The organism is Variovorax sp. RA8, from assembly GCF_901827175.1.
Taxonomy (GTDB): Bacteria; Pseudomonadota; Gammaproteobacteria; order Burkholderiales; family Burkholderiaceae_C; genus Variovorax.
In genome coordinates, this window is record NZ_LR594662.1 from 335,084 (window position 1) to 556,420 (window position 221,337).

The following is a 221,337-nucleotide window of genomic DNA, read 5'->3' on the forward strand; positions in this document are numbered from 1 at the left end:
AGCGGGCACGCGGTCGTGGCGTACCACCTGCCCCTGAAGATCCTGCGCGAAGAAAACATCGGGCTCGCCTTGGTGCTCGACGAGCAGTTGATACCGCTGCTCGACAAATGGAAGTCTGTCATTCGGCAAGTGCTCAGTCATGTGCGCTCCGACGGCGGAGCTTTGCCCTCAAGCGGAACATTTGCTGAATGAAAGGACCTTTCCTATGAAACCCGGCGGCCTCCAAACCAGTCTCCAGCTTCACATCGACAGCCCTCGCGCCAACTCGAAGAGCCTGGCCGGAGAAGTGACGCCCCGACGCGTCAAGCTTGTCAAACAGTCGGCTGCCTTTTTCGACAGGCCGGCCGCGCGCCTCCCGGCCCGCAGGAACGCCGATGAAGCCGGCTTTCTCGATCACGTTGACGAACTCAAGGCGTCCGACCTGTTCCAGCCGGTGCCCGAGGACGACGCCGCGCAGCCGCGGGAGGCCAGGCAGGCTGTTTCCTTCGGAATCGACCCGGAGACGTTGAAGGAGCAAAGAGCAAACGGCGAGGCAACGTTTTCTCGGCACTACGACTTGGCAAAGCAGCGCGCGGAGAAAAAAGCCAGCAGCAAGCGCTACGAGAAAAGAGAGAAGATCTTCGTCGGTCCTGGCGGCAAGTCTGGAGTGGAGCTCGAACTGGTCAGAACCAAGAAGACCAGAGTTCAGCGCTTCGCGGACTGGCAGACTGAAACAGGAGCATTGGTACAGACGACGCTCAATCGCACAGGCGAGCGTGTGCGCCAATTGGCCGACGCACCTCGCACCACCGGTAGCAACTACTTGAGCGCCAAGGGCACGGAAGGACTGCTGACCGGCAACAAGACGCTGCTGCTAGATAACGCCGGGGCCGCGTATACCGGATTCGCGTACGCCAACCGCATTGTTGGCGTCACTAGCGGGGGGCTGGACCAGCCAGCCGTTGCGGCCGGTGCGGGCGTGGTAGGCAACACGCTGGGCCTCGTCGCGCCGGTGGTGGCGGCGGCAGGTGCAGTCGCCGCAACGGCCGTTGTCTCGTCGCTCATGAGCGAGCGGGACAAGGCAAAGGCGAGCCTGCTGCACTGTGTTCATGATGCCGCCCGCTACTACCAACACCTCGAAAGAGCCACCCCCGAGGAGGCGGACCTCTTCCTGGACTTCGACGAAGCCGGCCAAAAGCTGTTCGCTCCGACCCGGCGGGAACGCGCAGACATGGCTGCGGCCCAGGTGGGCGCCGCCAATCAGGCGGGTGTTCAACCCGTGGCTGCCTCCGCATTGGCAGCCACGGCGGTCACCGGCCTGGCCGCGCCCACGGTTGCGATGGCGGGCCCTGGCGCCGTCGTCTTGGCGCCGATGGCCGCTGCTGGTGCAGCCGTCGAAGTTCACAAAGGGCGGCTGGAACGCAGGAGCCTGGCGGACCGGAGGCAGCAGGCCGAGCAGCGCAAGGTGGCCATGGGGAACGTCCTGGAGACCCATGCGGGGCATCCCGACTACGCACTCCTGTCCGGCATCGTGCAGGGCCTGGGCGGATGGCAGGGCCAGTTGATTCAGCAGGCGGAACGGGGGGACGTCTTCGCCGGAACTCACATCAGCACTGCGGGTGGGACCTTTGGCGGGATGACGGCACTGGGAGCAGCTGGAGCTCTGGTCCTGGGCGGTGTTCTCGCCGCACCGTTGCTCGGTCCGGTGGCGGGAGTGGCTACCCTGCCTGGGCTCATATGGGCAGGCGCATCAGCCCAGCGCAGCTATGAGCAACACCGGATCGAGCACAAGTCCAAATGGCGGCAGCGGGCCGCGCGTGCCCTGGCATTCGAAATGCCCCGCGAGGAACTGGAGCAGAAGCTGGCGGGGACGCACCCGAAGGGTTCTGGTCTGCACGTGAAGTTCCAGGAAGGCGAGTACCTGCCTGGAGAGGAGCACTTCGCCGGCCGCCGTGAGATGGAGTTCCACGCCCCCAACAACGAGTACCTCGCACTTCACGCGCTGGCGCTTCGGGTGCAGGACTTGATCCTGAAGGAGGGCAGCTACGACTCCAAGTCCCCCTTCATTCAGCTCCTGCACGCCGTGGGCATCGACGCGGTCAGGCTGCTTGCCATCTGCAAGGCGGCCTCGGCCAAGCCGGCGAATGTGCAACTGGACTACATCAAGTCGAGAATCGCACCCCGGCTGGACATGAAGCTGCGAATGGAAGGCGAGCTTCAGCAGGAGGCCCTGCCCCATGTGTCCCACTTTCTCGGACATTTTGATACGGCGTGGGAGACGGCGGCGCCGCCCATCTACATGGGGGATGACTCGACGCCCCTGCGCTCGTACTCGGCCGACCTGTATCCCGCAATTCACGAGGAACTGGCCAGGATCTATCCCGACCCTCAGGCAGGCTTGCAGGCTTTCGACACTGCCGTCGGGGCTTTCTTGGCAAAGGCGCAGGCGCGGAACCTTCCCGAGACCCCGTACTTGAAAATGCTGCAAGGCTTCGCGGACTATTCAAAACAGCGCCATGCGGCTCGTGAAAAGTTCGACGGCCTCGTCAAGCGGGAGACCGAGCAAAAGAAGCGCGCCATGGAGAGAGAGATGGACGTTCTTGTCAAAGAGTTGGAAGGCTTCGCTCATAGGGACCAGGGCGCCGTGATCCCGTTGATACGGGGATGAGAGCCCAGCGCCTCGGGGGCGCATAGCCGCCGAGCGGCAGGGCCGATGGCAAAGCGCTGTTGCATGTGCGGCACGCGCCTTGCTTTGCATGTCCCTGCCGGCGCCTGCGCAGGGTGCCCGACGAGCCCTAATGCACCTGAACTGAGCGCGCGACGTCATGAAGATGTGCCTGTTTGGGGTTTGCCTGTATATACAGGTGCATCGCGGGCCGGCAACATCCCTGCTTGCCGCGTATGTCACGCCGGGCGAGCCAGGCTTTTACGAACGCAACAGGAGTACCTCAGATGACCAACCCCCTCGCCAAAACCGCCTCGCTGCTCGCAGCCGCCCTCTGCGCCGCAGGCATGGCAGGCGCCCACGCCCAGGAAAGCAAGATCGCCCTCGGAATGTCCGGCTGGACCGGCTTCGCGCCGCTCTCGCTGGCCGACAAGGCCGGCATTTTCAAGAAGAACGGCCTCGACGTGGAGATCAAGATGATCCCGCAGAAGGACCGCCACCTGGCCCTGGCCTCCGGCGCCATCCAGTGCGCGGCCACCACCGTCGAGACGCACGTGGCCTGGAACGCCAACGGCGTGCCCATCGTGCAGATCTTCCAGATGGACAAGTCCTACGGTGCAGACGGCATCGTGGTGCGCAACGACGTCAAGTCCTTCGCCGACCTCAAGGGCAAGACCATCGGCGTGAGCGCGCCCGGCACCGCCCCCTTCTTCGGCCTGGCCTGGATGCTGAGCAAGAACGGCATGACGCTCAAGGACGTGAAGACCGTCTCGCTCGAGCCGCAGCCTGCCGCCCAGGCCTTCGTCGCCGGCCAGAACGACGCCGCCATGACCTACGAGCCCTACCTCTCCACCGTGCGTGCCAACCCGCAGGCCGGCAAGATCCTCGCCACCACGCTGGACTACCCGATGGTGATGGACACCGTGGGCTGCGCGCCCACCTGGCTGAAGGCCAACGCCAAGGCCGCGCAGGCCCTGACCAATTCCTACTTCGAGGCGCTCGAGATGATCAAGAGCGATCCGGCCAAGGCCAACGAGCTGATGGGCTCGGCGGTCAAGCAGAGCGGCGAGCAGTTCGCCAAATCTTCGGCCTACCTGCGCTGGCAGGACAGGGCGGCCAACCAGAAGTTCTTCGCGGGCGAGCTCACCCAGTTCATGAAGGACTCGGTCCCGATCCTGCTGGAGGCCGGCGTGATCCGCAAGGCGCCCGAGGACCTCTCGGCGACCTTCGACGCGAGCTTCATCAAGTAAGAGCGCCGCGCACGAACCTGCCCGGGCCACTGCCATGCAAGCGACCACCGCCGTCTCCGCCGCTGCGCCTGCAGCACCCGCCGCCATCCCGGCCACGGCAGCGCCCCGACAGCGCCGCGGCATGGCGCCGCTCGAGCCTGTCAGCCCCCGTGCGCGTTGGATGCTGGGCCTGGGCTTCTTCGTCCTGTTCTTCGCGGTCTGGGCCGCCTTCACGCTCGGCGGCTTCGTGCCGCCGACCTTCCTCGCGAGCCCGGTGACGATGGTGAAGGAGGGCTACGGCCTCTTTACCGAATTCAACTTCATCCACGACATCGGCATGACGGTGTGGCGCGTGGTCGGCGGCTTCGTGCTCGCGGCGATCGTCGCGGTGCCGCTGGGCATCGCGATGGGCGCCTACAAGCCCATCGAGGCCTTCTTCGAACCCTTCGTCTCCTTCTGCCGCTACCTGCCGGCCTCGGCCTTCATCCCGCTGCTCATCCTGTGGGCCGGCATCGGCGAGGCGCAGAAGCTGCTGGTGATCTTCATCGGCTCGGTGTTCCAGATCACGCTGATGGTGGCCGTCACCGTGGGCAGCGCGCGGCGTGACCTGGTGGAGGCGGCCTACACGCTGGGCGCCAACAGCCGCGGCATCGTGGCGCGCGTGCTGATCCCGGGCGCCGCGCCGGGCATCGCCGAGACCCTGCGGCTGGTGCTGGGCTGGGCCTGGACCTACGTGATCGTGGCCGAGCTGATCGGCTCCTCATCGGGCATCGGCCACATGATCACCGACAGCCAGGCGCTGCTCAACACCGGCCAGATCATCTTCGGGATCATCGTCATCGGCGTGATCGGATTGGTCTCGGACTTCGTCTTCAAGTTCATCAACCGCCGTCTGTTCGCCTGGAGCACCCTGTGATGCAAAGCCAGCTTTCGATCCGCGGCGTGTCCCGCACCTTCACCGGCAACCGCGGCCAGCGTACGCAGGCCCTGCTGCCCATCGACTTCGAGGTGCGCGAGAACGACTTCGTCACCGTCCTCGGCCCGTCCGGCTGCGGCAAGTCCACGCTGCTGCGCATCGTGGCCGGGCTGGACCACCCGAGCGAGGGCCGCGTGCTCCTGGACGGCCAGCCCATCGAAGGGCCGGGCGCCGACCGCGGCATGGTGTTCCAGAGCTACACGCTCTTCCCTTGGCTCACCATCGCGCAGAACATCCGCTTCGGCCTGCGCGAGCGTGGCATGGGCGAGGCCGAGCAGAAGGAGCGCAGCGACTACTTCATTGCGAAGGTCGGCCTGCGCGGCTTCGAGAGCCACTACCCCAAGCAGCTCTCGGGCGGCATGCAGCAGCGCACCGCGATCGCGCGCGCGCTCGCCAACGACCCCAAGATCCTGCTGCTGGACGAGCCCTTCGGCGCCCTCGACAACCAGACCCGCGTGCTGATGCAGGAGCTGCTTCTGGGCATCTGGGAGTCGGCGCAGAAGACCGTGCTCTTCGTCACCCACGACATCGACGAAGCCATCTTCATGGCCAACCGCGTCGCGGTGTTCAGCGCGAGGCCGGGCCGCATCAAGAGCGAGATCGCGGTCGACTTCCCGCATCCGCGCCACTACACCATCAAGACCTCGCCCGAGTTCATGGAGATCAAGGCGCGCCTGACCGAGGAGATCCGCGCCGAGTCCATGGCCGCGGCCGAACACTGAAGAACGAAGACATGACCACCAGTGCCAAGCAACGCAGCAGCACGACCGCGCAAAGATCGGCGGCGCCGGCGCAGCCTGCGCTGGCGCTCTATGAGCAGGTCAAGTCCTTCATCACCCACAAGATCCAGGACGGCTCCTGGCCCGCCGGCCATCGCCTGCCTTCGGAAAGCGAACTGGTGGCGAAGTTCGGCGTGGCGCGCATGACGGTCAACCGCGCGCTGCGCGAGCTGATGGAGCAGGGCCGCATCGTGCGCGTGGCGGGCGTGGGCAGCTTCGTGGCCGAGGACAAGCCGCAGTCCACGCTGCTGCAGATCGCCAACATCGCGAGCGAGATCCGCGCGCGCGGCCACGACTACCGCTGCAAGTTCCTCGTGGCCGAGCGCATCGCGGCCTCGCCCGACGTGGCCGTGTGGCTGGACCTGCGGCCCGGCGAGTCGGTGTTCCACACCGTGTGCCTGCACCTGGAGAACAACCTCCCCGTGCAGTTGGAAGACCGCCACGTCAACCCGCGCATGGTGCCCGCCTTCCTCGAGCAGGACTTCTCTGCCACCTCGCCCAGCGAGTACCTGGTGCGCAACGTGCCCTTCGACCAGATCGAGCACGTGGTCGACGCCGTGCTGCCCACGCCCGAGCAGGCCGAGCGGCTCGACATGCCGTCCAGCGACCCCTGCCTGCTGCTGACGCGGCGCACCTGGTCGCGCAGCACCCCCGTAACCATGGTGCGCTGCCTGCATCCAGCCTCGCGCTACCGGCTGGGCAGCCGCTTCCGCGCGGACGGCAACCCGAGCTTCGGCTGAACGAAGGCCGCCGAACCCGGATTTCGCTTCGCACGCACCTACTTGTATAGACAGGACTCATCGATGGACAACGCTTCCCTCTCCACCGCACCGCTGCTGCTCACGCCCGGCGAGGTGGAGCTTGCCGCGCTGCGGCGCGTTCATGCCGGCGGCGTGCAACTCGCCCTCGACCCCGCGGCGCGCGCGGGCCTGCTGGCTGCGCAAGCAACCGTGCGCCAGATCGTCGATGCCGGCGAGGTGGTCTACGGCATCAACACCGGCTTCGGCAAGCTCGCGCAGACCATCATCCCGCACGAGCGCCTGGCCGAGCTGCAGCGTAACCTGGTGCTCTCGCACAGCGCCGGCACCGGCGCGCCGCTGCCCGACGGCGTGGTGCGCCTGGTGCTCGCCACCAAGGCCGTGAGCCTGGCGCGTGGCCACTCGGGCATCGCGCCCGAGATCGTGGATGCGCTGATCGCGCTGCACAACGCCGGCCTGCTGCCTCTGATCCCGTCGAAGGGCTCGGTCGGTGCCTCGGGCGACCTCGCGCCGCTGGCCCACCTGGCCTGCGTGCTGATCGGCGAGGGTCAGGTCACGACGCCCGAGGGCGCGGTGATCGGCGGCGCGGAGGCGCTCTCGCGCATCAGCCTCGAGCCCTTCGTGCTCGGCCCCAAGGAAGGCCTGGCCTTGCTCAACGGCACGCAGGTGTCGACCGCGCTGGCGCTGGCCGGCCTCTTCGGCGCCGAGGACGTGTTCGCGGCCGGGCTCATGGCCGGCGCGCTGTCGCTCGAGGCGATCCAGGGTTCGATCAAGCCCTTCGACGCGCGCATCCATGCGGCGCGCGGCCAGCCGGGTCAGATCGCGGTCGCGGCCGCGGTGCGCACGCTGCTCGAGGGCAGCGAGATCATCCCCTCGCATGCCGACTGCGGCCGCGTGCAGGACCCGTATTCCGTCCGCTGTGTGCCGCAGGTCATGGGCGCCTGCCTCGACAACCTTGTGCACGCGGCGCGCGTGCTGCGCATCGAAGCCAATGCGGCCTCCGACAACCCGCTGGTCTTCGACAACGGCGACGTCATCTCCGGCGGCAACTTCCACGCCGAGCCCGTGGCCTTTGCGGCCGACATCATCGCGCTGGCCGTGGCCGAGATCGGCGCCATCAGCGAGCGCCGCATGGCCCTGCTGCTGGACAGCGGCCTGTCGGGCCTGCCGGCCTTCCTGGTGCGCGATGGCGGCGTCAACTCCGGCTTCATGATCGCGCAGGTCACGGCCGCATCGCTCGCCTCCGAGAACAAGTCGCTTGCCCATCCGGCGAGCGTGGACAGCCTGCCCACTTCTGCGAACCAGGAAGACCACGTGTCGATGGCCACCTTCGCCGCGCGGCGACTCGCCGAGATGGTGCAGAACACCGCGGTGATCGTGGGCATCGAGGCCATGGCCGCCGCGCAAGGTATCGAGCTGAAGCGTGGCAGCATGGCCCCCACGCTCGGCACTGGCGTGTCCTCGCTGCCCCCCGAGGGGGCGCAGCCCGCCTTGGGTCGGCCCGGCGGCGGTCTGAAGAGTTCGCCCCTGCTCGAAGCCGAGTTCACCGCCATCCGCCAGCGCGTCGCCTTCATCGACCAGGACCACTTCATCGCCACCGACATCGAGGCCATGCGCCAGTGGGCGCGCCGCAGCGATTGGCCCGCCACCCTGCTGGACATCCTCCCCAGCCGCCCCTGAATCCCGCCAACGAAAGGACATGCCGCCATGAACGCTCCAGACAAGTTCGTCGCCCAGACCGCCACCGACCCCCGCCACGACCCGACCCGCGTGATCCGCGCCCCGCGCGGCAGCCAGCTCAGCTGCAAGAGCTGGCTCACCGAGGCCCCGTTCCGCATGCTGCAGAACAACCTCGACCCCGAGGTGGCCGAGCGCCCGCAGGACCTGGTGGTCTACGGCGGCATCGGCCGCGCCGCGCGCAACTGGGAATGCTTCGACCAGATCCTGGCCTCGCTGAAGACGCTCGAAGACGACGAGACCCTGCTGATCCAGTCCGGCAAGCCCGTCGGTGTCTTCAAGACCCATGCCGATGCCCCGCGCGTGCTGCTCGCCAACTCTAACCTCGTGCCCAAATGGGCGACCTGGGAGCATTTCAACGAGCTCGACCGCAAGGGCCTCTTCATGTACGGCCAGATGACCGCCGGCAGCTGGATCTATATCGGCAGCCAGGGCATCGTGCAGGGCACCTTCGAGACCTTCGTCGAGGCCGGCCGCCAGCACTACAACAACGATCTCGCAGGCAAGTGGTTCCTGACCGCGGGCCTCGGCGGCATGGGCGGCGCGCAGCCGCTGGCCGCCACGCTCGCCGGCGCCGTCTCGCTCAACATCGAGTGCAAGCAGTCGAGCATCGACTTCCGCCTGCGCACCCGCTACGTCGACAAGCAGGCCAAGGACATCGACGACGCCATCGCGCTCATCCGGCAGCACACGGCGGCGAAGGAGGCCGTGTCGATCGCGCTGCTCGGCAATGCGGCCGAGATTCTCCCCGAGCTCGTGAAGCGCGCCAAGGCCGGCGGCCTGAAGCCCGACCTCGTCACCGACCAGACATCGGCGCACGACCTGATCAACGGCTACCTGCCCGCCGGCTGGAGCGTCGAGCAATGGATCGACGCGCAGAAAGACCCGTCGCAGCACGCGCGCCTGAAGGCCGAGGCCGCGAAGTCCTGCGCCGTGCACGTGCAGGCCATGCTCGACTTCCAGGCCATGGGCATCCCCACCGTCGACTACGGCAACAACATCCGCCAGGTCGCGTTCGACGAGGGCGTGAAGAACGCCTTCGACTTCCCCGGCTTCGTGCCTGCCTACATCCGCCCGCTCTTCTGCGAAGGCAAGGGCCCCTTCCGCTGGGTCGCGCTTTCCGGCGATCCCGAGGACATCTACAAGACCGACGCCAAGATCAAGGAACTGTTCCCCGACAACAAGCACACGCACCGCTGGCTGGACATGGCGCGCGAGCGCATCTCCTTCCAGGGCCTGCCCGCGCGCATCTGCTGGCTGGGCCTGGGCGAGCGCCACAAGGCCGGCCTGGCCTTCAACGAGATGGTGAAGTCGGGCGAGCTCAAGGGCCCGATCGTCATCGGCCGCGACCACCTCGACACCGGCTCGGTCGCCAGCCCCAACCGCGAGACCGAGGCCATGAAGGACGGCACCGATGCCGTGTCCGACTGGCCGCTGCTCAACGCGCTGCTCAACACCGCGGGCGGCGCGACCTGGGTCAGCCTGCACCATGGCGGCGGCGTCGGCATGGGCTACTCGCAGCATTCGGGCGTGGTGATCGTGTGCGACGGCACCGACGCCGCAGCCAAGCGCATCGCGCGCGTGCTGTGGAACGACCCGGCCACCGGCGTCATGCGCCATGCCGACGCGGGCTACGAACAGGCCGTCGCAACGGCAAAGAAGCATTCCCTCCAACTCCCCATGATCAAGTGAGCCCAACCCCATGTCCGAGATCTACCTGCACTATCTGAACCACCTCGACGTCCAGGCACTGGCGATGACCGATGCCGAGATCGTCGCCGCCGTCGAGGCCGGCCTGCTCGCGCAAGGCCGCGGCGAGACCACCATCGAGCCACGCATGCACCTCGTGCCCGAGAAGGACTACCCGGGCCACTTCAACGTGCTGCGCGGCTACGTGCGGCCGCTCGGCGTCGCGGGCGTGAAGGTGGTGGGCGACTTCTACCGCAACTACGAACAAGGCCTGCCCTCGGAACTGGCGCTGCTCAACCTCTTCGATCCGAAGAACGGCGTGCCGGTGGCCATCATCGACGCCTCCGACATCACCGACATGCGCACCGGCGCGGTGACCGCCATCGGCGCCAAGCACCTCGCGCGCAAGGACTCGAAGATCCTCGGCCACATCGGCGCGCGCGGCACCTCGTACTGGAACGTGCGCCTGCTGCATTCGATCTTCCACTTCGACGAGATCCGCGTGCACTCGCGCCGGCCCGAGAGCCGCGAGAAGTTCGCCGCCCGGCTGGAACGCGACCTCGGCACGAAGATCACCGTCACCGAGGACTGGGAGTCCTGCGTGCGCGGCGCCGACATCGTGGTCGAGGCCTCGCGCCTGGAGAAGCCCACGCCGATGCTCAAGACCGAGTGGATCAAGAAGGGCGCCTGCGTCATTCCCTACGGCACCATGAGCGCGGTCGAGCTCTCGCTCACCGACATCATGGACAAGATGGTCATGGACGACTGGGGCCAGGCCAAGGCCGGTCCGCTCGGCGCGCTGCGCGCGCACGTCGACAGCGGAAAGCTCTCCGAGCAGACGCTGCACGCCGAGCTGGGCCAGATCGTCGCGGGGCTCAAGCCCGGGCGCGAGAGCGAGGACGAGACCAACCTCTTCTGGCACCGCGGCCTCTCGCTGTCGGACATCGCGCTCGGCTCGGCCATGCTCGAGAAGGCCAAGCGCATGGGGCTCGGCCAGCAGCTTCGCTTCCGCTGACGCCATGGCTCGCGTCGCCAACGCGCGCATGTACTCGGCCACCGCCTCGGCGCGGGCCGACTGGAAGACCCTGTTCGCATGGGTACTCGCACGCGCGGAGCTCGGGTGGACGGTGATCGACTACGACGCGCCCGCGCCGCTCTCCGCGCTGTGGGCGCGCGAGGACCTGGGCCTGGCGATGATGTGCGGGCTGCCCTTCTCGCAGCGCACGCCGCGGCCGACGCTGGTCGCCGCGCCGGTGCCTTCGCCGGAGCGCTACGAAGGCCGGCCGGTCTACTTCACCGACATCGTGGTGCGCGCCGATGCGCCGTACCAGCGCCTCGAGGACACCTTCGGCGACGTGGTGGGCTACACGCTGGCCGACTCGATGTCGGGTGGCGTCGCCCTCGCGCACCACCTCGCGCCCTATCGCGAGGCGCGGCGAGGGCGTCTCTACCGCAAGGCGGTCGGCAGCCTGATCCACGCGCGCGGCGTGATCGATGCGTTGGCCGCCGGCACCATCGACGTCGGCCCGCTCGACAGCTACTACCACGACCTGCTGCGGCACAGCGAGCCTGCCTTCGCGCAGCAGGTGCGCACCATCGCCAGTACCGCAGCGCGGCCCATCCCGCCGCTGGTGGCCACCGCCGCACTGGAGCCGGACGAACTCGCGCGCCTGCGCGCTGCGCTGCAGGCCAGCACGAAGGCGCCCGAGCTGCGCGCCGTGGCGGAACGCTTGTTGCTTGCGGGCTTTGCCGTGCCCGATCCCGCGGACTACGACGTCCTCGCGCGGATCGCCCATTCCAACCTTCCCACTTTCGAGGAACTCTGATGATCCAGCGTCGTCTTGCCCTTTTATTGCCTCTTCTGTTCGCGTCCGTCGTCCACGCGCAGGCGTGGCCTGCCAAACCGGTCCGCATCATCGTGCCCTTCGCCCCCGGCGGCCCGGCCGACGTGCTGGCGCGTGTGATCGGACAGGAGCTTTCCGACACGCTCGGCCAGCCCTTCGTCGTCGAGAACAAGGTGGGTGCGGCCGGCAACATCGGCGTCGAGCAGATCGCCAAGGCCGCGCCGGACGGCTACACGCTGGGCATCGTCCCGGTGGGCAATGTCGCGGTGAACCCCAGCCTCTTTCCGGCCCTGCCCTACAAGGCCAGCGAGCTCGCGCCGGTCGCGATGCTGGCGACCGTGGAGAACGTGCTCGTGGTCAATGCCGAGGTGCCAGCTCAATCGCTCAAGGAGCTGCTCGCGCTGGCGAAGCAGAAGCCCGGGACCCTGAGCTTCGCCTCGCCCGGCGCCGGCAGCCAGGCCCACCTGGCCGGCGAGCTGATGGCGCTGGAGGCGGGCGTGAAGCTGATCCACGTGCCCTACAAAGGCGTCGGCCCGGCCATCAACGACCTGGTCGGCGGCCAGGTGACCATGATGTTCGGCTCCATATCGGCCGTGCTGCCGCACGTCAAGTCCGGCAAGCTGCGCGCGCTCGGCGTTGCCAGCCTCAAGCGCTCGGCCGCCATGCCCGAGCTGCCGACCATCGCGGAGCAGGGCCTGCCGAAGTTCGAGGCCGTGTCGTGGTACGCGCTGATGGCGCCCGCCGGAACGCCTGCCGTTGTCGTCGATCGCCTCAATGCCGAGAGCACCCGCTCGCTGGCCAAGCCTGCGATCAAGGAGAAGTTCGCCGCCCAGGGCCTGGAGCCCGGCAGCGGCAAGCCGCAGGACCTCGCGGCCACGATCCGCACGGAAACCGCGCGCTGGTCCGAAGTGATCAGGAAGCAGAACATCAAGCCCGACTGACCTGATGGCCCTCACGCACTTCTCGCGCCGCAGCTTGGCCGTCACGCCGTGGAAGAACGGCGGCGGCACCACGCAGGAGATCGCCTGCTGGCCACCGGGCGCGGGGCTTTCCGACTTCGGCTGGCGCGTGAGCATCGCGACCATCGCGGCGCCGGGCCCCTTCTCGGTCTTCGCGGGCATCGATCGCAGCATCATGCTGCTGGAGGGCGAGGGCGTTCGCCTGCAGTCGTGCGATGGCCGCGTCGACCACCGCCTCGACCTGCCGCACCGGCCCTTTGCCTTTGCCGGCGATGTGGAGATCGACTGCACGCTGCAGGGCGGCGCGTCGAGCGACTTCAACGTGATGACGCGGCGCGGGCAATGGCGCGCTGAGCTGCAGGTGCTCGACGGCGCCGCCAGGATTGCGCCCGCCTCGCATGGCGTGCTGCTGGCCTTGCGTGGAGACTGGCGCCTGGATGGCGAGGATCAGCCCTGCCGCGAAGGCGAGGGCCTGCACTGGGCCGAAGCGCCGCACGCGTGGCAGGTCGTGCCAGCGAGCCCGGACGCACGTCTGGCCGTGGTGCGCATCCTGCCCGCCGATCCGCAGCCTTGAGAGACGAACGATGAAAGCCCTGAACCAACTTCCTTCCGCCGATGGTCTGTGGACCGGTCTGCGGCTCGCGCCCGGCGCGGCGCCCGATGTGGCGCTGGCTGAAGGCGCGCAAGCGGCAATCGCCGTGGCGCAGGGCCGCATCGCCTGGATCGGCGACAGCCGCGCCGTGCCCGAGCGCTTTGCCGATGCGCCACGCCACGACGGCGCAGGCGCGCTCGTCACGCCCGGCCTGATCGACTGCCACACGCACTTGGTCTACGGCGGCCAGCGCGCCAACGAGTTCGCAATGCGCCTCGCGGGTGCCAGCTACGAGGACGTCGCGAAAGCCGGCGGCGGCATCGTCTCCTCGGTCCGCGCGACGCGCGAGGCCAACGAGGATGAGCTCTTCGCCCAGGCCGCGCCGCGCCTGGAACAGTTGCTGGCCGACGGCGTGTGCGCCATCGAGATCAAGTCCGGCTACGGCCTTTCGCTCGAACACGAGCGCAAGCAGCTGCGCGTGGCGCGGCGGCTCGGCGAAGCGTATGGCGTGACCGTGCGCACGACCTTCCTGGGCGCCCATGCGCTGCCGCCCGAATACGCGGGCCGCAGCGGCGACTACATCGACGCCGTGTGCAGCGAGATGATGCCCGCGCTCGCCGCCGAAGGGCTGGTCGATGCGGTCGATGTCTTCTGCGAGCGGATCGCCTTCTCGCTGGAAGAAACCGAGCGCGTGTTCCAGGCCGCCCGCGCGCTGGGCCTGCCCGTCAAGCTGCACGCCGAGCAGCTTTCCGACATGGGCGGCGCGGCACTGGCGGCGCGCTACGGCGCGCTCTCGTGCGACCACATCGAGCACCTCTCCCCCGAGGGCATCGCCGCCATGCGAGCGGCCGGCACCGTCGCCGTGCTGCTGCCGGGCGCGTACTACACACTGCGCGACACGCACCTGCCGCCCATCGAAGCGCTGCGCGCGGCCGGCGTGCCGATGGCCGTGTCGACCGATCACAACCCCGGCACCTCTCCGGCATTGAGCCTGCTGCTGATGATGAACATGGCCTGCACGCTGTTCCGCCTGACGGTGCCCGAGGCGGTGGCGGGCGTGACGGTGCACGCGGCGCGCGCACTGGGCTTGTCGGACACGCATGGCGTGCTCGGAGCGGGCCGGTCCGCCGACTTCGTGCTGTGGGACGCCACCGACGCCTCCGAGCTCGCCTACTGGTTCGGACGCCGCGCCGTGAAGCGCGTGGTCCGCCAGGGGCGCATTGCGCAGGAGGGCGGGCGATGAGCGAGCCCGGCGCCCTGCATGCCTGCGATGCGCTGCTGCCTTCGGGCTGGGCGCGCAACGTGCTGCTGCGCTGGGACGCGGCAGGCCGGCTCACGCTGGTGGAGCCCGATGCGGAAGCGCAGGCTGATGCGCCCCTTTCCATCGGCCCCGTCATCCCCGGCATGCCCAACCTGCATTCGCATGCCTTCCAGCGCGCCTTCGCCGGGCTCACCGAATTCCGCGGCAGCGGGGAAGACAGCTTCTGGAGCTGGCGCACGCTGATGTACCGATTCGCGGCCCAGCTCTCGCCGGCGCAGGTGGAGGCCATCGCCACCTGGCTCTATGTCGAGATGCTCGAGGCCGGCTACACCTCGGTCTGCGAGTTCCACTATCTGCACCACGACCGCGATGGCCGTTCCTATGCCGACGACGCAGAACTCGCCCTGGCCCTGCTGCGCGCGGCCGAGCGAGCCGGCATCGGCCTGACCTTGCTACCCGTGCTCTACCAGGCAAGCGGCTTCGGCGGCCAGCCGCCCAACCCGGGGCAGCGGCGCTTCATCCGCTCGACCGATTCGATGCTGCGGCTGCTCGAGCGGCTGCGGCCCCTGTGCGAGTCTCAGGGAGCGCGCCTCGGCCTTGCGCCGCATTCGCTGCGGGCGGTTGCGCCCGATGCCTTGCGCGACGCGCTCTCGGGGCTGGACGCGATCGATGCCACCGCACCCATCCACATCCACATCGCCGAGCAGACCGCCGAGGTCGATGCCTGCCTGGCCTGGAGCGGCCAGCGCCCCGTCGCCTGGCTGCTCGACCATGCGTCGGTCGACGCGCGCTGGTGCCTGGTCCATGCCACGCACATGGACGCCAGCGAATATCGCCGTGCCGCCGCGAGCGGCGCGGTCGCGGGGCTGTGCCCGACCACCGAGGCCAATCTCGGCGACGGCCTCTTCGACTTCGGCGCCTGGCGCGCGCATGGCGGGCGCTGGGGCGTGGGCTCCGACAGCCATGCGTGCGTCAACGCGGCCGAGGAACTGCTGATGCTCGAATACGGCCAGCGGCTCGCGACCCGGCAGCGCAACATCGGCGCCGATGCGGCCCAGCCCTGCGTCGCGATGGCCATGACGCTTGCGGCCGTGCAGGGCGGCGCACAGGCTGCCGGCCGCGCTGTCGCGGGCCTGGCCGTCGGCCAGCAGGCCGACTTCGTCATGCTCGACGCCAACCATCCCGCGCTCGCCGGCCTCTGCGCGACCGACATGTTGTCCTCGCACGTCTTCGCCAGTCATCGCACCAACGCGATCGCCTCGGCCTGGGTGGCCGGCCAACGGCGCGTCGCCGGCGGATTGCATCCTCTTCACAACGATGCGGCGGCGGCCTTCGTCACCGCGCGCAGCCAACTGCTCACTGCTTCATCATGAACTTCTTCGAAACCACCGAGCCTCCCTTCCGCTTCCGCCAGGGCACGCGGCCGCTGCTCATCTCCATGCCGCATGTCGGCACCCACGTCCCGCCTGCACTGGCCGCACGGCTGACCGAGGAAGCGAGGCAGGTGCCCGATACCGACTGGCACCTGGAGCGCCTCTACGACTTCGCCGACGAACTGGGCGCTTCGGTGCTCGTGGCGACGCATTCACGCTACGTGATCGACCTGAACCGGCCGCCGGACAACCAGAACCTGTACCCGGGCCAGGACACCACCGGCCTGTGCCCCATCGATACCTTCGACAAGACCCCGCTCTACGCCGCCGGCGATGTGCCGGACGAGTCCGAGATTGCGGCGCGCGTCGATGCGATCTGGAAGCCGTACCACCATAAGCTGGCGGCGGAGCTCGCGCGCATGAAGGCGGTGCACGGCACCGTCGCGCTGTGGGACGCGCACTCGATCCGCTCGGTGCTGCCGCGCTTCTTCGAAGGGCGGTTGACCGATCTCAATCTGGGGACTGGGGGAGGGACGAGCTGCGATCCGGCGCTGGCTGCTGAGCTGATCCGGATCGCCTCCTCGGCAAGCGGCTATACCGCGGCGTTGAATGGCCGATTCAAGGGCGGCCACATCACGCGCACTTACGGAAATCCCGCGGGCGGCGTGCATGCAGTGCAGCTGGAAATGACGCAGGCCAGCTACATGGAGGAGCAGTTGCCCTTTGCGTACCTGCCTGAGACCGCCATCCGCGTGCAGCCGGTGGTGCGGCGGATGGTGGAGGCGGTGGTGGAGTTTATTGGAAGCCGGTAAGAATCTTCCCACGGGCTCTGTTGTCTTGATTGACTGGAACCAACCCGTCTGTGGACGTGCGCAGCTCGATGGTCGCGGCAATGGGAAATTTTTGGCTCAACCCTGAAGGTCGAACACCCCTTGGACCCAGCCGTGGGTTTCTCGCTCAAAATTTTGAGCTTAGTCACGATCTTGGCCCAGCTAACCAGAGAGACCCGAGGATGGCAGGAATGCGTAATCCCGGCTCGCGCGGATTGGTTTCATTTGGGGAACCCTGCCAAGACTGCGAGAAGGGGTGATGAAGCCCCTCGCCCACGCGCGCTCCCAGGCGGTTCCCCCCCCCCCATCCTCGCCACCCGCATCGCCGTCGTCGACGGCGTCACGGGATCGAGCGGGCGGCGTGCATGCGGTGCGGTGGGAAATGACGCAGCCAGCTACATGGAGGAGCAGCTGCTTTTTCGTACCGGCCGGAGACAGCCATCCCGTATACGGCCGGTGGTTCGGCCGATGGTAGTGGTTACTCTGGTGTCCGTTGAAAGTCGGTCAGGGAGACTGCGTGCCCGATTGAGCGAGGAGGCCAATCTGCACACTCGGCCTTCTCAGTGAGGGCATGATTTCACCGCGTGAGCTATTTCACAAAAGACTGGCCAGTTCTTTCTCAAGTTTCGTGCGAATCGACTTGAGGTCACCTTCTAGGAGGCTGATCCCTCCAAAATACGTGTTGCTATAGAGGTTCGCGAGTGAACCTCTTATTTCTTGCTTTAAGGCAGAGGGCAGATGGAGTTCCAATTGATCAAAAAGAGCTTTCAAATACTCATATCTTTGCTCATTTGGAGTGTCGATCAGCTTATCTGCATAAACCCTGGTTTCCGGTTTGTTTGGGTCGACAGGAACGCGGCCACCGGCAGCCCAGTAGAGCGCGTTCATGGCTCGCACTGAGCCTACTTCGGGACTTGGTTCACACTTTATCAGGTATGTGATTGTCTCAGCCAAATCACTGCTTGTCTTCGGATTGACCTTGGAGAGCCCTTTTCCGCGCATTAAAAACTTCTGTTGTTCTCGTTTTTGCACACCTTCTTGCGATCCTTTGGCTCCGCTGTCTATTTCATCTGGAAATTCTTCGGAGCGCTCTACGAATTCATCTGCGTCGTCACGGATGTCTTTTTGCGGTTGCGCCTGATCGGAGTCCGAGGGAATTGAAATTTGAGGGTCAATTATGCCTGACTGTTCGATCTCGATTCTTGGCGGCAAAGTCCCGACGGTTGGTTCTACGTCTAAGAGTTCTTGGTCTCCCATGTTCGAGTCCCGCTGCTGCGCGTCTGGCTGGTTCAAGAGCACAGCGGCTTCTGGCATTGGAACGACGCGGCGGCGCTGCGTGAGCGGCCGGGAAAGGCTAGAAGCCCTCCCGAACCCCGCTCTTTCCAGGTTGAGGACGCGGTCGGTGCGCAGCAATGGCACCTTTGGAAATTCACGACCGCGCTCCTGGAAGTCAGCGTCGTCGGATGGTGCTTTCCATGCGTCCGTTGGCTCAGGAGAATTTTTCCTTTCTCTAGGAGAAAGGATCATGCCCAGGTTCGATCTGGTTGTGCTCGCTGGCTTAACTCTTTTGAACTCTGATGGCTTCTCGCGGGTAATTGGAAGAGGTGGAGGTTTTTTATTGAGAATGCGGGATTTCAGCTCGTCAACTGTAAAATGGGGTGACTTGGCCGGCTGGATATAGTCGTCCTCCGAGGACTTGGTCTTTGAGGACTCTCCGCTGCTCTTCCCGTCTTCATCAATGATGTCAGGTGCAATGTTTTTCAACCGGACCCTGGACCGTTCATTCGGTTCGAACTTGTCTCGCGGACTCACGGGCATTTTCCCGAAAGAGGAGGGGAGGGCAATCTTGGTTAGCCCTCCTATTATCTTTTCAGGGCGCGCGGGCATCACAGTGATATTTTGAGGTTTTCTTTCCGTGGTTGTCTTGGAGCCGCGCGGGGTGGTTGATTTATATTTTTTTGGCAATACCTGCCCCTTTTTTTCAGGAACGATAGTTCGTAAGTTTCTTTCTTCGGGCTGCTGAGTTTCTTCTTTTTTCCCTTTTTCCCTGGCTTCGTAAATCAGATTGATGAAGGTGGAGGTGGGTAAAGTGCCGTGTGGAGTCATGAAATTTTCCTTGGAGTGATGAATATGAATCGCAAACGCCAGCGACTCTGATGTGATGCAATTACGCGTCACGCATTATTAGAATTGAGCCGCTGAAATGCGTCGCTAGAAAGGCACTGCTGGAACATGCCGATGCAATGCGCAAGCCATTGCACGATTTGGATTGCATACGATCTGTGCGTTCTCTGATATTAATTGTTTTTAATGTCTCTGTTGTCAGACCCAGGGCCTGTGCCGCCCGGATCTTCTTGAGCGGCTGTTTTTGAAGGAGGGGCCTTCACTCGTGGGAGCCGATGTTCCGTGGGCAATGGCTTCACAAGGCTGACGCTCCGCAATTTTTCTAGCCGAGCGGACGTCTTTTCCGGGCTGCGGGGTCCCGATAGATCTTGGCCTGAGATCTCGAGGTCTTCCAAGGAAATTGAGAGGTTGCTCGATTTCGCCGGCTTCTTGTTCGGGGTATTGGGTTCCGAATTGTTTTTTGTGGTTCTTTCGGATGTTTTTGTCTCGGAATCCAGGATGTCTGCGAGTTCGGCTGCGAGATCGTCAAATTGTTGGGAATAGTTGACCGGGGAATTTTCACTAACCGGGGTCAAGGTCCTGGGACTCAGTGAAAAAGTTGGTGAAAATCTTGGACTTTCCTGCACTGTTAGCCTGGGTGATTTGATCGATGGCATGAGGAGAACCGGCCTCTTGCCCGATGCCGTAACACGGCGCTGGAATTTGGTGGGGGACGCTGGCAAATCTCGGGTTGTTGGTTGAGGCGGGTGCTGCGGCGTGTGTGGTTGGCTTTCCGGGTTTCCTGTCGCTTCAAGCTCCACTTTGTCTGAAGATTCCTGTTGGTGGAGCTGAGGCCGCGCTGAAGGTGGTGATGGTTCTTTCGGGATAATCGATGCCAGGCTCTCTGCTTTCTGAGATATTTGCAGATTTTTATTTTTGTTTGGGGAGCTGTTGGCCGAGCTGATCGGGATTGGGGGAAGTGCTCGTCCGGGGTTTTTATATGTTTTTCCAGCGCTCATGGAGTTGAATTTTTGATGATTGAATAAAGAAGTTGAAAAATGGCAACGACAGTCAGGCCAGCACGCTGGTCAGCAGGACGCCGTGGCCCTCCGACGCACGCAGGCCGATGACGTCCCGCGCAGTCGTGGTTTCCTCCAGGTGAAACCGAAGCATCTCCGCCACGAACTCCCCGTCAAGCGCTTCGTCATCCCGAAGCTCCCCGCAAAAGATGGCGCGCGAGGAGCCAGCGTCGAAGGCGTAGGCGCCACGGAGCGTTCCATGCGTGCGCAGGTTGAGCTGCAACAGTTGCTCGCAGACCTCGGCGCGCTCGTGGGAGACGGTGTCGCCCAGGTCGATGTAGAAGAACAGCGCGTCGCCGTCTTCCGCATCCTCGAAGTCCAACAGGACTTCGATCTCGTCGATCGAGAGCGAGTAGCGTCCGTCCTGCGGCGACGCTTCGACATGCAATGCGCGGGCGGCGGCTTCGCAGATGCCGTTGAATTGGAGCTGGTTCATGGTGGTGTTCCTGATCGCGGCCTTGTCCACCGTGGACGCGGCAGCACGCCCAGATGCGTAACCCTCGCCTGCGGATTAGTTCCATCGGGCCGCAAGGCCACGGCTTCGAACGAGGGCATCGAGCCCTTCCTACAATCGCCCCCTATGAAGCCCCTCGCCTACACGCGCGCCCAGCAGCTCCCCGCCATCCTCGCCACCCGCATCGCCATCCTCGACGGCGCCATGGGAACGATGATCCAGCGCTTCAAGCTCACCGAAGCCCAGTACCGCGGCGAGCGCTTCAAGGACTTTGCGCGCGACGTGAAGGGCAACAACGAGCTGCTCTCGCTGACGCGGCCCGAGGTGATCCGCGACATCCACGAGGCCTACCTGGCCGCCGGCGCCGACCTGATCGAGACCAACACCTTCGGCGCGACCCGCATCGCGCAGGAGGACTACAAGATGGCCGACCTGGCGCGCGAGATGAACCTCGAATCGGCACGTATCGCCCGCGCCGCCTGCGACAAGTTCAGCACCCCCGACAAGCCGCGCTTCGTGGCCGGCGCGCTCGGCCCGACGCCCAAGACTGCCAGCATCAGCCCCGACGTGAACGACCCCGGCGCGCGCAACGTGAGCTTCGAGGAGCTGCGCTCCTCCTACTACGAGCAGGTGGAGGCACTGGTCGAGGGCGGCGCCGACGTGCTGCTGGTCGAGACCATCTTCGACACGCTCAACGCGAAGGCCGCGCTGTTCGCCGTCGACGAGTACTTCGAGGCGAGCGGCGAGCGCCTGCCGCTGATCATCAGCGGCACGGTGACCGATGCCTCCGGGCGCATCCTCAGCGGCCAGACCGTCACCGCCTTCTGGCACAGCGTGCGCCACGCGCGTCCGCTGGCGATCGGGCTGAACTGCGCGCTGGGCGCGGCGCTGATGCGGCCCTACATCCAGGAGCTGGCGCGGGTGGCGGACGACACCTTCATCAGCTGCTACCCCAACGCCGGCCTGCCCAATCCGATGAGCGAGACCGGCTTCGACGAGACGCCGGATGTCACCTCGCGCCTGCTGCACGAGTTCGCCTCCGAGGGGCTGGTCAACATCGTGGGCGGCTGCTGCGGCACCACGCCGGAGCACATCGCCGCGATCGGGCAGGCGGTGTCGCCGCTGGCGGGCCGGGCGCTGCATCGCGCCGCCTTCTATCCCGAAGCCGCCTGAGCCTGGCCCAGCCGCCGGCTTCCCTGTAAAGGCCGGATGAAGAAGCTCTCCAAGGGTTATGGCGGTGCACCGCCGCACGAGCGGGCCCGTTGGACGGTCAGGCCGTCGCCGAATGGCAATGCCGGGCACGCGGTCTGCCCTGAAGTTCATCAAGGAGGCACCATGAACAGCAAGCTCGCGCAACGCTGGATCGGCATCGGAATCCTCGCACTCGCGCTTCCGATCGCCGCGGCGGCCCAGGAGGCCGTCGCGCGCAACACCGTCAATCTTCGGGCGGGCCCTTCGGGCGACTACCCGGTCGTGGCCCGGCTGGGCCCCGGCCAGCCCTTCGAAGTGCTGGGCTGCATCAGCGGCTACAGCTGGTGCGACGTGGTACTGCCCGACGGCCTTCGGGGCTGGGTGTATTCAGGCGCCATCGACTACGTCTACGAGGACCGGCGCTTTCCCCTGGCCACCTACGGCGCGACCATCGGCGTGCCGATCATTGGCTTCACGATCGGCAATTACTGGGCTGACCACTATCGCGACCGGCCCTGGTACCGCGAGCCGCGCTGGTGGCACGGGCGGCCGCCGCCGCCGGTGGCCGGTTGGCGTCCAGTGCCGCCGCCGCGGCCGAACTGGCAGCCCCGGCCCTGGAATGACCGCGACTCGGGCTACCGGCCGCGCCCGGGACCAGGCTATCAGCCCCATCCCGACCCGGGTTTCCGGCCGCAGCCAGGCTGGCAGCCGCCGCCCGGGCAGCGCCCGCCGCCGGAGCACGGTTTCCGGCCGCCGCGGCCCGATCGTGACGTTCGTCCGCCGCAGCCCGGCCAGGACGTCCGTCCTCCGCGTGGCGATCCCGGCGTGCGGCCGCCCCAGCACGCCCAGCCGCCGGGCATTCAGCCGGGCGCTCGTCCGCCGCAGATGCACCCGGGCCAAGCCGCCGGTCGCCCGCAGGCGCCCGGTCCTGCACCGGGTCCGGCGCCGGCCATGCCTGGCGCGGATCTGCGGCAACGGCAGCTGGACCGGATCAACCGGCCGCCGTCGAACGATCGTCCTTAGTCCTTCAGTCCTTCTTGCGCGCGATCAGCGCCACGAAGCGCTGCGCGCCCAGCCCCAGCGGACGCTCGCGGGACCAGACCACGTCCACCCACAGGTCCAGCCCGTTCGAGAGGTTCTCGAAAGGGATCTCCACCAGCGCGCCGGCCGCCACGTGCGGCCGGGCGAAGTTGCGCGGCAGCCAGCCCCAGCCCAGGCCGGCGGTGATCAGGCTCAGCGCCGCCAGGGCGTTGTCGGTGCGCCAGACATGGCGCGCGAACTCGAAGCGCGGGTCACGGGTGGCTAGGTCGCGGCCCGCCACGACGATCTGCCGGGTGGTCCTCAGGTGGTCCTCGCGCAGCCGGCCGCCGGCGCCCGCCAGCACCGGGTGGCCGGGCGCGATCACGGCCACCATCATCTCGTTGGCCACCTCCTGGAAGGCCTCGCGGCCGTCCAGGCTCGGGCGCTCGAAGACCAGTGCCAGCTGGGCGCGGCCACTGTGCAGCAGCGCCAGCGCATCGTCCTGCGGCGCGGCCAGCACTTCGACCTCCAGCTGCGGATATTGCTGCGCGAGCGTGGCCAGCGCGCCGCTCCACGGCGCGGCGAGCAGCTCGGGCGCGATGGCGAGGGTGAGGCGGTTCTCCAGGCCCTGCGTGAGGGCCAGCGCCTGCACCTGAAGCTGCTGCAGCTGCGCCGCCAGCAAACGGGCCTGCGGCTCCAACGAGCGCGCGGCGGGCGTCGGCTGGGGCTCGCGCCCTTTGCGATCGAACAAGGCGAGGTTCAGCTCCGCCTCGAGGTTGGCGATCGCCATGCTGACCGCCGAGGGCACGCGGTGCAGCGCGCGCGCAGCGGCCGAGAACGAGCCGTGGTCGAGCACGGCGAGGAAAACCTCCACGTTGTCGCTGGTGAAACTCATCGGACTATCAGAAAATCTGAAAGAAGATGACTTTTTATATCAGCAATTGACACATAAAGTCGAGCCCGATCCAGCAGCACCACCAAAAGGAACGATTTCATGCAAGGGCTCAAGCGCCGCGTCGTCTACATCACGCTCTACGAGGGCATTGCCATCATTGTGGCCAGTGCGGGACTTGCACTGATGACGGGGCAGAGCGCCGGCCATTCGGGCGTCGCGGCGGTGCTGGCCTCGGCTATTGCGATCCTCTGGAACCTCACCTTCAACGCCCTGTTCGAGCGCTGGGAGTCGCGCCAGGTGACGCGTGGCCGCAGCCTGCGCCGCCGCATCGCCCACGCGATCGGCTTCGAAGGCGGGCTGGTGGCCTTCCTGGTGCCGGTCTTCGCCTGGTGGCTGGACGTGAGCCTGTGGCAGGCGCTGGTGATGGACCTGGGCCTGGTGGTGTTCTTCCTGGTCTACACCTTCGCCTTCAACTGGGCCTTCGACGGGATCTTCGGCCTGCCCGCCTCGGCGTCCGGGGCCGCGCAGCCGGCGTAAAATCGCCGGCTCCCAAGGAGCGTTGCAGCGCGGCCTCCCTTGACCAGGGCGCCGCGTCAGGCTTGGGCTTCCATTCGCTGGAGTGCAACGACGCTCGCCTGAACCCGTTCACAGGTGAGCCCATGTCTTCAGATTCCTCCTCTTCCGTCCAAGTCCCCCCGATGAAGCTGTCCGGCCTGGAGCCGGTGCAGATCGGCGCGGGCACGCTGTTTGTCAACATCGGCGAGCGCACCAACGTCACCGGCTCCAAGGCCTTCGCCCGCATGATCCTGAACGGCCAGTTCGAGGAGGCGCTGGCGGTGGCCCGCCAGCAGGTCGAGAACGGCGCCCAGGTGATCGACATCAACATGGACGAGGCCATGCTCGACAGCAAGGCGGCGATGGTGCGCTTCCTGAACCTGATCGCCAGCGAGCCCGACATCGCGCGCGTGCCGATCATGATCGACAGCTCCAAGTGGGAGGTGATCGAGGCGGGCCTGCGCTGCATCCAGGGCAAGGGCATCGTCAACTCGATCAGCATGAAGGAGGGCGTGGAGGGCTTCAAGCACCAGGCCACGCTGCTGCGCCGCTATGGCGCGGCCGCGGTGGTGATGGCCTTCGACGAGAAGGGCCAGGCCGACACCTACCAGCGCAAGATCGAGATCTGCGAGCGGGCGTACCGCATCCTGGTGGATGAAGTGGGCTTCCCGCCCGAGGACATCATCTTCGACCCCAACATCTTCGCGATTGCCACCGGCATCGAGGAGCACAACAACTACGCGGTCGACTTCATCGAGGCCACGCGCTGGATCAAGAAGAACCTGCCGGGCGCCAAGGTGTCGGGCGGCGTGTCGAACGTGAGCTTCAGCTTCCGCGGCAACGACCCGGTGCGCGAGGCCATCCACACGGTGTTCCTCTACCACGCGATCCAGGCGGGCATGGACATGGGCATCGTCAACGCCGGCATGGTCGGCGTGTACGACGACCTCGAGCCGTCCTTGCGCGAGCGCGTGGAAGACGTGGTGCTCAACCGCCGCCCCGACGCGGGCGAGCGCCTGGTCGAAGTGGCCGAGAGCGCCAAGAGCGGCGCCAAGGACGACAGCAAGAAGCTCGAGTGGCGGGGCACGCCGGAGCAGCCGGTGTCGGTCAACCAGCGCTTGTCGCATGCGCTGGTGCACGGCATCACGGACTTCATCGTCGAGGACACCGAGGAGGCCTACCGCGCCATCCTGGCCAAGGGCGGCCGCCCGCTGCACGTGATCGAGGGCCCCCTGATGGACGGCATGAACGTGGTCGGCGACCTGTTCGGCGCCGGCAAGATGTTCCTGCCTCAGGTGGTGAAGTCGGCGCGCGTGATGAAGCAGGCGGTGGCCCACCTGATTCCCTACATCGAGGAAGAGAAGCGCCAGGACGAGGCCGCCGGCCGCGACGTGCGCACCAAGGGCAAGATCGTCATCGCTACCGTGAAGGGCGACGTGCACGACATCGGCAAGAACATCGTCACCGTCGTGCTCCAGTGCAACAACTTCGAGGTGGTGAACATGGGTGTGATGGTCCCCTGCCACGAGATCCTGGCGCGCGCCAAGGTCGAGGGCGCGGACATCGTGGGCCTGTCGGGCCTGATCACGCCCAGCCTGGAGGAAATGCAGTACGTCGCCGGCGAGATGCAGAAGGACGAGCATTTCCGCATCCGCAAGATCCCGTTGCTGATCGGCGGCGCCACCACCAGCCGCGTGCACACGGCGGTGAAGATCGCGCCGCACTACGAGGGGCCGGTGGTCTACGTGCCCGACGCCTCGCGCAGCGTGAGCGTGGCGCAGTCGCTGCTCTCGGAGCAGGCTACAGCCTACATCGACGAGCTCAACGCCGACTACGACAAGGTGCGGCACCTGCATGCCAACAAGAAGCAGGTGCCGCTGTGGCCGCTGGCCAAGGCGCGCGCCAACAAGACGCCGATCGACTGGAAGGGCTACGTGCCGCCGGTGCCGAAGTTCACCGGCCGGCGCATGTTCCGCAACTTCGACCTGAGCGAGCTCGCGAAGTACATCGACTGGGGGCCTTTCTTCCAGACCTGGGACCTGGCCGGGCCCTTCCCTGCGATCCTCAAGGACGAGGTGGTGGGCAGCGAAGCGGTGCGCGTCTTCGGCGACGGGCAGCGCATGCTCAAGCGCCTGATAGAGGGCCGCTGGCTCACCGCCAACGGCGTGATCGGTTTCTGGCCCGCCAACGCGGTGAACGACGACGACATCGCGCTCTACACCGACGAGACGCGCACCCAGGCCGCGCTCACCTGGTACGGCCTGCGCCAGCAAACCGAGAAGCAGGCGATCGAGGGGGTGATGCGCCCCAGCCGCTGCCTGGCCGACTTCGTGGCGCCGCGCGAGAGCGGCGTGGCCGACTATGTGGGCATGTTTGCCGTCACGGCGGGCATCGGCGTCGAGAAGAAGGAGAAGTTCTTCCTCGACGACCTCGACGACTACTCGGCCATCATGCTCAAGGCCCTGGCCGACCGGCTGGCCGAGGCCTTCGCCGAGGCGCTGCACCACCGCGTGCGCACCGACCTCTGGGGCTACGCGCCCGACGAGGCCCTGAGCAACGAGGCGATGATTGCCGAAAAGTACCGCGGCATCCGCCCGGCGCCCGGTTATCCGGCCTGCCCCGACCACAGCGTGAAGCGGCCGATGTTCGAGCTGCTGCAGTGCCAGGACATCGGCATGACGCTGACCGAAAGCCTGGCCATGATGCCCGCCGCCAGCGTCAGCGGCTTCTACCTGAGCCATCCCGAGGCCACCTACTTCAACGTCGGCAAGATCGGGCGCGACCAGTTGCAGGACCAGGCCGCGCGGCGCCGTGAGAGCGAAGCAGACCTGGAGCGGCTGCTGGCGCCCAATCTCTGATGCTTGTCGAGAAACTGATGTTCGCAGCCGCCCACTACGCGGCGCTGGCGATCTTCGTCGCCGCCTGCTGGGGCTTCGGCCGGGCGCTGTTCGTGCGCCTGGGTGCGCCGGTGCACCGCGACTTCTGGCTCGAGATGGCCATGGCCACGGCGCTCGGCGTCGGCATCTTCATCTGCGTGTTCCAGGCGCTCGGCATCGCGGGGCTGCTCAATGTCCCCGGCGTGCTGCTGCCGGTCGCGATCGGTTTCGCCGCGGCCTGCGTGCAGTTCCCCGCGTGGCTGCGGCAGGCGCGCGCCCTGGAGCCCGGGCCGTCCCTCACGTGGGTCGAGAAGGCGGGCCTGGCCGCGCTGGCGCTGGTCGCGCTGCCAACGCTGGTGGCACCGCTGGCGCCGCCGGCGGCCTTCGACGAGCTGATGTACCACCTGCCCTATGCGCGCCAGGTGGCGCAGAGCGGCACGCTGGGCATCCACGAGTGGCTGCGCTACCCCTGGTTCCCGTACAACTACAACCTGCTTTACGCCGGCGCGCTGCTGGTCGGCGACGACGCGCTGCCGCACTTCATGAACGGACTGGCGGGCTGGCTGTCGGTGTGGATGGTCTACCGCCTGGGCGTTCAGCACCTCAACCGGGTGCTGGCCTGCGCGGCCGCCGGCATCTGGCTCGGCATCGGCGACTACTCGAACGCGCTGATCGACATGGGCGTCGCGCTGTTCGTGCTGTCCGCGTGGATCGCCCTCTGGTGGTGGAACGAGTCGCACGCGGCGCAGCCGGCGCAGGGTGCGCGCTGGCTGGCCCTGGCGGCCTTCTTCCTGGGCTTGGCGGCCGGCTCGAAGTACCAAGCCCTGACCTTCCTGCCGCTGGCCGCGTGGTTCGTGGTCCGGCGCGAGCGGCGGCCCGACGTCTGGGCGGTGGGGCTCGTGTGCTTCCTGCTGCCCTGCGTCTACTGGTACGCGCGCAATGCCGTCATGACCGGCGACCCCTTCAACCCGATCGGCGCCAAGCTGTTCGGCTTCAGCAACTGGAACCTGGCCGACTACAAGAACCAGGTCGACGACGTGCACGCCCATGCGGCGCTGCCGAACTTCCTGATCTGGCCGGTGGTGCTCGCGCCCTTCAGCCTGGCGTGGCGGCGTTCGCCGGCGGTGCACGCGGCGATCGTGTTCTGCGCCTACTCGCTGCTCGTGTGGGCGCTGACGTCGCGCTACCCACGCTACATGACTGCCTCCTTCCCGCTGCTCGCGCTGGTCGCGGTGCTGGGGTGGCAGGTGCTGCTGGGATGGGTCGCGGCGGGGCTGCGCAGGCTGCTGCCGGCGACCGGCCGTGCCGGCTGGCCGGTGCGTGCGGGTGGCATCGCGGCCGGCCTGTTTCTCGCCGTGCTGGCGGCCGTGTCGTTGCGGCACACCGCGCGCGAGCTGGCCAAGGTGTCGCCCACGCCCGCGGCCAGGGAGGCCTTCCTGCGGGCCAACGTGCCGGGCTATGCCGTGATGAACCACGTGCGCGAGCAGGTCTCCGGCCGCGTTTACCAGATCGCACTGAGTGAGGCCATCTACTACGGGCCCAACCCGGTCTGGGGCGATACGCTCGGCCCGTGGCGCTATGCGGATTTCCCGCTGCTGCCGGCGGCCGAGGCTGCGCGCAGGTTCGCCGGGCTGGGCTTCGAAGCCATCGTGATGCCCGACGCGGTAGCGCGCACCTTGGCCGGCCACGAGGATTTCAACCGCTACTTCGCCCTGATGTACGAGCAAGACGGCGCCAAGGCGTACCGTATCCTGCCCCCCGCACCATGACCGAAGCTCCTGCCTCCAACACCCCGTGGCCCGCGCTGCGCATCGCCGCGGTGATCCCCTGCTACAACGAGGCGCTCGCCATCGCGCAGGTGGTGGACGAGTTCCGGGCCGTGCTGCCCGAGATCGAGATCCATGTGTTCGACAACGCCTCCACCGACGGCACCGCGGCCGTCGCGCGGGCGGCCGGTGCCCAGGTGACGCATGTGGCCCTGCGCGGCAAAGGCAATGTCGCCCGCCGCATGTTCGCGGACGTGGAGGCCGACATCTACGTCATGGTGGACGGCGATGCCACCTACGACCTGGGCGGGCTGCGCCACCTGGTCGACACGCTGGTGGAAGGCAACCTCGACATGGTGGTCGGCTCGCGCGTCGACGACGGCGAGGACACCCACACCTACCGCACCGGCCACCGCTTCGGCAACCGGCTCCTCACCGGCGCGGTGGCGGCACTTTTCGGCGGCCGGCTGACCGACATGCTCTCCGGCCTGCGGGTGTTCTCCAGGCGCTATGCCAAGTCCTTCCCCGCGGTGTCGGAAGGCTTCGAGATCGAGACCGAGCTCACCGTCCACGCGCTGGAGCTGCGCATGCCCTTCGCCGAGCTGCCAGTGCGCTACCGCTCGCGGCCCGAGGGCTCGCACAGCAAGCTGTCCACCTACCGCGACGGCTGGCGCATCCTCAAGACCATCTGCAAGCTGTTCGTGAGCGAGAGGCCGCTGCTGTTCTTCTCCGGCATCGCGACCGTGCTTGCGCTGGGCTCGATCGCGGCGGCCGTGCCCCTGGCCTTGACCTACCTCGCCACCGGCCTGGTCCCGCGCCTGCCCACCGCGGTGCTGCTGACCGGCACCATGCTGACCGCGATGCTGGCCTTCGTCTGCGGCATCGTGCTGCATGCCGTGACCATGGGCCGCCGGGAGGCCAAGCGCCTGCGCTACCTCGCCATTCCGGGAGTGCTGCAACGCGCACCCGTCGAGCGGCACTGACGATGAAGGCGGGACGTGAGTTCCTGTTGTTCGCGCTCGCCGGCGTGATCGGTCTCGGCGTCGACGTGGGCGTGCTGTACCTGGCGGCGCCGCTGCTGGGCTGGTACGCGGCGCGCGTGCTGTCCTTTCTCGCGGCCGCGACCGCCACCTGGGCGTTGAACCGGCGCTACGCCTTCGGCGCACGCCATTCGGATGCGTCCCTGGCGCGCGAATACCTCGGCTACCTGCTGACCATGCTCGGCGGCGCGGTGGTGAACTACGGTGTGTACGTGGTCGTGCTGCATGCATTCAGCGGGGTCTGGGTGCCGGCGCTCGGCGTGGCGCTGGGCAGCTGCGCGGGGCTGGCGCTGAACTTCTTCGCCGCGCGCCAGCTGATCTTCAAGTCGCGGCGCGGGCACTGAAAGCGGCGGCGCGCCTCGCAGCGGCATGTAACAGCCGTTGCTGCAAAAGTTAGAGAAAAGTACTATCCACTCGGTCCATTCAAGGGCGAAGGGTCGAATTGCCGATCATTCAAGGGAGAGAAGGTGCCGACTCTGCTTGTCATGCAAGGTGCTCGCGCCGTGCGAAGCATCCGGATTCCCGAAGGGGAGGTCCGGATCGGGCGGTGGGACGGCAACGAGGTCGTTCTCCCCAGCCGGATGGTCAGCCGGATCCACGCGCTCCTGAGCTGCCGCGGCGGTTCCGCGGCAATCAAGGATGCGCGCAGCACCAATGGGACCTTCGTCAACGGGGAGCGCATCGACGCCATGCCCGTCCTGGACGGCGACCGGCTGCTACTGGCCGACGTCGAGCTCCTGTTCTGCCGCATGGACGATCCGGCCGCGGAACTCGCGCAGGCCAGGCCGGCGCCAGGCCCAGATGCGCAGGCCACGATCCCCGGGTTGTTGGTCGCCACCGCATCGCCGAGGGCCCATGAGCTTACGTCGCCGGCGCCGCGGCCCCGGCGCGCCGAGTCCGTCGGAGACGGCGTCGCCTTCACCCTCCCGATGCGCGGACGCGACGTGTCGGCGCTGATCACCTACGACGCCCTGGCCTCGCACTTTGGCGCTTACGCCTTCGGGGAAGACGGCGGCAGCCGCGCGGTCGATGCCTACGAGGCCAACCATCTCGCCATCCATGTGGCGGCGACCTACCGGTACCAGCAGCTTCCGCAGGAGCCGGTCGTCCTGCGGGCGAGGGATTTCTAGTGCGCGCCTGACACGACCACCGGAATCTCCGTGGCCGGCGGCGTATTGCGGCTGCGCCCGCAGCGCACGATGCCGTCGATCACCACCATGCCGACACCGGGAATGTCGCCCAGCTGCACGCTTTCGAGCAGCGTCTTGCCGGCCGTGTGCTGGGCCCGGTCCATGAAGACGAAGTCGGCCGCGCGCCCGGGCTCGATCAGCCCGCAGTTCAGCTTGCGGATGCGCGCCGTGTTGCCGGTCGCGAAGCAGAACACCAGCTCCGCCGGGATGTTTGCCAGCGCGGACAGCATCGCGACCATGCGCAGGATGCCCAGCGGCTGCACGCCCGAGCCGGCCGGCCCGTCGGTGCCCAGGATGATGCGGTGCGGGCACTTCAGGTCAAGCGCGGCCTTGGCCGCGGCGATGGCCACGCGCTCGTTGCCGTTGTGGACGATCTCGATGGCGCGCGAGGACTTCTCGCACAGCTCGCACACGTGGGCCTCGGGCAGCGAGGTGTGGCCGCCGTTGATGTGGCCGATGACATCGGCGTCGGCCTCCAGCACCACGTCCTTGTCGATCAGGCCCGAGCCCGGGATCGAGGGCCCGCCGGTATGGATGGTGCTCTGGATGCCGTACTTGCGCGCCCAGGCCACCATCTCCTTGGCCTCGTAGCCGGCCTTCACCGAGCCCAGGCCCACTTCGCCGAGCAGCCCGACGCCGGCCTCGGCCATCTCCTTGAAATCGCTCTCGACCATGCCTTTCTCGAGCACCGGCGCGCCCGCCAGCACCTTGACGCCGCCGGGGCGGAAGTTGTCGAAGGCGCGCTGCGCGGTGATGGCCAGGGCCTTCACGCCGACGATGTCCTTCGGGCGGCCGGGCAGGTGCACCTCGCCGGCGGAGATCATGGTGGTGACGCCGCCGTTCATCGTGGAATCGATCCAGCCCAGCTGACTCTGGCGCGGCGTCCAGTCGCCGAAGACGGGGTGCACGTGGCTGTCGATCAGGCCGGGCGCGACGCAGGTCTTCTTCGCGTCGATGACGATCTGCGCGCCTTCGGTATCGCAGTCCTTCTCCTTGCCGACAGCGACGATCAGGCCGTCGTTCACGACGATGGTGTCCGCCTCCAGGATGGGGCGGTCGAGGTCGCCCGAGAGCAGAAGACCTATGTTCCGGATGACGACCTTGCCCGACTTTGCGCCAGTTGCGACTTCTGCCATTTCTTGTCCTCGTGGGGTGGTGGTGTTTCTTCCTCGGGAGCGCCCGCATCGACCGTGCGCAGCACCGTCTCGATCACGAAGTCTTCCCAGTGCGCGACCGCCTCCGGCGTCTCCAGCGGCTCGCCGAGGAAGGCGGTCAGCGTGTGGCGGTTGGAGGTGTAGAAGTAGCCGGTGGAGGCGATCAGCAGGTAGAGGTCGCGGGCCGACACGCCATCGCGGAACAGGCCCTGCGCCACGCCGCTTTCGAGCAGTTCCTGGATGATCGCGATCGCCCGCGACGAATACTCGCGCGCGCGCAGCGACTTCGCGATATGCCTGCCCTTGTGCAGGTTCTCGGTGTTCAGCAGGGTCACGAACTCGGGGTTCTTGCGGTAGTAGCCGAGCACGAATCGGATCACCGCCGCCAGTGCCTCCACCGGCCGGCTTGCATCCAGGTGAAGCGCGGCCTCGGCATCGTCCATGCGGCGGTAGATGCTCTCCAGCACCGCGATGAACAGCCCTTCCTTGCTGCCGAAGTAGTAGTAGATCATCCGGTCGTACGAGTTGGCGGCCTTCGAGATCTTCTCGACACTGCCGCCGTCGTAGCCGTACTTGGCGAACACCTTGGTCGCCGCGCGCAGGATGCTGTCGCGCGTGGCCTGCGCGGCGGCCTCGCGCACGCCGGTGCGGCGCGTAGCCGGCTTGGGTGCGCGGGCCGCTGCCATCTACTTTTCAGCGAAGGCGCGTTCGATGACGAAGTCGCCCGGGGTCGACGTGTTGCCTTCCTTGAAGCCGCGGCCTTCGAGGATGTGCTTCAGGTCGACCAGCAGGCCGGGGCTGCCGCATAGCATCACGCGGTCCTCGGCGGCATTCAGCGGCGGCAGGCCGAGGTCGTCCGTCAGCTTGTTGGTCGCGATCAGGTCGGTGATGCGGCCCATGTTGCGGAATTCCTCGCGCGTGACCGTCGGGTAGTACAGCAGCTGCTTCTCGACCATCTCGCCCAGGAACTCGTGCTTGGGCAGGTGGTCGGTCACCAGGTCGTGATAGGCCAGCTCGTCGATCTGGCGAACGCCGTGCACCAGGACGACCTGTTCGTACTTCTCGTACGTCTCCGGGTCGCGGATGATGCTCATGAACGGTGCGAGGCCCGTGCCCGTGCCGAAGAGATAAAGCCGCTTGCCCGGCAGGGTGTAGTCGATCAGCAGCGTGCCGGTGGGCTTGCGGCCCACGATGATGGTGTCGCCCACCTGGATGTGCTGCAGTCTGGAGGTGAGCGGACCTTCCTCGACCTTGATACTGAGGAACTCCAGATGCTCCTCGTAGTTCGGGCTCACGATGCTGTAGGCGCGCAGCAGGGGCTTGTTGTTGACCTTCAGGCCGATCATGGTGAAGTGGCCGTTCGAGAAGCGCAGCGCCGGATCGCGGGTGGTGGTGAAGGTGAACAGTCGGTCGGTCCAGTGATGGACGCTCAACACACGTTCTTCGCTGAATGCACTCATAGGAATCAGGAATGTTTGTGGACGAAAAAACGCGCACGGATCGGGTGCGCGGTGACGCGGAGCCGAACACCGTCAGTCTGCCGCAACCCTCCGATTGTCGGCGACACCTGAGAAAACACCATTGCAAGCATCGGGTCTGTTTGCTACATTGACTTCATGTAGTGATCACAACATGAATTTGTAGTGAATGCTACACAAAGAGAAGTTCCAGCACAAGAGAGCCCTCCGGCACTTTTGTTGCACCCCCGCCGCCACGATTTCCACGAGAAGCCCGCGATGACCGAACACACCAAGACAGACGGATTGCCCGGCATGGACCTGCCGCTGCCGCCGGAGGCCACGGGCCGCTCGCCCCTGCGCAACGAGCGCATGAGTGCGGCCAAGGTCGAATGCAACGCCTGCCCCGTGCTGTGCCAGATCTCCGAGGGCCGCACCGGCGCCTGCGACCGCTATGCCAACCGCGATGGCGTGCTGGTACGCGTCGACCCGGTGCTGCTGCTGCGCCGCCAGCTGGCCAGCGAATCGCCGGCGCTGGTGCCGTTCGCGCGCCCCGCTGCCGAGCCGGCGGCACCCGGCGCCGAGCCCGACTGGAGCGGCGATCTCCTCCACGCCGACCAGGTCTTCGTGACAGGCGTGGGCTCCTCCACCACCTACCCCGACTACAAGCCCGCGCCCTTCATCGTGGCCTCCAAGGCCCAGGGCGTGGACATGGTGACGGTGGTGACCGAGGGCATCTTCAGCTACTGCAGCTTCAAGGTGAAGATCGACACCGACCGCTTCCTCGGCGCCGAGCAGGCCAATGTGCGCTACCGCGGCGAGGTGGTGGGCCATGTCACCACCGCCGAGTACGGCTCGCAGATGCTCTCGCTCGGCGGTGTGCACCACCTCACCGGCGGCAGCAAGAAGGAAGGCCGGATGACGGCCGAGGTGATGCAGCTCCTGGGCAACAAGAAGGCGGTCGAATGCGTGATCGACGGCGGGGCCAGCATGTTGATCCAGGCCGGCCGCGCGCCGATCGTCAACGGCGTCGAGGAACAGCGCATGCGCGTGGGCTGCGGCTCGGCCGCGATCGGCATCTTCGCGCGCCAGCTCTTCGGCCAGGCCGACGAGGTGGTGGTGGTCGACGACCACATCACCGGCGTGCTCACCGAGCACCAGGCCGGGCGCTGCCTCGACATGGTGCCCTCGGGCATCCAGATGCGCGGACGCAAGTCCACGCCCGGGCGCTATTTCCAGGTGGCCAATCCGGGCAACGGCTGGGGCGGCACCGACATCGACGACCCGCTCTCGATCATCGAGGGCTGGGAGGAGGGCGTGGCCAAGCCGGGCCTGCGCCTGCTGATGACATCCACCACCGGCGAGCATGCGCAGTGGTACGTGCTGGACGACGAGCTCAAGCCAGTCGAGCAGCAGATGCCCGCCGAGGTGCGCCGCGTCGTCGAGCGCATCGGCGAGAACTGCGAGCCCTCGCTGTGCAGCGTGCTCTTCCTCGGTGGCGCCGGCGGGTCCCTGCGCGCCGGCGTGACCGAGAACCCGGTGCTGCTCACCCGTGCCATCAAGCGCGCGCTGGTCAACGTGACCTGCGGCGGCGCGCCGGCCTATGTGTGGCCGGGCGGCGGCATCACGGTGATGGCCGATGTGCTGCGCATGCCCGACAACAGCTTCGGCACCGTGCCCACGCCGGCCATCGTGGCGCCCATCGAGTTCAGCATGCGGCGCGAGGACTACGCGGCGCTCGGCGGCCACATGGAGCATGTGTTCTCGCTCGAGCAGGCGCTGGCGCGCGGCGCGTGGCAGAACGACGGCGCACCGCTGGCGCGCCAATGGCGTCGCATGGACGATGCCAACCCGTGGCCGCTCGGCCATCCGCCGATGCTGGGTTGAGGCGCCATGTTGACCCCCTGGCTGCTCCCGTGCCTTGCCTTGGCCCTCGCCCTGGCGCTGACGGCATGCGCGAACACGGCGCCGCCGCAGCAGGGCGGTGGTGCCTCGTCCTCACGCGGAGTGCAGCTCAACAACCGGGGCCATGCGCTGGCGGGCCAGGGGCAGCATGCCGAGGCCGTGGTCTTGTACCGCGAGGCCCTGCCCATGCTGCCCGCCGATGGGGCGAGCGCCGCCAACCGCGCCGCCACGCTCAACAATCTCGGGGCATCGCTGGCGACGCTCGGCGCGCTGGCGGAGGCACACCAGGCATTTTCCGAGGCGCTGCAGATCCGCGAGCGCCTGTTCGGCCCGCTGGCAGCGCCGACGCTGCTGTCGCGCCACAACCTCGGCGTGGTGCTGGGCCGGCTCGGCCAGGCACAGCCTGCCTGCGAGCAGGCACGCCAGGCCTGGCGCGGCCGCGTGCAGACGCTGGGCGCCGGACATCCCGATACGCTGGCGAGCCGCGCGAGCGTGCAATCGCTGGCCGGCTGCGCACTCGCATGAATGGCGCACAACGTCAGCCGATCGGCGGCGGCCGATGGCACCTGAACCACGGCCCGATCGACATCGTGGCCGAGGCGCATGGCAACGAGGTCGAGGTCGCCGTCGCGCACGAGCTCGCATGGCGGCGCTTCGGCACAGTGCTCGACGAACTGGTGGCCGAACTGCGCCTGCTGCGCCAGCCCGTGGGCGAGGCATGCGCGCTGCAGGGCCCGATCGCACGCCGCATGTGGGAGGCTTGCGCGCCATTCCGCGCCGGCTTCATCACGCCGATGGCCGCGGTGGCGGGTGCCGTCGCCCAGGAGCTCGTGGCCTGCTATCAGCGCGAAGGCATCGAGCGCGCCTGGATCAACAACGGCGGCGACATCGCGTTGCACCTCGTGCCCGGCCAGTCTGCGCGCGTCGGGCTCTTCGCTGACCTGGCGCGCTTCGACATTCGCGAATGCGGGCTGCTCACCACCGACGGCCAGTTCGAGCTGCGCGCCGAGACGCCCGTGCGCGGCGTCGCCACCAGCGGCTGGCGCGGGCGCAGCTTCTCGCGGGGCATCGCCGACAGCGTGACCGTGCTCGCGGCGACGGCGGCGCAGGCCGATGCGGCCGCCACGGTGATCGCCAATGCGGTCGATGTGGAAGACGCGGGGATCCATCGCCGCCCCGCCAGCGAATGCAAGGACGACAGCGACCTCGGCGACATTCCGGTCACGGTGGATGTCGAGGCACTCGCGCCCGCGCAGGTGCAGCGCGCACTGGAGGCGGGCGCGGCCCGTGCCGCCGAACTGCAGCGTGCGGGGCTGATCGGCTCCGCCATGCTCGTTTGCCAGGGGCAGTGGCGGCTGGTGGAGCCCTTAAGCTCGCAGGCATCCGGCATGTTCGCGCTCGGGAATTCACCGCAGGCCGCTGCAGTTGGTTCAGTATTTGCTTAACGAAAAGCAGGATTTGTTTTCATGATCGATATACGCCGTGTCTTCACTCAGGTCGAGTACATCCACCACGAATTCGGCCCGCGCGCCGCGACGCCGCTGGTGCGCGGCGCCATCGGCGCGGTACTGACCAATCCCTTCGCCGGCCGTTACGAGCCCGACATCCTGCCGATGATGGCCCTGCTCGATCCGGTGGGCGTGGACATGGCGCACCGCCTGCACGGCGCGATGGACGTCCCGCTCGATCGCATCGCGACCTACGGCAAGGGCGCCATCGTCGGCGCCGCCGGAGAGCTCGAGCATGGCGCGCTGTGGCATGTGCCGGGCGGCTACGCGATGCGCGAGCTGCTGGGCTGGAAGGGCGACCGCGCGGCCTACGCCGCCGGCACCGTGGACGAGAAGAAGACCGGCCAGCCGGGCAACGCGCTGTCGATCGTGCCTTCGACCAAGAAGGTGGGGCCGCCCGGCGCGACCCTGGACGTGCCGCTCACGAACATCAATGCCAGCTACGTGCGTGGCCAGTTCGATGCGATCGAGGTCCGCGTGCCGGGTGCGCCCGCTGCCGACGAGATCGTCTTCATCCTCGCGATGAGCACGGGCTACCGCGTGCACGAGCGTGTCGGCGGCCTTCGCGCCGAGAACATCGCCAAGTGGGATGGACTGCGCTGAGGCGCACCGCCCTTCACCCAGAGACAAAAGGAAAGAACCATGAGCGCCAACATCCGCAAGCTCGTCGTGCAGATCGACGAAACCCGCAAGGAAATGGGAAAGACGATCGAGCCGCCCACGCGTCGCGCCGTCGCCATCGCGGTGATCGAGAACCCGTACGCGGGCCGCTACAGCGAATCGCTCGACGAGCTGATCGCGATCGGGGAGGAGCTCGGCGCGCTGCTGGGCCAGAAGGCCGTCAAGGCGCTGGGCATCGAGCCCGGCCAGGCGCAGAGCTACGGCAAGGCTGCGATCGTCGGCGAGAGCGGCGAGCCGGAGCATGCGGCGGCGATCCTGCACCCCAAGCTCGGCGCGCCTTTGCGCGTGGCGGTGGAGAAGGGCGCGGCGCTGGTGCCTTCGGCGAAAAAGCGCGGCACCCTCGGCACCGCCATCGACGTGCCGCTGGGCCACAAGGACGCGGCCTTTGTTCGCAGCCATTTCGACGCGGTCGAGGCACGCGTGTCCGATGCACCGCGCGCCAACGAGATCGTGGTCGCGGTCGCCGTGACCGACAGCGGCCGTCCGCTGCCGCGCATCGGCGGGCTGCAGGTCTCCGAGATCAAGGGTGAGGATGGGCTCCGCTGAGCCTCACTGCCACCTGTCACATCCCATCAACCATTCCAACGAGGAGTTCTCCATGACCATGCGTTTCGCGTTCAGCGCGGTGTCGATTGCCGCTCTCACCCTCGCACTGATTCCCGCCGCGCAAGCGCAGGGCGTGATCAAGATCGGCGAGATCAACAGCTACAAGGCCCAGCCTGCCTTCCTCGAGCCCTACAAGAAGGGCATGGAGCTGGCGGTCGACGAGATCAACGCCGCGGGCGGAGTCAACGGCAAGAAGATCGAGCTCATCACGCGCGACGACAACGCCAATCCCGGCGACGCGGTGCGCGTGGCCGAGGAGCTGGTCTCGCGCGAGAAGGTCGACATGCTCGCGGGCACCTTCCTGTCGAACACCGGCCTGGCGGTCACCGATTTCGCCAAGCAGAAGAAGTTCTTCTTCCTGGCCGGCGAGCCGCTCACCGACAAGATCACCTGGCAGGGCGGCAACCAGTACACCTTCCGCCTGCGCCCCGGCACCTACATGCAGGCCGCGATGCTGGTGCCCGAGGCCGCCAAGCTCAAGAAGAAGCGCTGGGCGGTGGTCTACCCCAATTACGAGTACGGCCAGTCGGCCGTGGCGGCCTTCAAGAACCTGATGAAGGCGGCGCAACCCGACGTGGAGTTCGTGGCCGAGCAGGCCACGCCGCTCGGCAAGGTCGACGCTGGTAGCGTGGTGCAGGCGTTGGCCGACGCCAAGCCCGACGCGATCTTCAACGTGCTCTTCGGCGCCGACCTCTCGAAGTTCGTGCGCGAGGGCAACACGCGCGGCCTGTTCAAGGACCGCGAGGTGGTCAGCGTGCTGACCGGCGAGCCCGAGTACATGGACCCGCTGAAGGACGAGGCGCCCAACGGCTGGATCGTGACCGGCTATCCGTGGTACGGCATCACCACGCCCGAGCACAAGAAGTTCGAGCAGGCCTACCAGGCCAAGTTCAAGGACTACCCGCGCCTGGGCTCGGTGGTGGGCTACAGCATGATCAAGTCGGCCGCCGCGGGCATTGCCAAGGCCAAAAGCACCGACACCGACAAGCTGGTCGCGGCCTTCAAGGGCCTGCAGGTCGACACGCCCTTCGGCAAGATCAGCTACCGCCCGGAAGACCACCAGTCGACCATGGGCGCGTTCGTGGGCCGCACCAAGAACGAGGGCGGCAAGGGCGTGATGGTCAACTACGTGTACCTCGATGGCGCCGACCCCAAGTACCAGCCGCCGGTCGAAGAGCTGAAGAAGTCCCGCGCCAACGACTGAGCCGGAGCGACGAGTCATGAGTTTTTCAGGTTTCATCGTCCAGCTGCTCAACGGGCTGGCGAGCGCATCCTCGCTGTTCCTGGTGGCGGCGGGGTTGTCGCTGATCTTCGGCGTCACGCGGATCGTGAATTTCGCGCATGGCTCGTTCTTCATGGTGGGCATCTACATCGCCTACACGCTGGTCGAGCGGCTGGGTACCGGCTTCGGCTTCTGGCCCTCGCTGGTGTTGGCGGCCCTGGCCGTGGGCGTGCTCGGCGCGTTGATCGAAGTGGTGCTGCTGCGCCGCATCTACAAGGCACCCGAGCTCTTCCAGCTGCTGGCGACCTTCGCGCTGGTGCTGGTGATCAAGGATGCGGTGCTGTGGCTCTGGGGCCCGGACGAGCTGCTGGGTCCGCGTGCGCCCGGACTCTCCGGCTCGGTGACGCTCCTCGGGCGCCAGTTCCCGTCCTATGACCTGTTCCTGATCGTGGTCGGCCCGGTGGTGCTGGGCCTGGTGTGGATGCTGCTCACGCGCACCCGCTTCGGCACCCTGGTGCGTGCCGCCACGCAGGACCGCGAGATGGTCAGCGCGCTGGGCGTCAACCAGGCCTGGCTCTTCACTGCCGTGTTCGCGCTCGGCGCGATGCTCGCGGGCCTGGGCGGCGCGCTGCAGCTGCCGCGCGAGCCCGCCACGCTGGAGATGGACCTCAACACCATCGGCGCCGCCTTCGTGGTGGTGGTGGTGGGCGGCATGGGGTCGATCCCGGGCGCCTACGCCGCCGCGCTGCTGATCGCCGAGATCAAGGCGATCTGCATCTGGCTGGGCGTGGTCGATGTCTTCGGCCTCAGCGTCTCCTTCTCCAAGCTCACGCTGGTGGTGGACTTCCTCGTGATGGCCGCGGTGCTGGTGTGGCGCCCTTGGGGGCTGTTCGGCCGGCCGCAGGCGCCCAGCCGCTACGTGGGCATGCAGGAGGAGCCGTTGCGCCGCCCGAGCAAGACCTACCTGGTGGCCGCCGCCATCTTCGGCCTGGTGCTGGCAGCCTTGCCGGTCTTCACGGCCGACTCGCCGTACACGATGGTGTTGATGATCGACCTGATGATCGCCGCGCTCTTCGCCACCAGCCTGCACTTCATCATGGGCCCGGCCGGCATGCACTCCTTCGGGCACGCGGCCTACTTCGGGCTCGGCGCGTACGGCGCCGCGCTGCTGGTGCGGGCGAGCGGCATGCCGATGGAGCTGGCGCTCGTCGTCGCGCCACTGGCGGCTGCGGCCGGCGCCTTCGTCTACGGCTGGTTCGCGGTGCGGCTGTCGGGCGTGTACCTGGCGATGCTGACCCTGGCCTTCGCGCAGATCACCTGGGCCATCACCTACCAGTGGGACAGCTTCACCGGCGGGAGCAACGGGCTCACGGGTGTGTGGCCGGCGGAGTGGCTTTCGGACAAGCGCGTGTACTACTGGCTCACGCTCGCGCTCGTGGCCCTCGGCGTGCTGTGGCTGCGCCGCGTCCTGTTCTCGCCCTTCGGCTATGCGCTGCGCGCGGGTCGCGACTCGACGCTGCGCGCGGACGCGATCGGCATCGACGTCAAGCGCATGCAGTGGGCGGCCTTCGTGATCGCGGGCACGGCGGCGGGGCTGGCCGGGGCGCTCTATGCGTTCTCCAAGGGCAGCATCTCGCCGGAGTCGCTGAGCGTGGGCAAGTCGGTGGATGGGCTGGTAATGGTGCTGCTGGGCGGCATCCAGACGCTCGCGGGGCCGGTCGTGGGGGCCGTCACCTTCACCTGGCTGCATGACACGGTGGCGCGCAATACCGACTACTGGCGGGCGATGCTGGGGGGGATCATCCTGCTGCTGGTTCTGCTGTTCCCGCAGGGGATCGCTGGGTTTGCGAAGCAGCTCTTCGATCGGAAGCGGCATGCGAAGGATTCCGGGGAGCTGAAGGAGGCGAAGGCATGATTGCCTCGGGCTTCGATTTGGGTTGGGGTAAGGGCGTCCGTTCGTTTGATTTCATGCGTTGCGCTTGTTCCGAGGCCGGAGCCGGGAGTTCGCCCCGGCGGGCGAGTCACTTTCTTTGTCTCGCCAAAGAAAGTAACCAAAGAAAGGCGACCCCACTGCGCGCGTCCCTCCGCTTCGCTGCGGGCAACCTGCGGTGCTCGCTTCAGGCGGGGTCCGCGCAAACTCGCTTCGCTCAAACACGCGCGGCCCTTGATTCGCCTGAAGCTGCGCTCCTCGGCACGCGCAGAGGGGATATGGGACGGGCCATTGCTTCGCTCGGCCACCGGCGGCCTCGCTACGCGAAGCCTGGAACAGGACATGCGGATGCGCTCGAACGTGAGCACGAGCACGAGCACGAGCACGAGCACGAGCGCATGCATCTGCATGTGCGTGTGCGCGAGAGACAACGTGAGCAAGGGCCCGGAGCTCACGCCAACCTGCACCCCACACAAGGACGCGCCATGGCGCGTTGGACTCCAAGTCCCCTCTGCGCGTGCCGAGGAGCGGAGCTTTTCGCGGAAAAAGGGCCGCGCGTGTTTGAGCCGAAGGCGAGTTTGCGCGGCCCCCGCGAAAAGCGAGCACCGCAGGTTGCCCGTAGCGAAGCGGAGGGTCACGCGCAGTGGGGTCGCCTTTCTTTGGTTACTTTCTTTGGCGAGACAAAGAAAGTGACTCGCCCGCCGGGGCGAAATCCCGGCTCCTGCCTCAACCCAACAGCAACGCCGAAACAAGCAAACGAGCGCCCCCACCTCACCCCTCCCCCACAGGGGAAGGGAGAAGGACCAAGACCCCAATGAGCCTCCTCAAAGTCCAAGACCTAGGCAAGTCCTTCGGCGGCGTCAAGGCCGTCGACGGCATCAGCTTCGACCTCGCCCCCGGCGAACTGCTGGCGCTCATCGGCCCCAACGGCGCCGGCAAGTCGACCACCTTCAACATGGTCAACGGCCAGCTCAAGGCCGACCGCGGTTCGATCCTGCTCAATGGCGAAGAGCTGGTCGGCCGCAAGCCGCGCGAGATCTGGCGCATGGGCGTGGGCCGCACCTTCCAGATCGCCGAGACATTCGCCTCGCTCACCGTGGTGGAGAACGTGCAGATGGCCCTGCTCTCGCACGATCACAAGCTGTTCTCCACCTGGCGCCGCGCCGCCGACCACAAGCGCGAGGAGGCGCTGGTGCTGCTCGACCAGGTCGGCATGAAGGCGCAGGCCGACCGGCCCTGCAGCGTGCTCGCCTATGGCGACGTCAAGCGCGTCGAGCTCGCGATCGCGATGGCCAACTCGCCCAAGCTGCTGCTGATGGACGAACCCACCGCCGGCATGGCGCCCAAGGAGCGCAACTCGTTGATGGCCCTGACCAAGCAGCTGGTGATCGACCGCGGCATGGCCGTGCTCTTCACCGAGCACAGCATGGACGTGGTCTTCGCGTACGCCGACCGCATGATCGTGCTGGCGCGCGGCCGCCTCATCGCGCAGGGCAAGCCGCTCGAGATCCGCGACCATCCGAAGGTGCAGGAGGTGTACTTCGGCAGCGGCAAGACCTTCGAGAAGATTGCCGAGAAGGCAGCGGCGGTGAACGCCGCGGTAGGAGAAGCCGCATGAGCTCCCACGAACAACTGCTCGAAGCCAAGGCCCTGTGCGCCTGGTACGGCGCGGCGCAGATCCTCTATGACGTCGATCTCGAAGTGCGGCGCGGCGAAGTGGTGGCGCTGATGGGCCGCAATGGCGCCGGCAAGTCCACCACGCTCAAGGCGCTGATCGGCATGCTGGGCAAGCGCCGCGGCGCGGTGCGCTTCCTGGGCCATGACATCTCGAAGAGCGAGCCGCACCACGCGGCCAAGCTGGGCCTGGGCTTCGTGCCCGAAGACCGGCGCGTGTTCACCGACCTCACGGTGATGGAGAACCTCGAAGTCGGCAAGCAGGCTCCGCGCCGCTGGTCCGACGGCAGCGATGCGCCGCTGTGGACGCCCGAGCGCCTGTTCAAGCTCTTTCCCAACCTTGGCGAGATGCCGAACCGCCCGGGCGGGCGCATGAGCGGCGGCGAACAGCAGATGCTGACCGTGGCGCGCACGCTGATGGGCAACCCCTACCTGGTGCTGCTCGACGAGCCCTCCGAAGGCGTGGCGCCGGTGATCGTCGAGCAGATGGCCAACATGATCCTCGAGCTCAAGGCGCAGGGCGTGAGCATCCTGCTGTCGGAGCAGAACATGCACTTCGCCGAGCTGGTCTCCGACCGCGCCTACGTGCTGGAGAAGGGGCAGATCCGCTACCAGGCCCCGATGGCCGATCTCGCGACCAACGAGGAAGTGCGTCGGGCGTACCTGTCCGTCTGATTTTTTGTCGAGGAGCGAACACCATGCATGACACGTACCGCAGAGCCTTTCTCCAGTCCGCCGCCGCCCTGAGCCTCACCGGCCTTTCGATGCCGCTGTTCGCGGCTGCGAAGATCAAGCCCTCCGACAGGTCGGCGCTGATCGTGGTCGACGTGCAGAACTGCTTCGTCGACGGCGGCACGCTGCCCGTGAAGGGTGGCGCGGACGTGGTGCCCGTGATCAACAAGCTCTCCACCGCCTTCGAGAACATCGTGCTCACGCAGGACTGGCACACCCAGGGCCACGCCTCCTTCGCGAGCGCGCATGCGGGGCAGAAGCCCTTCAGCAGCATCAAGCTCGGCTATGGCAACCAGGTGCTGTGGCCCGACCACTGCGTGCAGGGCACGGAAGACGCAGCCCTGCACAAGGACCTGAAGCTGCCGAGCGCGCAGCTGATCATCCGCAAGGGCTACCACAAGGGCGTCGACAGCTACTCGGCCTTCGAGGAGGCCGACCGCAAGACGCCCACGGGACTGGCCGGCTATCTCAAGCAGCGCGGCATCAAGACCGTGTTCGTCACCGGACTGGCGACCGACTTCTGCGTGGCCTGGACTGCGCTCGATGCGCGCAAGGCCGGTTTCGAAGCCTACGTGATCGAGGACGCGACCCGGGCCATCGACCTGAACGGCTCGCTCGCCAAGGCCTGGAAGGAGATGCAGGCCAAGGGGGTCAAGCGCATCCAGTCCGGCGACATCGAGATCAGTGCCTGAAGGACCTGCGCGCTTGATGCCGGAACTCGCCTTCAAGGTCAACGGACGCGAGATCGAGCTTTCCGTATCCGCGCAGGCCTCGCTGCTGCATGTGCTGCGCAACGATCTCTCGCTCAACGGTCCCAAGTACGGCTGCGGCCTCGGCCAGTGCGGGGCCTGCACGGTGTGGGTCGACGGCGTGGCGGCGCGGGCCTGCGTGATTCCGGCCCATGGCGTGGCCGGCCGCGCGATCACCACGCTCGAAGGACTCGGCTCGCGCGACAACTGGCATCCCGTGCAGCAGGCCTTCGAGCAGGCCCAGGCCGCGCAGTGCGGCTACTGCCTCAACGGAATGGTGATGCAGGCCGCCGCGCTGCTGGCGCGCGAGCCGCACCCCAGCGATGCGCGCATCCGGGCGGAGCTGTCGGGCAACCTGTGCCGTTGCGGCACGCACGTGGAGATCCTGGCCGCGGTGCAAGTTGCGGCGCTGCGGATGGCCAAGGACGAGACGACGTGAGCCGCACGGCCGTTCCGAAGGCGAATAGCACCGCAGCCGAAGACGAAGGTACTCCAGTGACCCGGCGCGCCGAGCAGCCGCGCACCCGCAGCGACTTCCTCCGCGCACAGGACGTGCTGGTAGTGGTGCGCGAGACGCCGCCCGCGCCACCCGCCGCCAACGGCCAGCCCCCCGTGGTCTTCGGCAACCCGGCCGAAGGCCCCGAGATCCTGCTGGCGCTGTGGAGCGACGGCAGCGCGACCGCGCTCAACGGCCACGTGGACCTGGGCACCGGCATCCGCACCGCGCTGGCGCAGGTGGTGGCCGAGGAGCTCGACCTGCCGCTGGCGCAGGTGCACATGGTGCTGGGCGACACGGCGCGTGCGCCCAACCAGGGCGCGACCATCGCCAGCGCCTCGCTGCAGATCCACGCCGCGCCGCTGCGGCTGGCCGCGGCGCAGGCGCGCGCCTGGCTGCTGGCGCAGGCGTCCGAGCGCTTCGGCGTGCAGCCTTCGCTGCTCGAAGTGCGCGAGGGCCGCATCCATGCCGGCGAGGACCCGGCCTTCAGCGTGCCCTTCGGCGAGCTGGTCTCCGGCACGCGCACATTGCTGCAGCTGGACGGCGCGGCCCGGCTCAAGGACCCCAAGGACTATCGCCTCGTCGGCACCGCGGTCCCGCGCGTCGACATTCCGGCCAAGCTGGCGGGCGAGACCGTGTTCGTGCACGACATGCGTGTGCCCGGCATGCTGCACGGCCGGGTCGTGCGGCCGCCCTATGCGGGCGCGGACCACGGCGAGTTCATCGGCAACACGCTGGAGTCGGTGGACGAATCCTCCATTGCGCACATTCCCGGCATCCGCGCGGTGGTGGTGATCCGCGACTTCGTCGGCATCGTGGCCGAGCGCGAGGAGCATGCGGAGCAGGCGTTGCGCGAGCTGCGCGTGCGCTGGAAGCCCTGGCCGGGGCTGCCCGCGCTCGATGACCTCGAAGGCGCGATCCGCGCCAACCCGTCGACGCAGCGCCTGCTGGTCGACGAGGGCCGGGTGGACGAAGCGCTCGCGAACGCGGCCCAGCCGATGCCGCGCACCTATGTCTGGCCCTACCAGATGCATGCCTCCATCGGGCCTTCCTGCGCGCTCGCGCATTGGCAGCCCGAGGGCGAACCGGGCGTGCAGCTGCGCGTCTGGGCCGGCTCGCAGAACCCGCATGTGCTGCGGGCCGATCTCGCCAAGCTCATGGGCCTGGACGATGTGGTCGTCGACGTGGTGCGCATGGAGGCTGCCGGCTGCTATGGCCGCAACGGCGCCGACGACGTGGCGGCCGACGCGGCCCTGCTCGCGCGCGCGGCCGGGGCGCCGGTGCGCGTGCAGCTCACGCGCGAGCAGGAGCATGCGTGGGAGCCCAAGGGTGCGGCGCAGCTGATGCAGGTCAACGGCGGGCTCGATGCCGAGGGCGGGGTCGCCGCCTATGACTTCGAGACCTCCTACCCCTCGAACGGCGCCCCCACGCTGGCACTGCTGCTGACGCGCACCGTCGAGCCGGTCGCGCAGGCCTTCGAGATGGGCGACCGCACCGCGCGCCCGCCCTATGCCTACGAGAACCTGCGGGTCAAGGTCAACGACATGGCGCCCATCGTGCGCGCCTCCTGGCTGCGCGGCGTCTCGGCGCTGCCCAGCTCCTTCGCGCACGAGTCCTACGTGGACGAGCTGGCCACCGCGGCCGGCGTGGACCCGGTGGCCTTCCGCCTGCGCCACCTGCGCGATCCGCGCGCGGCCGAGCTGGTGCGCGAGACCGCGCAGAAGGCCGGCTGGCGCATGCGCACCGGGCCGCAGGAGGATGCCGATGGCGATCACCCTTCGAGGCGCGCCGACGCGCGCGTGGGCCCGGGCGGCGACGTGCTCTTCGGCCAGGGCTTTGCCTATGCCCGCTACGTGCACAGCAAATGGCCCGGCTTCGGCGCGGCCTGGTCCGCCTGGGTCGCGGATGTCGAGGTCCACAAGACCACCGGTGAGGTGCATGTGCGCCGCGTGGTCGTGGGGCACGATGCGGGGCTGATGGTGAACCCCGCCGGGGTCGAGCATCAGATCCACGGCAACGTGATCCAGACCACCAGCCGGGCATTGAAGGAGCGCGTGCAGTTCGCGCCGCCGGCAGAACCGTCCGCCGGCGAGGCGCTGCCGGGCGTGCTGCCGGCGGGCGTGGTCGCGAGCCGCGAGTGGGGCGGCTACCCGATCCTCAGCTTCCGAGAGGTGCCGGTGATCGAGGTGGTGCACATGCAGCGGCCGGGCGAGCCGCCGCTGGGCGCGGGGGAGTCGTCCTCGGTGCCGGGGACGGCGGCCATTGCGAATGCGATCTTCGATGCGACGGGGGTGCGGTTCAGGGCGCCGCCGTTCACGCCGGAAGTGGTGCAGGCTGCGCTGAACCCGTCTTCACTCCCTGCCCCTCTGGGGGAGGGCGGGGGTGGGAGCGCGCGGGCGGTCGACGGTGGCGCTGCCGTGCCCCCATCCCCGCCTTCCAGCGGGGGAAGGCGCAAGACCCTGTGGGCGAGCGCTGCGGCGTTGCTGGTCGGCGCCGTCGGTGTGATTGCGGGGCTCATGGGCTGGCGCTCGGCCATCGCCCCCGTCGCCCTCAGCGCCCCCGTCTACAGCCAGGCCACCATCGACCGGGGCCGCACCCTTGCCGCCGTCGGCGACTGCGCCGTCTGCCACACCGCCCCCGGCGGCATGCCCAACGCCGGCGGCCGCGCGATGGACACGCCCTTCGGCACCATCTACACCACCAACCTCACGCCCGACCCCGACACCGGCCTGGGCCGCTGGTCCTTCAGCGCCTTCCAGCGCGCCATGCGCGAAGGCATCTCGCGCGATGGCCACCACCTCTACCCGGCCTTCCCCTACACCGCCTTCGCCAAGACCAGCGACGACGACCTGCAGGCCCTGTATGCCTATTTCATGTCGCTGCCCGCGGTGCAGGCGCCCACGCCGAGGTCCGAGCTGAAGTTCCCCTTCGGCCTCCGGCCGCTGATGGCCGGCTGGAACGCGCTCTTCCACGATCCCGCACCCATGCAGCCGGTCGCGCAGCAAAGTGCCGAATGGAACCGCGGCGCCTACCTCGTCAACGGCCTGGGGCATTGCGGTGCCTGCCACACGCCGCGCAATGCGCTGGGCGCGGAGCAGGGCGGCAGCGCCTACCTGTCGGGCGCGATGGTCGAGGGCTGGGAGGCGCCTGCGCTCACCGGCGCGGCCTCGAAGTCCGCCGTGCCCTGGAATGCCGAGTCCCTCTACCGCTACCTGCGCAACGGCCACAGCCCGCAGCACGGCACGGCCGGCGGCCCAATGGCCGAGGTGGTGCGCGAACTGGCCACCGTACCCGACGCCGACATCCGTGCGATGGCGAGCTACCTCGCGTCCTTCCATGCGGAAAGCGGCGAGCCCGAGGCCGGTGCGCAGGCGCAGCGCGTCGTCGCCACCGCCGCGGTTCGCCAGGGCCAGCTGCTCGGCCCGGCCCAGCGCCTGTTCGATGGCGCCTGCGCCGCCTGCCACCACGACGGCAACGGTCCCACGCTGCTCGGCGCCAACGTGCCGCTCGCGCTCAACAGCAACCTGACGAGCGCGCGGCCCGACAACCTGCTGCGCACCATCCTCGACGGCGTGCGCGAGCCCGCCACGCGCGAGATCGGGTTCATGCCCGCCTTTCGCGAAGCCCTCAGCGATGCGCAGATCGCCGAGCTGGCCGGCTACATGCGCGCACGCTTCGCGCCACAGGAGCCGGCGTGGAAGGATCTGAGGTCGGAGGTGGCGCGGGTTCGAGGCGGCCACTGAACAAGGGCCTGGCCGAACGCAGAAGGCGCGAAGATGCGCGAGTACGCACAAAAGACATTCAGAATCGTCTTCTGAATTCTTCTGCGTTCCGTACCCACATCTGGAGACAACACGAATGCCCCAAGTCCTCTCGCCCGCCGCCAGCCTCCCCCGCGATGCCGATCGCGCCGCCCTGATCGGCCGCCTCTGGCAACCCGATGTCGGGCCGACGCCGGTGGCGGTGCATGACGGCGGCCTGCACGACCTCACGCGCCTGGCGCCCACCACCAGCCAACTGCTCGAGCTCGACGATCCCGTGGGCCTGGTGCGCCAGGCCCTGCGCGACAACGACGCACCGCGCATCGCGGCGCTCGATGCGGCGCTCGCCAACAGCGACGAGGCCCGGCGCGATCCCGAGCTGCCCTGGCTGCTCGCCCCCTGCGACCTGCAGGCGGTGAAGGCCAGCGGCGTGACCTTCGTCGCCAGCCTCCTGGAGCGCGTGATCGAGGAGCAGGCGCGCGGCGATGCTTCCCGGGCCGAGGCCATCCGTGCCGCGCTCGGCAGCGTGCTGGGCGACAACCTCGCCGGCATCGTGCCCGGCTCGCCGCAGGCCGCCCAGGTCAAGGAGGTGCTGATCGCGCAGGGTGCCTGGTCGCAGTACCTCGAGGTCGGCATCGGCCCCGACGCCGAGATCTTCACCAAGGCGCCGGTGCTGTCGGCCGTTGGCACCGGAGCCGATGTCGGCATCCATTCCGGCTCGGTCTGGAACAACCCCGAGCCCGAGGTGGTGCTGGCGGTCGACAGCCGCGGGCGCACCCTGGGCGCGGCGCTCGGCAACGACGTCAACCTGCGCGACTTCGAAGGCCGCAGCGCGCTGCTGCTGGGCAAGGCCAAGGACAACAACGCCTCCTGCGCGATCGGCCCCTTCATCCGCCTGTTCGACACGCACTTCGGCATCGACGACGTGCGCCGCATCACGGTGGCGCTGCGCGTGGCCGGGCCCGAGGGCTTCGTGCTCGAGGGATCGAGTTCGCTGGCCGAGATCAGCCGCGACCCGCTGGACCTGGTGTCGCAGGCCATCGGGCCGCACCACGCCTATCCGGACGGGCTGATGCTCTTCCTCGGCACCATGTTCGCGCCCACGCAGGACCGCCATGGCCCCGGGCAGGGCTTCACCCACGTGGTGGGCGACCGCGTCACCATCTCGGCGCCCGAACTCGGCGCGCTGGACAACCGCGTGGTGCACTCCGACCAGGCGGCGCGCTGGTCCTTCGGCATCGGCGCGCTGATGCGCAACCTGGCAGGGCGCGGCCTGCTCTGAGCGCGTCGGCGGCGCGGGTTTGTCCCGAGCCGCGTCGGGTTCAACCAGCCAGCGTGCGAATGGACAATGCCCGCATGTCCGCCTCCTGGCGCGTTCCCGCCGTTCCACACCAGCACACGCTCGACCTGCGCGCGGTCTCGCTGTTGCTGGAAGCGCCTCGCGAGGCCGAGCCGACCCGTGCCATGCTGCATTTCCTCAATGCGCTGCTGCCGGTGGACTACATCAGCCTGGTCTCGCACATGGACGATCCGCCGGCGCTGCTCGAAGGGCATGCCTTCGGCCCTGAGCTGCGCAACGTCACCGGCCAGTGCTTCGACAAGTACCGCCGCTATTTCTACGTCTTCGACGACGCGATCCGCATCGCCGGCCGCATGCGCGCCGAGGCTGGCGAGAACGCGGAGGTGACGGCGCTGCGCTTTCGCGCCGGCGAGATTCCCGATTCGGGCTGGCGCCACCGCATCTACGAACGCGAGCACCTGTCGGACCGGCTCACGCTGCTCTTCACGCCGGCACCGCGCACCGCCTTCTCCATCAACCTCTACCGCAGCGAGGCCAAAGGCCCGTTCGCTGCCCAGGAGATCGAACGCGTGCTGGCGGTGGCGCCACTGTTGCGCCAGGTGCATCGCAATGCCGTCGGCACCGGCGCAGCCGCACGGCAGATGGCCACGCGCATCGCGCTGGCGCGGGCCCGGCTGGACGCCCGCGCCGCCGCGCTCAGCCCGCGCGAGCTCGACGTTTGCGCGCGAATCGCCTGCAGCATGACGGCCGACGGCATCGCGGCCGACCTGGACGTCGCCGCTTCCACCGTGCTCACGCTGCGCAAGCGCGCCTACGGCAAGCTCGGCATCCACGATCGCGCCGAGCTGATCCGCCTGGCGGCCTGAGCTTCGGCACCTGTCCCCTGCGCAGGGGACGCGGGCACGCGGCGGTGCGCGCCACCATCGGCTCACAACACAACCACCGATGGAGACAAGCGCATGTTCCTGCGCAACTGCTGGTATGTCGTCGCCTGGGACCACGAGATCCCGGCCGACGGCCTCTTCAACCGCACCGTGATCGGCGAGCCGCTGCTCCTGTTCCGGCGCGCCGACGGCACCATCGTCGCGCTCGAGGATCGCTGCTGCCACCGCCTGGCGCCGCTGTCCAAGGGCCGCAAGGAAGGCGATTGCGTGCGCTGCGGCTACCACGGCCTCAAGTTCGATGCCGACGGCACCTGCATCGAGGTGCCCGGCCTCGAAAGCGTGCCGCCCAAGGCGCGGGTGCGCAGCTATCCGGTGGCGCTGCGCCATGCCTGGGTCTTCGTCTGGATGGGCGATCCGGCCTTGGCCGACCCGGCGCTGCTGCCCGACAACTTCTCCTGCGACGACCCGGGCTGGCGCAACGTTCCCGGCTATCTGCACTACGACACGCCCTACCTGCTGATCTGCGACAACCTCCTGGACTTCTCGCACCTGAGCTATGTGCACGAGAAGACGCTGGGCGGTTCCACCGCGATCGCGCAGGCGCGGCCCGTCATCGAGAAGATCCCGCGCGGCCTGCGGGTCACCCGCAAGGTCCACGATGTGCCGCCGCCCGCCTACTGGGCGCGGGCGCGCGATTTCGGCGGCGGCCACGTGGACCGCTGGTTCATCTACGACTTCGTGCTGCCCGGCACGCTGCTGATGCATTCCGGCGGCCGTCCCGCCGGCGATGCCGAGGGCGACATGCGGCGCGCGGTCGAGCTGCACAGCTGCCAGACGCTCACACCCGAGACCGAGAGCAGCACCCATTACTTCTTCCAGCAGTCGCACCGCGCCGAACTGGGCGGCGAATGGCTGACGCAGATGATCCACGACGGCCTGATCGTCGCCTTCAACGAGGACCGCGACATGATCACCGCGCAGGCCCGCAACCTCGAACGCGGGCCCGAGGCCCCGATGCTGCCGCTCGCGATGGACGCGGCACTCATGCAGTTCCGCCGCTTGCTGGCGCAGGCGGTCGAGGCCGAGCGCGCCTGAGCGCCGCCGTTCCGTCACCGCCCCTTCATTCACCACCGGAGACCCACCATGTTCAGGAACTGGATGGCGGCCTGCTGCCTGGCCGCCCTGCCGCTTTGCGCGCCCGCGCAAACCACTGCACCATCGCCGCTGCCCGCCAAACCCGTGCGGCTGGTGGTGCCCTATGCGGCCGGCGGCGCCACCGATTTCGTCGCGCGCCTGGTCGGCGAGCGCCTGGCGAGGCGCCTGGGGCAGCCCGTGGTGGTGGACAACAAGCCCGGCGCCGCCGGTGCGCTGGGCGCCGCCGACGTGGCGCGCGCGCCAGCCGACGGCAGCGTGCTGCTGTTGACCATCACCGATTCGCAGATCAACAACGCGGCCCTCTTCAAGACGCTGCCCTACGACCCGCAGAAGGACTTCGCCTTCGTCACGCAGATGGTGCGCAGCCCGGCGCTCATCTCCGCCAACGCCGACCTGCCGGCGAAGAGCATCGACGAACTGCGCCGCCTCGCCGCGCGGCAGCCCGCGAGCCTGAGCTACGCCTCCTGGGGCGTCGGCGGGCTCGGGCACCTGGCCGGCGAATCGCTCAATCGCGAGCTCAAGGCGGGCATGGTGCATGTGCCGCAGAAGGGCGAGGGCCCGGTGGTGACCGACCTGCTGTCGAAGACCGTGAGCATCGGTCTGTCGTCGGTGGCGAGCGCGAAGCAGCATGTGCAGGCGGGCAAGCTGGTGCCGCTGGCCGTGCTGGGCCGCGAGCGCTCGACAGCCTTGCCGCAGGTGCCGACGCTGCGCGAGCTCGGCTTCACCGACCCGCTCTACGACACCAACGTGTGGCTCGGCGTGCTGGCGCCGGCGCGCACGCCGCCGGCCGTGGTGCAACGGCTCGCGGCCGAGATCCGCGCCATCGTCGCCGCAGAAGACGTGCGCCCGGTGCTGGTCGAACGCGGCTTCGAGATCATGAACACCACGCCCGAGCAATTCGCAGGCGGCTACAGGGCCGAGTTCGATGTGATCACGCAGCGCATCCGGGCCTTCGGCATCGAGGCGCAGTAGCGCGGATGGTCCGAAAACTAAGACAAATGCCTCAAGGGTTTGTTCTGGAGGAGGGGAGGTGAGCGCCCGGTAACAATTCAACACAAATTGCGCCGCGCGTTTTCAGCCCGGCCTTCTGGAGAGCAGCCCATGGAGACCGTGCGAGTATTTTTCTGCGCCGCCGCGCTGGCGCTGAGCGCCGCGAACGCAAAGGCCCAGATCCTGATCGGCCAATCTGCCGACATGTCGGGGCCGGTCGCAGCCAGTGTGAAGGAGACCATCCTCGGCTCGCAGCTGGTCATCGACCACGTCAATGCGCAGGGCGGCATCCACGGCGAAAAGATCGAGGTGATCCGCCTGGACGACGGGTTGGACCCCAAGCGCTCGGCCGAGAACTCGCGCGTCCTGATCGAGGAGAAGAAGGTGGTCGCGCTGCTGCTCAATCGCGGCACGCCCAATGCACTGGCGGTCATTCCGCTGCTCGACAAGAGCGGCACCCCGCTGATCGGGCCTTCCACCGGGGCGATGTCGCTGCACAAACCCTTGCAGAAGCATGTGTTCAACGTGCGCTCCACCTACCAGCGCGAGGCCGAGAAGGCGGTCCAGCACCTGCACACGGTGGGCATGCAGCGCATCGCGGTGGTCCAGGCCGACGACTCCTTCGGCAAGGACGCGATGGAAGGCGCGATGAAGGGCTTCGACAAGGCCGGCCTGAAGCCGGTCGTGCTGGCGCTGGCCGATCGCAACAAGCCCGACTACGCGGCCATCGTGCCCAAGCTCGCCGCGGCCAACGCGCAGGCCGTGCTGTGGATCGGCTCCGGCACCGCCGTGACCGAAGGCGTGAAGGCGCTGCGCGCCACCGGTTCGGCGGCCCAGGTCATCACGCTGTCGAACAACGCGGCATCGGGCTTCATCAAGGAGCTGGGCAGCGCCAGCGGCGGGGTGGTCGTGATGCAGGTGCTGCCATCGGAGCGCGGCTTGGCGCATCCGCTGGTCAAGGAGGCCTCGGATCTCGCCAAGGCCAAGGGCGACATCGAGCTCTCGCCGGCGCTGCTGGAGGGTTTCGTTGCCACCAAGGTGATGGTCGAGGCGCTGCGCCGCGCCGGCCCGAAGCCGACACGCGCCAAGCTGCTGGCCGTGCTCAACGACCTCCGCTACGACCCCGGCGGCGGACTCGAGGTGAGCTACTCGCCGCAGGACCACTCGGGCATCGACTACGTCGACCTGTCGATCATCAGCGGGGGGCGCTTCAAGCGCTGATCACTCGACCTTCTGCAGCGCTCTCCGGTACTGCACCGCCTCCGCCACATGCGCCGCCTGCACCGTGCCGGCGCCGGCCAGGTCCGCGATCGTGCGGGCCAGCTTGAGCGTGCGATGCGTCCCGCGCGCCGACCAGCCCAGCCGCGTCGCGGCGGCCTGCAGGAACTGCAGGGCCGCGGCACCGGGCTGCGCGTGGCGGTCGATCTCCGCGCCCTGCAGCGCCTGGTTGGCCTTGCCCTGGCGCCGCAGGGCGCGCTCGCGCGCCTCGACCACGCGCGCGCGAACCTCGGCGCTGGCTTCGCCGGTGGGTGTCTCCAGCAACTGGGTGGCCGGCACCGCAGGTACCTCGATGTGCAGGTCGATGCGGTCCAGCAGCGGCCCGCTGAGCTTGCCCTGGTAGCGGGCCACCTGGTCCGGCGTGCAGCGGCAGGGCTTGAGCGAGGAGCCCAGGTGCCCGCAAGGGCAGGGGTTCATGGCCGCGACCAACTGGAAGCGGGCCGGGAACTCGGCACGCCGTGCGGCCCGCGCGATGGTGATGCTGCCGGTCTCCAGCGGCTCGCGCAGCGCTTCGAGCGCGGCGCGCTGGAACTCCGGGAACTCGTCCAGGAACAGCACGCCGTTGTGCGCCAGCGAGATTTCGCCCGGCCGCGGCGGCGAGCCGCCGCCCACCAGCGCTACCGCACTGGCGCTGTGGTGCGGGCTGCAGGTCGGCCGCAGGCGCCAGCGCTCGACGGCGAAGCGGCCGTGCAGGCTGGCGACGGCGGCGCTTTCCAGCGCCTCGTCCACGCTCATCGACGGCAGCAGGCCGGCGAAGCGCTGGGCCAGCATCGACTTGCCGGACCCCGGCGGGCCCACCATCAGCAGGCTGTGCTGGCCGGCCGCCGCGATCTCGAGCGCGCGCCTGGCGCCCGCGTGGCCCTTGACGTCCGCCAGGTCGGCCTCCGCCGCCGCCGGGCCGGCGGCGGCGGCCTGCGCACGATGCCAGCCATCTTCCGCCGCATCGCCGGGTGCCGGGCCGCCCGGCAGGAACTGCCGCACCACATCGAGCAGGTGGGCTGCACCGTAGATTTCGGCGCCCGGCACCAGGGCGGCCTCCCTCGCACTCTCTGCCGGCAGCACCAGCTTGGTCGCGACACCGCGGCCATGCAGCGCCAGCGCCATCGCGAGCGCACCACGCACGGGCCTCAGGTGCCCTGAAAGCGAGAGCTCCCCCGCGAATTCGTGGCCCGCCAGCCGGGCCGCCTCGATCTGCCCGGCCGCCGCCAGGATGCCCAGGGCAATCGGCAGGTCGAAGCGGCCCGAGTCCTTCGGCAGGTCGGCCGGCGCCAGGTTGACCGTGATCCGCTTGTTGCTCGGGAATTCGAGGCCGGCGTTCTGGATGGCGCAACGCACCCGCTCCCGGGCTTCCTTCACCTCCACGTCGGCCAATCCCACCAGCGTGAAGCTGGGCAGCCCGTTGGCCAGATGCACCTCGACCGTGACGCTTGCCGCTTCCAGGCCCAGCAAAGCACGGCTCTGCACCAAAGATAAGCTCATTTCTCTCCCTTTCACCAAGATGGTGCGCCCATCTTTTGTTCATGGCGCCGTCATGCACCTGTCCCAGGCTCCGCTGTCCACGGGTCGCGAGATTTGGCACGCTCCCTGCTTTGAAACGGTATCCAACCATTTCAAAACTGACCGAGGAGTCTCCCGATGATGCACCGTAAAACCGCGTCTGCCCTGGCCGTCGCCGCCCTCGCTGCCCTGCCGATGCTGGCGAGTGCCCAGCTCACAGGCAACGTCGCGCTGACCAGCAACTACAAGTTCCGCGGCCAGGACCAGGACGTGCTGGGCAACAACGACTTCGCCAAGACCAAGGGCTTCAAGCCCGCCATCCAGGGCGGCTTCGACTATGCCTTCGGCGAGAGCGGCTTCTACATCGGCAACTGGAACTCCAGCGTCAACTGGCTCAACGGCAACAGCATCGAGAGCGACATCTACGGCGGCTACAAGTTCAAGGCCGGCGTTTTCGACCTCGACGTCGGCGTGCTGACGTACATCTATCCGGGCAACACCCGAGGCAACACCACCGAGCTCTACGGCGCCGGCACCTGGGCCGACGAGGCGATCGGCGCGTTCACGCTGAAGTATTCGCACACGGTGTCCAAGGACTACTTCAACTACGCCGGCGAGAAGGACGGCTCGGGCCTGAAGGGCCGCAACACCGGCTACCTGAACCTGAGCTACACCAAGGAAATCGTGCCCAAGGTGACCTTCAAGGCGGCGGTCGGCTACACGCACATGAGCAGCGACATCCGCAGCCTCGGCTATCGCAACTACGTGGACTACAACGTCGGCGCCTCCTACGACTTCGGCAACGGCCTGTCGCTGGCCGGCTCGGTGCAGGGCGCCAACAGGAAGAGCTCGTACCTGCTGGTGGCCGACCCGGGCCTGGACCTGGGCTTCGGGCCCATCGGCGAGCGCACCTGGTCGCCCAACAAGGCCCGATTCATCGTCACGCTGACCAAGACGCTCTGATCACGGCGACGCGTCGTTCCGAGCGATCCAGAGGAGAAACATCATGGAATCTATGAGGGAAGCATCATGAAGCTGGTCACAGCCATCATCAAGCCGTTCAAGCTCGACGAGGTGCGCGAGGCGCTCTCGGCGATCGGGGTGCAGGGCATCACCGTGACGGAGGTCAAGGGCTTCGGGCGCCAGAAAGGCCACACCGAGCTCTACCGCGGCGCGGAGTACGTGGTCGACTTCCTGCCCAAGGTCAAGATCGAGGCAGCCGTGGCCGACGAGCTGGTCGAGCGCGTGATCGAGGCGGTCGAGAGCGCCGCGCGCACCGGCAAGATCGGCGACGGCAAGATCTTCGTCTATGACCTCGAGCAGGTCGTGCGCATCCGTACCGGAGAAACAGGCCGCGAAGCCCTTTGACTTCGAGGCACGAAAGAACAGATCCAATGAAAAAACTGCTTGTCTCTCTCGCCCTCGGCCTGAGCGTGCTGGTCGCCGGCACCGCGGGCTTCGCCCAGACCCCGGCTGCGCCTGCCGAAGCGCCCGCCGCCTCGGCCCCGGCCGCCACAGCACCCGCTGCAGCGGCTCCGGCCGCAGCCGCACCCGCCGATGCCGCCGCGGCTGCGCCGGCCGCCGCCCCCGCGCCTTCGTTCAACAAGGGCGACACCTCCTGGATGCTGCTGTCGACGCTGCTGGTCATCATGATGACCATTCCCGGCCTGGCCCTCTTCTACGGCGGCCTGGTGCGCAGCAAGAACATGCTGTCGGTACTGATGCAGGTGATGGTCACCTTCTCGATGATCGTGGTGTTGTGGCTGATCTACGGCTACAGCCTGGCCTTCACCGAGGGCAACTCCTTCATCGGCGGCTTCGACAGGCTCTTCATGAAGGGCATCTTCGACCCCGCCACCGGCACTTTCGCGCCGGGCGCGACCTTCAGCAAGGGCGTCTACATCCCCGAGCTGCTGTTCGCCGCCTTCCAGGCCACCTTCGCCGGCATTACCTGCTGCCTGATCGTGGGCGCCTTCGCCGAGCGCATCAAGTTCTCGGCCGTGCTGCTCTTCATGGTGCTGTGGTTCACCTTCAGCTATGCGCCGATCGCGCACATGGTCTGGTTCTGGATGGGCCCGGACGCCTACGCCAGCACGGACGTGGTCGATGCCATGAACGCCAAGGCCGGCCTCATCTGGCAGTGGGGCGCGCTCGATTTCGCGGGCGGCACGGTGGTGCACATCAACGCGGCGGTCGCCGGCCTGGTGGGTGCCTTCCTGATCGGCAAGCGCATCGGCTACGGCAAGGAAGCCTTCACGCCGCATTCGCTGACGCTCACGATGGTCGGCGCCTCGCTGCTGTGGGTGGGCTGGTTCGGCTTCAACGCAGGCTCCGCGCTCGAAGCGGGTACCAGCGCCGTGCTGGCTTTCATGAACACCTTCTCGGCAACCGCCGCGGCGGTGCTGGCCTGGTCCATCGGCGAAGCGCTGATGAAGGGCAAGGCCTCGATGCTGGGCGCCGCATCCGGTGCGGTCGCCGGCCTGGTGGCCATCACGCCCGCGGCCGGCAACGTCGGCCTGATGGGTGCGATCGTGATCGGCTTCGTCGCGGGCTTCGCCTGCCTCTGGGGCGTCAACGGCCTCAAGCGCATGCTCGGCGCGGACGACTCGCTCGACGTGTTCGGCGTGCACGGCGTGGGCGGCATCGTGGGTGCGCTCCTGACCGGCGTGTTCAACACCCAGGCGCTGGGCGGCCCCGGCCTGGTGGGCGACTGGGTCACGGCCGGCGTGGTGTCCAACGGCATCGGCGCGCAGGTCTGGATCCAGCTCAAGGCGGTGCTGCTGACCATCGTGTGGTCCGCCGTGGTCTCCTTCGTCGCCTACAAGATCGTCGACCTCACCATCGGCCTGCGCGTGAGCGAGGAGGAAGAGCGCGAGGGCCTGGACATCTCGTCCCACGGCGAAACCGCCTACAACCGCTGAGGTGGGCGCGGGTCGCCTCGCGCGGCCCGCGGCATTGCCTGCAAGAAACGATTCAAAGCAAGAGTCTCCTTTGGATGTTCGGCCCGCAAGCGCCTTGGCGCGAGCGGGCTCTTTTTTTTGGGGTCGATGCACAACAGGCCCTAAGCTGGCGGCATGTGGACCACCCTGAACGACAGCCTCTGCCAGCTCGGCGAATCGCCGTTCTGGCATCCCCATGAGCGCTCGCTCTACTGGCTCGACATCCCGGGCCGCGCGGTGCTGCGCACGCGCGGCGGGATCGAGAGCGAGCCCACTGTCGAGCGCTGGGGCCTGCCCACCGAGCCCGGCTGCATGGCGCCTGCGGCCCGCGGCGGCCTGGTGATCGCGCTGCGCGACGGCATCTACCGCGCGCGCGAATGGGGCGGGGCGCTGGAGGCGCTCGCGCGGGTGGACCACGACGTGCGCAGCATGCGCTTCAACGACGGCAAGTGCGACGCGCAGGGCCGCTTCTGGGCCGGCACGCTCAACGAGGCGAAGGACTGCGCCAGCGGCGCGCTCTACTGCCTCGATGCGCGCGGCGGCGGCACGCCGGTCCTTGCACGCGTGGCCGATGGCGTCACCACCGCGAACGGCCTGGCCTTCGGGCCCGATGCGGCCACGCTCTACTGGGCCGACACCGCCGCGCACCGCGTGAGCGCCTGGCACTGGGACGCCGAGGCCAACCGCCTGTCGCGCCCGCGAGCGTTCCGGCAGTTCGGCGCCAAGCCCGAGGGTTGGTCGCCGGCATCGCCGCAGGGCTACCAAGGGCGCCCGGACGGCGCGACGGTCGACGCCGAGGGCCACTATTGGGTCGCGATGTTCGAGGGCGGCCAGCTGCTGCGCTTCTCGCCCACGGGCGAGCTCGCGGCCACGCTGCCCGTGCCGGTGCAATGCCCCACCATGCCCTGCTTCGGCGGCGACGACCTGCGCACGCTGTTCGTCACCAGTGCACGCCACGGGCGGTCCGCCGAGGAACTGGAGCAGCGGCCGGCCTCGGGCCACGTGATCGCATTGCGTGCGGAAGTGTCGGGCCTGCCCGTCCATTTCTTCGAGGATTGATGTGGCCCCTGCGCTCGTCGCTTCGTGTACCCGCTGCTCCCCGGGGTGGCGCCGGCCGCCTTTGGGCGGCCCGGCGCCGGCCTGAGCGGGCGCTACCATCCCCCGCATGGATCCCGCCCTCCGCCCGATCGCCGAACGCATCCGCGCCGCCGCTGCCGAACGCACCGTGCTGCGCGTCCGCGGCGGCGGCACCAAGGACTTCTACGGCGAGCCGCCGCGCGGCGAACCGCTCTCCACCGCCGGGCTGCACGGCATCGTGAGCTACGAGCCCAGCGAGCTCGTCGTCACCGCGCGCGCCGGCACGCAGCTTGTCGAGCTGGAAGCCCTGCTGGCCGAGCAGGGCCAGTGCCTTCCCTTCGAGCCGCCGCGGTTCGGCGACAGCGGCGGTACCGTCGGTGGCATGGTCGCCGCCGGCCTGAGCGGCCCGGCACGCGCGAGCGTGGGGGCCGTGCGGGACTATGTGCTGGGCGCGCAGCTTCTCAACGGCCGGGGCGAGCTGCTCACCTTCGGTGGCCAGGTCATGAAGAACGTCGCGGGCTACGACGTGTCCCGTGTGCTGGCCGGCTCGTTGGGCGTTCTGGGGCTGATCACCGAAGTGAGCCTCAAGGTGCTGCCCGTGCCGCCGGCCGAGGCCACGCTGGTCTTCGACTGCCACCAGGCCGATGCGCTGCGTCTGCTCAACGGCTGGGGCGGCCAGCCGCTGCCGCTCAACGCGAGCCGCTGGACGCACGAGCAAGGCCGGGGCCGTCTCTGGCTGCGCCTGCGCGGCGCGTCGGCCGCTGTGGCCGCTGCCTGCACCCACCTCGGCGGCGAGCGGCAGGACGATGCGCAGGCCCAGGCCGACTGGGAGGCTGCGCGCGACCTGCGCCTGCCCTGGTTCGCAGCGCGCGAGGGGCGCGAGCTGTGGCGCCTGTCGGTGCCGCAGACCGCGCCAGTGCTCCCGCTGGAAGAGCCACCGTTGATCGAATGGCATGGTGCGCAGCGCTGGTACCTGGTCTCGCCCGGCGAGGGCGAACGACTCAGGGAAGCGGCTCGCTCCGCAGGCGGCCATGCGACACTGTTCATGACCGCGGACGGTGCCAGCACCGTCACGCGCCGCTTCGATGCCTTGAGCGCGCCGCTGCGGCGCATCCACGAAGCGCTGATGCGCGAGTTCGATCCTCATGCCGTGTTCGATCGCGCGCGGCTCTTGCCAACGACTTGAGATGCAAACCGAGCTCGCCCCCGAATTCCGGAACACCGCCGACGGCCAGGAGGCCGAGGCCATCCTGCGCAAATGCGTGCACTGCGGCTTCTGCACCGCGACCTGCCCGACCTACCAGCTGCTCGGAGACGAGCTCGACGGCCCGCGCGGGCGCATCTACCTCATCAAGCAGGTGCTCGAAGGCAAGCCGCCCACGCGCAGCACGCAGCTGCACCTGGACCGCTGCCTCACCTGCCGCAACTGCGAGAGCACGTGTCCGAGCGGTGTGCAGTACGGCCACCTGGTCGACATCGGCCGCAAGATCGTCGATGAGAAGGTGCCGCGCCCCGCGATGGAAGGCGCGCTGCGCTGGACGCTGAAGGAGGCGTTGCCTTCGCCGCTCTTCGGTCCCGCGATGAAGCTGGGCCAGTCGGTGCGCGGCCTGCTGCCGGCCAAGCTCAGGGCCAAGGTGCCCGCGCCGCAATCGGCGGGCGAATGGCCCAGGCGCACGCATGCACGCAAGATGCTGATGCTCGCGGGCTGCGTGCAGCCCTCGATGGCGCCCAACATCAACAGCGCGACGGCGCGCATGCTCGACGCAGCCGGCATCGAGGCGGTCATCGCGCCGGCCGCGGGCTGCTGCGGCGCGGTGAAGTTCCACCTCAACGACCAGGAGGGCGGCAAGGCGCAGATGCGCGCTAACGTCGACGCTTGGTGGCCCTTCGTGGACGAGGGTGTGGTCGAGGCGATCGTGATGAACGCCTCCGGCTGCGGCGTCACGGTGCGCGAGTACGGCCACCTGCTGCGCGACGAGCCGGCCTATGCGCAGAAGGCCGCGCGCATCAGCGCAATCACGCGCGACCTGAGCGAGCTGCTGCCTGAACTGGTGCCGCTGTTGAAGGATCGCGTGAGCGCGCCGCCAGGCGTCTTCGCCTACCACCCGCCCTGCACGCTGCAGCACGGGCAGAAGCTGCGCGGCGGCGTCGAGGTGAACCTGCGCGCGCTCGGCTTCGACATCCAAGTCGCCAAGAACGAGTCGCACCTGTGCTGCGGCTCGGCCGGCACGTACTCCGTGTTGCAGCCCGAGCTGGCCTATGCGCTGCGGGACCGCAAGCTGGGGCACCTGGACCAGCTTCGGCCCACCGCCATCATCTCGGCCAACATCGGCTGCATCACGCACCTGCAAAGCGGCAGCGGGCTGCCTGTGCGGCATTGGGTGGAGGTGCTGGACGAGGCATTGGATGCGGCCTCGGCATGAACCGCCCTTGCGCTGCACTTCAGCACGGCGGGTCAACGCACCGGGACAATCTTGCGGATCGAGTTTCCGGAGCTGACGCACAGATTGCCCTCTGCATCCACCGCCACGTCGGTGGGAGCGCTGAATTGGGCAGCGTTGCCGATCCCGTCCGTCGAGCCCTGCACGCCAGCGCCGGCCAGGGTGGTGACGACCCCATCCGGCGTGATCCTTCGAATCCTGTTGTTTCCATCATCAGCCACGTAGAGATAACCGCTGGCGTCGATCGCCAGCCCATAGGGCCCGTCGAAGCGTGCGGCAGTGCCGGTGCCGTCGGCAAAGCCGCAAGTCGTCGAGCCAGCCAGTGTGCTAACAACGCCCTCGGGCGTGATTTTGCGAATCATGCAGTTGTTGTAGTCGGCCACGTAGAGGTTGCCTGCGGCATCCAGCTCAACAGCCTTCGGCCCGCTGAATGATGCAGCTGCGCCTGTGCTGTCGAAAGAGCCAGGCGTTGTCGAGCCAGCCAGGGTCGTCACCACGCCCTCGCGGGTGACCTTGCGGATCATGTAGTTGTAGTAGTCCGCTACATAGACATTGTCGTCGGCATCAACGGCCAGCCCCGCCGGTCCGGAGAAGAATGCGTTGGCGCCGGTGCCGTCGGTGAAACCACCATTCGCGCCGCCGCCTGCCAGGGTCCTGACGACACCCTCCGGCGTGATCTTGCGGATCGCGGTGCCGTCCGCCACATAGACGTTGTCGCTGCCATCCACTGCGACGCCGTCCGGCCAGGTGAACCGTGCGGCGGCGCCCGTGCCGTCGGCCCAACCCTGTATCCCGGAGCCGGCAAAGGTGGTCGTCAAGCCGTCCGAAGTGATCTTGCGAATCCTGTGGTTGTTCGCATCCGCAACGTAGACGGTCCCGCTGGAGTTCACCGCAAGGGCCTGCGGGGCGTTGAACCGTGCTGCAGCGCCCGTGCCCTCAGCCGAACCGCCCACCGTTGATCCGGCCAGCGTCGTGACTTGCGCCAGCGCGTCGGCGCAGTTCACCTGGACGCTGTTCACATCCGCAGTGGCCGTCCCGCTGCCATTGCTGACGCTGCAGTTCTGCCACAGAGGGTGCGTGCCCACCGTCACCGCATAGGCGGTATTGAAGGCGATGGGCGCAGCAAAGCTGAAGGCACCATTGGCTGCCAATGTCAGCGCGTCGCCACCGTTGTCGAGAAGGACCAGCTTGGTGTTGGCGGCCAAGCCGGTGAGCGTGCCGCCGATGGCATAACCGGGAGTCGGAGGTGCCGGATCGCCCGTTGCAGGAGTGCCGGGTTCAGCCGGCACCGCGGGCCCCACCGGCACCGCAGGATTCGCGGGGTCCGTCGCTGGTCCCGGATTTTCTGTCGAAGGCAAGCCCTCAGCACTCGGGGGCGTGGTGGTCGATGCCGGGGCATTCGGCGTCATGGCCAGGAGCGCGCATGTCGAGCAGCCGCCATCGCCGCCGCCACCACAGGCAGCGAGAGACAGGCAGAGCACGGCGGAAGCCAGGGGGCGAAGAGGTGCGGTGAGGAGGCTCATGTTCGAAGGACCTGATGGTTGTGGGCGCCGACGTCGGGCATACCGACCTCTGTTCATCCATGCTGGCGCCGAGATGGACGGCGAGATTCTTGTCGCGAACTCCGACGTCAAATCTGACGAATGTTCGCGGCAGAGGGCGGTGCAAACCCTCATCCCGCGCCCTTCCCCAGGTGCCTGAGGCCGCGACCGCGGCCTGCTCGCACAAGCGAAGGCGCCCTGGTCCGACCCGCTCATCCCGCGCTGGCGCCGCACGATGCCCCTGTGTTCACCTCGGGAGCAAGACATGCGAAACCTTTGTGTCCAACGGCTGTTCCGCGGCGCGGCGTTCGCCTGTGCCTGCGCAGCCGTACCGCTGGCCTCCTACGCGCAGACGATGAATCCTGGCACCGGCACGCTACCCGCCATGAAGGTGCAGGGCAACGCGCGCTTTGCCTGCGGCGGCATCGGCTCGGACGAGTCCAACGCCATGCGCGCCGCGATGAAGGACCATCCCCTCGCGCTGCTGTTCGCGCGCGCCGACGGCGCCTACCTGGCGAACGTGGACGTCACCATCAAGTCCGCCGGTGGCGACACGGCACTGGCGATGCGTGCCTCCGGTCCCGTGTGCCTGGTCGACCTGCCGGCCGGCCGCTACACGGTGGAGGCGGCGACTGAAGGCGTGGTGAAGACCCACACCGTGAACGTCGGCCGCGGTTCGCAGACCGCTGACTTCCGCTTCTGAGCGCCTGGCATCTCAGCCCGCCAGCGCCCTCTCGATGTCCCGCTCCATCGAGGCCGGCGTGTCCAGCGGCGCGTAGCGCTTGAGCACCCGCCCGTCCTTGCCGACCAGGAACTTGGTGAAGTTCCACTTGATGGCCGTGCTCCCCAACAGGCCCGGCGCCTCCTTCGCGAGCCACTTGTAGAGTGGCGTCGCACCGGAGCCGTTGACCTCGATCTTCTCCATCATCGGGAAGCTCACGCCGTAATTCTTCACGCAGAAGGCGCCGATCTCCTCGTTGGTGCCCGGGTCCTGGTTGCCGAACTGGTTGGAGGGGAATCCGAGCACCGCGAGGCCTTGGCCGGCGTACTTCTTGTAGAGCGCCTCCAGGCCCTCGAATTGCGGCGTGAAGCCGCACTTGCTGGCGGTGTTGACGATCAGGAGCACCTGGCCCTTGTACCTGGACAGCGGGACGTCGGTGCCGTCGATCTGCCGGGCTTCGAAGTCGTAGACGCTGGTCATGATGGCGTGTCCTCCAGGATGCGGGAATGCCGATCATCCTCGCGGCCGTTCGTTCGTGCAAACGAGGACCACAAGGCCGCCAGCACGATCAGCGCCCCGCCGGCCCAGACGCGGGCATCCAGCGTGGCCGCGCTCAGCGCCACTGACGAGACGCTGGCGAACAGCACTTCCGACAGCATGATCACCGCGGTGGCGCTGGCCGCCAGCCGCGCGGCGCCGTACTGCAGGCAGATGTTGGCGAAGACGAAGCCGGCGCCCAGCAACACGGCCCACCCCGCCCATCCTGCAGCCGCCGGCAATTGCAACGCCGGTGGCGCAATCGCGCCCAGCGCTGTGCCGACCGCCGCCGCCAGGCCCGCGACCAGCGCGCAGCCGCCGAACATGGCGAGCGCACGCGATTCGCCAGGAGCGGCGCGCAGCCGGCGCAGCAGGATGTTGGTCACCGCGAAGCAGAAGCCGGCCGCCACGCCCAGCCAGTCGGGCAGGCTCGCCGGCACCGGCCAGTCGGTCCCGGGCGTCTTGAGCACGACACCCACGCCGGCCAGCGCGAGCGCCATGCGCGCGAGTGCCGAGGGGCGGGGCCGCTCGCCGAGGAAGATCCAGGCCAGCAGCACGCTCCACAGCGGCATCAGGTAGAAGAGCAGCACGACGCGCACCACGTCCCCTTGCGTCACCGCCCAGTTGAAGCCCACGTTGGTGAAACCGGCCGCCACCCCCAGCAAGGTTAGCGCGGGCCATTGCGCGAAGGCCAGCCAGGCATGGCGGCGCAGCCATCCCATCGCCAGTGCGATCAAGGCATGGATGAGCGCGGTGGCCCAGACCGGATGCAGCCCATGGGCCTCGATCTGGCGGAAGGGAAACCACGAGACGCCCCAGACGAAGGCGTTGAAGACGAGCGCTAGTGCGGGCAAGGCGGCAAAGGCTCAGTGATGCTTGTCGCTGCGGGCGATCGCGAGCAGGTGTTCGACCTCTTCGGGATAGCGCTGCAGGTTGTTGCGATGCCATCGCTTGATGAGCCACATGAAGCCAGCCACCACCAGCCCGAAGGCGGTGATCGCCGCATACGCCGACAGCCCCAGGCCGGTGCAGGCGCTGTAGAAGGCGCCGAGGATCAGGATGCAGGCCTGCTCGTTGAAGTTCTGCACCGCGATCGAGCGGCCGGCGCCCATCAGGTTGTGGCCGCGATGCTGCAGCAGCGCATTCATCGGCACCACCAGGAAGCCGCCCAGCCCGCCCAGCAGGATGAGGAAAGGCACCGCGACCCAGATGTTGCCGATGAAGTTCATCCCGATCACCAGGATGCCCATGCCGATACCCAGCGGGATCACGCGCGTGGCCATGTCCAGGCGCATGCGCATCGACGCCACGATAGCGCCCACCGCGGTGCCGATCGCCACGACGCCGGTCAGCGATGACGCCTGCGCCGTGCTGTAGCCCAGGGCCAGCGAAGCCCACGCCAGCACGATGTACTTGAGGTTGCCGCCGGCGCCCCAGAACAGCGTGGTGGTCGCCAGCGAGATCTGGCCCAGCTTGTCGCGCCACAGGCGCGAGTTGCAGTGCCAGAAGTCGGGCAGCAGCGCCAGCAGGTTGCGCAGCATGCCGTGCCGCGGATTGGCGCGCAGCGGCCGCATCTCGACGCCGGTGTCGGGGATGCGCGTGTTGAACCAGGCCGCGATGATGTAGATGAAGATCAGCGCCGCGATCGCTGCCTCGGGCGGGGTGTCGATGCCGGTGTCGAGCACCGGGAAGTCCAGCGCCAGCAACCGGGTCGACAGCGCATGCCCCACCAACTGCCCGCCGAGCACGATGCCCAGGATGATGGAGGCGATCGTCAGGCCCTCGATCCAGCCGTTGGCCTTGACCAGCTGCGAGGCCGGCAGCAGCTCGGTCAGGATGCCGTACTTGGCCGGCGAATAGGCTGCCGCCCCGAGGCCGACCACCGCATAGGCCAGCAGCGGGTGCGTGCCGAACAGCATCATCACGCAGCCGACCACCTTGATCGCATTGCTGATGAACATGACGCGGCCCTTGGGCAGCGCATCGGCGAAGGCGCCGACCAGCGGCGCCAGCGCCACATAGAAGATGGTGAAGATCGGCACCAGCGCGGCGCGCTGCCACTCGGCCGCGCCGCTGGTTCGCATCAATTCCACCGCCGCAACGAAAAGCGCGTTGTCGGCCAGCGACGAGAAGAACTGGGCCGACATGATCGTGTAGAAACCGCGCTTCATCGATGGGCTGGCTGGCCAGAGGGGCTGCTGGCAATAGTGGAAGTGGGCCGCGGTACTGGCGGAAATGCGCGGTTATAGCATGGGGGTGCAGTGTCAAAATGACGTCACGCCCCGTGTCGTCCGGGTGTTTGTCCTCATGTCCTGAACGGGTTTCGCCTTGCCTCGTCCGATCCTCGCGACCATCCACAGCGCCGCCCTGGCGCACAACCTCGAGCGCGCGCGTCGCGCCGCCGTCGACGCCCGCGTCTGGGCAGTGGTCAAGGCCAATGCCTATGGCCACGGCATCGAGCGCGTGTTCGAGTCCTTCCGTGCCGCCGACGGCTTCGCGCTGCTCGACCTGGCCGAGGCCGAGCGCGTGCGCGCCCTCGGCTGGCGCGGCCCGGTGCTGCTGCTGGAAGGCGTGTTCGAGCCGCGCGACCTGGAGCTGTGCTCGCGCCTCGAGCTCTGGCACACCGTGCACTGCGACGCGCAGATCGACATGCTGGCCGCCCACAAGACCCAGGCGCCGCAGCGTGTGTTCCTCAAGATGAACTCGGGCATGAACCGCCTCGGCTTCCCGCCCGAACGTTTCCGCGCCGCCTGGACGCGCCTCGACGCGCTGCCGCAGGTCGACGAGATTTCGCTGATGACCCACTTCAGCGACGCCGACGGCGAGCGCGGCGTGGCCCACCAACTCGAGGTCTTCGAACGTTTCACGCGCGACCTGCCGGGCGAGCGCTCGGTCGCCAACAGCGCCGCCACCTTGCGCCATGCTGCCACGACGCGCGCCGACTGGGTGCGCCCCGGCATCCTGCTGTACGGCAGCGCGCCCGACTTTCCCGCGCACGATGCGGCGCACTGGCAGCTGCAGCCGACGATGACGCTCTCCACGCGGCTGATCTCGGTGCAGACCCTGGCCGCGGGCGCGACCGTCGGCTATGGCTCGCGCTTCACCGCGGAAGGACCGCTCACCATCGGTGTCGCCGCGGTCGGCTATGCGGACGGCTACCCGCGCCACTGCGATACCGGCACGCCGGTGCTGGTGAACGGCGTGCGCACCCGGATGGTCGGCCGCGTCAGCATGGACATGATCACCGTGGACCTCACCCCCGTGCCCGATGCGCGTTTCGGCACCGAGGTCACGCTGTGGGGGCGGGCCTCGAACGGCGCCGTGCTGCCCATCGACGAGGTCGCGCAGGCCGCGGGCACCGTGGGCTACGAGCTGATGTGCGCCGTGGCGCCGCGCGTGCCGGTGGCGGTGGACTGACCAAGGCGCTGGCCGCTTGAAGGTTCTGTCGAATTGGCGCTCCGTGCGCCTGTGGGAAACGCAGGTCGAGCGCGACCTGCATCGCGAGCACGACCTGCGCCTGCACGGCTTGCTGATCGGGACCTCGACGCTGCTGCTCATGTGGCTCTCGTCCTGGCTGCAGATGAAGGCCGGCGTCGAGTCGCTGGCGTTGCGCTACCTGCTCACGCTGGGCGTGGGCTACCTCGGGTACCTCTGGATCCTGCGCTGGTGGGCCACGATGCTGATCCGCAAGAACACGCAGTTCAATCCCGATCTGCCGGACCCGCAGATCGGCGACTGGCCCTCGGTCCGGGGCGGCACCAGCCCCACCGGCGCAGGGCATGGCGTCGGGGATCTGGCCGGCGGCGCCTTAGAGGCTGCGGCCGGGGCGGACGAGGGCGCCATCGTCGTGGTGCCGGTGCTCGCCATTTTCCTGATCGGTGTAGCGCTCTTCTTCGGCGCCGGCGCGCTGGTGCTCCTGTACTTTAGCTCCGAGGCCCTGCTCGCCGTGGCGATCGAACTGGCCTTCGGCTACGTCACCGCCACCGCGGCGATGCGCGTGGCGCGCGAGGGCTGGCTCACCGCCGCGGTGCGGCTGACCTGGAAGCCGCTGCTGGGTGCGCTGCTTTGCGCGGTGCTGCTCGGCGCGGCGCTGGATCGGTTCATGCCGCAGGTGAATTCGCTGCCGGAGGCGGTGCGGGTGCTGCTGGGGCGGCACCGGGCATGAACTCAGTACAACCCCAGCCCCCGCGCCTGCAATCGCGCCAGCCCCAGCAACGCATCGGTAAAGGGCGTAGTCACGCCTGCACGCTGCCCTAGTTCGCGCACCACCGACACCAGTGCATCGAGCTCGACCGGCCGATGCGCCTCCACATCCTGCAGCATCGAAGTCTTGAACGCGCCCAGCCTGCGCGTGACCGCGTGCCGGTCCTCGGGGCTCTCGGCGATCGGGATGCCGATGCGCTCGCCGATCTCGCGCGCCTCCAGCATGATGGTGGAGATGAAGCCGCGCACCAGCTCGTCGTTGAGGATGAGGTCGGTGGTGGCGCCGGTCAGCGCGCTGATCGGGTTGACCGTCATGTTGCCCCAGAGCTTGTACCAGACGTCCTTCTGGATCTGCGCCGACAGGCGGGCCTCGAAGCCGGCCTGCTTCAACAGCGCCTCGAGCCGCTGCGCGCGTGGCGTGGCCTCGCCGGAAGGCTCTCCGATGATCAGGCCGTTGCCGAAGTGATGGCGGACCACGCCGGGTCCGTCGAGCGAGCAGCTGGCATGCACCACGCCGCCGATCACATGGCGCGCAGGAATGGCGGCGTCGATCTTCCCGCCCGGGTCCACCGCCTCCAGCTGCGTGCCGGCGAGCGGGCCGCCGAAACCGCCCTGCAGGAACCACCACGGCACGCCGTTCATCGCGGTCAACACGAGGGTGTCGGGCCCGATCAACGGCGCGATCCGCGCGGCGACCGCGGGCAGGGCAGGGGCCTTCACCGCGATCACCACCAGGTCCTGCACGCCCAGCTCGGCCGGGTCGGCCACCGCATGGACCGCGACGCGCGTGCGCTGGTCGCCGCGCACCAGGGCCAAGCCTTCGCGCTGCAGGGCTTCGAGCGTCGCGCCACGCGCCACCACGTTGAGACGGCAGCCCGCCTGCGCGAGACCGACGCCGATCCAACCGCCGATCGCGCCGGCGCCGTAGATGCAGACTTTCATCGCTGTCCGCTCAGTGCTTGTAGGAATCGTCGATGCGATCGACCTGCCGCACCAGCGCGTCGAACACGTCCTGCCCACCGCCGTGCTTCGGGTTGAACTGCAGCGCGTCGCGAGTGCACTTGCGCGCGATGTCCTCCGAGACGGGGATCGGCGTGCCCATCGACAGGGTGGCCATCTGGATCTCGCAGGCGCGCTGCAGGGTCCAGAGAATGGCGAAGGTCTGCGGCAGCGTCTGGCCCCATGCCAGCAGGCCATGGTTGCGCAGGATGACGGCCGGCCGGTTGCCGATGCTCTTCAGCAGGCGCGGCCCTTCGTCGGCATGGATGGTGATGCCCTCGAAGTCGTGGTAGGCCACCATGTCGTGCAGCTGGGCAGTGTAGAAGTTGGTCTGCTGCAGGCCACCCTGCAGGCAGGCCACGGCCACGCCGGCCGTGGTGTGCGTGTGCATCACGCAATGCGCATCGGGCAGGCCGTCGTGAATGGCGGCATGCACGGTGAAGCCGGCGGGGTTGACCGGATGGCGCGAGCCGTCGAGCACCTTGCCCTGCAGGTCGATCTTCACCAGGTTGCTGGCGGTGACCTCGCTGTAGTGCAGGCCGAAGGGGTTGATCAGGAACTGCTTCTCGCCACCCGTCCCGCTGTCGGGCAGCCGCACCGTGATGTGGTTGTAGATCATCTCGGTCCAGCCCAGCATCGCGAACACGCGGTAGCAGGCGGCCAGTTGCAGGCGCGCCTCCTGTTCGTCGGGATGGATGGCGGGACGGGCCGGGGTGGCCGGCGTGGCGAATGGCGTGTTCATCGGCAGTTCCTTTGCATATCTAGCCCTCTGCGGTGAAGCCGATCTGCTTCACGATCGGGGCCCACTTGGCGGTGTCTTTCTTGATCAGCTCGGTCAGCTCCCCCGGCGTGGAGGACATCGCCTCCAGACCGAATGTGGCAAGCCCGTCGATCACGTCCTTCTGCGCCAGCGCCGTCTTCATGGCCGCATTGGCACGCGCCACCACCTCGGGTGACGCCTTGGCCGGCAGCAGGAAGGCGAACCATTCGCTGTGCGTGACGTTCTTGACGCCCTGTTCCTCGAAGGTGGGCACGTCCGGCGCGAAGCGGCTGCGCTTGGCACCGGAGACGCCCAGGATGCGTACCTTGCCCGAGGCCAGGTGCTGGGTGATGTCGCCGATCGGGCCCGACACTGCCGCCACGTTGCCGCCCAGCAGGTCCAGCATGGCCGGTTGCGTGCCGCGGTAGGCCGCGTGCTTGAGATCCACGCCAGCGTTCTTGCCGAGCAGCGCGCCGATGAAGTGCGGCGTGGAGCCGGCCGCGGGCGATCCGTAGTTGGCGCCTTCGGGATGGGCCTTGGCCCAGGCGAGGTACTCGGGCACCGATTTCACCGAGGCCGGCACGGCCGGCCCGACGGCAAAGCCGAAGTCGAACTGGCAGGCGATCGTCAGCGGCGTGAGGTCCACCAGCGGGTCGTAGGGCAGCTTCTTGTAGATGTGCGGATAGATGGTGAGGATGGAGGTCGGCGTCTGCAGGATCGTCGCGCCATCGGCCGGCTGGCCCTTGACGTAGGTGACGGCGATCTGGCCGCCCGCACCGGTGCGGTTCTCCACCACCACGGCCTTGCCGTAGTCGGGCTGGAGGCGGCTCGCGACGCGGCGGCACAGGGTGTCGGAGGTGCCGCCGGCCGCGAAGCCGGTGATCAGGCGCGCGGTCTCGAAGGGCTGCGCCTGGGCGAAGGCGTGCTGGCCCAGGCTGGCGAGCAGGGCGGAGGCACCGGTGGTCTGCAGCAAGTGGCGGCGGGTGATGGTCATGATGTGGGAGTCTCCGTGTGAGGGCGTTTCAGGATTCGTCGCGCAGCCAGGTGACTGCGCCCGAATGGGTCACGGCGCCCTGATGGCTGGGGCGCACGGTGAGCGCGTATTTTTCCAGCAAGCCGGTGTGCCGTACCCCCGCGTTTACCTGACGTCCGGCCAGCCGCGCCGCGATCTCCCCGTTGCTCAGTTCGACCGTGATGCTGCGCGCCTCGGCACGCGCATCGATGGCGACGATGTCGCCGTCGCGCAAGGCCGCAATGGGGCCGCCAGCGGCCGCCTCCGGCCCCGCGTAGCCGATGCACAGGCCGCGCGTCGCGCCGGAGAAGCGGCCGTCGGTCAGGAGCGCGACCTTGTCGCCCATGCCCTGGCCGTAGAGCAGGGCGGTGATGCCCAGCATCTCGCGCATGCCGGGGCTGCCCTTGGGGCCTTCGTTGCGGATCACGATCACGTCGCCGGCCTGGTAGCGGCGGTTCTGCACGGCGGCCTGCGCTTCTTCCTCCGACTCGAAGACGCGCGCCGGGCCGCGGTGGACCAGTGTCTTCAGGCCCGCGGTCTTGAGCAGGGCGCCGTCCGGGCACAGGTTGCCCTTCAGCACGGCGAGGCCGCCGTCGCGCGTGATCGGGTCCCCGGCCTTGCGCACCACCCGGCCATCGGGCGCGGGCGCATCGGCCACTTCCTCCGCCAGCGTGCGGCCGGTGAAGGTGAGCGCGTCGCCATGCAGGTAGCCCTGTTCGAGCAGCGTGCGCAGGATCACGCCGGCGCCGCCGATGTAGAACACATCGCGCGCCAGGTACTGCCCGCCCGGGCGCAGGTCGGCGACGAGCGGCGTGCGCGCGAAGACCTCCGCCACGTCGTCGAGGTGGAACTTGATGCCGGCCTCGTGCGCGATGGCCGGCAGATGCAGCGCCGCATTGGTCGAGCCGCCGGTGGCCGAGACCAGGGCGCAGGCGTTCTCCAGCGCCTGGCGCGTCACGATGTCGCGCGGCAGCGGGCCCTCGCCCATGACGGCCTTCATCAGCTGCCGCGCCGCGCGGCGCATCAGCGGCGCGCGCTCGCTGAACACGGCCGGCACCATGCTGGAGCCGATCGGCGCCAGCCCCAGCGCCTCCGACACCATGCCCATGGTGTTGGCGGTGAACTGGCCGGCGCAGGCGCCGGCGGTGGGCAGGCAGGCGCGGCTCATGGCGTCGAGCTCTTCGTGCGTCGCGTCGCCGGCGAGCACCTTGCCGATGGTCTCGTAGGTGTCGACCACGTTGAGGTCGCGGCCGTCCGGCCCCGGCATCTGGCCGGGCAGGGCCGAGCCGCCGTGCACGAACACGCCGGGCACGTTGCAGCGGACCATGCCCATCATCAGGCCGGGCAGGTTCTTGTCGCAGGCGCCGATGGCGAAGATGCCGTCCCACTGGTGGCCGCGGGTGGACGCTTCCACGCTGTCGGCGATCAGCTCGCGCGAGATCAACGAGAAGCGCATGCCCGAGTGCGCCATCGTCAGGCCGTCGCTCACCGACACCACCGGGCACTCGTGCGGCGTGCCGCCGCCGGCGTAGATGCCGGTCTTGGCATGCTGCGCCTGCTCGCGCAGGTTGAGGTTGCAGGGGCTCATCTCGCCGCCGGTGTGGAACACGCCGATATGCGGGCGCGCGATGTCCTCGTCGTCCTGGCCCAGCGCATGCAGGAAGCTGCGCGTGGTGGCGCGGATGGTGCCCTCGCGGATGATTGCGGAGCGGAAGCGTTTGGATTCGGTCACTGGAGTACCTTCGCCTTGGGAGCGGCCCTGCGGCTCATGATGTCAATACGTCCCGCCCGCAGGCGTCGGCTTCGGGCCGCCCCTGAAGCGGGCGGCCAGCGCATTGGTGCTGCGCACCAGGAGGTTGGTGTCCAGGCCGACCGCGACGAAGAGGGCACCCAGGTCCAGGTACCTCTGCGCCAGCGCCTCGTCGGGCGTCAGGATGCCGGCGGCCTTGCCGGCCCGCTGGATGCGCGCGATGGCGTCCTCGATGGCGGCCTGCACCTCGGCATGGTTCGAGTCGCCGACATGGCCGAGCGAGGCCGACAGGTCGGCCGGCCCGATGAAGACGCCATCGACGCCGTCGACGGCGGCAATCGCATCCAGGTTCGCCAGCGCTTCGCGCGACTCTGCCTGCACCAGCAGGCACACCTGCGAGTTGGCCTCCCTGGCATAGGCCGGGTAGCGGCCCCAGCGCGAGGCGCGCGCGCCGCCCATGCCGCGAAGGCCCTGCGGCGGGTAGCGCATGGCGCGCACGAGGGCCTTCGCCTGCTCGGGCGTGTCGACCATCGGCACCAGCAGGGTCTGCACGCCGAGGTCCAGGTACTGCTTGATCAGCGCCGTGCCTGCGTCGCCGTGGCCCACCGGAACGCGCGCGATGGCGTTCACGCCCGGATAAGCCGCAATGGCTTGCGCCTGCTGCAGCACGCTGCGCAGGCCATTGGGCGAATGCTCGCCGTCGATGAGCAGCCAGTCGAAGCCGGCGCCGGCACAGATCTCCGTGCTGTAGGCGTCGGCCAGGCCGAGCCACAGGCCGATCTGCGTGCGCTTCTCGGCCAGGGCCTGCTTGAAGGGATTGGTGGGGGTTTGCATGGTGTTCCTTTCAAACAAGACGGAAGGCGATGGAGCCCAAGGGGCCGTAGTCTGCATGGAAGGTGTCGCCCGGCCTGGCGGTGGTCGGCCGCGTGAAGGAGCCGCCCAGCACCACCTCGCCCGCCTCCAGGCACTCACCCCACGGCGCGAGCTTGTTGGCCAGCCAGGCCACGCCGGTGGCCGGATGGTTGAGCACGGCCGCGGCCAGGCCCGACTCCTCGATCACGCCATTCTTGTAGAGCAGGGCGCCGACCCAGCGCAGGTCCACCGCATCGGGCTTCACCGGGCGGCCGCCGGTCACGATGCCCGCATTGGCCGCGTTGTCGGCGATGGTGTCGAAGACCTTGCGCATGGCGCCGGTCTCGCGGTCGAGCTGCTCGATGCGCGCATCGATGATCTCGATGGCCGGCACCACGTAGTCGGTGGCGGCGAGCACCTCGAAGATGCTGACGTTGGGCCCCTGCAGCCGCTTGCCCAGGACGAAGGCGAGCTCGACCTCGATGCGCGGCGCGATGAAGCGGGTGAAGGGGATGTCCCCGCCCTGCTCGAAGAACATGTCGTCCAGCAGCGTGCCGTAGTCCGGCTCGGTGATCTGGCTGGCCTGCTGCATGGCGCGCGAGGTCAGGCCGATCTTGTGGCCCTTGACCACGCGGCCTTCGGCCAGCTTGGTCTTCACCCATTCGCGCGAGATCGCGTAGCCGTCCTCGACCGTCATCCCGGGATGGCGCATCGAGAAATGCCGCAGCTGCACGCGCGACTTCTCGCTTTCGTGCAGCTCGGCCGCGAGTTGCTGGATCAGCTTCTTGTCGAGCATGTCAGGGTTGGAACAGGGGATGGAGGTTGCCGCACTTGCCGTCATACACCTGGCCGGGCGCTTCGTCGATCTGCAAGGTGATGCCGACGTGCCGCTTCGCAAGCAGGGGCTCGGCATGCCGTTTCAGCCGGGCGAGCAAGGCATCGCCGACGCGCTTCTTCACCGCATCGGAGCGCCCCGCCGCCATGCGCAGGTTGAGGTAGACGAAGCCATGCTCGCCCGAGCCGTCTGCCACCGCAAAGTGCGCGGCCGGGTAGGCCAGCACACGCGTGCCGCCGATCGGGAAGACCGGGCGGTCCTGGTCGTCGCGCTGCTCGATCATGGTGTCGGCGAGGGCGCGGCACAGCGCCGGCATGTCGGCGTCGGCTTCGACGTCGGGCGTGTAGAGGATCACGAGATGGGGCATGTGCGGGGCTTTCTCAGGCGGCGGCCCGTGCCGGCAGCGGCGTCACCGGAAAGATCGCATTGATCTGCCCCGTGCCCGAGCTGCCGAAGTAGGGCGTGACGATTTCCACTGGCGCGGTGTAGCGGTCCCATCCCAGCAGGCCCAGCAGCATCGCGGTGTCGTGCATGTCGCCTTCGCCCCAGCATTTCTCGGCATACATCGGCAGCATGCCGACGAAGGTCTTCCATTCGCCGGCCTTCCACAGCTCGACCACGCGATGGTCGACCTCCTCGAGGAAGGGGTCGTACACCTTGTGCATGAACTCCGGCGCGCGGCCGTTGTCGGCGAAGTGATGCGACAGCGAGCCGCTGGCGAACACCGCCACCGTGCCCTCGTAGCGCTCCTCGATGGCGCGGCGCACGGCGAGGCCGAAGCGACCCGATTCGGCGAGGTCGTGCCAGTCGCACCAGCCGCTGATGCTGATCACCTTGTAGTGCTGGTCGGCGTTCATGTAGCGCATCGGCACCAGCGTGCCGTATTCGAGTTCCAGCGTGGTGTCGCTGTGGGCGCGGCTTTTCACGCCCATCTCGTTCGCCATGTCGCCGATCAGGTGGCCCAGTGCCGGATTGCCCGGGTAGGCATAAGGCATGTTCTTGATGAAGTGCGGCAGCTCGTTGCTCGTGTAGGTGCCTTCGAACTTCGGACCGCAGTTGATGTGGTATTCGCTGTTGACCTGCCAGTGCACGTCGAAGACCACGATGGTGTCCACGCCCAGTTCGCGGCAGCGCCGGTCGATCTCCTTGTGGCCATTGATCGCTGCCTCGCGGCAGCCGAAGTTCGGACCGGGGAATTCCGACAGGTACATCGAGGGGACGTGCGTGATCTTGGCGGCGAGTGCGAGGGTGCCCATGGTCAAACTCCCCAGTGCGGGATGTGGTGCGAACCCAGCGACACCGCCACGTTCTTCGGCTCGCAGAAGACCTCGTAGCTCCAGGTGCCGCCCTCGCGGCCCGTGCCCGAAGCCTTGGTGCCGCCGAAGGGCTGGCGCAGGTCCCTGACGTTCTGGCTGTTGACGAAGCACATGCCGGCCTCGACGGCCGCGGCCACGCGGTGCGCACGGCCGATGTTCTCCGTCCAGACGTAGCTGCTCAGCCCGTACTGGATGTCGTTGGCCAGGCGGATCGCGTCGACCTCGTCCTTGAAGGGGATCAGGCAGGCCACGGGTCCGAAGATCTCGTCCTGCGCGATCTTCATACGGTTGTCGACGTCGGCGAAGACCGTGGGCGCGACGTAGTTGCCGCGCCGCACGCGCTCCGGCAGCTGCGGGACTTCGAGGCCCCCGCACAGCAGCGTCGCGCCTTCCTTCGGCCCCAGTTCGATGTAGCTGCGCACCTTGGCGAGGTGGGCCTGCGAGATCATCGGGCCGACGATGGTCGCTTCATGAAGCGGGTCGCCGACCACGATGCGCTTCGCGCGCTCGGCGAACTTCGCCGCGAAGTCGGCGTAGATCGATTGCTGCACCAGGATGCGCGAGCCCGCGGTGCAGCGCTCGCCGTTGTTGCTGAAGATCATGAACACGGCCGCGTCGAGCGCGCGATCCAGGTCCGCGTCGTCGAAGATCACGAAGGGGCTTTTGCCGCCGAGCTCCATGCTGAACTTCTTCAGGCCCGCGCCCTTGACGATGCGGTTGCCGGTGGCGGTCGAGCCGGTAAACGAGATGGCCCGCACATCCGGATGCGCCACCAGCGGCTCGCCGGCCTCCTTGCCGTAGCCGTGCACCAGGTTCAGGACGCCAGGCGGAATGCCGGCTTCCAGCGCCAGTTCGCCCAGGCGCGCGGCGGTCAGCGGCGAGAGCTCGCTCATCTTGAGAACCGCGGTGTTGCCGAAGGCCAGGCAGGGCGCGACCTTCCAGGTGGCGGTCATGAAGGGCACGTTCCACGGCGAGATCAGCGCGCACACGCCGACCGGGTGGAACAGCGTGTAGTTGAGGTGCGTCTCGGTCGGGTAGGTGTGGCCGTCGACCCGCGTGCACATCTCGGCGAAGTAGTAGAAGTTGTCGGCCGCGCGCGGCACCAGCTGTTTGCCGGTCTGGGCGATGACCTGGCCGCAATCGTCGGTCTCGGTGCGCGCCAGCTCGGGCACGTGGACCGCGATCAGGTCGCCGAGCTTGCGGATCAGCTTCGCGCGCTGCGGCGCGGGCATGCCGGCCCACTTAGGAAAGGCGGCCTTCGCGGCGGCGACGCCCGCGTTGACTTCCGCTTCGCCGCCCGAAGCGACTTCGGCCAGTACTTCTTGCGTGGCCGGATTGACGGTCTCGAAATAGTCGGTGCCGGCGACCGGCTTGCCGTCGATGAGGTGATCGATCTTCATGGGGCTCTCAGTCCAGCTTGATGTCGCGCGCCTTGATCAGCGCGTGCCACTTCTTGCGCTCCGATTCGGCGTAGCGCGCCATCTCGGCGGCGTCGGCCGGGCGTGCCTCCCAGCCGGCCTCGAACAGTTTTTGCCGCACGGCCGGATCGTTCATGGTCTTGCCGAGTTCGGCGCCGAGCCGGGCCTGCACGTCCTTGGGCGTCGCGGCCGGCGCCACCAGCCCCTGCCAGGCGTAGGCCTCGACATTGGCAAAGCCGAGCTCCTTGGCGGTCGGCACGTTGGGCAGCTGCGGCATGCGTTCGGCCGACAGGGCGATCAGCGGCGTGATCTTGCCGGCCTTGACGGCGCCCACGCCGCTCGGCAGATCCAGCACGATCAGCGGCACCTGCCCGGCCAACAGGTCCTGCATGGCCGGCGCGCCGCCCTTGTACGGAACATGCAGCAGCGAGACGCCCGCCTCGCGCTGGAACAGCTCGAGCGCCAGATGGTGCGGGCTGCCGTTGCCGGGCGTCCCGATGCTGTACTTGCCCGGCGAGCGCTTGAGCTCGGCGAGCAGCGCCTTGGCGTCCGCGAAGCCGGCGTTGGGCCCGGCGGTGATGACCAGCGCCGAGCGGCCCATCATGCCGAGCAGCGCGAAATCCTTCTCGGCGTCGTAGGGCACCTTCTTGTAGAGCACGGGGTTGTAGACGAGCACGCCGTTGTCGGCCGAGAACACGGTGTAGCCGTCGGGCGCCGCGCGCGCCACGTGCTCCGAGGCGATCATGGCGGCGGCGCCAGGCCGGTTGTCGATGACGACCGGCTGGCCGAGCTGCTGCGAGAGCTGGGCGCCGGCGGTGCGCGCGAGGAAGTCGGTGCCACCGCCGGCCGGATAGCCGACCACCCAGCGCACCTGCCGGTTCGGGTAGGACTGGGCAGGGGCATCGAGGGCGAGCATCGATGCACAAAGTGCGAGCAGGGCTGCGGCGAGTCTCGGTGTCTTGATCATGGTGTCTCCTGGTTTTTTAGGGAACAGGGCGGATGTCCGCCTTCAAACTGCGGTGATCGTGTTGACCAACGCGCCGATGTGCTCGATCTCCGTAACGACCACGTCGCCCGGCCTGCAATCGACCACGCCGTCGGGGGTGCCGGTGAGGATCAGGTCGCCGGGCGCGAGCGTCATGAAGCCTGAGAAATACTCGATCAGGAAGGGCACGTCGAAGATCATGTCCTTCGTGTTGCCCGACTGCGTGACCTTTCCGTTGACGGTGGTCTGCAGTGCGAGGGACATCGGGTCGGGCACGTCCTGCGCATCCACCAGCCAGGGGCCGATGGGCGTGCAGGTGTCGCGGTTCTTCACGCGCAGGTTGGGGCGGTACCAGTTCTCCAGGTAATCGCGGATCGCGTAGTCGTTGGCCACGGTGTAGCCGGCGATGAAGTCGTAGGCGTCATTGCGCCGGACCTTGCGCGCCGTCCTTCCGATCACGACCGCGAGCTCGCATTCGTAATGCATGAAGGACACATCGGCCGGGCGCCGCGTTTTCTGGCGATGCCCGATGAGCGTGCTCTGGCCCTTGACGAAGACCAGCGGCTCCTCCGGCGCCTTGAATTCCAGCTCCTTCGCATGGTCGGCGTAGTTCAGGCCGAGTGCGAGGATGGTGCGCGGGCGCGGCGTGGGTGCCAGCGGCGGCAGCCACAGCGCGTCATCGAAGGCGATGCTGCGGCCGTCGTCCAGCAGCAGCCGGCCGTCGCGCTCGATGGCGGCCTGTTCGACGCCTTCGAAGGCGATGCGTGCGTGCCTCATTGGGCAACCTCCGTGCCATGCACTGCGGCGCTATTCGCCTTCGGAGCGGCCGTGCGGCTCATGCCGCCTCTCCCACGAGCGTGTTGACCAGCGTCTCGAAGCCCGGCGCGCTGATCTCGATGCGGTCGCCGGGGCGGGCGAGCGGACGGCCTGCGTCGCAACCCAGCATCAGCACATCGCCGTGCGCGAGCGTCATGAACTCGCTCACGTCGGCCAGCAATTGCGCCGCGTTGCGCATGAGGTGCGAGAAGTCGACCGACTGGCGCAGTTCGCCGTTGATGCGGACCTCGAGCCTGAACTCGGCCGGGTCCGCCACCTCCTGCGCGTCGCGCATCGCGGGGCCGATGCCCAGGAAACCGTCCACGCACTTGAACTTGACCGGCGGACGGAAGAAGCTCGCGTGCGGGATCGAGAGATCGTTCATCGGCACGAAGCCTTCGACGTCGCCGTCGGCGCCGATCACCATCGCGATGGTGGCGCCGACTTCGACCTCCGGGATGCGCGCTGGCACGGCAATCGCGCTGCCATGGGGGCTCCAGGTGTTGGCCGTCTTCACGTACAGCACCGGTGCCCTGGGCGGCGCCTTGTAGGGCGGCTGCGTCATCTGCGGCGCAAGTGCCTCGAACTCCGCGCGGAAGTTGAGCAGCACGCCATAGACCGTTCCGATGGGCAGGAAGCTCGCTGGAGTACCTTCGCCTGCGGCTGCGGTGCTATTCGCCTTCGGAACGGCCGTGCGGCTCACTGGAGTACCTTCGCCTTCGGCTGCGGTGCTATTCGCCTTCGGAGCGGCCGTGCGGCTCATGGTTGCTCCAGTTCGATCACTTCGTCGAGCAGCACGTAGAGCTGCGACAGCTTCTGCTTGCCCAGCGACTTCTCCATCCACGCGTAGTGATCCTCGATGCTGCGCGAGAGCTGCCGGACCATGCGCATGCCCTTGGCCGTGGCCTCGACGACGGTGCGGCGCTGGTCGGCGGGATCGCGCGCGCGGCGGATCAGGCCGTCGCGCTCCATGCGCGCGAGCACGCCGGTCAGGCTGGGGCCGAGGATGAAGGCCTCGCGCGCGACGCGGCCGGTCTCGACCAGCCCGTGCTCGCCCAGCACCCGCAACACGCGCCATTGCTGGTCGCTCAGGCCGTGCTCGCGCAGGCTGGGCCGGGTGTGCGCCATGACCGCCTCGCGGGCCTGCAGCAGCAGGCGGGGCAGGTTGCGATGGACGAAGGTAGTGTTCATGAAGCCTCGATTATTTAACATGTTAAATTTATTGCAAGGCCTTCCGATCGGCTCCGCGGCCGGGTTTTCCCGGGGTTCGAAGGGACTGTGACGCCGAGCCCTCCCTACACTCGGGCGATGGCCAAGGAAAAAACTCTCTTCGTCTGCTCCGAGTGCGGCGGTACCAGCCCCAAGTGGCTCGGCCGCTGCCCCAGCTGCGGTGCCTGGAACACGCTGATCGAGCAGGTGGCCGCGGCGGCGGCCGGCGGCAGCAACAACCGCTTCGGCGCGCCCTTCGCATCGCTCGCCGGCTCGTCCGAGCTGGCGATGCTGTCGGAGATCGAAGCTGGCGAGGTCCCGCGCACGCCCACCGGGCTGGATGAGCTCGACCGCGTGCTGGGCGGCGGCATCGTCGACGGCGGCGTCACGCTGATCGGGGGCGACCCGGGCATCGGCAAGTCCACGCTGCTGCTGCAGGCGGTCGATGCGCTGCAGCGCGCGGGGCGCAACGCGCTCTATGTCACCGGCGAGGAGAGCGGCGCCCAGGTAGCGCTGCGCTCGCGGCGGCTCGGCCTGGAGCAGTCGCAGGTGCAGGTGCTGGCCGAGATCCAGTTGGAGAAGATCCTCGCCACGCTGGACGCCACGCGGCCGGCGATCGCGGTGATCGATTCGATCCAGACCGTGTACTCCGACCAGCTGACCTCGGCCCCCGGCTCGGTGGCGCAGGTGCGCGAATGCGCGGCCCACCTCACGCGCTTCGCCAAGGCCAGCGGCACGGCGGTGGTGCTGGTGGGCCACGTGACCAAGGAGGGCGCGCTGGCCGGCCCGCGCGTGCTCGAGCACATGGTCGACACGGTGCTGTACTTCGAAGGCGACACGCATTCGAGCTTTCGCCTCGTGCGCGCCATCAAGAACCGCTTCGGCGCGGTCAACGAGATCGGCGTGTTCGCGATGACCGAGCGCGGCCTCAAGGGCGTGGCCAATCCCAGCGCGATCTTCCTGAGCCAGCATGCCGAGCCGGTGCCCGGCAGCGTCGTGTTGGTCACGCTCGAAGGCACGCGGCCGATGCTGGTCGAGATCCAGGCGCTGGTCGATGACGGCGGGCCGAGTCCGCGGCGGCTGTCGGTCGGCCTCGACCGCGACCGGCTCGCCATGCTGCTGGCGGTGCTGCACCGCCATGCGGGCGTGGCCTGCATGGACCAGGACGTGTTCGTCAATGCGGTGGGCGGCGTGCGCATCAGCGAGCCGGCGGCCGACCTGGCGGTGATGCTGGCCATCACCTCCAGCCTGCGCGGCAAGCCGCTGCCCAAGGGCTTCATCGCGTTTGGCGAGGTGGGCTTGGCCGGCGAGGTGCGGCCCGCGCCGCGCGGGCAGGAGCGGCTGCGCGAAGCCGCCAAGCTGGGCTTCAGCGTGGCGGTGGTGCCCAAGGCCAACGCGCCCCGCAAGGGCGCCAAGGAGATCGAGGGGCTGACGATCCACGCGGTGGAGCGTATCGAGGAAGCGATGGAGGTGGTCCGCAGTCTCGATTGAACCGCCGACCGTCGGCTTCGGGCCCGGCGACAATGCAGCCCATGAATTTCGGGAAAGTCTTCGTACCCCTCGCGGGCCTGCTTCTGCTCGGCGCCTCTTATCGCGCCTATGGATGGGCGGGCGTCGCCTTCGCCGGCGGCGCAATCATCATGTTCCTGCTGATGCATTTCAACCGCACCATGCAGGTCCTGAAGCGCGCGGCCGACCGGCCCATCGGCACGGTGGCGAGTGCCGTGATGCTCAACGCCAAGCTCAAGCCCAAGGTGACCCTGCTCCATGTGATCGCGATGACCCGCGCGCTCGGCGAGCAGCGCACGCCCAAGGATGCGCAGCCCGAGGTCTATCGCTGGACCGACAACGGCGGCTCCTGGGTCGACGCCACCTTCGTCAACGGCAAGCTGATCGAATGGAAGCTGGTGCGCCCCGAGGCGCCGGCCGAGAACGACGAGCAGCCGGCCGACCCGCCGAACGCGGACGCCGTCAAGCCCGGTGCCGCCGACGCCCTGCGCCCGCCCGTCTAGAACGGCGCCGACTCGTCGGCCAGTTCTTCCGTGGGCGCTGCGGCCTTTGGTGGGGCATCGGCCGGCGCCGCTCCCAGCTGCATTTCGCCGCCCAGCGCCTCGATCAGCTCCGGCACCAGCTGCCCGAGCTCGCCGGTCGCGATCGCGGCATCGGCGTCGAAGTTGTCTTCCTTGGCCGAGCCCGGCGCCTCGTCGAGCGTGCCTTCGAGGAACACGATCTTGCGCAGCTGCATGCCCTCGGTCAGCTCGAAGGACACGCGGTCGTCCCACGTCATGGCCAGGCGCGTGGGCCGCTTGCCGTCCGCGATGTGCTGGCGGACCTCGTCGATGTCCAGCGGGTGCTTGGCGTAGCGCACCACCGCCTTCGATTCGTCGGTGGCCTTGAGCTCGCATTCGCGGTCGATGGTGAAGCCGGCCGGCGGCTCCTGTGTCGACAGCCAATCCGACATGGCGACAGCCGGCTCCACTTGCGTGTTGATCTGTGCCACGGCAAAGCCTTCGAGCGCCTTCACCAGGCTGGTCACGACCTCGTCGGCGCGCGCTGCGTTGCTCGCATTCACGACCAGCCGGCGCGCGGCCGGATCGATCCAGACCGCGATGCGCACGTGGCGGGTGAAGGCCAGCGGCAGCAGCTCCTGCGTGATGTCTTCCTTGAGCTCCTTCTTCTCCTTCTTGCCGGGCTTGCGCCCGGTGGTGGCCTCGATCTGCGCGGCGCGTTCCTCGACCTTGCGTCGCACTACGGAGCCCGGCAGGGTCTTGCTCTCGATCATGTACTCGAGCAGCCACTGGCCGCCCACGGATTCGACCAGCGGCCCATGCGCCTCGCCGCGGGGCTCGGTCCAGCCGGCGGCTTTCTCCTGCGAAGGGCTGCACGGCACGAAGCGAAAGGCGTCCAGGCGCTGCTCGGCGTCAGTGAGCGTTTGCGACCACGTGGATTCGATGCGATAGACGATGACGTTCTTGAAGACGGACACGAGAAGAGAACCCTTTTCCTGGCTGTTTGGCAAAGCCGAGCATTGTCGGTGGGACGACCGCGGGCCGCGCCGTAAAATCGCAAGCTTTTGCGACATCCCTCCCCCAAAAGGACAAAGAAATGAGCGCGCTGCCCCCTGCACTGGACGATCGTGATGGAAAGATCTGGATGGACGGTGATCTCGTGGAGTGGCGCGACGCCAAGATCCACGTGCTGAGCCACACGCTGCACTACGGCTGCGGCGCCTTCGAGGGGGTCAGGGCCTACAAGACGGTCGACGGCACCGCGATCTTCCGCCTGGCCGAGCACACCGAGCGGCTCTTCAACAGCGCCAAGATCCTGCGCATGAAGATCCCCTTCACGCCCGAGCAGCTCAACGAGGCGCAGAAGCAGGTGGTGCGCGCCAACAATCTGGAGAGCTGCTACCTGCGCCCGCTGGTGTGGATCGGCTCCGAGAAGCTCGGCGTAAGCCCCAAGGGCAACCGCATCCACGCGATGGTCGCGGCCTGGGCCTGGGGCGCCTACCTGGGCGACGAAGGCATGAAGCGCGGCATCCGCGTCAAGACCTCGAGCTACACGCGCCACCACGTCAACATCACCATGACGCAGGCCAAGGCGGTGAGCAACTACAGCAACTCCATCCTCGCCAATATGGAAGCACTGGACGACGGCTACGACGAGGCGCTGCTGCTCGACGCGTCCGGCTTCGTGAGCGAGGGCGCGGGCGAGAACATCTTCGTGGTCAAGGGCGGCGTGGTCTACACGCCCGACCTGTCGGCCGGCGCGCTGAACGGCATCACGCGCAACACCATCCTCCACATCTGCAAGGACCTCGGCATCGAGGTGGTGCAGAAGCGCATCACGCGCGACGAGGTCTACATCGCCGAGGAAGCCTTCTTCACCGGCACCGCGGCCGAGGTCACGCCCATCCGCGAGCTCGACCGCGTCGAGATCGGGCAGGGTTCGCGCGGCCCCGTCACCGAGAAGATCCAGAGTGCCTTCTTCGACATCGTGAACGGCCGCAATCCCAAGTACGCCCACTGGCTCACCAAGGTCTGAAAGAAAAAATGAGTGCCAACGCCGTGATCGAACTGTCGGCCCAGGACCTGAACCACCAGGGCGGGGTGTTCTGCCCCAACCCAAAGGCTGACATGAAGCTGTGGAGCGCGCACCCCAAGGTCTACCTGGACGTGGCGCGCACCGGCGAGGCCAAGTGCCCTTACTGCGGAACCGTCTACCGGCTCAGGGCCGGCGAGGCGGTGGGGCATCGCCACTGAGGGCGGCCCTCGCCCGGCGCGGGATCAACCCGCGCCACGAATCGCCGGGCTCCTGCGCAAGCCGCAGGTAGATCGTCGACACCCACAGCAGGCTGAGCCCGATCTGCGCATCGCGCAGGGCCGAGTTCGCATTGGTCGCGATCAGCGCGATCAGCTGCGCGGCGAAGGCGTAGCGGCCGTACAGGTCGTCGCGCCGCCAGGCCACCCACACGCCCGTCAGCAGGATGGCCAGCAAGGTCAGCGCGCCCGGAATGCCGGCCTGCGAGCCCATCCACAGGAAATCGTTGTGCGGCATGTTGTAGTCGGCCAGCAGCTCGGGCCCGCGCAGATGCCACTGCTCGGTCCAGCCGCCGATGCCCCAGCCGGTGAAGGGCCGGTCGAGGATCATGCGTCCGGTATCGCGGTACATGTAGTAGCGCACCACCCAGCTGCCTTCCGACACCGCGCCGGCCTGGGCGGCTTCGAGCTCCTGCACGCCGAGCTCGAACTTCTGCTGCACCGCCGGCGAGTTCCAGAGGCCCACGGCCACGATCACGCCGCCCGCCACCATCACCAACGCAAGCACCTTGAGCTGCCGCCGCCACTGGTGCACGCAGACCGCCGGGATCACCAGCAGCAGAGCCAGCAGCGAGGTGCGCGAGGGCAGGCTGAAGGTGATGATCACGATCACCGCCAGCGTCACCGCGAAGGCGGCCACCCCGCGCAGCGGCCGGCGCTCCGAGAGCGCCTGCAAGCCGAATACGGCCGCGGTCGCGCCCAGGATGGTGAACAGCAGCGCGTTGCTGATCGACTTGTTGCCGATCAGGAAGATCACGCCGCGCCAGGGCTCCAGCACCGGGAAATAGATCTTCAGGAAGATCGCCGACCAGAACATCGCGATCAGGACGATGTTGAAGAGCGCCATGAGCAGGAAGCCCCGCAACGCCCAGATCGCCTCCTCGCGCGTGAGGGCCAACGCCATCAGCAGCGTGGCGGCGATGCGCAGGCCATGGGCCAGGTTCGACGGCGTCTGCGGATACCAGGGCCGCAGCGCCAGCACCACCAGCGTCCAGGCCACATAGGCCACGATCGGCCACCACATCGGATTGGCGCGCAGCCGCCGCGCGCGCTCGCGCCAATCCCCGGCCACGAGCAAGGCGGCAAGCATCAGCAAGGCTGCGAGATAAGGAACGCCGACCGGCATGAACACCGTCAGCCCCCAGAACATGGCCGCGGGGCGGACGAGTTGCGATCTCTGCATGGGGGCGGATTCTAGGGGCGGCGGCCCCGACCCTTCCTGACTCTGCCCGTCAGATGAGGGCGGCCGGGCCGCTCGCGATGCTCGCGACGAACAGTGGCCTTGTCCGACCGACTCGGCATCTGCTCAGCGCTCTTCGCGTCTACCAGCGCACCCGCAACCCCGCCGAGGCATTGAGCTGCGACTTCACGCGCGTGTCGCCACCCGAAGCCCACAGCTTGCCCACTTCGCCATAGAGGCTGAGCGCACTCACCAGTTCGATGCCGTTGCCGGTGGTGAGCGCCCCCAGGCCGCCGAGGTTGACGACCTGCACGGTGGTGCGCCCGCTGGCCACGGCGGCGAGGCCGCTGAGGACGAGCCGGTCGCTGATGCTCGCGCTGTCTCCGAGGAAAGTGCCCAGGCGCAGCAGGCCGTTGTTGCCCACGTAGGGGCCAGTGAAGGTAAGAGTGGTGCCCGGCGCACTGCCGATGAGGGAGACGGTGCCGGCGTTGGTAAGGGCACCGATGCCCTGGCTGAAGCCCGCAAGGTCAAGGGTGGCACCTGCGGCAACACTGTGGGCAGAGGCCGGGCTGAAGGTATTGGCAGCACCGGCGCGCAGGGTGCCTTCGGTGACGGCGGTGGCGCCGCTGTAGCTGTTGGCGCCCGAGAGAACGAGCGTGCCGCTCCCGATCTTGCTGAGGTCCCCAGGCCCTGTGATGGCGCCGGTGAGCGTGGCGGTGAAGGGGCCGGTGTCGATGATGGGATCGACGGCATCGGTGAAGGCGATGGGATTGGCCAGGGTGAGGCCGTCGGCAGCAAAGCGCAGTGTGGTGCCTTCATGCATGGCGAGCTCCCCAGTGCCCAAGGCGCTGTTGGTGCCGACGGCAATGCCGCCTTGCTTGAGATCGGTGCCGCCGCCGTAGCTGTTCTGGCCGGCGAGGGTCACCGCGCTGTTGGGGCTGAAGGCATTCGCCGCCCCGGCTTGCAGGGTGCCTACGTTGATGGCTGTCGGCCCGGCGTAGGTGTTGGTGCCGGAGAGGTTCAGTGTTCCGGACCCTCTCTTGGTCAGTCCGCCGCTTCCAGATATCACGCCTCTGAAGGTGGTGTTGTTGTTGTCTCCAGCCGTCAGCGTGCCGCCGCCCAGGGTCACGGAGCCGGAGCCGGGGAGCACGCTGGCGAGGCTGCGGATGGTCTGGCTGAAGTTGTTCAGGTCCAGTGTGCTGTTGTAGCCGAGCGTCACCGCGCTGTTGGGACTGAAGGCATTCGCCGCCCCGGCTTGCAGCGTGCCGTTGTAGATGTCTGTCGTCCCACTATAGGTGTTCGTCCCGGACAGGGCCACTATCCCCGGGCCGCTTCTTTCCACGCTGCCGGTGCCGCTGATGACCTTGTTGAACTCGACCACGTCTTTGGGCCCATCCTTTCCGTCCACACACGCCTGACACTCAGGCCTCAGCGTGCATCGCCGGAGGATCGGCAAATGCTAGGAATCGCCGCTGGAATCGTCAGAGCATCGCGACAAAAAGCAAGAATTCATTCGCGCTCGCCGGCTTCCGTCGGAAGGCACGGAGCGGCGCAAAGGTCACCCGCGTTCCGCGCCTTTGTCCGTCTCCGACAGCCCCGCCAAATGCTTCACCAGCAAGCCTGCCGCGGCTGAGAGAGGCTCCCCCGTCTTCGTCGCCATGAGGTCCCGCCCGCCCCGCCCCCCCTGGGCAAGCAGGTTCTGCATGGTCAGCCGATCGACAGTGGTGGTGCCCGAGCCGATGAAGAAGCCCCGGAACCACCTGGCCCCATCGAGCGTGCAAAAGGCGAGATTGCGCTTGTGGTAAGGCGCCCGGCGCGCTGCGCCTTAGTTCGGAAGCGCGATCACGAAGCTCGCCCCACCGCCCGGCCGGTCCTCGCAGCGCACGCTGCCGCCGTGGCGCTCGGTGATCGACTTCACCAGCGCGAGGCCGAGGCCCACGCCGCCGTTGCGCTCGCTCGCGCCCGGCAGCCGGTAGAAGGGCTCGAAGATCCGATCGCGCAGCGCAGCCGGCACGCCGGGGCCGCGGTCGTTGACGCGGATCTCCGCCCTGCCGTGCCGGTTGCCGATTTCCACGCTGATCTCGCCGGCGCCGTAGCGGCGCGCGTTCTCGAGCAGGTTGCGGATCGCGCGGCGAAGGAGACGCGGCACGCCGCGCACCGTGAGCGCCTCGCTGCTGGCGTTCTCGGCCACGTCGAGCTCGGCGTCGACGCGCGCGCACTCCTCGGCGGCCAGGCCGGTGAGGTCCACTGACTCGACCGTGCCCATGTCCGCTTCCTTGGCGTCCAGCCGGCTGGCCAGCAGGATCTCGTCGATCAGCTGGTCGAGCTCGGCGATGTTGCGCGCGATCTCGTCGCGCGCGGTCGGACTGGGCCGCTCGCTCATCAGCTCCAGGCCCATCCGGATGCGCGCCAGCGGCGAGCGCAGCTCGTGCGAGGCGTTGGCCAGCAGCGACTTGTGGGAGCGCACCAGCTCCTCGACACGGGCCGCGGCTGAATTGAAGCGGTTGGACAGGTCGGCCACCTCGTCCTGCCCCTCCTCCGACACGCGGACCGACAGGTCGCCTTCGCCCCAGCGCTGCACGCCGCGCTGCAGCGTCTCCAGCCGCTTGGTGATCTGGCGCACGATCGGATAGACGCCCAGCGCCACCGCCACGCCGACCAGCGCAATCATCCAGCCCAGTCCGAAGGGAGTGCGCCAGGCGGCCAGGCCGGTGCTCCCGGTCGGACGCGGCCGCGGCGCGACGCGCAGCGACATCGCGCGGCCGTCCTCGAGCGTCACGTCGAACTCCAACCCCTGGCCCGGCACCCGCACCGCGCTGCCAACGCCGATCGCGCGGTCCTTGCCGTCGAGCACCACCACCTCGCGCGGCACGGCCGACAGCCGCTCGCGCTCGTTCTCGGCGGCTTCCCGCACGACCCAGTTGGCGCAGAGCGTGAGGATGACGACGCCGCCCACCACCGCCAGCCAGATGCGGACGTAGAGATGGCGGCGGTACAGGTTGAGCAGCATGGCGCCACCTAGTCCTGCTGCTTGGCGAAGACGTAGCCCACGCCGCGCACGGTCAGGATGCGCTTGGGGTTCTTCGCATCGGCCTCGATCGCCGCACGGATGCGGCCCATGTGCACGTCGATCGAGCGGTCGAAGGCCTCCAGCTCGCGGCCGCGCACGGCTTCCATGATCTGGTCGCGGGTGAGCACGCGGCCTGCGCGCTCGGCCATGGCGACCAGCAGGTCGAACTGGTAGGAGGTGAGGTCGGCGAGCGCGCCGCCCACGGTCACGCTGCGGGCGTTGCGGTCGATCTCCAGCGTGCCGAAGCGCATCACGGCGGCGGGCGCCGACTCGCTGCCGCCTTCGCCGCGCCGGCGCAGCACGGCACGGATGCGCGCCAGCAGTTCGCGCGGCTCGAACGGCTTGGGCAGGTAGTCGTCGGCGCCGATCTCCAGGCCGATGATGCGGTCCATGGGGTCGCCCTTGGCGGTGAGCATCAGCACCGACACCTTCGCGAGCGTGCTGTTGGGCAGGGCACGGATGCGGCGGCAGACCTCGAGGCCGTCGGTGTCGGGCAGCATGAGGTCGAGGATCACGAGGTCGGGCGAGCGCTGCTGCAGCATCTCGAGCCCGCTGGCGCCGTCGAGGGCATGGTGGAAGCCGAAGCCCGACTGCGCCAGGTACTCGCCGACCATCTGAGCCAGGCGGGCGTCGTCTTCGATCATCAGGAGTTGGGGTGTGCTCATCGGGGTCCTCGGCCGGCGCTCCCGCCGGTTTTGTTCGGGCCGGCAGGAAGCCGGGGGAAGCTGAAGCCTAGCGTCGCCGGGCGGCGACAAGAAGGCTTGAACGCTCCGTAAAGTTGGCGTAAACCTCGCAGCCGATGGTATCCATCATGGGGCAGCAAACAGCATGGGGGCTGCGGCGCCGGCGGCCAACGGCGCGGACGCGGGCCTCTCGGCCAGCACGGCGCGCAGGGCCCGGTCGTCCAGGTCCGGATGCTCACCGCAGGCGCGGCGCAGAATCTCGCCGGCCAGGGCCCGCAACTGCTCGGCCGAGGCCCGCATGCGCGCCCGGAAAGCCGCATCGTCCAGCCGGTCGCCCAAGCTGCGGTTGAGTTCGGCGAACCATGGCAGGGCGGCCTGGTCCAGCATCACGGCCGGGTTGCGTTTGGCGCTCTTCCCCGACCAGGCGCGCAGGAAGTCCTGCATTGCGAAATTCAGGTGCTGGCAGTGCTGCAACTCCTCGCGCAGGCTGCCGAGCAGCGCAAGATCGGTGAGGCGGTGCTGGAAGAAGATCTGCGAGAGCACGCCCCAGTAGTAGGTGTAGTCCCAGATGACCTTCACCGGCAGCACCTCCGGGTCGCCGAAGAGCGCGTATTGGTCGGTATAGAGCGCGAGCGTGCTCTCGTAGAACGAGTGATAGATCTGGTCGTAGAGCCGGGCGCGCGCCTCCACCGAGTGCCCGGCGCGGTCGTGCGCGATCAGGTCGGTGATGTACGTGTTGCTCATCGCGATGAAGTCGCTGCCCGGCGAGTAGAAGGGGTCGAGGAAAAGCCCCGCCTCGCCGGTCAATGCCCAGCGCTGTCCCGAGAACACCTGCTTGCAGCCGTAGGAGAAGTCGCGGAAGAAGGCGAAGTCCTGCAGCAGGTGCCGCTTGCCGTCGAGCTCGTCGAAGAGGCGCGGCTGCCAGGTGCGCAGCCATGCCATCGCCTTGTCGAAACTGTCCATGCCGCCGAGCGGATGCTGCCGCGGGTCGGCCACGATGCCGACCGAATGCGAGCCCGATGCCAGCGGGATCAGCCAGACCCAGTAGCCGGTGCCGACCAGGTGGTTGGTCGACAGCCAGCGCGCCTGCGGGTCGCAGCGTTCGTGCCATTCGGCGCTGTCGGACCAGTGGTCGATGGTGATGCGCTCGCCGATGCGGAACCACACCGCATTGCACACATGCGCGTTGGGCTGCGCGAGCCCCAGCTTGCGCTTGAGCAGGCCGGCGCGGCCGCAGGCGTCCACCAGCCATCTGGCGTGGACGACGTGCGTCTCGCCGTCTTGCGTCCATTCGAGCCGGTGCGGCGCATGGGCATCCTCGGCCAGCTCGATGCGGCGCACCAGCGCGTCGTCGATGAAGCGCACGCCGGCCCGCGTGGCCTCCTTGGCCAGGTAGTTCTCGAAGATGCCGCGGTCGATCTGGTAGCTGGGCACCGAGAGGTAGCGGCTGGAGCCGATCTCGGTCACCTGGTCGATGTCGCGCCGGCCTTCGCTGAAGAAGAAGCGGAAGCCGAACTTGCGCAGCTGGGCCCCGTGCATGTGGGCCTTCAGGCCCAGCACCGTGTCGAAGTAATGGGCACCGATCTCTACGGAGGACTCGCCCACCTTGTGCGCCGCATGCGGCACCGGATGGGCGCGGCGCTCCAGCACCACCACGTCGATGTCGCCGAAGCGCCGCTTGAGCTGCAGCGCGAGCGTGAGCCCCCCGAGCCCTCCCCCCATGATGACGACATCGTGGTGGGAGGGCATGGTGTCCACAGTGGGTCAGTCCTGCGGTTCCAGCCGCAGCCGCAGCGACAGGCGGGCGCCGAGCGGCAGGTCCAGCGAGTCCGGCTGCGCGCGCGCCAGCGCCTCGAAGAAGGGAAGCGCGTCGGCCATTGCGTTGGCCTTCAGCGCCTGCGCCGCATCCGGGAGCGGACGTTGCGGCGCCGGGGTGCCGGTGGCCAGGGACCACTCGAACGCGGCCACCGTGCGCGCGGTACGCGAGGGGGCGACCACCAGTGCCACGGCCAGCAGCTCGCGGCTGGTGATCACCGAGCCGAGCGCGCCTACCGACGGGATGTCGAAGCCGGCCAGCAGCACCGCCTGCTGATCGGCCGCGCACTGCGTCGCCGCCTCGAGCAAGCCGGCCGCGAAGCTGTGCTCGTAGGCAGCCAGCGAATTGCTCGCCGCCGTGCAGCCGGTGCCGATGGTCCAGTAGCCGACCGCGGCGTTGTGCACCGAGTTGTGGAACTTGATCGGCGACAGCAGCTTGGGGTCGTTCGCCAGCGTGGCGCACATGTAGTCGTTGATGCCCAGGTCGCCGTGCGCCGAGGCGAACACGCAAGGCAGGTCCTTCGCCGCACGTCCCGAGGCCTCGACGGCGGCGGCTGCGACCTCCAGCGCGAGCGCGACCGTATCGGGCGCGCGCCGCCGCTCGGCCGGCGCCAGCATCTGCGGCGAGGGCCGCTTGGCCGGGGGATCGGCCGGCGCGGCCTCGCCGCGGAAGACCGCGCGGGCGCTGTTCCAGCCGGGCAGCGTGGAAGCCCAGAAGGCCGGGCCTTCGATGTAGAGGGTGGGCGTCGCTGCGCTCGCCGGAGTACCTTCGCCTTCGGCTGCGGTGCTATGAGCCTTCGGAGCGGCCGTGCGGCTCATGCCGTGGTCCCCTTGCCGAACACCAGCGCGCAGTTGTTGCCGCCGAAGCCGAAGGAATTGGAGAGTGCGTAGCGCACCTCGCCGCGTGCGGGCTCCAGGCGGATCTGCGGGCCGCAGCCCGGATCGAGCACGGCGGTGTTGACGGTGCCCGGCATCAGCCCGCGCTCGATGGCGAGCAGGCTGATCACTGCCTCGACGACGCCTGCCGCCCCCAGCGTGTGGCCGGTGAAGCCCTTGGTCGAGCTGGCGTGAGTGCCCGGCGGAAAGCGGCGCGCCACCAGGGCGCCCTCGACCTCGTCGTTCTTGGCGCTGGCCGTGCCGTGCATGTTGATGTAGTCGATGGCCTCGGCCGCAAGACCGGCACGCGCCAGCGCGTCGTCGAGCGCCCGCTCGGCGCCCAGGCCTTCGGGGTGCGGCGTGGACATATGGTGGGCGTCGCTCGCCTCGCCGTAGCCCAGCAGCTCCAGCCGGCCGGGGCCGCGCTCCAGCAGGGCGAAGCCCGCGGCCTCGCCCAGGCTGATGCCGTTGCGCCCGGCGTCGAAGGGCCGGCAGGGCTCGGGCGAGACCAGCTCGAGCGAGTTGAAGCCGAACAGCACGCTGCCGCACAGCGTGTCGACCCCACCGACCACCGCCGCGTCGACCAGGCCCAGGCGGATCAGGCGCTCGGCCGAGGCGAAGACCTTGGCGCTCGAGGAGCAGGCGGTCGAGAGGGTCTCGGCCGGCCCTTCGAGGCCCAGCGCCTCCTGCACGAACATCGTGAGCGAATGCGGCGTATGCACGCGGGGCCGGCGCTGCTCCGCGGGGAAGCCGCCGTCGGCGTCGAGCTGGGTGTAGGCGAGCTCGGTCTCGCCGATGCTCGAGGTGGAGGTGCCCAGGATCAGGGCGATGCGCGCCGGCCCGTAGCGCTCGCGCGCCGCCGCCACCGCCTCGATGAAGCCGTCGGCCTGCAGCCCGAGCCAGGCCAGGCGGTTGTTGCGGCAATCCCAGCCCGCGAGCTCTTCCGGCAGGCTCATTTCCTCGAGGCCATCGACGCGGCCGATCCAGGTGGGCAGCGGCGTGGCGCCGAAGTCGTTGGCGCGCAGGCCGCTTGTCGATTGCTCGAGCGCGCTGAGCAGGGGTTCCTTGCCGACACCGACGGCCGAGGTCGCAGTGAAGGCGCTGATCTGGAGGGGTGGGATGCGGGAGGGCGGCACGGTAGGCGGTGATGCGGAGCGTGAAAAACGCCACAGCCTACCAGCTACTTCGCCCATCGCGGGGGCGTGAATGTCCTACGGGCCCTCAGGACAAGGAGCCGAGGTGCGCCTGGGTCGCCTCCGCGAGCCGGCGGTCGAAGGTGGCGAGCGGCGCCCTCAGTTCGGCGGCGAGCCAGAGGTAGGCGGCGGCATAGGCGCTGAGCTCGTAGCGCGCAGCCAGCTCGTATTGGGCGATCGGATCGACAGGGTGAAGTTCGATCTCGGAAGCTGCGTAGTCGCGCAGCGCCTGTGTGATCGCCTCGGCCGGCCCATCCTCTCGACGCTTCTTGATCGCGGCGCTCACGATTTCGTGATCGAGCAGGTTGGGCGCATGCAGGCTGCGGCCGACCAGCCGCGCCAGCGCTTCGTCGCGCGCCGGCTCGTCGAAGAGGACGGCGCCGAGCGCGCTGCAATCCACCACCATGGGCGGGCGCATGCTGAAGGGCGCCGGCGGCTCGGCGACGTAAAAGGCCGCAGCCGTGCGGCTCATCGGTCGTCGCGCTCGGCGCGAAGGATGTCGACCCCGTTCGGCCCGCTGCGAATGGGCTGCGGGAAGCGCACCCGGTGTTCGGCTGCGATCTGCTCGATGGGCTTGCCGCCGCGCCGCAGGATGGGGCGTCCGCCCCAGCCGATGCTGACGACACCGGGGCGGGGGACGGGGGCCGGCTCCGGCGTGTAGATGGCCTGCTCGATGATGGCCATCAGCTCGCCTTGCAAAGACCGGTGGTTGCGCGCCGCGCGCTGCCGCAGCCGCTCCGCCAGATCGTCGGGCACGTCCTTGATCGAAAGATTTGCCATGAATACCTCCAAAGTGGCGCCATTATGGCGCCGCTTTGGAGGCGGCATCCGCCCGCTGCACTGGCGCATTTCTCGCCGCCAGCGCCACCAGCAGCAGCACTGGCACCCCCAGCGCCGCTGTGCTGGTGAAGAAGGCGTGATAGCCGTAGGCGTCGACGAAGGCCCCGGAATAGCCGGCAATGAACTTGGGCAGCAGCAGCATCAGCGAGCTGAACAGCGCGTACTGCGTGGCGGAGTAGCTGACGTTGGTCAGGCTCGACAGGTAGGCGATGAAGGCGGCCGAGGCGATGCCGCCTGCCAGGTTGTCGGCCGAGACCACCAGCACCAGCGCCGTCAGGTCATGCCCGCGCGTGGCCAGCGCGGCGAACAGCAGGTTGCTGGCGGCGCTCAGCACCGCGCCCAGCATCAGCACCCGCATCACGCCGAGCCGCATCGAGAGCACGCCGCCCACGAAGGCGCCGGCCAGCGTCATCACCACGCCATAGATCTTGCTGACCGTGGCCACCTCGTCCTTGGTGAAGCCCATGTCGACGTAGAAGGGGTTGGCCATGATGCCCATCACCACGTCGCTGATGCGGTAGACCGCGATCAACGCCAGGATCAGCGCCGCCTGCCAGCGGTAGCGGCGGAAGAAGTCGGCAAAGGGCTCGATGAGCACGCCCTCCAGCCACTCGGCCGCGTTCCTTGCCTTCGGCAGCGCCACGCGCGCCGGCTCGGGCGACAGCAGCACGGTGAGCACACCCACGGCCATGGAGGCGGCCATTGCAAGGTAGGCGGTCTTCCACGCGCCGTTCTGGTAGCCCGCGCCGCCGGCGAGTTCGGCCCAGGCAGCGATCCACAGCACGCCCGCACCGGCCCAGATCATCGCCAGCCGGTAGCCCGTCTGGTAGGCCGCGGCCATCGCCGCCTGCTTGCGCGTGGCCGCCGATTCGATGCGGAAGGCATCCAGCGCAATGTCCTGCGTGGCCGAGCCGAAGGCCACCAGCAGCGCGCACCACACCAGCGGCGCGAGCCCGGCGCGCGGATCGTTGAAGGCCATCCCGACGAGGCCGGTCATCACGGTCAGCTGCGCCAGCAGCAGCCAGCCGCGCCGCCGCCCGAGCAGCGTGGTCAGCGGCGGCACCGGCAGCCGGTCCACCAGCGGCGCCCACATCCACTTGAAGCCGTAGGCCAGGCCCACCCAGCTCAGGTAGCCGATGGTCGTGCGGTCGATGCCGGCCTCGCGCAGCCGGAAGCTGAGCGTGCCCAGCACCAGCAGCAGGGGCAGGCCCGCGGAGAAGCCCAGCGCGAGCATGCGCAGGGTCGCGGGTTCGAGGTACACCTTGAGCGCGTCGCGCCAGGGCAGGGCGGGGAGAGTCTGGTCAGCCGGGGGTAGGGGCATGAAGGAAGGTCTTTGAGGCTCTCTTATTATTCCCGCATGTGTCTGCACTGCCCCTCCCGCCCCGGCCCGTGGCAGCAGCGTCGCGCCTTCCTGCTTGCCGCCGCCGCTGCGGTAGGCACGCCGGCCCTGGCGCAGGTGGAGGTCGGCAAGGCCTCCGTGGCGCGCAACCTGGTGCCGGCCGAGAACGTGGAGCAGGCGGGCGTGCAGCAGTACGGCGAGCTGCTCGCCCAGGCCAAGGCCAAGGGCGCGCTGGCCGGCGCGGGCAACCCGCAACTGCAGCGACTGCACGCCATCGCGGGGCGCATCATTCCCTTCGCGGCGCAGTGGAACGAACGCGCCGCCCGCTGGAAGTGGGAGGTCAACCTGATCGGCAGCAAGCAGATCAACGCCTTCTGCATGCCGGGCGGCAAGATCGCCTTCTTCACCGGCATCCTCGACCAGCTCAAGCTCACGGACGACGAAGTCGCGATGGTCATGGGCCACGAGATGGCGCACGCCCTGCGAGAGCATGCGCGTGCGCGCCTGGCCAAGAGTGCGGGCACCGGCGCCGCGCTGTCGCTCGGAGCCCAGCTGCTGGGCCTGGGCCAGGCCGGCGACCTCGCGGCGCGCGCCGGCACGCAACTGCTCACCCTCAGGTTCAGCCGCAGCGACGAGACCGATGCCGACCTGGTCGGGCTCGAGCTCGCCGCGCGCGCGGGCTACAACCCGCAGGCCGCGGTGTCGCTGTGGAAGAAGATGGCGCAGGCCTCCAAGAGCCAGGGCGGCCTGAGCTTCCTGTCGACCCATCCAAGCGGGACCGACCGCATCGCCAAGCTGCAGGCCAACGTGCCCAAGGTCGAGGGGCTCTACCGCGCGGCGAAGTAAGTCATGCGTTGCCGGTCGCTGCGCCTTTGCAGGATCGGGCAAGAAGCGTCCCCGAATCGGCTAACGCCTGGCGCCTCCTCATTCCTAGACTCGTTCCAGTCCCCGCCGCATATGCGCGGGGGTCTTCATCAAGGAGCGCAGCATGTCGGGAATCCAGGACAAGGTCATCGCCATCACCGGCGCCAGCGGCGGCATCGGCCAAGCCGTGGCCCGGGTACTGGCCGGACGCGGCGCCAAGGTGATGCTGGGTGCGCGCCGGATCGGCCGGTTGAACGCGCTCGCCCGGGAGATCGTCGAGGCCGGCGGCTCGGCGCACTACCAGGCGCTCGACGTCACGCAGCGCGCGAGCATGCAATGCTTCATCGACGAGGCGAACGTGGTCTTCGGCCGCGTCGACGTGATCGTCCATGCGGTACCGTCCGTGCCGGGCGCCTCTTGCAGGCTTGAAGTGCACGCCATCACTGCGCCGGACGCCATCGAGCGCGCCATCGCCCTCGCGATCGATCGGCCGCAGGATGCGGGCGCCGGCGAGACCGCCTTTCCCCGTCTTGCCCACGCCTGATCGCGAGGCCATCTGACGCGAGTGTTCACCGCGCACGCCGGCACGTCGCCAGCGCGCTGGCGACGATTGAACGCGCACTGACACGCGTCCTGACCAGAGGGCGGTCAGGTCGACCTCGGCAACAGCGCCGGGACCAGCTGGCGGTTCAGCTGCGTCACCCACCACTGCAGCGCCTTGCCCTTGGCGCCAGTCTTCCACGCCAGCCAGAACGCCTCGGGTTTGCGCGGCTCTTCAGTCTGCAACTCAATCAGCGTGCCGCGCGCCAGGTCGCCCTGGATGCAGGCCCGCGGCAGAAAACCGTGGCCCAGGCCCGCGCGCTGGCAGGCGATCTTCGCGGCCATCGTCGGTACAGCCACCCGAGGCTGGCCGGCAAGCAGCCCCACGGTGCGGTCGGACAGCGTGCGCGCGCTGTCACTCACCACCATGGCGTTGTATTCAAGCAGGTCGCCGCGACTCAGCGGCTGCTCGAGCCGGGTCAGCGGATGCATCGGTGAGACGCAGAACGCAAAATCGAGGCTGCCCACCATCGCGGCCTGGTAGCCTCCGCCGGCCGGCCCTTCGCCGGCCGCAATCACAACGTCGGCGCGCCCTTCGCGCAATGCCTCCCAGCTGCCAGTGAGCGCCTCGCAGTCCACGCGCAGCCGAGTGCCGCAGCGCAACGCCTCGAATGCGCGAATGTCGTCGATCAAAGCCTGCGTCGGAATCAGCGAGTCATGCACCAGCCGCAGCTCCGATTCGAAGCCCGTGGCGATCTGCCGCATCCGCGATTCGAGATCGCTCGCGGCGTCGAGCAGCCAGCGGCCCTCCTTGAGCATTTCCTCCCCGGCCGCGGTGAGTGTCACGCGCGGCCCGTTGCGCACGAACAGCAGCATGCCCAGCTGCTCCTCGAGCTTGCAAACCGCGTACGAGATGGTCGAAGGCACCTTGTTCAGGCGCACGCCCGCGGCGGCGAAGGACCCGTGGCGCGCAATGGCGTCCACGAGTTCAATGGCTTCGAGGCTGAGTTTGAGCACGGGCTCGTCCTTGGAAATAAATGATCGAAGAATTCGATGATTGACGGCTAAAAGTTTCGTCAACGGACGTCATCAAAAGAAAGATGATCCCACCATGACTTGGAGAAACCTTCTTCGAGGCCATTGTGAATCAGATCGAATCATGACAACCAAACCGCCTGACTAACGACAAGACATGCATCCGCACCGAAACGAGGATGCATGGCGCGGCAAGCCCCTTTCTCATCCAATCACCCACTCACGGAGAGCCTCATGCCCATCAAAGCCACCCCCACCGCCGGCGCCAAGCTGCTGACCCCCACCGACCACACGCTCGTCATGATCGACTTCCAGTCGCAGATGGCCTTTGCCACGCACTCGATCGACGCGGTCACCCTGCGGAACAACGCCGCTCTCGTGGCCAATGCAGCGGCCGGATTCGGCGTGTCGACCATCCTCACGACCGTGGCCGAGAAGAGCTTCTCGGGTCCGATGTTCAGCGAAATCACCGATGCCTTCCCGGGCCAGAAGATGCTCGACCGCACCTCGATGAACACCTGGGAAGACGCGGCGGTGATCGACCGCGTGAACGAGATCGGCAAGCAGCGGATCGTGCTGTCCGGCCTCTGGACCGGCGTGTGCATCGTCGGCCCGGCGCTGTCGGCCATCGACCAGGGCTTCGAGGTGTTCGTGATCGCCGACGCGTGCGGCGACGTGTCGGCCGAGGCCCACAACCGCGCGATGGACCGCATGGTGCAAGCCGGCGCCCAGCCCATGACCTCGCTGCAATACCTGCTCGAGCTGCAACGCGACTGGGCGCGCACCGACACGTACGAGATGACCACCGGCATCGCGAAGAAGTTCGGCGGCGCCTACGGCCTGGGCGTGACCTACGCCAAGACCATGTTCGGCGCGCACGAAGGCTGAACGCCGCGGTGGAGAAGATGAGGCCCTATCTCCTGTCGCTCGCGCTCGGCCTTCTGGTCGGCGTCATCTACGCGCTGTTCCAGGTGCGCTCGCCGGCGCCGCCGGTCATCGCCCTGGTGGGGCTGCTCGGAATCCTGCTCGGCGAGCAGATTCCGCCGCTCATCAAGAGCTGGGTCAAGCCCGATGCCGTGGTCACCTCGTGGCTGCACCAGCAGGTGAAGCCGCACGTATTCGGCGAGTTGCCTCAATGCGCCAAGTCCGGCTCGTCCGCGGCACCCCGCAAAGACACATGAGCGATCCATCATTCGACGAACAGCGCCGCCGGCTCTGCCTCGGTGCGCTCGGCACCGCGCTTGCCGGTACGGCAATGGCCCAATCCAACCCTTCAAGGACACCCGACATGGCAGGCTACTCGGCCCCCCACCTGATCCTGCACAACGGCCGGATCACCACGCTGGATCGCGCCAATCCCGTCGCCGATGCCGTGGCCATCAGGGACGGCCGTTTCACCCGCGTGGGCCGCGCGCAGGACATCTTGCCGCTGGCGGACAGCAACACCCGCGTGATCGACCTGCAGGGCAGGCGTGTGCTGCCCGGGCTGATCGACAACCATCTGCACATCATTCGCGGCGGCCTCAACTTCAACCTCGAGCTGCGCTGGGACGGCGTGCGCAGCCTGGCCGATGCGATGGCAATGCTCAAGCGCCAGGTCGCGATCACACCCGCACCGCAGTGGGTGCGCGTGGTGGGCGGGTTCACCGAGCACCAGTTCGTGGAAAAGCGCCTGCCGACCATCGCCGAGCTGAACGCGGTGGCGCCCGACACGCCGGTGTTCCTGCTGCACCTGTACGACCGCGCGCTGCTCAATGGCGCGGCGCTGCGCGCCGTGGGCTACACCAAGGACACACCCGCGCCACCCGGCGGAGAGATCGTGCGCGACGCGGCCGGCAACCCGACCGGCCTGCTCCTGGCCAAGCCCAATGCGAGCATCCTCTACGCCACGCTGGCCAAGGGGCCGAAGCTGCCCTTCGACTACCAGCTCAACTCCACCCGCCACTTCATGCGCGAGCTCAACCGATTGGGCGTGACCGGCGCGATCGACGCAGGCGGCGGCTTCCAGAACTTCCCCGAGGACTACCAGGTGATCCAGCAACTGGCCGACGCCGGCCAGCTCACCATCCGCCTCGCCTACAACCTCTTCACGCAGAAGCCCAAGCAGGAGAAAGAGGACTTCCTCAACTGGACCGCCACGTCGAACTACAAGCAGGGCGACGACTATTTCCGCCACAACGGCGCGGGCGAGATGCTGGTGTTCTCGGCCGCCGACTTCGAGGACTTTCGCCAGCCGCGGCCCGACATGGCGCCCGAGATGGAAGGCGAGCTCGAGGAGGTGGTGCGCGTGCTGGTGCAGAACAAGTGGCCGTGGCGCTTGCATGCCACCTACGACGAGACCATCGACCGCGCGCTCGACGTGTTCGAGAAGGTGGACCGCGACACCCCGCTCGCTGGGCTGAACTGGTTCTTCGATCATTGCGAGACCATTTCGGAGAAGTCGATCGACCGCATCGCCGCGCTGGGCGGCGGCATTGCGGTGCAGCACCGCATGGCTTACCAGGGCGAGTATTTCGTGGAACGCTACGGCGCAGGCGCGGCCGAGGCTACGCCACCGGTCAAGCGCATGCTCGAGAAGGGCGTGAAGGTGTCCGCGGGCACCGACGCTACGCGCGTGGCCTCGTACAACCCGTGGGTGTCGCTCTCCTGGCTGGTCACCGGCAAGACCGTCGGCGGCATGCAGCTCTACCCGCAGCGCAACTGCCTGGACCGCGAGGCCGCGCTTCGCATGTGGACCGAGAACGTGACCTGGTTCTCGAACGAGGTCGGCAAGAAGGGCCGCATCGAGGCCGGCATGCTCGCCGACCTGGTGGTGCCCGACCGGGACTTCTTCGCCTGCCCCGAATCGGAGATTGCCGACACCACGGCGCTTCTGACCATGGTCGGCGGCAAGGTGGTGTACGCCGCGGGCCCGTTTCAGTCGCATGACGAGGGCGCACCGCCGCCGGCCATGCCCGACTGGTCGCCGGTGCGCAGCTTCGGCGGCTATGCCGGCTGGGGCGACGCCGAGGGCGCACCGCTGCAGAAGGCCCTGCGTCACGCGGCCATGTCCTGCGCCTGCGCCAACAACTGCAAAGTGCACGGCCACCAGCACGCGACGGCCTGGAGCAGCAAGCTGCCGATCGCGGATCTCAAGAGCTTCTGGGGCGCGCTGGGCTGCGCCTGCTGGGCGGTGTGATGACGAGACGCTGGCAACCCACCCCCGCGCTGCGATGGATCGCCTTGCTGCTGCTGTGTGCGGCCTACCTGCAAGGCGGCTTCAACAAGGCCGTCGATTTCAGCGCCGCTGTCGGGGAGATGAAGCACTTCGGCCTGTCGCCCGCGGCGCCGCTCGCGATCGCTGTCATCGTGCTCGAGCTCGGCGCCTCGGCGCTCATCCTCACGGGCTTCCTGCGCTGGCTCGGCGCGCTCGCGCTGGGCGGCTTCACGCTGCTCGCGACCTTCGTCGCGCTGCGGTTCTGGGAAATGCCGCAGCCCGAGCGCTTCATGGCCGCCAATTCGTTCTTCGAGCACCTGGGCCTGGTTGGCGGCTTCCTGCTGGTGGCCTGGTACGACCTGAAGGAGCGCGCGAATGGCTGATCTCGCCGATGCCGCCAAGGCCGCGAGGCCGAGCGGCAGCTTCGCCCCGCTGCGCCAGCCGGTCTTCGCCGTGCTGTGGACCGCCACCGTGCTCGGCAACATCGGCAGCTTCATGCGCGACGTGGCGAGCTCGTGGCTGGTGACCGACCTCTCGGCCAGCCCCACGGCGGTGGCGCTGATCCAGACCGCGGCCACACTGCCGATCTTCCTGCTCGCGATCCCGGCCGGGGTGCTCTCCGACATCCTCGACCGGCGGCGCTTCCTGATCTTCGTGCAGCTGGTGCTGGCGGCCGTGAGCGGCACGCTGCTGGTGCTCTCGCACACCGGCGCGCTCACGGTCGAATACCTGGTCGCGCTGACCTTCGCCGGTGGCATAGGCGCGGCGCTGATGGGGCCAACCTGGCAATCGATCGTGCCGGAGCTGGTGCCGCGCAGCGACCTGAAGAGCGCGGTGGCGCTGAACTCGCTGGGCATCAACATCGCGCGCTCCATCGGGCCGGCCGCGGGCGGCCTGATCCTCGCGAGCTTCGGCGCCGCCGTGACCTATGGCGTCGACGTGCTCAGCTACGTGTTCGTGGTCGCGGCGCTGATCTGGTGGAAGCGCCCCGCCGCGGTGGACAGCGGCCTGTCGGAGAACTTCCTGGGTGCCTTCCGCGCCGGCCTGCGCTACACGCGTGCCAGCAAGGAGCTGCACCGTGTGCTGCTGCGCGCGGCCGTGTTCTTCGTGTTCGCCAGTGCGGTGTGGGCTTTGCTGCCACTGGTGGCGCGCCAGATGCTCGGCGGCAGTGCCGGCTTCTACGGCATCCTGCTCGGCGCCGTGGGCGCGGGCGCCATCGTCGGTGCGTTGGTCATGCCACGGCTGCGCGCACGCCTCGACGCAGACGGGCTCGTCCTGCTGGCCTCGTTGATCACTGCCGGCGTGATGGTCGTGCTGGTGTTCGGGCCGCCCAAGTGGCTGGCCGTGCTGCTGCTGTTGCTGCTGGGCCTGGGCTGGATCATTGCGCTGACCACACTCAACGGCGTGGCGCAGGCCATCTTGCCGAACTGGGTACGCGGCCGAGGGCTGGCGGTGTACCTGACCGTGTTCAACGGCGCAATGGCGGCCGGTAGCCTGGGCTGGGGCCTGGCCGCGCAGGAAGTCGGCGTGCCCTACGCGCTGGTGGCGGGTGCCGTCGGTCTGGTGACCGCTGCCTTGTTGTTCCACCGCGCCCGCCTGCCCACCGGCGAGTCGGACCTGCAGCCCTCGAACCATTGGCCCGAGCCGCTGGTGGCCGAGCCCATCGCGCACGACCGCGGCCCGGTGATGGTGCAGGTCGAATACCGCATCCGCAAGGAAGACCGCCCGGCGTTTCTCGACGCGATGAGGCGGCTGTCGCTGGAGCGCCGCCGCGACGGCGCATACGCCTGGGGCGTGACCGAGGACACCACCGACCCGGAGCGCGTCATGGAGTGGTTCCTCGTCGAATCCTGGGCCGAGCACCTGCGCCAGCACCACCGCGTATCGCATGCCGATGCCGAACTGCAGAACGAAGCCGCCCGTTTCCACATCGGGCCCCAGAAGCCCGTGGTGCATCACTTTCTTTCCATTTGATTCTTGCGGCCCCGAGCTGATCGAGAAGCTCGACGTGCCCTGATTGTTCGCCGGACGCGGTCATGGGTGTACCTCACCCGTCGGCGCGGTACACATCCGTCGGGGCATCCCGCATCCAGTGAGCCATTGGCACGCACCTTGCGTCTCGTCTTGTACACAAGACAGGATGCTTGATGATGGTGCATGAAACAGCCTCTCGTCGCAGCGGGACGCCGGAGCAAGCTGGGGGAGCGGCAGCCGCGCAGGCCTGGATCGCGCGGATCGATCCGCCGCTGCCCGGCGCGGCGCATGGCCCGCTCGCCGGGCTGCGCTTCGCGGCGAAGGACAACATCGATGTCGCCGGCGTGCCCACCACCGCCGCCTGCCCCGCTTTCGCGCGCACGCCGGCGGCCCACGCGCATGTGGTGCAGCGGCTGCTCGATGCCGGTGCAAGCCTGGCCGGCAAGACCAACCTCGACCAGTTCGCCTGCGGCCTCAACGGCACGCGCTCGCCCTACGGGGCGGTGCCCAACAGCTTCGACGCGCGCTATGTGAGCGGCGGGTCGAGCTCGGGCTCTGCCTGTGCGGTCGCGGCCGGCGAGGTGGACTTCGCCCTGGGGACGGACACCGCGGGGTCGGGGCGGGTGCCGGCCGGGCTCAACAACATCGTCGGCCTCAAGCCCTCGCGCGGCCTGATCAGCGCGCGCGGCGTGGTGCCGGCGGCGCAGAGCGTGGATTGCGTGTCGATCTTCGCGCCGACCGTGGGCCTGGCGGTGCGCGTGCTGCAGGCGGCGATGGGCTTCGACGCCGAAGACCCCTACGCGCGCCGGCTCGCGCTCGCCACGCAGCCGCTGCCTGCGCGCTTTCGCTTCGGCGTGCCGCGCGCGCCGCGCTTCTTCGGCGACACGCTGTCGGCCGCCGCCTTCGAGCGCGCGCTCGCGCAGATGCAAGCGCTGGGCGGCACGCCCGTCGCCATCGACTACGCGCCGCTGGCCGATGCCGCCGCGCTGCTCTACGACAGCGCGCTGGTGGCCGAGCGCTATGCCGCCGTGCGCAGTTTCTTCGACGTCAACGAGGACCAGGTCGTCGAGCCGGTGCGCGGCATCCTGGCCGCCGGCCGGCGCTACAGCGCGGCCGATTTCGTCGACGCCCGCACGCGGCTGCAAGCGCTGGGTCAGCGCGCAGCCGCGATGTGGGAAGACATCGACCTGCTCCTCGTGCCCACCGCGCCCGCCCACTACACCATCGAGGCGATGCGCGCGGCGCCGGTCGTGCTCAACCGCAACCTCGGCGAATACACCAACTTCGTCAACCTGCTCGACTACGCGGCGCTCTCGGTGCCTGCGAACCTGCGCGACGACGGACTGCCCTTCGGCATCACCCTGATCGGGCCCTGCGGCAGCGACCTGCAACTGGCGGAACTGGGGCAGCGCTTCCATCACGCCACGGGCCTGGCGCAAGGCGCCACCAGCCGGCCGCTGCCTGCGCCCGAGGCGCTGCCGATGGCGCCGCCGGAGCCCCTGGTGAAGCTCGCGGTCGTCGGCGCCCATCTCTCGGGCATGCCCCTGAACGCCCAGCTCACCGAGCGCGGCGCCACGCTGGTGGCGCAGACCTCGACCGCGCCGCAGTACCGGCTCTATGCGCTGCCCGGCACGGTGCCGCCCAAGCCCGGCCTGGTGCGCGTGGCGCCGGGACAGGGCGCGGCAATCGCCGTCGAGGTGTGGCAGATGCCGCTCGCGCACTACGGCAGCTTCGTCGCGCTGATCCCCGCGCCGCTGGGCATCGGCACGCTCGCGCTGGCCGACGGCAGCAGCGTGCAGGGCTTCCTGTGCGAAGGGCTGGCGCTCGAGGGCGCCGAGGACATCACGCATCTGGGCGGCTGGCGCCGCTACATCGAATCCCGCCAAGCTTGACAAGGAGTTCCCCATGAGCGCATCCCGACAGATCCCCGGTACTTCGCGCCGACGCGTGCTGCAAGCCGGCGCAGCAGGCATCGCGGCGCTGGCCGCGCCGGCCGTGCTCGCCCAGGCCGCGCCCAAGATCCGCATCGGCTTCTGGCCCGTGGCGGCCGGCCTGCCCTTCTTCGCGGCGGTCGACCGCGGCTACTTCAAGGAGGCCGGGCTCGATGTGGAGCCGCTCAAGTTCGCCGGCGCGCAGCAGGTGATGGAGGCCATGCTCGCGGGCCGCTCCGACGGCAGCTCCAACGGCACCGGCTCCGCCAACCTGGCGATCGGCGAGATCGCGCAGCCGGGGCTCTTCAAGATCTTCTGCACCAACCCGAGCAACGCCAGGTACGTGCTCGACGAGTTCATCGTCGCCAAGGACAGCCCGGTCAAGAGCATGGCCGAGCTCAAGGGCAAGAAGGTGGCCTCGGGCCCGGGCATCCAGAACGTGACCCTGTGCAAGACGATGCTGGAGCGCGCCGGCGCCACCGGCGCCGCGGTCTCCGAACTGCCGATCGGCCAGCACGTGGCCGCGCTGGTGGCAGGGCAGGTCGATGCCTGCTACACGCTCGAGCCCACGGGCACCGTGGGCCGCATGAACGGCACCACCCGCGTGCTGGAGGCCGGCGTGGTCGCGAAATACATCCTGGGCGATCCGATGGCGCCGTGGCACGGCGGTGCCGCGAGTCTCACGAGCGAGTTCATCAAGAAGAACCCCGAGGCGGCGAAGAAATTCATCGCCGCCTATGCGCGCGGCATCGAGCTGGTGCGCACCAGGCCCGATGAGGCGCGCACGCACATGAAGGGCTACACCGCCATCGAGGGCGCGCTGACCGCCGAGGTGCCGCTGGCCTCGTACATGCTCTACAACGAGTTCAAGCCCACCGACCTGGCCCACTTCCAGAAGTTCTACGACCTGTTCACCGAGAAGGGCATCTTCGAGAAGAAGGTGTCGGTCGACGGGTTGATTTATCGGGGCTGACCATGGCCGACGCGAACTCCACTCCCGCCGCGGGCGCGCCCTGGTCGCCGCCCGCCGCCGGCGCCGCGCCGGCGGCAGCGAAGAAGTTCTCCTGGGCGCCGTGGCTGCCGGCGATCGGCCCGGTGGTGCTCTTCATCCTCTGGGACCTGGTGGTTCGCCTGGGCTTCATCAAGCCCATCCTGCTGCCCACCCCGGCCGACACGCTCGCTGCGCTGATCACCGGGCTGGCGGGCGGGCCCCTGCTGCTGGATTTCGCGGTCACCGTGTGGCGCACGCTGCAGGCCTTCCTGATCGCCGCGGCCATCGGCGTGCCCCTGGGCGTGCTGCTGGGCAGCAACGAGAAGGCCTACCGCAGCGTGGAGTTCCTGATCGACTTCTTCCGCTCCACGCCCTCGTCGGCGCTGATCCCGCTGTTCCTGCTGATCTTCGGCGTGTCGGACATCAACAAGGTCGCGATCGCGGCCTTCGGAGCGCTGCTGATCGTGGTCTTCAACAGTGCCTACGGCGTGATCAACGCGCGCAAGCAGCGCGTGATGGCTGCGCGTGTGATGGGTGCCTCGCGCTGGCAGATCTTCAAGGACGTGCTGGTGTGGGAAAGCCTGCAGCCCTCTTTCGTCGGCCTGCGCTCCGCGGTCTCGATGGCGCTGGTGATCGTGATCGTTGCCGAGATGTTCATCGGCTCGGACAACGGCCTGGGGCATCGCATCATCGATGCGCAGCAGGTGCTCAACGTCAAGAGCATGTATGCGGCCATCCTGGCCGCCGGGGCACTGGGCTATGCGCTCAACATCCTCTTCCTGCTGGCCGAGCGCCGCATCGTGCACTGGAGCGGACGATGAGGGCCGCCGCCGACACGGTGATCAACGGCCCGGTCTACGCCGACGTGCCGAAGCCGGTCTTCCAGCCCGGCCCGGCCGGCACCCACATCACCATCCGCGGGCTGACCAAGTACTTTGCCGGGTGGCCGCTGTACGAGGACTTCGACCTCGACATTCCCAAGAGCCGGATCGTGTCGGTCTTCGGCCCCAACGGCTGCGGCAAGTCCACGCTGATCAACATGATCGCGGGCCTGATCCCGATCGACTCGGGCGAGATCCTGTTCGACGGCAAGTCGCTGAAGGACACCAAGATCGGCTACGTGTTCCAGAACTACCGCGAGGCGATGTTCCCCTGGATGCGCACCATCGACAACATCGCCTACCCGCTGAAGCTGGAAGGCCGCTCCAAGGCCGAGGTCGACCGCCGCATGGCGGAACTGGTGGCCTCCTTCGATGTCAAGTTCGACCTTCACCGCTTCCCCTACGAGCTCTCGGGCGGCCAGCAGCAGACGGCCTCGATCATGCGGGCGCTGGCGCCGAACCCCGAGGTGTTGTTCCTCGACGAGCCCTTCTCGGCGCTCGACTTCGAGATGACGCTGTTCATCCGCGAGAAGCTGCAGGAGGTCTTCATGCAGACCGGCACCACCATGCTGCTGGTCTCGCACGATCTGGAGGAGGCGGTGTACCTGGCCGACCAGGTGCTGCTGCTCACCAAGCGGCCGACCCGCGTGGCGGAGATCCTGGAGTACGGCGATGCGCGCCCGCGCACCCTCGAGACGCTGAGCGCGCCCAGCTTCATCGCCACGAAGAAGCTGAGTCTCGAGATCTTCCAGCGCGAAGTGCGCAGATGAAGCTCGCCCCCAGGCTCTCCGCGGTGTTCCTGGCATGGTCCTCGCGTGGGTGGAGCCAGAACGAGAGGACAGCTCATGACACCCAAGCAGATCGAGGCCTATGTCGATGCAGCCGCAACTGCGCTGGACCTGCGGTTGCGGCCGGACCACCGCGCCGGCGTGTTGCGCTACTTCGGGCTGGCGGCCGAGTTCGCGGCCGTCGTGGAGGCGGTGCCGCTCGACCCCCACGACGAGACCGCGGTGCACTTCTCGCCCGTGCCGACGGAGTCCCGGGAATGACGCCGGCCGCGCTGCTGTTGCAGGACGCCGCAGCCATGGCGCAGGCCGTGCGCTCAGGCGGGGTGAGTGCGGTCGCGCTGGTGCTGGCGAGCCTGGAGCGCATCGCCGCCACCGACGCGCGCATCAACGCCTTCACCGATGTGGTCCGCGAGCGTGCCCTGCGGCGCGCCGCCCAGGTCGATGCCTCGCTGGCCTCCGAGCACGGCGTGCGCACGCGCGAGCTGCCGCTGCTGGGCGTGCCCTTCGCGGTCAAGAACCTGTTCGACATCGCCGGCCTGCCGACGCTGGCCGGCTCCAAGATCGAGCGCGAGCGCGAACCCGCGCGCGGCGACGCCACGCTGGTGCGCCGCCTCGAGAGCGCCGGCGCGGTGCTGGTCGGCGCGCTCAACATGGACGAGTACGCCTACGGCTTCACCACCGAGAACAGCCACGTGGGCGCCACCCACAACCCGCACGACCTCAACTGCATCGCCGGCGGCTCCTCGGGCGGCTCGGGCGCCGCGGTGGCAGCCGGCCAGGTGCCGCTGACGCTCGGCTCCGACACCAACGGTTCGATCCGCGTGCCGGCCTCGCTCAACGGCGTGTTCGGGCTCAAGCCCACCTTCGGCCGGCTGCCGCGCACCGGCAGCTACCCCTTCGTCTCCAGCCTGGACCATCTCGGCCCTTTTGCGCGCACGGCGCGCGACCTGGCCCTGGCCTACGACGCGATGCAGGGCCCGGAGCGCCTGGCGCCGCGCGACCCCGGCTGCGCGCAGCGGCCCGTCGAGCCGGTCGTCCAGTCGCTGTCGCGCGGCGTGCAGGGCCTGCGCATCGGCGTGCTGGGCGGCTGGTTCCGGCAGCGCGCGCAGCCCGAGGCGCGGGGCGCTGTCGATGCCGTGGCGCTCGCGCTGGGCGCGGTCCGCACGGTCGAGCTGCCGATGGTGGAGGCCGGCCGTGCCGCCGCCTTCCTCATCACCAATGCCGAAGGCGCGGCGCTGCATCTGCACGATCTGCGCACGCGGCCGCAGGACTTCGAGCCCCTGTCGCGCGACCGCTTCCTGGCCGGCGCGCTGCTGCCGGCGGCCTGGGTGGCGCGCGCGCAGCGCGTGCGCCGGCTCTATGCGCAACAGGCGGCGCGCGTATTCGAGCGTTTCGACATCCTGCTCGCCGCGGCCACGCCCTGCGCCGCGACGCCGATCGGCACCGAGTGGCTCGAACTCAATGGCCAGCGCGTCCCCCTGCGCGCCAACATGGGCGTGCTGACCCAGCCGATCTCGTGCATCGGCCTGCCGGTCTGTGCGGTGCCGGTGTGGGGAGCGCATGCGAGCCTGCCGATCGGTGTGCAGGTGATCGGCGCACCCTGGCGCGAGGACCTGGTGCTGCGCGTGGCCGCGACGCTCGAATCGGCCGGCGTCGCACATGCGCCGGTCGCCAGGTTGGCATGAGCGAAGCCATGACGACACTGGAAATCAACCTTCCCGATGTGCTGGCCGAAGTGACGGCCGCCTTCGCCCGCTACGAGGACGCGCTGGTCCACAACAAGGTCGAGGTGCTCGACGAACTGTTCTGGAACAGCCCGCACACGCTGCGCTACGGCGCCACCGAGAACCTCTACGGCTACGAGGCCATCCAGGCCTTCCGCGCATCGCGCCCATCGCAGGGCCTGGCGCGCGAGCTGCTGCGCACCGTCATCACCACCTACGGCCGCGATCTCGCTACCGCCAACTGCGAGTTCCGCCGCGAAGGCAGCGCGCGCACCGGCCGCCAGAGCCAGACCTGGATGCGCACCGGCCAGGGCTGGCGCGTGGTGGCCGCGCACGTGAGCCTGCTTGCCTGACCGATCCCAGCCCTCCCCCTCATCACTTTGGAGCACCCATGAGCCAGTTCACCCGCCGCGATTCCCTCAAGTCCCTCGCCGCGCTCGCCTCCGCCACCTCGCTGGGCGGCTGGGGCGCGCTGGCAAGTGCGCAGAAGCCGCTGACCGTGGGCGTGATCTACGTCGGCCCGCGCGACGACTACGGCTACAACCAGGCGCACGCCCAGGCCGCGGCCGAGCTGAAGAAGATGCCCGGCATCAAGCTGGTCGAGGAAGAGAACGTGCCCGAGACCGCGGCCGTGCAGAAGACCATGACCGGCATGATCGCGCAGGACGGCGCCAAGCTGCTCTTCCCCACCTCCTTCGGCTACTTCGACCCGCACATCCTCGCGGTCGCGCCCAAGAACCCCGAGGTGCGCTTCTCGCACTGCGGCGGCCTCTGGTCGGAGGGCAAGCATCCGAAGAACGTGGGCAGCTTCTTCGGCTACATCGACGAGTGCCAGTACCTGAACGGCGTGGTCGCCGGCCACATGACCAAGAGCAACAAGATCGCCTTCGTCGCGGCCAAGCCCATCCCGCAGGTGCTGCGCAACATCAACGCCTTCACCATGGGCGCGCGTTCGGTCAAGCCCGGCATCACCTGCAGCGTGATCTTCACCGGCGACTGGTCGATGGCCGTGAAGGAGGCCGAGGCCACCAACAGCCTGGCCGACCAGGGCTGCGACGTGTTCACCATGCACGTGGACGGACCCAAGGTGGTGGTCGAGACCGCGGCCAAGCGCGGCAAGATGGTTTGCGGCTACCACGCGAGCCAGGCCAGGCTCGCGCCCAATGCCTATCTCACGGGTGCCGAGTGGAACTGGCTCACGGCCTACAAGACCGCGGTCGAGGCGGCGCAGAGCGGCAAGCCGCATCCCAACTTCCTGCGCGGCGGACTGAAGGAAGGCTACGTGAAGATGTCCGCCTACGGGCCGATGGTGAGCGATGCGGCGAAGAAGAACGCCGACGACATCAAGGCGAAGATGCTGGCCGGCACCTTCGACATCTTCCAGGGCGGCTTGAAGGACAACAAGGGCGCGGTCGTCATCCCGGCCGGAAAGGCGCTGAAGCAGACCGACCTCGAGCTCGAGAAGATGAACTACCTGGTCGAAGGCGTCGTCGGCTCGATCGGTTGATTTCATCGCGAGCCCGGCCATGCGCAACGCACTGAAGGAAGCGGCCCTGCCGGCGTTCGCCATCGCGGCGGCGCTGCTCCTGTTCGGCGTCTTCGTGTGGTTCGCCGGGGCGAGCCCTGTGGAGGTCTGGGTGATCCTCTTCAAGGGCGCCTTCGGCGACTGGTTCTCCTGGCAGAACACCTTGCAGCGCGCCGCGCCGCTGATGCTGACCGCGCTGTGCGTCGCCATTCCGGCGCGCGCCGGCCTGGTCATCATCGGCGGCGAAGGCGCGCTGGTGCTGGGCGGCCTGGCCTGCGCGGCCTTGCCCTATGTGCTGCCGCTGCCGGCCAATGCCTTCGGCTCGCTGCTGCTTTGCATCGCCGGGGCCGTGGCGGGCGCGTTGTGGATCATGCTGGCCGGCTGGCTGCGGCAGTACCGCGGCATCAACGAGACCATCAGCAGCCTGCTGCTGGCCTATGTCGCGATCGGCCTCTTCAAGCACCTGGTCGAGGGCGTGCTGCGCGATCCGGCCAGCCTCAACAAGCCGGCCACGCGCTCGCTCGCCGAAGGGCTGTCGATCGGCGGCATCGGCGGCTCGGACGTGCACTGGGGCCTGGCGATCGGCATCGTGGCCTGCCTGGCCTCGGGGCTGTGGCTGCGCGCCACCGCCTCCGGCTTCGCGGTGCGGGTGGTCGGCGGCAATCCGCGCGCCGCGCAGCTGGTGGGGCTGCCCGCGAGCCGGCTGATCCTCGCGGCCTGCGGCCTCGGCGGCGCCTGCGCCGGCGTGGCCGGCGCGGTGGAGGTGGCGGCGGTCCATACCAATGCCAACGCCTCGCTGATCGCGGGCTACGGCTATGCGGGCATCCTGGTGTCCTTCATCGCGCGCCACAACCCGGTGGCTGTGATCCCGGTCGCGATCCTGTTCGGCGGCTTCGGCGCCGCGGGCAGCCTGCTGCAGCGGCGCGTCGGCCTGCCCGACGCCTCGGTGCTGGTGCTGCAGGGCATGGCCTTCGTGCTGATCCTGGCGAGCGAAGGGCTGCGCATGGTCGACTGGAAGACCTTGCTGCGCAACCGGATGCCTCAATCCCCCGAGCCCCGGATGCGCAAGGAGCCCGTATGACGCCGGACCCGTGGATCGCGCTCGTCGCCGGCATCGTCGGCGGCGCCCTGCGTGTCGGCGCGCCCTTCCTGTTCGTCAGTCTCGGCGAATGCCTGACCGAGAAGTCGGGCCGCATCAACCTCGGTCTCGAAGGCGTGCTGGTGCTCTCGGCCATGGCCTCCTTCGGGGGAGCCTGGCTCACGGACTCGGCCTGGCTGGGGGTGCTGATCGGCGCCACGGCCGGCGCGCTGCTGGCGCTGCTGCATGGCCTGCTGTGCTCGCTCGACCGCGTCAACGACGTGGCGACCGGCATCGCGCTGATGCTGTTCGGCACCGGGCTCGCCTTCTACCTCGGCAAGCCGCTGATCCAGCCGCAGGCGCCGCAGCTGCCGGCCATCCCGCTGGGCAACTGGAGCGAGAACCCGGTGGTGCGCTCCGCGCTTCAGGTCAATGCGCTGGTGCCGCTGGGCATCGTGCTGGCGCTGGTGTTGTGGTGGGCCTTCGCGCGCACGCGCATCGGGCTGCTGGTGCGCATGGCGGGCGACTCGGCCAACGCGACGCGGGCGCTGGGCTATTCGGTGGCGGGCCTGCGCATCGGGGCCACCACCGCCGGCGGCTTCATCGCGGGGCTGGGCGGCGCGTCGCTGACGCTCTTCTACCCGGGCAGCTGGAACGAGGGCATCTCGAGCGGGCAGGGCTTGATCGCCGTGGCGCTGGTGATCTTCGCGCGCTGGAGCCCGCTGCGCTGCATCGGCGCGGCGCTGCTCTTCGGCGGCGCCGGCGCGATCGGGCCGGCGCTGCAGTCCATCGGCGTGGGCTGGGGCTACCACCTCTTCAATACGGTGCCCTACGTGCTCACGCTGGTGATCCTGGTGCTGACCTGCAAGCCGGGCAGCGTGGCCGCCGGAAGCCCCGGCGAGCTTTCATCGACCCGTTGAAAGGAGAGACGCCGATGAGCGGTCTGGGTGGTTTGAACAAGTCGGCCCATGGAGTGGTCCTCGGGCTGGTGCAGCTGCAACTGCCGGTCGTGAAGACGCCCGCCGACCTGGCGGCGCAGACGCAGCGCATCTGCGAGCTGGTTGCCAAGGCGCGCCGCAACCAGGGAACGATGGACCTGGTGGTATTCCCGGAGTATTCGCTGCACGGCCTGTCGATGGACACCGCGCCCGAGATCATGTGCACGCTGGACGGCCCCGAGGTGGCGGCCTTCAGGCAGGCCTGCATCGACAACGCGATCTGGGGCTGCTTCTCGATCATGGAGGCCAATCCCGGCGGCAATCCGTACAACAGCGGGCTGATCATCGACGACCAGGGGGCGATCCGGCTCTACTACCGCAAGATGCATCCCTGGGTGCCGGTCGAGCCCTGGGAGCCCGGCAACATCGGCATCCCCGTGTGCGACGGGCCCAACGGCAGCAAGCTCGCGCTGATCATCTGCCACGACGGCATGCTGCCCGAGATGGCGCGCGAAGCCGCGTACAAGGGCGCCGAGATCATCATCCGCACGGCGGGCTACACCGCGCCGATCCGCCATGCCTGGCGCATCACCAACCAGGCCAATGCCTTCTGCAACCTGGCCTGCACCGCGAGCGTGTGCATGTGCGGCAGCGACGGCACCTTCGACTCGATGGGCGAGGGCATGTTCTGCAACTTCGACGGCACGGTGCTGGTCGAGGGCGGCGGCCGGCCCGACGAGATCGTCACCGCCGAGCTGCGGCCCGACCTGGTGCGCGAGGCGCGCATCGGCTGGGGCGTGGAGAACAACATCTACCAGCTCTACCACCGCGGCTACGTGGCGGTGAAGGGCGGTGCGCAGGACTGCCCGTACACCTACATGCGGGACATGGCGGCCGGCCGCTACCGGCTGCCGTGGAGCGAGGAAGTGAAGGTGAAGGACGGCAGCGGCTTCGGCTTCGGGCCGCCGGTGCGCGCCTACAAGGGGCCGGAGGAAATGGGATGAGCAGTCAGACGCAGGGCATTGGGCGCTTCGTCCACGCCGACCCCTATCGCTGGCCCTACAACGGTGCGCTGCGGCCCGAAAACACGGCGCTCATCGTGATCGACATGCAGACCGACTTCTGCGGCCAGGGCGGCTACGTCGACGTGATGGGTTATGACCTGTCGCTGGTGCAGGCGCCGATCGAGCCGATCGCTCGGACGATGGCGCGCCTGCGCGCGCTCGGCTTCCACGTCATTCACACGCGCGAAGGCCACCGGCCGGACCTGGCCGACCTGCCGGCCAACAAGCGCTGGCGCTCGCGCCAGATCGGCGCCGGCGGCGTGGGCATCGGCGATGCGGGCCCGTGCGGGCGCATCCTGGTGCGCGGCGAACCGGGCTGGGAGATCATTCCGGCGCTCGCGCCGCTGCCCGGCGAGGTGGTGATCGACAAGCCCGGCAAGGGATCCTTCTATGCCACCGATCTCGAGCTGGTCCTGCGTACGCGCGGCATCGAGAACCTGATCCTCGCCGGCATCACCACCGACGTCTGCGTGCACACCACCATGCGCGACGCCAACGACCGCGGCTTCGAGTGCCTGCTGCTGTCGGATTGCACCGCCGCGACGGACCACGGCAACCACCTCGCGGCGCTGAAGATGATCACCATGCAGGGCGGCGTGTTCGGCGCGCATGCCAGCTCGGCCGCGCTGCTCGACGCACTGGGCGAGATGTAGCAGGGAGCCTTGCCCATGCCCGACCCACTCCAGCAACAACCCATCGGCGCCTTGCCCGCCGCCACGGGCGCGCTCGCGCTCGACACCTACCGCCTGACCAAGCGCTTCGGCGACTTCAGCGCCATGGACAGCGTGAGCATGTGCGTCGAGCCCGGCAGCGTGCATGCGCTGCTCGGCGAGAACGGCGCCGGCAAGAGCACGCTGGTCAAGTGCGTGGCCGGCTACCAGCGCGCGGAGGAGGGCAGCATCCTGATCGACGGGCGCGAGCAGGAGATCGCCAATCCCGTGGTGGCGCGGGCCCTCGGCATCGGCATGGTCTACCAGCATTTCACGCTGGCCCCGGGCATGACCGTGGCCGAGAACCTGCTGCTGGCCGGCGGCCGGACGCCGGCGGTGATCGACTGGAAGCGCAAGCGCGCCGAGCTCGAGGCCTTCCTGGCGACCACGCCCTTCCGCCTGGACCTCGACCTGCGGCCTTCGGAGCTGGCCGCGGGCGAGAAGCAGAAGCTGGAGCTGCTCAAGCAGCTGTACCTGAAGCCGCGCCTCCTGATCCTCGACGAGCCGACCTCCGTGCTGACGCCGCAGGAGGCCGACGAGGTGCTGGGCCATGTGCGCGCCTTCGCGCAGAGCGGGCTGTGCACCGTGCTCATCATCACGCACAAGTTTCGCGAGGTGATGGCCTATGCCGACAGCGTGACCGTGCTGCGTCGAGGCAAGGCGGTGCATCACTGCCGCGTCGCCGACACCGATCCGGCGCGCCTGGCCGCCGCGATGATGGGCGAAGGCGCGGCGCCGCCGCCCGAAGGCGAGGCCGGGGTTGCCGCGGCATCGGGCGAGGCGCAGCCTGCGGCGCGTGCCGATGCCCCCGTGGCCTTGCAGGTCGACGCGCTGCGCGCGCAGGGCGATCGCGGGACCTTGGCGGTGCACGACCTGAGCCTCGCGGTGCGTGCCGGCGAGATCCTCGGCGTGGCCGGCGTCTCGGGCAATGGCCAGCGGGAGCTGGTCGAAGCGCTCGTCGGACAGCGCGCGCGGCTGGCCGGCGGGGTGAGGGTGATGGGCGAGCCTTATGCGGCGCGCCGCGGGGAGAACCGCCGCCTCAAGGTGCGCAGCCTGCCCGAGGAGCCGCTGCGCAACGCCTGCGTGGGCGATCTCAGCGTTGCGGAGAACATGGCGCTGCGCGATTTCGACCAGCCGCCGCTGGCGCGCGCCGGCGTGCTGAACTTCGCGGCGTGGCGCAGCCGTGCGCGCGAGTGGATCGTCGAGTACGGGGTGAAGACCCGGGGCGAGGGCGCGCCGATCCGCAGCCTCTCGGGCGGCAATGTGCAGCGGGCGGTGCTGGCGCGCGAGCTGGCCGGGGACATCAACGTGCTGATCGCGGCCAACCCGGTGTTCGGGCTGGACTTCGCAGCGGTGGCCGAGATTCACGGGCGCATCCGGCAGGTGCGGGCGCGAGGCGGCGCGGTGCTCCTGATCAGCGAGGACCTGGATGAGCTGATGGAGATGGCGGACCGGATCGTGGTGATGAGCGAGGGAAGGATCGTGTTCGAGACGCCGGCGGCCTCTGCGCAGCGGCATGTGCTGGGGGCGCATATGGGGGGAGGGCATCACGCATGAGGGCGTATGTCCCGGTTTGCTCCCTTCCCCTCACACGAACGAGCGCCGTCGCCAAATCGTCCTCCCCCAGCCGGAAGAGGCAGTAAAAGACATGCAAATCGACGCCACCCCCTTCCCCTGCGAATTCGACTTCCCCCGCACAGCCCTCGTCATCATCGACATGCAACGCGACTTCATCGAACCCGGCGGTTTCGGCGCAAGCCTGGGTAACGACGTCTCGCTGCTCCAGGCCATCGTTCCCGCCACGCAGTCGGTGCTCCACGCATGGCGAAGCAGGGGCGGCCTCGTGGTCCATACGAGGGAAGCCCACCGCCCCGACCTGGCCGACTGCCCGCCGGCCAAGCGCAACCGTGGAAAGCCCACGCTGCGCATCGGCGACCCGGGCCCGATGGGCCGCATCCTGATCGCCGGCGAGCCCGGCAACCAGATCATCGACGCCCTGGCGCCGATCGACGGCGAGATCGTGATCGACAAGCCCGGCAAGGGCGCCTTCTACGCGACCGGCCTGCAGTCCCTGCTGCAGCAGCGCGGCATCCGCAGCCTGGTCTTCATGGGCGTCACCACCGAGGTCTGCGTACAGACCAGCATGCGCGAGGCCAACGACCGCGGCTACGACAGCCTGCTGCTGGAAGACTGCACCGAGAGCTACTTCCCCGCCTTCAAGGCCGCGGCGCTGGAGATGATCCGCGCCCAGGGCGCGATCGTCGGCTGGACCGCGCCGAGCGTGCGCCTGCTCGCCGCGCTGGGCGACTAACATCTTCTCCGTGCCCACCTCCGTCAAGACCCGCACCGCTCCCACCCGACCCGCGGCGGAAGACCCGGCGTTCCGCACCCGCGCCGACGAGGTCTACGCCCAGCTCAAGCGCGACGTCGCCGAGTTCAGCCTGGTGCCGGGGGACCGCTTCACCGAAAGCGAGATCAGCGAACGCCTGGGCGTCTCGCGTACGCCGGTGCGCCAGGCGTTGTTCCGGCTGCAGCAGGAGGGCTACGTCGAGGTGCTGTTCCGCAGCGGCTGGCGCGTGCTGCCCTTCGACTTCGACCAGTTCGAGCAGCTCTACGACCTGCGCATGGTGCTGGAGACCACCGCCGTGCACCGGCTCTGCGAGAGCGACCATCGGGTCGACCGCAGCCTGCTGGAGAGCCTGGCGGGCATCTGGCTGGTGCCCGCGGCGCAGCGCAGCGCCGACACCGTGCAGGTCGCGCAATGGGACGAGGAATTCCACTGCGCGCTGGTCGCCGCCGCCGGCAACGCCGAGATGGCCCGCGTGCACCGCGATGTGACGGACCGCATCCGCATCATCCGCCGGCTCGACTTCACGCAGCAGTCGCGCGTCGACGCCACCTACGAGGAGCACGCCAAGATCCTCAAGTCGATCCGCGCCAACCGCGGCGACCAGGCGGCGATGCTGCTGCGTGCGCACATCGAGACCAGCCAGGCGGAGGTGCGCAAGATCACGCTGCACCAGGTCCACATGGCACGGACCGCCGGCCGCCGATGAACCCTGGCTGGGAGGTTGCGCTTATTCCGCGGTGATGTTTCCGCGCTGCACGACGCCGGCCCAGCGCTGCGCATCCTTGGCCATCAGTTCCTTGAACTCGCCGGGGGCCGAGCTCGCCGGCACCATGCCCTGCGACTCGAACGCGGTCGCGACCTCGGGCTGCTTCAGCACCGCGCCGATTTCCTTGTTGAGCCGCGCCACCACCGCCTCGGGCGTGCCCTTGGGTGCCAGCACGCCGTACCACATGTCGACATTGCCGACCTTGATGCCGGCCTCGGCCAAGGTCGGGACCTCGGGCAACTGAGCCAGCCGCTTGTCGCTGCCGGTCGCGATCGCTTTCAGCTTGCCGGCCTGGATGTGTTGCAGCGCCACGTGCACCGGCAGGAACATGTAGTCGATGCGTCCGCCGAGCAGGTCGGTCACAGCGCCGGCCGTGCCCTTGTAGGGCACGTGCAGCATCTCGGTGCCGGTGCTCTGCAGCAGCAGCGCCATCGACAGGTGGTGCGGCGTGCCCACGCCCGGCGTGGCGTAGGTGAACTTGCCGGGGTTGGCCTTGGCCGCCGCCACCACCTGCGCCACCGAGGTGGTCTTCTGCACGTTCGGGTTGGTCACCAGCAGCAGCGTGCCCCAGGAGGTGAGCGAGACCGGCGTGAAGTCGTTCAGCGGGTCGTAGGCCAGCGACTTGTAGAGGCTCTTGTTCATCACCAGCGTATTGACCTGCACCAGCAGCGTGTAGCCGTCGGGCTTGGCGCGCGCGACCTTCTCGCTGCCGATGTTGCCGCTGGCGCCGGCCACGTTGTCGACCACCACGGGCTGCCCCAGCACGGCCGGCAGCCGGGCCGAGAGCTGGCGTGCGATCAGGTCGATGCCGGTGCCGGGCGTGTAGGGCACCACCAGCGTGATCGGCTGGTCGGGCCAGGCCTGGGCAGCCGCGGCGCCGGCGGTCAGCAGCAGGGTGGCGAGAATCTTCTTGAATGGCAGCATGGTGTTGTCTCCGTCGGTCTTGTGTTCAAAGGTAGGAAGGCCGAGCCTTCAGCGCCGCCGGGTCGTAGCCGGCCACGCGCTTGTAGTTGTCGGAGATGGCCTGCAGCTCCGCGGTGCTGACGATGTCCTCGAGGCGCTCGAAGCGCTTGCCACCGGAACGCTGGAACACCTCGCGCAGGATGGTGTCGGGCGGGTTGCTGCGGTTGGTCAGCACCACGTCGGTCGTGGCCTGGACGCGCACCCGGTCGTAGTCCTCCAGCGCCTTCGTGCCGACGCCGAGTCGCTTCAGTGCGCCCGCGAGGTAGCGCGCATCGATGATGGCCTGGCCCGCGCCATTGGAGCCGCGCGGCACCATCGGGTGGGCCGCGTCGCCCAGCAGCGTGAGGCGGCCATGGGTCCACCGCGGCAGCGGGTCCTGGTCGACCATCGGGTACTCGAGGATCGAGTCCGAAGAACGGATCAGCGCCGGCACGTCCAGCCAGTCGAAATGCCAATCCTCGAAGGCGGGCATGAAGTCCGCGAGCCGTCCAGGGCGGCTCCAGTCCTGCAGCGCGGGCTGCGGCGCGTGGATCTCGGCCACCCAGTTGACCAGCTGGTTGCCGTCGGCGTCGACGTTGTTGCGGATGGGGTAGATGACCATCTTGCCTTCGTCCAGCCAGCCTGCGCGCACCATGCTCGCGCCCGAGAGGAAGGGCTTGTGCTTCGCGGTGCCGCGCCACATGTTGACGCCGGAGTAGCGCGGCGGCCCCTCGTTCGGGTAGAGCTGCTTGCGCAGCACCGAGTGGATGCCGTCGCAGCCCACGGCGAGCTCGGCGCGCACGGAGGGCAACGCGGCGCCGTCGGGCGCGGTGAAGCGGGCGGTGACGCCATGCGCGTCCTGCTCGACGCCCGCGCAGCGGTGGCCGCAGACCACGCTGTCCGCCCCCAGGCGTTCGCGCACGGCATCCAGAAGCACCGTGTGCAGATCGCCGCGGTGAATCGAGTACTGGGGCCAGTCGTAGCCCGCTGCCGTCCCCGCGGCCTCGCGGAACACCAATTGGCCATGGGAGTTGAAGAACACCGCCTCCTGCGTGCGCACGCCCACGGCGTCGAGCGCCGGCAGCAGGCCCAGCTCGCCGAGCTCGCGCGCCGCATGCGGCAGCAGGTTGATGCCGACGCCGAGCGGCTTCAGCTCGGGCACCGCTTCATAGACGCGGCAGGCAATGCCGGCCTGGTGCAGGCTCAGTGCCAGGGTGAGGCCGCCGATGCCGGCGCCCAGCACGATCACTTGGGTCGATGTCTCGCTCATGTCTCCGGTTCTCTTCTCGCAGGGGGAAATCCGGATTAGACCCGGGCGTCGTTCATATGGGAAATTTAGATGTCGTATGGATTTATCATGATCTGGTATGAATCTGTCCATGCGCCAGATGCGCGCCTTCCTGCATGTAGCGCGGATCGGAAACTTCACCCGCGCGGCCGAGCAGGCCCACATGACGCAGGCGGGCCTGAGCACGCTGGTGCGCGAGATGGAGCGCCAACTCGGCGCCCGCCTGTTCGATCGCACCACGCGCATGGTCGGCCTGACGGCAGCGGGGCGGCGCCTGCTGCCGGTGGTCGAGCGCGTGCTGGGCGAGCTCGACGAGGTGACGGGCCGCCTCGGCGCCGAGGGCGACGAGGCTCGGCAGACGCTGCGTGTCGCCGCCACCCCGCTGGTTTCCTCGCACCTGCTGCCGCAGGTCTTCGCCCGCTTCCGCGAAAGCCATCCGCGCATGCGGCTCAGGCTCTTCGATGCCGACCTTCGCGCCGTGGAAGCAATGGTGGCCGAGGGCGAGGCCGACATGGGCCTGGGCTTCTTCTTCAAGCCTGCGCCGGGGCTGGACCGCTCACCGGTGGGTCGTTTCCAGCTGATGCGCGTGACACCGGCGCAAGACGATGAAACGACGCCCGTCGGCAGCGCCCCGTGGTCCTCGCTGCGCGGCGAGCAGCTGCTGGGCTTGCCGCCGAGCAATCCGATCCAGAAGCTCATCGACAGCCACCTTGCAAACATCGGCCAGGCCGATCCGGACCGTCCGGCCTTCAACTTCTTCGGCACCCTGATCTCGATGGTCGAGGCGGGCTTCGGCAGCGCCGTGATGCCGACCTTTGCGCTCGCGGCCTGCCGGCGGCACCGGGTGCGCACCGACCTGCTGGTCAAGCCGAAGGTCGAGCTGGACTTCTACCGCATCACCAAGCGCGGCACGCAGGAAACCGAGGGCATGCAGGCGTTCTGCAAGACACTGGTCAAGGCGTTGCCGGCCCTGTCGCGATAGCTCGCCTGCGCAGTCAGAGCGTGAGGTCGTAGTCCACCGTGATGGGCGCGTGGTCGCTGAACTTGATGGTCCTGAAGATCTGCTCGTTGCGCGCGAGCCTGGCGATCGCCGGTGTGGCCAGGTGGTAGTCCAGCCGCCAGCCCACGTTCTTCGCATAGGCCTGGCCGCGGTTGCTCCACCAGGTGTAGGCCTCGTCGGTGGTGTCGGGCTTGAGCATGCGGTAGACGTCGACCAGGCCCGCGCCCTCGGCGCCCTCGTCCAACAGCTGCGTCATCCACGCCCGCTCCTCAGGCAGGAAGCCGCTGTTCTTCTGGTTGCCGCGCCAGTTCTTGAGGTCGATCTCCTTGTGCGCGATGTTGATGTCGCCGCACAGCACGAACTCCCGCTCGCGCTTGAGGGCGATGAGATGCGGGAAGAAGCCCTTGAGGAAACGGTACTTCGCCGCCTGCCGCTCCTCGCCCGAGGAGCCGCTCGGGAAATAGCAGCTGATCACCGAGAACTTGCGCTCGCGCGTGTCGAAGCGCAGCTCGAGGTAGCGACCCTCGGCGTCGAATTCCCTGTCGCCCCAGCCCACCACGACTTCGCCGGGCTCGTGCCTGGTGTAGATCGCAGTGCCGGCGTAGCCCTTCTTCTCCGCGAAATGGAAGTGGCCCTTGAGGCCTGCCATGGCCTCGAAGCGGCCCTCGATGTCGCTCGCCTGGACGCGGATTTCCTGCATGCAAATACAATCCGGCGCCAGTTCGGCCACCCAGTCGGCGACGCCCTTGGTCGCGGCCGAGCGCAGGCCATTGAGGTTGAGGCTGGTGAGTTTGAACACGAGGAGGTTCCCGATGGCTGAAAAGGTGGCAATGGCAGGAGAAGAAGGCGCGCTGGCCCAGGCATTCGTGCAGTTCGCACTCGAATCCGGGGTGCTGCGCTTCGGCCAGTTCAAGACCAAGGCCGGCCGCATGAGCCCCTACTTCTTCAATGCGGGGCTGTTCGACGACGGCGCCAAGCTCGCGCGGCTGGCGGAATTCTATGCAGACCGGGTGATCGCCAGCGGGCTCGAATTCGACATGATATTCGGCCCCGCCTACAAGGGCATCCCGCTGGGCGCCACGTTGGCGGCCGAGCTGGCCCGGCGCGGGCGCAACGTGCCCTTCGCCTATAACCGCAAGGAAGCCAAGGATCACGGCGAGGGCGGCACCCTGGTCGGTGCGCCGCTGTCGGGCCGGGTGCTGATCGTCGACGACGTGATGTCGGCCGGCACGGCAGTGCGCGAGTCGATCGCCGCCATCCGCGGTGCGGGCGCCACGCCGCATGCCGTGATCATCGCGCTGGACCGACAGGAGAAGGCGACCGAGAACGGGGTCGATGTCGACCACAGCGCTGTGCAATATGTCCGCCAACAGCTGGGAATGCAGGTGGTGGCGATCGCCACGCTGGACGACTTGTTACAGTATCTGTCGGGGCGCGCGGACGACGAGCTGAGCGCCCACCGGCAGGGAGTGCTGGACTATCGGGCCCGCTACGGCGCGGGCTGACTTCAACCGCTCGAAGGATCGATGTTGGCGCGCATGCAGTACACACGCATCGGATTACTGGCGCTGCTGCCGCTGGCCGCAGCGGGTGTGGCCCACGCCCAGCAACCTGCCGCCGGTCCCGGCATCTACAGCTGCACGGACGCCCGCGGCCGCACCATCACGGCCGACCGGCCGATTCCCGATTGCGCCGACCGCGAGCAGCGCGAGCTCAGCCCCAGCGGCAGCGTACGGCGCAAGCTCGAACCGACCTACACGGCGCGCGAGCAGGCCGAGCGCGAGGAGCGCGAGCGCCAGGTACAGCTACAGGCAACCCGCCTGCGTGAAGAGCGGCGGCGCGAGCGCGCGCTGCTGATCCGCTACCCCAACTCGGCCGCGCACGACCGCGAGCGCGCCGAGGCGCTGGTGCAGATCGATGCGGTGATCACCGCCGCACGCAGGCGCCTGAGCGAGCTGGCCGAGGAGCGTCGCAAGATCGACGACGAGCTCGAGTTCTACGCCAATGATGTGAGCAAGGCCCCCGCCTCCCTGCGTCGCAAGGTCGACGACAACACCAAGAGCGCGGCGGTACAGAACCGCTTCATTGCCGACCAGGAAGACGAGAAGAAGCGCGTGAACGCACGCTTCGACGAGGAGCGCACGCGCCTGCGGCCGCTGTGGGCCGGCACCGCGCCGGCCATCACCACGCGCTGACGATCCCTATCCCAGCTTCGCCTTCAGCAGCGCATTGACCTGCGCCGGGTTGGCCTTGCCCTGGCTGGCCTTCATGACCTGGCCGACCAGCGCGTTGAAGGCCTTGTCCTTGCCGGCGCGGTATTCGTCGATGTTCTTCGGGTTGGCGGCCAGCACGGTGTCGACGATCTTCTCCAGCGCGCCGGTATCGCTCATCTGCTTCAGGCCCTTGGCGTCGATGATCGCGTCGACGTCCTGGCCCTCGCCGGTCCACAGCGCGTCGAAGACCTGGCGTGCCGCGTTGTTCGACACAGTGCCGTCGCCGATGCGCCCGATCAGCGCGGCGAGCTGGGTGGCCGTGACCGGCGCCTGGGCGATGTCGATGTCCTGCAGGTTCAGCCGGCGCGCGATCTCGCCGGTGATCCAGTTGCTGGCGAGCTTGGGTGCGGCGCCCGCGCGCACGGCCTCGTCGAAGTAGCGGGCCAGGGCCGGGCCCTGGGTGAGCTGCGCGGCGTCGTAGTCCGACAGCCCGTGCTCGCGCACGTAGCGCTCGGCCATGGCGCGCGGCAGCTCGGGCATCTCGGCGCGCACGCGCTCGATCCACTCGGGCGCGATCGCCAGCGGCGGCAGGTCGGGGTCGGGGAAATACCGGTAGTCGGCCGCGTCCTCCTTGGTGCGCATGGCGCGGGTCTCGCCGGTCTCGGGGTCGAACAGCACGGTGGCCTGCTGGATCGCGCGGCCGTCCTCCAGCTCGCCGATCTGCCAGCGGATCTCGTAGTCGATCGCCTGCTGCATGAACTTGAAGCTGTTGAGGTTCTTGATCTCGCGCCGCGTGCCCAGCGGGGCGCCGGGCCGGCGCACCGAGACATTGGCGTCGCAGCGGAAGCTGCCTTCCTGCATGTTGCCGTCGCAGATGCCGATCCAAGTCACGATCTTGTGCAGTTCGCGCGCGTAGGCGACAGCCTCGGCGGTGGAGCGCATGTCGGGCTCGGTCACGATCTCCAGCAGCGGCGTGCCGGCGCGGTTCAGGTCGATGCCCGATTGGCCGACGAAGTCCTCGTGCAGCGACTTGCCCGCGTCTTCCTCCAGATGGGCACGCACCAGGCGCACCGTCTTCTTCTCGTCGCCGAGGAAGAAGCTCACCGAGCCGCCCTGCACGACCGGGATCTCGTACTGGCTGATCTGGTAGCCCTTGGGCAGGTCGGGGTAGAAGTAGTTCTTGCGCGCGAACACGCTGCGCGGCGCGATGTGCGAGCCGAGCGCCAGCCCGAGCTTGATGGCGCGCTCGACGGCGCCCTTGTTCATCACTGGCAGCGTGCCGGGCAGCGCCAGGTCGACGGCACTGGCCTGGGTGTTGGGCTCGGCGCCGAAGGCGGTGGAGGCGCGGCTGAAGATCTTGCTTGCGGTCGAGAGCTGGGCATGGGTCTCGAAGCCGATGATGACTTCGTAGCCCTGCACCAGCGGGCCGGTCGGGCGGCCTTCCTGCGCTTTTTCGAAGGAGATGGCAGCACTCATTTCAAAGGAATCCGGTTTGTTCGGGGAACACCGCGGAACCGGCTTTGCCGGGCCGCTGGTGCTGCCCCCGGTGAGGGGGCTGAGGGCCGCGGCTCCAAGCCTGCCTGCGCAGGCTTGGACGGCCTGAAGGGCAAGGCCTCTGGCCGCAGCACGCTTGGCGACCCCACGAAGTGGGCAAGCATGGAGGGGAGCTCATTCATAGCCCTCCGGCGTGCGCTGGTGCCAGTCGGTGGCCTGCTGGAAGCGGTGCGCGGCGTTGAGCAGCTTCGCTTCGCCGAAGTAGTTGCCGATCAGCTGCAGGCCCACCGGCAAGCCGCCGTCGAAGCCGGCCGGTACGCTCATGCCGGGCAGGCCCGCCAGCGAAGCGGGCAGGGTGAAGATGTCGGCCAGGTAGTCGGCCACCGGATCGTCGCCATGCTCGCCCAGCTTCCATGCGCCCGTGGGCGCGGCCGGGCCGGCGATCAGGTCGCACTGCGCGAAGGCCTGCTGGAAGTCGTCGGCGATCATGCGGCGCACCTTCTGCGCCTGAAGGTAGTAGGCGTCGTAGTAGCCGTGCGAGAGCACGTAGGTGCCGATCATGATGCGGCGCTTGACCTCGTCGCCGAAGCCTTCCTCGCGCGTCCTGGCGTACATGTCGGCCAGATCGCGGTAGTTTTTCGCGCGATAGCCGAACTTGACGCCATCGAAGCGGCTCAGGTTCGAGCTCGCCTCGGCCGCCGCGATGATGTAGTAGACCGGGATCGAAAGCTCGGTGCGCGGCAGGGTGACCTCGACGCGCTTCGCGCCCAGCTTCTCGTACTCGGCCAGCGCGGCCTCGACGGCGGCGCGCACGCCGGGTGCCACGCCTTCGCCCAGGAACTCGCGCGGAACGCCGATGCGCAGGCCCTCGAGCGAATCGCCCAAGCTGCGGGTGAAGTCTTCGGCCGGCTTGTCGAGCGAGGTCGAGTCGCGCTCCGGGTCCGGCCCGCACATGGTCGACAGCATCAGGGCGCAGTCCTCGGCCGAGCGGGCGAAGGGGCCGGCCTGGTCCAGGCTGGAGGCGAAGGCCACCATGCCGTAGCGCGAGGCGCGTCCGTAGGTGGGCTTGATGCCGGTCACGCCGCAGAAGGAGGCGGGCTGCCGGATCGAGCCCCCGGTGTCGGTGCCGGTGGCTGCCGGCACCAGGCGCGCGGCTACGGCAACGGCGCTGCCGCCGGAGGAGCCGCCGGGGATGCGCGCACGGTCCCAGGGGTTGCGCACCGGCACGGCGTGGTCGAAGCCCACGGCGGGCACGGCCACGTTCTCGTTGGCCGAGCCCATCGCGAACTCGTCGCAGCTGAGCTTGCCGAGGTTCACGGCCCCGGCGTCGGCCAGCTTGCGCACCACGGTCGCGTCGAAGGGCGAGCGGTAGCCGGCCAGGATGCGCGAGCCGGCGGTGGTCGGCAGGTCGGCGGTGACGAAGATGTCCTTGTGCGCGATCGGTACGCCGGCCAGGGGCCGGGCGTTACCGGCGGCCAGTTGCGCATCGGCGGCGCGGGCCTGGGACAGGGCGAATCCGTCGTCCAGAGCCACGAAGGCGCCCAGGTCCCGGTGCTGCCGGATGCGGGCCAGCTGGTGCTGGGTGGCTTCCACGGCCGAGACCTTGCGCTCGCGAATCGCGCGGGCCAGCTCGGCCACGCCCATCTGGTGCAGTTCGCCTTTCATTCGATCACCTTCGGCACCAGGAACAGCCCGTTCTCGACCGCGGGCGCGCTGCGCTGGTTGAGCTCGCGCTGGTTCGGCTCGCTGGCCACGTCCTCGGCGAGGCGAAGCGTCACGTCCTGAATGGTCGCCACCGGATGGGACAGCGGCTCCAGGCCGCCGGTGTCGACGGCGCGCATGCGCTCCACGAGTTCGAAGAAGCCGTTGATCTGGCCGAGCATGCGTTCGCTCTCGTCGGGCGCGAGCGCCAGCCGGGCGAGCGATGCGATGCGCGCGATATCTGAAGAAGTGAGGGACATCGGAAACAGCGAGAAAGGACAGAGCCCCAAAGGGCCGCCAAAGGTCGCACTTTGCACCTTGGGAGAGTGCGCCGGAGGCGGGACGCGGGGGGGATTCGGGTATTATCCCGCCTTTGCCGCAACCCCCGCGAACGCGCCGGCATTTGCTGCAAAAACGTCCATCCATCCCGTCCAAAAACGACCCAGCAAGAGGGCGACGACATGCCGGCGCGCATGCCGTGCTCCAGAGGATTCCAGAATGTTCGGAGCTTTCCGTCGGTACTTCTCGACCGACCTCGCGATCGACCTCGGCACCGCCAACACCTTGATCTTTGCCCGCAACAAGGGCATCGTGCTCGACGAGCCTTCGGTGGTCGCCATCCGCCACGAGGGCGGGCCGCACGGCAAGAAGGTGATCCAGGCGGTGGGCCGCGAAGCCAAGGCCATGCTCGGCAAGGTGCCCGGCAACATCGAGGCCATCCGACCCATGAAGGACGGCGTGATCGCCGATTTCGTGATCACCGAGCAGATGATCAAGCAGTTCATCAAGATGGTGCACCCGCGATCGCTGCTCACGCCCAGCCCGCGCATCATCATCTGTGTGCCCTGCGGCTCGACCCAGGTGGAGCGCCGTGCCATCAAGGATGCGGCCGAGGCGGCCGGCGCCACCTCCGTCTACCTGATCGAGGAACCCATGGCGGCCGCCATCGGCGCCGGCCTGCCGGTGTCGGAGGCCAGCGGCTCGATGGTCGTGGACATCGGCGGCGGCACCACCGAGGTGGGCGTGATCTCGCTGGGGGGCATGGTCTACAAAGGCAGCGTGCGGGTCGGCGGCGACCGCTTCGACGAGGCCATCATCAACTACATCCGTCGCAACTACGGCATGCTGATCGGCGAGCCGACGGCCGAGGTCATCAAGAAGAGCATCGGCTCGGCCTTCCCCGGCTCCGAGGTCAAGGAGATGGAAGTCAAGGGCCGCAACCTCAGCGAGGGCGTGCCGCGCAGCTTCACCATCAGCAGCAACGAGGTGCTGGAGGCGCTGACCGACCCGCTCAACAACATCGTCTCGGCCGTCAAGAATGCCCTGGAGCAGACCCCGCCCGAGCTGGGTGCCGACATCGCCGAGCGCGGCATGATGCTGACCGGCGGCGGCGCCCTGCTGCGCGATCTGGATCGCCTCCTGGCCGAGGAAACCGGCCTGCCGGTGCTGGTGGCGGAAGACCCCCTGACCTGCGTGGTGCGCGGCTGCGGCATCGCCCTCGAGCGCATGGACCGCCTGGGCAGCATCTTCACCAGCGAGTAATGTTGCTCGCCCCCAGGTCGCGCGCACTATGTGTCGCGCTCCCACCCCCGGCCGGGGGCGGCGCCTGCGGTCCGGCAATGCCGGTCCCGCGGCCCCCCCCGAACAGTCCGGCTCGTGGCATAACGCAACATGCCGCTCGGCACCCTTGACCGTACCGCGCCACCCCTGTTCAACCAGGGCCCGTCGGCACTCAGCAAGCTGATCTTCTTCAGCGCGCTGGCGCTTTTTCTGATGGTGGCGGATGCCCGCTTCAACATCGTCCAGCCGCTGCGCGCGGCCATCGGGGCGGTGCTCTATCCGGTGCAGTGGCTCGCCATGAAGCCGGTGCAGCTGGCAGTCGGCGGCGGCCGCTACCTGGAAGACCTCCAGACCGCGCAGTCCAAGGAGGCCGATGCGCGCAAGGCGCTGGCGCTGCAGTCCGAACGCGCCAGCCAGGCCGACACCCTGGCGCAGGAGAACGCCCGGCTGCGCTCGCTGCTCGAGTTGCGCCAGACCACGCAGACGCCGGGCCGCGCGGCCGAGGTCCTCTACGACGCGGCCGACCCCTACACCCGCAAGCTGGTGATCGACCAGGGCTTGGCCAACGGCATCGTGGCCGGCTCGCCGGTGATCGACGAGCACGGCGTGGTAGGGCAGGTCACGCAGGTCCAGCCCTTCACCAGCGAGATCACGCTGGTGATCGACCGCGACCTGTCGATCCCGGTGCAGAACGTGCGCACCGGTGCGCGCAGCGTGGCCTTCGGCGACGCCAGCGCCCATGGCGGAGGGCTGGAGCTGCGCTTCGTTGCTCCCAGCGCTGACGTGCAGGAGGGAGACCTGCTCACCACCAGTGGGGTCGACGGCGTCTACCCGCCAGGCTTGCCGGTCGCGAAGATCGACCGCATCGACCGCCGTGCCGATTCCGCCTTCGCCCGCATCCACTGCTTGCCCATGGCCCATGTGGCGGCTGCGCGCTACGTGCTGGTGCTGTCGCCTACGGGCAACCAGATGCCCAAGCCGGCGCCGGCCGCGGCGGCCGACGCCAATCCGGCGGCGAAGAAGAAGGCCGACAGGGCCAGCGCCAAGCCCGGCAAGGCCGATAAGGCCGATAAGGCCGGCCAGGCAGAGAAGAAGGAGGGCCGCACCCCATGATCATGCGTCCCGGCCACCAGCAGCTGTTGCTGCCGGTCAATCCCTTGTTCATCTGGGCCAGCCTGATCGTGGCGCTGCTGGTCAACATGGTGCCGATCGGCCGCGCCGCCTGGCTGCCCGACCTGCTGGCGCTGGCCATCGTGTTCTGGAGCGTTCACCAGCCGGCGCGCATCGGCATCGGCGCAGCCTTCGTGTTCGGGCTGTCGATGGACGTGCACCAGACCGCGCTTCTGGGCCAGCATGCCCTGTCGTACACCACGCTGGGCTTCTTCGCGATCATGATCCACCGGCGGCTGCTCTGGTATCCGCTGCTCTCCCAGGCGCTGCAGGTGCTGCCGTTGTTTGCCATCTCGCACTTGATCGAAGTGGCGATCCGCATGATCGGCGGCGGGATCTTCCCCGGCTGGGGCTTCCTGATCGCGCCGGTGGTCGAGGCGGCCCTCTGGCCTTTCGTGACCCTGCTGCTGCTGGCGCCGCAACGACGCGCCCCCGAACCCGATGCCAACCGGCCCCTATAACAGACCCCGAGGCCGTCTTGCTCCACGGCCGCGGGCGGCGTAGGCTTCGCGCGCCATGACCGAACTCCGCAACGTCGCCGCAGATCTCGCACGCTTCAGGCGGCGGGTGCTGGTGATCGGGCTGGTGGTGCTGGTAGCCTTCGGGCTGCTGTGCGCGCGGCTTTTCTTCCTGCAGGTGGTGCGGCACGAGGACTTGGCGGAGCAGGCCGAGAGCAACCGCACGGCGGTGGTGCCCGTGGTGCCGAACCGCGGCCTGATCCTGGACCGCAATGGCATCGTGCTTGCCTCCAACTACTCGGCATACACGCTGGAGATCACGCCCTCCAAGGTCGGCAGCCTGGAGGACACCATCGACAGCCTGGGCGAGGTGGTGGAGGTCTCGCACCGCGACCGCCGCCGTTTCAAGCGCCTGCGCGAAGACTCGCGCAGCTTCGACTCGATCCCGATCCGCACCCGTCTGACCGATGAGGAAGTCGCCCGCTTCGCGGCCCAGCGCTACCGCTTTCCCGGCGTCGAGATCAAGGCGCGGCTGTTCCGCAACTATCCCAACGGCGAGCTCGCCGCCCACGTGCTCGGCTACATCGGCCGCATCAACCAGCGCGAGAAGGCGGCGATGGAGGAGTGGAGCGAGGAAGACCAGGCCAACTACAAGGGCACCGACTACATCGGCAAGCTGGGCATCGAGCAGAGCTACGAGAAGACGCTGCACGGACAGACCGGTGTCGAGCAGATGGAAACCTCGGCCGGCGGCCGCGCTGTGCGCCGCCTCGGCAGCCATCCGGCGACACCGGGCAACACGGTCAAGCTCTCGCTCGACATCAAGCTGCAGAAGCTGATCGAAGACATGTTCGGAGAGCGTCGCGGCGCCCTGGTGGCGATCGATCCCAACACCGGCGAGATCCTGGCCTTTGTCTCCAAGCCCACCTTCGACCCGAACCTGTTCGTCGAGGGCATCGACACCGAGAGCTGGCAGGCGCTCAACGAGTCGATCGACAAGCCGCTGTTGAACCGGGCGCTGCGCGGCACTTACCCGCCGGGCTCCACCTACAAGCCCTTCATGGCGCTGGCTGCGCTGCAGCTCAACAAGCGCGCGCCGAGCCTGGTGGTCAACGATCCCGGCTTCTACACCTTCGGCGGCCACACCTTCCGAAGCCACGAGGGCGGCCTGGGCGGCGTGGACATGCACCGCGCCATCCAGATGTCGAGCAACACGTATTTCTATTCGCTGGCCGTCGACATGGGCGTGGACACCATCCACGACTTCATGAAGCCGCTCGGCTTTGGCCAGATTACCGGCATCGACCTCCAGGGCGAGGTGCGCGGCCTGCTGCCCAGCACGACCTGGAAGCGCGAGGCCTACAAGCGTCCCGAGATGAAGAAGTGGTACCCGGGCGAGACCGTCTCCCTGGGCATTGGCCAGGGCTACAACAGCTTCACCATGCTGCAGCTCGCGGTGGCCGAGGCCACGCTGGCCAACGGCGGCATCAGGCACCGCCCGCACGTGGTCAAGGCCATCAAGGACACGGTCACCGGCGAGGTGAACGAGCTCCCGCAGCCGCCGGGCGAGAACCTCGGCTACCAGCCCAAGCATGTGGACCTGGTGCGCAACGCGCTGGTGGCGGTGAACAAGGGCGGCACCGGCACGCGCGTCTTCGCGGGCGCGCCCTACAGCTCGGCCGGCAAGACCGGCACCGCACAGGCGGTGGCATGGGGCCAGAACACCAAGTACAACGCCAAGGCGCTGGAAGAGCACCAGCGCGACCACTCGCTGTTCGCGGCCTTCGCGCCGGCCGAGGCGCCGAAGATCGCGGTCGCGATCATCGTGGAGAACGCCGGCTTCGGCGCCGCGGCGGCCGCACCGATCGTGCGCCGCGTGTTCGACTACTGGCTGGCCGACCAGTACCCCAACGAGCAGGACCTGGCGGCGGTGCAGGCCGGCAAGGCCGCCGCGCCGTTGGGCAAGCCGCGGGTGGCGAGCGAGTTGTCCTGGCCCATCGTGAGCGGTGCCGCAACGGCCCCCTGAACATCGCCGCGGGTGGGGAATCGAAGGCTTCATCGCCGTCAAGGCGCTGGTCAAGTGACGTGCGCGGCGGCGGCCGCCCCAGGTGGAGGCGCCGCACGCGCTTGTTGGTCGGCCGTGCGGCGAATGCATTTCCGAGGCCGTTCGGCAAAAGAAAAGGCGCCGACCAGCGGCGCCTTGTAAAAAACGGGCATCTCGTGCGGATGCCTTGTCTGAAGCCTGTTCTAGTTCTTCTCCATGTGTCTCCTCGGTCCCCCGCGCTGCGGGGCAGGCCCGTTTGCGAGTGGCGAGACTTTAGGCGGATGCACCGTGCCAGTGCATCGGGGATTACCCGCCACTGCGCAACAACTGGAAACAAAGAGACGCCGCTCAGGTGCCTTCCGTTCCGCGAATCCAGCTTGCCGCCTTCTCCGCGATCATCAGCGTGGGGCTGTTGGTGTTGCCGCTGGTGATGGTGGGCATCGCGCCGGCATCGACCACCCGCAGGCCCGCAATGCCGCGCACCCGCAGCCGCGAATCCAGCACGGCCATCGGATCGCCATCGGCACCCATCCGGGTGGTGCCCACCGGATGGAAGATGGTGGTCGCGATGTCGCCGGCCAGCCGCGCCAGTTCCTCGTCGCTCTGGTACTCGGGGCCGGGCTTCCATTCCTCCGGCCGGTACTTCGCCAGCGCGGGCTGGGCCACGATGCGGCGCGTCACCCGCAGCGAGTCGGCGGCCACCTTGCGGTCTTCCTCGGTGCTCAGGTAGCAGGGGGCGATCGCCGGCGCATCCGAGAAGCGGTGGCTCTTGATCTGCACCGTGCCGCGGCTGGTCGGGTTCAGGTTGCACACGCTCGCGGTGAAGGCAGGGAAGCTGTGCAACGGCTCGCCGAATGCATCGAGCGAGAGCGGCTGCACGTGGTATTCGAGGTTGGGCCATGCGTGCTCGGGCGCGCTGCGGGTGAAGGCGCCGAGCTGCGACGGGGCCATGCTCATCGGACCGCTGCGCTTGAGCAGGTATTCGAAGCCGATCTTCGCCTTGCCGTAGTAGGAGGACGCCAGCACGTTGAGCGTGGGTGCGTCCTTGACCTTGTAGACCGCGCGGATCTGCAGATGGTCCTGCAGGTTGGCGCCGACGCCCGGCGCGTCGAGCGCCACATCGATGCCGTGGCGGCGCAGCAGCTCGGCCGGGCCGATGCCCGAGAGCTGCAGGATCTGGGGCGAGCCGATGCTGCCGGCGCACAGGATCACTTCGCGGGTGGCGTGGGCCAGGACCATCTCGTGGCCGTCCCAGACCTGCACGCCGCTGCAATGCCGCCGGCCGTCGGCTGCGGTATCGAGCAGCAGGCGCGAGACCTGCGCGCCGGTCCACAGCTCGAAGTTGGGCCGGCCGTAGCAGGTGGGCCGCAGGAAGGCCTTGGCGGTGTTCCAGCGCCAGCCGTTCTTCTGGTTGACCTGGAAGTAGCCCACGCCCTCGTTGCTGCCGCGGTTGAAGTCGGTCGAATGCGGGATGCCGGCCTGCTCCGCGGCTTGGGCGAAGGCGTCCAGGATGTCCCAGCGCAGGCGCTGGCGCTCTACCCGCCACTCGCCGCCGGCCCCATGCATTTCGTCGGCGCCCAGGTAGTAGTCCTCGTGCTGCTTGAAGGCGGGCAGCACCTCGTCCCAGCGCCAGGTGTCGTCGCCGGTGAGCTGCGCCCACTGCTCGTAGTCGCGCGACTGGCCGCGCATGTAGATCATGCCGTTGATGGAGGAAGAGCCTCCCAGCGTCTTGCCCCGCGGATAGCGCAGGCTGCGGCCGTTGAGGCCGGCGTCGGGCTCGGTCGTGTAGAGCCAGTCGGTGCGCGGGTTGCCGATGCAGTAGAGATAGCCCACCGGGATGTGGATCCAGTGGTAGTCGTCCTTGCGCCCGGCCTCGATGAGCAGCACGCGGCGGTTCCTGTCGGCGCTCAGGCGGTTGGCCATCAGGGCACCGGCGGTGCCGGCGCCGACGATGATGTAGTCGAAGGTGGTGTCGTCGTTCATTGGAAAAAACTTCCGCCCTGCGGGCTGCGGTGCTATGAGCCTTCGGAGCGACCGGGCCGCTCGTGCCTGTGCATTCGTCTCGCTCTCGTTGTCGTTCGGCCTTCCCGCTGCAGGGGCTGGCCGCGGGCCGGATCGGGCATTGTGGCAAAGGCCCGCGCATTGCGCGACCGCCTACGCCCGGGCGCGGGGAAAGGGTGTGGGTCAATCAACTGCGGCGGTTACGATGTCGCGATCTCCGTTCTTCAGAAGCGCCCACACTCCATGTCGACTGTCCCGCTGCCGACCGCCGCCGCGCAAGACGCCGACAGCCTGCGCCCCCGCGTCGAGCGGCGCGACGAGGCCGGCAGCCGCTGGGCGGTTGCCCGCGGCTGCTGGACGGCGATGGCGATGTCCTCGCAGGCCACCTGGAACGCGCTCGAGAAGAATCTGCAGGGCCTGCCGCCGCAGGACGACCAGGCCTGGGACCTGCGCCCCATCGAACAGCTCGACCACATCGGCGCCCAGCTGCTGTGGAACCACTGGCGCCGCGCCTGGCCAGCTCGGCTGGAAATGGAGTCGCAGCACAAGGCAGTGCTTGACCAGGTGGCGCGATACACCTGCAGTGCGCCGGCCGAGACCGGCAAGACGCTGGCCGAGTACCTGCGCGCCTTGGCTCACATCGGCCCGCGCGTCCTGTTCGTCGCGCGCGATTTCCTGCGGCTGATCGGCCAGCTCACGCTCGACGTCGGCCGCCTGCTGCGTGCGCCGCACCGCGCGCCATGGCGCGATTTCTCGGGCCACCTTTACCACTTCGGCGCCACCGCGCTGCCGATCACCGCGCTGGTGGGCCTGCTGATCGGCGTGGTGCTGGCCTACCTGACCTCGCAGCAGCTGCGCCAGTACGGAGGCGAGGCCTTCATCGTCAACATCCTCGGCCTCTCGCTGATCCGCGAGTTGGGCCCGGTGCTCGCCGCGGTGCTGATCGCGGGCCGCTCGGGCTCGGCGATCACCGCCCAGATCGGGGTGATGCGCGTGACCGAGGAGCTTGATGCCATGCGCGTGATGGGTATCCCGCACGGCTTTCGCCTGGTCATGCCGCGGGTGCTGGCGCTGGCCATCGCCATGCCGCTGATCAGCATGTGGACCTCGATGGCGGCACTGTTCGGCGGCATGATCGCGGCCGACCTCACACTCGACATCGGGCCGGCATACTTCATGACGGCGTTGCCGCGGGCGGTGCCGCTGAGCAACCTGTGGCTGGCGCTGGGCAAGTCCGCCGTGTTCGGCGTGCTGATCGCGCTGATCGCCTGCTACTTCGGCATGAAGGTCAAGCCCAACACCGAGAGCCTGGGGCGCGGCACCACGTCTTCCGTCGTGGCCTCGATCACGGTCGTGATCCTGGTCGATGCGCTGTTCGCCGTCCTGTTCAAGGGTGTGGGGTTCAGGACATGAGCAACGGTCACAGCGACGGCGAGGCGCCCGCGGTCGTCGAGATCCGCAAGCTCTGGACCGTCTTCAAGTCTCCCGAAGGCGAGCAGGTGGTGCACCGCGACCTCGACCTCACGATCCGGCGTGGCGAAGTGCTCTCGCTGGTCGGCGGTTCGGGAACGGGCAAGACCGTGCTGCTGCGCCAGATCCTCGGGCTCGAGACGCCCTCGAAGGGCGAGGTCTCGGTGCTTGGCCACCCGCCCGGGCGGATGAGCGCGACGGGCGCCGCCAACGTCGGCATGCTGTTCCAGCACGGCGCGCTGTTCTCGGCCTTCAGCGTGCTCGACAACATCGCCTTCCCGCTGCGCGAGCTCAAGCTGCTGCCGGAGGACCTCATCCGCGATGCCGCACTGGTCAAGCTGCAGATGGTCGGCCTCGAGCCACAGCAGGCCACCAAGAGCCCGGCGGATCTCTCGGGCGGCATGATCAAGCGGGTGGCGCTGGCGCGCGCGCTGATCATGGACCCGCCGCTGCTCCTCCTCGACGAGCCGACCGCAGGGCTGGACCCCGAGAGCGCCGACGGCTTCTGCGACCTGCTGCGCAGCCTGCACCGCGAACTGGGGCTGACGGTGGTCATGGTCACGCACGATCTCGACACGCTGTTCGACCTCAGCACCCGCATCGCGGTGCTGGCCGACCAGCGCGTGATCGTCGCCGGCACCGCGCGCGACGTGATCGCGTATCCGCATCCCTTCATCCACGAATACTTCCTCGGCGGCCGCGGCCAGCGCGCCATGGAGGCCCTGCACGAAGGCGCGCCCTCGGCGCTCGTCGCGGGGCGCCCCGGCGCGCGCGCGGTCCCATCCACTGAAAGGTAGCTGCCATGGAAAACAAGGCCCACGCCCTCGCCGCCGGTGCCTTCGTGATCGGCCTGGTCGCTGCGCTGGTCGCGCTGGTGGTCTGGCTCACGCGAGACAACACGGTGCGCAACACGTACGAACTTTCCACGCGCGACGCGGTCAGCGGCCTCCAGCCGCAGGCCATGGTGCGCTACCGGGGCATCGCGGTCGGCAAGGTGTCGTTGATCGACTTCGATCCCAAGGTCAAGGGCAATGTCCGGGTGCGCATCACGGTGGACCAGCGAGTGCCGCTCACGACGTCGAGCTACGCCACGCTGGCCTACCAGGGCGTGACCGGCCTTGCCTTCATCGCGCTGGACGACAAGGGAGAGTCGCAGACGCCGCTGACGCCCAACAACGACGACCCGCCGCGCATCCCGCTCAGGCCCTCGGTGCTGGCCCAGTTGCAGGACCGCGGCGAGGCCATCATCAACCAGATCGAGGAGGTGACGAAGCGCGCCAACGTTCTGCTGGGCGACCCGAACCAGAAGCGCATCGCCGACGCGTTGGAGAGCATCGCGCAGGCCGCGGCCAGCGCCAACCAGCTCACGCGCTCGCTCGACAACACAGTCAAGAACGGGCTCAACCCGGCGCTCGCGGCGCTGCCGCCGCTGATCGAGCGGACCAAGGACACGATGGGCACGGTGAAGACGGCAGCCAGCGACGTCTCGCGCGTGGCCAACAACGCGAACACCACGGTGACCCGCCTGAACGCCAAGGACGGTCCGATGGAGCGCCTGAGCGATGGCACCCGGGCCCTGGCGCAGGCGGTCGACTCCTTCAATGCCGCCACCCTGCCGCGCGTGAATCGCGTCGCCGACGACACCTCGCGCGCGGTGCGCCGGCTGGGCCGGACGGCCGACAGCATCAACGACAACCCGCAATCGCTGCTCTTCGGCAATGGCGGCGTGGTGGCGGGGCCGGGCGAGCCCGGTTTCTCCGCGCCGGCCGCGCGCCCCTGACCGTGACGAACATGAAGAACAACGCTCACCCGCACACGCCGACGCCCGCCCGGCGCCTTCCCATTCTTGCCGTGCTCGCCGCAGGCGCCGCGCTGCTCGTGTCGGGCTGCGGCGCGCTGCCCGACAAACCCGCCCGCGCGACGCTCTACGATTTCGGGCCCGAGCTCGGGGCGGGCGCGGCGGCGCCGCCGGCATCGGCGAACCCTTCGGCGCTGCCGCCGATCTCTCTGGCCGAGATCGACGCCAGCACGCGGCTCGAAGGCACGCAGCTGCTCTACCGCCTGGGCTACGCCGACGCCAACGAGCTGCGGCCCTATGGCCAGGCGCGCTGGAGCCTGGCGCCGGCGCAACTGCTGCATCAGCGGCTGCGCGATGCGCTGGCCGCGCGCCGCACCGTGCTGGGCCCGGAGGAGAGTGCGACCATCGCACGGGCCGAGGGCCGGGTGCCGGACACCCTGCGGGTCTCGCTCGACGAATTCAGCCACTACTTCGAGTCGCCGGCCAGGAGCGTGGGCCTGGTGCGGCTGCGCGCTACGCTGATCCGCAGCGGCAGCGGCGGCGATCGCGTGCTGGCGCAGCGCAGCTTCGCGGTGCAGCGGCCGGCGCCGACTCCCGACGCGGCTGGCGGGGTCAAGGGCCTGGCGGCGGCGAGCGATGCGGCGGTGGCCGAACTCGTGGCCTGGGTGGAGCAGCCGCGCTGAGGCAGGCCGGCCATGCACCGCATCGGCCTGATCTCCGATACGCACGGGCTGCTGCGGCCTGAGGCGCTGGCCTTCCTGCAGGGCTGCGAGCACATCGTGCACGGCGGCGACATCGGGGATCCGCGCATCCTCGAGCAACTGGCGGCGCTTGCGCCAGTGACGGCGGTGCGCGGCAACAACGACCGGGATGCCTGGTCCGGCGCCGTGCCGGACACGGCGCGGGTGGAGCTGCAGGGGCTGTGGCTCTATGTGATCCACGATCTCGCCGAGCTGGAGATCGATCCGGCCGCAGAGGGAGTGCGCGTGGTGGTGTGCGGCCATTCGCACCGGCCCAAGGCCGAGGAGCGCGGCGGTGTCTGGTACGTCAATCCCGGCAGCGCCGGCCCGCCGCGCTTCCGGCTGCCGATCTCGGCGGCGGAACTGAACCTGGACAACGGCGTCGTCGTCCCGCGGATCGTCGAGCTGGTGAAGCGCTGAGCGCTCAGTGTGTCCGGGCCAGCGCCGGGAACAGCGTGGACAGCCCGTCGGCCATCACTTCGACGGCGAGCGCCGCGAGAATCAGGCCCATGAGGCGGGTCATCACGTTGATGCCGGTCTTCCCGAGCACGCGCGCGATCGGGTCGGCCAGGGAAAAGATGACGCCGGTTACCGCGCCGATCACCATGCCGTAGCCCACCAGCATTGCGAGCTCCCAGATGTGCTGCGTCTTGTCGGCGTAGATCACGACGGTGGACATGGTGGCCGGTCCTGTCAGCAGCGGAATGGTGAGCGGCACCACGGCGATCGACGCGCCCAGCGAGGCCTTGATCTCCGTGGCCCGGATCTCCTCCTCGTTGGTCTTGGCCTCCGCCGGCTGGGCGTTCAGCATGCTGAGCGAGCTGATCAGCAGCAGCATGCCGCCGCCCACCTGGAAGCTCGCGATCGAGATGCCGAAGAAAGCCAGCAACTGCAGCCCGAGCAGCGCGCTGATCGCGATGACCACGAAGGCGCTGAACGCCGACACCCAGGCCGTGCGCTTGCGCTGTGCCTCGGTGTAGCCCTGCGTGTAGTGGATGAAGAAGGGCACGATCGCCAGTGGATTGACGATGGCCAGCAGCGTGATGAGCGGCTTGACCAGGTCCATGGCGGGCGTGGCCACTCAACGTCCCCCGGTGATATCGAGGAAGGTGCCGGTGACGTAGCTGGCCTCTTCGGTCAACAGCCACACGATGCCGTTGGCGACCTCCTGCGCGCTGCCGGTGCGCTTCATCGGAACGGTGGAAGCGAGTTGGAAGGCGCGATCGGGCATGCCGCCCGAGGCATGGATTTCGGTGTCGATGAGGCCCGGGCGCACGGCGTTGACGCGGATGCCTTCCTCTGCGACCTCCTTGGCCAGGCCGATGGTGAAGCTCTCGATCGCGCCCTTGCTGGCCGCATAGTCGACATACTGGCCGGGCGAGCCCAGGCGCGCCGCCGCGCTGGAGAGGTTGACGATGGCGCCGCCGCTGCCGCCGTGTTTCGTGCTCATGCGGCGCACCGCCTCGCGCGCGCAGACGAAGCTGCCGATCACGTTGATGCGGAACATGCGCTCGAGCCGCTCGACGCTCATGCCGTCGACCCGCGCCTGCACGTCGACGATGCCGGCGTTGTTGACCAGCGCGCCGAGGCGGCCGAACTTGGCGTCGAGCTTCTCGAACATCGCCTTGACCTGCGCCTCGTCGCCCACATCGGCCTGCACGCTGATGGCGCGGCCGCCGCGCTCCCGGATCGTGCGCACCACCTCGTCGGCAGCCAGCGAATTGCTGGCATAGTTGACGGCCACCGCGAAGCCGCGTTGCGCCGCGAGCAGGGCGGTGGCGGCACCGATGCCGCGGCTGCCGCCCGTGATCAAGAGTACCTGGTCCAAATCCCACCTCCTGCACGAAAGCCGTGCCTCAGTTAAAACGTTCGCGTCGATTACATCATCGAGGAGAGGCTTGTGACCCGCAGCGTCGACTACTACTTCACACCCCAGAGCCCCTGGACCTACCTGGGCCACGCGCGCTTCGCCGCGCTTGCCAAGGCGGCCGGCGCCGCCGTGCGCTTGCGACCCGTCGATTTCGGCGCCATCTTTCCCGTCTCCGGCGGCCTGCCGCTCGGCAAGCGCGCCCCGCAGCGCCAGGCGTACCGGCTGGTCGACCTGGCGCGCTTCTCGCGGCACCTGGACATCCCGCTCAACCCGACGCCGAAGTTCTTCCCGGTCGCGGGCGACGACGCTGCCAAGCTCATCATCGCCGTCGACCTGCACGACGGCTGCGAGGCCGCGATGAAGCTGTGCGGCGCGATATTCGCCGCGGTCTGGGCCCAGGAGCGCAACATCGCGGACCCGAAGGTGCTGGAGGCGCTGGCCGCCGAATGCGGCCTGCCTGCCAAGCGCATCGAGCAGTCGCTGAGCCAGGCGGTGCAGGAGCGCTACGAGGACTACACGCAGCAGGCGATCGACGCCAAGATCTTCGGCGCGCCGAGCTACGTGATCGACGGCGAGATCTTCTGGGGCCAGGACCGGCTGGATTTCGTCGCCCGCGCATTGAACGCGCATTGACAGCAATCCCCCTCACCAACACAGGAGCATTGACCATGGGCCAATTCATCGATCTCACCGCCAAGGATGGCTTCAGCTTTCCCGCCTACGTGGCGGAGCCCTCGGGCAAGCCGAAGGGCGCGGTGGTCGTCGTGCAGGAGATCTTCGGCGTCAACTCGCACATCCGCTCGGTGGCCGACGGCTACGCGGCCGACGGCTACCTTGCCGTCGCCCCGGCGACCTTCCATCGCGTCAAGCCCGGCGTCGAGCTCGGCTACAGCGAGGAGGACATGAAAGCCGGCTTCGCGCTCAAGACCGCCGTCGAAGCCTTGCCGGCGCCGGGCGTGCTGCAGGACCTCCAGGCCGCGGTCGAGTACGCGGCCCGTGGCGGCAAGGTCGGCATCGTCGGGTATTGCTGGGGCGGGCTCCTGACCTGGCGCGCCTCGGCGGAGGTGCAGGGCCTGTCGGCCGCGGTGCCCTACTACGGCGGCGGCATGACCACGCCGGAGGAAAGCGCGATCACGCCCAAGGTACCGGTGCTGGCCCATTTCGGCAACAACGACCACTGGATTCCGCTCGACACCATCGAGACCTTCAAGAAGGCCCACCCGGAGGTCGAGGTGCATGTCTATGAATCGGGCCACGGATTCAACTGCGACCAGCGCGGCTCGTACAACGCCGAGGCTGCCAAGCTGGCGCGCGAGCGCACGCTGGCCTTCTTCGCCAAGCATCTCGGCTGATCGGGAGGGGCATGGGCCTGCGGCATCCAAGGACGTGGGCTGCGGCCATGCTGGCAGCCGCCCTGGTCTCGACGGCGCACGCGCAGGACTACGCAGGTCCCCTGTTCGACACCCACCTGCACTACAACCAGGAAGCCTGGGACGGCAACACCGGCCCCTACCCGCCGGCCGAGGCACTGGCGCGGATGCAGCGCAATGGCGTGAAGGCCATCATCGCCAACTCGCGGCCCAATGCAGGCACGCAGACACTGGCGGCGGCGCGCGAGACGCGCGAGGCCGGCGTCGCAGTGGTGCCCTTCGTGCGGCTCTACCGCAACCGCGACGACTACGGCAACTGGTTTCGCGACGAGAGCATCTACGACATGGTGCAATCCGAGCTCGCCCGCGGCACTGCCAGCGGCCCGTACCGTGGCCTGGGTGAGTTCCACCTCTACGACAGCGCAAACGCCAACGGGCCGGTCGCCCGCAAGCTGATCGTGCTGGCCGAACAGAAGAAGCTGGCGGTGCTTGCGCATGTCGACGATACGGCGATCGATCTGCTGATGGCACATGCCCCCTCCGGGGGGCAGTCGCTACGGCTGATCTGGGCGCATACCGGCATCGGCGGGCCGCCGGTGCAGCGCGTGCAGGCGCTGCTGGAGCGCTATCCGCTGTTGATGGGAGAGCTCTCATACCGGCCGGGCCTGACCTGCGAAGGCGGCGCGCTCTGCCCCGAGTGGCGCGCCTTGATCCTCAAGTACCCCGACCGCTTCCTGGTCGGCTCCGACACCTGGGTCAACCAGCGCTGGAGTGCCTACGACGAGATCATGGGCGGCTACCGCCGTTGGCTCGGCGCGCTGCCGCCGGAGGTGGCGCAGCGCATCGCCTGGGGCAACGCGGCGGCGCTGTTCGGGTTGCGCTGAGCGTCAGCATTCGACGGATTCAAGTTGCCGCCACCGGGTGCCGCGCACGTCTGGCCGCCTTGGCTGCCTTGGCCGTCTTGGCCGTCTTGACGGCCGTGGAAGAGGGCGGGGGCACCGGCCCCGTCGGCTCCCGCATCTTCCCGTGGGCCTCGAGGAAGTCCAGCAGCGCCCGCATTGCCGCGCTGTTGTGGCGGCGCTGCGCATAGGCGGCATAGAGCCACATGTCGCGCGGCATGTAATCTTTCAGCACCGGCACCAGCGCGCCACGTTCCACGTGCGCCTGCGCCATCATCGCCGGCACGCAGATTGCGCCGAGGCCGGCGAGCGCAGCGGCGATCAGCGGCGCGGCATCGTTGGCGTCCATGCGGCTTTGCACCGGCACGGCATAGGGCTTGCCGTCGACCTCGAAGGGCAGCTGCGGCGGGCCCTCGGTCAGCGAGTAGGTCAGCACGTCGTGGCGGCGCATGTCATCGGGCTTGTTCGGCAAGCCGCGCCGGGACCAATAGGCAGGGCTGGCGCATAGCACCAGCTCCATCTGCCGCAGGCGCCGCACGATCAGGTTCTCGTCACGGATGCGGCCCAGTCGCAAGGCGATGTCCACGCCTTCCTCGACCAGGTCGATCACGCGGTTGCTCAGGTGCAGGCTCACATGGACATCGGGGTACGTCTTCATGAACTCGCCCAGGACGGTGGGGAAGGCGCTCTGGGCGAAACCGTGCGGCGCCGTGATGCGCAGCCGTCCGCGCGGATGGCCTGCATGCTCTTGCAATTCGGTCTGGGTCAGCTCGACCATCTCCATCAGCGGCTTGCTGCGCTCGAGCAGCAACTGGCCGGCGTCCGTCAGGCTGACCGCGCGGGTGGAGCGGTTGAGCAGACGCACGCCGAAACGCTCCTCGAGCTGCGCGACGTACTTGCTGACGGTGGCTTTCGAGGTGCCGAGCACCGTGGCCGCGCGGGAGAAGCTGCCACGCTCGGCAACTTCGCGAAAGGCTTTCAGCAGGTCGAGGCCGTCCATTAGGCTTTCAGTATTTCAATCTCGTGAATGCGACGGGTCACGCGCAGCTTTGCATCCTGGTTTCGTTCCCCCTGCTCGTCGCGCAGAGGCCCATGCCGCCCTTGCATTCTCGCCACGCGCATAGCGGGAATCGTTGCGGGATTGTTTCAATCGAGGAAACGCCGTGTCTCCTTTCTAGGTAGTTCCCCGAGGATGTTCGACAGGACACTTCCTCGCACAGGCCAGCCCTGCTGCGAGCCTGCTTTGAACCCACCTCCGACAAACAAGGACCTGAAATGAAGACCTCTCACATTCTCGCCGCCGCCGCGCTGTCTCTCCTTGCCGCAGCCGGTGCCCATGCAGAAACCTACCATGGCGTGGAAGCGCCGGTCTCCGCGCTGAGCCGCGCCGACATCGAAGCCGAAGCCGCTCGCACGGCTGCCGCCCCCAATCAGAACGTAGTGCGCGGCTCGCGCGGCGCCGAGCCCTTCAAGTCGGTCGCCAATCCGGAGGCTGTGTACGCCCAAGCCGTCGCGACCGCCAACGCGCCGGACCAGAACGTGACTGGCGGCTCGCGCGTCAACAGCCGCGTGATCTCGACGATGCCGAACCGCGCGGCCACGCTGCAGCAGGCACAGAAGCAGGGCGCCCCTGCGGCCAAGTAATCCGCCAGGCCCCGAAGGAAGACCGGTTGGCGCTGCAGCGCCGGCCGGTCCTTCTTTTGCCTGCTGCTATCTGTTTCTCTCCAGATAGCGCTTGCGCCAGAACACGAGCACCAGCAGCAGTGCGACCGTGGCCATCGCCGCCATGGCAATCCAGAAGCCGCCGGCCTTGTGCACCAGCGGCACGAACTCGAAGTTCATGCCGAAGATGCCGGCAATGAGATTCAACGGCAGGAACACCGCGGTGAGCACCGTGAGGACCCGCATGATGTCGTTGGTGCGGTGGCTCTGCACGCTGAAATGCAACTGCACCGCGGTCTCGGCGTTCTGCTCCAGCCGCCGCACGTGATGCACCACGCGCTGGATGTGCTCGAGCACGTCCCGGCTGCGCACCATGATCAGCTCGCGTTCGCGCGACTCGGCCGTGCCCTCGGGCTGGGGCGCGGTTTCGAGGGCGTCGATCCAGTCCTGCACCGCGGCGCGCTGGTCTTCACAGATTTCGTCCAGATGGTGGAGCGACTGCCGCGCCTGCATCAGCGCGCTCCAGTTCATGAAGCGGCTGCGCGGATCGATCAGCTCGGCCTGCCAATGGTCCAGCTGCCTGGTCAGGTCGCGGCGCAGCTCCAGGTAGGCATCGACGATCAGGTTGATTACGCGCAGCATCAGGTCGGCCGGACCGGCCGGCACGCGGGTGGAGACGGCGCGCACGTCGAGCGCGGGCGTTGCCGCGCCGCCGCGCGCGTCGGGCGCCGTTGCGTTCATCAGCCGGGCCGCGAAGGCGTCGCGCACCGTGCCGTCCTCCGGGTGAACGGACAGCAGCACCCGATCGAAGATGGCGAAGCCCACCGGCCGCGTGTCGATGCGCCGCAGCACCGGCGGCCCGCCTCGCGGCGGCCCGGCGTCTGCGCCTCCCGCAGCAGGGCCGTTGGCGGCGGCGAGCCGGCGAAACACCAGCACGTCGTACTGCGACGTGAAGTCGTAACGGGACGGCAACTGATCGTTGAGCAGGTCCGCGACGTGGAGGTCGACCAGGTGCGTGCCGCAGAGAGACTGCAGGATGCCCTGCACCTCCGCCAGCGCGCTGCGGAACTCGTCGCGCGTGAGCGACAGCCACAGATAGCCGGCGCACGCGCCAGGCGCGGCCATTGGCGCCAGCGTGGGGTGCTCGGTGACGCGGGAGCCGCTGATCTCAAAGATGCGCATGCGTGCGGTGCTGTTGTTCTGCCGGCCTTCGGGACGCGCCCGGGACTAGCGCTTCGGCAGCAGCCGCGCGGCGTCGAGCGCGAAGTAGGTGAGTACGCCGTCGGCGCCGGCGCGCTTGAAGGCCAGCAGGCTCTCCAGCATCACGGCATCGTGGTCCAGCCAGCCGTTCTGTGCCGCGGCCTTGAGCATCGCGTACTCGCCGCTGACCTGGTAGGCGAAGGTCGGCACATGGAATTCGTCCTTCACCCGGCGCACGATGTCCAGGTAGGGCATGCCGGGCTTCACCATCACCATGTCGGCGCCCTCCGCGATGTCGATGCCGACCTCGCGCAGCGCCTCGTCGCTGTTGCCGGGGTCCATCTGGTAGACCTTCTTGTTGCTCTTGCCGAGGTTGGCGGCCGAGCCCACGGCGTCGCGGAAGGGGCCGTAGAAGGCGCTCGCGTACTTGGCGCTGTAGGCCATGATCCGGGTGTGGATCCGGCCGGCTGATTCAAGGGCGCCACGGATCGCGCCGATGCGGCCGTCCATCATGTCGCTGGGCGCCACGATGTCCACGCCGGCCTCGGCCTGCACCAGCGCCTGCCTGACCAGCACCTCGACGGTCGGGTCGTTGAGGATGTAGCCGGTTTCGTCGAGCAGGCCGTCCTGGCCGTGGCTGGTGTAGGGGTCCAGCGCGACGTCGGTCATCACGCCCAACTCGGGGAAGCGCGACTTGAGCCCTGCCACCACGCGCGGGATCAGACCCTCGGGGTTGAAGGCCTCGTCGCCGGCCGGCGTCTTGAGGCCGGCGTCGATCACCGGGAACAGGGCCATGACCGGAATGCCCAGCGAGAGGCATTCCTCGGCCACCGGCAGCAGCAGGTCCAGGCTGAGCCGCTCGATCCCGGGCATCGACGATACGGCATCACGCCGCTTCTCGCCCTCCTGCACGAACACCGGATAAATCAAGTCGTGAACGCTGAGCGAGTGCTCACGTACGAGATTGCGCGTGAAGGTGTCTCGGCGCAGCCGGCGCGGCCGGCTCGACGGGAAGGGGGCGTGGAGGATCATGACGAAAATTGTGCCCCAAGTGCGTTTGGACCACGGCGGACCCCCAGATTGCTCAGTTTAGTAACACCTTTCAACTACTCAATCCGAGAAAAATCGACAGAAAATTAGAACTTGCTTGATCGCACGTAATGCCTTTGCTAAATTCCGCGGTGGGCGGCTTGCCGCTCCCCGCTTTTCCTCCCTGAGCGGGTGCCTTGATGTGTGACAGCAAAAGGGCTTCCCAGCCCGGCGTTTTGGCGCCGGGCTTTTTTTTGCCCCGGCGATCGCCCCGTCTGCGAATGGAGGCCCACTAAACTGCCGGCATGCTCTGGGTCAAATCGCTGCACATCGTCTTCGTCGCCAGCTGGTTCGCGGGACTGTTCTATCTGCCGCGCATCTTCGTGAACCTGGCCATGGTCGCGCCGGCGTCGGTGGCGGAGCGGGCCCGGCTGGTCCTGATGGCGCGCAAGCTGTTCCGCTTCACCACCTTCCTGGCCGTGCCCGCGATCGTCTTCGGCCTCTGGCTCTGGTTGGGCTACGGCGTCGGGCGCGGTCCTGGCAACGGCTGGATGCATGCGAAGCTGGCGCTGGTGCTGGGGGTCATCGGCTACCACCATGGGTGCGGGGTGCTGCTGCGCAGGTTCGTGACGGGCCAGAACCTGCGCAGCGAGCGCTGGTACCGCTGGTTCAACGAGGTGCCGGTGCTGTTGCTGCTGGCGATCGTGGTGCTGGTCGTGGTCAAGCCTTTCTGAGCGGTGGCCACGCAGCAACACAAGTCCGCAGCCCTGCCCCTGGCGCTCGCCTATGCGGCGCTGATCGTCTACGCGAGTCTCTACCCCTTCGCCGACTGGCGCGACCAGGGCATTGCCCCCTGGTCCTACCTGGCGGCGCCCTGGCCCAGGTACTGGACGGGGTTCGACTTCGGCATCAACGTGGCCGGCTACATGCCGCTGGGCGTCCTGATGACGATTGCCGCGCTGCGCACACAGCCCGGAATAGGGTCGGTGCGCGCGGTGATGGCGGCGACGCTGATCGGCGCCGCCATCGCCTTCGTCATGGAGACGCTGCAGAGCTACCTGCCGGCGCGCATTCCGTCCAACGTGGACCTCGGCCTCAACAGCCTGGGCGTGCTGGCGGGCGCGGTGCTGGCGGCGGCGCTCGAGCGTCTGGGGGCGGTGGCGCACTGGCACCGCACCCGCTCCAACTGGTTTATCGAGGATTCGCGCGGCGCGCTGGTGCTGCTGGCGCTGTGGCCGCTGGCGCTGCTGTTCCCGGCCGCGGTCACCTTCGGGCTCGGCCAGGTGTTCGAGCGCCTCGAGGCGGCCATTTCCGAGTGGCTGCTGGACACGCCCTTCATCGACTGGATGCCGGTGCGCCAATTCGAATTGGAACCACTGGTGCCGGGCGTCGAGCTCCTGTGCGTCGCCCTCGGCGCACTGGTGCCTTGCCTGCTGGGATTCCTGGTGACACGGTCCGTGGCGCGCCGGGCAACGCTACTGCCGCTGGTGCTGCTCAGCGGCGTGGCGGCTTCCGCCCTGTCGGCCGCCCTGAGCTATGGACCCGAGCATGCCTGGGCCTGGCTCAGCCTCCCGGTGCGGGTCGGCATTGCGGCTGCCTTGTTCCTGGGCGTACTGCTGCTGCCCGCGCCGCGCCGCCTGTGCGCGGCGCTGCTGCTGGTCGCGCTCGTGGTCCATCTGAGCCTGCTCAACCAGGCACCCGAGAGCGCCTACTTCGCCCAGACCCTGGCGACCTGGGAGCAGGGGCGCTTCATTCGCTTCCACGGGCTGGCGCAGTGGCTGGGCTGGCTCTGGCCATTCGCCACGCTGCTTTACGTGCTGGCGGCCCTGTCGCGCAGGGCGCGCGCCTAGGCCCCTTGCGGCGCGCGGGCCGTGCACGCTCAATAGAATGAGACGATGTCCACCTCCAGCACGGCGCCGCCGCGCGGCTACTATGGCCGCCACATCTTCTTCTGCCTGAACGAACGCAAGAACGGCGAGGATTCCTGCTCGCAGCACAACGCGCAGCAGGGCTTCGACCGCTGCAAGGCCCGCGTCAAGGAAGCGGGCCTGGCGGGACCCGGCAAGGTGCGGGTGAACAAGGCCGGTTGCCTCGACCGCTGCGCCGGCGGTCCCGTGGCGGTGGTCTACCCGGAAGCCGTCTGGTACACCTTCGTCGACGAGCAGGACATCGACGAGATCGTCGATTCGCACCTGCGCGACGGCGAGTTGGTGGAGCGCTTGCTCCTGCCACCGGAAGTGGGGCGCTGAGACCCATGAACTCGCAGACCGAAAAGATCCAGCTCCAAGGCGCCGCCGGCGCGATCGCCGCGTTGCGCGATGCCGCGGTCGAGGGCGTTGCGCCGCGAGGCGTCGCCGTGATCGCGCATCCGCATCCGCTCTTCGGCGGCACCATGGACAACAAGGTGGTTCAGACGCTGGCGCGCGCCTTCGTCGCCTGCGGCTGGACCGCGGTGCGCTTCAATTTCCGCGGCGTCGACGGCAGTGAGGGCGTGCACGACGAGGGACGCGGCGAGCGCGACGACATGCTCCAGGTCATTGAGCAGGTGGCCCCGGAGGGGCCGCTGGCCATCGCCGGCTTTTCCTTCGGGGCCTTCGTGGCGAGCTGCGCCGCCGAGCCGTTGTGGGAGCGGCGGGACATCCGCCAACTGGTGCTGGTGGGCACCGCCGCCGCCCGCTTCTCTGTGGCGACTCTGCCGGCCGAGGTGCACGAGCGCACGCTGGTCGTGCACGGCGAGCAGGACGACACCGTTCCGCTGGCTGCCGTGCTGGATTGGGCGCGGCCGCAGTCACTTCCTGTTACGGTCGTTCCCGGGGGCGGCCATTTCTTTCACGGACAATTGCCGCTGCTCAAAGGTCTGGTCGTCCGCCATCTGCGCGCGGGCTAGTGTTCGTCTCTCTTCGCATCTCCATGAATCGTCTTCTCGGCGCGCTGCGCGCCTTCGCAGCGGCCGCGGCCGCATCCTTCTGCCTGATCGCCGCGGCCCAGGTGCCGCAACCTCCGGAAGTCGCCGCGCGCAGCTACCTGCTGCTGGACGTGACGGCCAACCAGCTCCTGGCGCAGAAGGACGTCGACACGCCCGTCGAGCCGGCCTCGCTCACCAAGCTGATGTCCGCCTACCTTGTCTTCGACGCGCTCAAGGCCAGGAAGATCACCCTGCAGCAGACCCTGCCGGTCAGCACCCGCGCCTGGAAGATGCCCGGCTCGCGTATGTTCATCGACCCGAAGATGCAGGTGCCGGTCGAGGACCTGATCAAAGGGCTGATCGTGCAGTCGGGCAACGACGCCACCGTCGCGCTGGCCGAGGGCGTGGGCGGCACGGTGGAGCATTTCGTCGAGCTCATGAACGACCAGGCCAAGGCGCTGGGCATGAAGAACACCGGCTACAAGAACCCCGAGGGCCTGACCGCACCGGGCCACACGACCACGGCGCGAGACCTGAGCATCCTGGCGACGCGGCTGATGCGCGACTTTCCCGAGTATGTGCACTACTACTCGATCAAAAAGTACCGCTATCCCGGCACCCCCTCGACCAACGACACCAACCGCAACTTGCTGCTGTTCCGCGATCCGACAGTCGACGGCCTCAAGACTGGCCATACCGATGCGGCGGGTTATTGCATGATCGTGACCTCCAAGCGCGACTTTCCCAACCTCGCCGGTGGCCGGCGCCTGCTGTCGATCGTGCTCGGGGCGGCCAGCGAGAATGCTCGCGCCAACGAATCGCAGAAGCTGCTGAACTGGGGCTATACCGCCTACGATGCGGTCCGCCTGTTCGACGCCAACCAGCCGGTCGCCACGCCGCCGGTCTGGAAGGGCAAGGAGAACACCGTCAAGCTCGGCCGCGCCGAGCCGATCGTGGTGGCGGTGCCGGCGGGCTCTGCTGGCAAGATCAAGACACAAGTGGCGCGGCCCGATCCCCTGGTCGCCCCATTCACCCGCAACCAGCCGATCGGCTCGCTCAAGATAACGTTGGCCGACCAGCCGGTCGCCGACGTGCCGCTGGTCGCGCTCGAGCCGGTGGAGCAGGCCGGTGTCCTGGGCCGCGCCTGGGACGCCATCCGCCTTTGGATCAAGTAGAACTCGTCCTGGCGGCGGTTCTTTTCTAGCCGGCCGTAGGCGCCGCCGTCGGTGGGGCGGCCCCGCGCGGGGGGGGGGGGGGGGCAGGCCTCGGGGCGAGTGTTATACTCGCGGGCTTTTCGGAAATTTCCGAAGGGTTTCACGTTTTCGTCATCTCTCGGTTGCCTCATGTCACGGTGAGGAGTTCGGCCGGGGTGTTTTGGGACTTATTCATTCATGCCAACCATCAATCAACTGGTGCGTCAGGGTCGCGAGGTCGAAAAGATCAAGTCGAAGAGCCCTGCCATGCAGAACTCGCCGCAACGACGCGGTGTCTGCACCCGGGTCTACACCACGACCCCCAAGAAGCCGAACTCGGCGCTGCGCAAGGTCGCCAAGGTCCGCTTGACCAACGGCTTCGAAGTCATTTCCTACATCGGCGGTGAAGGCCACAATCTCCAGGAGCACAGCGTGGTGCTGGTTCGCGGCGGTCGTGTCAAGGATCTGCCTGGTGTGCGCTACCACATCGTGCGTGGCTCGTTGGACCTGCAGGGTGTGAAGGATCGCAAGCAGTCGCGCTCCAAGTACGGCGCGAAGCGTCCCAAGAAGGCTTGAGCCTTCGAATGTTCAATCGGTGTTCGGCGCGCCTGGCGGTTGCATCGAACGAAGTGACCCACTGTCGGGTCGAGTAAGTGAGAGCTCCCGTCGGTTCTCGCGGTGTCTCTGTAAGAGGCGCCAACTGAAGCAAAAGAGGTTAGAGAAATGCCACGTCGTCGCGAAGTCCCTAAACGTGAAATCCTGCCGGATCCCAAGTACGGCAATGTCGAGCTGTCCAAATTCATGAACGTGATCATGGAGGGCGGCAAGAAGGCTGTGGCCGAGCGCATCATCTACGGTGCCCTCGACCAGATCGAGAAGAGGAATCCGGGCAAGGATCCGCTTGAGGCCTTCACCATCGCCATCAACAACGTCAAGCCGATGGTCGAAGTGAAGTCGCGTCGCGTCGGCGGCGCGAACTATCAGGTGCCTGTGGAAGTGCGCCCGGTGCGCCGCTTGGCGCTGTCGATGCGCTGGATCAAGGAAGCCGCCCGCAAGCGCGGCGAGAAGTCGATGGCCCTGCGCCTGGCCAACGAACTCATGGAAGCCACGGAAGGCCGTGGCGGCGCCATGAAGAAGCGTGACGAAGTGCACCGCATGGCCGAGGCCAACAAGGCTTTCAGCCATTTCCGCTTCTAGAAGACCGCCCTCAACAAGAGTACTGGCTGGAAGCCCGACCCACCGTGTGGTGGGCGGGCTTTCATCCGTTAATGGAGTAATTTCATGTCCCGCAAGACCCCCATCGAGCGCTACCGCAACATCGGTATCTCTGCGCACATCGACGCCGGCAAGACGACCACTACCGAGCGCATCCTGTTCTACACCGGTGTGAATCACAAGATCGGTGAAGTGCACGACGGCGCCGCCACGATGGACTGGATGGAGCAGGAGCAAGAGCGCGGCATCACCATCACCTCTGCTGCCACCACCTGCTTCTGGAAAGGCATGGCGCAGAACTTCCCCGAGCACCGCATCAACATCATCGACACCCCCGGCCACGTGGACTTCACCATCGAGGTGGAGCGTTCCATGCGCGTGCTCGACGGCGCCGTGATGGTCTATGACGCCGTCGGCGGCGTGCAGCCTCAGTCGGAAACCGTTTGGCGCCAGGCCAACAAGTACAAGGTGCCCCGTCTCGCGTTCGTCAATAAGATGGACCGCACTGGGGCCAACTTCTTACGCGTTCGCCAGATGATGGTCGACCGCCTGAAGGCCAACCCGGTCGTGATCCAGATCCCGATCGGCGCCGAAGACAAGTTCCGCGGCATCGTCGATCTGGTGAAGATGAAGGCCATCATCTGGGACGAGGACAAGGGCGTGACTTTCACCTATGGTGAAATTCCGGCCGACTTGGTCGATGTCTGCAACGAATACCACGAAAAGCTCGTGGAAGCCGCTGCCGAATCCAGCGAAGAGCTGATGAACAAGTACCTCGAAGGCGAGACGCTTTCCGAGGAAGAAATCAAGAAGGCCATCCGCCAGCGCACCATCGCCGGCGAGATCCAGCCGATGCTGTGCGGCTCGGCCTTCAAGAACAAGGGCGTGCAGGCCATGCTCGACGCCGTCATCGAATACATGCCCGCGCCGACCGACATTCCCCCGGTTGCCGGCACCGACGAAGACGAAGCGCCGGTGGTGCGCAAGGCCGACGACGAAGAAAAGTTCTCGGCCCTCGCGTTCAAGCTGATGACCGATCCCTTCGTGGGCCAACTGACCTTCGTGCGCGTGTACTCGGGCGTGCTGTCCAAGGGCGACAGCGTGTACAACCCGGTGCGCGGCAAGAAGGAGCGCATCGGCCGTATCGTGCAGATGCACGCCAACAACCGCGAAGAAGTAAGCGAAATCCGCGCTGGCGACATCGCCGCGTGCGTGGGCTTGAAGGAGGTGACCACCGGCGAAACCCTGTGCGATCCGAGTGCCATCGTCATGCTCGAGCGCATGGTGTTCCCCGAGTCGGTGATCTCGCAGGCCGTCGAGCCCAAGACCAAGGCGGACCAGGAAAAGATGGGCATCGCCCTGCAGCGTCTCGCGCAAGAAGACCCGTCGTTCCGCGTGAAGACCGACGAGGAATCGGGCCAGACCATCATCTCGGGCATGGGCGAACTGCACCTCGAAATCATCGTGGACCGCATGAAGCGCGAGTTCGGTGTGGAAGCCAACGTGGGCAAGCCGCAAGTGGCCTACCGCGAAACCATCCGCAAGACCGTCGAAGATGCCGAGGGCAAGTTCGTGCGCCAGTCCGGCGGCAAGGGCCAGTACGGCCATGTCGTGCTCAAGATTGAGCCGCAGGAAGCCGGGAAGGGCTTCGAGTTCGTCGACGCCATCAAGGGCGGCGTGGTGCCGCGCGAGTACATCCCGGCGGTTGAAAAGGGCGTGCAGGAGGCGCTGACGCAAGGCGTGCTAGCCGGCTATCCGGTCGTTGACGTCAAGGTCACGCTGCACTTCGGCTCGTACCACGATGTGGACTCGAACGAAATGGCCTTCAAGATGGCCGCTATCTTCGGGTTCAAGGAAGGTGCCCGCAAGGCCAGCCCCGTGATCCTCGAGCCGATGATGGCCGTGGAAGTCGAGACGCCTGAAGACTACGCCGGCAACGTGATGGGCGACCTGTCCTCCCGCCGCGGCATGGTCCAGGGCATGGAAGATATGGTCGGCGGCGGCAAGGCCATCAAGGCCGAAGTTCCGCTGTCGGAGATGTTCGGCTACTCAACCACGCTGCGCTCGATGTCGCAAGGCCGCGCCACGTACACGATGGAATTCAAGCAATACGCGGAAGCCCCGCGAAATGTTGCCGAAGCCATCGTTGCTGCGCGCACCAAGTAAGCTTGCGTCCCGAATGAGAGCGGCTCGGCCGTCCTTGTTCTTCCCAGTTCTGTCTGCGATCTTGTGCCCTTCGTTGCCCGTGGCGAAGGAGCCAGCAACAAGGTGCAGACGTAAAACCAACACACGGGCCTGCTCTTTCAAGGATTGAAAAATGGCAAAAGGAAAATTCACCCGCACGAAGCCGCACGTGAACGTGGGCACGATCGGTCACGTGGACCACGGCAAGACCACCCTGACGGCGGCGATTGCCACGGTGCTGTCGGCCAAGTTCGGCGGTGAGGCCAAGGCCTACGACCAGATCGACGCGGCGCCCGAAGAAAAGGCGCGCGGCATCACCATCAACACCGCCCACGTCGAGTACGAGACGGCCAACCGCCACTACGCGCACGTCGACTGCCCCGGGCACGCCGACTACGTCAAGAACATGATCACCGGTGCCGCCCAGATGGACGGCGCCATCCTCGTGTGCTCGGCCGCCGACGGCCCGATGCCCCAGACCCGCGAGCACATCCTGCTGGCGCGCCAGGTGGGTGTGGGCTACATCATCGTCTACCTCAACAAGTGCGACATGGTCGACGACAAGGAGCTGCTGGAGCTCGTCGAGATGGAAGTGCGCGAGCTCCTGGACAAGTACGAATTCCCGGGCGACGACACCCCCATCATCCACGGCTCGGCCAAGCTGGCCCTGGAAGGCGACAAGGGCGAACTCGGCGAAGGCTCCATCATGAAGCTGGCCGAGGCCCTGGACACCTACATCCCCACCCCTGAGCGTGCGGTGGACGGCACCTTCCTCATGCCCGTGGAAGACGTCTTCTCCATCTCCGGTCGCGGCACGGTTGTGACCGGCGCCGTCGAGCGCGGCGTCATCAAGGTTGGCGAGGAAATCGAGATCGTCGGCATCCGCCCGACCCAGAAGACCACCTGCACGGGCGTGGAGATGTTCCGCAAGCTGCTGGACCAGGGCCAGGCTGGGGACAACGTGGGCGTGCTGCTGCGCGGCACTAAGCGTGAGGAAGTCGAGCGCGGCCAAGTGCTGTGCAAGCCGGGCTCCATCAAGCCCCACACCCACTTCACCGCCGAGGTGTACGTGCTGAGCAAGGACGAGGGCGGGCGTCATACGCCGTTCTTCAACAACTACCGTCCGCAGTTCTACTTCCGCACCACCGACGTGACGGGTGCGATCGAGCTGCCGCAGGACAAGGAGATGGTCATGCCCGGCGACAACGTGTCCATCACGGTGAAGCTGATCAACCCCATCGCCATGGAAGAAGGCCTGCGCTTCGCCATTCGCGAGGGTGGCCGCACCGTGGGCTCCGGCGTGGTGGCGAAGATCCTCGACATCTGATCGAACGCAAAGGAATCACCATGGCTGCCAAGCAAAAAATCCGCATCCGCCTGAAGGCATTCGACTACAAACTGATCGACCAGTCGGCTGCTGAGATCGTGGACACCGCCAAGCGCACCGGCGCAATCGTCAAGGGGCCGGTGCCCCTGCCGACCCGCATGAAGCGTTTCGACATCCTGCGTTCGCCGCACGTCAACAAGGCGAGCCGTGACCAGTTCGAGATCCGCACGCACCAGCGCCTGATGGACATCGTCGATCCGACCGACAAGACAGTGGACGCGCTGATGAAGCTCGACCTGCCGGCCGGCGTGGACGTCGAGATCAAGCTGCAGTAAAAGCCATTAGGCGTTGTAGGAATGAGCTCGCCTGCGGAAACGCTGGCGGGCTTATTTTTTGGCTTTTGAATGTGGCATCCTTCGTAAACGGCGATCGGCCGGGCATGGACGCTCTGGGGGGTGAGAGATCATGAAAACTTGGTTCCTGCGAAGCGTGGCGCTGCTTGCCCTGGCCGTGCTCGGAGCGTGCGGCGGCGGGGGAGGCGGCGGTGGCGGCTTCTTCCCGATCACGGGCGTGCCGGGCGTCCCGGGCGCGACCACAGTGACGTTGAGCGGCAACGTCACTTTTGATTCGGTGCCCAACGCCACCGGTGGGCTGAGCTATGGCGCCATGAGCGCCAAGCCGGTTCGCGGCGCGGTCGTCGAAATCCTCGATGCCAATGCCGCTGTGCTGGCCAGCACAGCCGCCGATGGCAACGGCGCCTACGCTGTGTCAGTGCCTGCCAACACGACCGTCAACGTACGGGTCAAGGCCCAACTGCTGCAGACCGGGTCGGGGGCAAGCTGGGACGTCAGCGTGCGCGACAACACCCAGAGCGAGGCCCTTTACGCGATGGAGAGCGGGAGTTTCTCCACTGGCAGTGCAGCGGTGACGCGCAACGTCCATGCGCCTTCAGGCTGGAACGGATCGAGCTACGATTCGACCCGCGTCGCCGGGCCGTTCGCGGTGCTCGACACCGTCTACGCGACCCAGACCAAGGTCCTCTCGGTCGCACCGAGCACGGTCTTCCCGCCTCTGCGCATCTTCTGGAGCGTCAACAACGTGCCGGCTTCAGGGAATCCGGCGCTTGGCCAGATCGGAACGACCTACTTCACCAGTTCGAACGCGGCAGGTGCGGCCCGCGCCATCTATGTGCTGGGCAAGGAGAACGTCGACACCGATGAGTACGACAGCTCGGTGGTCGCGCACGAATGGGGACATTATTACCAGTCGGCCTTCAGCCGTGACGATTCGCCTGGCGGTAGCCATTCCCTCAGCGAGCGCTTGGACCGGCGCCTGGCCTTTTCAGAGGGCTGGGGCAATGCCTGGTCCGGCATCGCCCTGGCGCGCAGCAACTACACCGATTCTGCCGGCGCCAACCAGGCCCTGGGGTCCAATCTCGATCTGACCGCTGGGACGACGTCCAATCCCGGGTGGTTCCGCGAGGCTTCGATCCAGTCCCTCCTCTGGAACCTGAACAGCCAAGTCGGCTTCAAGCCGATCCATGATGCGCTCACTGCGCCGTCGTTCAAGAGCGGTGTCGCCGTGACTTCGATCCATCCCTTCTCCGTCGCCTTCAATGCCGTTGCGCCGGGGAGTGCCGCTGCGTTGAATTCGCTGCTGGCCGGCCAAAGCATCGTGGTTCCGAATGATCCGTTTGCGGACAACGAGACCAACGATGGTGGGCTCGCCACATTCGCCCTCCCGATGTACAAGCCGACGGCGCTGGGGGCCGCCACGCCGGCCTGCGTGACAAGCGACGCCGATCCGGCGCGTGCGGGCAACAAGCTGGGCAGCTATGCCTACCTGCGCTTCACCGTTCCGACCCAGCGGGCCTACAGCATCGCAGTTACCGGTGGGCCGGCCGTCTCGGATCCGGATTTCGTGGTCTACCAGGGGCGGCGCGCAGGGCAGGGCCTGTCCACCGTCGGTGGTAGCGAAACAGGCTCCGTCACCTTGGCGGCGGGCGAGGCTGTTCTGGTGGTCAACGACTTCAACAACTCGGCGGCGAGCACATGCTTCACCGTCACCGTCAACTAGGAGCACAGCCATGCGTGCATCTCGCAGCCTCAGAGCCATCGCAATGGCGGCGCTGGCCATGGGCATGTCCTTGCAGGCTTGTGCGCACAACGCGAAGCCTGGGCATGCCACCTCCACAGGAGTGACCGCCGCACCCATGAAGCCCGGTGGCTCCGGTATCGCCGTTCAGTACCGCATCGACGGCACCCCGCAGCCCGGTAGTCCCGTTCCAGTCTTGCTGAGCTTCGATGGGGTCAGCGATCCTGCTGGCGGCACGGTCAAGCTGACAGCGGACGGCGGCTTGGCCATCGTCGGCTCGGCCGGGCCCCACACACTGCCGGCCGGCCAAGCCTCGGCCTTGACCGTCCAGGTTGTTCCCGACGCGGATGGCACTGGCTATCTCCACGTGTTCACGACCCAGAATGGCGCGACCAGCGCCACGTCGATTGCCGTCCAGGTCGGCAAGGCGCCTTCCGCCATGCCCGCCAGCAGCGGACTTAAGCAGGTACCCGACGGCGACAAGATCCTCTCCATGCCGGTCAAGTGAGCTGGACCGGCCGGCGGCTTGCGCTTCGAAACCCTTCGAGGCTATAATCTTTGGCTCTGCCCGATCTGCGCCTGCCCGGCGCTTTCTAGGTGCAGGGCTTTATCAACCTTCTTCCGCATACCAAACGCTGTCACCAATTGAAGTGGCAGCGGCGGGAGTCTTGGAGAAAAACCATGAGTCTGAGCAACTCCCTCGGGTTGCTGGGCCGCAAGGTGGGGATGATGCGTCTCTTCACCGATGACGGGGACGCCGTTCCCGTCACGGTGGTGGATGTGTCCAACAACCGCGTGACCCAGATCAAAACCCAAGAGACCGATGGCTATGTCGCGCTGCAAGTGACGTTCGGCTCGCGCAAGGCATCGCGCGTCACCAAGCCCGAAGCAGGCCATCTCGCCAAGGCTGGCGTCGAAGCCGGCGAAATCATCCAGGAATTCCGCGTCACCCCCGACGCCGCCGCTCAGCACAAGGCTGGCGGCGCGATCGCCGTGGCCAGCGTGTTCGCGGTGGGCCAGAAGGTCGACGTGCAGGGCACCTCGATCGGCAAGGGCTACGCCGGCACCATCAAGCGCCACAACATGTCCTCGCAGCGCGCTTCGCACGGCAACAGCCGTTCGCACAACGTGCCGGGTTCCATCGGCATGGCGCAGGATCCCGGTCGCGTGTTCCCAGGCAAGCGCATGACGGGTCATCTGGGCGACGTCACCGTGACGACCCAGAACCTCGACGTGATCCGTATCGACGAAGCGCGCCAGCTGCTTCTGATCAAGGGCGCGATTCCGGGTGCCAAGGGTGGCTTCGTCACCGTGCGTCCGGCCGTCAAGGCCAAGGCCACGCCGGCGGCCTAAGGAGCAAAAGCAATGCAACTCGAACTCCTGAACGAACAAGGCCAGGCCGCGTCCAAGTATGACGCGCCCGAGACTGTGTTCGGCCGTGACTACAACGAAGACCTGGTGCACCAGGTCGTGGTCGCTTACCAAGCCAATGCCCGCCAGGGCACTCGTGCCCAGAAGGACCGCGAGCAGGTCAAGCACTCCACCAAGAAGCCGTTCAAGCAAAAGGGAACGGGCCGCGCGCGTGCCGGTATGACGTCCTCGCCGCTGTGGCGCGGGGGTGGCCGCATCTTCCCGAACATGCCTGACGAGAACTTCTCGCAGAAGATCAACAAGAAGATGTACCGTGCCGGCATGGCGTCCATCTTCTCGCAGCTCGCACGCGAGGGCCGCGTGGCCGTGGTTGAATCGATCAAGGTCGATTCGCCCAAGACCAAGGCGCTGGCTGCCAAGTTCAAGGCAATGAATCTCGAGTCCGTGCTCGTGATCGCCGAAGAAGTCGACGAGAACCTGTACCTGGCCTCGCGCAACCTGGTGAATGTGCTCGTGGTCGAGCCGCGCTACGCCGATCCAGTGTCGCTGGTTCACTACAAGAAGGTGCTGGTCACTAAGGGCGCCGTCGACAAGCTCAAGGAGATGTTCGCATGAGCCGCATGAATCCTACGCCTCAGCAGCGTCAGTTCGACGAGGGTCGTCTGATGAACGTGCTGGTCGCACCGATCGTGTCCGAGAAGGCCACGATGGTCGGCGAGAAGTCGAATGCAGTCACTTTCAAGGTGCTGCAGGACGCCACCAAGCCCGAGATCAAGGCGGCTGTCGAACTGATGTTCAAGGTCGAAGTGAAGGGCGTATCCGTGCTCAACACCAAGGGCAAGAGCAAGCGCTTTGGCAAGTCGGTCGGCCGCCGCGACAACGTTCGCAAGGCCTACGTCACGCTCAAGGCCGGGCAAGAGCTCAATCTGGTCGGGGAAGGCGCTTAATCATGGCCGTTATCAAGATGAAACCCACTTCGCCGGGCCAGCGTGGCGCGGTGAAGGTCTCGCGAGACCACCTGTACAAGGGTGCGCCGCACGCTGCCCTGCTGGAGCCCCAGTTCCAGAAGGCCGGCCGCAACAACAACGGTCACATCACGACCCGCCACAAGGGCGGCGGCCACAAGCACCACTACCGAGTGGTGGACTTCGTGCGCAACAAGGACGGCATCCCTGCCAAGGTCGAACGCATCGAGTACGACCCGAACCGCACCGCCCACATCGCGCTCGTGTGCTACGCCGACGGCGAGCGCCGCTACATCATCGCCCCGCGCGGCCTGGAAGCCGGCGCGACGCTGCTGAGCGGAGCGGAAGCGCCGATCCGCGCCGGCAACACGCTGCCGATCCGCAACATCCCGGTGGGTTCGACGATCCATTGCATCGAGCTGCAGCCCGGCAAAGGCGCGCAGATCGCCCGCTCGGCTGGTACCTCGGCCACGCTGCTGGCCCGCGAAGGCGTCTACGCCCAGGTCCGCATGCGTTCGGGCGAAGTGCGCCGGGTGCACGTCGAGTGCCGCGCGACCATCGGTGAAGTCGCCAACGAAGAGCACAGCCTGCGCCAGCTTGGCAAGGCCGGTGTGAAGCGCTGGATGGGTATCCGCCCGACCGTTCGCGGCGTGGTGATGAACCCGGTCGACCACCCGCACGGTGGCGGCGAAGGCAAGACCGGCGAAGGCCGCCATCCTGTCGATCCGTGGGGCAATCTCACCAAGGGTTACCGCACCCGCAACAACAAGCGCACGCAGGTCTTCATCGTGTCGCGTCGCAAGAAGTAAGGGACAGCACAATGACTCGCTCTCTCAAGAAAGGTCCCTTCGTCGACCACCACCTGGTGGCCAAGGCCGACAAGGCCGTGACGAACAAGGACAAGAAGCCGATCAAGACCTGGTCGCGCCGCTCGATGGTTCTGCCCGAGTTCATCGGCCTGACCATCGCCGTGCACAACGGCAAGCAGCACGTGCCTGTCTACATCACCGACCAAATGGTCGGCCACAAGCTCGGCGAATTTGCGCTCACGCGCACGTTCAAGGGGCACCCCGCGGACAAGAAAGTCCAGAAGAAGTAAGGAACGACCATGTCTGAAACACGTGCAGTCCTCCGCGGCGTCCGCCTTTCGGTCGATAAGGGCCGTCTGGTCGCCGATCTGATCCGCGGCAAGAAGGTCGATCAGGCGCTCAACATCCTGCAGTTCACGCAGAAGAAGGCCGCCGTGATCGTGAAGAAGGTGCTCGAGTCGGCCATCGCCAATGCCGAGCACAACGACGGTGCCGACATCGACGAGCTGAAGGTCAAGACCATCTACGTCGAGCAGGGCGCCACGCTCAAGCGCTTCACCGCACGCGCCAAGGGCCGCGGCAACCGCATCAGCAAGCCCACGTGCCACGTGTACGTGACGGTGGGCAACTAACAGGCTGGAACATATATGGGACAGAAAATCCACCCGACCGGCTTCCGCCTTGCGGTCAGCCGTAACTGGTCCAGCCGCTGGTACGCGAGCAACCGCGACTTCGCGGGCATGCTGGCCGAAGACATCAAGGTGCGCGAGTACCTAAAGAAGAAGCTCAAGAACGCGTCCGTGTCGCGCGTGATGATCGAGCGCCCCGCCAAGAACGCCCGCATCACGATCTACTCGGCACGTCCGGGCGTCGTGATCGGCAAGAAGGGCGAGGACATCGAGAACCTGAAGCGCGAGCTCGGCAAGCAGCTGGGCGTCCCGGTCGCCGTGAACATCGAGGAAGTGCGCAAGCCCGAGATCGATGCACAGCTGATCGCCGACAGCATCACGCAGCAGCTCGAAAAGCGGATCATGTTCCGCCGCGCCATGAAGCGCGCCATGCAGAACGCCATGCGTCTGGGTGCCCAGGGCATCAAGATCATGTCGGCCGGCCGCCTGAACGGCATCGAGATCGCCCGCACCGAGTGGTACCGCGAAGGCCGTGTGCCGCTGCACACGCTGCGTGCCGACATCGACTACGGCACCTCGGAAGCCAAGACCACCTACGGCGTCATCGGCGTCAAGGTCTGGGTCTACAAGGGTGACACGCTCGGCCGCAACGACCTGCCGGCCGCCGAGACCCCGCGTCCCGAAGAAGAGCGCCGCCCGCGTGGCCCCCGCCGTGATGGCCGCCCCGGCGGCGACCGCCCGGGCTCGGACCGTCGCGGCCCCCGTGCCGGTGCCCGCGGCCCGATCGGCGGCAACGTCGCCCCGGCAGACGGCAGCGACAAGCCCGCAGAAGCTACCGGTGCACAACCGGGTGCAGACTCGAAACCCGCCGTTAAGCGCGTCCGCAAAGCCGCGCCCGCTGCAGCAGCGGACGGTGCCAAGAACGAGTGATCGTTCTTAGAACTACGGAGTAAGAAACATGCTGCAACCTGCACGCAGAAAGTTCCGCAAGGAACAAAAGGGCCGCAACACCGGCATCGCGACCCGCGGCAACGCGGTGTCCTTCGGTGATTTCGGCCTCAAGTCGATCGACCGTGGCCGCCTGACGGCACGCCAGATCGAAGCCGCCCGTCGCGCGATCTCGCGCCACGTCAAGCGGGGCGGTCGCATCTGGATTCGCGTGTTCCCCGACAAGCCGATCTCCACGAAGCCCGCCGAAGTGCGGATGGGTAACGGCAAGGGCAACCCCGAGTACTACGTGGCCGAAATCCAGCCCGGCAAGGTGATCTACGAGATCGTCGGCGTGCCCGAAGAGCTCGCCCGCGAAGCGTTCCGCCTGGCTGCCGCCAAGCTGCCGCTGCGCACCACCTTCGTCGCGCGCCAGCTCGGCGCCTGATCGAGGAGAACACTGATGGCAACACGTAAGAAGAAGGACGCGGCGGCTTCGGCCAAGGTGTCGAAGGCCGCAGCGCTGCGCGACAAGGACGTCGCCGCGCTGCAGACCGAGATCAAGGATCTGCAGAAGGCCCATTTTGGCCTGCGCATGCAGAAGGCTACTCAACAGCTGTCGAACACGGCCACGCTGCGCGTCACGCGTCGCGACATCGCGCGTGCCAAGACCATTCTTGCGCAGAAGCAGCAAGAATCCGCCAAGTAAGGAGTGACCATGACGGAAGCTAAAAAATCCCTCAAGCGCACCCTGATCGGCAAGGTGGTCAGCGACAAGCGTGAAAAGACCGTGACGGTGCTCGTCGAGCGCCGTGTGAAGCACCCGATCTACGACAAGATCGTGATCCGCTCGAGCAAGTACCACGCCCATGACGAAAAGGGCGAGTACAAGATGGGCGACCTGATCGAGATCACCGAGAGCCGGCCGATCTCCAAGTCGAAGAACTGGGTGGTGACCCGCTTGGTCGAGAAGGCTGTGCTGGTCTGATCCCAGCGGCGACGCAGTCAAGACAAAAGCGGCCCACAATGTGGGCCGTTTTTCTTTTTCAGGAGCACATTCCATGATCCAAGTCGGGGACACCCTTCCTTCCGCCACCCTGCAGGAGTATTCCGAGGTCGAAGGCGAAGGCTGCAGCATCGGACCCAACCCGGTCGAAGTGAGCAAGGCCGCGGCAGGCAAGACGATCGCGATCTTCGGCCTACCCGGTGCCTTCACGCCGACTTGCTCGGCCAAGCACGTGCCCGGATATGTGCAGAACCACGAAGCGCTCAAGGCCGCGGGCGTGGACGAGATCTGGTGCGTGAGCGTCAACGACGCCTTCGTGATGGGCGCCTGGGCGCGCGACCAGAAGACAGGCACCAAGGTACGCATGCTGGCCGACGGCAGCGGCGTGTTCGCGAACGCGACCGGACTCACGCTGGACCTCACGGCGCGCGGCATGGGGGTCCGCAGCAACCGCTATTCGATGCTGGTGAAGGATGGCAAGGTCGCCGCGCTCAACGTCGAGGCGCCCGGCAAGTTCGAGGTCAGCGACGCCGAGACGCTGCTCAAGCAGGCGCGCGGCTGAGCGCTCACGTGCTCAGAGCTCCACCTTGAGGTAGTGCGCCCCGGCGATGGGGTTGTGATAGTAAGGCGGAACCTCGACGAAGCCCAGGTCTTCGTAGAGGGCTCGGGCCGACTCCATGTCGTCCAACGTGTCCAGCAGTACGCAGGCGTAGCCTGCGCCGCGTGCCGCGTCCAGGATGGCCTCGGCCATCTGGCGGCCGAGCCCGAGGCCGCGGAACGCCGGGCGCACGTAGAGCCGTTTCATCTCGGCGGCGTTGGGATAGTCGGCGGTGTCCAGCGGGCGCAGCGCGCAGCAGCCGGCCACGTAGGCCATGCCGCCCTGTGCGCGCCGGATCCTGGGTACATCGATCTGCCGAGAGGTCGCGCCGTCTCCTTCAGCGTCCACGAGGGCCAGCAGCAGCGCGCCGCGCGGCTCGGCGTAGTCCCCGGGCAGCGTGGCCAGCTCCTCCTCGAAATTCTGAAAGCACAGGTCGATGTCCAGCGAGGCCGCATAGTCCCTGAAGATCGCTTGAGTGGCCTCGAACTCGTGCGGCTCGTCGGGCGTCACCAGCACGATGTCGGGTGTGCCTTCCAGCGGTAGCGGGCGGGAGATGGAAAAGCTCATGCTCGAAGCGACGCGATCCACGCCGCGAAGGCGGCGCAGGCCGCGAACACCGCCAGCGCCAGCAAGCGGGACGCGGCGTCGTCGCGGCTGGGCGCTGCGCTGCCGTCCGCGACCCGCTTGTCGCCGGAGATCATCGGCCGTACCAGCCGATGGCGCTTGACCGCCACATAGAAGAGCACCGCCAGCACGTGCAGGCTCACCAACGCGATCGCGATCCACTTGCCGAACGTGGTGTGCCAGGCCGTGGCGAGGCTCACCGTCGCGCCCGAGACGAAGCGCGTGAGCGGCCCCGACGCCATGACCTCGTCGTCAGCCACCAGGCCGGTCGCCACCTGCAGTGCCAGGATTGCCAGCAGGGCGAAAACGGAGAGCGCGCCGAGCGGCGTGTGCCCGATGAGGTGGTCCGGATGCGCGCGTCCGCGCAGGTAGTCCATGATCGACCCAGGCGAATAGGCGAAGGCGGCGAAGCGCGACCAGCGCCCACCGATGAAGCCCCAGATCACCCGAAACAGCAGCAGCGAAAGCACGGCGTAGCCGACTCGGAAGTGCCACTCCATGACCCCGCCGAGGCCGGTCGCGAGCTGGCCGATCACCGCCGCCGCGAGCGCCCAGTGGAACATGCGCGTAGGCAGGTCCCACACACGGGTGCGGGCGGCGCTGGCGTCGTCCAGGCTCGCGGGGCGCGTAGAGGACTCAAGGGCTGGCGGCATCGAGGGGCGGCTGGGCGCGAAGCGTCGGAAGGCGCAGATTAGCAAAGTCGGAGCCAGCGCGCCTACGGGTTGTCGCTATGCACGGACCCTCATCACACGCCCCTAAACTGGCGCGCGCCGCCGGTCCCGCGGCGCTGCCCCAACAAGTAGGAACCACGATGAATCGACTTGCCTCGTTCGCCCTTGCTGCGGCCGGTGCCGCGCTGTCCCTGCCGGCCATCGCCCAGTTCGCCAAGACCGAAGACGCCATCAAGTATCGCCAGAGCGCGATGTTCATCCAGAACCATCACATGAGCCGCCTGGGCGCCATGGCCAGCGGCCGCGCGCCCTATGACGCCGCGAGTGCCACATCGAACGCCGAGGTAGTGGCGCAGATCTCGAAGCTGCCGTGGATCGGCTTCGCCGCCGGCACGGAGGGCGGCAAGGCCAAACCGGAGATCTGGAAAGAGCAGGCGAAATTCAAGGAGCTCAGCGACAAGCTGGTGAGCGAGACCGAAAAGCTCCTCGTTGCTTCGAAGGCCGGCAACCTGGACGCACTCAAGGCCGCAGTCTCGGCCGTCGGCGAGACCTGCAAGTCCTGCCACGACACCTTCCGAAGCAAATGAAAGCAAAGGGCGCTGTCGAATGACACCGCCCGCCGTCGGACTACGCTTCGGCGAGCAATTTCTCGATCAGCCGGTGCAGCTCGGCGAAGTCGGGCTCGCCCACATAGCGTTTCACGATCTCGCCGCGCTTGTTGACGATATAGGTGGTGGGCGTCAGCTTCACGTCGCCCCAGGCCTGGGCCACCGCGCCGGTGTTGTCGATCGCAACCTTGAAAGGCAGCTTGCGCGTCTGGGCGAAATTCACGACGTAGCTAGGCGGGTCGTAGCTCATCGCCACTGCCAAGGTGTCGTAGCCCCGGTCCTTGTACTTGTCGTAGGTGGCGATCACCTTGGGCATCTCGGCAACGCAGGTGACGCAGCTGGTGGCCCAGAAATTGACGAGGGTGACCTTGCCCTTCAGGTCCTCCGTGCTCTTCTTGCTGCCGTCGAGCAGCACGAAGGTCGATGCCGGCGCCGCCGCGACACCCGTATCCAGGTACACACCGACGCCGGCAATCAGGGCGATCGCGACGGCAACGGCGGGGACGAGCTTTTTCATGGGCACAGGATAAAGGGGCGAGTGCGATTTTAGTTCCGCCGGCGGTGCCGCGCCCGCGCGAGGGCACCTTTGTTGGTCACCCGGAGGCGGCTCGATAATCAGCCTCCCGATGCCCATACCGCTCCGTTCCCGATTGGCGCCCCTTGTCCTTCTCGCCGCTGCCCTCGGCGCCTGCAGCCCGGTCTTCAATTGGCGCGAGGTCCCGATCGCAGATGACGGCCTGGTCGCGCTGCTGCCTTGCAAGCCCGACCGCGCGACCCGCAACCTGCCGCTGGGCGGCAGCGCATCGATCGCCGTGGACATGACCGGCTGCGAGGCTGGCGGTGCCACCTTTGCCGTGGCCCATGCCACGGCCGAGGACGCGGTCCAGGCCGAAAGCTGGATGCGCGCCTGGCGCAGCGCCACCCGCAACCAGCTGGCCGGCGCGGCGATCGCCGAAGCGCCTGCCACGCTGCCTCGGGCCGCGGCCTCTCCGGCGCCCGTGCGCCTCGAGGTCCGGCAACAGGGCGCCGGAGACCCCGCGCCCGCCCAGATGCTCTGGTTCGCCCAGCAACGCAGCGGCAAGACGGCGCTTTACCAGGCGACCGTGCTCGGCCGGCCTGCGTCGGCCGACGCGCCCGCGGTCTTTTTCGAAGGGCTGCGGCTTCCATGAGCCGCACGGCCGCTCCGAAGGCGAATGGCACCGCAGCCGAAGGTGGAGGTGCTTCAGGAGGCCGCACGGCCGCTCCGAAGGCGAATGGCACCGCAGCCGAAGGTGGAGGTGCTTCAGGAGGCCGCACGGCCGCTCCGAAGGCGAATGGCACCGCAGCCGAAGGTGGAGGTGCTCCACGAGGCCGCACGGCCGCTCCGAAGGCGAACAGCACCGCAGCCGACGGCGGAGGTACGCCAGGGAGCAGCCTCTTCCTCGGGCGCCGCCGCAGTGCCGCGGTCTTCCTGGCCTTCGCCTTCGCCTACTTCCTTTCCACGCTGATCCGCGCCATCACCGCCACCCTGTCGCCTACGCTGACGGCGGATTTCCAGCTGCACGCGCGCGACCTCGGCCTGTTGGCCGGCGGCTATTTCCTGGGCTTCGCCATCACCCAGCTGCCCATGGGGACCTGGCTCGACCGCCACGGCCCCAAGCGCGTCATCGTGTGCTTCCTGTCGACGGCCGTCGCCGGCTGCCTGCTCTTCTCGGCCGCGACGCAATTCTCGGTGTTGATGGCCGCGCGCGTGCTCACCGGCGTGGGCGTCAGCGCCTGCCTGATGGCGCCGTTGACCGCCTACAGGCGCTGGTTCGACCCCGCCTTGCAGCTGCGGGCCAACTCCTGGATGTTGATGGTCGGTTCGCTGGGCCTGGTCGGCGCCACGCTGCCCGTGCACTGGCTGATGCCGCTCTGGGGCTGGCGGCCGCTGTTCTGGCTGGTGGCGGCCGGCCTGCTGGTCGCCATGCTCTTGATCGCCTGGGCCGCGCCGGCCTGGCGCCAAGCCGGCGGCGAACCCCTGGGGATGACCCAGGACGGCGGGTATTCCGATGTGTGGCGCGACCCCTTCTTCCGCAAGCTGGCCCCGATCGGCTTCTTCAACTACGGCGGCTTCGTCGCCATGCTGACGCTCTGGGTCGTTCCCTGGCTCACCCAGGTGGCCGGTTACGCGCCCGGAGAGGCGGCCGATGCGCTTTTCCAGATCAGCATCGCGATGCTGGCAGCCTACTGGCTGTGGGGTGTCGCCAACCCCTGGTTCGCGCGCCGCGGAATCGCCGCCGACCGGCTGATCGGCTGGGGCCTGCCGCTCAGCATGCTGGCGCTGGGCGCCATCCTGGTGCTCGGGCCGGCCGCGGGTACCCTGGCGTGGATGGTCTTCCTCTGCAGCTCCACCGTCGTGGCCGTGGCCCAGCCGGCCGTCGCGATGGCGCTGCCCCCGGCGCTGGCGGGCCGGGCACTGTCGGCGTACAACCTGATGGTGTTTCTGGGTGTTTTCGTGATCCAGTGGTGCGTCGGCCTGCTGATCGACCTGCTCGGGCGGGCCGGCTTCGATGCGCCGGGCGCCTTCCGCGGCGCGCTGGGACTGTTCCTGGGATGCTGCTTGTTATCTTATTTCTACTTCCTTTGGGCGCCCCCGCATAATCGACGAACCCGCCTTCGCCCCGCATGAACAGCATCTTCATCATTGCCCACTCGCCGCTCGCCCAGGCGCTGCGGCAGTGCGCGCTGCATGTGTTCCCCGACAGCGAGCCCTCGATCGCGGCGCTCGACGTGCTGCCCAACGTGTCGCCCGACGAAACCCTGGCGGCGGCGCGCATCACCCTGGCCCAACTGGAGCGCACGCCCCGCTCGCAGGTGCTGGTGCTGGCCGACGTGTTCGGCGCCACCCCCTGCAACGTGGCGCAGAAGCTGGTCGATGGCGTGCGCTCGCGCCTGGTGGCCGGCGTCAACCTGCCGATGCTGTTGCGTGCCGTAAGCTATCGCAACGAGCCGCTCGAGACGTTGGTGCAGCGTGCTCTCACCGGTGGCACCGCGGGGGTGATGCAGGTGGCGGTGGCGGCACCCCAGAATCAGGCAAGAAGAAAGCACAGTGATCAAGACATCCGTGACCATCAGCAATAAGCTGGGTCTGCACGCGCGGGCCTCGGCCAAACTCACCAAGCTCGCGGGCAGCTATCCCTGCGAGGTCTGGCTGGCACGCGGTGATCGCCGGGTGAATGCCAAGAGCATCATGGGCGTGATGATGCTGGCCGCAGGCATCGGGGTGACAGTGGAGATCGAGACCGACGGCGAGCGGGAGCAGGAAGCGATGGATGCCATCGTCGCATTGATGAACGACAAGTTCGGAGAAGGCGAATGACTTTTGCCGTCCATGGGCTGCCCGTGGCCCGTGGCATTGCGATCGGACGCGCCGTGCTCGTGGTCTCGAGCCGGCTCGACGTCGCCCACTACTTCATCAAGCCGGAAGAGGTCGAAACGGAGATCGACCGCGTGCGCATCGCGCGCAACGCCGTCGCCGAGGAGCTGCAGAAGCTGCAGGCCAGCGTCGCCCTGATGGGCCCCAACGACGCGCCGCATGAGCTCGCCGCGCTGCTCGAGGTGCACCTGATGCTGCTGCAGGACGAGGTGCTGACCGGCGGCGTCAAGCACTGGATCGTCGAGCGTCTCTACAACGCCGAGTGGGCGCTGACCACCCAGCTGGAGGTGGTCGCGCGCCAGTTCGACGAGATGGAGGACGAGTACCTGCGCGAGCGCAAGGCCGACCTCGAGCAGGTGGTGGAGCGCCTGCTGCACCGCATGAAAGGCACGGCCGCGGTGCTGGCGCCCACGCCGCCGCGGCGCAAGCGCACCGCCGAGGACGAGGACAGCGACCCCACTGCCCGCGACGCCATCGACGCCCCCCTGGTGCTGATCGCCCACGACCTCTCGCCGGCCGACATGCTGCAGTTCAAGAAGAGCGTGTTCGCCGGCTTCGTCACCGACGTCGGCGGGCGGACCTCGCACACCGCGATCGTCGCGCGCAGCATGGACATCCCGGCCGTGGTCGGCGCGCGCAGCGCCAGCCAGCTGGTGCGGCAGGACGACTGGGTCATCATCGACGGCGATGCCGGCGTGGTGATCGTCGATCCCTCTCCCATCATCCTGGCCGAATACGGCTTCAAGCAGCGCCAGGGCGACCTGGAGCGCGGCCGGCTGGCGCGCCTGCGCCACAAGCCGGCCGTCACGCTCGATGGCCAGAAGGTCGACCTGCTGGCCAACATCGAGATGCCCGAGGACACGCTGGGTGCCGTCAAGGCCGGCGCGGTCGGCGTCGGCCTGTTCCGCAGCGAGTTCCTCTTCATGGGCCGCGAGGCCCAGCGCATGACCCGCCTGCCCGACGAGGAAGAGCAATACCAGGCCTACCGGCGCGCCATCGAGGGCATGCAGGGCATGCCGGTCACCATCCGCACCATCGACGTCGGCGCCGACAAGCCGCTCGACGGAAAGATGGTGCGCGACGACGAGTCCCACCTCAACCCGGCGCTCGGCCTGCGCGCGATCCGCTGGAGCCTGGCCGATCCTGCGATGTTCCTGACCCAGATCCGCGCCATCCTGCGCGCGGCCGCGCATGGCGAGATCCACCTCTTGATCCCCATGCTCGCGCACGTCAGCGAGATCCGCCAGACGCTGGCGCTGATCGACTTCGCGCGCGCCGAGCTCGACAACCGCGGCATGGTGCATGGCAAGGTCAAGCTGGGCGCGATGATCGAAGTGCCGGCCGCAGCGCTCACGCTCAAGATCTTCCTCAAGCATTTCGATTTCCTTTCGATCGGCACCAACGACCTGATCCAGTACACCCTGGCCATCGACCGCGCCGATGAATCGGTGGCCCATCTTTACGACCCTGCCCATCCGGCCGTGCTGCGCCTCGTGGCCGAGACGATCGCCGAGTGCAGGCGCCAGGGCAAGGGCGTCAGCGTTTGCGGCGAGATGGCCGGCGACGTCGCCTTCACGCGCCTGCTGCTGGGCATGGGCCTGCGCAGCTTCTCGATGCACCCCTCGCAGATCCTGGCGGTCAAGCAGGAGGTGCTGCGCGCTGACACGAGCAAGCTGCAGGCGTGGACGCAGCAGGTGCTCGAGGCCGACGATCCGGCCAGCCTGATGACGCCTGCGGCCGCGCCGCAATAAAACGAAACACGCCGAAACGGCCGCGAAAGGACTTCGTGACGGCCGGATCGCACCATCGAGTCTCCCTGATCGATCCCGATCGCACTGGAAGGAAGACTCTCATGAAACCCTGGTTCAAACGCTCCCTCTTTGGTTTTGCCGGCGCGGCGCTGGTCGCCGGCAGCCTCGCCGGCTGCTCCGGCCATCGTCACGGCTGGGGCGGCGGCTCCGAGCAGGACCGCGCCGAGTTTCGCGCCCGCATGGTCGAGCGCGTGGGCAGCAAGCTGGAGCTCGATGCCACGCAGAAGCAGAAGCTCGAAGTGCTGGCCGAGAAGATCCAGGCCCAGCGCCAGGCGCTGCGCGGCGGCGGCGATCCGCGCGCGGAATTCCGCGCCCTGTTCGCCGGCGCCAAGCTCGACCAGGAGCGCGCGAAGAAGCTGGTCGCGGACAAGACGGCGGCAGTCCAGGCCGGCAGCCCCGAGGTGATTGCGGCAGCAGCTGACTTCTTCGACAACCTGAATCCCACGCAGCAGCAGAAGGTGCGCGAGTTCATGGAGCGTGGCCGCCGCTGGGGCCACCGTGGCTGATCTTTCCGCAGCGCGGATTCCGCCCGCGAGGGTCTCGAACCCGCCGTGGGCGCGGCCGGTGCCGGACACCCGGAACGCTCTGCCTGGCGCCGCGCAGGGCGGCGTACGCATCCTGCTACGGCTCGAAGGCCTGGCCGTGCTCGCGGCGGCCGTGGCCGCCTATGTGGACCTGGGCGCGAGCTGGGGCGCCTTCGCCATGCTGTTCCTGCTGCCCGACCTGAGCTTCCTCGGCTACCTCGCCGGCTCGCGCGTGGGTGCCTCCGCGTACAACATGGCGCACTCCTACATCGGTCCGGTCGCCTTGCTGGGGCTGGGCCTGGTCGGCGACATGCCGGCCGCCGTGGCGCTCGGGCTGATCTGGAGCGCGCACATCGGACTGGACCACGCCTTGGGCTACGGCCTCAAGTACGGGAGCGAGTTCGGTGTCACCCACCTCGGCCGCGTCGGCCCCACCGACCCATGGTGAGCATCACGCCGCATGATGGAATCCGCCGGCCACCCCCGGGGCTGGCCTTCGCGCTGCGATGGCGGCCGGCCTGATCACCAGCCTGCTGTTCGCCGGTAGGCACAATCGCCATCGCATGCCCCGCATCCTGCTGATCGACGACGACGAGCACCTGGCCGCGCCGCTGGCGAGCTACTTTGCGCGCTTCGACTGCGTGCTGGAGAGCGCGCAGCGCCCCAGCGATGGCCTGGCCAAGCTGCGGGCCCAGGCCTACGACTGCGCCATCCTCGACGTCATGCTGCCCGAGATGGACGGCTTCGCCCTGTGCCGCGAGATCCGCAAGGAGAGCGACATCCCGATCGTGATGCTGACCGCGCGCGGCGACGTCATGGACCGCGTGGTCGGCCTCGAGCTCGGCGCCGACGACTACCTGCCCAAGCCCTTCGAGCCGCGCGAGCTGGTCGCGCGGGTGCAGACCATCCTGCGCCGCCAGCGCGCCATGCCGGCCGCGGCGCCCGCGCAGCGCCGGGTCTTCGAGGGCCTGTCGATCGACCTCGACCGCCGCGAGGTGCTGCGCCAGGGCGAGCGCGTGGAGCTGACCGGCACCGAGTTCGAGCTGCTCGCCCTCTTGGCCGACCCGCCCGGCAAGGTCTGGAGCCGCGACGACATCCTGAACCGGCTGCGCGGCCACGAAGCCGAGCTCTACACCCGCGCCGTCGACATCGTGGTGAGCCGCCTGCGCAAGAAGCTGGAGCCGCTCGACTGCATCAAGACCCTGCGCAACGCGGGCTACATGCTCGCGGTCGGCAAGAGCGATCCGTGAACCGGCGCCCGCATTCGCCCCGGCACTGGCGAAGCCGCTGGCGGCATTCGCTGCGCCTGCGGCTGATCACCGTCTTCGTGCTGCTCGCCATGGCGATGGCGGCGGTGTTCCTGGGCGGCATGCAGCGCGCCTTCTCCAACGGCTGGCGCGAGGCGGCGCAGCCGCTGGTCGGCGACTACATGGACCGGCTGGTGGCCGAGCTCGGCACGCCGCCCGACGTGGCACGCGCGCAGGCCCTGGTCACGCGGCTGCCGATCTCGATCCGCATCGAGGGTCCGGCGGTCAACTGGGACTCGCATCCGCAGCGCCGCTGGCGCAACTTCGGCCCGGGCAGGGGCGACTGGCTCACGCGCAGCACCGCCGACGGCCATCGCATCAGCTTCGGGCTGGGCACACTGCCGTGGCAGCGCGAGCCGCATGGCATCGGCTGGATCACGCTGGCGCTGCTGCTCGCCCTGATCGCGATCGCGTACGCCTATGTGCGCAGGCTCCTGCGGCCGCTGGACGACATCCGCGACGGCGCCGAGCGCTTCGGCCGCGGCGCCTTCGACCAGCCGATCCCGCTGCGCCGGCGCGACGAGCTGGGCGACCTGGCGCAGCGCATCAACACCATGGCCCACGACATCCAGGGGATGCTGGACGCCAAGCGCGCGTTGCTGCTCGCGCTGAGCCACGAGCTGCGCTCGCCGCTCACGCGAGCGCGCCTGAATGCCGAGCTGCTGCCGGCCACGCCCGAGGGCGAGACCGAGCGCGCCGCGCTCCTGCGCGACCTGGCCGAGATGCGCGACCTGATCAGCGACCTGCTCGAGAGCGAGCGCCTCGCGAGCCCGCATGTGGCGCTGCAGCGCGAGCCGGTCGACCTGGCGGCGCTGGTGCACGATGTGGTGGCCGAGCATCCCGAGGGCGGCCGCGTCGTGCTCGACATCGCCGAAGGCCTGCCGGCGGTGGCGGTGGACCGCCTGCGCATCCGCGTGCTGGTGCGCAACCTGCTCGAGAACGCGTTGCGCTACGGCGTCGACGCGTCCCAGCCGCCGCGCATCGCGCTGCGCGCTGCGGGGCAGGGCGGCATCGCGCTGGAGGTGCGCGACTTCGGCCCCGGCGTCGATGCCGCGCAGCTGGAGCACCTGACCGAGCCCTTCTACCGCACCGACAGTGCACGCCAGCGCGCCACCGGCGGGGTCGGGCTGGGCATGTACCTCTGCCGCCTGGTGGCCGAGGCGCATGGCGGCACGCTCACGGTGCGCAACGCCCAGCCGGGCCTGGCGGTCAGCGCCGTGCTGCCCGGCGCTTGAACGAACTCGATCCCTGTCGCCTGTGCTACCGGCGTGCCTTCCGGGCGGGGCTACGATCCTTCCCCCGTACACCCAGGCAGGAGACAAACCCATGAGCAGCACCCTCAGCAATCGCCAGGTCCGCCTCGCCAAGCGCCCCGAAGGCGCGGCCACACGCGACAACTGGCAGTTCACCACCGAGCCGGTCGGCGAACCGGCCGAGGGCGGCGTCCTGGTCAAGACCCTGTCGCTCTCGCTCGATCCCGCCATGCGCGGCTGGATGAACGAGGGCAAGAGCTACATCCCGCCGGTCGAAATCGGCGCCGTCATGCGCGCCGGCGGCGTCGGCCGCGTGATCGCCTCGCGCAACCCGGCCTTCGCGGTTGGCGACACGGTGTACGGCACGCTGGGCGTGCAGGAATACATCCTGATCCCGCAGGAAGAGGTCAAGCGCGCTGGGCTCACCAAGATCGACCTGCGCGCCGGCTCCATCACGCAATGGCTCAACGTCCTGGGCATGCCGGGCATGACCGGCTACTTCGGCCTGATGGACATCGGCCAGCCGAAGCCCGGCGAGACGGTCGTGGTCTCGGGCGCCGCCGGCGCCGTTGGCCAGACGGTGGGCCAGCTCGCGAAGATCAAGGGCTGCCGTGCGGTCGGCATCGCCGGCGGCCCGGAGAAATGCGACTGGGTGGTCAAGGAGCTCGGCTTCGACGCCTGCATCGACTACAAGGCCGGTCCCTCCGCCGTGCGCGACGGCCTGAAGGCGCACTGCCCCAAGGGCATCGACATCTACTTCGACAACGTCGGCGGCGAGATCCTCGATGCCGCGCTGGCCCGGCTGGCGCGCGGCGCACGCATCATCATCTGCGGCGCCATCAGCCAGTACAACAACGCCAACAGCGCTCCGGCGCAGGGTCCGAAGAACTACCTGAGCCTCCTGGTGAACCGCGCGCGCATGCAGGGCATGGTGGTGTTCGACTATGCCGACCGCTACCACGTTGCCGTGGCCGAGCTGGCGACCTATCTGAAGGACGGCCGCATGAAGAGCCGCGAGGATGTGGTCGAGGGCATCGACACCTTCCCTGAGGCGCTCGCGCGGCTGTTCACGGGGCAGAACTTCGGCAAGCTGGTGTTGCAGGTGGCGAAGGACTGATCGAAAGCGGGTGTCGGGTCATCGAGCCCGTACCCGCGACCCCATCACCGCCGCCGACAGGATCAGGAACGCCGCCAGCGCAATGGTCCAGCTCAGCGGCCGCTGCGTGACCACCATCAGCAGCGCCGTCGAGGCCAGCGGCGTGATGTAGCTCAGGATGCCGATCTGCCGCGCGTCGCCGCGCTTGAGCGCCATGTCCCAGAGAAAGAAGGCCGCGCCCAGCGGGCCCAGGCCGCACAGCGCGACCAGCAGCCAGTCGCGCGCTGACAGCGACGCCTGCGGTTCCAGCAGTGCATGGCAGACGAGCGCGAGCACACCCGATACCAGGCCGAACAAACCGATGGCCGCGGTCGGGAAGGCGGCCACGCGCTTCGTCCACAGCGAATAGCTGGCCCAGATGAAGGCCGAGCCCAGTGCGGGCAGGAAGCCCCAGTACGAGGCAACCGTAGTCGCCGGCCCGGCGTTGCGCGCGCCGAGGATCGCGATCGCGGCGCCCGCGAAGCCCAGCAGTGCTGCCACCAGATGCAGCGGGCGCAGCGACAGCCCCGGCAGCAGCGCCGGCGCCAGCACGACCATGAAGAGCGGCCACAGGTAGTTCACCAGGTTCGCCTCGACGGGCGGTGCGTGGCGCAGCGCAATGAAGAGCAGGAAGTGGAAGCCGAACAGGCCGTAGATGCCCAGCGCGAGCGTGCGCGCCGGCACGGCCCAGGCCTGGCGGTTGCGCAGCACCACCGGCCAGCTCATCACGCTGCCGATCATCAGCGCGAGCCCGGTCAGGAGAAAGGGGGGCAGGTGGGAGAGCGATGTGCCCAGCGAGGCGAGCGTGCCCCAGAGGGCGATGGCGGCGAGGGCGTACAGCGTGGCGGCGGACATGCGCCCGAGCTTAAGCGGCGCGCTCGTCGCGCAACGACGGCGCATCGTCGGGGAACGACGGTCTTCAGTTCCTTCGAAGGGCCGCGGTGAGTGCTGACGGCGAGCGGTAGCCGGTGCGGCGGGCCGCCTCGGCGACGCTCATGCCGCCCATGCGCAACTGCCTGGCTTGCAACAGCCGCTGGCTTCGCAGCCATTGCATGGCCCCCATGCCCTGCTCGTCGCGGCAGCGCTGGGCGAACTGGCTGGGGCTCAGGCACGCGACCGCCGCGAGGTCGGCGACGCTCAAGGGCTGGTGCCAGCGCGCTTGTGCCCACGCGGCAAGTGCCGGCCAGTCGATAGCGCGCCGGCGGCCGTTCGGAACCTGAGGCCCCCAGGCCTCCAGCAGCAGCGCCGGTGCGTGATGCAGCGCGGCCGCGGGTGGCGAAGCCTGCGTCACGCACAGCGCGAGAAAGCGCGCCAGCGACAGGAGCTGCGGCGCCATCGGCGTGCGTCCCGCGCACTGGGCCCACAGGTCCTGGGTGGTGTCGAGGACGAGGCATCGGCTGCCGGTGCGCGACTCGAAGTCGTGGCGCTCCCCGGGCGTCACCACCCAGCCCTCGCCCGCGCCGACGCGGCGGCCGCGCCCCTCGACCTCCAGTTCCAGCACGCCGTCCATTCCGACCAGCACCTGGAAGTGCTCATGCACATGGCTGCCGCGCGAGGCCCCGTAGCGCCGCAGCGAAAGGGCGTGCGAGGGCAATGGGGTGGTGTCGTGCGATGGCATGGGATGGCGCCGATTGTCCTCCCGCTCAGCCGGCCGAGCGCTGCAGCCGCATGGTGAGCGAGAAGCGGTCCGCCGGATGGAGGGTGACCGTGACGTCGATCGTGTCGCCCTCGGCGTCGAGGTAGCGGCGCACGACCTGCATGGCTGCCGAGCCCGTGTCCACGCCCAGCTGCCGCGCCATCGCCGCGGGCACTTCCACCGCCTGCAACTGCTGCACGATCTCGACCACGCGCCGGCCGTAGCGCTGCTCGATCAAGGTGCTGACCAGCGTCTCCGGCGAGTCGCGAACGAGTTCCACCAGCTCGGTGTAGGCCGGGTCCATGTACAGGTCGGTCCAGCAGATCGGGAGCCCGAGCTGCTCCTCGTCCATCCGCAGGCTGGAAATGCGCAGCCAGGCCGTTCCCTCCGCGCAGCCGAGCAGGCGCGCCAGGGCACCCTTGGCTTGCAGCGTCTCGACCTCGCGCACTACACGGACGTGCGTCGCACCGAACTGCACCACGTCCTCGACCGAGGCCAGCGATTGCTGGAAGCCGACCTGCGGCGTTGCCGATTCCACGCGCGTGCCGACGTTCTTGCGGCGTGACACCAGGCCCAGCTGCTGCAGCTCCTGCAGGGCGGCGCGCACGGTATGCCGGCTGGTCTTGTAGTGATCGCGCAGCTCCAGCTCTGTCGGCAGGAGCGTGCCGACGGGGTAGTGGCCCGAGGTGATGCCTTCCTTGAGGTGCAGGGCGATATCGGAAAAGCGGGGCTTGATCATCGTGAACGCGATTTTGAGGCTCAGGGTTAGTACTGACGCGAGAATATGTTCGGACATATTACATTCAATATGTCCGAACATATGAGTGCTCCCATGTCCTCCACCTCCATTCCGATGGCCAGCACGGTCGTCGATTCGATCCTGTTCCGCGACGCCTTCGGCACTGCGAAGATGCGCGCGCTGTTTTCCGACCGTGCCCTGATCCAGCGCTACATCGACGTCGAGGTCGCGCTGGCGAAGGCCGAAGCGCGCGTCGGCGTGATCCCGCGCGAGGCGGCCGAGACGATCGCGCGCGAATCCACCATCGCGCGCATCGACTTCGACCATATGCGCGAAGAGACCGACATCGTCGGCTACCCGATCCTGCCGCTCGTGCACCAGCTGGTGGCAATGTGCGGCGAGGCGGGGCGCTACGTGCACTGGGGCGCGACCACGCAGGACATCATGGACAGCGCGGTGGCGCTGCAGGTGCGCGACGCGCTCGACGGCATCGACGCCGATATCCGCGAGCTGCGCGCCATCCTGGCCGGCCTCGCGAAGAAATACCGCGACACGCCGATGGCCGGCCGCACCCACCTGCAGCAGGCCCTGCCCGTGACCTTCGGCTACAAGGCGGCGATCTGGCTGGCGATGTTCGATCGCCACCAGCAGCGCCTGGCCGAATTGCGCCCGCGCGTCGCGGTGGTCGAGTTCGCCGGTGCCGCGGGCACGCTGGCTTCGCTCGGCGATAAGGGCTTCGAGGTGCAGCAGGCGATGGCCGAGGAGCTCGGCCTGGGCGTGCCGGCCACCACCTGGCACGTGGCGCGCGACGGCTTCGCCGAGGCGGTGAACCTGCTGGCGCTGGTGACCGGCTCGCTCGGGAAGATTGCACTCGACATCATGATCATGGCGTCCACCGAATTCGCCGAGGTCTACGAGCCCTTCGTGAAAGGTCGCGGCGCGAGCAGCACGATGCCGCAGAAGCGCAACCCCATCTCCAGCGAGCTGATGCTGGCCGCGTCCAAGGCGGTGCGGCAGCACGCCGGCCTGATGGTCGACGCGATGGTGCAGGACTTCGAGCGCGCCACCGGACCCTGGCATGCCGAGTGGATCGCGATTCCCGAGAGCTTCATCCTCACGGCGGGCGCGCTGCACCAGGCCAAGTTCGCGCTGGGCGGCCTGATCGTCGATACCGAGCGCATGAAGCACAACCTGGGCATCAGCCGCGGCCTGATCGTGGCCGAGGCGGTGATGATGGGCCTGGCGCCGCACACCGGCCGCCAGCAGGCGCACGACCTGGTCTACGACGCCTGCCGCCGTGTCAACGAGCAGGGCGGCACGCTGGGCGAGGCGCTGGCCGCGCTGCCCGAAGTCACCCGGCACCTCGACCGCGCCGCGATCGACCGCCTGACCGACCCCGCCAACTATCTCGGCCTTGCGCCGCAGATGGTCGATCGTGCGCTCGCGCTTTCGGCGAAGGCGCAGCACTGAACTTCCCCGATCCCATTCTTCATTCCATTCCAGGAGACATGAGCATGCGTTTCATCAAGACCCTTCTTTGCACATTCGCGGCCGCCGCTGCCGTCGGTGCCGCGCAGGCCCAGGCCTACCCGACCAAGCCGATCACGTGGATCGTGCCCTTCGCCGCGGGCGGCCCCACCGATGCGCTCGCGCGCAGCATCGCCGAGCGCGTGGCGCGCGAGCTCGGCCAGCCGATCGTGATCGACAACTCGGCCGGAGCGGGCGGCACCATCGGTGCAGCCAAGGCTGCGCGCGCGACGCCGGACGGCTACACCATGCTGGTCGGCCACATGGGCTACATGGGCGCCGCGCCGGCCCTCTACAAGAAGCTCAGCTACGACCCGGTGAAGGACTTCGAGCCCGTCTTCCGCTTCCCCGACACGCCGCTGGTGCTGATGGTGCGCAAGGAGCATCCGGCAAAGGACATCCAGGGGCTGATCGACTTCGGCAAGAAGAACCCCGACAAGCTCTTCATCAGCAACGCCGGCGTGGGCTCCAGCTCCCACCTGATCGCCGCGCTGGTCGCGAGCGCCGCGAACATCAAGGTGACGCTGGTGCCGTACAAGGGCGCGGGCCCGGCCCTGGTGGACGTGATCGGTGGCCAGGTCGACGGCATCTTCGACCAGACCAACACCGCGCTGCCGCAGATCACCGAGTCCAAGGTGCGTGCGCTGGCCGTGACCTCGAAGGTGCGCTTGCCGCAACTGAAGGACGTGCCGACGATGGCCGAGACGGTGCTGCCCGGCTTCGAGGCCTCGACCTGGTACGGCATCTACGCGCCCAAGGGAACGCCCAAGGCGGCGCTCGAGAAGGTCCAGCAGGCCTACCTGAAGGCCATGACGGACAAGGCCTTCACCGACAAAATGGCGAGCCAGGCAATCCAGATGCTGCCGGCCGAGCAGTACACGGGCGCTGCGCTGGGCAAGCACACGGAGGCGGAAGTCGCGCGCTGGAAAGCGGTCGCGGCCAAGACCCACATCTCGCTGGACTGAAGCCCATGATCGCCATGCGCGTGGAGCCCGACGCCTTCGGGCCGGTCGAGATCCCGGCCGATCGCTACTGGGGGGCACAGACGCAGCGCGCGCTGGGCGTCTTCGAGATCGGCGAGGAGCGCTTCCCCGCCTGCCTGATCCGCGCCTTCGGCTTGCAGAAGATGGCGGCCGCGCGGGCCAACCTGCGCTGCGGCGCGCTCGATGCCGCGCTGGCGCAGAAGATCGTCGCCGCCGCCGAAGAGCTGCGCGCCGGTCGCTTCGACGACCACTTCCCGCTCAGCATCTGGCAAACGGGTTCGGGCACGCAGACCAACATGAATGCGAACGAGGTGATCGCGAACCGCGCCAACGAGCTGCTCGGCCAGCCGCTGGGCACGCGTGCGCCGGTGCACCCCAACGACCACGTCAACGCATCGCAATCGTCCAACGACAGCTTCCCGACCGTGATGCACCTCGCGGCGCAGCAGGAACTCGCGCAGCGCCTGCGACCTGCGCTGCTGCTGCTGCGCCAGCGGCTGGAGGAGCGCGCCGCCGCCTTCGCCGGGGTGCTGAAGATCGCGCGCACGCACCTGATGGATGCGGTGCCAATGACCATGGGCCAGGCCTTCGATGCCTTCGCCCGGCAGATCGACCACGGCATCGACCGCATCGACGGCACGCTGCCGCGCCTGTGCCTGCTGCCGCAGGGCGGCACCGCGGCCGGCACCGGGCTGAATGCGCCGCCGGGCTTCGATGCCGCCTTCTGCGAAGAGTTGAGTGCGTTGACCGGCACGGCCTTCGCGCCAAATCCCAGCAAGTTCGAAGGAATGGCGGCGCACGACACGCTGGTCGAGGTCTCGGGCGCACTCAACGTAGTGGCCACCTCGCTGGTCAAGATCGCCAACGACATCCGCCTGCTCGGCTCGGGGCCCCGGTGCGGACTGGGCGAACTGGTCATCCCGGATGACGGCCTGACCAGCTCGATCATGCCGGGCAAGCGCAATCCGACCATTGCCGAAGTGGTGGTGCAGGCGAGCCTGCAGGTGATGGGCAATCACGTCACCATCACCATGGCCGGCGCCTCCGGCAACTTCGAGCTCAACGTCGCCAAGCCGGTGCTGATCCACAACCTGCTGCAGTCGATCCGCGTGCTGGCCGACAGCGCGCGCGTGTTCGCCGAGCGGATGGTGAAGGACATTGAGGTCGACCGGCCGCGACTTGCGGCGCAGGTCGACAACGCGCTGCTGCTGGTCACCGCGCTCAATCCGGTGCTGGGCTACGACCGGGTCGCGCAGATCACGAAGACCGCCCTGGAGCGGAATACGAGCCCGCGGGATGCCGCCGTCGCCCTGGGCTTCCTGAGCGCCGCGGACTACGACCGCCTCGTCGACCCGAGGGCGATGGCGGGCTTGGCTGGCTAGAGCCTGAGGAGCAGGGCCGAGGCCGCGCACACCAGCAGGAAGGGGATGCTGATGCGATGGAATTCGCGCAGCCCGTGCTCCACCTTCGCCAGCCGCAGCGCGATCAGGTTGGCCAGCGATCCCAGCACGCAGCCGAAGCCGCCCACGCTGACGCCGGCGGCGAGCGCGGGCAGGTCGTGCACGTAGCGGTCGAGCAGGATGGTGGCCGGCACATTGCTGATGAACTGCGAGACGCCGATGGCGGCCAGGTAGGCGCGCCAGCCCTCGCCGATCGGCCATTGCTGCAGCAGCGCGGCGACGGTCGGCAGCTCGGCCAGCTGGCGCAGATCCACGAACATCAGCGCGATGATCGCGAGCAGCGCCCAGTCGATGCCCAGCAGCACGCGCGGGCGCAGCAGCAGGAAGGCGCCGAACACCAGCCCGAGCCCGGCGCCCAGCCAACCCTGGTCGAGCGCGATCACGAAGGCGATGAAGAGCAGGGCCGACAGCGCCAGCAGGCGCGGCTGCACGGGCGCGGCATCGCGCGCGGGCTTGAGCTGGATCTCCACGCGCGGCACCAGGAAGCGCACCGCGACGAAGAGCCAGAACAGCATCACGGCCACGGTCGGCGCCATCATGCCCATGAAGCCGAGGAAGCTCTCGCCCGAGCGGTGCCAGAGGTACAGGTTCTGGGGATTGCCGATCGGCGTGAGGGCAGAGCCTGCGTTGACGGCCAGCGCCTCCAGCACCACCAGCCGCGCCAGCGGCAGGTGGGCCTGCGCCGCCAGCACCCTTGTGAGCGGCACCAGCAGGAACAGGCTCACGTCGTTGGTGACCAGCGCAGAGAGCCCTGCGGCGGTCGCGACGAGGAAGAAGACCAGGTGGCGCAGTTCGGTGGTACGCGCGAGCAGTCGCGCGGCGACGGACTGCAGCATGCCGCTGCGCTCGACACCCTGCGTGATGGCCAGCAGGCCCGCCAGGGCGCCCAGCGTCTGCCAGTCGACCAGCTTCAGGTAGTCCAGCGGCGCGCGCGGGCGCACGACGGCGAAGACCACGGCCACCGCCAGCAGCACCCACAGAAGGCCGTGGCCGCCGCCGCCATGCTCGGCCGCGGTGTCCTCGGCTTCAGCGGGCGTCGCGCTCACGCAGCTCGCGCTTGAGCACCTTGCCGATTGCGCTGCGCGGGAGCTCGTCGACCAGGTGCAGGCGCGCGAGCCGCTGCGTCTTGCCGAGCTGGGCATTGGCCCATTGCAGCAGCGCCTCGCCCGGCGTTTCGTCGCCGGCACGGCGCACCACGAAGGCCACGGGCGTTTCCCCCCATTGCTCGGAGGGCATGCCGACCACGGCGGCCTCGGCCACTGCCGCGTGGCCGCGCAGCACGGCTTCAAGGTCGCTCGGGTAGATGTTGAAGCCGCCGCTGATGATCATGTCCTTCTTGCGATCGAAGAGGGTGAGGAAGCCCTCCTCGTCGAAGCGGCCGATGTCGCCGGTGCGGATGAAGCGCTTGCCCGCCGGATCGAACCACTCGGCCTCGCGCGTCTTCTCGGGCTGGCGGTGGTAGCCGACCATCATGCCGGCTGAATGGCCTACCACCTCGCCCGCCTCGCCGCGCGCGACCTCGCGGCCCGTTTCGTCGATCAGGCGGATGTCGCTGCCCTCCGCCGGCTGGCCGACGGTGTGCAGCTTGCCGGGGTGCAGGTGCGCTTCCAGGATGCAGGTGCCGCCGCCCTCGGTCATGCCGTAGAACTCGACCAGGCCGCCGGGCCAGCGCTTGAGCACGTCGGCCTTGAGTGCCGCGCCGAACGGCGCGCTCGTGCTGAACTTGAAGCGGAAGCTGGTGAGGTCGCAGGTGTCGAAGTCCGGATGCGCCATCAGGCGCTGGTACTGCACCGGCACCAGCATCGTGTGCGTCACGCGGTGCTGCTCGGCGAGCTTCAGGTAGCCGGCGGCATCGAACTTCGGCATCAACACCACGCTACCGCCGTAGGCCAGGGTCGGAAAGAAGACCACCAGGGTGGTGTTGGAGTACAGCGGCGTCGACAGCAGGGTCACGGTGTCTGGGCCGTAGCCGTACTTCGCGCCGCGCTGCACATGGGCCCAGCGCATGCCGTGGCCCTGCACGATGCCCTTGGGCTCGCCGGTGGTGCCCGAGGAATAGATGATGTTGAAGGGCGAGGACGGCTGCAGTTCGACCGCCTGCGGACGCGCTCCCGGCGGCGCCAGCCAGGCTTCGAAGGCCTGCCCGGCTGCGGAGCCGTCGAGCGCGATGCGAGGGGTGGCGTCCTTCGCCGCTGCGCCGATCACCTCGGCCGCCGCGGCATCGAGGAAGAGGATGTGCGCCTGCGCGTCCTCGATCATCCTTGCAAGGCTGGCGGGCGTGGAGCCGGGCGCCAGCGGCGCGACCGCGATGCCGGCGCGCAACGCGCCGAGGAACAGTGCCGCGTAGTGCGTGCTCGAGGCAGCGCAGATCGCGATGGCGTCTCCCGCGCGCAGGCCGTCGCGCTGCAGGCTCGCGGCCACGCGGTCCATCAGCGCATCGAGCGCGCCGTAGTCAAGCGTGCATTGGGAATCGGCGAGCGCGGTTCGGGACGGGGCTTCCTGCGCATGCAGGTGGATCAAATCGGCGATGACGCCGAACTCGCGTGCCATCGCGGCGTCGAGCGCGCTCATCGGCGGGCTTCCGTCAGACCCCGGCGGCGTGCGCCTGCTGATCGGCGTGGTAGCTGCTGCGCACCATTGCGCCGACCGCAGCATGGCTGAAGCCCATCCTGTAGGCCTCTTCCTCGAACATCTTGAAGGTGTCGGGATGCACGTAGCGGCGCACCGGCAGATGGCTGCTGCTGGGGGCGAGGTACTGGCCGATGGTCAGCATGTCGATGTCGTGCGCGCGCATGTCGCGCATGACCTGCAGGATCTCCTCGTCGCTCTCGCCGAGGCCCACCATGATGCCGCTCTTGGTCGGTACGGTCGGATGCAGCGCCTTGAACTTCTTCAGCAGGTTGAGGCTGAACTGGTAGTCGCTGCCCGGACGCGCTTCCTTGTAGAGGCGCGGCGCGGTCTCGAGGTTGTGGTTCATCACGTCCGGCGGCGCTGCCTTGAGGATCTCGAGCGCGCGGTCGTCGCGGCCGCGAAAGTCGGGCACCAGGATCTCGATCTGCGTCTGCGGCGAGAGCTCGCGGATGCTGCGGATGCAGTCCACGAAGTGCTGGCTGCCGCCGTCGCGCAGGTCGTCGCGGTCCACGCTGGTGATCACCACGTACTTGAGCCGCAGCTTCGCAATGGTCCTGGCGAGGTTGAGCGGCTCGTCCTTGTCCAGCGGGTCGGGCCGGCCGTGGCCCACGTCGCAGAAGGGGCAGCGCCGCGTGCACTTGTCGCCCATGATCATGAAGGTGGCCGTGCCCTTGCCGAAGCACTCGCCGATGTTCGGGCAGGAGGCCTCCTCGCAGACCGTGTGCAGATTGCTCTCGCGCAGGATCTGCTTGATCTCGTAGAAGCGCGTGGTGGGGCTGCCGGCCTTGACGCGGATCCACTCGGGCTTTTTGAGCACCTCGCCCTGCACCACCTTCACCGGTATGCGCGAGAGCTTGGCCGCGGCCTTCTGCTTGGCCAGCGGGTTGTAGGTGGCGGGGCCTTGGGCGTCGCGGACGACTTCGGGGGTGCTCATGGTGCGTGGGCGGGGTTCAGGGCGCGAGATGGATGGCGAGCTTGCTGGCCAGCACCTGCGCGGCTTCGACCCAGGTTGTTTGAACGCCGATTGTAGAAAGGTCGACCGTCTGCAGGCCTGCGTAGCCGCAAGGGTTGATGCGCGAGAAGGGTTCCAGGTCCATCGCGACGTTGAGCGCGACGCCGTGGTAGGTGCAGTGGCGGGTGATCTTGATGCCGAGGGCGGCGATCTTGCCCAAGCCCCGGAACGGATCGGCGGGATGCGCCGGGCCGGTCAGGGCCGCGTGCGAGAAGGGGTCGTCGAGTCGCACGTAGATGCCCGGCGCGCCGCCGACGCGATGCCCGGTCACCCCGAAGTGCATCAGCGTCCGGATCACCGACTCCTCGATGCGATACACGTACTCCTTGACGTAGTAGCCTGCGCGCCGCAGGTCGATCAGCGGATAGGCCACCACCTGCCCCGGCCCGTGGTAGGTTACCTGTCCGCCGCGGTCTGTCTGCACCACGGGGATCTCGCCGGGGTTCAGCACATGGTCGGCCTTGCCGGCCAGGCCTTGCGTGTAGACCGGCGCGTGCTCGCAGACCCACAGCAGGTCGCCCGATTCAGGCGTGCGCCCCTGCGTGAGGCGCTGCATCGCCGCGTAGGTGGGCGCATAGTCGACCTGGCCCAGCCAGTCGACCTCGAGCGTCACAGCACCACCTTGACCATCGGGTGCGCGGTCAGCGCGCGGTAGATTTCGTCCAGTTGCTCGCGGCTGGTGGCGGTCACGGTAATAGTCACGCCGAGGTAGTTGCCGGCCTTGCTGTTGCGCAGCTCGACGGTGGCGGCGTCGAAGCTCGGGTCGAACTGCTCGGCGATCCGTGTGATCGCGTGCACGAAGCCGTCGGCCTTGGCGCCCATCACCTTGATCGGAAACTTCGAGGGGTACTCGATCAGAGACTCCTTGCGTGCGTCGACCGGGTCGCCGGAGGGGGTCTCGTGACCCCGTGCGCTGCGTTCCTTCGCGCGCCGGTAGCCGGCATCGATGGCCTGGAAGACAGGACCCGGGCGCCCCGTGCCGATGGCCTGTCCGTCGAGCGTGACGACCGGCAGCACCTCCTTGCTGGCGGAGGACAGCAGCAGCTCGTCGGCGCCGAAGACCTCGTCGCGCGCGATGCGGCGCAGCGAGAAGGGGATGCCGGCCTCGGCGCAGATGTGCTCGATCAGGCCGTACCGGATGCCCGCGAGCACCAGCTCGTCCTTGGGCGGCCCGCTCACCGCGCCGTCCTTCACGACCCAGACGTTGCTCGACGAGGCTTCGCTCAGCCAATCGCCGCGGAACATGATGGTCTCGGCCGCGCCGGCCTCCACGCTGATCTGGCGCGCCAGCACCGCGCCCAGCAGGCTGGTGCTCTTGATGTGCGCCTTCTGCCAGCGGAAGTCTTGCGCGCTGACGCAGGGCACGCCCGTGGCGCGCACCGCATCGGACACCGGCTTCATCGGGTTCAGCATCACGAACACGGTGGGCGCCAGGCCCTGGGGCATCGCATGCTCGCGCGGCGCGACGCCGCGCGTGACCTGGATGTAGAGGGCCTGCACGCCCGCGCGCTGGTCGGCGGGGCTGGCCTCGACCAGGCGCATCACGATTGCACGCCACGCTTCATGGGTGAGCGGGTTGGCGATGCGCAACTCGGCCAGCGAGCGGTCCAGCCGCGCCATGTGCTCCTCGAAGCAGAAAGGCACGCCGCTGTAGACCGGTACCACTTCGTAGACGCCGTCGCCGAAGATGAAGCCGCGGTCGAGCACGCTGATCTTCGCGTCGCGCAGCGGCGTGTAGGCGCCATCGAGATAGCAGAGAGAATCGGGAAGGGCTTCGGCGATCGGGTGCATGAGGAATTATGGTGGGGGCGGCGCCGCGCTTTCCAATGCCGACCCGGGCGCCCGCATGGCCGGCAAGGGCGTTGCCAAACCTGACGGGAAGCTGGCGGGGGGGCTGTGGGTTTCTACTTATAATCAGCGGCTTTGTAGAAATTCTGGGTCGTCATCCGGGCTTCATTCAAGATGAAAACAATCGCCCGCGATGTGGATGTCCGTGAGGACGGGCAAGACCCGGAAGCCGACTTCAAGCCGCTGACTGCCGAGGAGGCCCAGCGGTTGCGCGAGCGAAAGCCGTTGATCTCGCCATGGCGCGTGATTGCGGTCCAGGTCGCGGCGGGGCTGCTGGTGGCGTTGGCCGCCTGGGGCTTGTCGGGGAGGCAGAATTTGGGGTGGTCCGCCGGATACGGCGCACTCGCGGTGGTGATTCCTTCCGCGGTGTTCGCAAGAGGACTGACCGGGAGGTTTTCTTCGCTGAATGCGGGCACCGCGGTGCTCGGATTCTTCTTGTGGGAAATGGTCAAGCTGGTCTTGTCGGTGGCGATGCTGCTCGCCGCCCCGAGACTGATAGTGGCGCTGAGCTGGCCGGCGATGCTGGTGGGCTTGGTGGTGACAATGAAGGCGGCGTGGGTGGCGGTGATGCTGGCGCCCAAACGCCCAAAACTTAAAGACGAGTAACGGATGGCTGCTGAAAACGCTGCGGAACATGGTCAGACCGCTGGTGAATACATCGTTCACCACTTGACCCATCTTCAAAGCTCCAAGCCGGCAGGTGTTGCCGATTTCTCGGTTTTCAACTTCGACTCCCTCTTCTTCTCGATCGTGCTCGGCGTGCTCGGCTGCTGGCTGCTCTGGCTGGCGGCGCGCAAGGCGACTTCGGGCGTGCCGGGCCGCTTCCAGGCCGCCGTCGAGATCCTGGTCGAAGTGGTCGACCAGCAGGCCAAGGGCATCGTCCACAACGCCGAAAGCCGCAAGTTCGTCGCCCCGCTGGCGCTCACCATCTTCGTGTGGATCTTCATGCTTAACGCGATGGACCTGCTGCCGGTCGATCTGCTCCCGGCGATCTGGGCCAAGCTCTTCGGCGCCGCCGGCGGCGACCCGCACCACGCCTACCTGCGCGTTGTGCCGACCGCCGACCTCTCGGTGGCCATGGGCATGTCGGTCTCGGTCCTGCTGATCTGCCTCTACTACAACATCAAGATCAAGGGTGCCGGCGGCTGGGTGCACGAGCTCTTCACCGCACCGTTCGGCAACAAGATCGCGCTCTACCCCTTCAACTTCGCCATGCAGATCATCGAGTTCGTCGCGAAGACGGTCTCGCATGGCATGCGTCTGTTCGGCAACATGTATGCCGGCGAACTGATCTTCCTGCTGATCGCCCTGATGGGCGGCGCGTGGACGCTGTCGGCCACGGGCGTCTTGCTGGCGCTCGGCCACATCGTCGCCGGCACCGCCTGGGCCATCTTCCACATCCTGATCATCACGCTGCAAGCCTTCGTGTTCATGATGCTGACGCTGGTGTACGTGGGCCAGGCCCACGACCATCACTGATCTGCGTTCGTTCCGCTTTCGTTTTTTCTTTTTCTCTTCAACCAAAGTCCTTAGGAGTCATCATGGAAGTTATTAGCTTTGTCGCTCTGGCCGCCGGCCTGATCATCGGTCTGGGTGCCGTGGGCGCCTGTATCGGTATCGGCATCATGGGCAGCAAGTACCTCGAGTCGGCCGCCCGCCAGCCCGAGCTGATGGGTGAACTCCAGACCAAGATGTTCCTGCTGGCCGGTCTGATCGACGCCGCGTTCATCATCGGTACCGGTATTGCGCTGTGGTTCGCCACCGCCAACCCCTTCCTCTCGCAAATCGCCAACCTGCCGAAGTAATCGAGCGCAAGCTTCTCGTCGAAACCGCGCGTGCTTCTTTTTCATGAAGGACGGCGCTGGATTTCAATCTCAAAGAGAGGGTGAAAAGTGAGCATTACCGGTACCCTGATCGTCCAGATGATCGTGTTCCTGATCCTGGTCGGGTTCACGATGAAGTTCGTGTGGCCGCCGATCGCCAAGGCGCTGGATGACCGTGCCCAGAAGATCGCGGAAGGCCTGGCTGCGGCCGACAAGGCCAAGGTCGCGCTGTCCGAGGCGGACAAGCGGGTGGAAGTCGAGCTGGGCAAGGCGCGCAACGAGTCCGCGCAACGCCTGGCCGATGCCGAACGTCGTGCGCAGGCCATCGTTGAAGAGGCCAAGGCCCGCGCCACGGAAGAAGGCAACAAGATCGTGGCGGCCGCCCGCGCCGAAGCCGAGCAACAGGCCGTGAAGGCGCGCGAGGCGCTGCGCGAGCAGGTGGCCGTGCTGGCCGTCAAGGGCGCCGAGCAGATCCTGCGCAAGGAAGTGAATCCGGCCGTACACGCCGATCTGCTTTCGCGTCTGCAGACCGAACTCTGAAACGACGCCATGGCTGAACTCGCCACCATTGCACGCCCCTATGCCGAAGCGCTGTTCAAGGCGTCTTCGTCGGATCTTGCCGGCGCCGGCGCTTGGCTCGAGAGAGTGGCGGCCATCGCCGCCAATCCCGAGCTGCAGCAGTTCGCCGACAACCCCAAGGCCACGCCCGAGCAGGTGCTGGGCGTGATTGCCGGCGCCAACGGTGCCGCGCTCCCCCCCGCCGCCAACAACTTCCTGATGGCCCTGCTCGAAAACGGCCGCTTCACGGCGCTACCGGAGATCGCCAGGCAGTTCCGGGCGTTGGCGAATGCACAGAGCGGCTCGTCCGATGCGGTGGTGTTCAGCGCCTTCCCCATCGACGCCGCGGCGCTCAACGGCGTGGCCACCGCGCTCGAGAAGCGCTTCGGCCGCAAGCTGCAGCTCACCGTCGAACAGGATCCGTCCCTGATCGGCGGCATCCGCGTGGTGGTGGGTGACGAGGTGCTCGACACCTCCGTCAAGGCGCGCCTCGAACAAATGAAAGTTGCGCTGGCAGCCTGAGGCCGCCAGCCCCCTTAACGAAAGAAGGAAAGAGTCATGCAACTCAATCCCGCAGAAATTTCCGAGCTGATCAAGAGCCGCATCGAGGGCCTCGGCGTCAGCGCGAACATCCGCAACGAGGGCACCGTGGTGTCGGTGACCGACGGCATCGTGCGCGTGCACGGCCTGTCGGACGCGATGCAGGGCGAAATGCTCGAGTTTCCGCCTTCCGCCGACGGCACCCCGTCCTTCGGCTTGGCACTGAACCTCGAGCGGGACTCCGTCGGCGCGGTGATTCTGGGCGAGTACGAGCACATTTCCGAAGGCGACACCGTCAAGTGCACGGGCCGCATCCTGGAAGTGCCGGTCGGCCCCGAGCTCATCGGCCGCGTGGTGAACGCCCTGGGCCAGCCGATCGACGGCAAGGGCCCGGTGAACGCCAAGCTGACGGACGTGATCGAGAAGGTTGCCCCGGGGGTGATCGCGCGAAAGTCGGTGGACCAGCCGATGCAGACCGGCCTCAAGTCCATCGACTCGATGGTGCCGATCGGCCGCGGCCAGCGCGAGCTGATCATCGGCGACCGCCAGACCGGCAAGACCGCCGTGGCCATCGACGCGATCATCAACCAGAAGGGTCAGAACATGACCTGCGTCTACGTCGCGATCGGCCAGAAGGCTTCCTCGATCAAGAACGTGGTGCGCGCTCTGGAGCAGGCCGGTGCGATGGACTACACCATCGTGGTGGCGGCTTCCGCCTCCGAATCGGCTGCGATGCAGTACGTCGCCGCCTACTCGGGCTGCACCATGGGCGAGTACTTCCGCGACCGCGGGCAAGATGCGCTGATCATCTATGACGACCTGTCCAAGCAGGCCGTAGCCTACCGTCAGGTGTCGCTGCTGCTGCGCCGCCCCCCGGGCCGCGAAGCCTACCCCGGCGACGTGTTTTATCTCCACAGCCGCCTGCTGGAGCGCGCCGCCCGCGTGAACGCCGACTACGTCGAGGCCTTCACCAAGGGTGAGGTCAAGGGCAAGACCGGCTCGCTGACCGCTCTGCCGATCATCGAGACGCAGGCCGGCGACGTGTCGGCCTTCGTGCCGACCAACGTGATCTCCATCACCGACGGCCAGATCTTCCTGGAAACCAACCTGTTCAACGCCGGCATTCGTCCCGCCATCAACGCCGGTATCTCGGTGTCGCGCGTGGGCTCGTCGGCACAGACCAAGGTCATCAAGGGTCTCTCGGGCGGTATCCGTACCGACCTCGCGCAGTACCGCGAACTCGCGGCCTTCGCGCAGTTCGCCTCCGACCTGGACGAAGCCACCCGCAAACAGCTGGACCGCGGCGCCCGCGTGACCGAGCTGCTGAAGCAGGCGCAATACAGCCCGCTGCCCATCTCGCTGATGGGTGCTTCGCTCTTCGCGGTCAACAAGGGGTTCATGGACGACCTCGAGGTCAAGCAGGTGCTCCCCTTCGAGCACGGCCTGCACCAGTTCCTCAAGTCCAGCCACGGCGCGCTGCTCGACAAGATCGAGCAGGCCAAGGCGCTCGACAAGGATTCCGAGGCCGAGCTAATGGCGGCGATCACTTCCTTCAAGAAGTCCTTCGCCTGATCGACCCAAGGAGTAGTCTCAATGGCAGCCGGTAAGGAAATCCGCGGCAAGATCAAATCGGTGGAGAACACCAAGAAGATCACCAAGGCCATGGAAATGGTGGCCGCGTCGAAGATGCGCAAGGCGCAGGACCGCATGCGTGCCGCCCGGCCGTACAGCGAGAAGATCCGCAACATCGCGGCCAACCTCGGCCAGGCGAACCCGGAGTACACGCACGCCTTCATGAAGGTCAACGAGGCGAAGGCCGTGGGCTTCATCGTCGTCACGACCGACAAAGGCCTGTGCGGCGGCATGAACACCAACGTGCTGCGCGCCGTGACCGCCAAGCTGCGCGAGCAGCAGCAGGCCGGCAACGCGGTCGAGGCGGTGGCCATCGGCAACAAAGGCCTGGGCTTCCTCAACCGCATCGGCGCGCGGGTGGTCTCGCATGTCACCCAGCTGGGCGACACGCCGCACCTCGACAAGCTGATCGGCCCGATGAAGGTGCTGCTCGACGCCTATGCCGAGGGCAAGCTGAGCGCGGTCTACCTGTGCTACACCAAGTTCATCAACACGATGCGCCAGGAGTCGGTGGTGGAGCAGCTGCTGCCGCTGGCGGCCGACGCGCTGAAGATGGAGAAGGGCCAGCACTCGTGGGACTACATCTACGAGCCGGACGCGCAGAGCGTCATCGACGAGCTGCTGGTGCGCTACGTGGAGTCGCTGGCCTACCAGGCGGTGGCCGAGAACATGGCCTCGGAGCAGTCGGCGCGCATGGTCGCGATGAAGGCCGCCACCGACAACGCGGGGAGCGTGATCGACGAGCTCAAGCTGGTCTACAACAAGACCCGCCAGGCCGGCATCACCAAGGAGCTGTCGGAGATCGTGTCGGGCGCCGCGGCGGCCGCCGGTGTCTGAGCCTCGGTCCGACCTCAACCAGATTCAATTTTTATCGGAGCAGATGATGGCTCAAGAAGCAGCAGTTCAAGGCAAGATCGTTCAATGTATCGGCGCCGTGGTGGACGTGGAGTTTCCGCGCGACCAGATGCCCAGGATCTACGATGCCCTGAAGTACGAACAAGGCGGCCTGACGCTCGAAGTGCAGCAGCAGCTCGGCGACGGCGTGGTGCGCACCATCGCGCTGGGCTCGTCCGACGGCCTGCGCCGTGGAATCGTGGTCACCAACACCGGCGCGCCGATCACGGTGCCGGTCGGCAAGGCCACCCTGGGCCGGATCATGGACGTGCTCGGCCGCCCGATCGACGAGCGTGGCGACGTCGGCCAGGAACTCACCGCCTCCATCCACCGCAAGGCCCCCGAGTACGACGAGCTGTCGCCCTCGCAGGACCTGCTGGAAACCGGCATCAAGGTGATCGATCTGGTCTGCCCGTTCGCCAAGGGCGGCAAGGTGGGCCTGTTCGGCGGCGCCGGCGTCGGCAAGACCGTGAACATGATGGAGCTCATCAACAACATCGCCAAGGCGCACTCGGGCTTGTCGGTGTTCGCCGGCGTGGGTGAGCGCACCCGCGAGGGCAACGACTTCTATCACGAGATGGCCGAATCGGGCGTGGTGAACCTCGAGAACCTCCCCGAATCGAAGGTCGCGATGGTCTACGGCCAGATGAACGAACCCCCGGGCAACCGCCTGCGCGTGGCGCTGACCGGCCTGACGATCGCCGAGTCCTTCCGCGACGAAGGCCGCGACGTGCTCTTCTTCGTCGACAACATCTACCGCTACACGCTGGCCGGTACCGAAGTGTCCGCACTGCTGGGCCGCATGCCTTCCGCCGTGGGCTACCAGCCGACGCTGGCCGAGGAAATGGGCCGCTTGCAGGAGCGCATCACCTCCACCAAGGTGGGCTCGATCACCTCGATCCAGGCCGTGTACGTCCCCGCGGATGACTTGACCGACCCGTCGCCCGCGACCACCTTCGCCCACCTGGACTCCACCGTGGTGCTGTCGCGCGACATCGCCTCGCTGGGCATCTACCCCGCCGTGGACCCGCTGGACTCGACCTCGCGCCAGCTCGACCCGCACGTGGTCGGCGAAGAGCACTACAACGTGGCCCGCGCCGTGCAGGGCACCCTGCAGCGCTACAAGGAACTGCGCGACATCATCGCCATCCTGGGCATGGACGAGCTGGCTCCGGACGACAAGCTGGCGGTGGCCCGCGCCCGGAAGATCCAGCGCTTCCTGTCGCAGCCCTTCCATGTGGCCGAGGTGTTCACCGGCTCGCCCGGCAAGTACGTGCCGCTGGCGGAGACCATCCGCGGCTTCAAGATGATCGTGAACGGCGAGGCCGACCACCTGCCGGAGCAGGCCTTCTACATGGTGGGCAGCATCGACGAGGCCTTCGAGAAGGCCAAGAAGGTCGCGTAAAGCGGCTGCATAGGAATCCAGATGGCAAACACCATTCACGTCGACGTGGTCAGCGCCGAGGAGTCCATCTTCTCGGGCGAGGCCAAGTTCGTCGCGCTGCCGGGTGAAGCCGGCGAGCTCGGCATCTATCCGCGCCATACGCCGCTGATCACGCGCATCCGCCCGGGTGCCGTGCGCATCGAGACGGCCGACGGCGGCGAGGAATTCGTCTTCGTGGCCGGCGGCATCCTGGAAGTGCAGCCCCATATCGTCACCGTACTGTCCGACACCGCGATCCGCGGCAAGGACCTCGACGAGGAGAAGGCGAAAAAGTCCAAGGCCGCCGCAGAGGAAGCGCTGAAAAACGCCAAGAGCGACATCGACATCGCGCTGGCCCAGTCGGAGCTGGCCGTGATGGCCGCCCAGATCGCCGCCTTGCGCAAGTACCGCCAAAAGAAATAGCCGGGGCAGCGCCAGCGGCCCGGCAAAGCCGGTTCCGCGGAGTGCCAACTGCGCCAAGGCCGCCTTCGGGCGGCCTTGTGCTTTGAGCTGCGCCCTTACTTCGGTCTTGATCAGGCCGAAGTTCAATCTTGTTCGGCTGAAGCCCAGCGCCTAGTATTCGCCTTCGGTTGGGGCCCCCTGCTGCCTCGGCCGAAGACGAATAACGGAGACAGACGCGTGGCACCCTGGAACGGCCTCACCGCCGACGAGATGGCGCTGCTGGAAACGACCTTCTGGTCGGCCGGCGGCTCGCGTCATGCCATGGCGGAGCGGCTCGGCTTCTCCAAGAGCAAGGCCAACGCGCTGATCGCCGGGCTGGTCGACCAGGGCCTGCTGGCCGAGGCGGGCCTGCAGCGCTCCTCGGGCGGGCGCCGCGCCGAGAACCTCCAGTTGCACGAGGGCCTGGGCGTGCTGGTCGGCGTAGACATCGGCGCCACCAGCCTTGACGTCGCCGTGCTTCGGCCCGACCTGAGTGTGTTGGCCCAGCATGCAGAGGCGGCCGACGTGCGCGAAGGCCCCGGCGCCGTCCTGGCCCGGGTCTGCGTGCTGATGCGCGAGCTGCTCGGCCGCTGCGGCTTCGGACCGAAGCAGGTGATCGGCATCGGCATCGGTGTGCCTGGCCCCGTCAACTTCGAGATCGGCCAGCTCGTGAACCCGCCGCTGATGCCCGCCTGGGACAGCTTCTCGATCCGCGACTATCTGCGCGAGGACTACTCAGCCCCGGTCTTCGTCGACAACGACGTGAACCTGATGGCGCTCGGCGAGCTCTGGCGCCTGAAACGCTCGCTGTCCAACTTCCTCGTCATCAAGATCGGCACCGGCATCGGCTGCGGTATCGTCTGCCACGGCGAGGTGTACCGCGGCGCGGCCGGCTCGGCGGGCGACGTGGGCCACATCTGCGTCGACCAGGAAGGTCCGCTGTGCCATTGCGGCAACCTGGGCTGCGTCGAGGCGATGGCGGCCGGCCCGGCCATCACACGCATGGCCGTGCACGCGGCGGAAGCGGGGGAAAGCCGCGCGCTGGCCGAGCGGCTGCGCGCGCAGGGCCGCATCGACGCGGTCGACGTGGGCCAGGCCAGCCGCGCCGGCGACGCGGCCGCCAATGCCATCGTGCAGCGGGCGGGCCAACTGATCGGGCAGATGCTGGCCTCCATCGTCAACTTCTTCAATCCCTCGCATGTGTTCATCGGCGGCGGCATCACCCGCATCGGGCCGCTGTTCCTGGCGGCGCTTCGCCAGAGCGTCTACCACCGCTCGCTGGCGCTCTCGACGCGGCACCTGGAGATCCAGTACACGCCGCTGGGTGCCCAGGCCGGGCTGGTCGGCGCGGGCGTGCTGGCGATGCACGAGACGCTCAAGGTCAGAGGGGTGGCGCCATGACGCAGCAGCACTCGCCCAAGCGCAGCGTCGCCGTCGAGTTCGAGCAGGTGGTGAAGGCCTTCGGGCCGGTGCAGGTGCTGCACGGCGTGAGCTTTTCGCTCGAGCCCGGGCGCGTCTATGGCCTGCTGGGCGAGAACGGCGCCGGCAAGTCCACGCTGATGAAGATCCTGGCCGGCTACGAGCCGATCACGGGTGGTACGGTGCGCGTCAACGGCGAGCCGCAGCAGTTCGCCAGCTCGCGCGAGGCCGAGGCGCTGGGGATCGTGCTGATCCACCAGGAGTTCAACCTGGCCGAGGAACTGAGCGTGGCGCAGAACATCTTTCTCGGCCACGAAAAGAAGAAGGGCTGGCTGCTCGACGACGCCGCCATGGAGCGCGACGCCGCGGCAGCGCTCGCGCAGGTGGGGCTGAAGGTCGACCCACGCACCAAGGTACGCCGCTTGATCGTGGCCGAGAAGCAGCTGGTCGAGATCGCCAAGGCGGTCTCGCGCCATGCCCGCCTGCTGGTGATGGACGAGCCCACCGCCACGCTCACGCCCGGCGAGACCGAGCGGCTGTTCCGCCTCATCGCGCAGCTGCGCGACGACGGCGTGACCATTGTCTACATCTCGCACAAGCTCGACGAGGTCGAGCGTGTGACCGACGAGGTGATCGTGATGCGCGACGGCCGCTTCGTCACGCGCGCCCCTACCGCGGAACTCACGCGCCACCAGATGGCCAACCTGATGGTGGGCCGCGAACTGGCCGACCTCTACCCGCCGCGCGATCCGGTCGCGGCGGAGCCGGCGCCGGCCTTGCGGGTGCGCGATTTCAGCGTGCCCGGCTGGGCCGACAAGGCCAGCTTCGAGGTCCGCCCCGGTGAGATCCTCGGCTTCGCCGGCCTGGTGGGCGCCGGTCGCACGGAGCTTTTCGAGGGCCTGATGGGCCTTCGACCCGGAAGCGGCCAGGTCGAGATCGGCGGCAAGCCCGTGCTGTTGCGCAACCCGCGCGATGCCGCGCGCCATGGCCTCACCTACCTCAGCGAGGACCGCAAGGGCAAGGGCCTGCATGTGCACCTGGGCCTGCGCCAGAACCTCACGCTGATGGCGCTGGAGCGCTATGCCCGGCCCTGGCTCAAGCCCGAGGCCGAGCGCGCGGCGCTCGCCGCGGCGGTGAAGGACTTCGGCATCCGCACCGGCGACCTCGACGCGCGCGCCTCCTCGCTCTCGGGCGGCAACCAGCAGAAGCTCGCGCTGGCCAAGGTGCTGCAGCCGAAGCCCAGGGTGGTGGTGCTCGACGAGCCCACGCGCGGCGTCGACGTCGGCGCCAAGCGCGACATCTATTTCTTGATCCAGCGGCTGGCTCGCGAGGGGCTGGCCGTGATCGTCGTCTCTTCCGAGCTGATGGAGCTGATCGGCCTGTGCCACCGCGTCGCGGTGATGCGTGCAGGCCGGCTCGTCGCCACGCTGGACGCGAACCAACTGACCGAAGAGGAACTCATCGCCCATGCCACCGGAACCGCAGCAAGCCACGCCTGAAGCCGCGGGCGCCATGCACCGCAGCGAATCCAAGCCGCGCTGGACCGAGCACCTGCACGGCCTCGGCCCCGTCATCGGCCTGGTACTGCTGTGCATCGCCGGCACGCTGCTCAACGGCGACTTCGCCACCGTCGACAACGCCATGAACGTGCTCACCCGCACCGCCTTCATCGGCATCATCGCCGTAGGCATGTGTTTCGTGATCATCTCGGGCGGCATCGATCTCTCGGTGGGCTCGATGGCCGCGCTGATTGCGGGCTGCGTGATCATGTTCATCAACGCGATGGGGCCGGCACTCGGCTCGCCGCTGCTGGCAGTGGTGCTGGGCGCCGTGCTCGCGGTGGGGCTCGGCGCGGTCTTCGGGCTGGCGCACGGACTGCTGATCACCAAGGGGCGCATCGAGCCCTTCATCGTCACGCTCGGAACGCTGGGCATCTTCCGCGCCTATTTGACCTACTTCGCCGACGGTGGCGCGCTCACGCTGGACAACGAGCTGTCCGACCTCTATGCGCCGGTCTATTACGCGAGCCTGCTCGGCATTCCCGTGCCTGTGTGGGTGTTCCTGGTCGTCGCGGTGATCGGCGGCCTGATCCTCAACCGTACCGCCTATGGCCGCTACGTGCAGGCCATCGGGTCGAACGAGCAGGTCGCGCGCTACGCCGCCGTGGGTGTCGACGGCGTGAAGATCCTCACCTACATGCTGCTGGGCGTCTGCGTGGGCATCGCGACGCTGCTCTACGTGCCGCGGCTGGGTTCGGCCTCGCCCACCACGGGCCTCCTGTGGGAGCTGGAGGCGATCGCGGCAGTGATCGTCGGCGGCACCGCGCTCAAGGGCGGCGCGGGCAGCATCACCGGCACCGTGATCGGCGCCATCCTGCTCTCGGTCATCAGCAACATCCTCAACCTCACGAGCATCATCAGCGTGTACCTCAATGCCGCGGTGCAGGGCTTCGTGATCATCGTGGTCGCCTTCCTTCAGCGCGGGCGCCGCTAAACCCTTCCCGAGAAGTCAAAGAATTTTTCCGACGACAGTTTTTTCAACAAGGAGACAGCAAATGAATCCCATCACCCGACGCCTCGCACTCACCGCGGTTGCCGCCGCCGCGCTTGCCGCCGGTCCGGTCCTGGCCGCCGAGAAGGTGAGCCTCGGCGTCTCGATCCCGGCCGCGACGCACAGCTTCATGGGCGGCATCAACTACTGGGCCAACCAGGCGAAGAAGGACCTGGAGAAGGAGCACAAGGATCTCAAGATCACGATCAAGACGGCGGCCAACGCGCCCGAGCAGGCCAACCAGCTGCAGGACCTCTCGACGGTGACCAAGATCAACGCCCTGGTGATCTTCCCCTTCGAATCCGCCGCGCTCACCAAGCCGGTGGCCCAGGTCAAGGCCAAGGGCACCTACGTCACGGTGGTCGACCGCGGCCTGACAGACACCAGCGCGCAGGACGCCTACGTGGCCGGCGACAACACCGCCTTCGGCAAGATCCCGGCGGAGTACATCGCCAAGAAGCTGGGCGGCAAGGGCGACATCGTCGCGCTGCGCGGCATCGCCACCACGCTGGACAACGAGCGCATGGACGCCTTCAACGGCGTGCTGAAGAACTACCCCGACATCAAGCTGCTGGACGCCAAATACGCCAACTGGAACCGCGACGATGCCTTCAAGGTCACGCAGGACTACCTGACGCGCTTCAAGAAGATCGACGCCATCTGGGCGGCCGACGACGACATGGCCGTCGGCGTTCTCAAGGCCATCGAGCAGGCCAAGCGCGATGACATCAAGGTCATCTTCGGCGGTGCCGGTGCAAAGGGCATGGTCAAGACCATCCTCGACGGCAAGGACCCGCGCATCCAGGCCGACGTCAGCTACTCGCCCAAGTTCATCTACGACGCCATCAAGCTCACGGCCGAGGCGCGCCTCAAGGGCGAGAAGTTGCCGGCGACGACGATCATTCCCTCGGTGCTGATCACCAAGGAAAACGCCAAGGAGTTCTATCACCCCAACTCTCCCTTCTGAGGCCCCGATGCCGGCGATACGCAAGCTGCGCTACGCCATGGTCGGCGGCGGGCGCGATGCCTTCATCGGCGCGGTGCACCGCAAGGCGATCGCGCTCGACGGGCAGGCCGAGCTGGTGGCCGGTGCGCTGTCGTCCAGCGCGGAGAAGGCGAAGGCCTCCGGGCGCGAGCTCTGGCTGGCCGACGACCGCAACCACGGCAACTGGCGAGCCCTGCTCGACGACGAGTTGAAGCGCCCCGAGGAAGAGCGCATCGACTTCGTCTCCATCGTCACGCCCAACCACCTGCACTTCCCCGTGGCGCAGGCCTTTGTCGAGGCCGGCTTCCACGTGGTCTGCGACAAGCCGCTGGTACACACCGGCGCCCAGGCCGATGCGCTGGTCGCGGCCGTGGCGCGGCAGGGCACTGTGTTCGCCGTGACCTACAACTACACCGGCTACCCGATGGTGCGCGAGGCGCGCGAGATGGCAAGGAACGGCCGGCTTGGCGAGATCCGCAAGGTGGTCGTCGAATACAACCAGGGCTGGCTCGCAACCCAGCTCGAGAAGGAAGGCAACAAGCAGGCGGCCTGGCGCAGCGACCCCGCGAAGAGCGGCGCGGCCGGCGCCATCGGTGACATCGGCTCGCATGCCGAGAACCTGGTCGCCACCGTGACGGGGCTCGAGATCGAAAGCCTCTGCGCCGACCTGAGCGCGCTGGTGCCGGGCCGCGCGCTCGACGACGACGGCAGCGTGCTGCTGCGCTTCCGCGGCGGGGCGCGCGGTGTGCTGATCGCATCGCAGGTCAACACCGGGCTGGAAAACGACCTGCGCCTGCGCGTCTCGGGCACGCTCGGCACGCTCGTCTGGCGTCAGGAGCAGCCCAGCGAGCTGCTGCACCTGCCCCACGACGGCCCGCGCCGCGTGCTGACGCGCGGCGCGCCATGGCTGGGCGAGTCGGCGCGGCGCGCGAGCCGGCTGCCCAGCGGGCATCCCGAGGGCTTCATCGAGGCCTTCGCCAACGTGTACGGCGGCGTCGTGGCCGATATTCGCGCGCGGCTCGCCGGCCGACAGGCCGATGCGCTGGAGGCCGACTACCCGCGGGTGGAGGACGGCGCGCGCGGCGTGCGCTTCATCGAGCGCGTGGTAGCGTCGGCCGGGAGCGAGGTGAAGTGGACGGCGTGGTGAGCTGCGGATCTGCAGGAAGCACCACCATCGCCAACCGCGCGAGGGCTGCTTCGGCCGTCGCCTCGATCGCCACGGAGCAGGCCAACATCAGGTTCAGCCGTTGGCCCAAGCCTTCCACCGTCACGCCGCTGTCGCGCTCACGCATGACGCCGCGTGCGTCCTGCGTGCATGCCATGGCCGCGCAGACCCGGCTCGCATAACTGCCCGCCGGCACGCCGTAGGCCACCACCGGCTTGCCCAGCGCCACCGCGAAGCCGACCTCGAACACGGTGCCAGAGTCCGGCTCGAGGCCGCGGAAGTCCATCAAGTTGGCAATCACGCCGTCGGCCTGCCGGATGAGGGCGATGTTGCCCTCGTAGATGCGGCGCGCCCGCTCGTCGTCGCTGCCCGCGAAGTCCGCGCCGAGGCCGCCGTCCGAGGGCTCGACGCCCTCCAGGCCCAGGTGCTCGCACGCGGCCTTCAGGTCCTGGTAGATCCTTTCGCAGTCATGAAAGAAGATGTCCGGCCCGGCGAGGTAGACGCGAGGCCGGGGAGGTCGGGGCTGTTGCATGGTCGCGTTCTTGGTCGCCGGGTCTCCACGGGGGCAGGCCTTGCATTGTCCGGCACGCGAAGGCGCACGTGCGCCGAGGTTTCGTAGGCCCGGTCCCACAGCAGTAACGTCCCTGCACTGCCGAGCCGGGGCCGCAGCCGAAACCAGCATTCAGCATCCGCACGTGGTCGCTGCCGCACCCGTGGCGCGCACGGACGGTGCTTCGATGTGAAGGGGAGAGGTATGGACACCGAGAGCATGCAAGCCCTGTGGATACTGGGGATCATCGTGGTTCTTGCCTTGGTCGCGCTGGCCGCTTATTTGTTCTACCGAAGACGCCAGTCGGGCCTGCTCGCGGCACGCTTCGGCGACGAGTACGACCACGCCGTGAAGCAACATGGAAGCCGGGCCAAGGCAGAAGCCGAGCTCCGGCAGCGCGCGGCGCGGGTCGGGCAACTGCACATCGTCCCGCTGGCTCCGGGCGAAGCGGCGCGCTTCAGCAGTGCGTGGAACAGGGTGCAGGCCGAGTTCGTCGACAACCCGGCCGGCGCTGTGACGCAGGCGGACCAACTGGTACGCGAGCTGATGCAGAAGCGCGGCTACCCGATGGGCGACTTCGAGCATCGCGCGGCCGACATCTCGGTGGACCATCCGGCAGTGGTGAGGAATTACCGCGCGGCGCAGGCCATCCACGCGCGCACCCTGAGCGGCGAGGTCGAGACCGAGGAGCTGCGCAAGGCCGTGGTGCACTTCCGTGCGCTGTTCGATGAGCTGCTCGAAGTCCGGGTGGAAGACCCCCCGCGGCGGATGCCCGCGAGACCGGTGGAGGCACGATCATGATCTTCGATACCAGGCGGAACGAGCGGAACGAGCGGAACGATCGGGCCGTTGCGGCCCGGCCCACGCAGGACCGGGGCCCTGATGCCGGCGTCGTCGCGCCGGATGACCTCGAGCGGCCGGTCGCACAGCAGCCACAGCAACCGGAGCAATCACAGGCATCACTGGTGCCACAGCGGCCTCATACGGCGCAGGCTGATGTCGCCGACGAGTCGCTGGCCCCGCTCTTCACGCTCGAGGCAGCTCGGGACTTCCGTGCCAGCTGGGATGCCGTGCAGATCGGCTTCGTCGACGACCCGCAGCAGGCCGTGCGCCAGGCCGACGAGCTGGTTCGGCAGATGCTGCAAAACCTGTCGCAGACCTTCTCGGACGAGCGGGCGGGGCTGGACGGCGGCGGCGACGCGGTGGCCGACGCCGCCTCGACAGAGAAGTTGCGCGTGGCGCTGCGTCGCTATCGTGCCTTCATGCAACGGCTGCTTTCGCTGTGAGCCGGAGAGCGTGATGGCGCAAAAAAGAACCGAAGCGGACTCGCCGCCGCGCGACATGGGCAAAGTTCCCGGCCACACGCCCTTCCTGCGGCAGCGCGTCGGGCCTGTCGCGCCGAAGCGGCGCTCTTCCGAAGGCGCCAGCACCGGGCGCAGCGCGAAATCGACGGCCGGCGGCGCCGCCGGCCAGCTGACCGCGAAGGAATGATCGCGACACGGGTGTCGTGAAGGCGTTCCAGCGCGCGCCGTGTGACGCCGCCGACAGACAATGCGGCGCCGCGCGCAGCTCGCCATGTACGTCGGCGCGTTCCTACGGGCGGCGGCGGCCTGTCCGATCCCGGCCGTCGGTGTACTCCGCTCGCCACGCCACGGCCAGGCTGCGTACTGTGGGATTCCCACCTTGAAAGGAGCGCGACATGAACGAGCCCCAAGAGCCCAAGAGCCCCGACATCCAGGGCGAAGGCAACTACGAAGCCACCCGGCGCTACGACAAGGCCACCACGGACTTCGTCAAATCAGGCAAGGTCGACGAAGCGGCGCGCAATGCCCGTCCGCAGAGCGAGGCCGAAGCCGAAGAGATGCGCAAGGCCGAGCAGGAAGGCAAGTCGCATGCGAAGGGCGAGGATCCGGCCTTGCGCAAGGGTGGCGCCTCGAAGTAAGGCAGAGCCATGCGCGGAAGGGCCGGGTTTGCAGGCCGCGGGCGGCGTCCGCCGCGTGAGGCCACAATCCGGCCATGACCGAGCACGAGTTCCTCAATCCCTACACCCACGGCTTCGCACGCCTGGCCGTCGCGGTGCCGCGCAACCGGGTGGCCGACCCGGTGTTCAATACCGCCGAGACCCTGCGCCTGTACCGCGAGGCGGCGGATGACGGCGCCGTCCTGGTTGCCTTCCCGGAACTGGGACTCTCGGCCTACACCTGCGACGACCTGTTCCACCAGGCCGCGCTGCTGGATGCCTGCGAACATGCCCTGCTGGAGGTTGCCGCCGCCTCCCGCGACATCGGCGCGGTGGCCGTGGTGGGATTGCCGCTGCGCGTGGACCACCGCCTCTTCAACTGCGCCGCAGTGGTGGCCGAAGGCCGGGTGCTCGGCGTGCTGCCCAAGACCTACCTGCCGAACTACGGCGAGTTCTACGAAGGCCGCCAGTTCAACGGCGCCGACACCGCGTTGGCGACCGAACTGGTGCTCGGCGGCCAGCGCATTCCCTTCGGCGCCGACCTGCTGTTCCAGTCGCGCCAGCTGCCGCTCTTCAAGCTGCACGTGGAGATCTGCGAGGACGTGTGGGTGCCGATCCCGCCTTCCAGCTACGCGGCGCTCGCGGGCGCGACGGTGCTGGTCAATCTCTCGGCCTCCAACATCACGATCGGCAAATCGGACTACCGGCACCGCCTGGTCAGCCTGCAGTCGGCGCGCTGCCTGGCGGCCTATCTCTACACCTCGGCCGGCATCGGCGAGTCGACCACCGACCTGGCCTGGGACGGGCAGGCGCTGATCTACGAAAGCGGCGACATGCTGGCCGAGAGCGAGCGCTTCCGCAACAGCTCGCACTTCGTGGCGGCCGACGTGGACCTTGAGCGGGTCTCGCGCGAGCGCATGCGGCAGAACAGCTTCGGCACCTCGGTCCACAAGCACAAGGAGGCGCTCGCGGGCTGGCGCACCGTCGAGTTCAAATTGCCCGTCCCTGCGCAGGTGCCGCACGGCCTGCTGCGCCAGGTGGCGCGCTTCCCGTACGTGCCCTCGGACGCGGCCACACGCGATGCGCGCTGCAGCGAGGTCTTCAACATCCAGGTGCAGTCCCTGGTGCAGCGCATCGAGGCGGCCCGCATCGACAAGCTGGTGATCGGCGTTTCCGGCGGCCTCGACTCCACCCATGCGCTGCTGGTGTGCGCGCAGGCGATGGACCGGCTGGGCAAGCCGCGCTCCGATATCCTGGGCTTCACCATGCCCGGCTTCGCGACCACCGGCCGCACGCTGGCGCAGGCGCACCGGCTGATGGCCAGCATCGGCTGCACCGCGCGCGAGATCGACATCCGCCCCAGCTGCCGCCAGATGCTGGAGGACCTGGGCCATCCCTTCGCGCGGGGCGAGCCACAGTACGACATCGCCTTCGAGAACGTGCAGGCCGGCGAGCGCACCAGCCATCTGTTCCGGCTTGCCAACTTCCATGGCGGCATCGTGGTGGGCACCGGCGACCTGAGCGAGCTCGCGCTCGGCTGGTGCACCTACGGTGTAGGCGACCACATGTCGCATTACAACGTGAACGCGAGCGTGCCCAAGACGCTGATCAAGCATCTGGTGCATTGGGTCGAGACCACGAAGCTGCTGGGCGACGAGGGCAGTGGCGTGCTGCGCGACATCCTCGAGACCGAGGTCAGCCCGGAGCTGATCCCGACGGCCAATGCACCCGCGACCGGCGAAGGCATCGAGGCCCAGCCCGGCCAGCGCACCGAGGACACCATCGGTCCCTACGAGTTGCAGGACTTCCATCTCTACTACACGCTGCGCTACGGCTTCAGGCCGAGCAAGGTCGCCTTCCTGGCGCACGCGGCCTGGGGCGACCGCGAACGCGGACGCTGGCCCGACGAACTGCAGAAGGAGCGCAACGAGTACGGGCTGGCCGACATCAAGCGTCACCTGGGCACCTTCCTCTACCGCTTCTTCAAGACCAGCCAGTTCAAGCGCTCCTGCGTGCCCAACGCGCCCAAGGTGGGCTCCGGCGGCTCGCTCTCCCCGCGCGGCGACTGGCGGGCGCCCAGCGATTCGGAGGCCGAGGTGTGGCTGGAGGACCTGAAGCGCGTGCCGGCGCCCTGAGCCGGCTCAGGGGCCGCGCGCTCCCGTCACGCAGCCGCGCCGCGGCGCCACAGCCGCAAGGCGATGAACGTCAGGAACATGGGCCACAGCATCCAGTTGACCATCTGCATCGCCGTGCTGAAGCTTTCGGGCGAGATCCATTTCACCTTGACCGCGTGTCGGGTGCACACCAGTTTCGGCAATGTCTCGAAGCCTGGAAGGCAGGCCGTCAAGCCGGCGTCGTCGTTGGGGCTCCAGTCATCGTTGGTCGTCAGGCTGAGGATGGGCACATGGTTGTTGACCACCACGCCGAGCACGTGGCCGAGGCGCCAGGCCGAGCGTGCCTCGGCAAGGCGCGCAGGCTCGTCGGCGGCGGACACGTGGCGCCACTTGCCGGCCAGGGCGGCGTTCGAAGGCTCGAAGTTCTCGGCGGCCACGTAGAAGGGCAAGGCGGCCATGACGAAGGCCAGCCATACCACCGCCACCTGCAACACGCGCGTTCCGTAGCCCAGCAGCGCGCCGTAGGCATGATCGATGCCGCCGTTGATGCGCGCCATGGCGCCCTCCCAGCCGGCACCGCTCACGATCCCTTGCCCCGCGCGGCCAACGGCCAGCACCGCGAACAGGCCCCAGCACCACAGCGGCACTGCGCCGGCCTGGTCCACCAGCAAGAGGGCCGCCCACAGCGCGCCGATGCCGCCGGCGCCCCAGAGGAGCGAGCGGTAGAGCGCGCGTCCGTTGGTGTCCTGGCTCGGCGGCAGCGCGTCTGCTGCGCTCCTGCGGCGCATCTTGCGATAGATCGCATCGGCGTTGTCATCGTCCCCGCGCTTGCGCAGGTTGGCTTCGACCGACTGCCACATGCTGGCGGGCGAGTCCTGCAGCAGCCCTGCCAGCCTGTCCACGTCCGGCGTGTCCTGCGCATCGCCCGCGAGCGGCACATCCCAGACCTTGGTTTCCAGGCCGATCAGGTCCATGCGTGCCTGCGGCCGGCCGGTGTGCTGCGAGGGCGGGATGCTCAGTGTCTCGATCCGGCTGCGTGACAGCAGGATGTGGGGCGCATGCCCCTCGTCGCCCTGCGGCCGGTCGGTCGACAGGACGACGTGGTTGAACCGGCCGAAGGAGAGATCGGTGCGCCCGTGCACGCACAGCGCCGAGCTCAGGGTCGAGCTCGGGTCTTCGTCGTCCCGTGCCCAGGCTTTGAGCCTGCCCCTCACGGAGAGATGCGGGGCGTTCAGGTCGCCGGCCACCGAGAGGCCGTCGAGGATGACGTCGTTCTCCGCCTGCAGCATCCGGCCCTCGAGCTGACGGCAGAAAGCCCGGCCGATCAGATCCTCGTGGAGCAGCCCGCCGGACGGCCGGGCCGAGCGGCGCATGCGGCGTGCCAGCTGGTGATCGCCCTCCAGGCTTTCATGGTGGCTGAGGCGGGAGCCGAAGCTCACGTCGCCGATGACCTTGGAATCGCTGAGGTCGATGGTGCCGCTCACCTTGGTGAAGGAGAGCAGGCAATCGCCGTGGATCGTGCACTTCAGCAGCTTCAGGTCGCCGACGATGGACGCGGAGAAGTCCCAGGGGTCCGGCGCGCCGTCCGGCACGCCCTCCATGTCGCGCAGGCCGCCGATGCGCCACAGCACGAAGTCGCCCATGATCGTGCAGCCATTGAACAGCACGCCGCGGCCGCCTCGCATGGCCGGGAGTGCCGGCCCGCGAACCTGCAGGTATCGCAACACGGCGAAACCGTGGATCTGGCTCATGTTGGCCGTGAGGCCGCCGAGCCGGGTCGGAATGATGTCCCCACGCCTCCCTTCGCTGAACTCGGGCATCAGCGCCAGGTTGGCGAGCTCGGTCTTGAACAGGAGGAGCGTTCCCTGGACCGACACGCCTCCAAGGCGCAGGGCGCCCTTGCAGCGCAGGGCGGTCAGGTTCACATCGCCTTCGATCTTGCAGAGCAAGCTGGGGGGAACGCGGGAGGGCCTCGTGTTCTCGCACCATGTGTGATGGGGGTTCGCCATCACCGTCCCATCGATGGCGGCGTGGCTCAGATCCAGGCCGAGGCCCAGCCAGGTGCCCGTCAGGTTGAAATTGCCTCGAACGATGAGACCAGGCGCCACGATGCCGCGGTCGACGACGACGGGCCAGGTGGAATACGAAGGCCTTGCCAGGTTCTTCGAATCCATTGCCGCCTCGTTCCAGGCGACCGGGCCGTCGAGCAGAACCGAGCCTTCGATGCGGGCCATCGTCAGGTCGAGCTGGTACAACCGGGCGCCGACGATCAGCACGTCTCCCTGCGTCGTGGCGCCCTTCAGCGTCAGATAGCCGAAGACAGGAATGGACGCTTCGTCGCGCTGGTCCTCGGAAAGCCTGTTCCAGAACTGGTGTTCGAGCGTGCCGCTCCAACCCTCCGCGCCGAAGGGACCGCACACGAAACGCCCGCCGAGCTGCGCCCCCTCCATGTTCAGGTCGAGCGCAGTGTGGGTACCCGACTTGCCGATGCCGCCGCGGATGGAAACGTCGCCTTCGATGCGGGCGCCCATGGCATCCACGCCCCCCACCCGCGAGGGCACCTTGCGGCCCAGGAGCGGATCGCAGCCGAGCAGCAATCGGCCGCCGATGCGCGTGCCGCGCAGTCGTATGCCGGGTGTCCTCCAATCGCTGCGCGTTTTTTCCACGACGGCGCGCAGATCGAGGTCGCCGTCGATGTGCATGCCGGACAGCTCCAATGCGCTCCCGGCCGCGCGCAGCGCCGAACGGCCGATCAGGGTCGAGCGCAGGTTCGCATTGCCCTTGACGATGGCGCCGCGCAGCCGCGCCCCCTGGAGAAAGACCGAGCCCTCCAGGTTCAGCGAGCCTTCGATCTCGGCGTCCTGCAGAAGCAGTTCGTCTTCGAACACGCAGTAGGAGAGGTCCAGCGATCCCCTGATGCGAAGCTCTCGAAGATCCACCCGGCCCTTGAAGACGACGCCGAAGGCGCATCGCGATCGCTCGAGATCCTGGTAGCCGCGCAGCTCGACCATGTCGCGCACCACCAGCCTGGGATCGGCGGGCCCGCAGGGCAGGCCGAAGCTGTCCTTGTCCTTGAACAGGCGCACGAATTCTGCCGCGCCGACGGCGGCGTCGGCGGACTCCGCGGAGGGCGGTCCGGCCGGCGGCAGGCGCTTCAAGAGCGGGTGCGAGGTCGCGAACGCGCCACTGAGGTCGCCACGGCGGCCGGGTTCGTGGGCGAAGGTGACCTGGAAGCGCCGATCGGGATCGAAGGTCTGGGGCAGGACGGGCAGGATCGGGATGACCTCATGGTCGTCGCGCATCTCCACCTTGACCTCGGTCTTTCCGTCCGAGAGCAACTCGAACACGCAGAGAAACAGGTCGCGTCCGAACAGCAGCAATGCGGAAAAGAAGTGGGACATCGCGGGAGGTCCCGCGTCCTTCTCCCCGCGCTTGCGCTCGTCCTTCGCCACGTCGAGCTTCCAGATGCCCAGGACTTCACTGGATGCGGCGCGCAGCAGTCCAGTGTCGCCATCGGGCGCTTCACCCGGCCCTTCGATCCAGCGAAGGTCCTCCTGCTTGCAGATGATGGGGAATGCGAAGCGCCTGGCGCCGTCGTAGAGAAAGCTGCAGAAGAAATCCACGTACGCTGCTGCGGCGGAGGCATCCCGCAGCACCGCTTGGAGATTCCCGTGCGCGAGCTCCACCTTGTTGAATCGGTGAACGGGCCGCGAGTCGGGGCCCAGCGAAGCCGCAATGCCATGCTTCGCGTCGATCACGAGGCACGCCGTGCGGGTGGGGAGGGCGCGGTAGTCGGTGATCTCGTAGAGATGAACGTCCTCGCCGTAGAAAGGAAGCGGCCGACGGCGCACCTCGATGGCCTGCGTGCGCGGTTCTGCGTCCGCTGCGTCGCCCTGCAGCACGGTGCAGCCTTTGACATGGCCTGCGCCACCGGGCAGTGCGAAGTTCACGGCCTGTTCGTCGAAGAAGCGCCGCAGGTCGGAGTCTGGCGCCAGATCGACCCGCTCGATGGTCTTCTTCCTCCATCGATCGAGGTCGGCGATCGGCTTTCGATCGGCCGCGCGCTCCAGGAAGAGGCCGCTTTCCCGGCATTTCCCGAAGACCTTCTCGTGCCATTTCTCCAGCCGTTCGGCAAAGCTCTCCTGGGGGGCGGCTCCGGGGGGCGGCGATCGCGATGGCGGCGCGTCCTCGCCGGAGCTGCCCGGCGCCGGGTCGGCCAAGGGCTCCAGCGAACACAGCTTGCCGAGCTGGACGCCGCCCTCCTGCGTGACGCCGACCCGCTGCCATCGCAGGCGAGCAGGCGTCGTTTCCTCGCCCTTTTCGATCCACGCGAACATGTATTCCCGTTGCGTGCCGGCCTCGGCGTCTCGCTGCCGCGACCACGCGGCGATGGGCAGGCCGGGGAACATGCAGGTAGCGATCGTCTCGCCGTCGAGCGCCTGGCCGCGCGCGTCGGTGGTGCAGTTCGGGACCCGGCGCGCCAGTTGAGGTGGGAGTTGGCAGCGCACATAGCTGAACTCCGCCGGCATCCCCAGGTGCTCGGCGCCGTCCCGGCCTGCGTCTCGCGCGTCCAGGCCATGGACCAGGCGCAGCACGTCTCGACGGCGCCATTTCTGCCACTTTCCACCTGCCAAACCATCGCGCTGCGTCATGCGACCCCCGGAGATGCACCGGGCTGGGCACCGGCGGCCGGGGCCAGTGTCATGGATTCGGTTGTTCGTTGCAAACAAAATGATGCATTCGGGAAGGCCTGGCCGGATGGGCTATTTCCCGGCCACCCTTTCGCAGGTAAAACGCCGCGAATCGTTCACAGCCTGCTTCGCCATGCACCATCCCTTTCCTTCGAGGTCGCTCGTGGCCCGCGCCGCCCGCACCGGTTGTTCCATCCTTCTCGCGTGCGGTGCCTGTGCCGCCATGCCGGCGGGTGCGGCGATGGACTACCCCGCGCGCAAGCCCGGGCTCTGGGAGATGACGATCCAGGCCGACGGCGGCGCCAAGGCGCCCGCGATGAGCACCCAGCAATGCATCGACGCCGCCACCGACAAGGCAATGCGCGAGATGGGCAATGGCGCGGACCGGCAGGACTGCTCGAAGCAGGACATGCGCAACGAAGCCGGCCGCATGGTGATCGACTCCGTTTGCAAGATCGGCACCAGCACCGCCACCACGCACGCCGTGGTGACGGGTGACTTCGGCAGCGCCTACCGAATGGAAAGCCGATCGACCTACAGCCCGCCCATGATGGGTCGCAGCGAAGGCACGGCCGTCATCGAGGCCAAGTGGGTCGGGCCCTGCAAGGCAGGCCAGAAGCCGGGCGACATCGTGCTGCCCAACGGCATGAAGATGAACCTGCTCGAGATGCCTGCCGCGCGCGGCAAGTAGGCGGCGAAAGCCCGGCATCGCGCGCGACGCGGGCCTACACGCGCGCCGGGCGAGGCCGGGCTAGCATGGCCCGCCATGCCCCCCCAAGACCTCGTCGTTGCGCGTCCCGAAGGCCTGTACTGCCCGCCCGGCGACTTCTACATCGACCCGTGGCGGCCGGTGAACCGCGCGGTCATCACCCACGCGCATTCCGATCACGCGCGCGTGGGCCATGGCCAGTACCTCGCGCACGAAGACAGCGCCGGCACCCTGCGCGCTCGCCTCGGCGACATCACCCTGCAGACGCTTCCCTACGGCGCGGCGATCGACCACCGCGGCGTGCGCCTGTCGCTGCATCCGGCCGGGCACGTGCTGGGCTCGGCGCAGGTGCGGCTCGAGCATGGGGGCCGCGTGTGGGTGGCCTCCGGCGACTACAAGACCGAGTCCGACGGCACCTGCACGCCCTTCGAGCCGGTGCCCTGCGACACCTTCATCACCGAGTCCACTTTCGGCCTGCCGATCTACCGGTGGCCGGCGCAGGCCGCGCTCTTCGCGGAGATCGACGACTGGTGGCGTGCCAACGCGAAGCATGGGCGCGCCTCGGTACTGCTGTGCTATGCCTTCGGCAAGGCGCAGCGCATCCTGCACGGCGTGGACGCGAGCATCGGGCCGATCGTGGTGCATGGCGCGGTGGAGCCGCTGAACGCGGTCTACCGCGCGGCGGGCGTGGCGCTGCCATCCACGCTGCGCGTGACGGACCCCGGCGTGGACGCAGCGCTGCTCAAGCGCGCGCTGGTGCTGGCGCCGCCATCGGCTGCCGGCACGCCATGGATGCGGCGTTTCGGCCAGTACTCGGATGCCTTCGCCAGCGGCTGGATGCAGCTGCGCGGAACGCGCAGGCGGCGCGGCGTGGACCGGGGCTTCGTGATGTCGGACCACGCGGATTGGCCGGGCCTGCAGCAGGCCATCGCGGGCACAGGGGCCGAGCGGGTGTTCGTGACGCATGGGAATGTGGCGGTCATGGTCCGCTGGCTGGGCGAGAACGGGGTGGATGCCCGGTCCTTCCACACCGAGTACGGCGACGAGGACATGGAAGGCGACGCGAGTGCGGGGAGCCCCATCCCAGGCGAAGGAGAAACAGCCGAGCCATGAAGCAGTTCGCCGCGCTGTACCGCGAGCTCGATGCGAGCACCTCCAACCTCGTGAAGCAGGCGGCGCTGCAGCGCTACCTCCAGGCCGCCGACCCCGAGGACGCCGCCTGGGCCGTGTACTTCCTGGCGGGCGGCCGGCCGCGGCAACTGGTGCCGACCAAGCTGCTGCGGCTGCTGGCACAGCAGGCCGCCGGCCTGCCGGAGTGGCTGTTCGACGAGAGCTACGAGGCGGTGGGCGACCTGGCCGAGACCCTCTCGCTGCTGCTGCCGCCCCCCACCGAGGCGCACGACCTGGGCCTCGCGACGTGGATCGAGCAGCACTTGCTGCCCTTGCGCGGGATGCCCCCCGAACCGCTCGCCGATGCCCTGCGCGCCCAGTGGCGACAGTTGGCGCCGGAGGAGCGCCTCGTCTACTTCAAGCTCATCACCGGCGCCTTCCGCGTCGGCGTCTCGCGCCTGCAGGTCACGCAGGTGCTGGCGGCGATGAGCGGGCTCGACCCCAAGCAAGTCGCGCAGCGGCTGATGGGCTACACCCACATCGCGGGCCGGCCGGGCGCGGCCGACTTCGCGGCGCTGATCGCGCCCGAGAGCGGGAACGAGCAGGACCGCCAGGCGAGCGGGCAGCCTTACCCCTTCTTCCTCGCGCATCCCTTCGCACTGCCGCTCGATCAGTTCGATGCGGTGCTGGGCCCGCCCTCGCAGTGGCTCATCGAATGGAAGTGGGACGGCATCCGCGCGCAACTGGTGCGGCGCGCCGGCCAGGTATGCCTGTGGTCGCGCGGCGAGGAGCTGGTGACGGACCGCTTTCCCGAGCTGGCCGACATGGGCCGAGCGCTGCCTGACGGCGCGGTGCTCGATGGCGAGATCGTGGTCTGGCACCGGGACTCGACCGCGCCTCACGGCGAGGGCCGCGTGCAGCCCTTTGCCGAGTTGCAGAAGCGCATCGGCCGCAAGACGCTGACGCCGAAGCTGTTGCGCGAAATCCCCGTGGTGCTGCTGGCCTACGACCTGCTCGAGTGGGAAGGCCGCGACCTGCGGGCGATGCCGCAGCAGGAGCGGCGCGTGCTGCTCGACGACCTCGTCGCGACGGCGCAGCACCCCGCTCTGATCGCGAGCCCGATGCTGCACGGCGAGAGCTGGCAGGATCTCGCGCGCCAGCGCGAATCGGCACGGGCGATGGGCGTGGAAGGCATGATGCTCAAGCAGCGCCACGCGGCCTACGGCGTCGGCCGCACCAAGGACGTGGGCTTGTGGTGGAAGTGGAAGATCGACCCGCTCTCGGTGGACGCCGTGCTGGTCTACGCGCAGCGCGGACATGGGCGGCGCGCGAGCCTGTACAGCGACTACACCTTCGCGGTGTGGGATGCGCCGCCCGAGGTCGAGGGGCGCAAGCTCGTGCCCTTCGCCAAGGCCTATTCCGGGCTGAGCGATGCCGAGATGGGACGCGTCGACGCGATCATCCGGCGCACCACCATCGAGAGCTTCGGGCCGGTCAGGAGCGTGAAGCCCACGCTGGTCTTCGAGCTTGGTTTCGAGGGCATCGCGCGCAGCGCCCGGCACAAGAGCGGCATCGCAGTGCGCTTTCCGCGCATGCTGCGCTGGCGCGAGGACAAGCCGGTGGAGGAGGCGGATACCTTGCAGACGCTGGCGGCGCTGCTGCCGCCATGAGCCGCACGGCCGCTCCGAAGGCGAATCGCCCGCAGCCGAAGGCGAAGGTCCTCCAGTGAACCCCATGAGCCGACTGGACGATTGGTTCGCGTCGCGCGGCTGGGAAGCCTTCGACTTTCAACGCAGCGTCTGGCAAGCCCTCGCCGAAGGCCGCTCCGGCCTGCTCCACGCCACCACGGGCGCGGGCAAGACTTACGCCGTCTGGCTCGGCGCGCTGCACGCCTTCGCGACGAAGGCAGCGGGCAAGACGCCGCCGCCGCTGACCGTGCTGTGGTTGACGCCGATGCGCGCCCTGGCCGCCGATACCTTGCGCGCGCTGCAGCAGGCTCTCGATGCCCTGCAGCCCGACTGGAGCGCAGCCGCCCGCAGCGGCGACACCTCCTCGGCCGAGCGCAGCGCGCAGAACCTGCGTCTGCCGACGGTGTTGGTCACCACGCCCGAGAGCCTCTCGCTGCAGCTTGCGCGCGCCGATGCCAGGGAGGTGCTGGGCTCGCTGCGCCTGGTCGTCATCGACGAATGGCACGAGCTGCTGGGCAACAAGCGCGGCGTGCAGGTGCAGCTCGCGCTGGCACGGTTGCGTCGCTGGAATGCCGGCCTCTGCACCTGGGGCATGTCGGCCACGCTCGGCAATCTGCAGGACGCCATGCGCACGCTGCTGGCCGGCGGCGACGGCGTCTTGGTGCAGGGTGACGTGCCCAAGCAGCTGCTCATCGACTCGCTGCTGCCTGGGCGCGCCGAGCGCTTTCCGTGGGGCGGGCACCTGGGGCTCACCATGCTGCCGCAAGTCATCGGGGAAATCGCCGCCAGCGCGAGCACGCTGGTCTTCACCAACACGCGCTCCCAATCCGAGATCTGGTACCAGGCCCTGCTCGAGGCGCGGCCCGAATGGGCGGGGCAGATCGCACTGCACCACGGCTCGCTGGACCGCGCGGTACGCGAATGGGTGGAGCTGGGCCTGAAGTCGGGCGCGCTCAAGGCCGTGGTGTGCACCTCCAGCCTGGACCTCGGCGTGGACTTCCTGCCGGTCGAGCGCGTGCTGCAGATCGGCTCGGCCAAAGGCGTGGCGCGGCTGTTGCAGCGCGCGGGACGCTCGGGCCATGCGCCCGGGCGTCCATCGCGCATCACCCTCGTGCCCACGCACAGCATCGAGATCGTGGAGGGCGCCGCCGCGCGCGAAGCCGTGGCGCAGGGCCGCATCGAGGAGCGCCGGTCGCCGGCGCAGCCGCTGGACGTGCTGGTGCAGCACCTGGTCACGGTCGCGCTCGGCGGCGGCTTCGTGCCCGACGATCTCTATGCGGAGGTGCGCTCCACGGTGGCCTACGCCGGGCTGTCCCGCGAGAGCTGGCAGTGGTGCCTGGACTTCGTGGCTCAGGGCGGGCCCTCGCTCGTGGCCTACCCCGACTACCGCCGCGCGGTGCCCGACGCCGAGGGGGTGTGGCGCGTGCCCGATACGCGTCTGGCGCGCCGGCACCGCATGAACATTGGCACCATCGTCAGCGACGCCAGCATGGCCGTGCAGTACCTGCGTGGGGCCAGGATCGGCAGCGTGGAGGAAAGCTTCGTCGCCCGCATGAAGCCGGGGGACTGCTTCCTCTTCGGCGGCCGGCTCCTGGAGCTGGTGCGAGTGCACGACATGACGGCCTGGGTGCGGCGCGCTAGCGGCCGCAAGCCCTCCGTGCCGCGCTGGAACGGTGGGCGCATGCCGCTGACCAGCACCCTGGCCGATGCCGTTGTGCGGCAGCTGGCGCTGGCCGATGCCGGCTGCTACGACACCCCGGAGTTGCAATCCGTTCGGCCGCTGCTCGAGATCCAGCAGCGCTGGTCGGCGCTGCCGACGCCGGACACCCTGCTGGCCGAGTTGCTGAAGACGCGCGAGGGCTGGCATCTCTTCCTCTATCCGTTTGCGGGGCGGCTGGTGCACCTGGGCCTGGCCAGCCTGCTCGCCTGGCGCATCGCACAGCACCAGCCGCGCACCTTCTCGATCGCGGTGAACGACTACGGCTTCGAGCTGCTCTGCGCGGCCGACCCTGACTGGCCGGCGCTGCTGCCGCAGGTGCTGGCCCCGGTGGACGAGACGCAACTGCTGCACGAGGTGCTCGCCTCCCTCAACGCCACCGAGCTGGCGCGCCGGCGCTTCCGCGAGATCGCGCGCGTCTCCGGCCTGATCTTCCAGGGCTATCCCGGCGAGCGGCGCAGCAGCCGGCAGCTGCAGGCCTCCTCCTCGCTGTTCTACGAGGTGTTCCGCAAGTACGACCCTGCCAACCGGTTGTTGCAGCAGGCCGAGGAGGAACTGCTCGCGCAGGAGCTGGAGATCGGGCGGCTGAGCGCCGTCCTCGCGCGCATGGCCTCGCAGCGGCTCATGGTACAGACGCCGCAGCGGCCCACCCCCTTCGCCTTTCCGCTGATGGTGGAGCTGTTTCGCGAGAAGCTGTCGAACGAGAGCGCGGCTGAGCGCATCGCGCGCATGGTCGCGCAGCTGGAGCGGGCCGCGGGCGGCGGCGCCGAGCCGGCCGACCCTGACCGCGTGCGCAGGACACTGGCCTTCGAGAGGCCCGTGGAGGAAGGTCAGGCCGGGCGCGGAAAAGTCCCGGAAGGACCGGGGGCGGCGTGACAATTCGCAAGATTCCGATGCGCGAGCTTCTGTAAAACTCGAACTCGTGCATGCCGCTTCCCCCTCCTGCCGGCTCGACGTTGCCGGCCAATCCCTCGAGCTCCTTCCAGAGCGAGCCCTCTGGTGGCCGGCCGGCGAAATGCTGTTCGTGGCCGATCTCCACCTGGGCAAGGCGGCCAGCTTCAGGGCGCTCGGGCAACCGGTGCCGCACGGCACGACGGCGCAGAACCTCGCCCGGCTCGACCGCCTGATCGAGCAGTACCGGCCGCGCGAGTTCGTCGTGCTCGGCGATTTCCTGCATGACGCACAGGCGCGCACGCCGCAGTTGCTGGCGAGCCTCCAGACCTGGCGCGAACAGCACGCGCAGCTTCGCTGCACGCTGGTGCGCGGCAACCACGACAGCCATGCCGGCGACCCGCCGGCCGCGCTGCGCTTCGAGAGCGTCGACGAGCCCTACCTGACCGGCCCCTTCGCCGCCTCTCACCACCCCCGGCCTCATCCGACGCACTTCGTGCTCGGCGGTCACCTCCATCCGGTCTGCAAGCTGCAGGGCAGCGGACGCGACAGCCTGCGCATGCCCTGCTTCGTGCGCGAGGAACGGCGGCTGATCCTGCCTGCCTTCGGCGAGTTCACTGGTGGTTGGCTGATGGAGGCCATGCCGGGCCGCTGTTTCTATGGCATCGGCGGCGATGCCGTGTGGCCGTTGCCGATCTGACGACTCCCATTCATGGCACAAGCACCCAAGCCTCCCCACCGCAGCGACCTGCGCGAACATGCTGTCGAGCTGATGATGCAAGCCGCTCCCCTGGCCGGCATGAGCCGCGCCGAGGCGGAAGTCGTGGTCGACGCCATGAAGCCGGTGCATGTGCTGGCCGACACGCTGCTGTTCGAGGAGGGTGACGCGGCCGACAGCGACTACCTGGTGCTGGTGCTGGAAGGCCAGTTGCGGGCCGTGAACAGCTCCGGCATCCCTGACGGCGAAGTCGTGATCACGGTTCGGCGCCGGCAGCCTGCTGGGCGAGATGGGGGTGATCGACGGCGGACCGCGCTCCGCCAGCTGCACGGCGCTGACGGACGTCAAGCTGGGCGTGCTCCCGCGCGCTTCGCTGCTGGGCATGATCGAAAGCCATCCGATGGTGGCGGCCCGGATGATGCTGGGCATCTCCACGATCCTCGCTGGGCGCCTGCGCGAAGGCAACCGGCGCTTGCGTACGCTGTCGCAGGTGTCGCGCGCGCTGCAGCTGGAGCTGGACGCAGTCCATGCGGTCAACCGGCGGCTGCTGGAGGAGCAGGCCGGGCGCGGCGGCTGAGCCGCACGGCCGCTGCGAAGGCGAAGTCAGTGCCGCTAGCTCGCTACACCACGACCACCGGTTCGTCGGGCAGCTCGTTGCGGTCGGGCTCGCCCTCGGCCAGCGGGAAGTGCGCCACCAGCAGCGCCGAGACTTCTTCCAGCGCCTGCGTGAGCCCGTCCTCGAAGCGGCCCTCGCGGAAGGCGGAGGCCATCCGCCTGGCCATCGCCGCCCACTCGTCCGCGCTCACGTGGGCGTCGATCCCGCGGTCGGCCACGATCTCGATCGCGTGCTCGGCCAGCAGCAGGTAGATCAGCACGCCGTTGTTGTGCGCGGTGTCCCACACGCGCAGCTTGCCGAACAGGGTGATGGCGCGCTCGCGCGCCGGCGCGGCGCGCCGGATGTACGACCAGGGCAGCCCGGCCTCGATGCAGATGCGCACCTCGCCGCGGTGCCGGCGCTCGCTGGCCGCGACCCGGGCCTTCAGACGTTCCAGCGCTTCGGGCGGCAGGACACGACGCACGTCGGCCCCGTCGACCCAGCGATGGCGCCACAGGCGCCGCAGCGTGGAGAGGAAGGATTGCGTGGCCATCGTTACCAGTCCCCCGAGGCGCCGCCGCCGCCGAAATCACCGCCCCCGCCGGAGCTGAAGCCGCCGCCGCCGGACGAGGAGCCGCCGCCCCAGCCTCCGCCACCCCCCAGGCCGCCGCCGAGCCCGCCGGCGCCCGGCCCCCAGCCGCCGCCGCGCCCTCCGCGCCGGCCGGCGCCCGCGCCGAAGGCGCTCGACAGCAGCGTGAAAAGCAGCGCCGCGAGCCCCGCCAGCACGGCGATCACCAGGCTCGCGGTCAGCGCCATCACCACCACCCCCGTCACGCCGCCCAGCGCCACCGGCCCCAGCACCTTGCCGAGGATGGCGCGCGCGATCGGCGCGCCGATCAGCACGCCGAAGAACAGGAAGATGGCCAGGTCGCCCCAGTCGAAGCCCGGCTCCTCCTGCCCGCCGCCGAAGTCGCCGCTCCTGGCATCGACCTGCGGCAGCGGCTCGCCCTTGATGCGCGCGATCAGCTGGTCGGCCGCGGCGTCGAGTCCGCCCGCGAAGTCGTTCTCGCGGAAGCGCGGCTTCATCGCGAAATCGATGATGCGCGCCGCCGCGATGTCGGGCACCGCGCCTTCGAGCGTCTTCGCCACCTCGATGCGCATCTTGCGGTCGTTCTTGGCGACGACGACGAGGATGCCGTCGCCCACTTCCTTGCGGCCGATCTTCCAGGCGTTGCCCACGCGGTTGGCGTAGCTCGCAATGTCCTCGGGTGCCGTGGTCGCGACCATCAGCATCACGATCTGCGAGCCCTTCTCCTGCTCGAAGGCAGCCAGCTTGGCTTCGAGTGCCTGGCGCTGCGTGGCGTCCAGTGTCCCGGTCTGGTCGATCACCCGCGCGCCGAGTGGCGGAACCGGCAGCAGGTCCTGGGCCTGCGCGCCCGCGAGCGTGAAGGCCAGGAGGAAGAGAGCTGCCAGCGCGCGCCGGATGCGGGCGGCCGTCATCGAGGCTTACTTCTTCGGCTGTTGCTGTTGGCCGAAATCGACCGTCGGCGGGGTGGAGATCTGGGCCTCGTTCTGCACGCTGAAGTTGGCCTTGGGGTCGTAGCTGAAGATCTTGGCGGTGATATTGGTCGGGAAGCTGCGCGCCAGCACGTTGTACTCCTGCACCGTCTGGATGTAGCGGTTGCGCGCCACCGTGATGCGGTTTTCTGTCCCCTCCAGCGTCACGCGCAGGTCGCGAAAGGCCTGGTTGGCCTTGAGGTTGGGGTACTGCTCGGCCACCACCATCAGGCGCGACAGGGCGCTGGAGAGCTCGCCCTGCGCCTGCTGGAAGCGGTTGAAGGCCTCGGGGTTGTTGAGCGTCTCGGGCGTGACCTGGATCGAGGTGGCCTTGGCCCGCGCCTCGATCACCTTGGTCAGCGTCTCCTGCTCGAAGTTGGCTTCGCCCTTGACCGTGGCCACGATGTTGGGCACGAGGTCGGCGCGGCGCTGGTACTGGTTGAGCACCTCGCTCCAGGCCGACTTGCTCGCCTCGTCGAGGCGCTGGAAGTCGTTGTAGCCGCAGCCTGCGAGCGACAGCGTTGCAAGAAGGATCAGGAGCCAGCGTTTCATGATCACCATATCGAAGCCTCTTCGTCGTTCGTGCGAAGTGGCAAAGGTAGCATAGGCCGATGGCGGTCGATCCTCTCCAGGCATTGCAGGCCGCGAACCGCGGGGCGCCGCCCTTGCGCCGGGACGAGGGAACGCTGCTGATCGCCGGCGCCACGGGAGCGCTGGGCCAGGAGCTGGTGCGGCGGCTCGCGGGCCGGCATCGCTTCGAGCACACGCGCGTGCTGGCGCGCGAGCCCATCCGCGACGGGCTGCGCGGCGTCGAGAGCGTGCTGGCGCCGGACGCTGACGTCGCACACTGGCCGCGCACCGCGGCCGACGCGGCGCTGGTCCTGTTCGAGCCGCCGCGCCTCTACTACGACCGCGAACGCGCGCTGTGGACGCCCGAGCCGGCGCAGCTGCCCGCGCTCGCGGCCTGGCTGAAGGCTTGCGGCGTGCGCACGCTGGCCGTCGTGCAGCCGCACGACCAGGGCCGGCTGCCGGAGGCGCTCAAGCGCGGGCTGGCCAGCCTCGACGAGGAGGCGGTGGTGGCCGAGGGCTTCGAGCGCGTGATCATCGTGCGCACGGCGCGCATGCCCGCCGCGGCACGCTTCGCCAACCCGGCCGAGCGGCTGGCGGCCTGGATGCTGTCCGTCGCGCGCTTCATGGTGCCGGCCAGCGAGCAGCCGGTGCGCGCCGGCAAGGTGGCGGAGCTGGTCGACGTGGCGCTGCGCATCGCACCGCCCGGTGTGCACGTGGCCGCGCCCGAGCTGGTGTGGCAGGCCGCGCAGGGCCAGCTGCAGGCGGTGGCCGAGGGCTGGCTGCTCGGCGCGCGGGGGCGAGGTTCGCAATGAGGAGGCGTGAACGAGCCCGCCACGTCGGGCTCATTCCGGCCTTCTGATGCGCGGGCGACCGATGCAGGTCGCGCGCCCGAGGCAAAATTGCCACTTCCAGCCGCAGCCACCATGTCCAAGTCCAAACTCCGCGCCGCCGCCGTGGCCGGCACTGCCGACGATATCGAGGCGACCTTCTACGAGGCGCTGCAGCGCGGCGACATCGATGCGCTGATGGCCTGCTGGGCCGATGAGGACGAGGTGTTCTGCGTGCATCCCGGCGGTCCGCGCCTGGTGGGCGCCAGCGCGATCCGGGCGGCCTTCGAGCAGATGTTCGCCAACGGCGCGATCCATGCCACGCCGGCCCACGTGCGCAGGGTGGAGTCGCTGGCGAGCGCGGTGCACAACGTGCTGGAGCGCATCGAGGTGCTGACGGCCGAGGGGCCGCGGCATGCCTTCGTGCTGGCCACCAACGTCTATCACAAGACCGCGCAGGGCTGGCGCATGGTGGCCCACCATGCGAGCCCGGGCATGGTTCATGCGCCCGACGAGGCGGACGAGATCCCGCAGGTTCTTCACTGATGCAATACGTTGCGCCACGCTGGCTGCCCGGCGGCAACCTCCAGACCATCTGGCCCGCGCTCTGGGCGCGGCGCGTCGAGGCGCCGCTGCCGGCCTACCGCCGCGAGCGCTGGACCACGCCGGACGGCGACTTCGTCGACGTCGACTTCCTCGCGGCCGAAGGTGTCGCGCCGCGGCCGCTGCTGGTCCTGTTCCATGGGCTCGAGGGCTCCTCGAAGAGCCACTATGCCGAGGCCTTCGCGGCCGATGCGCTGGCGCGCGGCTGGGACTACGCGGTGCCGCATTTCCGCGGCTGCAGCGGCGAGATCAACCTTGCACCGCGGGCTTACCACTCGGGGGACTTCGAGGAGGTGGGCTGGATCCTTGCGCGTTTGCGCGAGCGGCAGGCGGGCCGCGGGCGCAGCGCCGGGCCGTCCCCAGCAAGCGAGGGCTCCCTCGGGGGGCAGCGAGGACGCGAAGTGCCCGG

General features: G+C 68.2%; 220 protein-coding genes, 2 pseudogenes and 1 riboswitch (2 of these 223 only partly in view). Of the genes and pseudogenes, 156 read left to right on the forward strand and 66 right to left on the reverse strand.

What is annotated here, in order from left to right; all coding sequences use genetic code 11:
- The 15 genes from E5P3_RS01550 to hutG form a co-directional block, all read left to right on the forward strand.
- A protein-coding gene (locus E5P3_RS01550) for a CesT family type III secretion system chaperone (protein WP_162584384.1) crosses the window boundary here: on the forward strand, positions 1-192 show its final stretch. The gene continues 273 nt to the left of window position 1, outside the view; only the last 192 of its 465 coding nucleotides appear in the window; its start codon lies off the left edge, out of view; it ends in the stop codon at positions 190-192.
- 13 nt (positions 193-205) lie between these two features.
- On the forward strand, positions 206-2,647 hold the full coding sequence (locus tag E5P3_RS01555; RefSeq protein WP_162584385.1) for a hypothetical protein: 2,442 nt from the start codon (positions 206-208) through the stop codon (positions 2,645-2,647).
- A 284-nt stretch (positions 2,648-2,931) separates the two neighbouring features.
- Positions 2,932-3,894: an ABC transporter substrate-binding protein gene (locus E5P3_RS01560; protein WP_162584386.1), complete on the forward strand. Its 963-nt coding sequence runs from the start codon at positions 2,932-2,934 to the stop codon at positions 3,892-3,894.
- Between the two features lie 34 nt (positions 3,895-3,928).
- A complete protein-coding gene (locus tag E5P3_RS01565; protein ID WP_162584387.1) occupies positions 3,929-4,789 on the forward strand; it encodes an ABC transporter permease in 861 nt (286 codons plus the stop codon).
- Complete coding sequence (locus tag E5P3_RS01570) at positions 4,789-5,571, forward strand: ABC transporter ATP-binding protein (protein WP_162584388.1); 783 nt, start codon at positions 4,789-4,791, stop codon at positions 5,569-5,571. The genes E5P3_RS01565 and E5P3_RS01570 overlap by 1 nt, the downstream gene beginning before the upstream one ends.
- Positions 5,572-5,582: 11 nt before the next feature.
- Positions 5,583-6,368 (forward strand): histidine utilization repressor, encoded by a 786-nt coding sequence (hutC, locus tag E5P3_RS01575; RefSeq protein WP_162584389.1) that lies wholly within the window; start codon positions 5,583-5,585, stop codon positions 6,366-6,368.
- A gap of 63 nt (positions 6,369-6,431) precedes the next feature.
- Positions 6,432-8,066: a histidine ammonia-lyase gene (hutH, locus tag E5P3_RS01580; protein WP_162584390.1), complete on the forward strand. Its 1,635-nt coding sequence runs from the start codon at positions 6,432-6,434 to the stop codon at positions 8,064-8,066.
- A gap of 27 nt (positions 8,067-8,093) precedes the next feature.
- Complete coding sequence (hutU, locus tag E5P3_RS01585; protein ID WP_162584391.1) at positions 8,094-9,815, forward strand: urocanate hydratase; 1,722 nt, start codon at positions 8,094-8,096, stop codon at positions 9,813-9,815.
- A 10-nt stretch (positions 9,816-9,825) separates the two neighbouring features.
- On the forward strand, positions 9,826-10,827 hold the full coding sequence (locus tag E5P3_RS01590; protein ID WP_162584392.1) for an ornithine cyclodeaminase family protein: 1,002 nt from the start codon (positions 9,826-9,828) through the stop codon (positions 10,825-10,827).
- A 4-nt stretch (positions 10,828-10,831) separates the two neighbouring features.
- Positions 10,832-11,638 carry a phosphate/phosphite/phosphonate ABC transporter substrate-binding protein gene (locus tag E5P3_RS01595; RefSeq protein ID WP_162584393.1) on the forward strand — a complete coding sequence of 269 codons (807 nt, stop codon included), beginning with the start codon at positions 10,832-10,834 and terminating at the stop codon, positions 11,636-11,638.
- The gene (locus tag E5P3_RS01600; protein ID WP_162584394.1) at positions 11,638-12,597 is read left to right on the forward strand and encodes a Bug family tripartite tricarboxylate transporter substrate binding protein; all 960 of its coding nucleotides are present in this window, start codon (positions 11,638-11,640) and stop codon (positions 12,595-12,597) included. Before E5P3_RS01595 ends, E5P3_RS01600 begins: the two co-directional genes overlap by 1 nt.
- 4 nt (positions 12,598-12,601) lie before the next feature.
- Complete coding sequence (locus tag E5P3_RS01605) at positions 12,602-13,189, forward strand: HutD/Ves family protein (RefSeq protein WP_162584395.1); 588 nt, start codon at positions 12,602-12,604, stop codon at positions 13,187-13,189.
- Between the two features lie 10 nt (positions 13,190-13,199).
- Complete coding sequence (gene hutI / locus E5P3_RS01610; RefSeq protein WP_162584396.1) at positions 13,200-14,450, forward strand: imidazolonepropionase; 1,251 nt, start codon at positions 13,200-13,202, stop codon at positions 14,448-14,450.
- On the forward strand, positions 14,447-15,841 hold the full coding sequence (locus tag E5P3_RS01615; protein WP_162584397.1) for a formimidoylglutamate deiminase: 1,395 nt from the start codon (positions 14,447-14,449) through the stop codon (positions 15,839-15,841). Before hutI ends, E5P3_RS01615 begins: the two co-directional genes overlap by 4 nt.
- Positions 15,838-16,653, forward strand: coding sequence for an N-formylglutamate deformylase (gene hutG / locus E5P3_RS01620; protein ID WP_162584398.1), 816 nt, complete (start codon positions 15,838-15,840; stop codon positions 16,651-16,653). Before E5P3_RS01615 ends, hutG begins: the two co-directional genes overlap by 4 nt.
- A 612-nt stretch (positions 16,654-17,265) precedes the next feature.
- Here hutG and E5P3_RS01625 read toward each other — a convergent pair.
- From E5P3_RS01625 to E5P3_RS01635, 3 genes are all read right to left on the reverse strand, one after another.
- Positions 17,266-18,777 carry a hypothetical protein gene (locus tag E5P3_RS01625; RefSeq protein ID WP_162584399.1) on the reverse strand — a complete coding sequence of 504 codons (1,512 nt, stop codon included), beginning with the start codon at positions 18,775-18,777 and terminating at the stop codon, positions 17,266-17,268.
- Positions 18,778-18,968: 191 nt separating this feature from the next.
- Positions 18,969-19,793 carry a hypothetical protein gene (locus E5P3_RS01630; protein ID WP_162584400.1) on the reverse strand — a complete coding sequence of 275 codons (825 nt, stop codon included), beginning with the start codon at positions 19,791-19,793 and terminating at the stop codon, positions 18,969-18,971.
- A gap of 52 nt (positions 19,794-19,845) precedes the next feature.
- On the reverse strand, positions 19,846-20,289 hold the full coding sequence (locus tag E5P3_RS01635; protein WP_162584401.1) for a CesT family type III secretion system chaperone: 444 nt from the start codon (positions 20,287-20,289) through the stop codon (positions 19,846-19,848).
- 144 nt (positions 20,290-20,433) lie between these two features.
- Between E5P3_RS01635 and E5P3_RS01640 the strand changes: the two genes are divergently transcribed.
- A complete protein-coding gene (locus E5P3_RS01640; RefSeq protein ID WP_162584402.1) occupies positions 20,434-21,480 on the forward strand; it encodes a homocysteine S-methyltransferase family protein in 1,047 nt (348 codons plus the stop codon).
- 162 nt (positions 21,481-21,642) lie between these two features.
- Positions 21,643-22,521: an SH3 domain-containing protein gene (locus E5P3_RS01645; RefSeq protein WP_162584403.1), complete on the forward strand. Its 879-nt coding sequence runs from the start codon at positions 21,643-21,645 to the stop codon at positions 22,519-22,521.
- A gap of 4 nt (positions 22,522-22,525) precedes the next feature.
- On the opposite strand, the gene E5P3_RS01650 is transcribed toward E5P3_RS01645, so the two are convergent.
- Positions 22,526-23,413, reverse strand: coding sequence for a LysR family transcriptional regulator (locus E5P3_RS01650; RefSeq protein ID WP_162584404.1), 888 nt, complete (start codon positions 23,411-23,413; stop codon positions 22,526-22,528).
- A 99-nt stretch (positions 23,414-23,512) separates the two neighbouring features.
- On the opposite strand from E5P3_RS01650, the gene E5P3_RS01655 reads away from it, so the two are divergent.
- The 6 genes from E5P3_RS01655 to E5P3_RS01680 all read left to right on the forward strand — a co-directional run bounded on the left by E5P3_RS01655 (position 23,513) and on the right by E5P3_RS01680 (position 30,780).
- Positions 23,513-23,950 (forward strand): PACE efflux transporter, encoded by a 438-nt coding sequence (locus E5P3_RS01655; RefSeq protein ID WP_162584405.1) that lies wholly within the window; start codon positions 23,513-23,515, stop codon positions 23,948-23,950.
- Between the two features lie 8 nt (positions 23,951-23,958).
- A riboswitch (S-adenosyl-L-homocysteine riboswitch) is annotated at positions 23,959-24,053 on the forward strand.
- Positions 24,054-24,111: 58 nt separating this feature from the next.
- On the forward strand, positions 24,112-26,826 hold the full coding sequence (gene metH / locus E5P3_RS01660) for a methionine synthase (protein WP_162584406.1): 2,715 nt from the start codon (positions 24,112-24,114) through the stop codon (positions 26,824-26,826).
- 17 nt (positions 26,827-26,843) lie between these two features.
- Positions 26,844-28,613, forward strand: a complete 1,770-nt coding sequence (locus E5P3_RS01665) for an ArnT family glycosyltransferase (protein ID WP_162584407.1) — start codon at positions 26,844-26,846, stop codon at positions 28,611-28,613.
- Positions 28,610-29,593, forward strand: coding sequence for a glycosyltransferase family 2 protein (locus tag E5P3_RS01670; protein WP_162584408.1), 984 nt, complete (start codon positions 28,610-28,612; stop codon positions 29,591-29,593). The genes E5P3_RS01665 and E5P3_RS01670 overlap by 4 nt, the downstream gene beginning before the upstream one ends.
- Before the next feature lie 2 nt (positions 29,594-29,595).
- Positions 29,596-29,994: a GtrA family protein gene (locus E5P3_RS01675; protein WP_162584409.1), complete on the forward strand. Its 399-nt coding sequence runs from the start codon at positions 29,596-29,598 to the stop codon at positions 29,992-29,994.
- 141 nt (positions 29,995-30,135) lie between these two features.
- On the forward strand, positions 30,136-30,780 hold the full coding sequence (locus E5P3_RS01680) for an FHA domain-containing protein (protein ID WP_269474001.1): 645 nt from the start codon (positions 30,136-30,138) through the stop codon (positions 30,778-30,780).
- Here the strand turns inward: E5P3_RS01680 and E5P3_RS01685 are convergent.
- From E5P3_RS01685 to E5P3_RS01695, 3 genes are read right to left on the reverse strand one after another with little or no spacing between them, the layout of a single operon-like run.
- The gene (locus E5P3_RS01685; protein ID WP_162584411.1) at positions 30,777-31,976 is read right to left on the reverse strand and encodes an amidohydrolase family protein; all 1,200 of its coding nucleotides are present in this window, start codon (positions 31,974-31,976) and stop codon (positions 30,777-30,779) included. The two genes, E5P3_RS01680 and E5P3_RS01685, sit on opposite strands and share 4 nt — an antisense overlap.
- Positions 31,922-32,680 carry a TetR family transcriptional regulator gene (locus tag E5P3_RS01690; RefSeq protein ID WP_162584412.1) on the reverse strand — a complete coding sequence of 253 codons (759 nt, stop codon included), beginning with the start codon at positions 32,678-32,680 and terminating at the stop codon, positions 31,922-31,924. The genes E5P3_RS01685 and E5P3_RS01690 overlap by 55 nt, the downstream gene beginning before the upstream one ends.
- Complete coding sequence (locus E5P3_RS01695; protein ID WP_162584413.1) at positions 32,681-33,454, reverse strand: ferredoxin--NADP reductase; 774 nt, start codon at positions 33,452-33,454, stop codon at positions 32,681-32,683.
- Positions 33,455-33,730: 276 nt separating this feature from the next.
- On the opposite strand from E5P3_RS01695, the gene E5P3_RS01700 reads away from it, so the two are divergent.
- The 17 genes from E5P3_RS01700 (at position 33,731) to E5P3_RS01780 (ending at position 54,265) form a co-directional block, all read left to right on the forward strand.
- A complete protein-coding gene (locus E5P3_RS01700; protein WP_162584414.1) occupies positions 33,731-35,338 on the forward strand; it encodes a 6-hydroxynicotinate reductase in 1,608 nt (535 codons plus the stop codon).
- A 6-nt stretch (positions 35,339-35,344) separates the two neighbouring features.
- Positions 35,345-35,881, forward strand: a complete 537-nt coding sequence (locus tag E5P3_RS01705) for a tetratricopeptide repeat protein (RefSeq protein ID WP_162584415.1) — start codon at positions 35,345-35,347, stop codon at positions 35,879-35,881.
- Positions 35,878-36,801: a UPF0280 family protein gene (locus tag E5P3_RS01710; RefSeq protein ID WP_162584416.1), complete on the forward strand. Its 924-nt coding sequence runs from the start codon at positions 35,878-35,880 to the stop codon at positions 36,799-36,801. Before E5P3_RS01705 ends, E5P3_RS01710 begins: the two co-directional genes overlap by 4 nt.
- Before the next feature lie 21 nt (positions 36,802-36,822).
- The gene (locus E5P3_RS01715) at positions 36,823-37,467 is read left to right on the forward strand and encodes an amino acid synthesis family protein (protein WP_162584417.1); all 645 of its coding nucleotides are present in this window, start codon (positions 36,823-36,825) and stop codon (positions 37,465-37,467) included.
- A gap of 39 nt (positions 37,468-37,506) precedes the next feature.
- Complete coding sequence (locus E5P3_RS01720; RefSeq protein ID WP_162584418.1) at positions 37,507-38,091, forward strand: amino acid synthesis family protein; 585 nt, start codon at positions 37,507-37,509, stop codon at positions 38,089-38,091.
- Between the two features lie 52 nt (positions 38,092-38,143).
- Positions 38,144-39,355: an ABC transporter substrate-binding protein gene (locus tag E5P3_RS01725; RefSeq protein ID WP_162584419.1), complete on the forward strand. Its 1,212-nt coding sequence runs from the start codon at positions 38,144-38,146 to the stop codon at positions 39,353-39,355.
- Between the two features lie 16 nt (positions 39,356-39,371).
- Positions 39,372-41,288, forward strand: coding sequence for an ABC transporter permease (locus tag E5P3_RS01730; RefSeq protein WP_162584420.1), 1,917 nt, complete (start codon positions 39,372-39,374; stop codon positions 41,286-41,288).
- Positions 41,289-42,117: 829 nt separating this feature from the next.
- Positions 42,118-42,921: an ABC transporter ATP-binding protein gene (locus E5P3_RS01735; RefSeq protein WP_162584421.1), complete on the forward strand. Its 804-nt coding sequence runs from the start codon at positions 42,118-42,120 to the stop codon at positions 42,919-42,921.
- Positions 42,918-43,652, forward strand: a complete 735-nt coding sequence (locus E5P3_RS01740) for an ABC transporter ATP-binding protein (protein WP_162584422.1) — start codon at positions 42,918-42,920, stop codon at positions 43,650-43,652. Before E5P3_RS01735 ends, E5P3_RS01740 begins: the two co-directional genes overlap by 4 nt.
- 23 nt (positions 43,653-43,675) lie before the next feature.
- A complete protein-coding gene (gene pncA, locus E5P3_RS01745; RefSeq protein WP_162584423.1) occupies positions 43,676-44,401 on the forward strand; it encodes a bifunctional nicotinamidase/pyrazinamidase in 726 nt (241 codons plus the stop codon).
- A gap of 16 nt (positions 44,402-44,417) precedes the next feature.
- Positions 44,418-44,897 carry a (2Fe-2S)-binding protein gene (locus E5P3_RS01750; protein WP_162589479.1) on the forward strand — a complete coding sequence of 160 codons (480 nt, stop codon included), beginning with the start codon at positions 44,418-44,420 and terminating at the stop codon, positions 44,895-44,897.
- 56 nt (positions 44,898-44,953) lie between these two features.
- Positions 44,954-48,697 (forward strand): molybdopterin cofactor-binding domain-containing protein, encoded by a 3,744-nt coding sequence (locus E5P3_RS01755; protein WP_162589480.1) that lies wholly within the window; start codon positions 44,954-44,956, stop codon positions 48,695-48,697.
- Between the two features lie 115 nt (positions 48,698-48,812).
- A complete protein-coding gene (locus E5P3_RS01760; protein WP_162584424.1) occupies positions 48,813-49,997 on the forward strand; it encodes a fumarylacetoacetate hydrolase family protein in 1,185 nt (394 codons plus the stop codon).
- A 74-nt stretch (positions 49,998-50,071) separates the two neighbouring features.
- On the forward strand, positions 50,072-50,881 hold the full coding sequence (locus E5P3_RS01765) for a helix-turn-helix transcriptional regulator (RefSeq protein WP_162584425.1): 810 nt from the start codon (positions 50,072-50,074) through the stop codon (positions 50,879-50,881).
- A 93-nt stretch (positions 50,882-50,974) separates the two neighbouring features.
- Positions 50,975-51,994, forward strand: a complete 1,020-nt coding sequence (locus tag E5P3_RS01770; protein ID WP_162584426.1) for an aromatic ring-hydroxylating dioxygenase subunit alpha — start codon at positions 50,975-50,977, stop codon at positions 51,992-51,994.
- A gap of 48 nt (positions 51,995-52,042) precedes the next feature.
- Positions 52,043-53,026, forward strand: coding sequence for a Bug family tripartite tricarboxylate transporter substrate binding protein (locus E5P3_RS01775; protein ID WP_162584427.1), 984 nt, complete (start codon positions 52,043-52,045; stop codon positions 53,024-53,026).
- A 129-nt stretch (positions 53,027-53,155) separates the two neighbouring features.
- Complete coding sequence (locus tag E5P3_RS01780; protein ID WP_162584428.1) at positions 53,156-54,265, forward strand: ABC transporter substrate-binding protein; 1,110 nt, start codon at positions 53,156-53,158, stop codon at positions 54,263-54,265.
- Here the strand turns inward: E5P3_RS01780 and E5P3_RS01785 are convergent, their stop codons facing one another.
- On the reverse strand, positions 54,266-55,801 hold the full coding sequence (locus E5P3_RS01785; RefSeq protein WP_162584429.1) for a YifB family Mg chelatase-like AAA ATPase: 1,536 nt from the start codon (positions 55,799-55,801) through the stop codon (positions 54,266-54,268).
- Positions 55,802-55,960: 159 nt separating this feature from the next.
- Here E5P3_RS01785 and E5P3_RS01790 point away from each other — a divergent pair, with 159 nt between their 5' ends.
- From E5P3_RS01790 to glcF, 6 genes are all read left to right on the forward strand, one after another.
- On the forward strand, positions 55,961-56,782 hold the full coding sequence (locus E5P3_RS01790) for a TorF family putative porin (RefSeq protein WP_162589481.1): 822 nt from the start codon (positions 55,961-55,963) through the stop codon (positions 56,780-56,782).
- 66 nt (positions 56,783-56,848) lie between these two features.
- Positions 56,849-57,187 carry a P-II family nitrogen regulator gene (glnK, locus tag E5P3_RS01795; RefSeq protein ID WP_068686416.1) on the forward strand — a complete coding sequence of 113 codons (339 nt, stop codon included), beginning with the start codon at positions 56,849-56,851 and terminating at the stop codon, positions 57,185-57,187.
- 26 nt (positions 57,188-57,213) lie between these two features.
- The gene (locus tag E5P3_RS01800; protein WP_174263023.1) at positions 57,214-58,740 is read left to right on the forward strand and encodes an ammonium transporter; all 1,527 of its coding nucleotides are present in this window, start codon (positions 57,214-57,216) and stop codon (positions 58,738-58,740) included.
- Between the two features lie 153 nt (positions 58,741-58,893).
- Positions 58,894-59,817: an SMP-30/gluconolactonase/LRE family protein gene (locus E5P3_RS01805; protein ID WP_162584430.1), complete on the forward strand. Its 924-nt coding sequence runs from the start codon at positions 58,894-58,896 to the stop codon at positions 59,815-59,817.
- Positions 59,818-59,923: 106 nt separating this feature from the next.
- Positions 59,924-61,021 carry a glycolate oxidase subunit GlcE gene (gene glcE / locus E5P3_RS01810; protein WP_162584431.1) on the forward strand — a complete coding sequence of 366 codons (1,098 nt, stop codon included), beginning with the start codon at positions 59,924-59,926 and terminating at the stop codon, positions 61,019-61,021.
- 1 nt (position 61,022) lies between these two features.
- Positions 61,023-62,258 carry a glycolate oxidase subunit GlcF gene (gene glcF / locus E5P3_RS01815; RefSeq protein ID WP_162584432.1) on the forward strand — a complete coding sequence of 412 codons (1,236 nt, stop codon included), beginning with the start codon at positions 61,023-61,025 and terminating at the stop codon, positions 62,256-62,258.
- Between the two features lie 32 nt (positions 62,259-62,290).
- Here glcF and E5P3_RS01820 read toward each other — a convergent pair whose 3' ends face one another.
- A complete protein-coding gene (locus tag E5P3_RS01820) occupies positions 62,291-63,799 on the reverse strand; it encodes an NHL repeat-containing protein (RefSeq protein WP_197893929.1) in 1,509 nt (502 codons plus the stop codon).
- 283 nt (positions 63,800-64,082) lie between these two features.
- Between E5P3_RS01820 and E5P3_RS01825 the strand changes: the two genes are divergently transcribed.
- The gene (locus tag E5P3_RS01825) at positions 64,083-64,520 is read left to right on the forward strand and encodes a carboxypeptidase regulatory-like domain-containing protein (protein ID WP_162584433.1); all 438 of its coding nucleotides are present in this window, start codon (positions 64,083-64,085) and stop codon (positions 64,518-64,520) included.
- A 12-nt stretch (positions 64,521-64,532) separates the two neighbouring features.
- Here the strand turns inward: E5P3_RS01825 and E5P3_RS01830 are convergent, their stop codons facing one another.
- From E5P3_RS01830 to lplT, 3 genes are read right to left on the reverse strand one after another with little or no spacing between them, the layout of a single operon-like run.
- Positions 64,533-65,018 (reverse strand): glutathione peroxidase, encoded by a 486-nt coding sequence (locus tag E5P3_RS01830; protein WP_162584434.1) that lies wholly within the window; start codon positions 65,016-65,018, stop codon positions 64,533-64,535.
- On the reverse strand, positions 65,015-65,929 hold the full coding sequence (locus tag E5P3_RS01835; protein WP_162584435.1) for a DMT family transporter: 915 nt from the start codon (positions 65,927-65,929) through the stop codon (positions 65,015-65,017). The genes E5P3_RS01830 and E5P3_RS01835 overlap by 4 nt, the downstream gene beginning before the upstream one ends.
- A gap of 12 nt (positions 65,930-65,941) precedes the next feature.
- Positions 65,942-67,246 carry a lysophospholipid transporter LplT gene (gene lplT / locus E5P3_RS01840; protein WP_162584436.1) on the reverse strand — a complete coding sequence of 435 codons (1,305 nt, stop codon included), beginning with the start codon at positions 67,244-67,246 and terminating at the stop codon, positions 65,942-65,944.
- A gap of 157 nt (positions 67,247-67,403) precedes the next feature.
- On the opposite strand from lplT, the gene alr reads away from it, so the two are divergent.
- Together alr and E5P3_RS01850 are read left to right on the forward strand one after the other, a co-directional pair.
- The gene (gene alr / locus E5P3_RS01845; RefSeq protein WP_162584437.1) at positions 67,404-68,492 is read left to right on the forward strand and encodes an alanine racemase; all 1,089 of its coding nucleotides are present in this window, start codon (positions 67,404-67,406) and stop codon (positions 68,490-68,492) included.
- Positions 68,493-68,508: 16 nt separating this feature from the next.
- Positions 68,509-69,240, forward strand: a complete 732-nt coding sequence (locus E5P3_RS01850) for a hypothetical protein (RefSeq protein ID WP_162584438.1) — start codon at positions 68,509-68,511, stop codon at positions 69,238-69,240.
- A 2-nt stretch (positions 69,241-69,242) separates the two neighbouring features.
- Here E5P3_RS01850 and E5P3_RS01855 read toward each other — a convergent pair whose 3' ends face one another.
- Genes E5P3_RS01855 through hpaR form a run of 13 tightly spaced genes read right to left on the reverse strand, consistent with a single transcriptional unit; the run spans position 69,243 to position 81,212 of the window.
- A complete protein-coding gene (locus E5P3_RS01855; RefSeq protein WP_162584439.1) occupies positions 69,243-70,220 on the reverse strand; it encodes a 2-dehydropantoate 2-reductase in 978 nt (325 codons plus the stop codon).
- Between the two features lie 10 nt (positions 70,221-70,230).
- A complete protein-coding gene (locus tag E5P3_RS01860; RefSeq protein ID WP_162584440.1) occupies positions 70,231-71,019 on the reverse strand; it encodes a class II aldolase/adducin family protein in 789 nt (262 codons plus the stop codon).
- Between the two features lie 19 nt (positions 71,020-71,038).
- A complete protein-coding gene (locus E5P3_RS01865) occupies positions 71,039-72,031 on the reverse strand; it encodes a Bug family tripartite tricarboxylate transporter substrate binding protein (RefSeq protein ID WP_162584441.1) in 993 nt (330 codons plus the stop codon).
- A 28-nt stretch (positions 72,032-72,059) separates the two neighbouring features.
- The gene (gene ilvD, locus E5P3_RS01870) at positions 72,060-73,781 is read right to left on the reverse strand and encodes a dihydroxy-acid dehydratase (RefSeq protein ID WP_162584442.1); all 1,722 of its coding nucleotides are present in this window, start codon (positions 73,779-73,781) and stop codon (positions 72,060-72,062) included.
- Between the two features lie 42 nt (positions 73,782-73,823).
- Positions 73,824-74,633 carry an aldolase/citrate lyase family protein gene (locus E5P3_RS01875; RefSeq protein ID WP_162584443.1) on the reverse strand — a complete coding sequence of 270 codons (810 nt, stop codon included), beginning with the start codon at positions 74,631-74,633 and terminating at the stop codon, positions 73,824-73,826.
- Between the two features lie 10 nt (positions 74,634-74,643).
- Positions 74,644-75,447, reverse strand: coding sequence for a 2-oxo-hept-4-ene-1,7-dioate hydratase (gene hpaH, locus E5P3_RS01880; RefSeq protein WP_162584444.1), 804 nt, complete (start codon positions 75,445-75,447; stop codon positions 74,644-74,646).
- A 1-nt stretch (position 75,448) separates the two neighbouring features.
- Positions 75,449-75,853 carry a 5-carboxymethyl-2-hydroxymuconate Delta-isomerase gene (locus E5P3_RS01885; RefSeq protein WP_162584445.1) on the reverse strand — a complete coding sequence of 135 codons (405 nt, stop codon included), beginning with the start codon at positions 75,851-75,853 and terminating at the stop codon, positions 75,449-75,451.
- A 13-nt stretch (positions 75,854-75,866) separates the two neighbouring features.
- On the reverse strand, positions 75,867-76,742 hold the full coding sequence (gene hpaD, locus E5P3_RS01890) for a 3,4-dihydroxyphenylacetate 2,3-dioxygenase (RefSeq protein ID WP_162584446.1): 876 nt from the start codon (positions 76,740-76,742) through the stop codon (positions 75,867-75,869).
- 2 nt (positions 76,743-76,744) lie between these two features.
- A complete protein-coding gene (gene hpaE, locus E5P3_RS01895; RefSeq protein WP_162584447.1) occupies positions 76,745-78,202 on the reverse strand; it encodes a 5-carboxymethyl-2-hydroxymuconate semialdehyde dehydrogenase in 1,458 nt (485 codons plus the stop codon).
- 7 nt (positions 78,203-78,209) lie between these two features.
- Entirely contained in the window at positions 78,210-79,187 is a 978-nt protein-coding gene (locus E5P3_RS01900; RefSeq protein WP_162584448.1) for a Bug family tripartite tricarboxylate transporter substrate binding protein, read from the reverse strand.
- A 42-nt stretch (positions 79,188-79,229) separates the two neighbouring features.
- The gene (locus E5P3_RS01905) at positions 79,230-79,982 is read right to left on the reverse strand and encodes a fumarylacetoacetate hydrolase family protein (RefSeq protein WP_162584449.1); all 753 of its coding nucleotides are present in this window, start codon (positions 79,980-79,982) and stop codon (positions 79,230-79,232) included.
- A 58-nt stretch (positions 79,983-80,040) separates the two neighbouring features.
- Complete coding sequence (locus tag E5P3_RS01910; RefSeq protein WP_162584450.1) at positions 80,041-80,784, reverse strand: fumarylacetoacetate hydrolase family protein; 744 nt, start codon at positions 80,782-80,784, stop codon at positions 80,041-80,043.
- Positions 80,781-81,212, reverse strand: coding sequence for a homoprotocatechuate degradation operon regulator HpaR (hpaR, locus tag E5P3_RS01915; protein WP_162584451.1), 432 nt, complete (start codon positions 81,210-81,212; stop codon positions 80,781-80,783). Before hpaR ends, E5P3_RS01910 begins: the two co-directional genes overlap by 4 nt.
- A gap of 117 nt (positions 81,213-81,329) precedes the next feature.
- Here hpaR and radA point away from each other — a divergent pair, with 117 nt between their 5' ends.
- Both radA and E5P3_RS01925 read left to right on the forward strand, forming a co-directional pair.
- A complete protein-coding gene (gene radA / locus E5P3_RS01920) occupies positions 81,330-82,721 on the forward strand; it encodes a DNA repair protein RadA (RefSeq protein WP_162584452.1) in 1,392 nt (463 codons plus the stop codon).
- Between the two features lie 32 nt (positions 82,722-82,753).
- On the forward strand, positions 82,754-83,242 hold the full coding sequence (locus E5P3_RS01925; protein WP_232072947.1) for a glycerate kinase: 489 nt from the start codon (positions 82,754-82,756) through the stop codon (positions 83,240-83,242).
- Here the strand turns inward: E5P3_RS01925 and E5P3_RS01930 are convergent.
- Positions 83,239-84,216 carry a recombination-associated protein RdgC gene (locus E5P3_RS01930; protein ID WP_162584454.1) on the reverse strand — a complete coding sequence of 326 codons (978 nt, stop codon included), beginning with the start codon at positions 84,214-84,216 and terminating at the stop codon, positions 83,239-83,241. The two genes, E5P3_RS01925 and E5P3_RS01930, sit on opposite strands and share 4 nt — an antisense overlap.
- A 119-nt stretch (positions 84,217-84,335) precedes the next feature.
- On the opposite strand from E5P3_RS01930, the gene E5P3_RS01935 reads away from it, so the two are divergent.
- Positions 84,336-85,274, forward strand: a complete 939-nt coding sequence (locus E5P3_RS01935; RefSeq protein WP_162584455.1) for a branched-chain amino acid transaminase — start codon at positions 84,336-84,338, stop codon at positions 85,272-85,274.
- A gap of 8 nt (positions 85,275-85,282) precedes the next feature.
- Positions 85,283-85,492, forward strand: coding sequence for a zinc-finger domain-containing protein (locus E5P3_RS01940; protein ID WP_162584456.1), 210 nt, complete (start codon positions 85,283-85,285; stop codon positions 85,490-85,492).
- Here E5P3_RS01940 and E5P3_RS01945 read toward each other — a convergent pair.
- The 10 genes from E5P3_RS01945 to E5P3_RS01990 all read right to left on the reverse strand — a co-directional run bounded on the left by E5P3_RS01945 (position 85,458) and on the right by E5P3_RS01990 (position 96,527).
- A complete protein-coding gene (locus E5P3_RS01945; RefSeq protein ID WP_162584457.1) occupies positions 85,458-86,732 on the reverse strand; it encodes an O-antigen ligase family protein in 1,275 nt (424 codons plus the stop codon). The genes E5P3_RS01940 and E5P3_RS01945 overlap by 35 nt on opposite strands.
- 139 nt (positions 86,733-86,871) lie before the next feature.
- Positions 86,872-88,110: an autotransporter-associated beta strand repeat-containing protein gene (locus E5P3_RS36110; protein ID WP_269473967.1), complete on the reverse strand. Its 1,239-nt coding sequence runs from the start codon at positions 88,108-88,110 to the stop codon at positions 86,872-86,874.
- Between the two features lie 444 nt (positions 88,111-88,554).
- On the reverse strand, positions 88,555-89,739 hold the full coding sequence (locus tag E5P3_RS01955) for a sensor histidine kinase (protein ID WP_162584458.1): 1,185 nt from the start codon (positions 89,737-89,739) through the stop codon (positions 88,555-88,557).
- Between the two features lie 8 nt (positions 89,740-89,747).
- A complete protein-coding gene (locus E5P3_RS01960; protein WP_162584459.1) occupies positions 89,748-90,464 on the reverse strand; it encodes a response regulator transcription factor in 717 nt (238 codons plus the stop codon).
- Positions 90,465-90,608: 144 nt separating this feature from the next.
- Positions 90,609-92,231 carry an NAD(P)/FAD-dependent oxidoreductase gene (locus E5P3_RS01965; RefSeq protein ID WP_162584460.1) on the reverse strand — a complete coding sequence of 541 codons (1,623 nt, stop codon included), beginning with the start codon at positions 92,229-92,231 and terminating at the stop codon, positions 90,609-90,611.
- 15 nt (positions 92,232-92,246) lie between these two features.
- Positions 92,247-93,116 carry a beta-ketoacyl synthase chain length factor gene (locus tag E5P3_RS01970; protein ID WP_162584461.1) on the reverse strand — a complete coding sequence of 290 codons (870 nt, stop codon included), beginning with the start codon at positions 93,114-93,116 and terminating at the stop codon, positions 92,247-92,249.
- A complete protein-coding gene (locus E5P3_RS01975) occupies positions 93,113-94,309 on the reverse strand; it encodes a beta-ketoacyl-[acyl-carrier-protein] synthase family protein (protein WP_232072949.1) in 1,197 nt (398 codons plus the stop codon). Before E5P3_RS01975 ends, E5P3_RS01970 begins: the two co-directional genes overlap by 4 nt.
- A gap of 85 nt (positions 94,310-94,394) precedes the next feature.
- On the reverse strand, positions 94,395-94,838 hold the full coding sequence (locus E5P3_RS01980; protein WP_162584462.1) for a type II toxin-antitoxin system VapC family toxin: 444 nt from the start codon (positions 94,836-94,838) through the stop codon (positions 94,395-94,397).
- Positions 94,835-95,146 carry a FitA-like ribbon-helix-helix domain-containing protein gene (locus E5P3_RS01985; RefSeq protein ID WP_197893930.1) on the reverse strand — a complete coding sequence of 104 codons (312 nt, stop codon included), beginning with the start codon at positions 95,144-95,146 and terminating at the stop codon, positions 94,835-94,837. The genes E5P3_RS01980 and E5P3_RS01985 overlap by 4 nt, the downstream gene beginning before the upstream one ends.
- A gap of 22 nt (positions 95,147-95,168) precedes the next feature.
- Entirely contained in the window at positions 95,169-96,527 is a 1,359-nt protein-coding gene (locus E5P3_RS01990; RefSeq protein WP_162584463.1) for an AmpG family muropeptide MFS transporter, read from the reverse strand.
- Between the two features lie 36 nt (positions 96,528-96,563).
- Between E5P3_RS01990 and E5P3_RS01995 the strand changes: the two genes are divergently transcribed.
- Both E5P3_RS01995 and E5P3_RS02000 read left to right on the forward strand, forming a co-directional pair.
- Positions 96,564-97,391 (forward strand): M48 family metallopeptidase, encoded by an 828-nt coding sequence (locus tag E5P3_RS01995; protein WP_162589486.1) that lies wholly within the window; start codon positions 96,564-96,566, stop codon positions 97,389-97,391.
- 142 nt (positions 97,392-97,533) lie between these two features.
- Positions 97,534-97,953: an SDR family oxidoreductase gene (locus E5P3_RS02000; protein WP_162584464.1), complete on the forward strand. Its 420-nt coding sequence runs from the start codon at positions 97,534-97,536 to the stop codon at positions 97,951-97,953.
- Between the two features lie 104 nt (positions 97,954-98,057).
- On the opposite strand, the gene E5P3_RS02005 is transcribed toward E5P3_RS02000, so the two are convergent.
- Entirely contained in the window at positions 98,058-98,966 is a 909-nt protein-coding gene (locus E5P3_RS02005) for a LysR family transcriptional regulator (protein ID WP_162584465.1), read from the reverse strand.
- Between the two features lie 252 nt (positions 98,967-99,218).
- Here E5P3_RS02005 and E5P3_RS02010 point away from each other — a divergent pair, with 252 nt between their 5' ends.
- From E5P3_RS02010 to E5P3_RS02105, 20 genes are all read left to right on the forward strand, one after another.
- Positions 99,219-99,872: a hydrolase gene (locus E5P3_RS02010; protein WP_162584466.1), complete on the forward strand. Its 654-nt coding sequence runs from the start codon at positions 99,219-99,221 to the stop codon at positions 99,870-99,872.
- Between the two features lie 17 nt (positions 99,873-99,889).
- Positions 99,890-100,165, forward strand: a complete 276-nt coding sequence (locus E5P3_RS02015) for a DUF1427 family protein (RefSeq protein WP_162584467.1) — start codon at positions 99,890-99,892, stop codon at positions 100,163-100,165.
- Between the two features lie 107 nt (positions 100,166-100,272).
- Positions 100,273-102,162, forward strand: coding sequence for an amidohydrolase (locus E5P3_RS02020; RefSeq protein ID WP_162589487.1), 1,890 nt, complete (start codon positions 100,273-100,275; stop codon positions 102,160-102,162).
- Positions 102,162-102,563 (forward strand): DoxX family protein, encoded by a 402-nt coding sequence (locus tag E5P3_RS02025; protein WP_162584468.1) that lies wholly within the window; start codon positions 102,162-102,164, stop codon positions 102,561-102,563. Before E5P3_RS02020 ends, E5P3_RS02025 begins: the two co-directional genes overlap by 1 nt.
- Complete coding sequence (locus tag E5P3_RS02030; RefSeq protein WP_162584469.1) at positions 102,556-104,154, forward strand: MFS transporter; 1,599 nt, start codon at positions 102,556-102,558, stop codon at positions 104,152-104,154. The genes E5P3_RS02025 and E5P3_RS02030 overlap by 8 nt, the downstream gene beginning before the upstream one ends.
- Before the next feature lie 173 nt (positions 104,155-104,327).
- The gene (gene atzF, locus E5P3_RS02035) at positions 104,328-106,046 is read left to right on the forward strand and encodes an allophanate hydrolase (protein ID WP_443083227.1); all 1,719 of its coding nucleotides are present in this window, start codon (positions 104,328-104,330) and stop codon (positions 106,044-106,046) included.
- Between the two features lie 13 nt (positions 106,047-106,059).
- Positions 106,060-107,058 carry an ABC transporter substrate-binding protein gene (locus E5P3_RS02040; RefSeq protein ID WP_162584471.1) on the forward strand — a complete coding sequence of 333 codons (999 nt, stop codon included), beginning with the start codon at positions 106,060-106,062 and terminating at the stop codon, positions 107,056-107,058.
- Positions 107,059-107,060: 2 nt separating this feature from the next.
- Positions 107,061-107,897 carry an ABC transporter permease gene (locus tag E5P3_RS02045; protein ID WP_162584472.1) on the forward strand — a complete coding sequence of 279 codons (837 nt, stop codon included), beginning with the start codon at positions 107,061-107,063 and terminating at the stop codon, positions 107,895-107,897.
- On the forward strand, positions 107,894-108,727 hold the full coding sequence (locus tag E5P3_RS02050) for an ABC transporter ATP-binding protein (RefSeq protein WP_162584473.1): 834 nt from the start codon (positions 107,894-107,896) through the stop codon (positions 108,725-108,727). Before E5P3_RS02045 ends, E5P3_RS02050 begins: the two co-directional genes overlap by 4 nt.
- A 75-nt stretch (positions 108,728-108,802) precedes the next feature.
- Positions 108,803-109,006 (forward strand): AtzG-like protein, encoded by a 204-nt coding sequence (locus E5P3_RS02055; protein ID WP_162584474.1) that lies wholly within the window; start codon positions 108,803-108,805, stop codon positions 109,004-109,006.
- On the forward strand, positions 109,003-110,430 hold the full coding sequence (locus E5P3_RS02060; protein ID WP_162584475.1) for an AtzE family amidohydrolase: 1,428 nt from the start codon (positions 109,003-109,005) through the stop codon (positions 110,428-110,430). Before E5P3_RS02055 ends, E5P3_RS02060 begins: the two co-directional genes overlap by 4 nt.
- Before the next feature lie 17 nt (positions 110,431-110,447).
- Complete coding sequence (gene hpxZ, locus E5P3_RS02065; protein WP_162589488.1) at positions 110,448-110,822, forward strand: oxalurate catabolism protein HpxZ; 375 nt, start codon at positions 110,448-110,450, stop codon at positions 110,820-110,822.
- Between the two features lie 38 nt (positions 110,823-110,860).
- Entirely contained in the window at positions 110,861-111,976 is a 1,116-nt protein-coding gene (locus E5P3_RS02070) for a BMP family ABC transporter substrate-binding protein (protein ID WP_162584476.1), read from the forward strand.
- Between the two features lie 19 nt (positions 111,977-111,995).
- Positions 111,996-113,075: an ABC transporter permease gene (locus tag E5P3_RS02075; protein ID WP_162584477.1), complete on the forward strand. Its 1,080-nt coding sequence runs from the start codon at positions 111,996-111,998 to the stop codon at positions 113,073-113,075.
- Positions 113,072-113,992 carry an ABC transporter permease gene (locus tag E5P3_RS02080; RefSeq protein ID WP_162584478.1) on the forward strand — a complete coding sequence of 307 codons (921 nt, stop codon included), beginning with the start codon at positions 113,072-113,074 and terminating at the stop codon, positions 113,990-113,992. The genes E5P3_RS02075 and E5P3_RS02080 overlap by 4 nt, the downstream gene beginning before the upstream one ends.
- Positions 113,993-114,006: 14 nt before the next feature.
- Positions 114,007-115,014 carry a formamidase gene (locus tag E5P3_RS02085; RefSeq protein ID WP_162584479.1) on the forward strand — a complete coding sequence of 336 codons (1,008 nt, stop codon included), beginning with the start codon at positions 114,007-114,009 and terminating at the stop codon, positions 115,012-115,014.
- Positions 115,011-115,727, forward strand: a complete 717-nt coding sequence (gene biuH, locus E5P3_RS02090; RefSeq protein WP_162584480.1) for a biuret amidohydrolase — start codon at positions 115,011-115,013, stop codon at positions 115,725-115,727. The genes E5P3_RS02085 and biuH overlap by 4 nt, the downstream gene beginning before the upstream one ends.
- Before the next feature lie 15 nt (positions 115,728-115,742).
- The gene (locus tag E5P3_RS02095) at positions 115,743-117,341 is read left to right on the forward strand and encodes an ABC transporter ATP-binding protein (protein ID WP_162584481.1); all 1,599 of its coding nucleotides are present in this window, start codon (positions 115,743-115,745) and stop codon (positions 117,339-117,341) included.
- Between the two features lie 91 nt (positions 117,342-117,432).
- Positions 117,433-118,095, forward strand: a complete 663-nt coding sequence (locus E5P3_RS02100; RefSeq protein ID WP_162584482.1) for a cysteine hydrolase family protein — start codon at positions 117,433-117,435, stop codon at positions 118,093-118,095.
- A gap of 10 nt (positions 118,096-118,105) precedes the next feature.
- Positions 118,106-118,840, forward strand: a complete 735-nt coding sequence (locus tag E5P3_RS02105) for a GntR family transcriptional regulator (RefSeq protein WP_174263026.1) — start codon at positions 118,106-118,108, stop codon at positions 118,838-118,840.
- 21 nt (positions 118,841-118,861) lie between these two features.
- On the opposite strand, the gene E5P3_RS02110 is transcribed toward E5P3_RS02105, so the two are convergent.
- Positions 118,862-119,824 carry a tripartite tricarboxylate transporter substrate binding protein gene (locus E5P3_RS02110; RefSeq protein ID WP_162584483.1) on the reverse strand — a complete coding sequence of 321 codons (963 nt, stop codon included), beginning with the start codon at positions 119,822-119,824 and terminating at the stop codon, positions 118,862-118,864.
- Between the two features lie 25 nt (positions 119,825-119,849).
- On the reverse strand, positions 119,850-121,112 hold the full coding sequence (locus E5P3_RS02115; protein ID WP_162584484.1) for a flavin-dependent oxidoreductase: 1,263 nt from the start codon (positions 121,110-121,112) through the stop codon (positions 119,850-119,852).
- A gap of 97 nt (positions 121,113-121,209) precedes the next feature.
- Between E5P3_RS02115 and E5P3_RS02120 the strand changes: the two genes are divergently transcribed.
- Entirely contained in the window at positions 121,210-122,112 is a 903-nt protein-coding gene (locus tag E5P3_RS02120; RefSeq protein ID WP_162584485.1) for a LysR family transcriptional regulator, read from the forward strand.
- A 13-nt stretch (positions 122,113-122,125) separates the two neighbouring features.
- On the opposite strand, the gene E5P3_RS02125 is transcribed toward E5P3_RS02120, so the two are convergent.
- Positions 122,126-122,929 (reverse strand): exodeoxyribonuclease III, encoded by an 804-nt coding sequence (locus E5P3_RS02125; protein WP_162584486.1) that lies wholly within the window; start codon positions 122,927-122,929, stop codon positions 122,126-122,128.
- A 13-nt stretch (positions 122,930-122,942) separates the two neighbouring features.
- On the opposite strand from E5P3_RS02125, the gene pyrE reads away from it, so the two are divergent.
- Positions 122,943-123,635 (forward strand): orotate phosphoribosyltransferase, encoded by a 693-nt coding sequence (gene pyrE, locus E5P3_RS02130; protein WP_162584487.1) that lies wholly within the window; start codon positions 122,943-122,945, stop codon positions 123,633-123,635.
- A gap of 33 nt (positions 123,636-123,668) precedes the next feature.
- A complete protein-coding gene (locus E5P3_RS02135; RefSeq protein ID WP_232072950.1) occupies positions 123,669-124,325 on the forward strand; it encodes a DUF4124 domain-containing protein in 657 nt (218 codons plus the stop codon).
- Between the two features lie 6 nt (positions 124,326-124,331).
- On the opposite strand, the gene gatB is transcribed toward E5P3_RS02135, so the two are convergent.
- The 3 genes from gatB to gatC form a co-directional block, all read right to left on the reverse strand.
- Entirely contained in the window at positions 124,332-125,819 is a 1,488-nt protein-coding gene (gene gatB / locus E5P3_RS02140; RefSeq protein ID WP_162584489.1) for an Asp-tRNA(Asn)/Glu-tRNA(Gln) amidotransferase subunit GatB, read from the reverse strand.
- Positions 125,820-126,011: 192 nt separating this feature from the next.
- Complete coding sequence (gatA, locus tag E5P3_RS02145) at positions 126,012-127,502, reverse strand: Asp-tRNA(Asn)/Glu-tRNA(Gln) amidotransferase subunit GatA (RefSeq protein WP_162584490.1); 1,491 nt, start codon at positions 127,500-127,502, stop codon at positions 126,012-126,014.
- Positions 127,499-127,798, reverse strand: a complete 300-nt coding sequence (gatC, locus tag E5P3_RS02150) for an Asp-tRNA(Asn)/Glu-tRNA(Gln) amidotransferase subunit GatC (protein WP_162584491.1) — start codon at positions 127,796-127,798, stop codon at positions 127,499-127,501. Before gatC ends, gatA begins: the two co-directional genes overlap by 4 nt.
- Positions 127,799-128,036: 238 nt before the next feature.
- Between gatC and E5P3_RS02155 the strand changes: the two genes are divergently transcribed.
- The 4 genes from E5P3_RS02155 (at position 128,037) to mrdA (ending at position 132,752) form a co-directional block, all read left to right on the forward strand.
- Positions 128,037-129,080 (forward strand): rod shape-determining protein, encoded by a 1,044-nt coding sequence (locus E5P3_RS02155; protein WP_028249609.1) that lies wholly within the window; start codon positions 128,037-128,039, stop codon positions 129,078-129,080.
- 129 nt (positions 129,081-129,209) lie between these two features.
- Positions 129,210-130,211, forward strand: a complete 1,002-nt coding sequence (gene mreC / locus E5P3_RS02160) for a rod shape-determining protein MreC (protein ID WP_162584492.1) — start codon at positions 129,210-129,212, stop codon at positions 130,209-130,211.
- Positions 130,208-130,729: a rod shape-determining protein MreD gene (gene mreD, locus E5P3_RS02165; protein WP_162584493.1), complete on the forward strand. Its 522-nt coding sequence runs from the start codon at positions 130,208-130,210 to the stop codon at positions 130,727-130,729. The genes mreC and mreD overlap by 4 nt, the downstream gene beginning before the upstream one ends.
- A gap of 55 nt (positions 130,730-130,784) precedes the next feature.
- Positions 130,785-132,752 carry a penicillin-binding protein 2 gene (gene mrdA, locus E5P3_RS02170; protein ID WP_162584494.1) on the forward strand — a complete coding sequence of 656 codons (1,968 nt, stop codon included), beginning with the start codon at positions 130,785-130,787 and terminating at the stop codon, positions 132,750-132,752.
- Between the two features lie 366 nt (positions 132,753-133,118).
- Here mrdA and E5P3_RS02175 read toward each other — a convergent pair whose 3' ends face one another.
- Entirely contained in the window at positions 133,119-134,753 is a 1,635-nt protein-coding gene (locus tag E5P3_RS02175) for a GMC family oxidoreductase (protein WP_162584495.1), read from the reverse strand.
- 261 nt (positions 134,754-135,014) lie between these two features.
- Between E5P3_RS02175 and E5P3_RS02180 the strand changes: the two genes are divergently transcribed.
- From E5P3_RS02180 to E5P3_RS02200, 5 genes are read left to right on the forward strand one after another with little or no spacing between them, the layout of a single operon-like run.
- Positions 135,015-136,184, forward strand: coding sequence for an MlaE family ABC transporter permease (locus E5P3_RS02180; protein WP_162584496.1), 1,170 nt, complete (start codon positions 135,015-135,017; stop codon positions 136,182-136,184).
- Positions 136,181-137,038 (forward strand): ABC transporter ATP-binding protein, encoded by an 858-nt coding sequence (locus tag E5P3_RS02185; protein ID WP_162584497.1) that lies wholly within the window; start codon positions 136,181-136,183, stop codon positions 137,036-137,038. Before E5P3_RS02180 ends, E5P3_RS02185 begins: the two co-directional genes overlap by 4 nt.
- Positions 137,039-137,043: 5 nt before the next feature.
- A complete protein-coding gene (locus E5P3_RS02190) occupies positions 137,044-138,021 on the forward strand; it encodes an MlaD family protein (protein WP_162584498.1) in 978 nt (325 codons plus the stop codon).
- A gap of 11 nt (positions 138,022-138,032) precedes the next feature.
- Positions 138,033-138,722 (forward strand): ABC-type transport auxiliary lipoprotein family protein, encoded by a 690-nt coding sequence (locus tag E5P3_RS02195; protein WP_162584499.1) that lies wholly within the window; start codon positions 138,033-138,035, stop codon positions 138,720-138,722.
- A 12-nt stretch (positions 138,723-138,734) separates the two neighbouring features.
- Positions 138,735-139,199, forward strand: a complete 465-nt coding sequence (locus E5P3_RS02200; protein ID WP_162584500.1) for a metallophosphoesterase family protein — start codon at positions 138,735-138,737, stop codon at positions 139,197-139,199.
- Positions 139,200-139,203: 4 nt separating this feature from the next.
- Here the strand turns inward: E5P3_RS02200 and E5P3_RS02205 are convergent, their stop codons facing one another.
- Together E5P3_RS02205 and E5P3_RS02210 are read right to left on the reverse strand one after the other, a co-directional pair.
- Entirely contained in the window at positions 139,204-139,845 is a 642-nt protein-coding gene (locus E5P3_RS02205) for a MarC family protein (RefSeq protein ID WP_162589490.1), read from the reverse strand.
- A gap of 15 nt (positions 139,846-139,860) precedes the next feature.
- Entirely contained in the window at positions 139,861-140,607 is a 747-nt protein-coding gene (locus E5P3_RS02210; RefSeq protein ID WP_162584501.1) for an SDR family oxidoreductase, read from the reverse strand.
- A 72-nt stretch (positions 140,608-140,679) separates the two neighbouring features.
- On the opposite strand from E5P3_RS02210, the gene E5P3_RS02215 reads away from it, so the two are divergent.
- Genes E5P3_RS02215 through E5P3_RS02225 form a run of 3 tightly spaced genes read left to right on the forward strand, consistent with a single transcriptional unit; the run spans position 140,680 to position 142,903 of the window.
- Positions 140,680-141,282, forward strand: a complete 603-nt coding sequence (locus E5P3_RS02215; protein WP_162584502.1) for a 2-hydroxychromene-2-carboxylate isomerase — start codon at positions 140,680-140,682, stop codon at positions 141,280-141,282.
- A gap of 35 nt (positions 141,283-141,317) precedes the next feature.
- Positions 141,318-142,001, forward strand: a complete 684-nt coding sequence (locus tag E5P3_RS02220; protein ID WP_162584503.1) for a dienelactone hydrolase family protein — start codon at positions 141,318-141,320, stop codon at positions 141,999-142,001.
- Positions 142,002-142,048: 47 nt separating this feature from the next.
- Positions 142,049-142,903 carry an amidohydrolase family protein gene (locus E5P3_RS02225; protein WP_174263027.1) on the forward strand — a complete coding sequence of 285 codons (855 nt, stop codon included), beginning with the start codon at positions 142,049-142,051 and terminating at the stop codon, positions 142,901-142,903.
- 19 nt (positions 142,904-142,922) lie between these two features.
- Here E5P3_RS02225 and E5P3_RS02230 read toward each other — a convergent pair whose 3' ends face one another.
- Positions 142,923-143,918, reverse strand: coding sequence for a LysR family transcriptional regulator (locus tag E5P3_RS02230; protein ID WP_162584505.1), 996 nt, complete (start codon positions 143,916-143,918; stop codon positions 142,923-142,925).
- 275 nt (positions 143,919-144,193) lie between these two features.
- Here E5P3_RS02230 and E5P3_RS02235 point away from each other — a divergent pair, with 275 nt between their 5' ends.
- On the forward strand, positions 144,194-144,562 hold the full coding sequence (locus tag E5P3_RS02235; protein ID WP_162584506.1) for a DUF4148 domain-containing protein: 369 nt from the start codon (positions 144,194-144,196) through the stop codon (positions 144,560-144,562).
- A 66-nt stretch (positions 144,563-144,628) separates the two neighbouring features.
- Here E5P3_RS02235 and E5P3_RS02240 read toward each other — a convergent pair whose 3' ends face one another.
- Positions 144,629-145,762, reverse strand: coding sequence for a magnesium transporter CorA family protein (locus E5P3_RS02240; protein ID WP_162584507.1), 1,134 nt, complete (start codon positions 145,760-145,762; stop codon positions 144,629-144,631).
- A gap of 45 nt (positions 145,763-145,807) precedes the next feature.
- The gene (gene hemB / locus E5P3_RS02245; RefSeq protein WP_162584508.1) at positions 145,808-146,812 is read right to left on the reverse strand and encodes a porphobilinogen synthase; all 1,005 of its coding nucleotides are present in this window, start codon (positions 146,810-146,812) and stop codon (positions 145,808-145,810) included.
- 302 nt (positions 146,813-147,114) lie between these two features.
- On the opposite strand from hemB, the gene E5P3_RS02250 reads away from it, so the two are divergent.
- From E5P3_RS02250 to E5P3_RS02360, 23 genes are all read left to right on the forward strand, one after another.
- Entirely contained in the window at positions 147,115-147,543 is a 429-nt protein-coding gene (locus E5P3_RS02250; RefSeq protein WP_162584509.1) for a CopD family protein, read from the forward strand.
- A gap of 3 nt (positions 147,544-147,546) precedes the next feature.
- Positions 147,547-148,659, forward strand: coding sequence for a VanZ family protein (locus E5P3_RS02255; protein ID WP_162584510.1), 1,113 nt, complete (start codon positions 147,547-147,549; stop codon positions 148,657-148,659).
- A 45-nt stretch (positions 148,660-148,704) separates the two neighbouring features.
- Complete coding sequence (locus E5P3_RS02260; RefSeq protein ID WP_162584511.1) at positions 148,705-149,058, forward strand: (2Fe-2S) ferredoxin domain-containing protein; 354 nt, start codon at positions 148,705-148,707, stop codon at positions 149,056-149,058.
- 5 nt (positions 149,059-149,063) lie between these two features.
- Positions 149,064-149,696, forward strand: a complete 633-nt coding sequence (locus tag E5P3_RS02265; RefSeq protein WP_162584512.1) for an alpha/beta hydrolase — start codon at positions 149,064-149,066, stop codon at positions 149,694-149,696.
- 23 nt (positions 149,697-149,719) lie between these two features.
- Entirely contained in the window at positions 149,720-150,889 is a 1,170-nt protein-coding gene (locus E5P3_RS02270; protein ID WP_162584513.1) for a D-alanyl-D-alanine carboxypeptidase family protein, read from the forward strand.
- A 216-nt stretch (positions 150,890-151,105) separates the two neighbouring features.
- Positions 151,106-151,483 (forward strand): 30S ribosomal protein S12, encoded by a 378-nt coding sequence (rpsL, locus tag E5P3_RS02275; RefSeq protein WP_028249584.1) that lies wholly within the window; start codon positions 151,106-151,108, stop codon positions 151,481-151,483.
- Between the two features lie 147 nt (positions 151,484-151,630).
- Positions 151,631-152,104, forward strand: a complete 474-nt coding sequence (rpsG, locus tag E5P3_RS02280; protein WP_068675996.1) for a 30S ribosomal protein S7 — start codon at positions 151,631-151,633, stop codon at positions 152,102-152,104.
- 84 nt (positions 152,105-152,188) lie between these two features.
- Positions 152,189-154,288: an elongation factor G gene (gene fusA / locus E5P3_RS02285; protein WP_162584514.1), complete on the forward strand. Its 2,100-nt coding sequence runs from the start codon at positions 152,189-152,191 to the stop codon at positions 154,286-154,288.
- A 151-nt stretch (positions 154,289-154,439) separates the two neighbouring features.
- Positions 154,440-155,633, forward strand: coding sequence for an elongation factor Tu (gene tuf / locus E5P3_RS02290; protein WP_102905108.1), 1,194 nt, complete (start codon positions 154,440-154,442; stop codon positions 155,631-155,633).
- Between the two features lie 20 nt (positions 155,634-155,653).
- A complete protein-coding gene (rpsJ, locus tag E5P3_RS02295) occupies positions 155,654-155,968 on the forward strand; it encodes a 30S ribosomal protein S10 (RefSeq protein WP_068674876.1) in 315 nt (104 codons plus the stop codon).
- A 130-nt stretch (positions 155,969-156,098) separates the two neighbouring features.
- Positions 156,099-157,709: a hypothetical protein gene (locus E5P3_RS02300; protein WP_162584515.1), complete on the forward strand. Its 1,611-nt coding sequence runs from the start codon at positions 156,099-156,101 to the stop codon at positions 157,707-157,709.
- Between the two features lie 10 nt (positions 157,710-157,719).
- Positions 157,720-158,235, forward strand: a complete 516-nt coding sequence (locus tag E5P3_RS02305; RefSeq protein ID WP_162584516.1) for a hypothetical protein — start codon at positions 157,720-157,722, stop codon at positions 158,233-158,235.
- A 173-nt stretch (positions 158,236-158,408) separates the two neighbouring features.
- The gene (gene rplC / locus E5P3_RS02310) at positions 158,409-159,080 is read left to right on the forward strand and encodes a 50S ribosomal protein L3 (protein WP_162584517.1); all 672 of its coding nucleotides are present in this window, start codon (positions 158,409-158,411) and stop codon (positions 159,078-159,080) included.
- A gap of 12 nt (positions 159,081-159,092) precedes the next feature.
- The gene (gene rplD, locus E5P3_RS02315) at positions 159,093-159,713 is read left to right on the forward strand and encodes a 50S ribosomal protein L4 (RefSeq protein WP_068674872.1); all 621 of its coding nucleotides are present in this window, start codon (positions 159,093-159,095) and stop codon (positions 159,711-159,713) included.
- Positions 159,714-159,718: 5 nt separating this feature from the next.
- Positions 159,719-160,045: a 50S ribosomal protein L23 gene (gene rplW, locus E5P3_RS02320; protein ID WP_174258301.1), complete on the forward strand. Its 327-nt coding sequence runs from the start codon at positions 159,719-159,721 to the stop codon at positions 160,043-160,045.
- A gap of 2 nt (positions 160,046-160,047) precedes the next feature.
- Positions 160,048-160,872 (forward strand): 50S ribosomal protein L2, encoded by an 825-nt coding sequence (gene rplB, locus E5P3_RS02325; protein WP_162572536.1) that lies wholly within the window; start codon positions 160,048-160,050, stop codon positions 160,870-160,872.
- Positions 160,873-160,883: 11 nt separating this feature from the next.
- Positions 160,884-161,162: a 30S ribosomal protein S19 gene (gene rpsS / locus E5P3_RS02330; protein WP_062478874.1), complete on the forward strand. Its 279-nt coding sequence runs from the start codon at positions 160,884-160,886 to the stop codon at positions 161,160-161,162.
- 9 nt (positions 161,163-161,171) lie between these two features.
- Entirely contained in the window at positions 161,172-161,504 is a 333-nt protein-coding gene (gene rplV, locus E5P3_RS02335; RefSeq protein ID WP_019657678.1) for a 50S ribosomal protein L22, read from the forward strand.
- Positions 161,505-161,519: 15 nt separating this feature from the next.
- On the forward strand, positions 161,520-162,431 hold the full coding sequence (gene rpsC / locus E5P3_RS02340; protein WP_162584518.1) for a 30S ribosomal protein S3: 912 nt from the start codon (positions 161,520-161,522) through the stop codon (positions 162,429-162,431).
- A 28-nt stretch (positions 162,432-162,459) separates the two neighbouring features.
- Positions 162,460-162,876: a 50S ribosomal protein L16 gene (gene rplP, locus E5P3_RS02345; protein ID WP_068674864.1), complete on the forward strand. Its 417-nt coding sequence runs from the start codon at positions 162,460-162,462 to the stop codon at positions 162,874-162,876.
- A 57-nt stretch (positions 162,877-162,933) separates the two neighbouring features.
- A complete protein-coding gene (gene rpmC / locus E5P3_RS02350; RefSeq protein WP_068674931.1) occupies positions 162,934-163,137 on the forward strand; it encodes a 50S ribosomal protein L29 in 204 nt (67 codons plus the stop codon).
- 9 nt (positions 163,138-163,146) lie between these two features.
- Complete coding sequence (gene rpsQ, locus E5P3_RS02355) at positions 163,147-163,416, forward strand: 30S ribosomal protein S17 (protein WP_068674862.1); 270 nt, start codon at positions 163,147-163,149, stop codon at positions 163,414-163,416.
- A 73-nt stretch (positions 163,417-163,489) separates the two neighbouring features.
- Complete coding sequence (locus E5P3_RS02360; RefSeq protein ID WP_162584519.1) at positions 163,490-163,996, forward strand: peroxiredoxin; 507 nt, start codon at positions 163,490-163,492, stop codon at positions 163,994-163,996.
- 12 nt (positions 163,997-164,008) lie between these two features.
- Here E5P3_RS02360 and E5P3_RS02365 read toward each other — a convergent pair whose 3' ends face one another.
- Both E5P3_RS02365 and E5P3_RS02370 read right to left on the reverse strand, forming a co-directional pair.
- Positions 164,009-164,599 (reverse strand): GNAT family N-acetyltransferase, encoded by a 591-nt coding sequence (locus E5P3_RS02365; RefSeq protein ID WP_162584520.1) that lies wholly within the window; start codon positions 164,597-164,599, stop codon positions 164,009-164,011.
- A complete protein-coding gene (locus E5P3_RS02370) occupies positions 164,596-165,309 on the reverse strand; it encodes a cytochrome b/b6 domain-containing protein (protein ID WP_162584521.1) in 714 nt (237 codons plus the stop codon). The genes E5P3_RS02365 and E5P3_RS02370 overlap by 4 nt, the downstream gene beginning before the upstream one ends.
- A gap of 158 nt (positions 165,310-165,467) precedes the next feature.
- Between E5P3_RS02370 and E5P3_RS02375 the strand changes: the two genes are divergently transcribed.
- A complete protein-coding gene (locus E5P3_RS02375; protein WP_162584522.1) occupies positions 165,468-165,914 on the forward strand; it encodes a c-type cytochrome in 447 nt (148 codons plus the stop codon).
- A gap of 40 nt (positions 165,915-165,954) precedes the next feature.
- On the opposite strand, the gene E5P3_RS02380 is transcribed toward E5P3_RS02375, so the two are convergent.
- On the reverse strand, positions 165,955-166,452 hold the full coding sequence (locus tag E5P3_RS02380; protein WP_162584523.1) for a TlpA disulfide reductase family protein: 498 nt from the start codon (positions 166,450-166,452) through the stop codon (positions 165,955-165,957).
- A gap of 109 nt (positions 166,453-166,561) precedes the next feature.
- Here E5P3_RS02380 and E5P3_RS02385 point away from each other — a divergent pair, with 109 nt between their 5' ends.
- The 10 genes from E5P3_RS02385 (at position 166,562) to E5P3_RS02430 (ending at position 175,344) form a co-directional block, all read left to right on the forward strand.
- Entirely contained in the window at positions 166,562-167,104 is a 543-nt protein-coding gene (locus E5P3_RS02385; protein WP_162584524.1) for a hypothetical protein, read from the forward strand.
- Entirely contained in the window at positions 167,101-168,585 is a 1,485-nt protein-coding gene (locus E5P3_RS02390; protein ID WP_197893931.1) for an MFS transporter, read from the forward strand. Before E5P3_RS02385 ends, E5P3_RS02390 begins: the two co-directional genes overlap by 4 nt.
- The gene (locus E5P3_RS02395; protein ID WP_162572544.1) at positions 168,582-169,037 is read left to right on the forward strand and encodes a PTS sugar transporter subunit IIA; all 456 of its coding nucleotides are present in this window, start codon (positions 168,582-168,584) and stop codon (positions 169,035-169,037) included. Before E5P3_RS02390 ends, E5P3_RS02395 begins: the two co-directional genes overlap by 4 nt.
- Positions 169,006-169,275 carry an HPr family phosphocarrier protein gene (locus tag E5P3_RS02400; protein ID WP_068674839.1) on the forward strand — a complete coding sequence of 90 codons (270 nt, stop codon included), beginning with the start codon at positions 169,006-169,008 and terminating at the stop codon, positions 169,273-169,275. Before E5P3_RS02395 ends, E5P3_RS02400 begins: the two co-directional genes overlap by 32 nt.
- The gene (ptsP, locus tag E5P3_RS02405; protein ID WP_162584525.1) at positions 169,272-171,083 is read left to right on the forward strand and encodes a phosphoenolpyruvate--protein phosphotransferase; all 1,812 of its coding nucleotides are present in this window, start codon (positions 169,272-169,274) and stop codon (positions 171,081-171,083) included. The genes E5P3_RS02400 and ptsP overlap by 4 nt, the downstream gene beginning before the upstream one ends.
- 101 nt (positions 171,084-171,184) lie before the next feature.
- Positions 171,185-171,649 (forward strand): Spy/CpxP family protein refolding chaperone, encoded by a 465-nt coding sequence (locus E5P3_RS02410; protein ID WP_162584526.1) that lies wholly within the window; start codon positions 171,185-171,187, stop codon positions 171,647-171,649.
- Positions 171,642-172,115 carry a DUF4260 domain-containing protein gene (locus tag E5P3_RS02415; RefSeq protein ID WP_232072951.1) on the forward strand — a complete coding sequence of 158 codons (474 nt, stop codon included), beginning with the start codon at positions 171,642-171,644 and terminating at the stop codon, positions 172,113-172,115. The genes E5P3_RS02410 and E5P3_RS02415 overlap by 8 nt, the downstream gene beginning before the upstream one ends.
- 115 nt (positions 172,116-172,230) lie before the next feature.
- Complete coding sequence (locus E5P3_RS02420) at positions 172,231-172,917, forward strand: response regulator transcription factor (RefSeq protein ID WP_162584528.1); 687 nt, start codon at positions 172,231-172,233, stop codon at positions 172,915-172,917.
- Positions 172,914-174,209, forward strand: a complete 1,296-nt coding sequence (locus tag E5P3_RS02425; protein WP_232072952.1) for a sensor histidine kinase — start codon at positions 172,914-172,916, stop codon at positions 174,207-174,209. The genes E5P3_RS02420 and E5P3_RS02425 overlap by 4 nt, the downstream gene beginning before the upstream one ends.
- 91 nt (positions 174,210-174,300) lie before the next feature.
- A complete protein-coding gene (locus tag E5P3_RS02430) occupies positions 174,301-175,344 on the forward strand; it encodes an NADP-dependent oxidoreductase (protein ID WP_162584529.1) in 1,044 nt (347 codons plus the stop codon).
- 18 nt (positions 175,345-175,362) lie between these two features.
- On the opposite strand, the gene E5P3_RS02435 is transcribed toward E5P3_RS02430, so the two are convergent.
- From E5P3_RS02435 to E5P3_RS02445, 3 genes are all read right to left on the reverse strand, one after another.
- Positions 175,363-176,217 (reverse strand): DMT family transporter, encoded by an 855-nt coding sequence (locus E5P3_RS02435; protein ID WP_162584530.1) that lies wholly within the window; start codon positions 176,215-176,217, stop codon positions 175,363-175,365.
- A gap of 64 nt (positions 176,218-176,281) precedes the next feature.
- Entirely contained in the window at positions 176,282-176,980 is a 699-nt protein-coding gene (locus E5P3_RS02440; protein ID WP_162584531.1) for an AraC family transcriptional regulator, read from the reverse strand.
- 25 nt (positions 176,981-177,005) lie between these two features.
- Positions 177,006-177,737 carry a GntR family transcriptional regulator gene (locus tag E5P3_RS02445; protein WP_162584532.1) on the reverse strand — a complete coding sequence of 244 codons (732 nt, stop codon included), beginning with the start codon at positions 177,735-177,737 and terminating at the stop codon, positions 177,006-177,008.
- 93 nt (positions 177,738-177,830) lie between these two features.
- Between E5P3_RS02445 and E5P3_RS02450 the strand changes: the two genes are divergently transcribed.
- Genes E5P3_RS02450 through E5P3_RS02460 form a run of 3 tightly spaced genes read left to right on the forward strand, consistent with a single transcriptional unit; the run spans position 177,831 to position 181,629 of the window.
- Positions 177,831-179,207, forward strand: a complete 1,377-nt coding sequence (locus E5P3_RS02450) for a class-II fumarase/aspartase family protein (protein ID WP_162584533.1) — start codon at positions 177,831-177,833, stop codon at positions 179,205-179,207.
- 44 nt (positions 179,208-179,251) lie between these two features.
- Positions 179,252-180,229: a tripartite tricarboxylate transporter substrate binding protein BugD gene (locus E5P3_RS02455; protein WP_162589493.1), complete on the forward strand. Its 978-nt coding sequence runs from the start codon at positions 179,252-179,254 to the stop codon at positions 180,227-180,229.
- Positions 180,230-180,234: 5 nt separating this feature from the next.
- Positions 180,235-181,629, forward strand: a complete 1,395-nt coding sequence (locus E5P3_RS02460; RefSeq protein WP_162584534.1) for a class II fumarate hydratase — start codon at positions 180,235-180,237, stop codon at positions 181,627-181,629.
- On the opposite strand, the gene E5P3_RS02465 is transcribed toward E5P3_RS02460, so the two are convergent.
- From E5P3_RS02465 to E5P3_RS02485, 6 genes and pseudogenes are all read right to left on the reverse strand, one after another.
- Positions 181,626-182,753 carry an SLC13 family permease gene (locus tag E5P3_RS02465; RefSeq protein ID WP_162584535.1) on the reverse strand — a complete coding sequence of 376 codons (1,128 nt, stop codon included), beginning with the start codon at positions 182,751-182,753 and terminating at the stop codon, positions 181,626-181,628. The two genes, E5P3_RS02460 and E5P3_RS02465, sit on opposite strands and share 4 nt — an antisense overlap.
- A complete protein-coding gene (locus tag E5P3_RS02470) occupies positions 182,734-184,257 on the reverse strand; it encodes a class I adenylate-forming enzyme family protein (RefSeq protein ID WP_162589494.1) in 1,524 nt (507 codons plus the stop codon). The genes E5P3_RS02465 and E5P3_RS02470 overlap by 20 nt, the downstream gene beginning before the upstream one ends.
- Positions 184,258-184,291: 34 nt before the next feature.
- A complete protein-coding gene (gene lipA / locus E5P3_RS02475) occupies positions 184,292-185,272 on the reverse strand; it encodes a lipoyl synthase (protein ID WP_162584536.1) in 981 nt (326 codons plus the stop codon).
- A 16-nt stretch (positions 185,273-185,288) separates the two neighbouring features.
- A complete protein-coding gene (gene lipB / locus E5P3_RS02480) occupies positions 185,289-185,963 on the reverse strand; it encodes a lipoyl(octanoyl) transferase LipB (RefSeq protein ID WP_162584537.1) in 675 nt (224 codons plus the stop codon).
- Positions 185,960-186,172 (reverse strand): DUF493 family protein, encoded by a 213-nt coding sequence (locus E5P3_RS35645; protein ID WP_232073410.1) that lies wholly within the window; start codon positions 186,170-186,172, stop codon positions 185,960-185,962. The genes lipB and E5P3_RS35645 overlap by 4 nt, the downstream gene beginning before the upstream one ends.
- Positions 186,173-186,256: 84 nt before the next feature.
- Positions 186,257-187,141 (reverse strand): annotated as a pseudogene (locus E5P3_RS02485) (D-amino acid aminotransferase); the annotation flags it as partial.
- A gap of 171 nt (positions 187,142-187,312) precedes the next feature.
- On the opposite strand from E5P3_RS02485, the gene E5P3_RS02490 reads away from it, so the two are divergent.
- The 14 genes from E5P3_RS02490 (at position 187,313) to E5P3_RS02555 (ending at position 200,610) form a co-directional block, all read left to right on the forward strand.
- Positions 187,313-187,804: an ATP synthase subunit I gene (locus E5P3_RS02490; RefSeq protein ID WP_162584539.1), complete on the forward strand. Its 492-nt coding sequence runs from the start codon at positions 187,313-187,315 to the stop codon at positions 187,802-187,804.
- 3 nt (positions 187,805-187,807) lie between these two features.
- Entirely contained in the window at positions 187,808-188,677 is an 870-nt protein-coding gene (atpB, locus tag E5P3_RS02495) for a F0F1 ATP synthase subunit A (protein ID WP_162584540.1), read from the forward strand.
- Between the two features lie 62 nt (positions 188,678-188,739).
- The gene (gene atpE / locus E5P3_RS02500; RefSeq protein ID WP_019657641.1) at positions 188,740-189,003 is read left to right on the forward strand and encodes a F0F1 ATP synthase subunit C; all 264 of its coding nucleotides are present in this window, start codon (positions 188,740-188,742) and stop codon (positions 189,001-189,003) included.
- An 87-nt stretch (positions 189,004-189,090) separates the two neighbouring features.
- Positions 189,091-189,561 carry a F0F1 ATP synthase subunit B gene (locus E5P3_RS02505; protein ID WP_068674811.1) on the forward strand — a complete coding sequence of 157 codons (471 nt, stop codon included), beginning with the start codon at positions 189,091-189,093 and terminating at the stop codon, positions 189,559-189,561.
- 9 nt (positions 189,562-189,570) lie between these two features.
- Complete coding sequence (locus E5P3_RS02510; RefSeq protein WP_162584541.1) at positions 189,571-190,101, forward strand: F0F1 ATP synthase subunit delta; 531 nt, start codon at positions 189,571-189,573, stop codon at positions 190,099-190,101.
- A gap of 36 nt (positions 190,102-190,137) precedes the next feature.
- Positions 190,138-191,691, forward strand: coding sequence for a F0F1 ATP synthase subunit alpha (atpA, locus tag E5P3_RS02515; RefSeq protein WP_162584542.1), 1,554 nt, complete (start codon positions 190,138-190,140; stop codon positions 191,689-191,691).
- A gap of 21 nt (positions 191,692-191,712) precedes the next feature.
- Positions 191,713-192,588, forward strand: coding sequence for a F0F1 ATP synthase subunit gamma (gene atpG / locus E5P3_RS02520; protein ID WP_068674805.1), 876 nt, complete (start codon positions 191,713-191,715; stop codon positions 192,586-192,588).
- A 46-nt stretch (positions 192,589-192,634) separates the two neighbouring features.
- Complete coding sequence (atpD, locus tag E5P3_RS02525; RefSeq protein WP_162584543.1) at positions 192,635-194,050, forward strand: F0F1 ATP synthase subunit beta; 1,416 nt, start codon at positions 192,635-192,637, stop codon at positions 194,048-194,050.
- 21 nt (positions 194,051-194,071) lie between these two features.
- Entirely contained in the window at positions 194,072-194,491 is a 420-nt protein-coding gene (locus E5P3_RS02530) for a F0F1 ATP synthase subunit epsilon (RefSeq protein ID WP_162584544.1), read from the forward strand.
- Between the two features lie 249 nt (positions 194,492-194,740).
- Complete coding sequence (locus E5P3_RS02535; protein ID WP_162589495.1) at positions 194,741-195,910, forward strand: ROK family protein; 1,170 nt, start codon at positions 194,741-194,743, stop codon at positions 195,908-195,910.
- Positions 195,907-197,427: a sugar ABC transporter ATP-binding protein gene (locus E5P3_RS02540; RefSeq protein WP_162584545.1), complete on the forward strand. Its 1,521-nt coding sequence runs from the start codon at positions 195,907-195,909 to the stop codon at positions 197,425-197,427. Before E5P3_RS02535 ends, E5P3_RS02540 begins: the two co-directional genes overlap by 4 nt.
- The gene (locus E5P3_RS02545; protein ID WP_174263029.1) at positions 197,396-198,421 is read left to right on the forward strand and encodes an ABC transporter permease; all 1,026 of its coding nucleotides are present in this window, start codon (positions 197,396-197,398) and stop codon (positions 198,419-198,421) included. The genes E5P3_RS02540 and E5P3_RS02545 overlap by 32 nt, the downstream gene beginning before the upstream one ends.
- A 61-nt stretch (positions 198,422-198,482) precedes the next feature.
- Entirely contained in the window at positions 198,483-199,445 is a 963-nt protein-coding gene (locus E5P3_RS02550) for a substrate-binding domain-containing protein (protein WP_162584546.1), read from the forward strand.
- A gap of 7 nt (positions 199,446-199,452) precedes the next feature.
- Complete coding sequence (locus E5P3_RS02555) at positions 199,453-200,610, forward strand: Gfo/Idh/MocA family protein (RefSeq protein WP_162584547.1); 1,158 nt, start codon at positions 199,453-199,455, stop codon at positions 200,608-200,610.
- Here E5P3_RS02555 and E5P3_RS02560 read toward each other — a convergent pair.
- A complete protein-coding gene (locus tag E5P3_RS02560; protein WP_162584548.1) occupies positions 200,555-201,160 on the reverse strand; it encodes a nucleoside 2-deoxyribosyltransferase in 606 nt (201 codons plus the stop codon). The two genes, E5P3_RS02555 and E5P3_RS02560, sit on opposite strands and share 56 nt — an antisense overlap.
- A gap of 222 nt (positions 201,161-201,382) precedes the next feature.
- On the opposite strand from E5P3_RS02560, the gene E5P3_RS02565 reads away from it, so the two are divergent.
- The 5 genes from E5P3_RS02565 to E5P3_RS02585 all read left to right on the forward strand — a co-directional run bounded on the left by E5P3_RS02565 (position 201,383) and on the right by E5P3_RS02585 (position 205,273).
- Positions 201,383-201,979: a hypothetical protein gene (locus tag E5P3_RS02565; RefSeq protein ID WP_162584549.1), complete on the forward strand. Its 597-nt coding sequence runs from the start codon at positions 201,383-201,385 to the stop codon at positions 201,977-201,979.
- The gene (locus tag E5P3_RS02570) at positions 201,976-202,464 is read left to right on the forward strand and encodes a hypothetical protein (RefSeq protein ID WP_162584550.1); all 489 of its coding nucleotides are present in this window, start codon (positions 201,976-201,978) and stop codon (positions 202,462-202,464) included. Before E5P3_RS02565 ends, E5P3_RS02570 begins: the two co-directional genes overlap by 4 nt.
- A 13-nt stretch (positions 202,465-202,477) precedes the next feature.
- Positions 202,478-202,669 (forward strand): hypothetical protein, encoded by a 192-nt coding sequence (locus E5P3_RS02575; protein WP_162584551.1) that lies wholly within the window; start codon positions 202,478-202,480, stop codon positions 202,667-202,669.
- 208 nt (positions 202,670-202,877) lie between these two features.
- Positions 202,878-203,120, forward strand: a complete 243-nt coding sequence (locus E5P3_RS02580; RefSeq protein WP_162584552.1) for a hypothetical protein — start codon at positions 202,878-202,880, stop codon at positions 203,118-203,120.
- 74 nt (positions 203,121-203,194) lie between these two features.
- Positions 203,195-205,273 (forward strand): NAD(+) synthase, encoded by a 2,079-nt coding sequence (locus E5P3_RS02585; protein WP_162584553.1) that lies wholly within the window; start codon positions 203,195-203,197, stop codon positions 205,271-205,273.
- Between the two features lie 26 nt (positions 205,274-205,299).
- Here E5P3_RS02585 and E5P3_RS02590 read toward each other — a convergent pair whose 3' ends face one another.
- Positions 205,300-209,904, reverse strand: a complete 4,605-nt coding sequence (locus tag E5P3_RS02590; protein WP_162584554.1) for a hypothetical protein — start codon at positions 209,902-209,904, stop codon at positions 205,300-205,302.
- Between the two features lie 202 nt (positions 209,905-210,106).
- Between E5P3_RS02590 and E5P3_RS02595 the strand changes: the two genes are divergently transcribed.
- The 6 genes and pseudogenes from E5P3_RS02595 to E5P3_RS02620 form a co-directional block, all read left to right on the forward strand.
- Entirely contained in the window at positions 210,107-210,634 is a 528-nt protein-coding gene (locus tag E5P3_RS02595) for a DUF3617 domain-containing protein (protein WP_232072953.1), read from the forward strand.
- A 75-nt stretch (positions 210,635-210,709) separates the two neighbouring features.
- On the forward strand, positions 210,710-211,765 hold the full coding sequence (locus tag E5P3_RS02600) for a ligase-associated DNA damage response exonuclease (RefSeq protein WP_162584556.1): 1,056 nt from the start codon (positions 210,710-210,712) through the stop codon (positions 211,763-211,765).
- The gene (locus E5P3_RS02605; RefSeq protein ID WP_162584557.1) at positions 211,762-213,432 is read left to right on the forward strand and encodes an ATP-dependent DNA ligase; all 1,671 of its coding nucleotides are present in this window, start codon (positions 211,762-211,764) and stop codon (positions 213,430-213,432) included. Before E5P3_RS02600 ends, E5P3_RS02605 begins: the two co-directional genes overlap by 4 nt.
- A gap of 64 nt (positions 213,433-213,496) precedes the next feature.
- Positions 213,497-216,043 carry a ligase-associated DNA damage response DEXH box helicase gene (locus tag E5P3_RS02610; RefSeq protein ID WP_162584558.1) on the forward strand — a complete coding sequence of 849 codons (2,547 nt, stop codon included), beginning with the start codon at positions 213,497-213,499 and terminating at the stop codon, positions 216,041-216,043.
- 46 nt (positions 216,044-216,089) lie between these two features.
- The gene (gene pdeM / locus E5P3_RS02615; RefSeq protein ID WP_162584559.1) at positions 216,090-216,758 is read left to right on the forward strand and encodes a ligase-associated DNA damage response endonuclease PdeM; all 669 of its coding nucleotides are present in this window, start codon (positions 216,090-216,092) and stop codon (positions 216,756-216,758) included.
- Between the two features lie 289 nt (positions 216,759-217,047).
- Positions 217,048-217,353, forward strand: a pseudogene (locus E5P3_RS02620) (cyclic nucleotide-binding domain-containing protein); the annotation flags it as partial.
- Positions 217,354-217,396: 43 nt separating this feature from the next.
- On the opposite strand, the gene E5P3_RS02625 reads toward E5P3_RS02620, so the two are convergent.
- Genes E5P3_RS02625 through E5P3_RS02635 form a run of 3 tightly spaced genes read right to left on the reverse strand, consistent with a single transcriptional unit; the run spans position 217,397 to position 219,489 of the window.
- Positions 217,397-217,924, reverse strand: coding sequence for a TPM domain-containing protein (locus E5P3_RS02625; RefSeq protein WP_162584561.1), 528 nt, complete (start codon positions 217,922-217,924; stop codon positions 217,397-217,399).
- 2 nt (positions 217,925-217,926) lie between these two features.
- Positions 217,927-218,871 carry a TPM domain-containing protein gene (locus E5P3_RS02630; protein ID WP_162584562.1) on the reverse strand — a complete coding sequence of 315 codons (945 nt, stop codon included), beginning with the start codon at positions 218,869-218,871 and terminating at the stop codon, positions 217,927-217,929.
- 6 nt (positions 218,872-218,877) lie between these two features.
- Complete coding sequence (locus E5P3_RS02635; protein ID WP_436823216.1) at positions 218,878-219,489, reverse strand: LemA family protein; 612 nt, start codon at positions 219,487-219,489, stop codon at positions 218,878-218,880.
- 50 nt (positions 219,490-219,539) lie between these two features.
- Between E5P3_RS02635 and E5P3_RS02640 the strand changes: the two genes are divergently transcribed.
- From E5P3_RS02640 to E5P3_RS02650, 3 genes are all read left to right on the forward strand, one after another.
- The gene (locus E5P3_RS02640; protein ID WP_162584564.1) at positions 219,540-220,310 is read left to right on the forward strand and encodes a hypothetical protein; all 771 of its coding nucleotides are present in this window, start codon (positions 219,540-219,542) and stop codon (positions 220,308-220,310) included.
- A 111-nt stretch (positions 220,311-220,421) separates the two neighbouring features.
- On the forward strand, positions 220,422-220,871 hold the full coding sequence (locus E5P3_RS02645) for a YybH family protein (protein WP_162584565.1): 450 nt from the start codon (positions 220,422-220,424) through the stop codon (positions 220,869-220,871).
- Positions 220,871-221,337: the start of a YheT family hydrolase gene (locus E5P3_RS02650; RefSeq protein ID WP_162584566.1), read on the forward strand. It continues 586 nt past the right edge of the window; the window shows 467 of its 1,053 coding nt (coding positions 1-467); the start codon lies at positions 220,871-220,873; its stop codon lies off the right edge, out of view. The genes E5P3_RS02645 and E5P3_RS02650 overlap by 1 nt, the downstream gene beginning before the upstream one ends.

What these genes read in the sequence shown, in the direction of transcription:
- E5P3_RS01985 (WP_197893930.1), bottom strand. Translation starts at nt 95,146, where the DNA reads ATGGCAAATCTTTCGATCAAGGACGTGCCCGACGATCTGGCGGAGCGG.
- E5P3_RS02395 (WP_162572544.1), top strand. Translation starts at nt 168,582, where the DNA reads ATGAACAGCATCTTCATCATTGCCCACTCGCCGCTCGCCCAGGCGCTG.
- E5P3_RS02240 (WP_162584507.1), bottom strand. Translation starts at nt 145,762, where the DNA reads ATGCGCATCTTTGAGATCAGCGGCTCCCGCGTCACCGAGCACCCCACG.
- hpaR (WP_162584451.1), bottom strand. Translation starts at nt 81,212, where the DNA reads ATGAACACTACCTTCGTCCATCGCAACCTGCCCCGCCTGCTGCTGCAG.
- E5P3_RS02080 (WP_162584478.1), top strand. Translation starts at nt 113,072, where the DNA reads ATGACGCCGGACCCGTGGATCGCGCTCGTCGCCGGCATCGTCGGCGGC.
- E5P3_RS01685 (WP_162584411.1), bottom strand. Translation starts at nt 31,976, where the DNA reads ATGGCAGAAGTCGCAACTGGCGCAAAGTCGGGCAAGGTCGTCATCCGG.
- E5P3_RS01710 (WP_162584416.1), top strand. Translation starts at nt 35,878, where the DNA reads ATGAATGGCGCACAACGTCAGCCGATCGGCGGCGGCCGATGGCACCTG.
- E5P3_RS02575 (WP_162584551.1), top strand. Translation starts at nt 202,478, where the DNA reads ATGGCGCAAAAAAGAACCGAAGCGGACTCGCCGCCGCGCGACATGGGC.
- E5P3_RS01760 (WP_162584424.1), top strand. Translation starts at nt 48,813, where the DNA reads ATGCCCCAAGTCCTCTCGCCCGCCGCCAGCCTCCCCCGCGATGCCGAT.
- E5P3_RS01615 (WP_162584397.1), top strand. Translation starts at nt 14,447, where the DNA reads ATGAGCGAGCCCGGCGCCCTGCATGCCTGCGATGCGCTGCTGCCTTCG.
- glcE (WP_162584431.1), top strand. Translation starts at nt 59,924, where the DNA reads ATGGATCCCGCCCTCCGCCCGATCGCCGAACGCATCCGCGCCGCCGCT.
- E5P3_RS02095 (WP_162584481.1), top strand. Translation starts at nt 115,743, where the DNA reads ATGCCCGACCCACTCCAGCAACAACCCATCGGCGCCTTGCCCGCCGCC.
- rplD (WP_068674872.1), top strand. Translation starts at nt 159,093, where the DNA reads ATGCAACTCGAACTCCTGAACGAACAAGGCCAGGCCGCGTCCAAGTAT.
- E5P3_RS02265 (WP_162584512.1), top strand. Translation starts at nt 149,064, where the DNA reads ATGAACTCGCAGACCGAAAAGATCCAGCTCCAAGGCGCCGCCGGCGCG.
- rpsC (WP_162584518.1), top strand. Translation starts at nt 161,520, where the DNA reads ATGGGACAGAAAATCCACCCGACCGGCTTCCGCCTTGCGGTCAGCCGT.
- E5P3_RS02115 (WP_162584484.1), bottom strand. Translation starts at nt 121,112, where the DNA reads ATGAGCGAGACATCGACCCAAGTGATCGTGCTGGGCGCCGGCATCGGC.
- E5P3_RS01705 (WP_162584415.1), top strand. Translation starts at nt 35,345, where the DNA reads ATGTTGACCCCCTGGCTGCTCCCGTGCCTTGCCTTGGCCCTCGCCCTG.
- E5P3_RS02375 (WP_162584522.1), top strand. Translation starts at nt 165,468, where the DNA reads ATGAATCGACTTGCCTCGTTCGCCCTTGCTGCGGCCGGTGCCGCGCTG.
- E5P3_RS01590 (WP_162584392.1), top strand. Translation starts at nt 9,826, where the DNA reads ATGTCCGAGATCTACCTGCACTATCTGAACCACCTCGACGTCCAGGCA.
- E5P3_RS02605 (WP_162584557.1), top strand. Translation starts at nt 211,762, where the DNA reads ATGAAGCAGTTCGCCGCGCTGTACCGCGAGCTCGATGCGAGCACCTCC.
- E5P3_RS01635 (WP_162584401.1), bottom strand. Translation starts at nt 20,289, where the DNA reads ATGAACCAGCTCCAATTCAACGGCATCTGCGAAGCCGCCGCCCGCGCA.
- E5P3_RS02570 (WP_162584550.1), top strand. Translation starts at nt 201,976, where the DNA reads ATGATCTTCGATACCAGGCGGAACGAGCGGAACGAGCGGAACGATCGG.
- rpsJ (WP_068674876.1), top strand. Translation starts at nt 155,654, where the DNA reads ATGGCTGCCAAGCAAAAAATCCGCATCCGCCTGAAGGCATTCGACTAC.
- E5P3_RS02270 (WP_162584513.1), top strand. Translation starts at nt 149,720, where the DNA reads ATGAATCGTCTTCTCGGCGCGCTGCGCGCCTTCGCAGCGGCCGCGGCC.
- E5P3_RS01630 (WP_162584400.1), bottom strand. Translation starts at nt 19,793, where the DNA reads ATGAGCGCTGGAAAAACATATAAAAACCCCGGACGAGCACTTCCCCCA.
- hutC (WP_162584389.1), top strand. Translation starts at nt 5,583, where the DNA reads ATGACCACCAGTGCCAAGCAACGCAGCAGCACGACCGCGCAAAGATCG.
- E5P3_RS02225 (WP_174263027.1), top strand. Translation starts at nt 142,049, where the DNA reads ATGCTGGCAGCCGCCCTGGTCTCGACGGCGCACGCGCAGGACTACGCA.
- E5P3_RS02305 (WP_162584516.1), top strand. Translation starts at nt 157,720, where the DNA reads ATGCGTGCATCTCGCAGCCTCAGAGCCATCGCAATGGCGGCGCTGGCC.
- E5P3_RS01700 (WP_162584414.1), top strand. Translation starts at nt 33,731, where the DNA reads ATGACCGAACACACCAAGACAGACGGATTGCCCGGCATGGACCTGCCG.
- E5P3_RS02070 (WP_162584476.1), top strand. Translation starts at nt 110,861, where the DNA reads ATGAGCCAGTTCACCCGCCGCGATTCCCTCAAGTCCCTCGCCGCGCTC.
- rplC (WP_162584517.1), top strand. Translation starts at nt 158,409, where the DNA reads ATGAGTCTGAGCAACTCCCTCGGGTTGCTGGGCCGCAAGGTGGGGATG.
- E5P3_RS02030 (WP_162584469.1), top strand. Translation starts at nt 102,556, where the DNA reads ATGGCTGATCTCGCCGATGCCGCCAAGGCCGCGAGGCCGAGCGGCAGC.
- E5P3_RS02205 (WP_162589490.1), bottom strand. Translation starts at nt 139,845, where the DNA reads ATGGACCTGGTCAAGCCGCTCATCACGCTGCTGGCCATCGTCAATCCA.
- E5P3_RS01820 (WP_197893929.1), bottom strand. Translation starts at nt 63,799, where the DNA reads ATGAGCCTCCTCACCGCACCTCTTCGCCCCCTGGCTTCCGCCGTGCTC.
- lipA (WP_162584536.1), bottom strand. Translation starts at nt 185,272, where the DNA reads ATGAGCACCCCCGAAGTCGTCCGCGACGCCCAAGGCCCCGCCACCTAC.
- E5P3_RS02235 (WP_162584506.1), top strand. Translation starts at nt 144,194, where the DNA reads ATGAAGACCTCTCACATTCTCGCCGCCGCCGCGCTGTCTCTCCTTGCC.
- E5P3_RS01740 (WP_162584422.1), top strand. Translation starts at nt 42,918, where the DNA reads ATGAGCTCCCACGAACAACTGCTCGAAGCCAAGGCCCTGTGCGCCTGG.
- E5P3_RS02455 (WP_162589493.1), top strand. Translation starts at nt 179,252, where the DNA reads ATGCGTTTCATCAAGACCCTTCTTTGCACATTCGCGGCCGCCGCTGCC.
- E5P3_RS01885 (WP_162584445.1), bottom strand. Translation starts at nt 75,853, where the DNA reads ATGCCCCATCTCGTGATCCTCTACACGCCCGACGTCGAAGCCGACGCC.
- E5P3_RS01720 (WP_162584418.1), top strand. Translation starts at nt 37,507, where the DNA reads ATGAGCGCCAACATCCGCAAGCTCGTCGTGCAGATCGACGAAACCCGC.
- E5P3_RS02020 (WP_162589487.1), top strand. Translation starts at nt 100,273, where the DNA reads ATGGCAGGCTACTCGGCCCCCCACCTGATCCTGCACAACGGCCGGATC.
- hemB (WP_162584508.1), bottom strand. Translation starts at nt 146,812, where the DNA reads ATGATCCTCCACGCCCCCTTCCCGTCGAGCCGGCCGCGCCGGCTGCGC.
- E5P3_RS02260 (WP_162584511.1), top strand. Translation starts at nt 148,705, where the DNA reads ATGTCCACCTCCAGCACGGCGCCGCCGCGCGGCTACTATGGCCGCCAC.
- E5P3_RS02200 (WP_162584500.1), top strand. Translation starts at nt 138,735, where the DNA reads ATGCACCGCATCGGCCTGATCTCCGATACGCACGGGCTGCTGCGGCCT.
- E5P3_RS02560 (WP_162584548.1), bottom strand. Translation starts at nt 201,160, where the DNA reads ATGCAACAGCCCCGACCTCCCCGGCCTCGCGTCTACCTCGCCGGGCCG.
- rpsL (WP_028249584.1), top strand. Translation starts at nt 151,106, where the DNA reads ATGCCAACCATCAATCAACTGGTGCGTCAGGGTCGCGAGGTCGAAAAG.
- E5P3_RS02445 (WP_162584532.1), bottom strand. Translation starts at nt 177,737, where the DNA reads ATGATCAAGCCCCGCTTTTCCGATATCGCCCTGCACCTCAAGGAAGGC.
- E5P3_RS01775 (WP_162584427.1), top strand. Translation starts at nt 52,043, where the DNA reads ATGTTCAGGAACTGGATGGCGGCCTGCTGCCTGGCCGCCCTGCCGCTT.
- E5P3_RS01565 (WP_162584387.1), top strand. Translation starts at nt 3,929, where the DNA reads ATGCAAGCGACCACCGCCGTCTCCGCCGCTGCGCCTGCAGCACCCGCC.
- gatA (WP_162584490.1), bottom strand. Translation starts at nt 127,502, where the DNA reads ATGAAAGGCGAACTGCACCAGATGGGCGTGGCCGAGCTGGCCCGCGCG.
- fusA (WP_162584514.1), top strand. Translation starts at nt 152,189, where the DNA reads ATGTCCCGCAAGACCCCCATCGAGCGCTACCGCAACATCGGTATCTCT.
- E5P3_RS01860 (WP_162584440.1), bottom strand. Translation starts at nt 71,019, where the DNA reads ATGAACACGCCATTCGCCACGCCGGCCACCCCGGCCCGTCCCGCCATC.
- atpB (WP_162584540.1), top strand. Translation starts at nt 187,808, where the DNA reads ATGGCTGCTGAAAACGCTGCGGAACATGGTCAGACCGCTGGTGAATAC.
- E5P3_RS02055 (WP_162584474.1), top strand. Translation starts at nt 108,803, where the DNA reads ATGACACCCAAGCAGATCGAGGCCTATGTCGATGCAGCCGCAACTGCG.
- metH (WP_162584406.1), top strand. Translation starts at nt 24,112, where the DNA reads ATGAAGCTGTCCGGCCTGGAGCCGGTGCAGATCGGCGCGGGCACGCTG.
- E5P3_RS01905 (WP_162584449.1), bottom strand. Translation starts at nt 79,982, where the DNA reads ATGAGGCACGCACGCATCGCCTTCGAAGGCGTCGAACAGGCCGCCATC.
- E5P3_RS02085 (WP_162584479.1), top strand. Translation starts at nt 114,007, where the DNA reads ATGAGCGGTCTGGGTGGTTTGAACAAGTCGGCCCATGGAGTGGTCCTC.
- E5P3_RS02365 (WP_162584520.1), bottom strand. Translation starts at nt 164,599, where the DNA reads ATGAGCTTTTCCATCTCCCGCCCGCTACCGCTGGAAGGCACACCCGAC.
- E5P3_RS02045 (WP_162584472.1), top strand. Translation starts at nt 107,061, where the DNA reads ATGGCCGACGCGAACTCCACTCCCGCCGCGGGCGCGCCCTGGTCGCCG.
- atpA (WP_162584542.1), top strand. Translation starts at nt 190,138, where the DNA reads ATGCAACTCAATCCCGCAGAAATTTCCGAGCTGATCAAGAGCCGCATC.
- E5P3_RS02645 (WP_162584565.1), top strand. Translation starts at nt 220,422, where the DNA reads ATGTCCAAGTCCAAACTCCGCGCCGCCGCCGTGGCCGGCACTGCCGAC.
- E5P3_RS01655 (WP_162584405.1), top strand. Translation starts at nt 23,513, where the DNA reads ATGCAAGGGCTCAAGCGCCGCGTCGTCTACATCACGCTCTACGAGGGC.
- E5P3_RS02025 (WP_162584468.1), top strand. Translation starts at nt 102,162, where the DNA reads ATGACGAGACGCTGGCAACCCACCCCCGCGCTGCGATGGATCGCCTTG.
- E5P3_RS02635 (WP_436823216.1), bottom strand. Translation starts at nt 219,489, where the DNA reads ATGGTGATCATGAAACGCTGGCTCCTGATCCTTCTTGCAACGCTGTCG.
- E5P3_RS02450 (WP_162584533.1), top strand. Translation starts at nt 177,831, where the DNA reads ATGTCCTCCACCTCCATTCCGATGGCCAGCACGGTCGTCGATTCGATC.
- hutI (WP_162584396.1), top strand. Translation starts at nt 13,200, where the DNA reads ATGAAAGCCCTGAACCAACTTCCTTCCGCCGATGGTCTGTGGACCGGT.
- E5P3_RS01900 (WP_162584448.1), bottom strand. Translation starts at nt 79,187, where the DNA reads ATGATCAAGACACCGAGACTCGCCGCAGCCCTGCTCGCACTTTGTGCA.
- E5P3_RS02015 (WP_162584467.1), top strand. Translation starts at nt 99,890, where the DNA reads ATGAGGCCCTATCTCCTGTCGCTCGCGCTCGGCCTTCTGGTCGGCGTC.
- E5P3_RS02040 (WP_162584471.1), top strand. Translation starts at nt 106,060, where the DNA reads ATGAGCGCATCCCGACAGATCCCCGGTACTTCGCGCCGACGCGTGCTG.
- E5P3_RS01800 (WP_174263023.1), top strand. Translation starts at nt 57,214, where the DNA reads ATGAAAAAACTGCTTGTCTCTCTCGCCCTCGGCCTGAGCGTGCTGGTC.
- rplP (WP_068674864.1), top strand. Translation starts at nt 162,460, where the DNA reads ATGCTGCAACCTGCACGCAGAAAGTTCCGCAAGGAACAAAAGGGCCGC.
- E5P3_RS01570 (WP_162584388.1), top strand. Translation starts at nt 4,789, where the DNA reads ATGCAAAGCCAGCTTTCGATCCGCGGCGTGTCCCGCACCTTCACCGGC.
- E5P3_RS02440 (WP_162584531.1), bottom strand. Translation starts at nt 176,980, where the DNA reads ATGCCATCGCACGACACCACCCCATTGCCCTCGCACGCCCTTTCGCTG.
- E5P3_RS01805 (WP_162584430.1), top strand. Translation starts at nt 58,894, where the DNA reads ATGTGGACCACCCTGAACGACAGCCTCTGCCAGCTCGGCGAATCGCCG.
- hutU (WP_162584391.1), top strand. Translation starts at nt 8,094, where the DNA reads ATGAACGCTCCAGACAAGTTCGTCGCCCAGACCGCCACCGACCCCCGC.
- E5P3_RS02385 (WP_162584524.1), top strand. Translation starts at nt 166,562, where the DNA reads ATGCCCATACCGCTCCGTTCCCGATTGGCGCCCCTTGTCCTTCTCGCC.
- E5P3_RS01680 (WP_269474001.1), top strand. Translation starts at nt 30,136, where the DNA reads ATGCAAGGTGCTCGCGCCGTGCGAAGCATCCGGATTCCCGAAGGGGAG.
- E5P3_RS02460 (WP_162584534.1), top strand. Translation starts at nt 180,235, where the DNA reads ATGATCGCCATGCGCGTGGAGCCCGACGCCTTCGGGCCGGTCGAGATC.
- biuH (WP_162584480.1), top strand. Translation starts at nt 115,011, where the DNA reads ATGAGCAGTCAGACGCAGGGCATTGGGCGCTTCGTCCACGCCGACCCC.
- E5P3_RS01645 (WP_162584403.1), top strand. Translation starts at nt 21,643, where the DNA reads ATGAACAGCAAGCTCGCGCAACGCTGGATCGGCATCGGAATCCTCGCA.
- rplB (WP_162572536.1), top strand. Translation starts at nt 160,048, where the DNA reads ATGGCCGTTATCAAGATGAAACCCACTTCGCCGGGCCAGCGTGGCGCG.
- hpaH (WP_162584444.1), bottom strand. Translation starts at nt 75,447, where the DNA reads ATGCTCGACAAGAAGCTGATCCAGCAACTCGCGGCCGAGCTGCACGAA.
- E5P3_RS02555 (WP_162584547.1), top strand. Translation starts at nt 199,453, where the DNA reads ATGCCGGCGATACGCAAGCTGCGCTACGCCATGGTCGGCGGCGGGCGC.
- E5P3_RS01650 (WP_162584404.1), bottom strand. Translation starts at nt 23,413, where the DNA reads ATGAGTTTCACCAGCGACAACGTGGAGGTTTTCCTCGCCGTGCTCGAC.
- E5P3_RS01665 (WP_162584407.1), top strand. Translation starts at nt 26,844, where the DNA reads ATGTTCGCAGCCGCCCACTACGCGGCGCTGGCGATCTTCGTCGCCGCC.
- radA (WP_162584452.1), top strand. Translation starts at nt 81,330, where the DNA reads ATGGCCAAGGAAAAAACTCTCTTCGTCTGCTCCGAGTGCGGCGGTACC.
- E5P3_RS02565 (WP_162584549.1), top strand. Translation starts at nt 201,383, where the DNA reads ATGGACACCGAGAGCATGCAAGCCCTGTGGATACTGGGGATCATCGTG.
- E5P3_RS02430 (WP_162584529.1), top strand. Translation starts at nt 174,301, where the DNA reads ATGAGCAGCACCCTCAGCAATCGCCAGGTCCGCCTCGCCAAGCGCCCC.
- mreD (WP_162584493.1), top strand. Translation starts at nt 130,208, where the DNA reads ATGATCATGCGTCCCGGCCACCAGCAGCTGTTGCTGCCGGTCAATCCC.
- E5P3_RS01925 (WP_232072947.1), top strand. Translation starts at nt 82,754, where the DNA reads ATGCAGCCCATGAATTTCGGGAAAGTCTTCGTACCCCTCGCGGGCCTG.
- E5P3_RS02300 (WP_162584515.1), top strand. Translation starts at nt 156,099, where the DNA reads ATGAAAACTTGGTTCCTGCGAAGCGTGGCGCTGCTTGCCCTGGCCGTG.
- E5P3_RS02370 (WP_162584521.1), bottom strand. Translation starts at nt 165,309, where the DNA reads ATGCCGCCAGCCCTTGAGTCCTCTACGCGCCCCGCGAGCCTGGACGAC.
- lplT (WP_162584436.1), bottom strand. Translation starts at nt 67,246, where the DNA reads ATGAAGCGCGGTTTCTACACGATCATGTCGGCCCAGTTCTTCTCGTCG.
- E5P3_RS02530 (WP_162584544.1), top strand. Translation starts at nt 194,072, where the DNA reads ATGGCAAACACCATTCACGTCGACGTGGTCAGCGCCGAGGAGTCCATC.
- E5P3_RS01865 (WP_162584441.1), bottom strand. Translation starts at nt 72,031, where the DNA reads ATGACCATCACCCGCCGCCACTTGCTGCAGACCACCGGTGCCTCCGCC.
- E5P3_RS02185 (WP_162584497.1), top strand. Translation starts at nt 136,181, where the DNA reads ATGAGCAACGGTCACAGCGACGGCGAGGCGCCCGCGGTCGTCGAGATC.
- gatB (WP_162584489.1), bottom strand. Translation starts at nt 125,819, where the DNA reads ATGAGTGCTGCCATCTCCTTCGAAAAAGCGCAGGAAGGCCGCCCGACC.
- pyrE (WP_162584487.1), top strand. Translation starts at nt 122,943, where the DNA reads ATGGCTGAAAAGGTGGCAATGGCAGGAGAAGAAGGCGCGCTGGCCCAG.
- rpsS (WP_062478874.1), top strand. Translation starts at nt 160,884, where the DNA reads ATGACTCGCTCTCTCAAGAAAGGTCCCTTCGTCGACCACCACCTGGTG.
- E5P3_RS01980 (WP_162584462.1), bottom strand. Translation starts at nt 94,838, where the DNA reads ATGAGCCGCACGGCTGCGGCCTTTTACGTCGCCGAGCCGCCGGCGCCC.
- E5P3_RS01560 (WP_162584386.1), top strand. Translation starts at nt 2,932, where the DNA reads ATGACCAACCCCCTCGCCAAAACCGCCTCGCTGCTCGCAGCCGCCCTC.
- E5P3_RS01640 (WP_162584402.1), top strand. Translation starts at nt 20,434, where the DNA reads ATGAAGCCCCTCGCCTACACGCGCGCCCAGCAGCTCCCCGCCATCCTC.
- E5P3_RS01670 (WP_162584408.1), top strand. Translation starts at nt 28,610, where the DNA reads ATGACCGAAGCTCCTGCCTCCAACACCCCGTGGCCCGCGCTGCGCATC.
- E5P3_RS01995 (WP_162589486.1), top strand. Translation starts at nt 96,564, where the DNA reads ATGTGTCTGCACTGCCCCTCCCGCCCCGGCCCGTGGCAGCAGCGTCGC.
- E5P3_RS01730 (WP_162584420.1), top strand. Translation starts at nt 39,372, where the DNA reads ATGAGTTTTTCAGGTTTCATCGTCCAGCTGCTCAACGGGCTGGCGAGC.
- E5P3_RS01780 (WP_162584428.1), top strand. Translation starts at nt 53,156, where the DNA reads ATGGAGACCGTGCGAGTATTTTTCTGCGCCGCCGCGCTGGCGCTGAGC.
- E5P3_RS02535 (WP_162589495.1), top strand. Translation starts at nt 194,741, where the DNA reads ATGGCGCTGCTGGAAACGACCTTCTGGTCGGCCGGCGGCTCGCGTCAT.
- mrdA (WP_162584494.1), top strand. Translation starts at nt 130,785, where the DNA reads ATGACCGAACTCCGCAACGTCGCCGCAGATCTCGCACGCTTCAGGCGG.
- E5P3_RS01955 (WP_162584458.1), bottom strand. Translation starts at nt 89,739, where the DNA reads ATGCTGCTCAACCTGTACCGCCGCCATCTCTACGTCCGCATCTGGCTG.
- E5P3_RS01725 (WP_162584419.1), top strand. Translation starts at nt 38,144, where the DNA reads ATGACCATGCGTTTCGCGTTCAGCGCGGTGTCGATTGCCGCTCTCACC.
- hutG (WP_162584398.1), top strand. Translation starts at nt 15,838, where the DNA reads ATGAACTTCTTCGAAACCACCGAGCCTCCCTTCCGCTTCCGCCAGGGC.
- E5P3_RS01765 (WP_162584425.1), top strand. Translation starts at nt 50,072, where the DNA reads ATGTCCGCCTCCTGGCGCGTTCCCGCCGTTCCACACCAGCACACGCTC.
- E5P3_RS02490 (WP_162584539.1), top strand. Translation starts at nt 187,313, where the DNA reads ATGAAAACAATCGCCCGCGATGTGGATGTCCGTGAGGACGGGCAAGAC.
- E5P3_RS02120 (WP_162584485.1), top strand. Translation starts at nt 121,210, where the DNA reads ATGAATCTGTCCATGCGCCAGATGCGCGCCTTCCTGCATGTAGCGCGG.
- atpD (WP_162584543.1), top strand. Translation starts at nt 192,635, where the DNA reads ATGGCTCAAGAAGCAGCAGTTCAAGGCAAGATCGTTCAATGTATCGGC.
- E5P3_RS01855 (WP_162584439.1), bottom strand. Translation starts at nt 70,220, where the DNA reads ATGAAAGTCTGCATCTACGGCGCCGGCGCGATCGGCGGTTGGATCGGC.
- E5P3_RS02250 (WP_162584509.1), top strand. Translation starts at nt 147,115, where the DNA reads ATGCTCTGGGTCAAATCGCTGCACATCGTCTTCGTCGCCAGCTGGTTC.
- hutH (WP_162584390.1), top strand. Translation starts at nt 6,432, where the DNA reads ATGGACAACGCTTCCCTCTCCACCGCACCGCTGCTGCTCACGCCCGGC.
- E5P3_RS01960 (WP_162584459.1), bottom strand. Translation starts at nt 90,464, where the DNA reads ATGAGCACACCCCAACTCCTGATGATCGAAGACGACGCCCGCCTGGCT.
- E5P3_RS01825 (WP_162584433.1), top strand. Translation starts at nt 64,083, where the DNA reads ATGCGAAACCTTTGTGTCCAACGGCTGTTCCGCGGCGCGGCGTTCGCC.
- ptsP (WP_162584525.1), top strand. Translation starts at nt 169,272, where the DNA reads ATGACTTTTGCCGTCCATGGGCTGCCCGTGGCCCGTGGCATTGCGATC.
- E5P3_RS02175 (WP_162584495.1), bottom strand. Translation starts at nt 134,753, where the DNA reads ATGAACGACGACACCACCTTCGACTACATCATCGTCGGCGCCGGCACC.
- atzF (WP_443083227.1), top strand. Translation starts at nt 104,328, where the DNA reads ATGATGGTGCATGAAACAGCCTCTCGTCGCAGCGGGACGCCGGAGCAA.
- E5P3_RS02590 (WP_162584554.1), bottom strand. Translation starts at nt 209,904, where the DNA reads ATGACGCAGCGCGATGGTTTGGCAGGTGGAAAGTGGCAGAAATGGCGC.
- E5P3_RS02060 (WP_162584475.1), top strand. Translation starts at nt 109,003, where the DNA reads ATGACGCCGGCCGCGCTGCTGTTGCAGGACGCCGCAGCCATGGCGCAG.
- E5P3_RS02610 (WP_162584558.1), top strand. Translation starts at nt 213,497, where the DNA reads ATGAGCCGACTGGACGATTGGTTCGCGTCGCGCGGCTGGGAAGCCTTC.
- E5P3_RS02230 (WP_162584505.1), bottom strand. Translation starts at nt 143,918, where the DNA reads ATGGACGGCCTCGACCTGCTGAAAGCCTTTCGCGAAGTTGCCGAGCGT.
- E5P3_RS01605 (WP_162584395.1), top strand. Translation starts at nt 12,602, where the DNA reads ATGGCCCTCACGCACTTCTCGCGCCGCAGCTTGGCCGTCACGCCGTGG.
- E5P3_RS01600 (WP_162584394.1), top strand. Translation starts at nt 11,638, where the DNA reads ATGATCCAGCGTCGTCTTGCCCTTTTATTGCCTCTTCTGTTCGCGTCC.
- E5P3_RS01910 (WP_162584450.1), bottom strand. Translation starts at nt 80,784, where the DNA reads ATGAGCCGCACGGCCGCTCCGAAGGCGAATAGCACCGCAGCCGAAGGC.
- E5P3_RS02600 (WP_162584556.1), top strand. Translation starts at nt 210,710, where the DNA reads ATGCCCCCCCAAGACCTCGTCGTTGCGCGTCCCGAAGGCCTGTACTGC.
- E5P3_RS01770 (WP_162584426.1), top strand. Translation starts at nt 50,975, where the DNA reads ATGTTCCTGCGCAACTGCTGGTATGTCGTCGCCTGGGACCACGAGATC.
- E5P3_RS01625 (WP_162584399.1), bottom strand. Translation starts at nt 18,777, where the DNA reads ATGACTCCACACGGCACTTTACCCACCTCCACCTTCATCAATCTGATT.
- E5P3_RS02550 (WP_162584546.1), top strand. Translation starts at nt 198,483, where the DNA reads ATGAATCCCATCACCCGACGCCTCGCACTCACCGCGGTTGCCGCCGCC.
- E5P3_RS01695 (WP_162584413.1), bottom strand. Translation starts at nt 33,454, where the DNA reads ATGAGTGCATTCAGCGAAGAACGTGTGTTGAGCGTCCATCACTGGACC.
- E5P3_RS02155 (WP_028249609.1), top strand. Translation starts at nt 128,037, where the DNA reads ATGTTCGGAGCTTTCCGTCGGTACTTCTCGACCGACCTCGCGATCGAC.
- rpsG (WP_068675996.1), top strand. Translation starts at nt 151,631, where the DNA reads ATGCCACGTCGTCGCGAAGTCCCTAAACGTGAAATCCTGCCGGATCCC.
- E5P3_RS02000 (WP_162584464.1), top strand. Translation starts at nt 97,534, where the DNA reads ATGTCGGGAATCCAGGACAAGGTCATCGCCATCACCGGCGCCAGCGGC.
- E5P3_RS01830 (WP_162584434.1), bottom strand. Translation starts at nt 65,018, where the DNA reads ATGACCAGCGTCTACGACTTCGAAGCCCGGCAGATCGACGGCACCGAC.
- rplV (WP_019657678.1), top strand. Translation starts at nt 161,172, where the DNA reads ATGTCTGAAACACGTGCAGTCCTCCGCGGCGTCCGCCTTTCGGTCGAT.
- E5P3_RS02380 (WP_162584523.1), bottom strand. Translation starts at nt 166,452, where the DNA reads ATGAAAAAGCTCGTCCCCGCCGTTGCCGTCGCGATCGCCCTGATTGCC.
- glcF (WP_162584432.1), top strand. Translation starts at nt 61,023, where the DNA reads ATGCAAACCGAGCTCGCCCCCGAATTCCGGAACACCGCCGACGGCCAG.
- E5P3_RS01965 (WP_162584460.1), bottom strand. Translation starts at nt 92,231, where the DNA reads ATGCCCTCCCACCACGATGTCGTCATCATGGGGGGAGGGCTCGGGGGG.
- pncA (WP_162584423.1), top strand. Translation starts at nt 43,676, where the DNA reads ATGCATGACACGTACCGCAGAGCCTTTCTCCAGTCCGCCGCCGCCCTG.
- E5P3_RS02410 (WP_162584526.1), top strand. Translation starts at nt 171,185, where the DNA reads ATGAAACCCTGGTTCAAACGCTCCCTCTTTGGTTTTGCCGGCGCGGCG.
- E5P3_RS02100 (WP_162584482.1), top strand. Translation starts at nt 117,433, where the DNA reads ATGCAAATCGACGCCACCCCCTTCCCCTGCGAATTCGACTTCCCCCGC.
- E5P3_RS02195 (WP_162584499.1), top strand. Translation starts at nt 138,033, where the DNA reads ATGAAGAACAACGCTCACCCGCACACGCCGACGCCCGCCCGGCGCCTT.
- E5P3_RS01555 (WP_162584385.1), top strand. Translation starts at nt 206, where the DNA reads ATGAAACCCGGCGGCCTCCAAACCAGTCTCCAGCTTCACATCGACAGC.
- E5P3_RS01790 (WP_162589481.1), top strand. Translation starts at nt 55,961, where the DNA reads ATGCACCGTAAAACCGCGTCTGCCCTGGCCGTCGCCGCCCTCGCTGCC.
- E5P3_RS01750 (WP_162589479.1), top strand. Translation starts at nt 44,418, where the DNA reads ATGCCGGAACTCGCCTTCAAGGTCAACGGACGCGAGATCGAGCTTTCC.
- E5P3_RS02050 (WP_162584473.1), top strand. Translation starts at nt 107,894, where the DNA reads ATGAGGGCCGCCGCCGACACGGTGATCAACGGCCCGGTCTACGCCGAC.
- E5P3_RS02470 (WP_162589494.1), bottom strand. Translation starts at nt 184,257, where the DNA reads ATGGCACGCGAGTTCGGCGTCATCGCCGATTTGATCCACCTGCATGCG.
- rpsQ (WP_068674862.1), top strand. Translation starts at nt 163,147, where the DNA reads ATGACGGAAGCTAAAAAATCCCTCAAGCGCACCCTGATCGGCAAGGTG.
- E5P3_RS01785 (WP_162584429.1), bottom strand. Translation starts at nt 55,801, where the DNA reads ATGAGCTTATCTTTGGTGCAGAGCCGTGCTTTGCTGGGCCTGGAAGCG.
- tuf (WP_102905108.1), top strand. Translation starts at nt 154,440, where the DNA reads ATGGCAAAAGGAAAATTCACCCGCACGAAGCCGCACGTGAACGTGGGC.
- glnK (WP_068686416.1), top strand. Translation starts at nt 56,849, where the DNA reads ATGAAGCTGGTCACAGCCATCATCAAGCCGTTCAAGCTCGACGAGGTG.
- rplW (WP_174258301.1), top strand. Translation starts at nt 159,719, where the DNA reads ATGAATCCTACGCCTCAGCAGCGTCAGTTCGACGAGGGTCGTCTGATG.
- E5P3_RS01945 (WP_162584457.1), bottom strand. Translation starts at nt 86,732, where the DNA reads ATGCAGAGATCGCAACTCGTCCGCCCCGCGGCCATGTTCTGGGGGCTG.
- E5P3_RS02390 (WP_197893931.1), top strand. Translation starts at nt 167,101, where the DNA reads ATGAGCCGCACGGCCGCTCCGAAGGCGAATGGCACCGCAGCCGAAGGT.
- E5P3_RS02640 (WP_162584564.1), top strand. Translation starts at nt 219,540, where the DNA reads ATGGCGGTCGATCCTCTCCAGGCATTGCAGGCCGCGAACCGCGGGGCG.
- hpaD (WP_162584446.1), bottom strand. Translation starts at nt 76,742, where the DNA reads ATGGGCACCCTCGCACTCGCCGCCAAGATCACGCACGTCCCCTCGATG.
- E5P3_RS01970 (WP_162584461.1), bottom strand. Translation starts at nt 93,116, where the DNA reads ATGAGCCGCACGGCCGCTCCGAAGGCTCATAGCACCGCAGCCGAAGGC.
- gatC (WP_162584491.1), bottom strand. Translation starts at nt 127,798, where the DNA reads ATGTCCCTCACTTCTTCAGATATCGCGCGCATCGCATCGCTCGCCCGG.
- E5P3_RS02580 (WP_162584552.1), top strand. Translation starts at nt 202,878, where the DNA reads ATGAACGAGCCCCAAGAGCCCAAGAGCCCCGACATCCAGGGCGAAGGC.
- E5P3_RS02540 (WP_162584545.1), top strand. Translation starts at nt 195,907, where the DNA reads ATGACGCAGCAGCACTCGCCCAAGCGCAGCGTCGCCGTCGAGTTCGAG.
- E5P3_RS01595 (WP_162584393.1), top strand. Translation starts at nt 10,832, where the DNA reads ATGGCTCGCGTCGCCAACGCGCGCATGTACTCGGCCACCGCCTCGGCG.
- E5P3_RS02510 (WP_162584541.1), top strand. Translation starts at nt 189,571, where the DNA reads ATGGCTGAACTCGCCACCATTGCACGCCCCTATGCCGAAGCGCTGTTC.
- E5P3_RS02220 (WP_162584503.1), top strand. Translation starts at nt 141,318, where the DNA reads ATGGGCCAATTCATCGATCTCACCGCCAAGGATGGCTTCAGCTTTCCC.
- E5P3_RS02360 (WP_162584519.1), top strand. Translation starts at nt 163,490, where the DNA reads ATGATCCAAGTCGGGGACACCCTTCCTTCCGCCACCCTGCAGGAGTAT.
- E5P3_RS01875 (WP_162584443.1), bottom strand. Translation starts at nt 74,633, where the DNA reads ATGCAAACCCCCACCAATCCCTTCAAGCAGGCCCTGGCCGAGAAGCGC.
- E5P3_RS02630 (WP_162584562.1), bottom strand. Translation starts at nt 218,871, where the DNA reads ATGACGGCCGCCCGCATCCGGCGCGCGCTGGCAGCTCTCTTCCTCCTG.
- E5P3_RS02585 (WP_162584553.1), top strand. Translation starts at nt 203,195, where the DNA reads ATGACCGAGCACGAGTTCCTCAATCCCTACACCCACGGCTTCGCACGC.
- E5P3_RS01940 (WP_162584456.1), top strand. Translation starts at nt 85,283, where the DNA reads ATGAGTGCCAACGCCGTGATCGAACTGTCGGCCCAGGACCTGAACCAC.
- E5P3_RS02110 (WP_162584483.1), bottom strand. Translation starts at nt 119,824, where the DNA reads ATGCTGCCATTCAAGAAGATTCTCGCCACCCTGCTGCTGACCGCCGGC.
- E5P3_RS35645 (WP_232073410.1), bottom strand. Translation starts at nt 186,172, where the DNA reads ATGGGCGCCAAGGCCGACGGCTTCGTGCACGCGATCACACGGATCGCC.
- atpE (WP_019657641.1), top strand. Translation starts at nt 188,740, where the DNA reads ATGGAAGTTATTAGCTTTGTCGCTCTGGCCGCCGGCCTGATCATCGGT.
- mreC (WP_162584492.1), top strand. Translation starts at nt 129,210, where the DNA reads ATGCCGCTCGGCACCCTTGACCGTACCGCGCCACCCCTGTTCAACCAG.
- E5P3_RS01690 (WP_162584412.1), bottom strand. Translation starts at nt 32,680, where the DNA reads ATGGCAGCGGCCCGCGCACCCAAGCCGGCTACGCGCCGCACCGGCGTG.
- E5P3_RS02180 (WP_162584496.1), top strand. Translation starts at nt 135,015, where the DNA reads ATGTCGACTGTCCCGCTGCCGACCGCCGCCGCGCAAGACGCCGACAGC.
- E5P3_RS02190 (WP_162584498.1), top strand. Translation starts at nt 137,044, where the DNA reads ATGGAAAACAAGGCCCACGCCCTCGCCGCCGGTGCCTTCGTGATCGGC.
- E5P3_RS02075 (WP_162584477.1), top strand. Translation starts at nt 111,996, where the DNA reads ATGCGCAACGCACTGAAGGAAGCGGCCCTGCCGGCGTTCGCCATCGCG.
- E5P3_RS02625 (WP_162584561.1), bottom strand. Translation starts at nt 217,924, where the DNA reads ATGGCCACGCAATCCTTCCTCTCCACGCTGCGGCGCCTGTGGCGCCAT.
- E5P3_RS01715 (WP_162584417.1), top strand. Translation starts at nt 36,823, where the DNA reads ATGATCGATATACGCCGTGTCTTCACTCAGGTCGAGTACATCCACCAC.
- E5P3_RS02420 (WP_162584528.1), top strand. Translation starts at nt 172,231, where the DNA reads ATGCCCCGCATCCTGCTGATCGACGACGACGAGCACCTGGCCGCGCCG.
- E5P3_RS01735 (WP_162584421.1), top strand. Translation starts at nt 42,118, where the DNA reads ATGAGCCTCCTCAAAGTCCAAGACCTAGGCAAGTCCTTCGGCGGCGTC.
- E5P3_RS02135 (WP_232072950.1), top strand. Translation starts at nt 123,669, where the DNA reads ATGCAGTACACACGCATCGGATTACTGGCGCTGCTGCCGCTGGCCGCA.
- E5P3_RS02435 (WP_162584530.1), bottom strand. Translation starts at nt 176,217, where the DNA reads ATGTCCGCCGCCACGCTGTACGCCCTCGCCGCCATCGCCCTCTGGGGC.
- hpaE (WP_162584447.1), bottom strand. Translation starts at nt 78,202, where the DNA reads ATGAAGATCGATCACCTCATCGACGGCAAGCCGGTCGCCGGCACCGAC.
- E5P3_RS02545 (WP_174263029.1), top strand. Translation starts at nt 197,396, where the DNA reads ATGCCACCGGAACCGCAGCAAGCCACGCCTGAAGCCGCGGGCGCCATG.
- atpG (WP_068674805.1), top strand. Translation starts at nt 191,713, where the DNA reads ATGGCAGCCGGTAAGGAAATCCGCGGCAAGATCAAATCGGTGGAGAAC.
- E5P3_RS01935 (WP_162584455.1), top strand. Translation starts at nt 84,336, where the DNA reads ATGAGCGCGCTGCCCCCTGCACTGGACGATCGTGATGGAAAGATCTGG.
- E5P3_RS01675 (WP_162584409.1), top strand. Translation starts at nt 29,596, where the DNA reads ATGAAGGCGGGACGTGAGTTCCTGTTGTTCGCGCTCGCCGGCGTGATC.
- E5P3_RS01990 (WP_162584463.1), bottom strand. Translation starts at nt 96,527, where the DNA reads ATGCCCCTACCCCCGGCTGACCAGACTCTCCCCGCCCTGCCCTGGCGC.
- E5P3_RS02010 (WP_162584466.1), top strand. Translation starts at nt 99,219, where the DNA reads ATGCCCATCAAAGCCACCCCCACCGCCGGCGCCAAGCTGCTGACCCCC.